General features: G+C 72.1%; 221 protein-coding genes, 10 pseudogenes and 1 riboswitch (2 of these 232 only partly in view). Of the genes and pseudogenes, 101 read left to right on the plus strand and 130 right to left on the minus strand.

Features of this window, described 5'->3' with window-relative positions; translation table 11 throughout:
* From I6J71_RS27235 to I6J71_RS27375, 29 genes are all read right to left on the minus strand, one after another.
* On the minus strand, positions 1–576 hold the 5' portion of the coding sequence (locus I6J71_RS27235; protein WP_204089452.1) for an SRPBCC family protein. Its footprint begins 204 nt before the window's first position; only the first 576 of its 780 coding nucleotides appear in the window; its start codon is at positions 574–576; its stop codon lies off the left edge, out of view.
* A gap of 10 nt (positions 577–586) precedes the next feature.
* Positions 587–2,074, minus strand: coding sequence for a CoA-acylating methylmalonate-semialdehyde dehydrogenase (locus tag I6J71_RS27240; protein WP_204089453.1), 1,488 nt, complete (start codon positions 2,072–2,074; stop codon positions 587–589).
* Between the two features lie 39 nt (positions 2,075–2,113).
* Complete coding sequence (locus I6J71_RS27245) at positions 2,114–2,710, minus strand: ABC transporter ATP-binding protein (RefSeq protein ID WP_204089454.1); 597 nt, start codon at positions 2,708–2,710, stop codon at positions 2,114–2,116.
* Positions 2,680–5,112, minus strand: a complete 2,433-nt coding sequence (locus I6J71_RS27250; RefSeq protein ID WP_204089455.1) for a xanthine dehydrogenase family protein molybdopterin-binding subunit — start codon at positions 5,110–5,112, stop codon at positions 2,680–2,682. Before I6J71_RS27250 ends, I6J71_RS27245 begins: the two co-directional genes overlap by 31 nt.
* On the minus strand, positions 5,109–5,615 hold the full coding sequence (locus I6J71_RS27255) for a (2Fe-2S)-binding protein (protein ID WP_204089456.1): 507 nt from the start codon (positions 5,613–5,615) through the stop codon (positions 5,109–5,111). The genes I6J71_RS27250 and I6J71_RS27255 overlap by 4 nt, the downstream gene beginning before the upstream one ends.
* Positions 5,608–6,501, minus strand: a complete 894-nt coding sequence (locus I6J71_RS27260) for a xanthine dehydrogenase family protein subunit M (protein ID WP_204089457.1) — start codon at positions 6,499–6,501, stop codon at positions 5,608–5,610. Before I6J71_RS27260 ends, I6J71_RS27255 begins: the two co-directional genes overlap by 8 nt.
* A 165-nt stretch (positions 6,502–6,666) precedes the next feature.
* Positions 6,667–6,906 (minus strand): hypothetical protein, encoded by a 240-nt coding sequence (locus I6J71_RS27265; RefSeq protein ID WP_204089458.1) that lies wholly within the window; start codon positions 6,904–6,906, stop codon positions 6,667–6,669.
* 354 nt (positions 6,907–7,260) lie between these two features.
* A complete protein-coding gene (locus I6J71_RS27270; protein WP_204089459.1) occupies positions 7,261–8,331 on the minus strand; it encodes an NAD-dependent epimerase/dehydratase family protein in 1,071 nt (356 codons plus the stop codon).
* Complete coding sequence (locus I6J71_RS27275) at positions 8,328–9,248, minus strand: acyl-CoA thioesterase II (RefSeq protein WP_204089460.1); 921 nt, start codon at positions 9,246–9,248, stop codon at positions 8,328–8,330. Before I6J71_RS27275 ends, I6J71_RS27270 begins: the two co-directional genes overlap by 4 nt.
* Entirely contained in the window at positions 9,245–10,075 is an 831-nt protein-coding gene (locus I6J71_RS27280; RefSeq protein ID WP_204089461.1) for a MaoC family dehydratase N-terminal domain-containing protein, read from the minus strand. Before I6J71_RS27280 ends, I6J71_RS27275 begins: the two co-directional genes overlap by 4 nt.
* Complete coding sequence (locus I6J71_RS27285) at positions 10,072–10,401, minus strand: MaoC family dehydratase (protein ID WP_204089462.1); 330 nt, start codon at positions 10,399–10,401, stop codon at positions 10,072–10,074. The genes I6J71_RS27280 and I6J71_RS27285 overlap by 4 nt, the downstream gene beginning before the upstream one ends.
* Positions 10,398–10,775 (minus strand): hypothetical protein, encoded by a 378-nt coding sequence (locus I6J71_RS27290; protein ID WP_204089463.1) that lies wholly within the window; start codon positions 10,773–10,775, stop codon positions 10,398–10,400. The genes I6J71_RS27285 and I6J71_RS27290 overlap by 4 nt, the downstream gene beginning before the upstream one ends.
* 5 nt (positions 10,776–10,780) lie before the next feature.
* On the minus strand, positions 10,781–11,527 hold the full coding sequence (locus I6J71_RS27295; protein ID WP_204089464.1) for an enoyl-CoA hydratase: 747 nt from the start codon (positions 11,525–11,527) through the stop codon (positions 10,781–10,783).
* On the minus strand, positions 11,524–13,683 hold the full coding sequence (locus tag I6J71_RS27300) for an acyl-CoA dehydrogenase family protein (RefSeq protein ID WP_204089465.1): 2,160 nt from the start codon (positions 13,681–13,683) through the stop codon (positions 11,524–11,526). The genes I6J71_RS27295 and I6J71_RS27300 overlap by 4 nt, the downstream gene beginning before the upstream one ends.
* Positions 13,680–14,438 carry a hypothetical protein gene (locus I6J71_RS27305; RefSeq protein ID WP_204089466.1) on the minus strand — a complete coding sequence of 253 codons (759 nt, stop codon included), beginning with the start codon at positions 14,436–14,438 and terminating at the stop codon, positions 13,680–13,682. The genes I6J71_RS27300 and I6J71_RS27305 overlap by 4 nt, the downstream gene beginning before the upstream one ends.
* Positions 14,435–15,253: a CoA-transferase gene (locus I6J71_RS27310; RefSeq protein ID WP_204089467.1), complete on the minus strand. Its 819-nt coding sequence runs from the start codon at positions 15,251–15,253 to the stop codon at positions 14,435–14,437. The genes I6J71_RS27305 and I6J71_RS27310 overlap by 4 nt, the downstream gene beginning before the upstream one ends.
* Positions 15,250–16,062 carry an SDR family NAD(P)-dependent oxidoreductase gene (locus tag I6J71_RS27315; RefSeq protein WP_204089468.1) on the minus strand — a complete coding sequence of 271 codons (813 nt, stop codon included), beginning with the start codon at positions 16,060–16,062 and terminating at the stop codon, positions 15,250–15,252. The genes I6J71_RS27310 and I6J71_RS27315 overlap by 4 nt, the downstream gene beginning before the upstream one ends.
* The gene (locus I6J71_RS27320) at positions 16,059–17,168 is read right to left on the minus strand and encodes a CaiB/BaiF CoA-transferase family protein (protein WP_204089469.1); all 1,110 of its coding nucleotides are present in this window, start codon (positions 17,166–17,168) and stop codon (positions 16,059–16,061) included. The genes I6J71_RS27315 and I6J71_RS27320 overlap by 4 nt, the downstream gene beginning before the upstream one ends.
* Complete coding sequence (locus I6J71_RS27325) at positions 17,165–18,658, minus strand: 3-hydroxyacyl-CoA dehydrogenase NAD-binding domain-containing protein (RefSeq protein ID WP_204089470.1); 1,494 nt, start codon at positions 18,656–18,658, stop codon at positions 17,165–17,167. Before I6J71_RS27325 ends, I6J71_RS27320 begins: the two co-directional genes overlap by 4 nt.
* Positions 18,655–19,833: a thiolase family protein gene (locus I6J71_RS27330; protein WP_204089471.1), complete on the minus strand. Its 1,179-nt coding sequence runs from the start codon at positions 19,831–19,833 to the stop codon at positions 18,655–18,657. Before I6J71_RS27330 ends, I6J71_RS27325 begins: the two co-directional genes overlap by 4 nt.
* 43 nt (positions 19,834–19,876) lie before the next feature.
* The gene (locus I6J71_RS27335; protein ID WP_204089472.1) at positions 19,877–21,217 is read right to left on the minus strand and encodes a phenylacetate--CoA ligase family protein; all 1,341 of its coding nucleotides are present in this window, start codon (positions 21,215–21,217) and stop codon (positions 19,877–19,879) included.
* Positions 21,214–21,846: a TetR/AcrR family transcriptional regulator gene (locus tag I6J71_RS27340; RefSeq protein ID WP_204089473.1), complete on the minus strand. Its 633-nt coding sequence runs from the start codon at positions 21,844–21,846 to the stop codon at positions 21,214–21,216. Before I6J71_RS27340 ends, I6J71_RS27335 begins: the two co-directional genes overlap by 4 nt.
* Positions 21,843–22,664 carry a cyclase family protein gene (locus I6J71_RS27345; RefSeq protein ID WP_204089474.1) on the minus strand — a complete coding sequence of 274 codons (822 nt, stop codon included), beginning with the start codon at positions 22,662–22,664 and terminating at the stop codon, positions 21,843–21,845. Before I6J71_RS27345 ends, I6J71_RS27340 begins: the two co-directional genes overlap by 4 nt.
* A complete protein-coding gene (locus I6J71_RS27350; RefSeq protein WP_204089475.1) occupies positions 22,661–23,845 on the minus strand; it encodes an acyl-CoA dehydrogenase family protein in 1,185 nt (394 codons plus the stop codon). Before I6J71_RS27350 ends, I6J71_RS27345 begins: the two co-directional genes overlap by 4 nt.
* Positions 23,846–23,858: 13 nt before the next feature.
* The gene (locus I6J71_RS27355; protein ID WP_204089476.1) at positions 23,859–24,932 is read right to left on the minus strand and encodes a branched-chain amino acid ABC transporter permease; all 1,074 of its coding nucleotides are present in this window, start codon (positions 24,930–24,932) and stop codon (positions 23,859–23,861) included.
* Positions 24,929–25,780 (minus strand): branched-chain amino acid ABC transporter permease, encoded by an 852-nt coding sequence (locus tag I6J71_RS27360; protein WP_204089477.1) that lies wholly within the window; start codon positions 25,778–25,780, stop codon positions 24,929–24,931. Before I6J71_RS27360 ends, I6J71_RS27355 begins: the two co-directional genes overlap by 4 nt.
* On the minus strand, positions 25,777–26,508 hold the full coding sequence (locus tag I6J71_RS27365; RefSeq protein ID WP_204089478.1) for an ABC transporter ATP-binding protein: 732 nt from the start codon (positions 26,506–26,508) through the stop codon (positions 25,777–25,779). The genes I6J71_RS27360 and I6J71_RS27365 overlap by 4 nt, the downstream gene beginning before the upstream one ends.
* Positions 26,505–27,281 (minus strand): ABC transporter ATP-binding protein, encoded by a 777-nt coding sequence (locus I6J71_RS27370; RefSeq protein ID WP_204089479.1) that lies wholly within the window; start codon positions 27,279–27,281, stop codon positions 26,505–26,507. The genes I6J71_RS27365 and I6J71_RS27370 overlap by 4 nt, the downstream gene beginning before the upstream one ends.
* Before the next feature lie 5 nt (positions 27,282–27,286).
* On the minus strand, positions 27,287–28,489 hold the full coding sequence (locus I6J71_RS27375; RefSeq protein ID WP_204089480.1) for an ABC transporter substrate-binding protein: 1,203 nt from the start codon (positions 28,487–28,489) through the stop codon (positions 27,287–27,289).
* 231 nt (positions 28,490–28,720) lie between these two features.
* On the opposite strand from I6J71_RS27375, the gene I6J71_RS27380 reads away from it, so the two are divergent.
* From I6J71_RS27380 to I6J71_RS27390, 3 genes are read left to right on the plus strand one after another with little or no spacing between them, the layout of a single operon-like run.
* The gene (locus I6J71_RS27380; protein ID WP_204089481.1) at positions 28,721–29,500 is read left to right on the plus strand and encodes an enoyl-CoA hydratase/isomerase family protein; all 780 of its coding nucleotides are present in this window, start codon (positions 28,721–28,723) and stop codon (positions 29,498–29,500) included.
* A gap of 14 nt (positions 29,501–29,514) precedes the next feature.
* Positions 29,515–30,162: an enoyl-CoA hydratase-related protein gene (locus I6J71_RS27385; protein ID WP_204089482.1), complete on the plus strand. Its 648-nt coding sequence runs from the start codon at positions 29,515–29,517 to the stop codon at positions 30,160–30,162.
* Positions 30,159–30,647 (plus strand): nuclear transport factor 2 family protein, encoded by a 489-nt coding sequence (locus I6J71_RS27390; RefSeq protein WP_204089483.1) that lies wholly within the window; start codon positions 30,159–30,161, stop codon positions 30,645–30,647. The genes I6J71_RS27385 and I6J71_RS27390 overlap by 4 nt, the downstream gene beginning before the upstream one ends.
* 273 nt (positions 30,648–30,920) lie before the next feature.
* Here the strand turns inward: I6J71_RS27390 and I6J71_RS27395 are convergent, their stop codons facing one another.
* Positions 30,921–31,223 (minus strand): hypothetical protein, encoded by a 303-nt coding sequence (locus I6J71_RS27395; RefSeq protein ID WP_204089484.1) that lies wholly within the window; start codon positions 31,221–31,223, stop codon positions 30,921–30,923.
* 772 nt (positions 31,224–31,995) lie between these two features.
* Between I6J71_RS27395 and I6J71_RS27400 the strand changes: the two genes are divergently transcribed.
* The 3 genes from I6J71_RS27400 to I6J71_RS27410 all read left to right on the plus strand — a co-directional run bounded on the left by I6J71_RS27400 (position 31,996) and on the right by I6J71_RS27410 (position 38,201).
* A complete protein-coding gene (locus I6J71_RS27400) occupies positions 31,996–34,785 on the plus strand; it encodes an AAA family ATPase (RefSeq protein WP_204089485.1) in 2,790 nt (929 codons plus the stop codon).
* 159 nt (positions 34,786–34,944) lie between these two features.
* Entirely contained in the window at positions 34,945–37,635 is a 2,691-nt protein-coding gene (locus I6J71_RS27405) for a helix-turn-helix transcriptional regulator (RefSeq protein WP_204089486.1), read from the plus strand.
* A gap of 386 nt (positions 37,636–38,021) precedes the next feature.
* Positions 38,022–38,201, plus strand: coding sequence for a hypothetical protein (locus I6J71_RS27410; RefSeq protein WP_204089487.1), 180 nt, complete (start codon positions 38,022–38,024; stop codon positions 38,199–38,201).
* A 283-nt stretch (positions 38,202–38,484) separates the two neighbouring features.
* Here the strand turns inward: I6J71_RS27410 and I6J71_RS27415 are convergent, their stop codons facing one another.
* Positions 38,485–38,955, minus strand: a complete 471-nt coding sequence (locus I6J71_RS27415; protein WP_204089488.1) for a hypothetical protein — start codon at positions 38,953–38,955, stop codon at positions 38,485–38,487.
* 196 nt (positions 38,956–39,151) lie between these two features.
* Complete coding sequence (locus I6J71_RS27420) at positions 39,152–40,063, minus strand: LysR family transcriptional regulator (RefSeq protein WP_204089489.1); 912 nt, start codon at positions 40,061–40,063, stop codon at positions 39,152–39,154.
* Between the two features lie 82 nt (positions 40,064–40,145).
* Here I6J71_RS27420 and I6J71_RS27425 point away from each other — a divergent pair, with 82 nt between their 5' ends.
* On the plus strand, positions 40,146–41,474 hold the full coding sequence (locus I6J71_RS27425) for an aspartate aminotransferase family protein (protein WP_204089490.1): 1,329 nt from the start codon (positions 40,146–40,148) through the stop codon (positions 41,472–41,474).
* Between the two features lie 141 nt (positions 41,475–41,615).
* Here I6J71_RS27425 and I6J71_RS27430 read toward each other — a convergent pair whose 3' ends face one another.
* The 3 genes and pseudogenes from I6J71_RS27430 to I6J71_RS27440 all read right to left on the minus strand — a co-directional run bounded on the left by I6J71_RS27430 (position 41,616) and on the right by I6J71_RS27440 (position 42,805).
* Positions 41,616–42,020, minus strand: a complete 405-nt coding sequence (locus I6J71_RS27430) for a ferritin-like domain-containing protein (RefSeq protein WP_204089491.1) — start codon at positions 42,018–42,020, stop codon at positions 41,616–41,618.
* 79 nt (positions 42,021–42,099) lie between these two features.
* Positions 42,100–42,357: pseudogene (locus I6J71_RS51135) on the minus strand (hypothetical protein); the annotation flags it as partial.
* Positions 42,332–42,805: a nitroreductase family deazaflavin-dependent oxidoreductase gene (locus tag I6J71_RS27440; protein WP_204089493.1), complete on the minus strand. Its 474-nt coding sequence runs from the start codon at positions 42,803–42,805 to the stop codon at positions 42,332–42,334. The pseudogene I6J71_RS51135 and the gene I6J71_RS27440, both read right to left, overlap by 26 nt.
* A 139-nt stretch (positions 42,806–42,944) precedes the next feature.
* Between I6J71_RS27440 and I6J71_RS27445 the strand changes: the two genes are divergently transcribed.
* Together I6J71_RS27445 and I6J71_RS27450 are read left to right on the plus strand one after the other, a co-directional pair.
* Positions 42,945–43,097, plus strand: coding sequence for a hypothetical protein (locus I6J71_RS27445; RefSeq protein WP_204089494.1), 153 nt, complete (start codon positions 42,945–42,947; stop codon positions 43,095–43,097).
* Complete coding sequence (locus I6J71_RS27450) at positions 43,098–43,406, plus strand: GNAT family N-acetyltransferase (RefSeq protein WP_204097263.1); 309 nt, start codon at positions 43,098–43,100, stop codon at positions 43,404–43,406.
* 46 nt (positions 43,407–43,452) lie between these two features.
* Here I6J71_RS27450 and I6J71_RS27455 read toward each other — a convergent pair whose 3' ends face one another.
* The gene (locus tag I6J71_RS27455) at positions 43,453–44,235 is read right to left on the minus strand and encodes an IclR family transcriptional regulator (protein WP_204089495.1); all 783 of its coding nucleotides are present in this window, start codon (positions 44,233–44,235) and stop codon (positions 43,453–43,455) included.
* A gap of 78 nt (positions 44,236–44,313) precedes the next feature.
* Between I6J71_RS27455 and I6J71_RS48970 the strand changes: the two genes are divergently transcribed.
* From I6J71_RS48970 to I6J71_RS27475, 5 genes are all read left to right on the plus strand, one after another.
* Positions 44,314–45,063 (plus strand): hypothetical protein, encoded by a 750-nt coding sequence (locus I6J71_RS48970; protein WP_239153934.1) that lies wholly within the window; start codon positions 44,314–44,316, stop codon positions 45,061–45,063.
* Positions 44,988–45,806, plus strand: coding sequence for an asparagine synthase-related protein (locus I6J71_RS27460; protein WP_239155456.1), 819 nt, complete (start codon positions 44,988–44,990; stop codon positions 45,804–45,806). The genes I6J71_RS48970 and I6J71_RS27460 overlap by 76 nt, the downstream gene beginning before the upstream one ends.
* Before the next feature lie 713 nt (positions 45,807–46,519).
* A complete protein-coding gene (locus I6J71_RS27465; RefSeq protein WP_204089497.1) occupies positions 46,520–47,233 on the plus strand; it encodes a hypothetical protein in 714 nt (237 codons plus the stop codon).
* A 144-nt stretch (positions 47,234–47,377) separates the two neighbouring features.
* Entirely contained in the window at positions 47,378–48,574 is a 1,197-nt protein-coding gene (locus I6J71_RS27470) for a cytochrome P450 (protein ID WP_204089498.1), read from the plus strand.
* A 380-nt stretch (positions 48,575–48,954) separates the two neighbouring features.
* Positions 48,955–50,376 carry a lamin tail domain-containing protein gene (locus tag I6J71_RS27475; protein WP_204089499.1) on the plus strand — a complete coding sequence of 474 codons (1,422 nt, stop codon included), beginning with the start codon at positions 48,955–48,957 and terminating at the stop codon, positions 50,374–50,376.
* A 57-nt stretch (positions 50,377–50,433) separates the two neighbouring features.
* Here I6J71_RS27475 and I6J71_RS27480 read toward each other — a convergent pair whose 3' ends face one another.
* Complete coding sequence (locus I6J71_RS27480; RefSeq protein ID WP_204089500.1) at positions 50,434–51,048, minus strand: class I SAM-dependent methyltransferase; 615 nt, start codon at positions 51,046–51,048, stop codon at positions 50,434–50,436.
* A 229-nt stretch (positions 51,049–51,277) separates the two neighbouring features.
* Here I6J71_RS27480 and I6J71_RS27485 point away from each other — a divergent pair, with 229 nt between their 5' ends.
* A complete protein-coding gene (locus I6J71_RS27485) occupies positions 51,278–52,900 on the plus strand; it encodes an ABC transporter substrate-binding protein (protein WP_204089501.1) in 1,623 nt (540 codons plus the stop codon).
* Here I6J71_RS27485 and I6J71_RS27490 read toward each other — a convergent pair.
* Genes I6J71_RS27490 through I6J71_RS27510 form a run of 5 tightly spaced genes read right to left on the minus strand, consistent with a single transcriptional unit; the run spans position 52,893 to position 57,636 of the window.
* Complete coding sequence (locus I6J71_RS27490) at positions 52,893–53,597, minus strand: SDR family NAD(P)-dependent oxidoreductase (protein ID WP_239153935.1); 705 nt, start codon at positions 53,595–53,597, stop codon at positions 52,893–52,895. The two genes, I6J71_RS27485 and I6J71_RS27490, sit on opposite strands and share 8 nt — an antisense overlap.
* Before the next feature lie 2 nt (positions 53,598–53,599).
* The gene (locus I6J71_RS27495; RefSeq protein ID WP_204089503.1) at positions 53,600–54,436 is read right to left on the minus strand and encodes a polysaccharide deacetylase; all 837 of its coding nucleotides are present in this window, start codon (positions 54,434–54,436) and stop codon (positions 53,600–53,602) included.
* Positions 54,433–55,572: a C45 family peptidase gene (locus I6J71_RS27500; RefSeq protein ID WP_239153936.1), complete on the minus strand. Its 1,140-nt coding sequence runs from the start codon at positions 55,570–55,572 to the stop codon at positions 54,433–54,435. Before I6J71_RS27500 ends, I6J71_RS27495 begins: the two co-directional genes overlap by 4 nt.
* Before the next feature lie 8 nt (positions 55,573–55,580).
* Positions 55,581–56,882, minus strand: coding sequence for an MFS transporter (locus tag I6J71_RS27505; RefSeq protein ID WP_204089505.1), 1,302 nt, complete (start codon positions 56,880–56,882; stop codon positions 55,581–55,583).
* Positions 56,883–56,913: 31 nt separating this feature from the next.
* Positions 56,914–57,636 (minus strand): SDR family NAD(P)-dependent oxidoreductase, encoded by a 723-nt coding sequence (locus tag I6J71_RS27510; protein ID WP_204089506.1) that lies wholly within the window; start codon positions 57,634–57,636, stop codon positions 56,914–56,916.
* 491 nt (positions 57,637–58,127) lie between these two features.
* On the opposite strand from I6J71_RS27510, the gene I6J71_RS27515 reads away from it, so the two are divergent.
* The 10 genes and pseudogenes from I6J71_RS27515 to I6J71_RS27560 all read left to right on the plus strand — a co-directional run bounded on the left by I6J71_RS27515 (position 58,128) and on the right by I6J71_RS27560 (position 65,269).
* Positions 58,128–58,910, plus strand: a complete 783-nt coding sequence (locus tag I6J71_RS27515; RefSeq protein WP_204089507.1) for a methyltransferase domain-containing protein — start codon at positions 58,128–58,130, stop codon at positions 58,908–58,910.
* 123 nt (positions 58,911–59,033) lie between these two features.
* The gene (locus I6J71_RS27520) at positions 59,034–59,213 is read left to right on the plus strand and encodes a hypothetical protein (RefSeq protein WP_204089508.1); all 180 of its coding nucleotides are present in this window, start codon (positions 59,034–59,036) and stop codon (positions 59,211–59,213) included.
* 61 nt (positions 59,214–59,274) lie between these two features.
* The gene (locus I6J71_RS27525; protein ID WP_204089509.1) at positions 59,275–59,685 is read left to right on the plus strand and encodes a DUF1345 domain-containing protein; all 411 of its coding nucleotides are present in this window, start codon (positions 59,275–59,277) and stop codon (positions 59,683–59,685) included.
* A gap of 40 nt (positions 59,686–59,725) precedes the next feature.
* Positions 59,726–60,469, plus strand: coding sequence for a class I SAM-dependent methyltransferase (locus I6J71_RS27530; RefSeq protein ID WP_204089510.1), 744 nt, complete (start codon positions 59,726–59,728; stop codon positions 60,467–60,469).
* A gap of 145 nt (positions 60,470–60,614) precedes the next feature.
* Positions 60,615–60,830, plus strand: a complete 216-nt coding sequence (locus tag I6J71_RS27535; RefSeq protein ID WP_204089511.1) for a hypothetical protein — start codon at positions 60,615–60,617, stop codon at positions 60,828–60,830.
* Positions 60,831–60,847: 17 nt separating this feature from the next.
* Positions 60,848–61,958, plus strand: a pseudogene (locus tag I6J71_RS27540) (3-isopropylmalate dehydrogenase).
* 109 nt (positions 61,959–62,067) lie between these two features.
* Complete coding sequence (locus I6J71_RS27545) at positions 62,068–62,499, plus strand: TetR/AcrR family transcriptional regulator (protein WP_204089512.1); 432 nt, start codon at positions 62,068–62,070, stop codon at positions 62,497–62,499.
* Positions 62,499–63,290, plus strand: coding sequence for a trypsin-like serine protease (locus tag I6J71_RS27550; RefSeq protein WP_204089513.1), 792 nt, complete (start codon positions 62,499–62,501; stop codon positions 63,288–63,290). The genes I6J71_RS27545 and I6J71_RS27550 overlap by 1 nt, the downstream gene beginning before the upstream one ends.
* Before the next feature lie 254 nt (positions 63,291–63,544).
* Entirely contained in the window at positions 63,545–64,447 is a 903-nt protein-coding gene (locus I6J71_RS27555) for a helix-turn-helix transcriptional regulator (protein ID WP_204089514.1), read from the plus strand.
* Between the two features lie 96 nt (positions 64,448–64,543).
* A complete protein-coding gene (locus tag I6J71_RS27560) occupies positions 64,544–65,269 on the plus strand; it encodes an alpha/beta fold hydrolase (protein ID WP_204089515.1) in 726 nt (241 codons plus the stop codon).
* 4 nt (positions 65,270–65,273) lie between these two features.
* Here I6J71_RS27560 and I6J71_RS27565 read toward each other — a convergent pair whose 3' ends face one another.
* The gene (locus I6J71_RS27565) at positions 65,274–66,434 is read right to left on the minus strand and encodes a hypothetical protein (protein ID WP_239153937.1); all 1,161 of its coding nucleotides are present in this window, start codon (positions 66,432–66,434) and stop codon (positions 65,274–65,276) included.
* Between the two features lie 745 nt (positions 66,435–67,179).
* On the opposite strand from I6J71_RS27565, the gene I6J71_RS27570 reads away from it, so the two are divergent.
* On the plus strand, positions 67,180–68,577 hold the full coding sequence (locus I6J71_RS27570) for an MFS transporter (protein WP_204089517.1): 1,398 nt from the start codon (positions 67,180–67,182) through the stop codon (positions 68,575–68,577).
* On the opposite strand, the gene I6J71_RS27575 is transcribed toward I6J71_RS27570, so the two are convergent.
* From I6J71_RS27575 to I6J71_RS27620, 9 genes and pseudogenes are all read right to left on the minus strand, one after another.
* On the minus strand, positions 68,471–69,124 hold the full coding sequence (locus I6J71_RS27575) for a (2Fe-2S)-binding protein (RefSeq protein WP_204089518.1): 654 nt from the start codon (positions 69,122–69,124) through the stop codon (positions 68,471–68,473). The two genes, I6J71_RS27570 and I6J71_RS27575, sit on opposite strands and share 107 nt — an antisense overlap.
* Positions 69,121–69,966 carry a CbtA family protein gene (locus tag I6J71_RS27580; RefSeq protein WP_204089519.1) on the minus strand — a complete coding sequence of 282 codons (846 nt, stop codon included), beginning with the start codon at positions 69,964–69,966 and terminating at the stop codon, positions 69,121–69,123. Before I6J71_RS27580 ends, I6J71_RS27575 begins: the two co-directional genes overlap by 4 nt.
* A 25-nt stretch (positions 69,967–69,991) precedes the next feature.
* Positions 69,992–70,201 (minus strand): CbtB-domain containing protein, encoded by a 210-nt coding sequence (locus I6J71_RS27585; protein ID WP_204089520.1) that lies wholly within the window; start codon positions 70,199–70,201, stop codon positions 69,992–69,994.
* A 33-nt stretch (positions 70,202–70,234) separates the two neighbouring features.
* Positions 70,235–70,370, minus strand: a riboswitch (cobalamin riboswitch).
* Between the two features lie 72 nt (positions 70,371–70,442).
* Positions 70,443–70,961, minus strand: a pseudogene (locus tag I6J71_RS27590) (class I SAM-dependent methyltransferase); the annotation flags it as partial.
* A gap of 111 nt (positions 70,962–71,072) precedes the next feature.
* Complete coding sequence (locus tag I6J71_RS27595; RefSeq protein ID WP_204089521.1) at positions 71,073–71,669, minus strand: bifunctional 2-polyprenyl-6-hydroxyphenol methylase/3-demethylubiquinol 3-O-methyltransferase UbiG; 597 nt, start codon at positions 71,667–71,669, stop codon at positions 71,073–71,075.
* Between the two features lie 487 nt (positions 71,670–72,156).
* A complete protein-coding gene (locus tag I6J71_RS27605; RefSeq protein ID WP_204089522.1) occupies positions 72,157–73,824 on the minus strand; it encodes a hypothetical protein in 1,668 nt (555 codons plus the stop codon).
* A gap of 106 nt (positions 73,825–73,930) precedes the next feature.
* Positions 73,931–74,566, minus strand: a complete 636-nt coding sequence (locus I6J71_RS27610) for a cyclase family protein (RefSeq protein WP_239153938.1) — start codon at positions 74,564–74,566, stop codon at positions 73,931–73,933.
* Positions 74,567–74,963: 397 nt separating this feature from the next.
* Positions 74,964–75,494: a DeoR/GlpR family DNA-binding transcription regulator gene (locus tag I6J71_RS27615; protein WP_204089523.1), complete on the minus strand. Its 531-nt coding sequence runs from the start codon at positions 75,492–75,494 to the stop codon at positions 74,964–74,966.
* Positions 75,491–75,772 (minus strand): DeoR family transcriptional regulator, encoded by a 282-nt coding sequence (locus I6J71_RS27620; RefSeq protein ID WP_204089524.1) that lies wholly within the window; start codon positions 75,770–75,772, stop codon positions 75,491–75,493. Before I6J71_RS27620 ends, I6J71_RS27615 begins: the two co-directional genes overlap by 4 nt.
* Positions 75,773–76,023: 251 nt before the next feature.
* On the opposite strand from I6J71_RS27620, the gene I6J71_RS27625 reads away from it, so the two are divergent.
* From I6J71_RS27625 to I6J71_RS27635, 3 genes are read left to right on the plus strand one after another with little or no spacing between them, the layout of a single operon-like run.
* Positions 76,024–76,635: a TetR/AcrR family transcriptional regulator gene (locus I6J71_RS27625; RefSeq protein ID WP_204089525.1), complete on the plus strand. Its 612-nt coding sequence runs from the start codon at positions 76,024–76,026 to the stop codon at positions 76,633–76,635.
* Between the two features lie 11 nt (positions 76,636–76,646).
* On the plus strand, positions 76,647–77,837 hold the full coding sequence (locus I6J71_RS27630) for an acyl-CoA dehydrogenase family protein (RefSeq protein WP_204089526.1): 1,191 nt from the start codon (positions 76,647–76,649) through the stop codon (positions 77,835–77,837).
* Positions 77,834–78,811: a phosphotransferase family protein gene (locus tag I6J71_RS27635; RefSeq protein WP_204089527.1), complete on the plus strand. Its 978-nt coding sequence runs from the start codon at positions 77,834–77,836 to the stop codon at positions 78,809–78,811. The genes I6J71_RS27630 and I6J71_RS27635 overlap by 4 nt, the downstream gene beginning before the upstream one ends.
* Before the next feature lie 244 nt (positions 78,812–79,055).
* On the opposite strand, the pseudogene I6J71_RS27640 reads toward I6J71_RS27635, so the two are convergent.
* The 11 genes and pseudogenes from I6J71_RS27640 to I6J71_RS27685 form a co-directional block, all read right to left on the minus strand.
* A pseudogene (locus I6J71_RS27640) lies at positions 79,056–79,658 on the minus strand (isocitrate lyase/phosphoenolpyruvate mutase family protein); the annotation flags it as partial.
* A 213-nt stretch (positions 79,659–79,871) separates the two neighbouring features.
* Positions 79,872–80,447, minus strand: coding sequence for a TetR/AcrR family transcriptional regulator (locus tag I6J71_RS27645; protein ID WP_204089528.1), 576 nt, complete (start codon positions 80,445–80,447; stop codon positions 79,872–79,874).
* 13 nt (positions 80,448–80,460) lie between these two features.
* Complete coding sequence (locus I6J71_RS27650) at positions 80,461–81,531, minus strand: chloride channel protein (protein ID WP_204089529.1); 1,071 nt, start codon at positions 81,529–81,531, stop codon at positions 80,461–80,463.
* 658 nt (positions 81,532–82,189) lie between these two features.
* A complete protein-coding gene (locus I6J71_RS27655; protein WP_239153939.1) occupies positions 82,190–82,594 on the minus strand; it encodes an ester cyclase in 405 nt (134 codons plus the stop codon).
* 140 nt (positions 82,595–82,734) lie between these two features.
* On the minus strand, positions 82,735–83,892 hold the full coding sequence (locus I6J71_RS27660; RefSeq protein WP_204089531.1) for an acyl-CoA dehydrogenase family protein: 1,158 nt from the start codon (positions 83,890–83,892) through the stop codon (positions 82,735–82,737).
* A gap of 17 nt (positions 83,893–83,909) precedes the next feature.
* A complete protein-coding gene (locus I6J71_RS27665) occupies positions 83,910–84,653 on the minus strand; it encodes an SDR family NAD(P)-dependent oxidoreductase (RefSeq protein WP_204089532.1) in 744 nt (247 codons plus the stop codon).
* A gap of 45 nt (positions 84,654–84,698) precedes the next feature.
* Positions 84,699–85,879, minus strand: a pseudogene (locus tag I6J71_RS27670) (acetyl-CoA C-acyltransferase).
* A 14-nt stretch (positions 85,880–85,893) separates the two neighbouring features.
* Entirely contained in the window at positions 85,894–86,295 is a 402-nt protein-coding gene (locus I6J71_RS49920; protein WP_255569977.1) for an SDR family NAD(P)-dependent oxidoreductase, read from the minus strand.
* The gene (locus tag I6J71_RS49925; protein ID WP_255569978.1) at positions 86,243–86,686 is read right to left on the minus strand and encodes an SDR family oxidoreductase; all 444 of its coding nucleotides are present in this window, start codon (positions 86,684–86,686) and stop codon (positions 86,243–86,245) included. The genes I6J71_RS49920 and I6J71_RS49925 overlap by 53 nt, the downstream gene beginning before the upstream one ends.
* A 162-nt stretch (positions 86,687–86,848) precedes the next feature.
* Positions 86,849–87,427, minus strand: a complete 579-nt coding sequence (locus tag I6J71_RS27680) for a TetR/AcrR family transcriptional regulator (RefSeq protein ID WP_204089533.1) — start codon at positions 87,425–87,427, stop codon at positions 86,849–86,851.
* An 8-nt stretch (positions 87,428–87,435) separates the two neighbouring features.
* Entirely contained in the window at positions 87,436–87,936 is a 501-nt protein-coding gene (locus I6J71_RS27685) for an AMP-binding protein (protein WP_204089534.1), read from the minus strand.
* Positions 87,937–88,140: 204 nt separating this feature from the next.
* Here I6J71_RS27685 and I6J71_RS51140 point away from each other — a divergent pair.
* The 3 genes and pseudogenes from I6J71_RS51140 to I6J71_RS27695 all read left to right on the plus strand — a co-directional run.
* Positions 88,141–88,314, plus strand: a pseudogene (locus I6J71_RS51140) (CoA transferase); the annotation flags it as partial.
* Complete coding sequence (locus tag I6J71_RS48980; protein WP_239153940.1) at positions 88,283–88,441, plus strand: hypothetical protein; 159 nt, start codon at positions 88,283–88,285, stop codon at positions 88,439–88,441. The pseudogene I6J71_RS51140 and the gene I6J71_RS48980, both read left to right, overlap by 32 nt.
* Positions 88,442–88,502: 61 nt before the next feature.
* Complete coding sequence (locus tag I6J71_RS27695) at positions 88,503–89,168, plus strand: TetR/AcrR family transcriptional regulator (protein ID WP_204089535.1); 666 nt, start codon at positions 88,503–88,505, stop codon at positions 89,166–89,168.
* Positions 89,169–89,291: 123 nt separating this feature from the next.
* On the opposite strand, the gene I6J71_RS27700 is transcribed toward I6J71_RS27695, so the two are convergent.
* Positions 89,292–90,020, minus strand: coding sequence for a hypothetical protein (locus I6J71_RS27700; RefSeq protein ID WP_204089536.1), 729 nt, complete (start codon positions 90,018–90,020; stop codon positions 89,292–89,294).
* A gap of 130 nt (positions 90,021–90,150) precedes the next feature.
* Between I6J71_RS27700 and I6J71_RS27705 the strand changes: the two are divergent.
* Positions 90,151–90,929, plus strand: a pseudogene (locus tag I6J71_RS27705) (enoyl-CoA hydratase/isomerase family protein).
* On the opposite strand, the gene I6J71_RS27710 reads toward I6J71_RS27705, so the two are convergent.
* Complete coding sequence (locus I6J71_RS27710) at positions 90,926–91,900, minus strand: NADPH:quinone oxidoreductase family protein (RefSeq protein ID WP_204089537.1); 975 nt, start codon at positions 91,898–91,900, stop codon at positions 90,926–90,928. The pseudogene I6J71_RS27705 and the gene I6J71_RS27710 sit on opposite strands and share 4 nt — an antisense overlap.
* Before the next feature lie 106 nt (positions 91,901–92,006).
* Between I6J71_RS27710 and I6J71_RS27715 the strand changes: the two genes are divergently transcribed.
* Positions 92,007–93,626: a class I adenylate-forming enzyme family protein gene (locus I6J71_RS27715; RefSeq protein WP_204089538.1), complete on the plus strand. Its 1,620-nt coding sequence runs from the start codon at positions 92,007–92,009 to the stop codon at positions 93,624–93,626.
* Between the two features lie 178 nt (positions 93,627–93,804).
* Here I6J71_RS27715 and I6J71_RS27720 read toward each other — a convergent pair whose 3' ends face one another.
* The 3 genes from I6J71_RS27720 to I6J71_RS27730 are packed head-to-tail and all read right to left on the minus strand — an operon-like array spanning position 93,805 to position 96,642.
* A complete protein-coding gene (locus tag I6J71_RS27720) occupies positions 93,805–95,082 on the minus strand; it encodes an amidohydrolase family protein (protein ID WP_204089539.1) in 1,278 nt (425 codons plus the stop codon).
* Positions 95,079–95,987, minus strand: a complete 909-nt coding sequence (locus tag I6J71_RS27725; protein ID WP_204089540.1) for an oxaloacetate decarboxylase — start codon at positions 95,985–95,987, stop codon at positions 95,079–95,081. Before I6J71_RS27725 ends, I6J71_RS27720 begins: the two co-directional genes overlap by 4 nt.
* Positions 95,988–96,000: 13 nt before the next feature.
* Positions 96,001–96,642: a GntR family transcriptional regulator gene (locus tag I6J71_RS27730; RefSeq protein ID WP_204089541.1), complete on the minus strand. Its 642-nt coding sequence runs from the start codon at positions 96,640–96,642 to the stop codon at positions 96,001–96,003.
* Positions 96,643–96,769: 127 nt separating this feature from the next.
* Between I6J71_RS27730 and I6J71_RS27735 the strand changes: the two genes are divergently transcribed.
* Positions 96,770–97,309 carry a GNAT family N-acetyltransferase gene (locus tag I6J71_RS27735; protein ID WP_204089542.1) on the plus strand — a complete coding sequence of 180 codons (540 nt, stop codon included), beginning with the start codon at positions 96,770–96,772 and terminating at the stop codon, positions 97,307–97,309.
* Here the strand turns inward: I6J71_RS27735 and I6J71_RS27740 are convergent.
* Both I6J71_RS27740 and I6J71_RS27745 read right to left on the minus strand, forming a co-directional pair.
* Positions 97,267–98,043, minus strand: coding sequence for an SDR family NAD(P)-dependent oxidoreductase (locus I6J71_RS27740; protein WP_204089543.1), 777 nt, complete (start codon positions 98,041–98,043; stop codon positions 97,267–97,269). The two genes, I6J71_RS27735 and I6J71_RS27740, sit on opposite strands and share 43 nt — an antisense overlap.
* Before the next feature lie 525 nt (positions 98,044–98,568).
* Positions 98,569–98,706: a hypothetical protein gene (locus I6J71_RS27745; RefSeq protein WP_204089544.1), complete on the minus strand. Its 138-nt coding sequence runs from the start codon at positions 98,704–98,706 to the stop codon at positions 98,569–98,571.
* Between the two features lie 84 nt (positions 98,707–98,790).
* Between I6J71_RS27745 and I6J71_RS27750 the strand changes: the two genes are divergently transcribed.
* From I6J71_RS27750 to I6J71_RS27760, 3 genes are all read left to right on the plus strand, one after another.
* The gene (locus tag I6J71_RS27750) at positions 98,791–98,976 is read left to right on the plus strand and encodes an FCD domain-containing protein (protein WP_204089545.1); all 186 of its coding nucleotides are present in this window, start codon (positions 98,791–98,793) and stop codon (positions 98,974–98,976) included.
* A 169-nt stretch (positions 98,977–99,145) separates the two neighbouring features.
* Complete coding sequence (locus tag I6J71_RS27755; protein WP_239153941.1) at positions 99,146–99,487, plus strand: VOC family protein; 342 nt, start codon at positions 99,146–99,148, stop codon at positions 99,485–99,487.
* A gap of 106 nt (positions 99,488–99,593) precedes the next feature.
* Entirely contained in the window at positions 99,594–101,984 is a 2,391-nt protein-coding gene (locus I6J71_RS27760; RefSeq protein ID WP_204089547.1) for an excinuclease ABC subunit UvrA, read from the plus strand.
* On the opposite strand, the gene I6J71_RS27765 is transcribed toward I6J71_RS27760, so the two are convergent.
* Together I6J71_RS27765 and sigJ are read right to left on the minus strand one after the other, a co-directional pair.
* Positions 101,969–102,238 carry a hypothetical protein gene (locus I6J71_RS27765; protein ID WP_204089548.1) on the minus strand — a complete coding sequence of 90 codons (270 nt, stop codon included), beginning with the start codon at positions 102,236–102,238 and terminating at the stop codon, positions 101,969–101,971. The two genes, I6J71_RS27760 and I6J71_RS27765, sit on opposite strands and share 16 nt — an antisense overlap.
* 206 nt (positions 102,239–102,444) lie before the next feature.
* Entirely contained in the window at positions 102,445–103,332 is an 888-nt protein-coding gene (sigJ, locus tag I6J71_RS27770) for an RNA polymerase sigma factor SigJ (protein WP_204089549.1), read from the minus strand.
* Between the two features lie 394 nt (positions 103,333–103,726).
* On the opposite strand from sigJ, the gene I6J71_RS27775 reads away from it, so the two are divergent.
* The gene (locus tag I6J71_RS27775) at positions 103,727–104,575 is read left to right on the plus strand and encodes a GH25 family lysozyme (protein ID WP_204089550.1); all 849 of its coding nucleotides are present in this window, start codon (positions 103,727–103,729) and stop codon (positions 104,573–104,575) included.
* A gap of 575 nt (positions 104,576–105,150) precedes the next feature.
* On the opposite strand, the gene I6J71_RS27780 is transcribed toward I6J71_RS27775, so the two are convergent.
* A complete protein-coding gene (locus I6J71_RS27780; protein ID WP_204089551.1) occupies positions 105,151–105,846 on the minus strand; it encodes a helix-turn-helix transcriptional regulator in 696 nt (231 codons plus the stop codon).
* A gap of 106 nt (positions 105,847–105,952) precedes the next feature.
* Here I6J71_RS27780 and I6J71_RS27785 point away from each other — a divergent pair, with 106 nt between their 5' ends.
* A complete protein-coding gene (locus I6J71_RS27785; RefSeq protein WP_204089552.1) occupies positions 105,953–106,414 on the plus strand; it encodes a hypothetical protein in 462 nt (153 codons plus the stop codon).
* A gap of 427 nt (positions 106,415–106,841) precedes the next feature.
* On the opposite strand, the gene I6J71_RS27790 is transcribed toward I6J71_RS27785, so the two are convergent.
* Positions 106,842–108,080 carry a dihydrolipoamide acetyltransferase family protein gene (locus I6J71_RS27790; RefSeq protein ID WP_204089553.1) on the minus strand — a complete coding sequence of 413 codons (1,239 nt, stop codon included), beginning with the start codon at positions 108,078–108,080 and terminating at the stop codon, positions 106,842–106,844.
* 14 nt (positions 108,081–108,094) lie between these two features.
* Positions 108,095–110,257 carry a thiamine pyrophosphate-dependent enzyme gene (locus I6J71_RS27795; RefSeq protein WP_204089554.1) on the minus strand — a complete coding sequence of 721 codons (2,163 nt, stop codon included), beginning with the start codon at positions 110,255–110,257 and terminating at the stop codon, positions 108,095–108,097.
* 115 nt (positions 110,258–110,372) lie between these two features.
* Between I6J71_RS27795 and I6J71_RS27800 the strand changes: the two genes are divergently transcribed.
* The 4 genes from I6J71_RS27800 (at position 110,373) to I6J71_RS27815 (ending at position 113,253) form a co-directional block, all read left to right on the plus strand.
* Positions 110,373–110,876, plus strand: coding sequence for a VOC family protein (locus tag I6J71_RS27800; RefSeq protein WP_204089555.1), 504 nt, complete (start codon positions 110,373–110,375; stop codon positions 110,874–110,876).
* A gap of 11 nt (positions 110,877–110,887) precedes the next feature.
* Complete coding sequence (locus tag I6J71_RS48985) at positions 110,888–111,553, plus strand: GntR family transcriptional regulator (protein WP_239153943.1); 666 nt, start codon at positions 110,888–110,890, stop codon at positions 111,551–111,553.
* Between the two features lie 343 nt (positions 111,554–111,896).
* Positions 111,897–112,553, plus strand: coding sequence for a hypothetical protein (locus I6J71_RS27810; protein WP_204089556.1), 657 nt, complete (start codon positions 111,897–111,899; stop codon positions 112,551–112,553).
* A 271-nt stretch (positions 112,554–112,824) separates the two neighbouring features.
* Positions 112,825–113,253, plus strand: a complete 429-nt coding sequence (locus I6J71_RS27815; protein WP_239153944.1) for an ABC transporter permease — start codon at positions 112,825–112,827, stop codon at positions 113,251–113,253.
* 177 nt (positions 113,254–113,430) lie between these two features.
* Here I6J71_RS27815 and I6J71_RS27820 read toward each other — a convergent pair whose 3' ends face one another.
* Entirely contained in the window at positions 113,431–113,943 is a 513-nt protein-coding gene (locus tag I6J71_RS27820; RefSeq protein ID WP_204089557.1) for a CGNR zinc finger domain-containing protein, read from the minus strand.
* An 86-nt stretch (positions 113,944–114,029) separates the two neighbouring features.
* On the opposite strand from I6J71_RS27820, the gene I6J71_RS27825 reads away from it, so the two are divergent.
* The 4 genes and pseudogenes from I6J71_RS27825 to I6J71_RS27840 all read left to right on the plus strand — a co-directional run bounded on the left by I6J71_RS27825 (position 114,030) and on the right by I6J71_RS27840 (position 117,675).
* Positions 114,030–114,905 carry an alpha/beta fold hydrolase gene (locus I6J71_RS27825; protein WP_204089558.1) on the plus strand — a complete coding sequence of 292 codons (876 nt, stop codon included), beginning with the start codon at positions 114,030–114,032 and terminating at the stop codon, positions 114,903–114,905.
* A 33-nt stretch (positions 114,906–114,938) separates the two neighbouring features.
* Positions 114,939–116,975: a Na+/H+ antiporter NhaA gene (locus tag I6J71_RS27830; protein ID WP_204089559.1), complete on the plus strand. Its 2,037-nt coding sequence runs from the start codon at positions 114,939–114,941 to the stop codon at positions 116,973–116,975.
* Between the two features lie 47 nt (positions 116,976–117,022).
* Complete coding sequence (locus tag I6J71_RS27835; protein ID WP_204089560.1) at positions 117,023–117,175, plus strand: hypothetical protein; 153 nt, start codon at positions 117,023–117,025, stop codon at positions 117,173–117,175.
* A 103-nt stretch (positions 117,176–117,278) separates the two neighbouring features.
* Positions 117,279–117,675: pseudogene (locus tag I6J71_RS27840) on the plus strand (DUF6010 family protein).
* Here I6J71_RS27840 and I6J71_RS27845 read toward each other — a convergent pair.
* From I6J71_RS27845 to I6J71_RS27915, 15 genes are all read right to left on the minus strand, one after another.
* The gene (locus I6J71_RS27845) at positions 117,672–117,902 is read right to left on the minus strand and encodes a hypothetical protein (protein ID WP_204089561.1); all 231 of its coding nucleotides are present in this window, start codon (positions 117,900–117,902) and stop codon (positions 117,672–117,674) included. The pseudogene I6J71_RS27840 and the gene I6J71_RS27845 overlap by 4 nt on opposite strands.
* 131 nt (positions 117,903–118,033) lie before the next feature.
* Positions 118,034–118,861, minus strand: coding sequence for a CoA ester lyase (locus I6J71_RS27850; protein ID WP_204089562.1), 828 nt, complete (start codon positions 118,859–118,861; stop codon positions 118,034–118,036).
* Positions 118,858–119,985, minus strand: a complete 1,128-nt coding sequence (locus tag I6J71_RS27855) for a CaiB/BaiF CoA transferase family protein (RefSeq protein WP_370542231.1) — start codon at positions 119,983–119,985, stop codon at positions 118,858–118,860. The genes I6J71_RS27850 and I6J71_RS27855 overlap by 4 nt, the downstream gene beginning before the upstream one ends.
* Positions 119,986–120,062: 77 nt before the next feature.
* A complete protein-coding gene (locus I6J71_RS27860; protein ID WP_204089564.1) occupies positions 120,063–122,030 on the minus strand; it encodes an SUMF1/EgtB/PvdO family nonheme iron enzyme in 1,968 nt (655 codons plus the stop codon).
* Positions 122,027–122,914 (minus strand): ribokinase, encoded by an 888-nt coding sequence (locus I6J71_RS27865; protein ID WP_204089565.1) that lies wholly within the window; start codon positions 122,912–122,914, stop codon positions 122,027–122,029. Before I6J71_RS27865 ends, I6J71_RS27860 begins: the two co-directional genes overlap by 4 nt.
* Positions 122,911–124,257, minus strand: a complete 1,347-nt coding sequence (locus tag I6J71_RS27870; RefSeq protein WP_204089566.1) for an ADP-ribosylglycohydrolase family protein — start codon at positions 124,255–124,257, stop codon at positions 122,911–122,913. The genes I6J71_RS27865 and I6J71_RS27870 overlap by 4 nt, the downstream gene beginning before the upstream one ends.
* The gene (locus tag I6J71_RS27875; RefSeq protein WP_204089567.1) at positions 124,254–125,483 is read right to left on the minus strand and encodes an ADP-ribosylglycohydrolase family protein; all 1,230 of its coding nucleotides are present in this window, start codon (positions 125,481–125,483) and stop codon (positions 124,254–124,256) included. The genes I6J71_RS27870 and I6J71_RS27875 overlap by 4 nt, the downstream gene beginning before the upstream one ends.
* 39 nt (positions 125,484–125,522) lie before the next feature.
* Complete coding sequence (locus tag I6J71_RS27880; protein ID WP_204089568.1) at positions 125,523–126,806, minus strand: ABC transporter substrate-binding protein; 1,284 nt, start codon at positions 126,804–126,806, stop codon at positions 125,523–125,525.
* 62 nt (positions 126,807–126,868) lie between these two features.
* Positions 126,869–127,696 (minus strand): carbohydrate ABC transporter permease, encoded by an 828-nt coding sequence (locus I6J71_RS27885; protein WP_204089569.1) that lies wholly within the window; start codon positions 127,694–127,696, stop codon positions 126,869–126,871.
* Positions 127,697–127,699: 3 nt separating this feature from the next.
* Positions 127,700–128,683 (minus strand): carbohydrate ABC transporter permease, encoded by a 984-nt coding sequence (locus tag I6J71_RS27890; protein ID WP_204089570.1) that lies wholly within the window; start codon positions 128,681–128,683, stop codon positions 127,700–127,702.
* A 103-nt stretch (positions 128,684–128,786) separates the two neighbouring features.
* Positions 128,787–129,812, minus strand: a complete 1,026-nt coding sequence (locus tag I6J71_RS27895) for a LacI family DNA-binding transcriptional regulator (RefSeq protein ID WP_204089571.1) — start codon at positions 129,810–129,812, stop codon at positions 128,787–128,789.
* Positions 129,813–130,086: 274 nt separating this feature from the next.
* Positions 130,087–132,330 (minus strand): catalase/peroxidase HPI, encoded by a 2,244-nt coding sequence (gene katG / locus I6J71_RS27900; protein ID WP_204089572.1) that lies wholly within the window; start codon positions 132,328–132,330, stop codon positions 130,087–130,089.
* Complete coding sequence (locus tag I6J71_RS27905; RefSeq protein ID WP_204089573.1) at positions 132,323–132,778, minus strand: Fur family transcriptional regulator; 456 nt, start codon at positions 132,776–132,778, stop codon at positions 132,323–132,325. Before I6J71_RS27905 ends, katG begins: the two co-directional genes overlap by 8 nt.
* A 181-nt stretch (positions 132,779–132,959) precedes the next feature.
* Complete coding sequence (locus I6J71_RS27910) at positions 132,960–133,730, minus strand: TetR family transcriptional regulator (RefSeq protein ID WP_239153945.1); 771 nt, start codon at positions 133,728–133,730, stop codon at positions 132,960–132,962.
* A 37-nt stretch (positions 133,731–133,767) separates the two neighbouring features.
* Positions 133,768–134,559 carry a class I SAM-dependent methyltransferase gene (locus tag I6J71_RS27915; protein WP_204089574.1) on the minus strand — a complete coding sequence of 264 codons (792 nt, stop codon included), beginning with the start codon at positions 134,557–134,559 and terminating at the stop codon, positions 133,768–133,770.
* A gap of 148 nt (positions 134,560–134,707) precedes the next feature.
* Between I6J71_RS27915 and I6J71_RS27920 the strand changes: the two genes are divergently transcribed.
* From I6J71_RS27920 to I6J71_RS27945, 6 genes and pseudogenes are all read left to right on the plus strand, one after another.
* Positions 134,708–136,108, plus strand: a complete 1,401-nt coding sequence (locus I6J71_RS27920; RefSeq protein WP_204089575.1) for a fatty acid desaturase — start codon at positions 134,708–134,710, stop codon at positions 136,106–136,108.
* On the plus strand, positions 136,108–136,299 hold the full coding sequence (locus I6J71_RS27925) for a ferredoxin (RefSeq protein ID WP_204089576.1): 192 nt from the start codon (positions 136,108–136,110) through the stop codon (positions 136,297–136,299). Before I6J71_RS27920 ends, I6J71_RS27925 begins: the two co-directional genes overlap by 1 nt.
* Before the next feature lie 2 nt (positions 136,300–136,301).
* Positions 136,302–137,536, plus strand: a pseudogene (locus I6J71_RS27930) (NAD(P)/FAD-dependent oxidoreductase).
* Between the two features lies 1 nt (position 137,537).
* The gene (locus I6J71_RS27935) at positions 137,538–138,173 is read left to right on the plus strand and encodes a TetR family transcriptional regulator (protein ID WP_204089577.1); all 636 of its coding nucleotides are present in this window, start codon (positions 137,538–137,540) and stop codon (positions 138,171–138,173) included.
* A 61-nt stretch (positions 138,174–138,234) separates the two neighbouring features.
* Positions 138,235–138,600 carry an RNA-binding S4 domain-containing protein gene (locus I6J71_RS27940; protein WP_204089578.1) on the plus strand — a complete coding sequence of 122 codons (366 nt, stop codon included), beginning with the start codon at positions 138,235–138,237 and terminating at the stop codon, positions 138,598–138,600.
* Between the two features lie 416 nt (positions 138,601–139,016).
* Positions 139,017–139,151 (plus strand): LuxR C-terminal-related transcriptional regulator, encoded by a 135-nt coding sequence (locus I6J71_RS27945; RefSeq protein WP_255570913.1) that lies wholly within the window; start codon positions 139,017–139,019, stop codon positions 139,149–139,151.
* A 2-nt stretch (positions 139,152–139,153) separates the two neighbouring features.
* Here the strand turns inward: I6J71_RS27945 and bla (I6J71_RS27950) are convergent, their stop codons facing one another.
* From bla (I6J71_RS27950) to bla (I6J71_RS27960), 3 genes are all read right to left on the minus strand, one after another.
* Entirely contained in the window at positions 139,154–140,071 is a 918-nt protein-coding gene (gene bla / locus I6J71_RS27950; protein ID WP_239153947.1) for a class A beta-lactamase, read from the minus strand.
* An 11-nt stretch (positions 140,072–140,082) separates the two neighbouring features.
* Positions 140,083–140,613, minus strand: coding sequence for a D-alanyl-D-alanine carboxypeptidase family protein (locus I6J71_RS48990; protein WP_239153948.1), 531 nt, complete (start codon positions 140,611–140,613; stop codon positions 140,083–140,085).
* A 332-nt stretch (positions 140,614–140,945) separates the two neighbouring features.
* Positions 140,946–141,884 carry a class A beta-lactamase gene (gene bla / locus I6J71_RS27960; protein WP_204089581.1) on the minus strand — a complete coding sequence of 313 codons (939 nt, stop codon included), beginning with the start codon at positions 141,882–141,884 and terminating at the stop codon, positions 140,946–140,948.
* A 48-nt stretch (positions 141,885–141,932) separates the two neighbouring features.
* Here bla (I6J71_RS27960) and I6J71_RS27965 point away from each other — a divergent pair, with 48 nt between their 5' ends.
* Both I6J71_RS27965 and I6J71_RS27970 read left to right on the plus strand, forming a co-directional pair.
* Positions 141,933–142,826: a LysR family transcriptional regulator gene (locus I6J71_RS27965; protein ID WP_239153949.1), complete on the plus strand. Its 894-nt coding sequence runs from the start codon at positions 141,933–141,935 to the stop codon at positions 142,824–142,826.
* Positions 142,823–143,725, plus strand: a complete 903-nt coding sequence (locus I6J71_RS27970) for a serine hydrolase (RefSeq protein WP_204089583.1) — start codon at positions 142,823–142,825, stop codon at positions 143,723–143,725. The genes I6J71_RS27965 and I6J71_RS27970 overlap by 4 nt, the downstream gene beginning before the upstream one ends.
* Before the next feature lie 2 nt (positions 143,726–143,727).
* Here I6J71_RS27970 and I6J71_RS27975 read toward each other — a convergent pair whose 3' ends face one another.
* Positions 143,728–144,270 carry a TetR/AcrR family transcriptional regulator gene (locus I6J71_RS27975; RefSeq protein ID WP_204089584.1) on the minus strand — a complete coding sequence of 181 codons (543 nt, stop codon included), beginning with the start codon at positions 144,268–144,270 and terminating at the stop codon, positions 143,728–143,730.
* Between the two features lie 56 nt (positions 144,271–144,326).
* On the opposite strand from I6J71_RS27975, the gene I6J71_RS27980 reads away from it, so the two are divergent.
* The gene (locus tag I6J71_RS27980; protein WP_204089585.1) at positions 144,327–145,850 is read left to right on the plus strand and encodes an AMP-binding protein; all 1,524 of its coding nucleotides are present in this window, start codon (positions 144,327–144,329) and stop codon (positions 145,848–145,850) included.
* Complete coding sequence (locus I6J71_RS27985) at positions 145,847–146,617, plus strand: crotonase/enoyl-CoA hydratase family protein (RefSeq protein ID WP_204089586.1); 771 nt, start codon at positions 145,847–145,849, stop codon at positions 146,615–146,617. The genes I6J71_RS27980 and I6J71_RS27985 overlap by 4 nt, the downstream gene beginning before the upstream one ends.
* 40 nt (positions 146,618–146,657) lie before the next feature.
* Here I6J71_RS27985 and I6J71_RS27990 read toward each other — a convergent pair whose 3' ends face one another.
* From I6J71_RS27990 to I6J71_RS28020, 7 genes are all read right to left on the minus strand, one after another.
* Positions 146,658–147,956, minus strand: coding sequence for a cation:dicarboxylate symporter family transporter (locus I6J71_RS27990; RefSeq protein ID WP_204089587.1), 1,299 nt, complete (start codon positions 147,954–147,956; stop codon positions 146,658–146,660).
* A 53-nt stretch (positions 147,957–148,009) separates the two neighbouring features.
* The gene (locus tag I6J71_RS27995; protein ID WP_204089588.1) at positions 148,010–148,900 is read right to left on the minus strand and encodes a hypothetical protein; all 891 of its coding nucleotides are present in this window, start codon (positions 148,898–148,900) and stop codon (positions 148,010–148,012) included.
* Entirely contained in the window at positions 148,893–149,744 is an 852-nt protein-coding gene (locus I6J71_RS28000) for an amidohydrolase (protein ID WP_204089589.1), read from the minus strand. The genes I6J71_RS27995 and I6J71_RS28000 overlap by 8 nt, the downstream gene beginning before the upstream one ends.
* Before the next feature lie 536 nt (positions 149,745–150,280).
* Positions 150,281–150,754, minus strand: a complete 474-nt coding sequence (locus tag I6J71_RS28005) for a carboxymuconolactone decarboxylase family protein (RefSeq protein ID WP_204089590.1) — start codon at positions 150,752–150,754, stop codon at positions 150,281–150,283.
* A gap of 101 nt (positions 150,755–150,855) precedes the next feature.
* Positions 150,856–152,685 (minus strand): beta-galactosidase family protein, encoded by a 1,830-nt coding sequence (locus I6J71_RS28010; RefSeq protein WP_239153950.1) that lies wholly within the window; start codon positions 152,683–152,685, stop codon positions 150,856–150,858.
* Between the two features lie 31 nt (positions 152,686–152,716).
* A complete protein-coding gene (locus tag I6J71_RS28015) occupies positions 152,717–154,660 on the minus strand; it encodes a beta-N-acetylglucosaminidase domain-containing protein (RefSeq protein WP_204089592.1) in 1,944 nt (647 codons plus the stop codon).
* 32 nt (positions 154,661–154,692) lie between these two features.
* The gene (locus I6J71_RS28020) at positions 154,693–156,585 is read right to left on the minus strand and encodes an alpha-L-fucosidase (protein WP_239153951.1); all 1,893 of its coding nucleotides are present in this window, start codon (positions 156,583–156,585) and stop codon (positions 154,693–154,695) included.
* 268 nt (positions 156,586–156,853) lie between these two features.
* Between I6J71_RS28020 and I6J71_RS28025 the strand changes: the two genes are divergently transcribed.
* Positions 156,854–157,969, plus strand: coding sequence for a glycosyltransferase (locus tag I6J71_RS28025; RefSeq protein WP_204089594.1), 1,116 nt, complete (start codon positions 156,854–156,856; stop codon positions 157,967–157,969).
* On the opposite strand, the gene I6J71_RS28030 is transcribed toward I6J71_RS28025, so the two are convergent.
* Positions 157,951–158,424, minus strand: coding sequence for a YkgB family protein (locus I6J71_RS28030; RefSeq protein WP_204089595.1), 474 nt, complete (start codon positions 158,422–158,424; stop codon positions 157,951–157,953). The two genes, I6J71_RS28025 and I6J71_RS28030, sit on opposite strands and share 19 nt — an antisense overlap.
* Before the next feature lie 173 nt (positions 158,425–158,597).
* Here I6J71_RS28030 and I6J71_RS28035 point away from each other — a divergent pair, with 173 nt between their 5' ends.
* Together I6J71_RS28035 and I6J71_RS28040 are read left to right on the plus strand one after the other, a co-directional pair.
* On the plus strand, positions 158,598–159,404 hold the full coding sequence (locus I6J71_RS28035; protein WP_204089596.1) for a class I SAM-dependent methyltransferase: 807 nt from the start codon (positions 158,598–158,600) through the stop codon (positions 159,402–159,404).
* Positions 159,405–159,418: 14 nt separating this feature from the next.
* Positions 159,419–160,036 (plus strand): TetR/AcrR family transcriptional regulator, encoded by a 618-nt coding sequence (locus I6J71_RS28040; RefSeq protein WP_239153952.1) that lies wholly within the window; start codon positions 159,419–159,421, stop codon positions 160,034–160,036.
* Positions 160,037–160,338: 302 nt separating this feature from the next.
* On the opposite strand, the gene I6J71_RS28045 is transcribed toward I6J71_RS28040, so the two are convergent.
* Positions 160,339–162,162 (minus strand): glycoside hydrolase family 15 protein, encoded by a 1,824-nt coding sequence (locus I6J71_RS28045; RefSeq protein WP_204089598.1) that lies wholly within the window; start codon positions 162,160–162,162, stop codon positions 160,339–160,341.
* A gap of 126 nt (positions 162,163–162,288) precedes the next feature.
* Here I6J71_RS28045 and I6J71_RS28050 point away from each other — a divergent pair, with 126 nt between their 5' ends.
* Positions 162,289–163,728: an MFS transporter gene (locus I6J71_RS28050; RefSeq protein ID WP_204089599.1), complete on the plus strand. Its 1,440-nt coding sequence runs from the start codon at positions 162,289–162,291 to the stop codon at positions 163,726–163,728.
* 87 nt (positions 163,729–163,815) lie between these two features.
* On the opposite strand, the pseudogene I6J71_RS51145 reads toward I6J71_RS28050, so the two are convergent.
* Both I6J71_RS51145 and I6J71_RS28060 read right to left on the minus strand, forming a co-directional pair.
* A pseudogene (locus tag I6J71_RS51145) lies at positions 163,816–164,244 on the minus strand (potassium channel family protein); the annotation flags it as partial.
* On the minus strand, positions 164,241–165,671 hold the full coding sequence (locus tag I6J71_RS28060) for a DUF2252 domain-containing protein (protein WP_204089600.1): 1,431 nt from the start codon (positions 165,669–165,671) through the stop codon (positions 164,241–164,243). The gene I6J71_RS28060 and the pseudogene I6J71_RS51145, both read right to left, overlap by 4 nt.
* A gap of 141 nt (positions 165,672–165,812) precedes the next feature.
* On the opposite strand from I6J71_RS28060, the gene I6J71_RS28065 reads away from it, so the two are divergent.
* From I6J71_RS28065 to I6J71_RS28105, 9 genes are all read left to right on the plus strand, one after another.
* The gene (locus tag I6J71_RS28065) at positions 165,813–167,162 is read left to right on the plus strand and encodes a diacylglycerol kinase family protein (RefSeq protein WP_204089601.1); all 1,350 of its coding nucleotides are present in this window, start codon (positions 165,813–165,815) and stop codon (positions 167,160–167,162) included.
* 86 nt (positions 167,163–167,248) lie between these two features.
* A complete protein-coding gene (locus I6J71_RS28070; RefSeq protein ID WP_204089602.1) occupies positions 167,249–167,671 on the plus strand; it encodes a hypothetical protein in 423 nt (140 codons plus the stop codon).
* Complete coding sequence (locus I6J71_RS28075; protein WP_204089603.1) at positions 167,640–168,263, plus strand: HD domain-containing protein; 624 nt, start codon at positions 167,640–167,642, stop codon at positions 168,261–168,263. Before I6J71_RS28070 ends, I6J71_RS28075 begins: the two co-directional genes overlap by 32 nt.
* A gap of 86 nt (positions 168,264–168,349) precedes the next feature.
* A complete protein-coding gene (locus I6J71_RS28080) occupies positions 168,350–168,841 on the plus strand; it encodes a DUF1269 domain-containing protein (protein ID WP_204089604.1) in 492 nt (163 codons plus the stop codon).
* A gap of 22 nt (positions 168,842–168,863) precedes the next feature.
* Positions 168,864–170,168: a hypothetical protein gene (locus I6J71_RS28085; RefSeq protein ID WP_204089605.1), complete on the plus strand. Its 1,305-nt coding sequence runs from the start codon at positions 168,864–168,866 to the stop codon at positions 170,166–170,168.
* A gap of 11 nt (positions 170,169–170,179) precedes the next feature.
* Complete coding sequence (locus tag I6J71_RS28090; protein ID WP_204089606.1) at positions 170,180–170,632, plus strand: hypothetical protein; 453 nt, start codon at positions 170,180–170,182, stop codon at positions 170,630–170,632.
* Positions 170,616–171,077, plus strand: coding sequence for an RDD family protein (locus I6J71_RS28095; RefSeq protein ID WP_204089607.1), 462 nt, complete (start codon positions 170,616–170,618; stop codon positions 171,075–171,077). The genes I6J71_RS28090 and I6J71_RS28095 overlap by 17 nt, the downstream gene beginning before the upstream one ends.
* A 116-nt stretch (positions 171,078–171,193) precedes the next feature.
* Positions 171,194–171,928: an SDR family oxidoreductase gene (locus I6J71_RS28100; RefSeq protein ID WP_204089608.1), complete on the plus strand. Its 735-nt coding sequence runs from the start codon at positions 171,194–171,196 to the stop codon at positions 171,926–171,928.
* Complete coding sequence (locus I6J71_RS28105) at positions 171,925–172,908, plus strand: RNA polymerase subunit sigma-70 (protein WP_370541981.1); 984 nt, start codon at positions 171,925–171,927, stop codon at positions 172,906–172,908. Before I6J71_RS28100 ends, I6J71_RS28105 begins: the two co-directional genes overlap by 4 nt.
* 46 nt (positions 172,909–172,954) lie before the next feature.
* Here I6J71_RS28105 and I6J71_RS28110 read toward each other — a convergent pair whose 3' ends face one another.
* Entirely contained in the window at positions 172,955–173,323 is a 369-nt protein-coding gene (locus I6J71_RS28110; protein WP_204089609.1) for a YciI family protein, read from the minus strand.
* A 232-nt stretch (positions 173,324–173,555) separates the two neighbouring features.
* Here I6J71_RS28110 and lexA point away from each other — a divergent pair, with 232 nt between their 5' ends.
* A complete protein-coding gene (lexA, locus tag I6J71_RS28115; protein ID WP_204089610.1) occupies positions 173,556–174,212 on the plus strand; it encodes a transcriptional repressor LexA in 657 nt (218 codons plus the stop codon).
* A 235-nt stretch (positions 174,213–174,447) separates the two neighbouring features.
* On the opposite strand, the gene I6J71_RS28120 is transcribed toward lexA, so the two are convergent.
* The gene (locus I6J71_RS28120) at positions 174,448–176,748 is read right to left on the minus strand and encodes a Tat pathway signal sequence domain protein (RefSeq protein ID WP_204089611.1); all 2,301 of its coding nucleotides are present in this window, start codon (positions 176,746–176,748) and stop codon (positions 174,448–174,450) included.
* A gap of 261 nt (positions 176,749–177,009) precedes the next feature.
* Between I6J71_RS28120 and I6J71_RS28125 the strand changes: the two genes are divergently transcribed.
* The gene (locus I6J71_RS28125) at positions 177,010–177,999 is read left to right on the plus strand and encodes a LacI family DNA-binding transcriptional regulator (protein ID WP_204089612.1); all 990 of its coding nucleotides are present in this window, start codon (positions 177,010–177,012) and stop codon (positions 177,997–177,999) included.
* A 172-nt stretch (positions 178,000–178,171) separates the two neighbouring features.
* Positions 178,172–178,564 carry an Lsr2 family protein gene (locus I6J71_RS28130; protein ID WP_204089613.1) on the plus strand — a complete coding sequence of 131 codons (393 nt, stop codon included), beginning with the start codon at positions 178,172–178,174 and terminating at the stop codon, positions 178,562–178,564.
* A gap of 131 nt (positions 178,565–178,695) precedes the next feature.
* Here I6J71_RS28130 and I6J71_RS28135 read toward each other — a convergent pair whose 3' ends face one another.
* Positions 178,696–179,265: a maleylpyruvate isomerase family mycothiol-dependent enzyme gene (locus I6J71_RS28135; protein ID WP_239155460.1), complete on the minus strand. Its 570-nt coding sequence runs from the start codon at positions 179,263–179,265 to the stop codon at positions 178,696–178,698.
* A gap of 128 nt (positions 179,266–179,393) precedes the next feature.
* On the opposite strand from I6J71_RS28135, the gene I6J71_RS28140 reads away from it, so the two are divergent.
* From I6J71_RS28140 to I6J71_RS28195, 12 genes are all read left to right on the plus strand, one after another.
* On the plus strand, positions 179,394–179,738 hold the full coding sequence (locus I6J71_RS28140; RefSeq protein WP_204089615.1) for a cupin domain-containing protein: 345 nt from the start codon (positions 179,394–179,396) through the stop codon (positions 179,736–179,738).
* 304 nt (positions 179,739–180,042) lie between these two features.
* Positions 180,043–181,014, plus strand: a complete 972-nt coding sequence (locus I6J71_RS28145; protein WP_204089616.1) for a dihydroorotate dehydrogenase — start codon at positions 180,043–180,045, stop codon at positions 181,012–181,014.
* 38 nt (positions 181,015–181,052) lie between these two features.
* Positions 181,053–182,297, plus strand: coding sequence for an MFS transporter (locus I6J71_RS28150; protein ID WP_204089617.1), 1,245 nt, complete (start codon positions 181,053–181,055; stop codon positions 182,295–182,297).
* A gap of 14 nt (positions 182,298–182,311) precedes the next feature.
* The gene (locus tag I6J71_RS28155) at positions 182,312–183,109 is read left to right on the plus strand and encodes an IclR family transcriptional regulator (protein WP_204089618.1); all 798 of its coding nucleotides are present in this window, start codon (positions 182,312–182,314) and stop codon (positions 183,107–183,109) included.
* Positions 183,106–183,543 (plus strand): hypothetical protein, encoded by a 438-nt coding sequence (locus I6J71_RS28160; RefSeq protein ID WP_204089619.1) that lies wholly within the window; start codon positions 183,106–183,108, stop codon positions 183,541–183,543. Before I6J71_RS28155 ends, I6J71_RS28160 begins: the two co-directional genes overlap by 4 nt.
* A gap of 29 nt (positions 183,544–183,572) precedes the next feature.
* On the plus strand, positions 183,573–184,046 hold the full coding sequence (locus I6J71_RS28165) for a hypothetical protein (RefSeq protein WP_204089620.1): 474 nt from the start codon (positions 183,573–183,575) through the stop codon (positions 184,044–184,046).
* A complete protein-coding gene (locus I6J71_RS28170; RefSeq protein WP_204089621.1) occupies positions 184,043–185,338 on the plus strand; it encodes a Zn-dependent hydrolase in 1,296 nt (431 codons plus the stop codon). Before I6J71_RS28165 ends, I6J71_RS28170 begins: the two co-directional genes overlap by 4 nt.
* Positions 185,335–186,192: a dihydroorotate oxidase electron transfer subunit gene (locus tag I6J71_RS28175; RefSeq protein ID WP_204089622.1), complete on the plus strand. Its 858-nt coding sequence runs from the start codon at positions 185,335–185,337 to the stop codon at positions 186,190–186,192. Before I6J71_RS28170 ends, I6J71_RS28175 begins: the two co-directional genes overlap by 4 nt.
* Positions 186,189–187,484, plus strand: coding sequence for a dihydroorotase (locus I6J71_RS28180; RefSeq protein ID WP_204089623.1), 1,296 nt, complete (start codon positions 186,189–186,191; stop codon positions 187,482–187,484). Before I6J71_RS28175 ends, I6J71_RS28180 begins: the two co-directional genes overlap by 4 nt.
* On the plus strand, positions 187,481–188,869 hold the full coding sequence (locus I6J71_RS28185) for an aspartate ammonia-lyase (RefSeq protein WP_204089624.1): 1,389 nt from the start codon (positions 187,481–187,483) through the stop codon (positions 188,867–188,869). The genes I6J71_RS28180 and I6J71_RS28185 overlap by 4 nt, the downstream gene beginning before the upstream one ends.
* A gap of 131 nt (positions 188,870–189,000) precedes the next feature.
* On the plus strand, positions 189,001–189,174 hold the full coding sequence (locus tag I6J71_RS28190; protein WP_239153953.1) for a three-helix bundle dimerization domain-containing protein: 174 nt from the start codon (positions 189,001–189,003) through the stop codon (positions 189,172–189,174).
* Positions 189,175–189,275: 101 nt separating this feature from the next.
* On the plus strand, positions 189,276–190,175 hold the full coding sequence (locus I6J71_RS28195; protein ID WP_204089625.1) for a MurR/RpiR family transcriptional regulator: 900 nt from the start codon (positions 189,276–189,278) through the stop codon (positions 190,173–190,175).
* Here I6J71_RS28195 and proC read toward each other — a convergent pair.
* Positions 190,172–190,978, minus strand: coding sequence for a pyrroline-5-carboxylate reductase (proC, locus tag I6J71_RS28200; protein ID WP_204089626.1), 807 nt, complete (start codon positions 190,976–190,978; stop codon positions 190,172–190,174). The genes I6J71_RS28195 and proC overlap by 4 nt on opposite strands.
* Positions 190,975–191,964 (minus strand): proline racemase family protein, encoded by a 990-nt coding sequence (locus I6J71_RS28205; RefSeq protein ID WP_239153954.1) that lies wholly within the window; start codon positions 191,962–191,964, stop codon positions 190,975–190,977. Before I6J71_RS28205 ends, proC begins: the two co-directional genes overlap by 4 nt.
* A gap of 145 nt (positions 191,965–192,109) precedes the next feature.
* Here I6J71_RS28205 and I6J71_RS28210 point away from each other — a divergent pair, with 145 nt between their 5' ends.
* The 3 genes from I6J71_RS28210 (at position 192,110) to I6J71_RS28220 (ending at position 194,624) form a co-directional block, all read left to right on the plus strand.
* Entirely contained in the window at positions 192,110–193,351 is a 1,242-nt protein-coding gene (locus I6J71_RS28210; RefSeq protein ID WP_204089628.1) for a carboxypeptidase-like regulatory domain-containing protein, read from the plus strand.
* Positions 193,352–193,430: 79 nt separating this feature from the next.
* Positions 193,431–193,883 (plus strand): MarR family winged helix-turn-helix transcriptional regulator, encoded by a 453-nt coding sequence (locus I6J71_RS28215; RefSeq protein ID WP_204089629.1) that lies wholly within the window; start codon positions 193,431–193,433, stop codon positions 193,881–193,883.
* Positions 193,884–193,985: 102 nt separating this feature from the next.
* Positions 193,986–194,624, plus strand: a complete 639-nt coding sequence (locus I6J71_RS28220; RefSeq protein ID WP_204089630.1) for an HD domain-containing protein — start codon at positions 193,986–193,988, stop codon at positions 194,622–194,624.
* An 87-nt stretch (positions 194,625–194,711) separates the two neighbouring features.
* Here I6J71_RS28220 and I6J71_RS28225 read toward each other — a convergent pair whose 3' ends face one another.
* Together I6J71_RS28225 and I6J71_RS51150 are read right to left on the minus strand one after the other, a co-directional pair.
* Positions 194,712–195,650 (minus strand): cyclase family protein, encoded by a 939-nt coding sequence (locus I6J71_RS28225; protein WP_204089631.1) that lies wholly within the window; start codon positions 195,648–195,650, stop codon positions 194,712–194,714.
* 209 nt (positions 195,651–195,859) lie between these two features.
* Entirely contained in the window at positions 195,860–196,192 is a 333-nt protein-coding gene (locus tag I6J71_RS51150; protein WP_204097268.1) for an SDR family oxidoreductase, read from the minus strand.
* Positions 196,193–196,260: 68 nt separating this feature from the next.
* On the opposite strand from I6J71_RS51150, the gene I6J71_RS28235 reads away from it, so the two are divergent.
* The 7 genes from I6J71_RS28235 (at position 196,261) to I6J71_RS28265 (ending at position 201,775) form a co-directional block, all read left to right on the plus strand.
* Positions 196,261–196,494 carry a hypothetical protein gene (locus I6J71_RS28235; protein ID WP_204089632.1) on the plus strand — a complete coding sequence of 78 codons (234 nt, stop codon included), beginning with the start codon at positions 196,261–196,263 and terminating at the stop codon, positions 196,492–196,494.
* A gap of 33 nt (positions 196,495–196,527) precedes the next feature.
* Positions 196,528–196,962 carry a hypothetical protein gene (locus I6J71_RS28240; RefSeq protein ID WP_204089633.1) on the plus strand — a complete coding sequence of 145 codons (435 nt, stop codon included), beginning with the start codon at positions 196,528–196,530 and terminating at the stop codon, positions 196,960–196,962.
* 74 nt (positions 196,963–197,036) lie between these two features.
* Positions 197,037–197,876, plus strand: coding sequence for a peptidoglycan-binding protein (locus I6J71_RS28245; protein WP_204089634.1), 840 nt, complete (start codon positions 197,037–197,039; stop codon positions 197,874–197,876).
* Between the two features lie 117 nt (positions 197,877–197,993).
* The gene (locus tag I6J71_RS28250) at positions 197,994–198,821 is read left to right on the plus strand and encodes an LLM class flavin-dependent oxidoreductase (protein WP_204089635.1); all 828 of its coding nucleotides are present in this window, start codon (positions 197,994–197,996) and stop codon (positions 198,819–198,821) included.
* A gap of 111 nt (positions 198,822–198,932) precedes the next feature.
* Complete coding sequence (locus I6J71_RS28255) at positions 198,933–199,595, plus strand: hypothetical protein (RefSeq protein ID WP_204089636.1); 663 nt, start codon at positions 198,933–198,935, stop codon at positions 199,593–199,595.
* Positions 199,596–199,600: 5 nt separating this feature from the next.
* Positions 199,601–200,488, plus strand: a complete 888-nt coding sequence (locus tag I6J71_RS28260) for a hypothetical protein (RefSeq protein WP_204089637.1) — start codon at positions 199,601–199,603, stop codon at positions 200,486–200,488.
* Positions 200,489–200,551: 63 nt separating this feature from the next.
* Positions 200,552–201,775, plus strand: coding sequence for a TetR/AcrR family transcriptional regulator (locus I6J71_RS28265; RefSeq protein ID WP_204089638.1), 1,224 nt, complete (start codon positions 200,552–200,554; stop codon positions 201,773–201,775).
* Between the two features lie 120 nt (positions 201,776–201,895).
* Here the strand turns inward: I6J71_RS28265 and I6J71_RS28270 are convergent, their stop codons facing one another.
* From I6J71_RS28270 to I6J71_RS28285, 4 genes are read right to left on the minus strand one after another with little or no spacing between them, the layout of a single operon-like run.
* Positions 201,896–202,669 (minus strand): enoyl-CoA hydratase/isomerase family protein, encoded by a 774-nt coding sequence (locus I6J71_RS28270; RefSeq protein WP_239153955.1) that lies wholly within the window; start codon positions 202,667–202,669, stop codon positions 201,896–201,898.
* A complete protein-coding gene (locus I6J71_RS28275; RefSeq protein WP_204089639.1) occupies positions 202,666–204,171 on the minus strand; it encodes a class I adenylate-forming enzyme family protein in 1,506 nt (501 codons plus the stop codon). Before I6J71_RS28275 ends, I6J71_RS28270 begins: the two co-directional genes overlap by 4 nt.
* A complete protein-coding gene (locus I6J71_RS28280) occupies positions 204,172–205,320 on the minus strand; it encodes an acyl-CoA dehydrogenase family protein (RefSeq protein WP_204089640.1) in 1,149 nt (382 codons plus the stop codon).
* 25 nt (positions 205,321–205,345) lie between these two features.
* Positions 205,346–206,620 (minus strand): MFS transporter, encoded by a 1,275-nt coding sequence (locus I6J71_RS28285; RefSeq protein ID WP_204089641.1) that lies wholly within the window; start codon positions 206,618–206,620, stop codon positions 205,346–205,348.
* 213 nt (positions 206,621–206,833) lie between these two features.
* On the opposite strand from I6J71_RS28285, the gene I6J71_RS28290 reads away from it, so the two are divergent.
* Entirely contained in the window at positions 206,834–207,157 is a 324-nt protein-coding gene (locus I6J71_RS28290; RefSeq protein ID WP_204089642.1) for an STAS domain-containing protein, read from the plus strand.
* Here the strand turns inward: I6J71_RS28290 and I6J71_RS28295 are convergent.
* Both I6J71_RS28295 and I6J71_RS28300 read right to left on the minus strand, forming a co-directional pair.
* Positions 207,154–207,462 (minus strand): protease inhibitor I42 family protein, encoded by a 309-nt coding sequence (locus tag I6J71_RS28295; RefSeq protein WP_204089643.1) that lies wholly within the window; start codon positions 207,460–207,462, stop codon positions 207,154–207,156. The two genes, I6J71_RS28290 and I6J71_RS28295, sit on opposite strands and share 4 nt — an antisense overlap.
* Positions 207,463–207,634: 172 nt before the next feature.
* A complete protein-coding gene (locus I6J71_RS28300) occupies positions 207,635–208,681 on the minus strand; it encodes a PAS domain-containing sensor histidine kinase (protein ID WP_204089644.1) in 1,047 nt (348 codons plus the stop codon).
* Positions 208,682–208,781: 100 nt separating this feature from the next.
* Between I6J71_RS28300 and I6J71_RS28305 the strand changes: the two genes are divergently transcribed.
* On the plus strand, positions 208,782–209,807 hold the full coding sequence (locus I6J71_RS28305; RefSeq protein WP_204089645.1) for an NADPH:quinone reductase: 1,026 nt from the start codon (positions 208,782–208,784) through the stop codon (positions 209,805–209,807).
* A 330-nt stretch (positions 209,808–210,137) separates the two neighbouring features.
* Entirely contained in the window at positions 210,138–210,572 is a 435-nt protein-coding gene (locus I6J71_RS28310; protein WP_204089646.1) for a DoxX family protein, read from the plus strand.
* A 31-nt stretch (positions 210,573–210,603) separates the two neighbouring features.
* On the opposite strand, the gene groL is transcribed toward I6J71_RS28310, so the two are convergent.
* The 9 genes from groL to I6J71_RS28355 form a co-directional block, all read right to left on the minus strand.
* Positions 210,604–212,295: a chaperonin GroEL gene (groL, locus tag I6J71_RS28315; protein WP_204089647.1), complete on the minus strand. Its 1,692-nt coding sequence runs from the start codon at positions 212,293–212,295 to the stop codon at positions 210,604–210,606.
* Between the two features lie 45 nt (positions 212,296–212,340).
* Entirely contained in the window at positions 212,341–213,366 is a 1,026-nt protein-coding gene (locus tag I6J71_RS28320; RefSeq protein WP_204089648.1) for an NAD(P)-dependent alcohol dehydrogenase, read from the minus strand.
* A complete protein-coding gene (locus I6J71_RS28325; protein ID WP_239153956.1) occupies positions 213,363–214,103 on the minus strand; it encodes an iron-sulfur cluster assembly protein in 741 nt (246 codons plus the stop codon). Before I6J71_RS28325 ends, I6J71_RS28320 begins: the two co-directional genes overlap by 4 nt.
* On the minus strand, positions 214,100–215,137 hold the full coding sequence (locus I6J71_RS28330) for an amidohydrolase family protein (protein WP_204089649.1): 1,038 nt from the start codon (positions 215,135–215,137) through the stop codon (positions 214,100–214,102). Before I6J71_RS28330 ends, I6J71_RS28325 begins: the two co-directional genes overlap by 4 nt.
* Before the next feature lie 48 nt (positions 215,138–215,185).
* Complete coding sequence (mimD, locus tag I6J71_RS28335) at positions 215,186–215,557, minus strand: propane 2-monooxygenase effector subunit MimD (RefSeq protein ID WP_204089650.1); 372 nt, start codon at positions 215,555–215,557, stop codon at positions 215,186–215,188.
* Complete coding sequence (locus I6J71_RS28340) at positions 215,554–216,723, minus strand: toluene hydroxylase (protein ID WP_204089651.1); 1,170 nt, start codon at positions 216,721–216,723, stop codon at positions 215,554–215,556. Before I6J71_RS28340 ends, mimD begins: the two co-directional genes overlap by 4 nt.
* Positions 216,724–216,799: 76 nt before the next feature.
* Positions 216,800–217,849: a 2Fe-2S iron-sulfur cluster binding domain-containing protein gene (locus I6J71_RS28345; RefSeq protein WP_204089652.1), complete on the minus strand. Its 1,050-nt coding sequence runs from the start codon at positions 217,847–217,849 to the stop codon at positions 216,800–216,802.
* 122 nt (positions 217,850–217,971) lie between these two features.
* Complete coding sequence (locus I6J71_RS28350) at positions 217,972–219,624, minus strand: methane monooxygenase (RefSeq protein ID WP_204089653.1); 1,653 nt, start codon at positions 219,622–219,624, stop codon at positions 217,972–217,974.
* Between the two features lie 166 nt (positions 219,625–219,790).
* On the minus strand, positions 219,791–220,033 hold the full coding sequence (locus I6J71_RS28355) for a hypothetical protein (RefSeq protein ID WP_204089654.1): 243 nt from the start codon (positions 220,031–220,033) through the stop codon (positions 219,791–219,793).
* A 156-nt stretch (positions 220,034–220,189) separates the two neighbouring features.
* Here I6J71_RS28355 and I6J71_RS28360 point away from each other — a divergent pair, with 156 nt between their 5' ends.
* Entirely contained in the window at positions 220,190–222,028 is a 1,839-nt protein-coding gene (locus I6J71_RS28360) for a sigma-54-dependent Fis family transcriptional regulator (protein ID WP_204089655.1), read from the plus strand.
* Between the two features lie 33 nt (positions 222,029–222,061).
* The gene (locus tag I6J71_RS28365; RefSeq protein ID WP_204089656.1) at positions 222,062–223,192 is read left to right on the plus strand and encodes an alkaline phosphatase family protein; all 1,131 of its coding nucleotides are present in this window, start codon (positions 222,062–222,064) and stop codon (positions 223,190–223,192) included.
* A gap of 27 nt (positions 223,193–223,219) precedes the next feature.
* Here I6J71_RS28365 and I6J71_RS28370 read toward each other — a convergent pair whose 3' ends face one another.
* Both I6J71_RS28370 and I6J71_RS28375 read right to left on the minus strand, forming a co-directional pair.
* Complete coding sequence (locus I6J71_RS28370) at positions 223,220–223,684, minus strand: MarR family winged helix-turn-helix transcriptional regulator (RefSeq protein WP_204089657.1); 465 nt, start codon at positions 223,682–223,684, stop codon at positions 223,220–223,222.
* Positions 223,681–224,124, minus strand: partial view of an MFS transporter gene (locus tag I6J71_RS28375; protein WP_204089658.1) — the 3' end only. Its footprint extends 927 nt past the window's final position; 444 of the gene's 1,371 nt are visible here — the last part of the coding sequence; the start codon falls outside the window, past its right edge — the gene reads right to left on this strand; its stop codon occupies positions 223,681–223,683. The genes I6J71_RS28370 and I6J71_RS28375 overlap by 4 nt, the downstream gene beginning before the upstream one ends.

The raw sequence follows: 224,124 nt of genomic DNA on the forward strand, positions 1-224,124 counted from the left end.
AGGGACGGCGCCGGCCGGCTCATCGTCCGGCCACGCCTCGGCGGCCAGGTCGACGACCTCGGCCACCGGTTCCGCGGCGGTGACGCGGCTGAGGGCGGCCGTCGACCGCGGAGCGGCCGCCGCGGGCCGGCGCGAGCCCGCCACCTCGTCGGCCAGCGCCTGGGCGAACTCGCCCACCAGCCGGCCCGTCACCTCGCCCAGCACGCCGCGGCCGAACTGCGCCAGCCGTCCCGTCAACGCGAGCTCCGTGGCGAGGTCGACGCGGGTGCCCTCCTCCGCCGGCGCGAGCCGCAGCGTGACCGTGGCCGACGCGGAGCCGCGGCCGCGCACCTCGCGGCCCGACGCCGCCACGACCACGACCCCCGCCTGCCGGTCACGGGAGCGGAACTCGGCCACACCCGAGTACTCGGCCGAGATCGGGCCCACCTTCACGCGCAGGCCGCCGCGGACCTCGTCGCCGTCGACCTCGTCCAAGTGCACGCCGGGCAGGCAGGGCGCGACGCGTTCGGGGTCGGTCAGCACGGCCCACGCCTGCTCGGGCGGCAGGCCGACGGTGAAGCTGTTGTCCAGTCGCACGTCAAGCCCCCTACGCCGGGAACCGCAGGTCGACGCGCGAGCCGGCCGGCGGCGCCCAGCGGCTCGTGACGACCTTGCGCCGGGTGAAGAAGCGGATGCCGTCCTCACCGTACTGACCGGAGTCGCCGAAGAGCGAATGCTTCCAGCCGCCGAAGGGGAAGTACGGGATCGGCACGGGGATGGGCACGTTGAGCCCGACCATGCCCGCCTGCACGGTGTGCTGGAACCGCCGCGCGGCCACGCCGTCGCGGGTGAACAGGGAGACGCCGTTGCCGTATTCGCTGCCGTTGATGAGCGCGACGGCGTCCTCGAGGGTGTCCACGCGCAGCATCGACAGCACGGGCCCGAAGATCTCGTCCGTGTACACGGTCATGTCCGGGCGGACGTGGTCGAGCAGCGTCGGCGCGAGGAAGAACCCGTCCTCGCGCCCGGGAACCCGCACGTCGCGGCCGTCGACGACGAGCTCGGCCCCCGCGTCGGCGCCGGCCTGCACGTAGCCGCTGACGCGCCGCATGTGGTCGGCCGTGACGAGCGGGCCCATGTCGGCGGCCGCGTCGCGACCGTCCCCGGTGGACAACGAGCCGATCCGCGCGACCAGCCGCTCGCGCAGCGCATCACCGACCCCGCCGACGGCGACGCCGACCGAAATCGCCATGCACCGCTCCCCCGCCGACCCGTAGGCGGCCGAGACGAGCGCGTCCGCGGCCGCGTCGAGGTCGGCGTCCGGCAGCACCACGAGGTGGTTCTTCGCTCCGCCGAGCGCCTGCACGCGTTTGCCGTGCCGCGCGGCGGTTTCGTAGATGTAGCGGGCGACCGGCGTGGATCCCACGAAGCTCACCGCGTCGACGTCCGGGTGCTCCAGCAACGCGTCCACGGCCGGGGCGCCGCCGTGCACGACGTTGAGCACGCCGGCCGGCAGCCCGGCCTCGATCGCCAGCTCCGCCAGCCGGTTCGACGCCGACGGGTCCTTTTCGCTGGGCTTGAGCACGAACGCGTTGCCGCACGCGATGGCCAGCGGGAACATCCACATCGGAACCATCACGGGGAAGTTGAACGGCGTGATGCCGGCGACGACCCCGAGGGGCTGGCGGATCGAGTACGTGTCGACGCCGCGGGAGACGTTCTCGCTGAACTCGCCCTTGAGCAGGTGCGGGATCCCCGCCGCGAACTTCGCGACGTCGAGCCCCGCGTTGACCTCCGCGCGCGCGTCGGCGATCGTCTTGCCATGCTCGCCGGTCACGATCTCCGCGAGCGCCTCGCGGTCGCGTTCGACGAGCCGGATGAACTCCAGCATCACCTGCTGGCGGGCGCCGAGCGACTCCTCGCCCCAGGCCGCCTGCGCGTCGAGCGCGACCTTCACCGCCTGGCCGACGACGTCGGTGTCGCCGAGCGCGACCCGGCCGCTGACACTGCCGCGCGCCGGGTCGTGCACGTCGGCCCACGCAGGCGGCTCCGCCTGCACCGGTGTGCCGCCGACGAAGTGCTGGATGATCTTCACGGGTTTCCTTTCCTCCACGGAGGTTTCGGACACGGTGGTTCAGACGCCGAGGTGGCGGTCGAGCAGATCGTCGCGCTCGTTCAGCTCGCGCGACGTGACATCGGCGGCGACGCTGCCGCGATCGAGGAAGTAGACGCGGTCCGCGACGCGGCGGACCATGCCGAGGTCCTGCTCGGCGAGCAGGACGCCGACCCCCGACTCCGGAAGCCGGCGGATGATGTCGGCGACCTGGCGCACCACCCGGGGCGCCAGCCCCTCGCTGGGTTCGTCGAGCAGCACCAGGCGGGGATTGGTCATCAGTGCCCGCGCGATCGCGAGCATCTGCTGTTCGCCGCCGGACAACGTGCCCGCCCGGTGCCGGCGGCGCTCGGCCAGCCGCGGGAACAGGTCGAAGACCCGCTGCCGCGTCCACTTCTCATACCCGGGCGGGGCCGGGCGCGCGACGACGTCGAGGTGCTCGTCGACGGTGAGGCTGGGGAAGATCCGCCGGCCCTGCGGCACGTACCCGATCCCGGCTCGGGCGATCTGGTGGGGCTTGCGCCGCGTCAGCTCGGTGTCGCCGAAGCGCACGCTTCCCGCCGACACCCTCGGCACGGACAGCGCCATCACGGCCTTGAGCACGGTCGTCTTGCCCACGCCGTTGCGCCCGGTAGCCCGGGCGTGTCGGGCGGTTCGGGCCAGCTGCGCCCGGCGGCCTCGTCCAGGGCCCGGACGACGCGTTCGGGTGTCAGCGGCTGGTGCCACACCCGTGCGCCGAGGGGGGAGAGCGCGTCGTTGACCGCGTTGTGCACGGCCGCGGGCGCCCCGGCGGCGCCGGCTTCGCCGGCACCTTTGACGCCCAGGCTGGTGACCGGGCTGGGGGTTTCGATGTGGGTGATGCGCACGTCGGGCAGCTCCGGCCCGGTCGGCATCAGGTAGTCGAGCAGCGTCGAGGTGAGCAGCTGCCCGTTCTCGTCGTAGTGGAGCCGTTCGAACAGCGCGCCGCCGACGCCTTGCGCGACGCCGCCGCGGATCTGTCCGTCCACGATGGACGGATTGATGAGCACGCCGCAGTCTTCGACGCACGCGTAGTCGACCAGGTGCACGAGCCCGCTGTCCTCTTCGATCTCGACGACCGCGGCGTGGGCGCCGTTGTTGAAGGTGACGTTCGGCCCGCTGTACTCCCCCGTCACCGACAGCCCGATGCGCAGCTCCGCCGGCAGGCGGTGCGTGCGCCAGTGCGCGATCTCGGCGATCTCCGCCACTCCCAGGCGGGCGTTCGGCGCACCGGCGACCTGCACGACCCCGTCGTCGATCTCCAGGTCGGCGGGATCGACTTCCAGCAGGTGCCCGGCGATCGCGAGGATCCGTTCCTTCACCTCGCGCGCCGCCGACGCGGCGGCCCCGCTGCTGACCACGGCCGACCGGCTGGCCCACACGCCCGTGCCATGCGGGACGACGGCGGTGTCGCCGCTGACGACGGTGATGCGGTCGAACGGCACCCCGAGGTGGTCGGCCACGACCTGCGCGGCGGTCGTCTGCAGCCCCTGCCCCTGGCCGGGCGTGCCCAGCAGGACGGTGACCGACCCGTCGGCCTCGACGCGCACCTCGACCTGGTCGTGCGCGGTGATCGGAGCGCCGCGCTTGCCGTAGAACATCACGCCGGGCGCGGTGACCTCGACGAAGCACGCGAGCCCGACGCCCAGCAGCCGGCCGCGTTCGCGCGCCTCGGCTTTGCGCTTGTCCAGGTCGGGCCCGGTGGCGATCATGGTGAGCAGCTTTTCCAGCGATTCCTGGTGCGAACCGCTGTCGTAGACCTGGTTGGTGACCGACGTGTAGGGCAGCTCATCCGGTGTGATCAGGTTGCGGCGGCGCAGTTCCGCGGGATCGAGACCGAGCCGGCGCGCGGTCTCGTCGAGCAGCGTCTCCATGGCGAGGATCGCGACCGGGTGCCCGACCCCGCGGTACACGGCGAGCGGCGCCTTGTTGGTGATCGCGACGCGCACGTGGCCCGAGTAGACCGGGATCCGGTACGGGCCGGGCATGATCGTCGCGACCTGGATGCCTTCGGTAACCATGCTGCGCGGGTAGACGGAGAACGCGCCGCCGTCGCTCACGACTTCGGAGCGCAGGCCGAGGATCCGGCCGTCGGCGGTGACGGCGATCTTGGCGGACACGCGTTCGTCGCGGGCCTGGGTGTCGGACTGCAGCGATTCGACGCGGTCCTGGATCCACTTCACGGGGCGGCGCAAGAGGATGCTGGCCGCGCACGTGGCCACCTCGTCGGAGTAGACGTGCGCCTTCATGCCGAACGCGCCGCCGACCTCGTCGGTGAGCACGCGGATCGAACTCTCGCGCAGGCCGAACAGCTCGGCGAACACGGACTGCAGCATGTGCGGCGCCTGCGTGGAGATCCGCACGGTGAGCGCCTTCGCCGACGGGTCGAACTCGGCGACCACCCCGCGCGGTTCCAGCGCGACGGCGGTGTGGCGCGCGGTGCTGATGCCGGTTTCGACGACCACGTCCGCTTCGGCGAACGCGGCCTCGACGTCACCGGCGCCGAAGGTGGCTTCGAAGGCGAGGTTCGACGGCAGTTCGTCGTGGACCCGCGCGGTGGCGTCGTCGAGCGCGGCGATCGAGTCGACGACGGCGGGGAGTTCTTCGTACCCGAGGTCGATCAGCTCGAGCGCGTCCTCGGCGACGGCGCGGCTCTCGGCCACGACGAGCACCACCGGCTCGCCGACGTAGTGCAGCTTGCCGGTCGCCAGCGGCCGCTGGTCGCCGCTGACGAGGCCCGGCCAGTCGAGCAGGCCCTTCCACGAACGGCACATCGGGTTGAAGTCTTCGGCGGTGAACACGGCGACCACCCCGGGTGCCCGCCGTGCGGCCTCGGTGTCGATCGACGTGATCCGCGCGTGCGCGACCGGCGCGCGCAGGAACGCCGCGTGCAGGCAGCGGGCGGGCGTGACGTCGTCGACGTAGCGACCGCGCCCGAGCAGGATCTTGGGGTCCTCGACGCGCTTGACGCGGCGGCCGACCCAGCCGTCGGTGATGCTCACGACCGCGCCTCCCGCAGCTGCTCGGCGTATTCGGCGACGGCGTCGACGATGGGGGCGTAACCCGTGCAGCGGCACAGGTTCCCCGACAGCCGCTCGCGGATCGCGTCCCGGTCGAGGCCGGGGTCTTCCGCCAGCGCGGCGAGGGCGGCCATGAGGAATCCCGGGGTGCAGAACCCGCACTGCAGAGCCTGGTGCTCCCAGAACTTCTGCTGCAGCGGGTGCAGCACGTCTTCGGCGCCGACGGTGTCACCGAGGCCTTCGACAGTGTCCACAGTGGCTCCGTCGGCCTGCACGGCGAGGGTGAGGCAGCTGCGGACCGCGGCGCCGTCGAGCCGCACGGTGCAGGCGCCGCACACACCGTGCTCGCAGCCGAGGTGCGTGCCGGTGAGGCCGAGCTCGTGGCGCAGGAAGTCGGCGAGCGTGGTGCGCGGAGTGGTGCGCGCCGACTCGGCTTTGCCGTTCACCGTGAGGGTGACCGGTGTCGGTTCGTTCGCGTCAAGCACGGGCACTCTCCACTTCGGACTGGCAGCTCGCGCGGGCGGCGGCCAGCGATCGGGCGACGAGCCGCGCGCCGGCGCGGCGGCGGTAGGTGACGGAACCGTGGATGTCGCCGAGGACGTCGATGTCGTCGAACGCGCGCTCTGCCGCTTCGGCGAGCACGGCGTCGTCGAGGAGCTGTCCTTTGAGGACCTCCTCCGCCGCGGTGGCGCGGCGCGGAGTGCCGGCGATCCCGAACAGGGCGAGGCGCGCGTCGGTGCAGCGCCCGGCCGCGTCGGCGTCGAGGATCGCGATGACGCCGACGAGCGCGAAGTCCCCGCTGCGCCGGGTGATCTCGCGGATCGACCAGCCGGCCGTCCGCGGCAGGAGCGGCAGCTCGGCCCCGGCGACGACCTCGCCCTCCTCGAGCGCGGTCAGGTAGGGACCGGCGAAGAAGTCGGCGGCCGCGATCCGGCGCCGGCGTTCGGCGCCGGCGACGCGGACGGAACCGCCGAGCGCCAGCAGGAGCGCCGGAAGTTCGGCCGCCGGGTCCGCGTGCGCGAGTGAGCCGCAGACCGTGCCGCGGTTGCGGATCTCGGGGTGCCCGACCTGCGCGAGACACTCCGCGACCAGCGGGTGGCGGCGCCGCGTTTCGGCGTCGGTCTCCACCGTGCGGGTGGTGACCGCGGCCGACACGACCAGACCGTCGGCGTCGCGGAAAGCGTGTCCCTGCAAGTCTTTCGCGGTGGTGATGTCGATCAGCACGGCCGGGTTCGACATGCGCAAAGCCATGACGGGGAGGAGACTCTGCCCACCGGCGAGCACTCTGGCGTCGGGACCGTGCTCCGCCAGCACCGCCACCGCTTCACCGAGCGATTCGGCGCGGTGATAGCCGAAAGGTGGCAGTTTCACCGGCTCGTCTCCCTTGCCGTTGTTCGAAATGCTGAACGCCGTTCGATTTGCAGAACAAGTGTGGGAATGACGTGGCCGGATGTCAAGCGCGCCGCGACGGTTCTCCAGCAGTCGGCGCGCCACGTGTTTTGTAGCGAATTGTCCGTTTTTGTCCAGGGCGGCAGCTCAGGCGATCGTCAGCCACCCCGGCGGCGGACCGGAATCCGGCGGCGAATCTTCTGCCACCGCACGTACCGAGAACCCGCCTTCGCGCCGCGAGCCCGTGGTGGGCCGGGCACCGGCGGAGGCGAGCCGGTCCGCCAGGCCGTTGCTGTGCGGGGCGAGGACGGCTGCGCGCTCGGCGGCGAGCGACGCGCGGCGGAAGTCGGTGACGCCGGCGCGCACCTGGACGAGCGCTTGGCGCACAGGACTTCGAGCGCCCGCACCTCACCGAGCCGCCTGCCCGCCGTCCTTGCCGCTCTCCGGCACCCGGGGGCGAGGCCGGTCTTGCGGGTGACCGTGGTGATGCCGTGGCCGTGCAGGTCGCGCGCGACGCGGCCGCGTTCCTCGGGCACGGCGAGCGTGACGAGCAATGTGAACGGCGTTCCGGGTGCTGAGCCGGCCCTCGGGCTGCCGCTCGAGGCCGCGGTGCGGACGGTGCTGTGCTTCGTGCTGCCGATCGAGACGATGGTGGCGCTCTCGTCCGTCCTGCTGTCCGGCACGCTGACGGCGACCTACCTCCCCGCGAAGCTCTCCGTGGCCACCGGAAAGCCCGAATCCTCAGTGGACGGGCAGGATCCGGCGGTCTCGCAGGATCCGGAACCAGTGGCGGAACGACTCCTCGGTGTCCCAGGTTTCGGTGAAGCCCGCCTGGTGGATCTTGACGGTGCTCACGAACGCGGGCGGCGGCGGCGTTCCGGCGCCGGCCGCGAAGTGGAAATCGGCGTAGTGGTGGGATTCGCCGAGCAGCGCGGGCAGGGGTGTCGGGCGCAGGCCGTGGGAGGCGACGACGCGATCCCACGTGCCGGAATGCGCGGGCAGGAACTCCGCGAGCCGCAGCGGCGTGTCGGGGGCGGGTTCGACGCCGAGTTCCTCGGCCAGCGCGGGCCACAGGTCGCGCCAGGCGAAGACCTCGCCGTTGGTCAGGTTGAAGTGCTCGTCGCGCGCGGCGGGAGCAGTCGCGGCCCACAGCGCGGCGTCGGCGACGAGGCGCACGTCGACGGCTTCGCTGACGTAGGGCGCACCACCCGGGAAGCCGAACGGCAGCCCTTCGGCCCGGCAGATCGCCGCGTACGCGCCGATCACCGGCGGCAGGTTCATCGCGACGCCGTGGGTCGGGCCGACGACCAGCTGCGGGCGCAGGATCGTCCAGCCGAAGCCGCGTTCGGCGGCGACCGCGCGCAGGTGGTCTTCCTGGAGCCAGTAGAAGTTCTCGTGGTCGTCGCGCGGCTCACGCTCCCGGGCCGGGATGCGGATCGGGTGCCGGTGCACGCCGTAGGCCTTGGTGCCCTGCAGCAAGGTCGCGTGCTCCAGCGGCGCGCCGGCGAGAGCCGCGGTGAGGGCGCGCAGCATGCGGTCGTTGGTCCGCATCTGGTCCTGGTCGCGCCAGCCGCGGACCAGGCCCGGCTTCTCGAAGACGGCGGTGTAGACGAGGTGGGTCACGTCCGCGAACCGCGGTGCAGCGGCGCTCACCGCCGCGGCGTCGGTGAGGTCGAGGGGCACGTGCTCGAACGCGACGCCGGCCTCCGGCGCGCGCCGCGAGACGGCCAGTACGTGCCAGCCGGCCTCGGCGAACGCCGTCACGCAGGCCGCGCCGACGAGGCCGCTCGCGCCGGCGACGAGGACAGTCATCGCCGCTCCTCCGGCATCGTGCGGTCCGCCGCCGTGCCGGCGAGCCAGCTGCCGGCGCCGCCGGTCGGGCGCAGCAGCCCTTCCTGCACCACGGTCACCACGAGTTCTCCGTTCTCGTCGGACAGCCGGCCCGACGCCAGACCGCGCGCGCCGGCCATGACCTCGGCTGTCTGTTCGTAGCGCAGCCACCGGTCGGCGCGCGGCGGGCGGTGGAACCACATCGTGTGGTCGAGGCTGACCCCGTCGAACTCGCCGTCGGCGTAGACCACGCCCAGCGGCAGGAGCGCGGTTTCGAGCAGCGTCATATCGGACGCGTACACCACGGCGGCGGCGTGCAGCAGCGGGTCATCCGGCAGCGGTCCGTCGGCACGGACGAGAGTGGTCTGGCCCCGGCGCGGCCGGTCGCGCAAGGCGGGGTCCAGCGGCGGCGGTGGGTCCACGTAGCGCAGGTCGATCGGCCGCGACCGAGTCCACAAAGGACTGAGCCGGTCGCGCCGGTCGCCGAAGCGCTCTTCCCAGCGGGGCAGGGATTCCGCGTCGGTCGCCGCGGGGGCCGGATCCGGGTAGCGCGGGCCGGGCTCGGGCAGCTGGAACGACGCCGTCGCGGTCAGGATCAGCCTGCCGTCCTGGCGCAGCTCGACGCTGCGGAGGTCGAAGCTGCGACCCTCCTTGACCGTGGTCACGTGCAGCTCGATCGGGACGCCGGTGCGGCCGGGCCGGACGAAGCGGGTGTGGAGGCTGTGCACCGGGCGGTCCGGCGCGACGGTCCGGCCCATCGCGACGAGCGCCTGCGCCGCGACTTCACCGCCGAAGAGCCGGTGCAGCGGGTCGTCGCCGCCGGGCTCGCGGAACACGCCGGGCGCCACGGGTTCGAGGTCGAGGCGCTCCAGGAGGTAACGCAGCGCCGGGCTCCTCATGCCGGCCCCGTCGCGAGGAGGGTGGCGGTGGCCGAGACGACGGGTTCACCGCCGGAGCCGGTGATCAGCTGCGTGACGTCGGTGAACCGCAGATCGCCCGCCCGGCCCGTCTTGGTGGTGCGGCCGGTGATCCAGTGCCGCGAGCGCACGGTTTCGCCGGCGACGAGCGGACGGTGGTAGGTGAACGTCTGTCCACCGTGGACGACGGGTCCGGTGCTGCAGGCCCAGCGCGCCGAGTCGGCCACCGGGTCCGGCCGCGCGCCCGAGCCCGGTTGCTCGTCGGGGTACCAGCCGAAGGCGGGCAAGGCGAAGGCGAGCGTCGGGATGCCGGGCACGCCCGCAAGTCCGGCCTGCTCGGCGGCGCGGGTGTCGTACCAGAACGGCGCCCGCGCCCCGACCGCGCGGGCGAGCTGTGTGAGGGGGCCGCGTTCGACGCGCAACCGGTGGTCGGCGACGGGCGCGTCGGCCGGCTCGGCCGGCGGTGGGGGTGCCGGGCCGAGGTCGGCCTCGGCGGTCAGGGCCACCGTGTCGCCGCAGGTGACGGTGAGGTCGACGCCGCCGGGACGGTCCTGCGCCGTGAGGCTGAGCGGTGTGTCGAGGTGAACCGGAGCGCGGAAGCGGGCGCGGCACGCGGCGAGCCCGGCAGGCCCGGCCTCATCGGCCAGGTGTGCGAGCACGCGGCCGAGCGTCAGCATGCCGTGGGCCACGACGCCGGCGAAGCCGGCGGCGCGGGCGGCCGGGGCGTCGTGGTGGATGGTGTTGAAGTCCAGCGCCGCGCCCGAGTAGCGGACGAGGTCGGTGAGGGTGTAGCACCACGTTGTGGTCACGACGTGGCCTCCGGTCCGACGTGCGCCTCGACCGGTTCCGCGTCGCCGCGGCGCAGCCGCAGGTGCGCGCCGTCGACGGTGACGGAGACCGTCGAGCCGACCGGCACCGGTGCCCGGAAGCGCAAGGTCACCGCCCCCGGGGTGCCGCTCGTTTGCAGGGCGTCGCAGGCGAGGGCGAACAGCAGGGAGCCGTGCACGATCGGGGTGCCGAAGCGGGTGCGGGCCGCGAACTCGGGGTCGAGGTGCAGCGGGTTGTGGTCGTCGACGACGTCGGCCCACGCGGCGATCGTGGCGGCGTCGAGGGAAAACCCGGAAGACCCGGTCACTCGGCACCCGCCGGCCAGTCGAGGAGGAACTGCACGGACGCGACCGGCGTGGCGTCGGCGTCGCGCAGGTCCGTGACGATCGCGACGCGACGGCGGCCGGCGCGTTCTCCGACCACAGTGGACTCGATGCGCGCCTGCCACCGGCCGTCGGCGGGCACTTTCCCGCGTGTCGTCTGGGAGATCTCGCGCAGTACCCCGCCGGGCGGCATCGGGCGGCCGCGGGTGTAGGCGAGCCGCCCGACCACCGACGCGAGACCGGCCGGGGTTTCGTCGCCCGACCAGCCCGTCACGGCGCAGTACGCGGGCAGCAGTGCGGGGCCGACGTCGAGGGGGACCCACTCGCCGTGTGTGTCGAGGTCGGCCACTCGCAGCACCGCGCTCACCGGAACCGCGCCACGGCCGCCTGCGCCGCCGGTCCGGTCGCGGACGAGGCCTGCGCCCAGGACTCGAACTCCAGCGTCGCGGCGAAGTCCCCGGTCCGGGCGAGCCCGACCGCCTTCTTGATGTCGCGCACCAGCGCTGGATCCGTGGCGGCCCAGCGGTCGGCGTAGGCCGTCGCGACGGCCAGCGGGTCGTCCGCCAGCTCCAGCGCGACCCCGGCCCGCACGGCCGCGTCGCCGTCGAGCGCTCCCCCGTCGAGCAGCAGCGCCAGCGCCCGCTGCGCGCCGAGCACGTCGACGAGGAACCACGTGCAGCCACCGCCGGGGTGCAACCCGATCCGCGCGAACGTGGCGGCGAACGACGCCCGCGGTCCGGCGATGCGGACGTCGCACGCCAGCGCGAGGTTCAGCCCCGCACCGACCGCGGCGCCCTGCACCGCGGCGACGGTCGGGATCGCCAGGTCGCGCAGGCGCAGGAAACTGTCGTAGACCGCGTGCAGATCACGGCGGAGGTCCGCGACCGCACGGCCCGTCTCCCCGAACACGGCGGGCAGGTCCGCGCCGGCGCAGAACGCCTTGCCGGCACCGGTGACGACGAGCGCGCGGGCGTCCGAGTCGGCGGCCACGGCGGCGATCGCATCGGTGAGGTCCCGGCACATCTGCGCGTCGAGGCAGTTGCGGCGGTCGGGGTCGGCGAGGGTGAGCGTCCAGCGCCCATCTTTGTTCTCGAGATCGACTTTGCTCATCGTGCGTCCTCCGCTCCGGAGAGGTCTTCGGTCACCCAGTCCCACACCGCGTCCGGGCCGAGCCGGGTGAGCCGCTCGCCCAGCAACCGCGCCCAGTGGCGTTCGCCGCCGAACTCGTCGCGCCACGACCAGAGCCGGCGGGTGGCCAGGTGCAGCGGGTGCTCGCGGGTCACGCCCATGGCGCCGTGCAGCTGGTGCGCGCCGCGGGCGACCTCGGTGGCCGCCTGTGCCGTGATCACCACGGCCGCCGCCACCCGGTCGAGGTCGCCGCTCGCCGCGACCGCCGACGCCACCGCGGTGCGCGCGAGCGTCAGCTGCGACTGCATCCGCGCGAGCGTCGCGCCGACGGCCTGGAACTTGATGAGCGGACGGCCGAACTGCTCCCGCACGGTCACGTGCGCCACGGTGTGCGCGACGGCGGTTTCCAGTGCGCCGGCCGTCGCCGCGGCGTGCAGCAGCGCACCGGTCGCGGCGAGCGACTCCGGCACCTCGCCGACCCGCTCGGCCGGGGAACGGTCGAACCGCACGGAATCACGCGGTTCGCCGGCCAGGTTGGCGCCGGGCTCGACGCCCACGCCGGGCGCGTCCGCCGCGACCACGACCAGCACCTGCGTCCCGTCCGCGTCGCGGGCCGGGACGACGAACCGTTCGGCCGCGCGCGCCCAGCGCACGCGGCTCGCGGTGCCCGACAGCTCGGTGCCGGCCAGCACCAGCTCTTCCCCGGGGCGGGGCAGCACCACGGTCGCCGGTCCCGGGGGCACGGCGTGCCCGGCCGCCCCGAGCACGAGGCCGGCCCACGCCGTTTCCAGCAACGGCAGCGCGACGGCGTGCCGGCCGGCCGCTTCGGCGAACTCGGCCAGCTCCGCCAGGCCGCCACCGGATCCGCCGAGCTCCTCGGGAATGCCGACACCGGGCCAGCCCAGCTCGGTGACCGTGGCCCACACCGCCGGCAGGCTGCCGTCGGGATCACCGCCGTGGCCGCTCAGTACGTCGTCGGCGACCGCGCGCAGCCCGGACTCGTCGGCCGGTCGGCCCGCGGCGGCCGCCGAGCGGGCGATGATCGTGCGCAGCACCTCGGTGGTGCCGCCGCGGATCGTGAACCCGGGTGCGGCGAGCACGCCCTGCGCGAGCAACCCCACTTCGCCTTCCGCGAAGGGGTCGGGTTCGACGTCGAGGACCGCGCGGGCCAGCTCGTTGACGTCGCCTTCGAAGGTGGTGCCGAGATCCTTCAGCTCCGCGGCCTGCTGCACGGGCGCGGCGCCACCGTCGATGGCGATCGCCACCCGCCACGCCAGCTGCCGCAGCGTCGCCAGCCGCGCGAGCGCCTCGCCGATGCGCACCGCCGCGTCCGGGGCCGGCGTCGTGGTGTGGGCGACGACCGCGGCCAGCAGCGGGTACGTGCTCAGCACCCGTTCCATGCCGCCGCGTTCGAAGGCGAGCTGCTCGGTGACCTGCTGCCAGCCGTTGCCCGGCTCGCCGAGCACGTGGTCGGCCGGCACGAAGACGTCGTCGAACACGACCTCGTTGAAGTGGTGGTCGCCGCGCAGGTCGAAGATCGGCCGGATGTCGACGCCCTCGGAGGTGAGGTCGACGATGAACTCGGTGAGCCCCTCGTGCTTCGAGCCGCTCGCGTCGGTGCGCGCCAGCACGTACGCGTGGGTCGCGCGGTGGGCGTGGCTGGTCCAGATCTTGCGCCCGCGCACCCGCCAGCCACCGGGCACCGGCCCGGCCACGGTGTGCACGGAAGCCAGGTCCGAGCCCGACTCCGTCTCGCTCATGCCCAGGCAGAACGACACATCACCCCGGATGATGAGCGGCAGGTAGGTCTTCTGCAGTTCGGGTGAGCCGTACCGGAGGATGGCCGGGCCGATCTGCCGGTCGCCCATCCAGTGCGCGGCGACCGGCGCGCCCGCGCGCAGCAGCTCCTCGGTGACCACGAGCCGAGCGAGGTTGGAGCGGCCTGCACCACCGAACTCGGCGGGCCAGGTCATGCCGACCCAGCCGCGGGCGGCGAGCTCCCGGCTGAATTCCGGGTCGTACCCGCGCAGCCACGCGTCGCACCGGGGCGTGAACGCGCCTTGTTCCTGGCGTTCCCGGGCAAATGCCCGCACCTGCGCCCGCAGTGCGGTCAGGTCCGTCGTCGGGTCCTCGGTCATCGCAGCACCTCCACTTCCGCGTGCGCCCGGCGCGCCACCGCGTACCCACGCTCTGCAGCCTCCGCCAGAACCCCCGCTGCCGCACGGCGGTCCTCCGGAGACACGCCGGCGCGCGGCTGCGGTGCGGAGACGTCGACGCCGAGCCCGCGCATGTGGGCCGTGAAGGCTTCGGCGCCGGGCACGTCCGCGGCCAGCTCTTCGAGCTGCGGTTCGACGCCCAGCCGGACGCTGCCCCAGCGGGTGTGCAGCCGGACGAGCGACCTCGCGCCGGGCGCGGCGGTCACCTGCTCGACGCGGTTCTGGATGCGGCGGAGATCACTGCCGCCGTGCAGCCACACGAGCTCCCGCGCGGCCGCGGCGACGTCCGGCGCGCCGCCGCCCCCGGGCAGCCGCACCGCGGGCCGGTCCCGGGCGCCGAGGAAGGAGGAGTTGACGCGGCCGAGGACGTCGACGTTGCTCGCGTCCAGCACGACGCGGTCGAACCGGCGGGCCATCCCCAGCAGCACGTCGGACGTGGTGGCGCGCCAGCCGAGCGCGTCGGCGTAGGCCGGGTAGTCGGTGGTGCTCGTCGGCACGGCCGCGCCGGCGTCCCAGCACCCGGCGCCCGCTTCGAAGACCTGCACGAACTGCTCGCCGTCGAGCGCGTGGGCGAGCCGGCCGGCGAGCACGGGCCAGTGGAAGCCCGTGAAGACCCAGCCGCCGCGGCGGAACTCGCGGGCGGCGCGAACGAGGAAGTCGACGGTCGGCGTGCTCACGAAACCACCTCCGCGGCGAGGACTTCGCCGGCCAGCCACTGCCGGAACCCTTCCGGCGTGCGCGAAAGCTCGGCGTAGCGTTCGTAGGCCGCGACATCCCGGTCGTAGCGGCCGATGGTGCCGTCGGGCGCGACTGCGCCGGGCAGGTGCACGAACGCGTCGACGAGCAGCCCGGGGATCGTCACGCCCCGCGCCCGCACCTGTTCGCCAGGCACGACGTCCTCGGCGACGAGCACCACGCGCTCGGCCGCCTGGGCAGCCAGCAGTACCTCACCCAGGGGCCCGCGGATGTGCCCGTTGCCCTGCTCGTCGACCACGTCGACGTGGACGAAGGCGACGTCGGGCCGCTCGGCGCGCACCACCGTGGTGCTCCCGAACGGACTGTCCACAGTGGCCAACAGCCCGCCGGTCCAGTCGTCGTCGCGGTAGCCGGTGCCGGGCAGGCCCGTGACCGGCAGGAACGGCACGCCGTGCGCGCCGGCGGTCAGCGCGCTGCTGAACAGGCCGAGGCTCAGCTCGTGCAGCTCGACCGTGCCGGCGTCGGATTCGGCCAGGCGGCGGAAGTTCCACGCCGGCGCCGGTCCGACGGGACTCCAGCAGTGCCCGAACGTCGCCGACCGCAGCACCCCCGCGCCGAGCAGCTGGTCGAGCAGCAGCCCACCGGAGGCGATCACCGCGTCGAGGTCGTGCAAGCCCTGGCGGATCAGCTCGTGCCCGACGCAGAACAGCTGCGCGCCGAAATTGCCGAGGTACACGCGCGTGCCGGGCCGGACGTGGGTGCGCACGGCATCGGCCAGTGAGGTCTGGTCCGTCACCGGTAGGCCTCCGGCAGCATGTGCAGGCCCGCGCCGAGGTGCGCGCCGCCGTCGATCTGCAGCAGCTGGCCGGTCATCAGCGCGCCGGCGGGGCTGGCGAGGAAGGCGACCAGCTCGGCCACGTCGGCCGTGGGTGTCGGCTGTTGCATCGGCGTGGCCTTGTGCACGAGGTTGCCGAGCACGTGCTCGCTCGCCTCGTCGTTCAGCGCGTGGGTCAGCACGGTGCCGGGGCCGACGCAGTTGATGCGGATCCCGTCGGTGGCCCATTCGAGCGCGAGCGTGCGGGTCAGGCCGAGCACACCGGCGCGGGCGGCGATCGAGTGTGCCATGCCCATGCCGCCTCGCTCCACTCCGGACAGCGAGAGGTTCACGACGCTCCCCCGTGTCCGCGCGAGGTAGGGGTGTGCGGCCTTGGTCAGGTGGAAGATGCTGGTGAGGTTGAGGTCCAGCACGGAGTTCCAGCCGTTGACCGAGATGTCGAGCGCCTTGGCGAAGAACTGGCCGCCGGCGTTGTTCACCAGCAGCCCCAGCCCACGGCTTTGGCCGACCTCGGTCAGGGCCGCGGTGGCGGTTTCGGTGTCGCGGACGTCGCACACCCGGTGGTCGTAGCCGCCGGGGCCCTCGAGCAGGTCGCCGGTCTCCTTGAGGGAGTCCTCGTGGCGGCCGAGGCCGGTGACGTGGGCGCCGAGCTGCACGAGCCGCTGCGTGACGGCCCGGCCGATCCCGCTGCCGGCGCCGGTGACGAGCGCGGACAGGCCGTCGAGCGTGCCCTTCGCGAGCACGCGGGGTTCGGTGGTGGCTGCGGTCATCGCGCTGTCTCCTCGGATTTCGCGGTGGCGCGCTCGGGACGCGCCGGGGCGGGCCGGCGGTGCGGCCGGTGCCCGGAGAACGAGACGGGGTACTGCGGCACGGCTTCGCCACCGGGTTCGCGGGCGACGACCGCCCCCGGCCGCTCCGCCACCGTCGCGGCGAGCGCAGCGACGGGGTCACGCACGGCCCCGGCCGGGATGCCGAGCTCACGCAGGCGTTCGTCGACCTCGGCGACGGTGTGGCGGCGGGTCCACGTCTCGACGGCCGCGTCGAACGTCGCGCGGTCGGCGATCCGTTGCGGTGCGGGGGCGTCCGGGGTGTCCGGGCCACCCACCAGTGGACGCAGCAGCGCCCAGTGCTTGTCGAGCCCGGCGTACACGTAGCAGTGGCCGTCGCGGCATTCGTACACATTGGACGGTGCCGTGGCGGCGTCGCGGTTGCCCTGCCCGGCGGTGAAGGTCCCCTCGTCGGCGGCCAGCAGCGACGCCGGACCGGTGAGCGAGGCCATCGCGACCTCGATCATCGGCACGTCGATCTCCAGCGCCGGCGCTCGCCGCGGGTCGAGCAAGGCCATCGCGGTCGCCATCGCGGCGTGCAGGCCGCTGAACACGTCGGTCGGGTAGCCGGCCGCGATGCTCGGCCGGCGCTGTTCATCCGCGTTCAGCACGGCGAACCCGCTCACCGCCTGGGCGATCGAATCGAAGCACGTGCGCGGGTCGCCGGCGCCGTAGGCGCTGACGACGGTGACCACCAGCCCCGGGTGCTCCGCGTGCAGCGCCGCCGCGTCCAGCTGCAGCCGTTCCCGCGTGCGGCGGCCGAAGTTGAGCACGACGGCGTCGGCGCCGGCCAGCAGCTCGTCGAGCCGCGCCCGGTCGCCGGGGTCGCGCAGGTCGAGCGCGACCGCCGTCTTGTTCGTGTTGTACGCGCGGAAGTAGCTGCTCCCGAAGCGGCTGCCGGCCAGCGCCCGCGACGGATCACCGCCCGGCGGCTCGACCTTGACGACCTCGGCGCCGTAGTCGGCGAGCACCTGCCCGCACACCGCGCCCGCGATGTACTGGCTCAGGTCCACGATCCGCCTGCCGCGCAAGGGCTGCGGAGCGCTCACCGCCGCGCTCCCGCCGCCTGCCGGCGCAGCAGCTGCGCCGGCCGGTAGCGCGGGTCGCCGGTAAGCTCGGCCATCGACCGCAACGCTTCGTACACCGCGGGGGCGCCGGCGAGTTCGAGTGTTTCGAACGGGCCGCGCGGGTGGTTCATGCCGAGCGTCAGGGCGACGTCGACGTCGCCTGCCACGGCCGTGCCCTCCTCGACCAGCCCGGCGGCTTCGTTGACCATGCAGTACGCGAGCCGGTCGACGACGAGCCCGGGCAGCGCCGGGACCTCGACCGAGGCGGCCCCGACCGCGTCCGCGACCGCGGTGACCGCGGGCGTCGGCGCCACCTTCGCCACGTCGTCGCGCACGATCTCGGCGAACAGGTCTCCGGCGGGCGCGCGGTGCAGCCGCAACCAGCCCACGCCGGCCGGCAGCACGTCGAGCCAGCGCCCGTCGGAGCTGTCCACCACGACCTCACCCGACCCGGCGAGCTTCCGCACCGCGGCGATGTCGCCCTCACCCGGCCCGCCGTGGCAGCGGTACAGCGTGATCACGCGCCCGCCGGTCGTGGCCGGCAGCTCGAACGCCGTGGCGTCCGGGCCGGCGGCGATGATCTGCACGCCGGCACCGTCCGAACCGGGTTCGCGCCGCAGCCGGGCGATCGCGGCGCGCGGCTTTTCCGTGGTGTAGTCGTAGAACCCGCGCCCGGCGGCGCGGCCGGTGAAGCCGCTGCGCACGAGCGAACGCGCGAGCGGGATCGGCCGGTAGCGCGGGTCGGCGAACTCGCGCAGCGCCGTCTCCGACGAGCCGAGGTGCGTGTGCAGGCCGGTGAAGTCCAGCAGCGTCAACGGTCCCATCGGATGACCGAGCCCGCCGGACGCGGCCGCGTCGACCGCGCCGGCCGGCACGCCCTGCGTCACGAGCAGCTGTGCTTCGTAGTACAGCGGCCGGCACACGCGGTTGACGATGAAGTTCGGCGAATCCCGGCACACCACGGCGGTCTTGCCGAGCGCCTCCGCGAGTTCGCGTGCCCGCCGCACCACCGCGGCGCTCGTGCCGCCGCCGGCGATCACCTCGACGAGCCGCATCTTGGTGGCGGGGTTGAAGAAGTGCATCCCGACGACCCGCTCCGGGTCGCCGAACGCCTTGCCCATCTCCCCCACGCTCAGCGACGACGTGTTCGACGCGACCACCAGGTCGGCCCGCCCCAGCGCGGCGACCTCGGCGAGCAGTTCCCGTTTCACGGCCAGGTTCTCCACGACCGCTTCCAGGAACACGTCCGCGTCCGGCACCGCCTCGGCGAGGGTCGCGGCCGCAATCGCCGACACCCGCTCGCCCGCCGATTCGGCTTCGGCCCGGATCTTCGCCAGCCCCGACTCGGTCAGCTCCGGCGAGACGTCGACGACGCTCACCGTCGCCCCGGCCTGGTCGAAGACCCGGCTGATGTCGCGGCCCATCGGCCCGAGGCCCGCGACGACGACCTTCACCCCGGCGAGGTCGCTCACGCCGCCACCGCCTCGATCACCGCGGCCACACCCATGCCGCCGCCGACGCACAGGCTCGCCACACCCAGCCGCGCGCCGCGGCGTTCCAGCTCGGCCAGCAGCGTGACCACGAGCCGCAGCCCGCTCTGCCCGGTCGGGTGCCCGAGCGCGATCCCGCCGCCGTTGACGTTCACGCGGTCCTCGTCGAGCTTGAGCTCCCGCACGTTCTGCACGATCTGCGCGGCGAACGCCTCGTTGATCTCGAACAGGTCGATGTCGCTCGTGGCCAGTCCGGCCGACGCGAGCGCGGCCGGGATCGCCGCCGTGGGGCCGATCCCCATCATGCTCGGGTCCACCCCGACCGCGGCGAAGGACAGGATCCGCGCCCGCGGTGTCAACCCGTGCCGTTCGACCGCCTCACCACCGGCGACGACGATGCCCGCCGCGCCGTCGGCCATCTGGCTCGAGTTGCCGGCGGTCACCGTGCCGTCCTGCTGGAACGACGCACGCAGCTTCGCCAGCCGCTCGAGGCTGGTGTCGCGCCGGTAGGTCTCGTCCGTTGCGAGCGAACCGTGCTCGCTCTCGACCGCCACGACCTGGCTGTCGAACCGGCCCTCGTCCCAGGCCGCCATCACGCGCGCGTGGCTGCGCGCCGACCACTCGTCCTGCGCGGCACGGGAGATCCCGAACTCGCGGGAGACCTTCTCCGCGGTCTGGCCCATGTTCATGCCGCAGATCGGGTCGGTGCCCCCGTCGCGCCAGCCGTCGGCGAGGGTGATGTCGCCGCGGCGCGTGCCTTCCCACCGCAGCGTGTACGGCGCGATGAACGGCATCGTGCTCATGCTCTCCACCGCGACGGCGAGCGCGACGTCGGCGCTGCCCGCGAGCACCGACTGGTGTGCCAGCTGCACCGCCTTCAGCCCCGAGGCACACGCCATGTTGACAGTCTGCGCCGGCACCCGCTGGGCCACGCCCGCGCGCAGCGCGACCTGGCGGCCCGGGTTCGGCCCGTTGCCCGCCTGGCGGCAGTTGCTCACCACGGCTTCGTCGACGGCATCGGCCGGCACCCCGGCCCGTTCCAGCGCCGCCGCGCCGGCGAGCCCGCCGAGCTCGACCGTGCGGACATCGCGCAACGCGCCGCCGTAGCGCCCGTTCGGCGTGCGGACGCCCCCCACCAGAAACGCTTCCCTGCTCATCTTCCGCCTCTCGTTGCTCGCGTGCGTCGGGAAAGTGCGTGCGTCAGCCGGCGCGCACCACCCGCTTGGTCTTGTGCGTGCTGCGCGGCAGGCTGCCCTCGGGCACCGGCTCGGCGACGCAGCGCACGGTCAGCTCGGCGCGCACCGCCGCCGCCAGCCGCGGGCCGAAGTCCGCGGCCACGCCCTGCTCGACCTCGACGCGCAGCTTGATCCCGGTCAGGTAGCCGGTTGCGGGGTCGGTGACGTCCTCGTCGAGCACGATCAGGTACTCCCCCGTCGTGCCCGCCGTCCGGCGCACCACCTGCTCGACTGCGCTCGGGAACAGGTTCACGCCCCGCACCACGAGCATGTCGTCGGCGCGGCCGACCACCCCGCCGGCGAGCCGTGAGTGGGTGCGCCCGCACCCGCAACGCTCGCTGTCGCGCACCACGATGTCGCCGGTCCACCACCGCACCAGCGGGGTGGCCTGCTTGTCCAGGTGCGTCAGCACGAGCGCGCCGGGCGTGCCGTCGGGCACCGGCTCGTGCGTCTGCGGGTCGACGATCTCGGCGAAGGCGAAGTCCTCGACCAGGTGCCCGCCGGCCTGTTCCTCGCACTCCCACGCGATGGGCTGGAACTCGAGGCTGCCGTAGCCGTCGAAGCACTTGGCGCCCCACCGGCGTTCGATGTGCGCGCGGGTCGCGGGCACGCCGGCGCCGGGTTCTCCGCCGACCTGGATGCGGCGCACGGCCGACCCGGTCAGCGGCGTGCCCTTGGCCTCCGCCGCCTCGGCGAGGTGCAGGATGAACGACGGCGTGCCGCTGATCGCCGTGGTGCCGTAGCGGAACATCGTCTCGATCTGGCGTTCGGTCTCGCTCGACCCGCCGGGCAGCACGGTGGCGCCCAGCCGCTCGTAGCCGAGCGTCGCGCCGAGCCCGCCGACGAACCACGCGTACCCGAACAGGCACTGGTACACGTCGGTGTCGCGCACGCCCTGCGCGTACCCGGTGCGGGCGTAGAGATCGGCCCACCGCGCCAGATCCGCCGCCGACCACAACACCGGCGCCGGGCGGCCGGTGGTGCCGGACGAGAAGTGCACGCGGCGCACGTCGCGCGGGTCGGCGGTCACGTTGGTACCCCACGGCGCGGCCGCGTCCAGGTCGGCGACGTAGTCCGCCTTCGTGACCACCGGCAGGCGCCGCAGGTCCTCGAGGGTGCGCACGTCACCGGGCTCGAACCCCAGCTCCCGCCATCGCGCCCGGTAGAAGTCGCTGTGGGCGCCCACGTACTCGAGCTGCTTGCGCAGCGCGGCCAGCTGCAGTTCGCGGAGCTGTTCGAGGGGCGCGGTTTCGACCTCGCTCCAGTAGCGGTCGGAGTACGGGCGGACGGTGGTCGGAGAGGTCATGTTCTGCTCCTGCGCAAGCCGTTGACGATGAAGTCGGCGTACTCGTTGGCCACCCGCTGCACGGTCGCGTAGTCCCCGCGCTCGGGGTCGTACCAGAGGCTGATCCAGTTGAGGGCACCCAGCGCCGGCTTCGTGGCCAGCCGGGGATCGACGTCGCGGAACAGGCCTTCGCGCTTGCCCTCGTCGATCACGTCGGCGAACATCTGCTCGTATTCGTCCCGCAGGGCGATCACCTTCCGGTACGCCTCGCGGTGGGCCTGGTTCTCCTGCAGGCGGTGCATCTCCACCGCCTGCACGGCGACCCGCTGGAACGAGTTGCGGGTCATCATCAGCCCGGCGTGGTGGTGCACCATGCGCCACAGCCGGTCGGCACTCGAGATGTCCGCGGTGGCCGCGATGGGCGCGACGCCGGCGATCATCTCCTCCATACCGGTCTGGACGACGTCGAGGAAGATGTCCGCTTTGGTGCGGTAGTAGTGGTAGACGCGGCCCTTGGTCGCGCCCAGCAGCTCGGCGATGCCGTCGATCGTGGTCGCCTCGTACCCGGTCCGGGTGAAGGCGAGCGCCGCGGCCTCGAGGATCTCCCGGGGCCCCGGCCCGGTCCCGGAGCGGGACGTCCTGCCGGTCATGCGGCGGCCCCGGCGGGCACGAAGGCGAGCGGCCGGATCGGCGATCCGGTGCCACCGCGGATGGACAGGGGCGAGGCGGTGAAGAAGAAGTCCCAGACTTCGTCTTCGGCGAGTGTCGAGAGGTTCATGGCCTCCATGATCGGCACTCCGCGTTCGACGAGCAGATGGCAGTGCACCTCAAGCGTCGGATTCGGCATCCGTTCGTAAGCGACGGTGTCGCAGCCACTGGCGACGACGCCGTGCTCGGTGAGCCACTGCGCGCCCGAGAGCACCACGCCCGGCGCACCGGTGTTCGTGCCGAGGAAGGCCGCGTTGTCCTCCCACAGCCCGTCCCAGCCGGTGCGCACGAGCACGACCGAACCGGGCCGGGGCACGGGCTTGTCGGCGAACCACCGCTCGAACAGGTCCGCGTCCACGCCGTCTTCGGGCGTGAGCGGACGGCCCAGCGCGCGGGTGGCGTCCACCAGGTGCCCGCGGCCGGCCATCGGCGCCAGCTCGTGCACGGACACCTCGAGCATGCCCTCGGGGTAGGTCTGGTTCGCCACGATGTCGACGCCGCCGTAGACCTTGCCGAGCTTCGAGACGTGCGCCAGCCCGTCGACGTGGGTGCCGACGTGCCCCCCGGTGGTGATCATCTCCGCGGCCGCGGACACGTCGTCGGGGTACATCACCTCGCCGTGGCGTTTGGTCAGCGAGAAGCTGTACGGCGGGTGGTTCGGGTGGTGCGGCACGCCGGTGTAGAGCTGCTGCGCGAGGTCGTAGACCTTGAACCGCCCCGCGGGCGGGAAGTCGACCTGCTGCTCCCAGGAGGCGCTCACTTCGCGGCCCCGGCGTTCACCGACTCGGCCTTGAGCGCCTCGGCCTTGATGGCCCGGCCCAGCACCAGCCGCTGGATCTCCGACGTGCCCTCGTAGATCTCCAGGATCCGCTGGTCGCGGTAGAGCCGTTCGGCCGGGCACGGCTTGCAGTACCCGGCCCCGCCGTAGACCTGCACGGCGGTGTCGACCGCGCGGTGCGCGGCTTCGCTCGCGTCGAGCTTGGCCATCGCGCCGAGGATCGAGACGTCGCCGCCCTCCTGGTACGTGCAGGCGGCCCGGTGGGTGATCATCCGGGCCGCGGTGAGCCGGGTGGCGACGTCGGCGAGCGGGAACGAGATGCCCTGGTTGTCGATGATCGGCGTGCCGAAGGTCTCCCGCCGCGCGGCTTCGCGCGAGGCGACGTCGTACCCGGCGAGGCCGACGCCGATCGACTGCGCGGCCACGGTGATGCGGCCGGCGTTGAGCGTGAGCATCGCGAGTTTCATCCCGCGGTTGAGCTCACCCAGCATCGCATCCGCACCGACGACCGTGTCGAGCTTGAGGTTGCTGGTGTTGGTGCCGCGGATGCCCATCTTGTCCTCGAGGCGGTCGATGACCACCCCGTCGGCGTCCTTGTCCACCATGAACGCCGTCATGCCGCGCGTGCCGGCCTCGGGGTCGGTCAGGGCGAACACCACGTAGTGCTGCGACGCGCCGCCGTTGCCGATGAAGATCTTCTCACCGCGGATCCGCCAGCCGTCCCCCTCGCGGACGGCGGTGGTCTTGATCCGCGCGGCGTCGCTGCCCGCACCCTCCTCGGTGAGCGCGAAGCTCACGGCCTGGCCCTTCGCCAGCGCGCCGAGGTAGCGGCTGCGCTGCTGCTCGGTGCCGGCCAGCACGACGGGGGTGCCGCCGAGGGCGTACGCGGTCAGGATGGCGCCGGTCGACGCGCAAGCCCGTGAAACCTCTTCGATCACGGCGCAGACCACGTCGAAGCTCGCGCCCTGGCCGCCGTACTCGGTGCCGATGAACAGGCCGGCGAGGCCGGACTCGACCAGGACCTCCACGCTCTCCCACGGGTAGCGCTGCTCGCGGTCGAGCTCCTCCGCCAGCGGCGCGAAGCTCTCGGCGGACAGCTTGCGGGCGAGTTCCCGCCACCGCTGGCCTTCCGGGCTCAGCGGCGGCTCCCAGATCACGGACACGGTCGGGCTCCCATCATTCGTCGGTGGCAGCGGCGGCTGCCGGAGAGGCTTCGGCCGCCTGGTGGCGGCGGCGCACGAGAAGGCGTCCCAGCCCCGCGAAACCGTTGGGCGACACCAACAGCACGAGCGCGAGGACGCCACCGAGGACGATCTTGTCGACATCACCGCCGAACGAGGCGAGCTGCTGCTGCGCGGTGATCAGCGCGGCCCCCACCAGCGGGCCGAGCAGCTGGCGGCGGCCCGGCAGGATCACGGCGGTGAGCATGAACAGCAGGAACGAGGCCGACAGCAGGTCGGGGCTGACGTAGCTGCGCTGGAACGCGTACAGCCAGCCGGCGAGCGCGCTGATCGGGGCGGACACGACGAACACCAGCACTCGCGTGCGGCGCACGTCCACGCCCATCGTCGTCGCCAGTCCCGGGTTCATCTGCGTCATCAGCGCGTTGGCGCCCAGGCGCGAGCGCCGGAACCGCGCGATGAAGAAGACCACGAGCACGAGCAGCACGTAGGCGATCGGCCAGATGTCGGCGTCGGTGCGGGCGACGTACGAACCGCCGATCGCCGGCAGCGTCAGCAACGGGACGCCGACGATGCCGTCGGAACCGCCGAGACCGGACACGTTGGACACCACCGACAGCCCGATGATCGCCGTCGCGTAGGTGACAAGCGAGAACACGAACTCCCGCGTCCGCAGCGTCGCCAGACCGACCAGCAGCGCCAGCACCGCCGCGATCGCCAGCGAAACCAGCAGAGACGGCAGCGGTCCCCAGCCGGACTTCACCGTGAAGTAGGCCGTGGCATACGCGCCGGCGGCCCAGAACAGCGTGTGCCCGAGGCTCACCTCGCCGAGGTAGGACAGCACCACGTCGGCGCCGTAGGACATCATCGCGAAGATCGCGACGAGCACACACGTCGTGTAGATCTGCGTGGAGCCGCCCAGCGCGGCCGGCACGAGGAAACCCGCCACGGCGAGCACGAGCCAGGCCGTGACCCGAACGCCGGGGCCCAGCCGCCGGGCACGCCCCGCGGTGCCGGCTGCGGACGATGCCGGTGCCGGGGCGCGCCCGGCGTGCACTGCGTTCGTCATCGGGCGCTCAACCCCTGAGGTCGGACGATCAGGACCACGAGCAGCACGGCGAAGGCCGCGGCCGTGGAGAAGGCCGGTGAGACGTAGGCGCCGAAGAACGCGGTGAACACCCCGAGCCCGAGGCCGACGAACAGGCCGCCCGTCAGGTTGCCGATGCCGGCGAGCACCACCACGAGGAACGTGATCACCAGCTGGTCGAACCCGATCGAGGTGAGGATGGGGCTGCGCGGCGCGACCACGGCGCCGGCGAGCGCGGCGCACGCGGCGGAGAACACGAACACGCCGAAGTACACCTTGGCCGCGTTGACGCCGTAGAGCTGTGCCAGCTTCGGGTCTTCCGCGACACCGCGCACGATGCGCCCGATGTTGGTGCGGCCGAGCACGAGCCACGTGACTCCGTACAACGCGAGCGCGAGGAGCACGATCAGCAGGTCCTGCCCGGTGAAGCGCGCCGAACCGACCGCCAGGCCCGCGTTCTGGAACGGGCTGTCGATGATCTGCGGGTTGCCGCCGAACAGCAGTGACCCGCCGCCTTCGAGCAGGTAGCCGAACGCCAGTGTCACGAGCATCAGGCTCACGATGTTCTGGTCGAGGGTGAGCCGGCGCATCAGCAGCTGCATGAGCCCGCCGAGCACCGCGACGACCACGACGGCCACCGGGGTCGCCGCCAGGTACGGCAAGCCGGCCTTGGTGATCACGAGCCAGGTGAGGAACGCGCCGATCATGTACAGCTGGCCGTGGGCGAAGTTCACCATCCGAGCGGCGCCCAGCAGCACGGTCCAGCCGACCGCGAGCAGGGCGTAACCGGCGCCGAGGGCGAGGCCGTTGACGAGTTGCGCGAGGATCACGACCGGCCCAGCCTTCCGAGGTAGGCGGACACGATGCGATCGTCGTCGCGCATTTCGCTGCACGGCCCGGTGCCGACGACCCGGCCCTGCTCCAGCAGGTACAGCCGGTCGGCGACCTCGAGCGTGGCGCGCACGTTCTGCTCGACCAGCAGCACCGACAGCCCGCCGGCGACGAGCTCGCGGATGTGCTCGAGCACCTCGACGACGAGCCGGGGCGCGAGGCCCACGGACGGTTCGTCGAGGATGAGCAGCCGCGGCGCCGCGCGCAGGGCGCGCCCGATGGCGACCATCTGCCGTTCGCCGCCGCTCAGCGTGGCGCACTTCGCTTGTGCCCGCGCCGGCAGCTGCGGGAACACGTCGTACACATCGGACACCTCGTAACGCCGGCCGGCCGCGTCGCGCGGCGCCCGGACCATGCGCAGGTTCTCCTCGACGGTCATGCGCTCGAACACGCTCTTGCCCTCGGGCACGAGCACCACCCCGAGCTTGGTGCGCCGGTGCGCGGGCAGCGCGGCGAGGTCCCGGCCGGCGAGACGGATCGAGCCGGTGGCGCTCGCCTTGCCGCGCGACCACCCGGCGACGGCGTTGACGAGGGTGCTCTTGCCCGCGCCGTTGGCCCCGGCGACCGCGACGAGCTCGCCGTCGCCGACGGTCAGGTCCACTCCGGACAGTGCGGTGCTGCGCCCGTAGCGCACGCGCAGTTCGTCGACCTCCAGCAGCACGCTCATGCCGCCCTGCCCAGGTAGGCCTCGAGCACCGCCGGGTCGCGCTGCACGGCTTCGGGCTCCCCGTAGGCGATCGGCTCGCCGCGGTCGAGCACGAGCAGCCGGTCGACGATCTCCATCACCAGGTCCATGTGGTGCTCGATGAGCACCACGGCCAGGCCGCGGTCGCGCAGCTGCAGCAGCAGCTCGGCGAGGTTGCGCATGTCCTCACCGCCGACGCCGGCCGCCGGTTCGTCGACGAGCAGCACCTTCGCGCCGGCGCCGTAGGCGAACACGATCGACAGGCACCGCTGCAGGCCGTACGGGATGTTGTCCGGGAACATCCCGTGGTAGCGGGCCGGGATCCCGAAATCGGTGAGCAGCTGCGCCGCCGCCTTGCGGGTGCGGGAGCGCTGCTTCGCCTCCCGCCACGGCGTGAAGACACTGCCGGCCAGCGGCACCCCGTTCTCGACGGCGAAGGTGGCGGCCGCGTTGTCCAGCACGGACAGTCCACTGTAGAAGGAGTTCTGCTGGAACGTGCGGCGCAGCCCGCGCCGCGAGAGCCGGTGCGTCGGCACCGAGTCGACGCACGTGCCGTAGAGCTCGACTGTGCCGGTGCGGCGCACGGTGTTCGTCACCGCCGCGAAGCTCGAGCTCTTGCCCGCGCCGTTGGGTCCGATGATGCCGAGGATCTCGCCGTCGGACACCGTCCAGGACATGGCGTTGAGGGCTTGCAGGCTGCCGTAGCGGACGCCGAGGTCCGCGACCCGCAGCGCGGGGACCGGGGAGGCGGGCATCGGCCTCACTGCTCCCAGATCGCGTCGGGGATCGGGATCTCGTCGAGCACCTGGACCTTGCCGCCCTTGACGGTGAAGGCGTAGACCTTGGTCTTGAGCTGCCCCTTCGCGGTGAAGGAGACGTCGCCGAGCACGGTCCCGGTGAAGCTCTGGCCGTGGATCGCGGCGGCCACCTTGTCGCGGTCGGTGCCGGCGGCCTTCTCGACCGCCTTCGCCCACACGTCGACGCTTTCGGCGCCGAGGGCAGCGTATTTGTCGGGCAGGTTCCCGGTCTTGGCGGAGAACGCCTTCACGAACTCGGTGTTGACCTGGTTGGTGTCGAAGGGCGCCACGTCGGGGAAGTAGAGGTCGGCCGACAGGAGCCCGTCGACCTTCGCACCGCCGGCTAGCGAAACGACCTTGGGCGACACCGTGCCCAGTGCGGCGAAGTGCGGCGCCTTCATCCCGGATTCGGCGTACTGGTCGGCCAGTGCGGGCATGCCGGAGGACTCCGCGGCGTTGGCGGAGAACACCACGTCGGGATTCGAGCCGGCCAGCTGCGAGAGCGGCACGCGGAAATCGGTGCCGGCGTAGTCGAACTTCTGCTGGCTCACGACCTGGATGCCGTCGGGTTGCAGCTGCTTGCCGAGGAACGTGCCGGCGTCGTTTCCGTAGGCGTCGTTCTCCAGCAGCATGGCCACGCGCTTGGCCTTGAGGTCCTTCCCGATGTACTGCGCGGCAGCGTACGCGCCGGCCGCGTTGCCCGCGTTCATCCGCACCGCGTCGGGGTCGGCGTGGCCGATGATCGACGCGTTCTGCGGGATCGAGGTGATGTTGAGGACGCCGCCGCGCACCAGCACCGGCTGGATCGCGAGCGTGACGGGGCTGTTCCAGCCGCCCATCACGACGGAAACGCCTTCGTTGACCATGGCGGTGGCCGCGCTGACCCCGGTGGCGGGATCGCTCTTGTCGTCCTTGGAGACGATCTGCAGCTGCCGGCCGCGCACGCCGCCGGCCTTGTTGATCAGGTCTGCCTTGGTGGTGATCGCGTCGAGCACGTCCCTGCCGTTGGGGCCGGCGGGCCCGCTCAGCGGCACGATGACGCCGATCTTGAGCGGACCGGACCCGCTGTCGCCCGAGCTGCTGGAGGCCGGACTCGCGCCCGTGTTCGCGCAGCCGGCCAGCAGGACCGCCAGGCCCAGCACGGGGAAGAACCTTGTCCGTTTCACGCCAGCCTCCAGTCGACCTCGTTGTCGCCATACTTCAGCGTATGTCGAGCAGAAGGTATGCGGCCGGTGATCCGGCGTCAAGAGTCAATCAGGTGGCATTTATGGCTCTATACAAAGGAAAATGATCATCTCGTGGCGTTGACCGAGCTACATACGCTCGCGTATGTTCACCCTCGGACATACGCCGGGGTACGTCCCTCGGCGCCCCTGCTCCCGACGAGGAGGCCCCCGTTGGCCGACGACGAGAAGGCGGTGCGCTACGACGTGGGTGACCACGTCGCGGTGCTCACGATCGACCGCACGTCCGCGCGCAACGCCCTGAGCACCGACGTCCTGCGCGGCCTGTGCGACGGGCTCGACCGGGCGGAAGCCGACGACGAGGTGCGCGCCGTGGTGCTGACGGGCGGGGCGAAGATCTTCGCCTCGGGCGCGGACATCCGGGAGCTGCGCACGACCTCCCCCGCCGGCTACCTGCAGTCCGAACGGCTCGCGGCCTGGGCGCGCTTCGGCCGCTTTCCCAAACCGTCGGTCGCCGCCGTCGCCGGGTACGCCCTCGGTGGCGGCTGCGAGCTGGCGATGTCGTGCGACTTCGTCGTCGCCGCGGATTCGGCGACCTTCGGGCAGCCCGAGATCCGGCTGGGCATCCTGCCCGGTGCCGGCGGTACGCAGCGGTGGGCCCGGGTGGCGGGCCGGTTCCGCGCGGCCGAGCTCGTGCTCGCCGCCCGCACGGTGGACGCGTGGACGGCGCGGGAGTACGGGCTGGTTTCCCACGTCGTTCCGGCGGAACGCGTGGTGGCGGCGGGGATCGCGCTCGCCGGGGAAGTCGCGGCGTTCGGCCCGGTCGCGGCGCGGCTGTCGAAGGCGGCGGTGCGCGCCTCGGAGGAGCTGCCGCTGGCCGGCGGCTTGGAGCACGAGCGCGCGTTGCTGGGCACCTTGCTGTCCACAGAGGACCACTTCGAGGGAATCGACGCGTTTCTGGAGAAGCGCGCGCCGCGTTTCACCGGACGATGAGGAGACCGGCACCGATGAGCGAGTTCGTGTTCGAGGACCCGGGTGCGGGCCGGCGGCTGGGCGAGGACGTCCGCACCGCGCTGGCGAAGGAGATCCGCGCATGGCGCCGGGCGGCACCGGGCGCGGTCCTGCTGCGCGTGCTGGGCGACGCGTGGCACCACGCGCCGGAAGTCGGCTCGGCGCCGCTGGACCGGGACCGCGTCGCAGCCGGCTACCAGGCCCTGGTCAAAGATCTCTTCGGACTGGCCTGCCCCGTGGTCGCCGCGCTCGACGGGGAAGTGAGCGGTTTCGGGCTGGCGCTCGCGCTGGCGGCCGACGTCCGGCTCGCCACCGCGCGCACGACGCTCGCGGTCGGCGACCTCAAGGCCGCCGCGCTGCTCGGAGGGACCGGGTGGTTGCTCGGCCGGGCAGCCGGTACCGGAACGTTCGCCCAGCTCGCGTGGACCGGCGAGACGCTGCCGGCCGGCGAAGCCGCCCGCCGTGGCCTGCTGAGCCCGGGTGACGGCGACGCGGCCCGGGCGCTGGCGGACCGGCTCGCGGCGGATCCCGCGGGGTCGTCGGCGTTGAAACGCGCGCTGTCCACCCGCCAGCGCGGCGAACTGGAAACCGTGCTGGCGTACGAGTCCTGGCTGGCCGACGTCGCCGCCGGCGGTGCCGGATGAGCGACCTGCTGCCGGAACCCGGCTGGGCCAGCGCGGTGGGCCAGGTTTCGCTGCCCGAGCCGGTGCCCGGCGCGATCGCCGACCGCCTGCTGGCCGGTGAGCTGATCGCCCGCTACGGCTGGGCCTACGACGAACGCGACCGCGCGGCGCTGGCGGCCTGCTTCACCCCCGACGGTGTGTGGCAGGGCGTGCTCATGGGCCGCGACCGCGTCGACCCGATCCGCGGCGCCGACGCGATCGCCGCCTGGCTCGCCGGCTTCTGGCCCGCCCAGACCGACCAGCGCCGCCACGTCTTCACCAACGTCGTGGTTGGCGAACCCACCGGCGGCTCGGTGGTCGCCCACGCGTACTTGCTGCTGCTGAGCAGCCACGACGGCACCACCACCCCGGTGTCCGCCGGCCCGTACCGCTTCACGCTGCGCCGCACCGACCGCGGCCTCTGGCGCATCGCCCACCTGGAAGCGGGCTTCGACGCACCGTTCTGACGAGCGGGAAAGGCGTGACGGCACAAGCAAAACGCGGGGCAAGGAAACTACGATGGCCACCGCACTCGCGGCCCTGCCCAGCTCTCGGCAACTGCCGCGCAGCTCGCATCGTGAGCAGCACGACGCGCTCGCTCGCGCGGAGACACGCGCGATCGTGCAGGCCGGCAGTGATCCTCCGCGTTCCCAGGGTGTCGAGCAGGTCGGCGCACGCCGCGGCGGTCGGTTCACCCGATGCAGTCCACTTGGCGATTTTCGTGCCGGTGAACACGGACCTCAACAGCTCGGTCGGTTGGACAACATGGTGTCGGCGCCGATGTCGTTCACACCGGCCTGTCGTGGTCGGTCGCCGGAGAAGCCGATTCCGTGCTCGTCCAGCAGCAGCGAGCCCTGCCACAGGAGCTTCACCTCGGCCGGTTTCATCGCTGTGGCGGCCGACGTGGTCGCGGCGCCGGGTGCGGCTTGCGCCGGCGGACCTGCCGAGTCCGAAGGATCGGAGGAAGCCCGCTCACCGGTGGTTCGCATGCCGGTGAAGCCCACCGCCACCGCGATGCCCAGCACCAGGATGGTCGCGCTCACCCCTGCGGGACCTTCTCGTCGACGCTGACCAGCCTGGCGATCGAAAACAGGACGAAAGTGCTACTCCGATCATGATGACCTCGGTTGAGGTCACTGCACTGCCCCTCATCTCAGCCGCGTCGGAGACCCGCGGCCACCGCAGGTGCCGCTCCACCGCCGGTTCGTGGCCGTCCAGCTCGGCCCAGACGACGCAATCGATGGTCGTGCGGATGGCGGACTCCGGGACGAGATCGAGGTGCCTTCGCCTGCTCGGCGTGGCGGAGGCCGACGAGACGGGTACGGCTCCGACTGGCTCGGCTGCCTCCTCGCCGGCACCTACGGGCAGACCCTTCTCCGCTGCCGGCACCCTGACGACGCGTCCGAAGTGGAGGATCAGGCGCCGGGCCTCGCTTCGCCGGCCCCGGCGCGCTCGGCCGCGCCGACTCCACCCGTCGACTCCACTGTGGACGGATATGCCGCGCACGCGGAGCGCGTCACCGCCCGCTGCGGACCACCGCCGCGCCGGAGGACCACGCGGGCGTGTTCGGCCACCTGGCGGATCCGGTCGCCGCGCGGGTCGTGACGGGGGCGGTGCTCGACACCGACGGCGCCCGCGCACCCGTCAGCGCGGCGCCGATGCCCGAAGTGCAGACCTGATTCCCGCAGCGTACGGGGCTGTGGCGCACGCTTGCCGGGCGCGCGAGGGCGGTGCTATACGTGAAGTCGCGTCACCTGGCGGTCAGGGAGGCAAGCCGGCGAATGCACTGTCGCCGGCGGCGCGAAGGAGGAATGGGTGGCCAGACCGGGTCCTCCCGCACTCCTCGGCCGAGCCCGTGAGCTCGCGCTCCTCGACCGGCTGATCGAAGACGTGCGCAAGGGCCGCAGCTCGGTTCTCGTGGTGCGGGGCGAACCAGGCGTCGGGAAGACGGCTCTGCTCAACCACGTCACCGCCACCGCCTCGGACCTGAGAGTCGCTCAGATCTCCGGCGCAGAATCGGAGATGGAGCTGGCGTTCGCCGGTGTGCACCAGCTGTGCGCGCCGATGCTCGACCGCCTCGACGCCCTGCCAGCCCCGCAGCGCGAAGCGATCTCCACCGCGTTCGGGCTGCGCGAAGGCCGGCCGCCGGACCGGTTCCTCGTCGGGCTGGCCGCGCTGACGCTGCTGGCGGAGTCGGCCGCGAAACTGCCGCTCGTGTGTGTGGTCGACGACGTGCACTGGCTCGACAGCGCGTCGGTGCAGACCCTTTCGCTCGTCGCGCGGCGGCTCGGCGCCGACCCGATCGCGATGATCTTCGCCGTGCGCGAGAGCGAGGACAAGCGCGAGCTCGAAGGCCTCGACGGCTTTCCCGAGCTCGTGCTCACCGGCCTCGGAGACCGGCACTCCCGGCTGTTGCTGGGGACGGCGCTGCCCGGACGGATGGACGACCGCGTGCGCGAACGCATCCTCGCCGAGGCGCGGGGCAACCCGCTGGCGCTGCTGGAGCTGCCGCGCGACCGCCCGCCTGCCGCGCTGGCCGGCGGCTACAGCCTGGTCGGCGGCGACCGGCCGCTGCTCGGGCGCGTCGAACGCAGCTTCGCCGCCCAGCTGCAGACGCTGCCGTCCGACACCCGCCTGCTGCTGCTCGTGGCGGCCGCCGACCCGGTGGGAGAAGCCGCGCTGCTGTGGCGTGCCGCCGCCCGCCTCGGGCTCGGCGTCGAAGCCGCCGAGCCCGCCGAGACGGCCGAGCTGATCAGCTTCGGCACGCGCGTGCGGTTCCGGCACGCGCTGGTCCGCTCCGCCGTGTACCACTCGGCGAGCCTGCGTGACCGTCGGCGCGTGCACGGAGCGCTCGCCGGGGCCATCGACCCGCGCGTCGACAGCGAGCACCGGGCGTGGCACCGCGCCCAGGCCGCGGCCGGCCCGTCCGAGGAGATCGCGGCGGAGCTGGAGCACTCCGCGGACCGGGCCCGGGCGCGCGGCGGGATCGCGGCTGCCGCGGCGTTCCTCGCTCACGCCACCGATCTGACGCCCGAGCCCGAGGATCGCGCGCGCCGCGCCCTGGCCGCGGCGCAGGCCAAGCTCGACGCGGGCGCGCCCGGCGCGGCGCTGGCCCTGCTCGCCGTCGCCGAGGCGGCGCGGACCGACGAACTGCAACGCGCGAGGATCGACCTGTTGCGCGCCCAGATCGCGTTCGCCCGCCACCGCGGCCGCGACGCGCCGGCGCTGCTGCTCGACGCCGCGCGCCGCCTGCGCGACCTCGATCCGGAGCTCTCGCGCGAGACCTACCTCGAGGCGCTGATGTCGTCGGTGTTCGCGGGCCGTTTCGCGGGGAGCGAGGAGGACGGGCCCGACGGTGTCGCCCGCGCCGCGCTGGCCGCACCCCCGGCCCCAGACCCCCCGCGGGCGGTGGACCTGTTGCTCGACGCGCTGGTCAAGCGCTTCACCGCCGGGTACGTGGCCGCCGCGCCGCAGCTGCTCGAGGCGGCGCGGGAGTTCCGTCGTGAGGACGATGAAGACGTCGCCGCTCCACGCTGGTACGGCATCGTCGGCCGCATCGCGCTCGAGCTGTGGGACAAGGACTCCTGGGACGAGCTGGCCGCCAAGCAGGTGGAGATCCTGCGCAGCGAGGGCGCCCTCACGCTGCTACCGGTCGCACTCGTCTACCGCGCCGGCGTGGGCGTGCACGCCGGCCGCTTCGACGAGGCCGACGCCCTGCTGCAGGAGGCCACGGCGATCAACAACGCCGTGGGCGCTCACCCGCCGCTCGACGTCCAGCCCGTGCTGGCCGCCCACCGCGGCGAACAGGAGCGGACGCTGCGGATGGTGCGCGAGATCCGCCGGCGGGCGACCGTGCGCAACGAGGGGCGCGTCATCCCCGTGATCCAATACGCGTTGTCCGTGCTGCACAACGGACTCGGCCAGTGGCGTGATGCGCTGGCGGCCACTGGGCTCGCACTGGAACACGAAGATCTCGGCCTGTTTGGATACCTGCTGTTCGAGCGCGTCGAAGCGGCCGTGCACAGCGGGGAGCCGGAGCTCGCGGCGGAGTCGCTGCGCGTGCTCGTGACGCGCGCAGAAGCGAGCGGTACCGAACTCGCACTGGGCGTCGCGGCCCGCTCCCGCGCGCTGCTCGCCACGGGCGCCGAAGCCGACACGCTCTACCGCGCCGCGCTCGCGCACCTCGGCCGCCGCCGCACCGACCCCATGTTCGCCCGCGCGCAGCTCGTCTACGGCGAGTGGCTGCGGGGCGAGGGCCGGCTGGCCGAGGCTGCCGACCAGCTCAAACACGCCCACGACGTCTTCACCCGCATCGGTGCCACGGCGTTCGCCGAGCGCGCCCGCAAGGAGCTCGTGGGAGCGGGCGAACCGATGCGCGCCCCGGCCGTGGCCGTCTCGGACGCGCTGACCGGTCAGGAGTCCCACATCGCGCGGCTGGCCGCCGACGGCCACACGAACCAGGAGATCGCCGCGCAGCTTTTCCTCAGTCCCCGCACCGTCGAATGGCACCTGGGCAAGATTTTCGCCAAGCTCGGCATCACCTCGCGCCGGGGCCTGCCGGCCGCGTTGTCGGCCCGCGGCGCGCAACCGCAGTCCGAAACGTGAGGTTCCGCCGGGCTGTTCCAGGCTGACCGCTTCTCGGGCCCGCCCTCGCCTTCCAGTCCGGCCGGCCCAGCGTGAGCTACCTTGGTCGGGGGAGGTCGGAGTTCGCGTGACTGGGCAACAAGCCGCCGGTGACCACCGCGGCGATTCCGGCGTGACCTCGTGACGGGCCCGCTCGGCCGCGAGCGAGAGCTGCAGGTGCTCACCGGCCTGGTGACCGGCCGAGGCGCAGTGCTTGTCGTACGCGGCGAAGCCGGCATCGGCAAGACGACCCTGGTCGAAGCCGCCCTCGCGCGAGCACCCGGGCCGCGGGTGATCCGCGTCCGCGGCGCGGAGACCGAGCGCGAGTTCGCCTACGCGGGCCTGCACCAGCTGGTGGCCTCCGGCACCGGGCGGCTGGCCGGACTGCCCGATCCCCAGCGGTCGGCGCTGAAGCGCGCGCTCGGGTTCGCCGACGGTCCCGCGCCGGATCCCGGGCTGGTCGCGGCCGGCGCCGGGGCGGTCCTGGCCGAGCAGGACCGGACCACGGTCTGGTTCTTGGACAACGCCCAGTGGCTGGACCACCCGTCGCTGCACGTCCTGGCGACGATCGCGCACCGGCCGCCGCCGGGCGTGGTCATCGTGTTCGCCGCGCGGGAGGTCCCGGCGCGGCTGGCAGCGCTGCCGGACCTGCCGGTCGGCCCGCTCGCCGAGGAAGCCGCGTACGCACTGCTGACCACCGTGCTCCCGCAGCTGCTCGACCAGCGCGTCCGCCGCCGGATGGTCGCCGAAGCGCGGGGAAACCCGGTGGCGCTGGCCGGACTGCAGCTCGTGTTCACGCACACGGACCTCTCCGGCGGCTTCGGGCCCGCCGCCGTGCGCCCGATCGTCGACCAGCGAGAACGCGCCTTCGCCCGGCGGATCCGCGAGCTGCCGTGGCCGACGCGGCGGCTGCTGTTGCTCGCGGCCGCCGAGCCGACCGGGGATCCGGCGCTGCTGTGGCGGGCGGCGGCGATCCTCGGTGTTGACGAGTCCGCCGCGGCGGCGGCCGCGGGCCTGATGACCGTCGACGGCGTCGTGCGGTTCCACCACCCGCTCGCGCGGCCCGCGACCTACCACTCGGCGCCGCTGGCCGGCCGGCGCCAGGTGCACCACGCACTGGCCGCCGCCCTCGGGAAGGGCGACCGCGACCAGCGCGCGTGGCACCGCGCGCAGGCGGCGACCGGTCCGTCCGAGGAGCTCGCGGCCGAGCTCGAAGACTCGGCCGGCAGCGCCCGTGCGCGCGGCGGGGCGGCCGCGGCGGCCGCGTTCCTCGCCCGGGCCGCGGACCTGACACCCGACCCCGCCCGCCGCGCCGACCGGCTCCTCACCGGCGCGCAGGCGAAACTCGACGCCGGCGAGCCCGCCGCGGCCGCGCGACTCGTCGTCCTCGCGCGGGCGCTGGAGCCGGCCCGGTTGCCGGCGGCGCGCGCCGACTTGATCTTCGCGAAGGCGAGGTGGTTCACGGAGCCGGCGGGCGAAGCCGCCGCGGCTCTCGTGGCGGCCGCCGACGGGCTGGCCGGCCTCGACCCGGGCCTGGCCCGGGAGACCTACCTCGAAGCGCTGACCGCGGCGATCTTCGCCGGCGACGTGGCGGGCGGCGACACCCGGCCCGTGCGCGCGGTGGCGTTGGCCGCCAAGGGCGCGCCACCCTCGGCCCAGCCGCCCCGGCCGGTGGACCTGCTGCTGCACGGCCTGGTCGTCCGGTTCACCGACGGCTACGCGGCCGCCGTTCCCCTGCTGCGCGAGGCACTGGGCAAGTTCCGGGCGGCGGGCGCCGCCGACATTCGGTGGGCCTGGCTGTGCGCGAACCTCGCGCACGACCTGTTCGACTGCGACGGCATCGTGTTCTGGGCCGCGCACCAGGTGGAGCTGCTGCGGGCGACGGGTGCGCTGGGACTGCTGCCGAGGGCGCTCGGCTACCTGGGCCACGTGCAGGCGAGCAGGGGCCGGATGGCCGAATCCGCCGCGTCGCTGGCCGAGGCCGACGCCATCACCATCGCGACGGGGGCACCGCCGCGGCAGTTCGTCGAGCCGTTCATCGCCGCGTTCCGCGGTGCTGAAAAGCCGGCCGTGGAACTCGTGCGGGAGGCCGCCGAGCGCGCGATCCGGCAACGGCAGGGCGCGGCGCTGCGCGTGGTGCGGTTTTCGGAAGCGTTGCTGCACAACGGACTCGGGCAGTACCGCGCGGCGCTGGCCGCGGCCCGGTCGGCCGCGGAAGACGACGACGACCTCGGGACCGTCGGCGTGGCGCTCGTCGAACTCGTCGAGGCCGCCGTGCGGTGCGACGAACCGGAAACCGCGGCCGACGCGCTCACCCGGCTTGTGGAACGGACGGAGGCGAGCGGCACCGAGTTCGCCCGGGGCGTCACGGACCGGTCGCGGGCGTTGGTGAGCGCCGGCGCGGAAGCGGAGGCGCTGTACCGCTCGGCGCTGGCGCACCTCGCCCTCGGCGGTGATGCGCTGTGGCTCGCCCGTACCCACCTGATCCACGGCGAGTGGCTGCGGCGCGGCGGGCGCCGCATCGACGCCCGCACCGAACTGCGGCTCGCGGCGGACCTGTTCACGCGCATCGGCGCCAAGGCCTTCGCCGACCGCGCTCACCGCGAACTCCTGGCCACGGCCGAAACCGTGAAACCCGCCGAAGACGAGGGCCCGCTCACGACTCACGAAGCGTTCATCGCCAGGCTGGCCCGCGACGGCCTCACCAACCGCGAGATCGCCGCGCGGCTGGTGCTGAGCCCGCGCACGGTCGAATGGCACCTGAGCAAGATCTTCACGAAGCTGGGCATCACGTCACGGCGTCAGCTGAGGACCGCGCTGTCGGACGGCTGAGCCGGCTTCGGTTGCGCGGCAAACGTTTCCCCGTGGTGCTCCGCACGGTTGACGCACACCACAGTGCGCGGTCGCCGGGCGGCTCGACGGCTCACCAGTCCGGGTCACCGGTGGACATGGCTCGCTCCTTCCGCTTCGGCCGGCTTCCACCGCGACGGGGAACCCACTGCTCGCGCGGGGTCCGGGACAGGCAGACGTCCACACCGCGGCTTGCCTCCAGTCAACCGGAAGCGCGGTCCCGCGACGCCCGGGAGAACCCCGGGTCCCGGGCGACCCGGGAGGGCCGCGCCCATCCGACCGGGGTACGGGCCCGGGGTCGTACCGGGTGCGTCGGCCACCCGGGGATGCGACAGTTGGACCAGACCACTACGAGAGGGGCTCCGCGCATGACCCGCACACCCGGCCCCCGCCACGGCGCGGTGCCCAGGTGGCTGCGCGCGACGGTCTCCGGCCGCCGCCGGGCCGCCGCCGGGTGGCACCCGGGCGCCCCGTTCGTCGTCGGCATCCGCCGCACCTCCCCGGCGTGGTCCACGCGGCTCGACGAAATCGCGAGCCGCTTTCACTGACACTTCCCACCGGGGATGGGGGAAGACGCCCGCGCGCCCAGCCGGGGAGGGATGGGCGCGCGGGCCCATGACGGAAACCAGAGCGCCCCCTCGCGCGTCCTGCTTTCCGATCGTCCAGTTTCAGTCCCTTCGCCCGGTTCACGACGTCTGGTGGCCGTCCCGCGGCAGCGCGTTCACCTACCGCTTCGCCTCGGACCGGTGCGACGGCACTGTCGCGAGTGGAACGGCCCGCTGCCGAGTGCGAACATCCGTCGGCATCAGCGAAGGGTGGTTTCCTGCGCTCTTACGACTGACTGTCCCGTTGCACCAACCGGTCGAGCACTCGAGGAGCAAGCTCTGCCGGCTCGAGCCGGTAACTCCGCCGGCGGTCCTGGCTTTGCTCCTTGAGCGACGGCGAGAACTGCCACCGGCCGAGTGCGTTCGACGAGCCCGCCTTCGCCGCGAAATCAGTGCTGGGAACCAACCACGCCGTCACCAAGCGGGCCTCGGCGATGTCGACCGACACGAAGAGCAAGTGCAAAGCCGACCGGGGTGCGGAGCGTCTGCTTCCGCACGGACGCCATGAGCCTGCCTGCACTCGTTTGCTGCCGGACATCCGGGCCTTGACCTGAAACCCCCGCATCGCGGAGCTGCCCCGGCGGTTGAACACCAGATCCACCCCCTCGTCGTCAGCAAGAGAAGTCGCCGCATCGAGCTCGCCGCGCGAGGCGAGGAGGCAGGTAGCGGCCACGAGGTGTTCGACGGCCTTGCCCATCCGGCCGACCACGGGGCCTTCAGCAGGTGGTCGGTGACCTCGTCGTCGGTCTCGATCGCTTCGCGCGCAAGCCAACCTCACACCCAGAGCCGTCCGTGGTCACAGCTCGTGGTCGTGCCACCGGCGCCCGGAGCTACGAGAACTACCCACCGCGTTGTCCACGGTCTCTGTGGCCCGCTTCTCTTCGCGGCGAGAGCTACTCGTCACCGCCGAGGTGGGGCAGGTCGGGGTTCTGCCGCAGAGCGTCCAGCACGACCTGGACCGCCGCGCGCCGGGGCGAACCGCGGCGGACGGCCGCGGTGATCGTGCGCGTCACCGGGGAGACCAGCTCCCGCGTGGCCACCCGGTAGCGCGGATCGACCGCCAGGCCGGGCAGCAAGGCGATCGACAGGCCGGCCTCGACGTGCTGCAGGGCGAGCATGTAGTTGCTGAACCGGCACACCACGCGCGGCTCGAAACCCGCCTGGCGGCACAGCCGCAGCGTCAGCGTGGCCATGTAGGACTGCGGCATGTCGAACGCCCAGGCCTCGTCGGCGAAGGTGGCGAGGTCGGCGGCGCCCCGGCGGGTGGCGGGGTGGTCCGGCGGCAGAACGGCGACGATCGGGTCCGTGGCGAGCGGCACGAGGTCCACGTCGGGGTCCAGGGGCTGCTCGACGAAGTCCGTGGTGGTGATGATGAGGTCCGCGTCGCCGCCGCGGAGAGCGGGCATGCTTTCGTGGGGCTCCAGCTGGAGGACCTCGACGTGGAGGTCGGGGTGCGCCGCGCCCAGGCGCGTGGCCGCGGGCACCGCCAGCGTGTGAACCGCGCTCTGGAACGCACCCAGCCGGACCAGGCCGGCGGGTTCCTCGCCGAGGCCGCGTAGCTCGGCTTCGACCGTGTCCATGTGGTCCAGGATCGCGCGGGCACGCCGGGCCAGGATGACGCCGGCCGGGGTGAGGCGGACGTGGCGGCCGGTGCGTTCGAGCAGCGCGGTGTGCGTTTCGGCCTCCAGCACGGCCAGCTGCTGCGACACGCTGGAAGCGCTCAGGTTCGACGCCTGGGCGACCGCGCGGATCGTCCCCAGGGTGTCCAGCCGGGTCAGCAGCCGCAGGCGCCACGGGTTCAGCACTCCCCATTGTGCGGTTCTGCCGAACAGAATGTCCGGAATCGTGAGCTGGACGTGACGCTCGCCGCCGTCTTACCGTCGGGACATGGCTGCTCCGACCACTGCCCCGTCCTCCGCCGAGGCGTTCTGGGCCGACGCCGACCGGCACCTCGTGCGCTACGGCGGTGCGTTCACCCGCGAGATCATCGACCGCGCCGCCGGCAGCTTCCTGTACACGGCCGACGGCCGGAAGATCCTCGACTTCACCTCCGGCCAGATGAGCGCGATCCTCGGCCACTCGCACCCCGAGATCGTCGAGACCGTGCGCCGCCAGGCCGGCACGCTCGACCACCTGTTCAGCGGCATGCTCAGCCGCCCCGTGGTCGACCTGGCCCGGCGACTGGCCGAGACGCTCCCGGCACCCCTGGAGAAGGCATTGCTGCTGACCACCGGCGCGGAGACGAACGAGGCCGCGATCCGGATGGCCAAGCTCGTGACCGGCAAGCACGAGATCGTGTCGTTCGCGCGCTCGTGGCACGGCATGACGGCGGCCGCCGCGGCCGCGACCTACAGCGCCGGCCGCAAGGGCTACGGCCCGGCCGCGCCCGGAAACTTCGCGATCCCCGCACCCAACACCTACCGCCCCGACTTCACCACGCCCGACGGTTCCCTCGACTGGCGCCGTCAGCTCGACTTCGCGTTCGACCTCATCGACGCGCAGTCCGTCGGCAGCCTGGCGGCGTTCCTCGCCGAGCCGATCCTCAGCTCCGGCGGCATCATCGAGCCACCGCCGGGCTATTTCGCGGCACTGCGGGAAAAGTGCCGGGAACGCGGGATGCTGCTGATCCTCGACGAAGCCCAGACCGGCCTCTGCCGCACGGGAACCTGGTACGCGTTCGAACGCGACGGCGTCGTGCCCGACCTCCTGACCGTGTCCAAGACCCTCGGCGCCGGCCTGCCGCTCGCGGCCGTGCTGACGAGCGCCGAGATCGAGGAAACGGCGCACGAGCGCGGATTCCTGTTCTTCACCACGCACGTGTCCGACCCGCTGGTCGCCTCCGTCGGCACCACCGTTCTGGACGTCCTGCACCGCGACCGCCTCGACGAGCGCGCCCGAGAGCTCGGCGCGTTCCTCCGCCGGGGGCTGCAGGACATCGCCGCACGCCACGAGGTCGTCGGCGACCTGCGCGGGCGCGGCCTGCTGGCCGGGCTCGAACTCGTCGTCGATCGCGAGACCAAGAAAAGCTCCGACCGGCTGGGCTCGCTCGTCACGAAGCGGTGCCTCGAACTGGGGCTGCACATGAACATCGTGCAGCTCAAGGGCATGGGCGGTGTCTTCCGGATCGCACCACCGCTCACGGCCACGGAGGAGGAGCTGTCCCTCGGTCTGGCCATTTTGGACGAAGCGATCGGCGACGCGTGCGCCACGCTGTGAAGCCGGCCGCGGCGCAGGAATTCCCCCTGTGCCGGGGTTTCCGTTACGAGCGCTGCTCCGGCGGCACGTACTCGAACGTCGGGCCCGCCGTCGTCCTGCCGTCGCCGCTCGGCATCTTCATCAGCGCCCCCGCCTGTCCCTTCAGCTGGAACATCGTGCCGACGGCCGCGCGCAGTTGGCCGGGTTGCCGGTGAACGCGTCTTCGAGCAGGTAGAGCAGCAGGCAGTAGGTGGTGTTGAACTCCTGCTGCGCCGCGCGGATCTCGCTGCCCTCGGGGTAGTCGGCCGTGCGCGGGTTGCGGCGCATCGGCAGGAGGCCATCGAAGTCGACCTGGATCTCCTCACCGGTCGGGCCGGTCTGCGGGGTGTCGCCGGTCCGGTAGCAGCGGCCGTGCTTGAGCTCCTGGAAGCGGTAGAAGTGGGCGACCTCGTCGCGTTCGGGGTGGAAGACGTCGCGGTCGCCGTCCCACACCTGCGTGCGCGCGGCGCCCTCGCCTTGTTCCACGATTTCCGCGAGCGCGGCCTGCGCCGACTTCAAGTCGGTCAAGCACGCCGCCGCCTCCGGTGTGCAGGTGCATCTCGCCGATCTGGCGCTTCGCGTCGCCGGTGAAGACGGCTTCCTCACCGAGCTCGGCGCAGAGCTTCTGGAGTCCCGTCTGGACAGACGCGTAGCACTGCCCGATGGTCCGGTACTCGTCCGACTGCGGCCGCCGATGCAGGCCTGGCTCACGCCTTACCCGTCCGCGCGCAACCTGCTGTCGGGCTCGATGAGCGGGATGGCCTGGGCGCAGTGGGGGGTCGTGGTGGCGCTGTGGGTCGTCGGGCTGAACGCGGCCGGCTCTGCGCGCGTGCGCCGGGTCAGCGCTGTGCGGGCGTGAACGCAACCCCGTGCACCCGTTCCACCGACTTCGTCCACAGTGGATCAGCCGGATCGGCCGGGAAGCCCAGCTGCGGCCCGATCTTGCTCCACGCCCGGGGGTTGCGGTCCCGGTAGCCCCGAAGCACCTCGGCCAGCTCGGCGTTGTCCAGGAACCGGGCCACCGGCTCCCGCCACCGGTACTTGCCGCACCGCACCTCGATCGGCGCGGCCGCCTCGACGTTCCGGTACCACTGCGGCACCCCACCCCACGCCGCGATGACCGTCAGCTCGGGCACGTCCGCCCGGTGCCGGACGACCTCGACCACCACTTCCCGCCTCGCCCCGGACTTCCGCCCCCGATGGGCGAGGTACAGCAGCCGGTGCCCCAGCAGGGGGCCGAACCCCCAGCGGTACAACGGAATCGGCGCCCTGAGCGCCCACCGCAGCACCCCCGTCGGCGGACGATCGGTCACCGGCATGTCCACCTCCAGGCCTGGTTCTTCGCGCGTGCGACCATACTGGCACCGTGACCGCGCATCCGTGCCGCCTTTCCGGAATTTGGCGCGCCCCGTGAGCGGTCCACCACCTCGGTACAACGCGCGCCGCCGCCTCGTGCCCCTCCGCCCTGGCCTCGCCGACGATCTGTTCCGGCTCCACCAGGACCCCGGCATCGCCGAGCGGTACGGCGCGTGGAACCTCGCCGACGCCCGCGAGAGGGCCGCCGCGATGGGGCACGCCTGGCGGACCGACAACGTGCACAAATAGCTGGCCTACGACCGCGCCACCGCCACCCCCATCGGCCGCGGCGGCCTGTCCTGCACAGCCGAACGCCGGCTCGAGCTCGGCTGGGCGGTGCGCGAATCGTGGTGGGGACAGGGCTACGCCACGCAAATCGACCGGGCCGGGCTGGACTCCGCGTTCAGCGAGCTAGGCGCTCGCGAGGTCATCTCCTTCACCGAAACCCGCAACCACCGCTCCCGCGCCGTCATGGAACGGCTGGGGTTCCGCCACGACCGGGACATCACCCACCGCGGCGAGCCGTTCGTGCTGTACGTGCATGCAGCATGCAGCTAGTGTCAAGCTGGTGATTGGTGATTGATGCCGTTCAAGTCGGGCGGAGTCAGCGTTCGGGGGATCCCGGTTCCTGCCTGCAGGTATCCGTGCCCTGATTGCTCGACAGGCTCGCCGCGGTGGTGATGACCGCGGCGATGGTGCGCTTCAGGGTCGCGGGGGTGAGCCGGAACGAGGGCATCGACACGTTCACCGCGGCGATCGGCGTGCCCTGGAAGCCCAGGACGGGCGCGGCGACGGAGGTGAGGCCGACCTCGTACTCCTCGGCGCACACGACGTGGCCGGCGGGGCGCTCCTGACGCAGGCGTTTCAGGAGGGCCGCCGCGGTGCGCGGGGCGCCTCGCCGGCCGGGCAGCGGGCCGGTGGGGAGGATCGCAGCGACCTCGTCGGCGTCGAGGCCGAGGAGGAGGGCGCGGCCGCTCGACGTGCAGTTCAGCGGGGTGGTCCGGCCGACCCACTCGTGGGCCTGGATGCCGTGGCCGGACGACTCGCTGAGGACGGTGAGCGCCGACGAGCCCTCGCGGACGGTGAGGTAGGCGGCTTCGCCCAGGTCGCGCGTCAGCGCGCGGAGGGCTTTCGAGGCGGTGCGGCGCAGGTGGCTGTCGGTGCCGGCCGCGGCGAGGGCGAAGACGCGCCAGCCCAGGGCGTACTCGAGGGTCAGCGGGTCGCGCTCGGCGAAGCCCTCCTCGGCGAGCGCTTTGAGCGTACGGGAGACCTGCGTCTTCTCCGAGCCGAGCACGTCGGCGACCGCCTGCACGCCGAGCGGCCCCGAGCCGAGCGCGGTGAGCACCCGCAGGGCGCGGTGGACGCTCGTGAGGCTGTCGTTGGCCATGCCTCCAGGGTCGCTGCGCAGTGCGCGGAGCGCAACTCTGGTTGCCCAAAGCCCACGGGCGTGCCTAGCGTGACGATCATGTGCGGAATAGTCGCGTGGTACTCGCCGTCCGGTCGTGATCTCCTCGGTATGGGAAGGGAAATGCTCGGCCGGATCGTCCACCGTGGACCGGACGACCGCGGGGAAGCATTCGTGGGGCGGCGAACGTGGCTGGGGCACAACCGGTTGTCGGTCGTCGGGCTCGAGGACGGCGCCCAGCCGCTTGACGGACCGCGTGGCTGGGCGATGGTGTGCAACGGCGAGATCTACAACGACGCCCAGCTGCGCGAAACCCTGCCCCACTACCGCTTCGGCACGGGCTCGGACAACGAATCCGCCCTGGCGTTGCTCACGGTGCACGGTCCCGGGGCCCTCGACCGGCTCCAGGGCATGTGGGCGCTCTGCGCGGCCACACCGGACGGCCGGTTCGTCGCCGCTCGTGACCGGCTCGGCATCAAACCCCTGTACTGGGCCAAAACCGGCGACGCGGTCCTGTTCGCCTCCGAACTGCGCGCCTTCCCGGTCGAGGTCCAACACGACGTCGAGGTGTTTCCGCCCGGCTGCTGGTGGACGCCGGAGGACGGCCTCGTCCAGTTCGCCGAAGCCGTGACAGCGGGCGCGATCAATCACGAGGAGACGGAACGCCGGACGCGCGAGGTGCTCGTCGACTCGGTCCAGCGGCACCTCTGGCCGACGTCGAGGTCGGCGTTTTCCTGTCGGGCGGGCTCGATTCGAGCCTCGTCGCCGCCGTCGCGGCGCAGGAGTACGCGCGGCGCGGCCTGCGGCTGAAGACGTTCTCCGTCGGCACCGCGGACTCCCCCGACCTCGCCGCCGCCCGCGAGGTCGCGGCGTTCCTCGGCACCGACCACCACGAGGCCGTCTTCGACGCGGCGCAGGCGATCGCGGCGCTGGACGACGTGATCGCGTCGGTCGAATCGTTCGACGCAGGGCTCATCCGCAGCGCCGTCCCGAACTGGTTCCTGGCCGAGCTCGCGTCGCGCCACGTCAAGGCCGTGCTGACCGGCGAAGGCGCCGACGAGCTCTTCGCCGGCTACGGCTACTACCACGAACGCCACCGCGCGCCGGGCGCCCTGCGGCGCGAGCTCGTGCGGACGGTGAGCCTGCTGCACGGCCTCAACCTGCAACGCTGCGACCGCGTGACGATGGCCCACGGCCTCGAGGCCCGCGTGCCGTTCCTCGACACCGCCGTCGTCACCCACGCCATGTCCCTGCCCGACGAGGTCAAGGTGCTCGGCCCCGACGGCATCGAGAAGGCCCACCTGCGCCGGGCCTTCACCGGTCGGCTCCCCGGCTCGGTCCTCTGGCGCCGCAAAGCGGAATTCGGCACCGGCAGCGGCGCGCAGGACCTGCTGACGCCGTACTGGGAAAGCCGCGTGACCGACGCCGACCTCGCCGCGAACCGGACGGCACAGGTGCGGTCCAAAGAGGAGCTGGCGTACTACCGCGCGTTCCGGCGCGCGCTGCCGGAGATCCGGCCCAGCTCGGTACTGACGCGGTTCGCCGTGGCCTGATCACCGCCTCGCCACACGGCCGGGGATTGGTCCATCCCGGCAACCGGGGCGGCGAACGGCCCACCGCGCGCCGCGAGTCATTACCGTGCGCGGACGTGGGGGACGCACTGTGGGGGCCGGCTGCTGCTCGCTGCGGACGGCACGGGATTGAAACTGGCCGGCCCAGTGGCCGCATTCGGCCTGTGGGGCATCCGCCTACGCGTGCCGTGGCAAAGGGCTGACGCTGAGCCTGGTGTTCGTGACCTTCGTGACCTCCGTGACCTCCGTGACCTCCGTGACCTCCGTGACGAAGGATTTCCTGGAACCGATCCTGCCACCGCTCGCCCACGGCCTGCCCGCTCCGTCCCTCGGCACGGTCGCGGGTCAGCGCCCACACGGGGCGGATCCCTCGGCTCGTGGCTCCTGCTCAGCTCCGTCGCCGCCGGAATCGGCGTGGTCGCCGCCCTCACGGACACGGTCCTGAAGTACCTGACGACCGCAGCGCTGGTCCTGTCCTGCACCGTCGTCTCCGCAGGGCCGACGCCCCGCGCGACACCCTGGCGGAGAAGGCCGACGACGGCCGGCACGAGGGGTGAGCAGGCCCCCTTCGGCGCGGCCGCCGTGCGCCGGGAGAAAAAATTCCGAAGCCGGGTGAACCGTCCTGGAGCCGGCAGCCGTGTCCCGATCGAAGTCGCCCGGACGGACCGGGGGCCACAGACCAACGGGGAGTTCCCATGTTCCGCAAGCAGGCGATGTTCCTGGCCGCTTTCGTCGCGGCGGGTGCCGCGGTGCTGTCTGCCTGTGGGCACGACGCCGCCCCGGCCGACACGTCCGCCGGGGCCGAGAACCTGCGCGGCGCGGCCGCCGCTCCCTCCTCCGGGGCGCTGACCGCGACGAGCGCGGTCCTGTTCGACGACGCGGCTTTCTCCGACAACGGCGCTTCGCAGGGTGTTTCCGGCAAGGGCTGCCAGCCGGTGGCGCGGCCGCGCGTCACGTCGTCGCTCACCGCGACCGGCACGCTCAAGCTGTGGAGCGGCGCGAACTGCACGGGCAAGTCGGTCACCGTCACCGGCAACGTCAGCAACCTGGCCAAGCTCGGGTTCGACAACAAGGTCGTGTCGGTCAAGCTGGCCGGCGACGACAACGGCGGCAACAACGGCGGCGACAACGGGGGCAACGGCGGCGACGTGAAGCTCACCACCACCTTCGCCCTCCTCGACAGCGGCAAGAACTTCTCCGAGCCGGACGGCTCGCAGGTGGCCGGCGATCCGGGCTGCAACACCGTCCGGAACCCGGACCTGGTGCGCTCGATCGACGCCGACGGCACCTACAAGATCTGGACCGGCCCGAACTGCGACGGCCGCTCGATGGTCGTGACGGGTGACGTCGCCGACCTCGAGAAGATCGGTTTCGACCGGCAGGTCGGCTCGCTCCGTCTCGCCGGCTGAATCACCGCAACGGCTCAACCACAAGGGAACCGCGGGCAGGGACGCCGGGTACTTCCGGCGCCCCTGCGCCGCGAAGACCAGTCACCACCGCCGAAAACCTGGAAGAGTCGGCTCTTCCAGGTTTTTCCGACGGATGGAGCCGTTTTGCCGCTGACGCTCGACCACCCCGTGCACGATCTCGACCCGGCGATCCCGACGTACGACGAAGGGGCGGTGCTGCGCAAGCACGGCCCGATCGTCCCGGTGCAGCTGGCCGAAGGCGTCCGGGCCTGGGCCACCACCACGTACGACGCCACGCGCACGGTGCTCGAGAGCCACCCGCACCTGTCGAAGGACCCCGCGCACTGGGGCGCCTACCGGCGCGGCGAAATCCCGGCCGGATTCCCGTTGCTGCCCTTCATCGTCGGCGAAACCATGCTCACCAAGGACGGCGCCGACCACCTGCGGCTGCGGCGGCTGGTCGCGCGGGCGTTCACACCGAAGCACATCGCCACGCTCGCGCCGCGCGTCGAACGGCTCGCCGGCGAACTGCTCGACGGCCTCGACACCGGCTCGGTGCTCGATCTCAAGGAGCAGTACGCGTTCCCGCTGCCGATGCGGATCATCTCGGAGTTCTTCGGCGTCACGGACCCTGAACGGCAGCAGGTCCTGCGCGGGCACTACGCGACTCTGCTCAGTGCCGACGCGACGGGCGAGCAGCGCCAGGCCGCCGCGCTCGGCCTCGGCGACGAGCTGACGCGGCTCATCGAAGACAAACGGCGGCACCCCGGCGACGACCTCACCAGCACACTCGCCGCCATCGACGACGGCGATCGCCTCAGCGAACAGGAACTGCGCGACACCCTGCAGCTCATCCTCGTCGCCGGACACGAGACGACCGTCAACGCGATCACCACGACGATCCACGCGCTGCTGACCCATCCCGACCAGCTCGCCCTCGTGCGCGGGGGCCGGCACGACTGGTCCGCCGCGTTCGAGGCTGCGCTGGCGTGGAACGGACCCTTCCGCAACGTCTATATGCGTTACGCCACCGCCGACACCGAGATCGCCGGCACGCGCGTGCGCGAGGGCGAGCCTATTTTCGTGCTGCTCGCGTTCTCCGACCGCGAAGCCGCCGAGCGCTACGACGTGACACGCCCACCCAAGGGGCACCTCGCGTTCGGCGCCGGCCCGCACTTCTGCATCGGCGCTCCCCTGGCCCGCCTCGAAGGCGCGGTGGCGGTGGGCAAGCTGTTCACGCGGTTCCCCGACCTGCGCCTGGCCGTTGCCGAGAACGAGCTGACACCGCTGATCTCGCCGGCGATCAACGGCTTGACGACGTTGCCCGTGCGGCTCGGGTGAGAGCCGATCCCGGATCGCGGTGTGGACCACTGCCCTGATCTGCCGGAGCACGGCCGATTTTGTCGGTGGGGGCCGAGAGAATGGAGTGCGACGGCCCTTCGGGAGCGTGCGCTTTGTCGTGTCCCCTCGCCGCTGGTGTTCCCACGGACTGCGTGATTCGGCGTCGTGACGCGTCCGGGTCGGGTGTCGGCGTTGGGACGGTCGGATTCGGCCGGACGGAGCACGATCACCCAACGACGTAACCACACCGTGGAACGCGGGGACGAGCGAGTTCGCGCGTTCGTCCAGCGTTCACACCGCGCTCATCCGCGGGAAGGCACACGTTCGGCCCGGGTCGGAAGTGTCGGGTGGCCCTGTCCCCCCGACCCTGGACGGATTACGTGACCGAAGCACGCGTTCGCCGGTGGCGCCGAAGCCTCCGTCGTCCCCTCGTCGCCGTCGCCGGGGCCGCCCTGGTGCTCGGTGCGCTCGCAGCGCCGAGTGCGAGTGCCGAACCCGCCGACGATGTCCGGATCAACGAGGTGGTGACGACCGGCGACGTCAACGACTCGATCGAGCTCTTCAACAAGAGCACCGCGACCGTGGACGTCTCGGGCTGGATCCTCAAGGACGACCAGAACAGCTCGAAGTACAAGATCGCCTCCGGCACGACGCTGGCGCCCGGCGGGTTCCGAGCGTTCGACGTGCACAGCGCGTTCGGCCTCGGCTCCGACGACCAGGCCCGGCTCTATTTCGCCGACGGCACGACGCTCGTCGACAGCTTCTCGTGGAGCCAGCACTCGAACCCTTCGTGGTCGCGCTGCCCCGACGGCACGGGCTCGTTCCACCAGGCCGCACTGACGCTGGGCGCCGCGAACGCGTGCGGCGGCTCGGGCCAGGGCACGTCTCCGGTCGCGTGGCCGGGCAGCGGGACGGTCTCGACGGCCGACGCGTCGAACGTCTTCGGTGAGGACCTCAGCGGTCTGTACCAGGAGGGCGGCGTCCTGTGGGCGGCGCAGAACTCCGGCAAGCTGTGGCGGCTCGTGTCGAACGGTTCGGGTGGCTGGCAGCCCGACGCGGCGTCGGGCTGGTCGACGGGCAAGCCGCTGCACTTCCCGAACGGGTCGGGCACGCCGGACGACGAAGCCGTGACCGTGACCGGTTCGGGCTCGCCGGCGGGCGTCTACGTGGCGACCGAACGCGACGGTGACAAGTCCGGCACGAGCCGGCTTTCCGTGCTGCGCTACGACGTCAGCGGCACCACCACGTCGCTGACCGCCGCGAAGGAGTGGAACCTGACCGCGGAACTGCCGTCGGTGGACGCCAACTCGGGCTTCGAAGGCCTGACGTGGGTGCCCGACTCGGCCCTGACCGCAGCCGGCTTCACGGATGCGTCCACGGGCGCCGCCTACTCCCCCGGCAGCTACGGCTCGCACACGGGCGGGGTCTTCTTCGTCGGCGTCGAAGGGACCGGCATGGTCTACGGCTACGTACTGCAGGACTCCGGCGCCTTCACGCGCGTGGCCGCCTTCAGCACCGGCATGGCCGGCTTGATGGAACTCCAGTGGGAACCGCAGGCCTCCCACCTCTGGGCCGTCTGCGACGACACGTGCTCCGGCCAGCACCGGACGTTCGCGCTGTCGTCGGGATCGTTCACCCTCGCCGCGGTCTACAACCGGCCGAGCGGGATGTCGAACTACAACAACGAGGGCTTCTCCGTCGCGCCCGCGACCGAATGCTCAGGCGGGGCGAAGCCCGTGTATTGGTCGGATGACAGCAACGACGGCGGGCACGCGTTGCGGAAGGGCAGCATCAGCTGCTGAGGTGCCGGCCTGTGGTCCCGGCCTGGGGGTCCGGGGCCACAGGCCTTCCCTTCGGGGTCAGCGTTTTCGCGCCGCGAGGCGTTCGACCGTACCGAGTTTGCCGCGTTCCGCGCGCGTGATTTCGAAGCCCGTGGCCTGGACGTGCGGGAGGGGGCGGCGGGTCTGGTAGTCGCCGAGGGTGCGGACGGTGAAGTGCTCCAGGAGGCGCTGGCCCCACCGGATCGCGCGGTGGTGGCTGCCGATGTGGTCCAGCAACAGGAGGCGGCCGTCCGGGCGCAGGACGCGGTGCATCTCGGCGATGGCGGCGCGCTCGTCGGGGAAGCCGCACAGGCCGAGGGTGCAGACGACGGTGTCGAAGGACGCGTCGGCGAACGGGAGGGACTGGGCGTCGCCCTCCTGGAGCGTCACGGTCAGGCCGAGGTCGCCGGCGCGCTCGCGGGCCAGGCGCAGCATGGCGGGGCTGAGGTCCAGGCCGGTCACGCGCACGCCGGCCGGGTACCAGGCCAGGTTGAGGCCCGTGCCGACGGCCACGTCGAGGACGTCGCCGCTCGCCTGGGCACAGACCCACTCGCGGCCGTCGCCGAACTGGAGCCGTTCGAGGACGCCGATGCTGCGGTCGTACCGCGGGGCGTACTTGTCCCACTGGCCGCGCAGCCACTCGAGGTCGGCCACGTCCGAACCTCCACTTCCCGAGATCGGCGACGGAGCAGATCCGATTCGGCCCTCGCGGCAAGCCGATGATCGGCTCCGCCCCGACTCTGTCGCCGCACGGAAGCCCCCGGCGAAGGTCCGAAAAGCCCGGTTGATCCCCGCCCACCTTACCTGGCCGAAACGCACGAGCAGCGCCGAACCGACGACCGTTTGGGATACTCCTCATCTGCCCGGTGAAGGGAGATGGCTGGTGACTCGGGGACAGCGGCGGTGGCTGCAGCCGGAGGGCGCGGCCGGGCACGGGAGTGACCAGGAGTTCTTCGAGCGGCGCACGGATCTGGTGCGGGTGGCCGAGCGGGCGGTGCGCAGCCTGCGAGGCCAGGCGGTCCGGTTCTTCGACACCGCGGACGGCACGGCGCGCCGGGTGAGCGTGGACGTGACCGACGGCGACGAGCGGCTCGCTCGGCTGGACGTCGTGGACGCGGAGGCGCCGTTCGGTTTGACGGTGCGGGAGCTGCAGGTCGCGACCTGCGTGGCGGGCGGGCTGGCCAACCAGGAGATCGCCGGGGCGCTCGACTGCGCGCGAAGGACCGTGGCGACGCACCTGGAGCACATCTTCACCAAGACCGGCGTGAACTCCCGTGCCACCGTCGCGACCCTGCTGGCCGAGCACGACGCGTACGCGGCGCCGCTCCCGGCGAAGGATCTGGTGCTGCCGGCCGCGCTCCTGGCACTGTTCGAAGAACGGCCCAGGAGAGCGCCACGGCGGGTGAAGCCACGGCCGGCCCTGATCGGGGCCGTGTACACGGCCGCGGCGGGCGCCGAGGCCGTCGCGATGCGGCGGGGCGACAAGCTGGCAATGACCGAGCTCAACGCGCGCGGCGGCGTCGCCGGGCGGGAAGTGGAGCACGTGGCGCTGGCGGCGACGCCGGAGGGACTGATGGACGCCGTGGCGGAGCTGACGGCACGCGGGGTCGACGCGGTCGTCTTCGGGAACTTCCCCTTGCCGTACGCGCGGCCGGCCATCGCCGCCGCCGCGGCGGCCGGGGTGCCGGTGCTGCACAGCATGACCGGGCCCGCGCTGAGCGACGACGTGCACGCCGACCCGCGCGGCCTGGGCTCGGTGTTCCAGGTCTGCTCCACCGAGGCCGCGTACGTGCCCGGCCTCCTGCGGACACTGCCGCACCGGGGCCGGCTGGCGATCCTGCCGCGCGAGAGCACGTTCGACGCGTCGGTGCCGGAGCAGATCGCGCGCCACGCCGCGGCCGCGGGCTGGGAACTCGTGTACGCGGACCCGGTGCCCGATCACACGCGCGACTTCACCGACGTCGTGCGGCAGCTCGACCGCGTGCAGGCCGACGCCGTGTCGCTGTCGACGTTCCCCGAGGCGACGCTGAGCGCGTTCCTCACCGCCGCCGAGCCGCTGCGCGACCGGACCCTCGTGCACGTCGCGTGGTCGCCGGCCGCCCCCGGGTTCACCGAGCGGTTCCGGTCGCTGAGCGACGGGCTGGTCTGGTCGACGGTGATCGGCAACGTCGACACGCCCGCCTGTCACGCGTTTGAGCAGCGCTACCGCGCGGTCTACGGCGGCGAACCCGGGCTGGGCGCGGCCGCGGTGCACTTCGACATGGTCAACGTGCTGGCCCACGTGTGGAGCCAGGTCAGCAGGCCGTGGGACTTCGCCGCGGTGCGCAAGCAGCTGCGCTCCGTCGCGTCGTTCGGGGTGACGGGCGCGCACCAGTTCCTCGGCCGCGGCCAGCGCGGCCTGTCCTACCCCGACGACACGGGCGACCCGACGCGCGGGCACCCGCACCTCGTCTACCGCATCGAGGGCGGCACCCACCGCCGGCTGGCGCCGTCGCTGCTCACGTGAGCCACGACGGCGCGCCGACGGACCCGATGCCATCCCCGCCGTCGACGGGCAAAGTGCGCCCGTTGACCCAGGACGCGTCGTCGCTCAGTAGCCACGCGACCGCGGCGGCCACCTCGTCCGCCCGTCCCAGCCGCCCGCTGACACCGGCCGCCTCGACGCCCTCCACGTAGGACCGCGGCACGGGGTTGAGCGCCGAGCCGACGTCGATGAACCCCGGTGCGACGGCGTTGCACCGGATGCCGTCGCGCCCGTGCTCCAAAGCGAACGCGCGGACCAACGCGTCCAGCGCGGCCTTCGACGCGGCGTAGACGGCGGTGCCCGCCCGCGCCCGCACCGCCGCGCCGCTGCTGAGGAACAGCATCGTGCCGGGCCGGCCCACGGCCCGGCAGCCGCGCACGAACTGCGCGCCCGCGGCGAAGGCCGAGCGCGTGTTCACCGCCAGGACCCGGTCGAACAGGTCTTCATTACCGTCGGCCACGGGCGCCGCCGGGTACAGGCCGGCCGCGTGCACGAGCGCGTCGAACCCGCCGCGCTCTTCCTGCAGGCGCGCGACGTGCGCCGCGACCACGTTTCGCTCGGCCAGGTCCAGCTCCGGCAGGTCGACGCCGGTCACCGACCAGCCGTCGGCCGTCAGCCGTGACCCGGCCGCTCGGCCCAGCCCACCGCGGGAACCCAGCAGCAGCACGGACTTCGCCACGGTCACCGTCCTTCGAGGACGGTCCGGAACCGCCGCGCGACGTCGGCGCACCGCTCGAACTCCACCCCGAGCGACCGGCAGCCCGTGACGAACTTCTCCAGCGCCGCCATCCGCGCTCCGCGGCCGACGACCTGCGGGTGCAGCGTCACGGTCGCAACCCCATCCGGCACGGCCTCGCTCAGGTAGCGCACGTCGCGCAGGAACCGCTCGAACATCGCCTCCGGGTCCTGCAGCCCGGGCATCACGCCCTGGGACAGGCGCAGGTACTCCAGGTGCGGGTAGTCGTCGAGCGTCCACGACACCGGCAGCTCGACGATCGACGAGGGCCTCCCGAACCGGTAGGGCCCGGCCGGGTCGCACTCGTCGCCCGAGCGTGCGAAGTACGGTTCGAAGTCCGTGCCCATCAGGGAAGAGTCGTACTCGACGCCGAGCTCGCCCAGGATCGCGACGGTGTTGTCGGTGAAGTCCCAGCTGGGCGTGCGGTGCCCGGCCGGCGGCGTGCCCGTGAGCTTCTCGATCAACGCGGCCGAACGCCGGTTCACGGCCAGCTCCGCGTCCCGGTCCAGAGTGGACACCGACTCGTGGGCGTAGCCGTGCAACGCGATTTCGTGCCCCGCTTCAGCGATCGCCCCGCATTGGGCAGGATACGTCTCGAGGGTGTGCCCGGGGATGAAGAAGGTCGACGGCACGTCGTGGCGGCGCAGCAGGTCGAGGATGCGACCGATCGCGTACGCGCCGAACTCGCCGCGCGACACCGGTCCAGGCGTCACCTGCCCGCGCGCGATCCACAGCGAAATGGCGTCGAAGTCGAAGGTGAGGCAGACGGTCGGGCGGGTCATGCGACGGCGGCCTCCTCGGGCACGAATTCGGTGCGCGGCGCGGGTTTCCCGTCGAAGAGCCGGTCGAGCTCCCAGCGGGTGTAGGGGTGGCGGCTCGGCGGGCCGGGCGCGATCCACAGCACGCGGTCAGTGAGGTCCATGACCAGCGAGTACACGGTCGAGAAGTGCTCGGACTCCGGCAGGTCCGGGTCGGGGTGGCGGCAGATGCCGTCCGGGAACGACCATTCGTCGCGCAGCGTCGCGACGACGTCGGCCACCCGCACCCGCCGCTCCTCCAGCGCGGGTTCGAGCAGGTGCCGCGCCCGCACGGGCCGCAGCAGCGTCAGCGCGCTCGTGGCCGCCTTCTTGTCCTGCAAGGGAAGGGCAGCCTGGAAGTGGTTCGAGTGCGTGATCAGCCCCTGCTCCGGCAGCAGCACCCCGAAGACCCCAGGTGCGAGCTCGAAGTCGATCGACTCGCCGCCCGCGTCCGCGAGCAGCACGTTGCCCGACGAGATGCGCTCGACGGGCAGCAACCGCCTGTGCGCCACCGACATCGTCTTCGCCTGCAACGCCCCGCGCAGCAGGTAGTGGTACGGCACGCCGCGGCCGCCGTGGTCGCGGTCGGAGATCAGCAGGTTCGCGCACACACCCAGCCCCGCCGAGTTGAGGCCGCTCTTGGCGAGCATGCCCGCCTCGGTCAGCGACAGCACCGAGAACCCGGTTTCATCGCGGGTGGCCAGCAGGAACGTGACCTCGGCCTGTTCGGGGTGCCAGTCCCAGTTCTGCGCCAGCAGCGTGTGACCGTCGGCGGTGTAGCGCGGAAGCACGGACACCGAGGTGCAGCCTTCGTCGCGGTACCCGGTGCCATAGAGCATCTCGGTGCGCGCGTTGAGGGCCGCGAGGCGGTGCGCCGGGTGCCCCGAACCGTCGGCCATGCCGTGCAGCATCGCCGCGATTTCGGGCACGTAGGACTCCGCGACGTCGAGGTAGACGCGGCCCCAGCGGTCGATGTCGGCGTCCGACAACCCGGCGTCGTCGTGGAAGCGGCCGACGTACGTGGTGAGGCTGCGGTCGATCAGATCGGCGGTCCGCTCCCCCAGCTGCTGCCCCATCTGCCGGTAGCTGCCCTGCACGACGATCAGGCGTGGTTCGGTCATGTCACCCCTCATTTCAGTTCGGTGCGGTAGGTCTCGGGCATCAGGCAGACCGTCACGAAGGTGATGATCGCCGCGGCGGTCGGCAGCGCGGCGACGACGAGCGCGTTGCCGGTGGCGTCGATGAGCGCGGTGGCGATGAACCCGGCGGTGCCGCCGAAGGCCATGACGGAGAAGTTGTAGCCGATGCCCAGGGCCGAGTAGCGGACGTTGGTCGGGAACAGCTCGGCCAGTGCCGCGGGTCCCGGTCCGGAGAACGCGGCGAGCACGAGCGCGATCAGGATCTGGCCGAGGTACGCACCGGCCGTGCTGCCGGTCTGGAACAGCCACATCACCGGGAACGTGAGCACGATGAACCCGCCGGACCCGCTGAGCAGCAGCGGTTTGCGCCCGATCCGGTCGGACAGCACGCCGAAGAAGTAGATCCCGACGGTCAGCACGGCCAGGGCCACGAGGTTCGACGCCTGCGTCGTGCCGGCGTCGAGCTTCACCTGCGTCTTCAGGTGCGTCGGCAGGTAGGTGAGGAAGAAGAAGTACGCGACGGTCCAGCTGACGGTGAAGAAGAACCCCAGCGCCATGGCCCGCTTCTGCGTGCGAAACGCCAGGCGAAGCGGGTTTTCGCTGACCTCGCCCGCCGCCTTCTCCGCCCGGTAGACCGGGGTGTCCTCGAGCCCGAACCGCAGCACGAGCGCCACCACAGCGGTGAGGGCGCCGATGAGGAACGGCACGCGCCAGCCGAAGTCGCGCATGCTCTGCGCCGACCACAACAGCGAGTTCAGCGCGACGACCCCGGCGGCGACCAGGAACCCGGCGGCGGTGCTGACCTGGTTGAGGCTGCCGTAGCGACCGCGCTTCTCCTTCTCGGCGTACTCGACGAGCATCGTCGCCGACCCCGCCCACTCGCCCGCGACGGCGAAGCCCTGGAACAGGCGCAACACGACGAGCAGGATGGGCGCGGCGACGCCGACCGTCGAATACCCGGGCAGCACGCCGACGAGCACGGTCGCGGCGCCCATCAGCACCACGCTCAGGATCAGCGCGGGCCGCCGGCCCGCCTTGTCGCCGAGGTGGCCGAACACCACCGTGCCCAGCGGGCGGGCGAGGAAGCCGACCGCGAACACCGCGAACGTCGACAGCAACCCGGAAAACGAGTCGCCCGCGAAGAACGTCGCGGACAGGTAGACAGCCGAATAGGCGTAGACGAGGTTGTCGTACTGCTCCAGGAGGTTGCCGATGCTGCTCGAAACGAGTGCGCGGAGCTGGAGTCTCGGGGCACGGGCGTCGGTCGCGGACCGGGCGCTGCGGGTGGTCATGGTTCCTCCGGCGATGCAGGTGGGGGACGGGTCAGGACGCCGCCAAGTACCCGCCGTCCACGGGCACCAGCGCGCCCGTGACGAACGAGGACTCCGGACCGGCGAGGAAGGCGAGCACGGCGGCGAGTTCGCCGAGCTCGCCCGAGCGCGCCATCGGGGCGCCGTCGACGCGGGCGCGCAGCGCGGCGGGCGGCAGGTTCTCCAGCAGGGGCGTGCGGAACACCCCGGGCAGCACGGCGTTGACGCGGATCCCGCGCGGCGCGAGCTCCACCGCGGCGACCTTGGTCAGCTGGTGCACGGCGGCCTTGCTCATCTGGTAGGCCACGGACGAGGGCACGGTCCCCTCGCCGCCGGGCGGCGTGGTGACGCCGTAGATGGAGCCGACGTTGACGACCGCGCCGCGGGTGGCGGCGAGGTCGTCGGCGAAGGTCTTGATGCCGCGCCACGGGCCGAACGCGTTGACGGCCAGCACGCGGGCGAAGTCGTCGTCGGCCGTGGTGAGCAGGTCGGCGCGCGCGCTGATGCCGGCGTTGTTGACCAGCAGTTCCAGGGTGCCGAAGTGCTCGTGCACGTGATCGCGCAGGCGGTCCCACGAAGCGGGGTCGGCCACGTCGTGGTGCACCCGGGCACGGTCGGTGCCGTCGAACACGAGGTCGGCGCGGACCACCCTCGCGCCCTGCTCGGCGAGCCGGTCGGCGAAGCAGCTGCCGATCCCCCCGGCGGCCCCGGTCACCAGGGCGAGCTTCCCGTCCACAGCTTCTCCTCCCGCTCGACGACGGTGCCGGGGAAGGTAGGCGCGGGGGCGCGGCGGTGCATCGGTCGTTCGACCGATGCGCGGTGCCGGTCGAGGATCGATGCCCGGGTCACCGACCGCTGGGCGTTGGGAGCGGGATCTGCTGCACGCGTGGCGGGAGTGGCTCGCCGGCCACACGACGCAGCTGCGGGTGTTCGCGCGTGACGGTGCTGTGGTGGGAACGGCTGGGGAAGAACCTCGCGTTCCTCGGCGGGCTCACCGTGGTGATCGACCTGCTGGTCAGGCTGTGGATGGAGGCCCTCCACGTGTCGCGGCGCCTGGGCCGGCGGGTGCCGCGATGGGTGTGGAGCGTCCCGCGGCGGCCGGACTGGCGGCGGGATCTTTGGTGGGTCTGCTGCCGGTCGAGGGCTGGTGATCTTCGTCGCCGGGTTCTCGATGGACCTGCTCTCATCCTGGACGGCCGGGGTTGCCGCGGTGGTTAGTCTCGGGACATGGCGATGCTGCGGTTCGACGACGAAGGCGCGAAGCGCACCGACCGGCTGTATGCGAGCCCTGACGTCGTGGCTCAACGGAACGCGGTGCTGTCGCTGCTGGCGCCGCAGCCGGGTGAGCGCGTGCTGGACGTCGGGTCCGGGCCGGGTTACCTGCTCGAGTCGATCGCCCGCGCGGTGGGCGCGACGGGCGCCGTGCGCGGGCTGGACCCGAGCGCCGCGATGAACTCCCTCGCCGCCGACCGGGTCGCCGACCTGGCGTGGGTGACGCTCGACGAGGGCGACGCGGCCGCGCTGCCCTACCCCGACGGCTCGTTCGACGCGGCCGTGTCGACGCAGGTCTACGAATACGTACCCGACGTGCCGGCCGCGCTCGCCGAACTGCGGCGCGTGCTGCGGACCGGCGGGCGCGCACTGATCCTCGACACCGACGCCGACTCGCTGGTGTGGCACACCTCCGACCTCGACCGCAACCGGCGTGTGCTGGAGGCGTGGGACGAGCACCTCGCGCACCCCCGCCTGCCGCGCGTGCTGTCCGCGCTGCTGCGGCGCGCGGGCTTCCGCGTGACCGAGCACCACGTGCACCCGATCGCGAACCCGGCGCTGACGCCGGATTCCTTCAGCGCGACCCAAATGCACATCATCGCCGAGTTCGTCTCCGGCCGCCGCGGCGTCACGGCGGCCGAGGCCGAGGCGTGGCTGGCCGATCTGCAGGCCCTCGGCGAGGCGGGCGAATACTTCTACTGCCTGAACCGCTACCTCTTCACGGCGGTGGCCGAATAGCCCGCACCGCACGACCGTCTACTGTAGACCGAAGTGCGACCGGTCCGACGCCCACGTCACGGCACGGGCCCCGCGAAGGACTCCTGCCCGACGTGCGGCGAACAGTACGATGAGCGGCATCAGGTGGATGAAGTCGGCTGCCGCGGGCTCGAGGTGCTGCTCGTCGCGGTCGGTGTCGCGCGGTTGTTCACGACTCAGCTGCCGCTGGTGAACGTGCTGTTGCTGATCAGCTGGGACGGGCTCGCCGTCGTCTTCTGTCTCGTGCGCTGGCTTCGGGTGCGCCGCGCCAGACGAACCGGGTGACGCGCCGCCCGCGTGGCTGCACAGCCTGCTCGGCCGCCGCGCGAGCTTCGCGTCGCCGGTGGTGATCAGCCTGATCGGACCGTCGGCCGGCGTCCTGATCGTCACGGCGCGCACGTTCGACTCGTCGTCGACCGGCAGCGCCACGGTGGTGCTCGTGCTGCAGCTCTGCGGCGCTGTCGCGGTGATCACGGCGTGGCTGCTGCTGCTGCTGCACTTCGGCTACGCCGACCGCCACGCGCACCTGTACTACCCGCAGCCAAACCCGGCCGCGCTGTCGTCGGGCGGCACCGAGCGTCCGAACCTGATGGACTTCGCCTGCTTCCCGTTCACCGTCGGTTCCTCCTTCGCGGCGTCCGAGGCGGAGGTGCAGGACCGCCAGGTGCGGTATACGGTCCTGACGCCCGGGATCCCGTCGTTCATCTCCAATACCGCCGTCCGGGCAACGGCGATCAGCGTGTTTCCGAACAGCTAAATCGGTGGACAGCGCTCGGCCCGGTGGCGAGGGTGGGCGCATGCGACAGGACGAGATCTGGGACGCCGACGCGGCACAGCGGTACGACACCCCGGGCACCGGCATGTTCTCGCCGGAGGTCCTGGGGCCGACGCTCGACCGGCTCGCCGCGCTGGCCGAGGGCGGCCGGGTGCTCGAGTTCGCCGTCGGCACCGGCCGGGTGGCCGTCCCGCTCGCCGGACGCGGCGTGCCCGTCACCGGCATCGAGCTCTCGCGCCCGATGCTCGCCCGGCTGCGCGAGAAGGCGGACGAAACGACGCTCCCCGTGGTCCTCGGCGACATGGCGACGGCCACCGCGCCGGGGCGGTTCACCCTGGTGTACCTGGTCTACAACACGATCTCCAACCTGCTCACCCAAGCCGAACAGGTCGAGTGCTTCCGCAACGCCGCGCGCCACCTGACCCCCGGCGGCCGCTTCGTGATCGAGCTGGGAGTACCCGAACTGCGGGTCCTCCCGCCAGGCCAGGCGGGCCTCATCTTCCATTCCGAGCCCGGCTACTTCGGGATGGACACCTACGACACCGTGCGCCAGCACCTCGTGTCCCACCACGTCACCTTCGGCGACACCCGCCAGGGCCGCCTGTCCCGCAGCCCGCACCGCTACATCTGGCCCGCCGAACTCGACCTGATGGGGCAGCTCGCGGGCTTCGAGCTGGAGAGCCGGCACGCGGACTGGACCAATGGCGGGTTCACCGGGGAGTCGCGATCGCACGTGTCCGTGTACCGGCTGCCGCACAACGGCTGACTCAGCTCGCGATCTCCTGCTGCCACCGGGTGATCCACGCCGGCAGGTCGCGCGAGATCGCCTCGCTGTCCAGCTGCACCAGCGACGAGATCTCCTGCTGGCCGTAGAGCACGTGAACGGCTGGGGCAGCGTCACCTTGCTGTTGGTGGGGGACACGGTGGACTCCTCGACCCGCACCGGCCAGGTGCGCGCGGAGTTCGTGCGCACGCACCGAGAGGTGTACTTCGCGATCGAACGCGGCGACGCCGAAGCGGCCGCGACCCTGTCGCGCCACAGCCTGACCGTCGTGTACGGCCAGGCGCTCTCCCCCGACGACCGGCGCCGGCTCGAACTGCTCGACGCCGCCGGCCGCGCCGAGTGAACCCGACGGAGGTCTGCATGCGCACCCACCACCTGGCCGTGATCGGCGGAGACGGCATCGGCCCGGACGTCACCGCGGCCGCCCTCACCGCCGTGCACGCGGCAGCCGGGAAGTTCGGTTTCGCCGTCGGCACCACCGAGTTCGACCCGGCGCCGAGCACTACCTGCGCACCGGCGTGGTCCTCGAGGAGCCGACCGTCGAGAAGCTGCGCGAGCACGACGCGATCCTGCTCGGCGCCGTCGGCGACCCGCGCGTCGCGCCGGGGATCCTGGAGCGCGGGCTGATCGTGGCGCTGCGTGTGGCGTTCCGGCAGTCGGTGAACATCCGGCCGGTGCGGCTGTACCCGGGGGTGGAGAGTCCGGTGAAGGGGGTGACGCCGGAGAACTGCGACCTGGTGGTGCTGCGGGAGAACACCGAGGGCCTGTACGCCGGCGGTGGGTCGCCACGCACGCCGGGACCCCGCACGCGGTGGCGTTGCAGAACTCCGTGACGACCGTGGCCGCCACGAGGGAGATCGTCGAGTTCGCGTTCCGGCTGACGGCGCGGCGCCGGTGCAAGGTGACGTTGTGCCACAAGACGAACATCCTCGTCCACGCAGGCAGGCTGTGGCAGGAAGTCGTCGACGAAGTAGCCGCGGACCACCCCGGCGTCGAACACGACTACGTGCACGCCGACGCGATGTGCCTGCACCTGCCGCTCGACCCGGGCCGCTTCGACGTCGTCGTCACCGACAACCTCTTCGGCGACATCATCAGCGACCTCGGCGCGACCGTCCAAGGTGGACTCGGCGTCGCCGCCAGCGCGAACCACAACCCGGCGGGCACCGCGCCCAGCATGTTCGAGCCCGTCCACGGCTCCGCGCCCGACATCGCCGGCCGCGGCTGGGCCAACCCCGTCGCGGCCATCCTCTCGGCCACCCTCTGCCTCGCCACCCTCGGCGAACGCGGCGCGGCACTGTCCCTGGAAGCTGCCGCCACGTCGGTACTCGCCGAACTGCCCGCCCTCGCCGGCCCGGACATGGGCGCGACGACGGCGGAGATCGGCGTGCGCGTCGCCGAGCGGGTGTCCACCGTGGACCCGTCGGCGATCGGAGATCCCGGGCGGTCGTTGATCAGCGCACTGGCCTGACCGTTCTCCGGGACCTGCCCGGACGGGAGAGAAACTCGGGCAGTATCGGGACGCGGCCGGTCGTCCGGAGCGGCACTTTCGTCGTGGCTCGCGGTGTTACGTTGGCGTTGTGGCGAACTATCACTCTCCGCGGCGGACCCTGGCGGCGGAAGCCACGAGGACGGCGATCGTCGAGACGGCCCGGCGGCTGTTCTCCGAGCGGGGCTACGCGGCGGTGACCATCGCCCACCTCGCCGAGGGCGCCGGCGTCGCGGTGCCGACGGTGTACGCGAGCGCCGGTGGCAAGGCGCAGATCCTGCGGCTGCTGATCGGCGAAGCCGTGCACGACCCCGCGGTCGCGCAGACGTTGGCGCTCGTCGCGGCGGCGGGCTCCGCGGCCGAAATGGTGCGGGCCACCGCGGCCGGCGTGCGGCGCAGGTCAGCGAAAAACCAACCATCCTCGGAAGTTTTCAGGTCACGACTTTCGTCGCTAACCCGCACCCCGGCGGTTCTGATCTCCTCAGAACCGCGATCCGAGGGATCTCCGAAGGGAGAAGGGTGATGAAGGCAGACGTGAGGCGCGTGGTGACCGCGCTGGCCGCCGTGGCGGCGGCCGGCGTGGTGGCCGCCGCTGGGGCGCCGGCGGCGTCCGCCGGGCAGCAGCCGTTGATCGTGGGCGGGACGCCGACGACCATCGACCAGTTCCCGGCGACCGTGATCTTCACCGTGAACGGCCTGCAGCACTGCGCGGGCACGCTCGTGGCACCGGACAAGGTGCTCACGGCGGCGCACTGCACCGACGGCGTGAAAGCCGGGCAGATGCAGATCATCGGCGGGCAGACGAAGTTCTCCGACACCACGGGCGAGAAGGCCGGCGTGAAGGAGGTCTGGCAGAACCCCGCCTTCACCACGGACGGCATGCAGCACGACAACTCCGTGCTCACGCTGGACAAGGAGCTCTCCTACAAGCCTGCCACGCTCGTGCAATCGGCGGACGACGCGGCGTACAAGCCCGGCACCGAGGTGACCGTGGTCGGCTGGGGCACGACGTCGGAGGGCGGCGACGTGTCCGACCAGCTGCTGAAGGTCAGCATTCCGGTGGCGGACAACAACACCTGCGCCGATGCGTACCAGAAGATCGGCGACAACTACGACAAGGCGTCGATGTTCTGTGCGGGCGTGCCCGAAGGTGGCAAGGACTCGTGCCAGGGCGACTCCGGCGGACCGGCCTACGTGGACGGCAAACTCGCCGGCATCGTCTCCTGGGGCCAGGGCTGCGCGCGCAAGGGCTTCCCCGGCGTGTACACCAACATCGGCAACGACTACTCCACGATCAGCTCCCACTTCGGCTGACAGCCCTCGCCGGCGGGCTGCTGCTGCCTCGCCGGCGGGCTGCTGCTGCCTCGCCGGCGGGCTGCTGCTGCCTCGCCGGCGGGCTGCTGCTGCCTCGCCGGCGGGCTGCTGCTGCCTCGCCGGCGGGCTGCTGCTGCCTCGCCGGCGGGCTGCTGCTGCCTCGCCGGCGGGCTGGGCACCCACCCACCGGCGAGGTAAGCTCTCGCGCCATCCGGCCCGCCCCGACGACGTGGCGGCCGGGTGGAGGAGGCGCGATGGAGGGCATGACCATCCGGCTGGACACCCGCGACGCCGACCAGGCCCGGGCCCGGCTGATCAGCTCCTACTGCCCGCACCGGATCACGCCCGGCGGGTCCGGCTTCCACGCCCGCCACGCCGAAGCGGAGAGCGCCGACTTCAGCGTCTACGACCTGTCCTACGGCGACGACGCAGTGCGGGTCAACCCCGTGCCGTTCCAGGACTTCGTCCTCTTCTCCCGCCCGCTGGCCGGCTCGCTCGGGTTCGGGGCGAACACCCGGGCCGGCACCGGTCAGGCGGTCGCGCTGGACGCCCGGACCCAGCACGACCTCGCGTTCGGCCCCGGCTGCCGCCTGCTCACCGTGAAGCTGCCCGGCAAGCTGCTCGCCCGTGCCGCGGCCACGTCCGGCCGCGCCGCCGGCATCCGCACCGGCATCGCGCTCGATCCGCGGCCGTGGGACGCGGTCACCCGGTTCGTCGTCCGCGAAGTCCTCCCCCACGGCCTGCTCACCGCGCCGTTCGGGACGTCGGTCGCGCAGCTCGTCGCGGTCGCCGCGCTCGAATCGTTCGGCGGCCCCGCCCCGACGCGCCGGCGCGCCAACGCCGCCGACGTCGTCCGCCGGGCCTGCGAGTACCTCGAAGCCCACGCCGGGGCCGACATCGGGCTGCTCGACATCGCCGCCGCGGCCGGCGTCGCGCCCCGCACGCTGCAGGACCACTTCCGCCACCGGCTCGGCACTTCGCCGACGGCCCGGCTCCGGCGGATCCGCCTGGAGCGCGTGCACGCCGAACTCCTCGCGGGCGAGGCCACGTCCGTCGCCGACGCCGCGAAGCGCTGGGGTTTCGGCAACCTCGGTCGGTTCGCCGCCGACTACCGGCGCACGTTCGGCACGGCGCCCTCGGCCGATCTGCGCCGCTGACGCCGCGCGTTGCGGCCAGTTCGCGGATCGCGGACAGAGCACCCACGGTCCGCGAGCTACCTTCCCGGCCACTACCAGGCACGAAGGGAAGTCACCATGGCCACCATCGTCCTCGTCCACGGCTCCTGGCACGACGGCAGCCTCTGGGAACCGGTCGCCTCGGTCCTGCGCGGCCGCGGCCACGAAGTCCACACCCCGACCGTCGCCGGGCACGGGCCCGGCGTCCCCAAGGACGTGACCCACGACGACTGCGTGCATTCGATCGTCAACGCGATCGCCGCCGCGGACCTGCACGACGTGGTGCTGCTCGGCCACAGCTTCGGCGGCACCGTCATCGCCCGCGTCGCGGAGGAGATCCCCGAGCGGCTCAAGCGGCTGATCTTCTGGAACGCCTTCGTACCGAAGCCCGGCAACTGCCTCGACGACGAGGTGCCGCCGCACTACCGCGAGATGTTCGCCCGGTCGGCGGCGGCGAGCGACGACAACTCCGTCGCGCTCCCCTTCCCGGTCTGGCGCGAGGCGTTCATCCAGGACGCCGACGCCGAACTCGCAGCCTCGACGTACGAGCAGCTCTCGACCGAGCCGTACCAGCCGTTCCTGGACAAGCTCGACCTCACGCGGTTCTACGCCGGTGACCTGCCGAAGAGCTACATCAACGCCACCGAGGACACCGCACTGCCGCCGGGCGAGTGGGGCTGGCACCCGCGCATGTCGAGCCGGCTCGGGCTGTACCGCCTCGTGCAGCTGCCCGGCAGCCACGAGGTCATGTTCACCGCACCCGAGCGGCTCGCCACGGCGATCGAAGAAGCCGCGCGCGACTGAGCCGTCAGGGCCCGTAGGTCGCCTGGGTCACCGCGAAGACGTTGCGGTTGCCGGCGGCTTCCTGCAGCGTCCACAACAGATCGGCCTTGGTGTCGTCTTCCCAGTACGACAGGCTTTCGCCGCTCGAGACCCAGGCGTGGGTGACGGGGCCGGTCGCCGGGGTCCAGTAGTAGAGCTGCTTCTGGCCGGAAGAATTGAACCACCAGCGGTTGTTGTGCGAAGCCACGCCGTTGAGCTTGTACCAGGGCAGCTGCAGCGCCTCGCTCGCCGTGGTCGTGGCGGCGAACGTCGTCGCGCCCGCGGCGAACGGGAAGCGCACGGCCCGCGGCGCGCGGTTCGGGTACGAGGTGCAGCCGGACTGGCAGGTGTACTCCGCCATCACGATCGACTTGCTCACGCGGTCCAGTGAGATCGACGACCACGACAGGTTCGTGCCCGACGTGGTCTTCGACGTGATCGTGCCGACCTGCGGGAGCACGTAGGCGTAGTTGTGGGCGTAGTACGTGCTGCCGGTCTGGTGCCCGATCTGGCCCGCGGTGCCGCCGGTATCGGTCTTCAGGATCTTGCGCATGTCGAACACGCGCATGCCGTGGCCGGTGTCGGCGACGTAGAGGTAGTCGCCGTACCAGGACACGCCGCCGGCGTGGATAGGGATGTCCTTGAAGTCCGGCGCCGCCGCGGTCCCGGTCGGCTCGACGAGCAGGATCTTGCGGTACTTGTTCGGGTACGTCGCGTCCCAGTCGACGAGCGTGATGCGGCTGCGGGTCTGGTCCCCGTCGCACGCGCTCTTGGTGTACCAGCTCACGAGCACGAGCTGGTGGCCGTCGTAGTTGCCGCTGTCGGCGGTGCCGACGGCGTCGCGGCTCGTGGTGATGCCCTGCGGGTAGTTCGTGCAGTCGGAGTTGTCGCCGCTGTCGAAGCGGAACCCGTCCGACAGCCCGGCCACCGACACCGACGACGGCAGCGCCGTGCGGTCGTGGTTCGCGTTGTCCATGACCGTGTGCACCGCAGCGGTGCCGAGCGTCGAGACCAGCGCCGAGTTGACCGCGTCGAACTGGTGGTAGTCCGCGCTCAGCGTGTACTGGCTGGTCGGCAGGTTCACCGGCGCGGTGGCCGCGAAGGCCGGCGGCGAGGCCGCGACCGCTCCGGCGACGAGCACACCCATTGCGAGCACCGCCCGTGAGGCGACGAGAACACGACGACGCACCGACATGAGACCCCCAGAAGTCAAGTCTGCGTTCGCGGGCCAGGCTAGGGATGCCGACTCCGTTGCGCAATACCCCTAATGCCGCAATGGCGCAGGGGTACACCCGCCCGTCGCCGACTGTCCACTCAGTACTCATCTGCCGGTCGCATCCCAGTGTACGGCGCGGGCGCAACCGGCCACGGTGGCGAACGCGGAGCACGCCGATGGCCCACAGGCGGACGTGACCCCGCCTGGATCCCCTGCCGCACAGGGAGGTCGGCCCCGCGCCCGGGCTGTGGCGATCCCGGCCACGCGCCACCACGGGCGTCGAGTGGGACACGTGCCCACCCGGCGCTCCTGCGGTCCTCTCGAGGCACCGGCCCAGCCTGCCGTGGTCCGGACCAAGTTCACTCGGCCGGCCCCCGCGACCACGGCGCCGCGCGTTCACGATCGTTGTTTTCCGCCCGCACCCACCGGCGCCGCCGAGTGGTGCCGGACCGCTTGAACACGAGCCGTCCAGCGCGCCTAGATCGACTTCTCCCAAGGTCTTGTACCGATCGGTCAATACAGGTATCGTTCCGCGCAACGCCCCAGGTCACGGCGTTGAAGATCGGCGGCCTGGGCGTCCGCCGCTCGTCCCGGTACGCGCCGGGACCGCGGTGTCCACTCCTCGGCCAGTGCGCCGGCACGGGCCCGTGCCGCGCGCGACCGTGCCCTCTCACCGATGACGCTGGAGGTTGTCGTGGTTGTCGATCAGCAACAGGCGACGCGGGTAAAACCCGCGCGCGTGGCGTTCGCGAGTTTCGTCGGGACCGCCATCGAGTGGTACGACTTCTTCCTCTTCGGCTCGGCCGCGACGCTCGTGTTCAACAAGGAATTCTTCCCGACCCTCGACCCGCTCGCCGCCACCCTGGCGGCTTTCGCGACATTCGGCGTCGCGTTCGTCGCGCGCCCGCTCGGCGGCATCGTGTTCGGGCACTTCGGCGACCGCGTCGGCCGCAAGCGGATGCTGTTCCTGTCGCTGCTGCTGATGGGCGGCGGGACGGTCGCCATCGGCCTGCTGCCGACCTACGCGCAGATCGGCGTCGCCGCGCCGCTCCTGCTGGTGCTGGTGCGGTTGCTGCAGGGTTTCGCGGTCGGCGGTGAGTGGGGCGGTGCCGTGCTCATGGCCGTGGAGCACGCCCCGCCGAACCGGCGCGCGTTCTACGGCAGCTGGCCGCAAGCCGGCGTGCCCGCGGGGCTCGTGCTGTCGGCCGGGGCGTTCCTCGCGGTGCAGCAGCTGCCGAAGGACCAGCTGCTGAGCTGGGGCTGGCGGCTGCCGTTCCTGGCCAGCGCGGTGCTGATCGCCGTCGGGCTGTACGTGCGGTCGCGGCTCGAGGAGACGCCGGAGTTCGCCCGCGCCGAGGTGCCGTCGTTCCCGCTTAAGGACACGTTGCGCCGTTCACTGCGCGCGGTGCTCGTCGGCATCTTCGCGCAGGCCGGCACGAACATCCCGTTCTACATCGCGAGCGTTTTCGTGCTCTCCTACGGCCCGGGCGAAGCCGGTGTCTCCCGCGGCACGGTGCTGACCTGCCTGATCATCGCGTCCCTTGTGGACATCGCCGCGGTGCCGCTGGTCGCGATCAGCGCCGACCGCATCGGCCGCCGCAAGGTGCTCCTCGTGGGCGCCGTGTACTCGGCCGCCGTGGCGTTCCCGTTCTTCTGGCTGCTCGACACGGGCGCTCCGGTCGCCGTGCTCGTCGCGATGTTCCTCCTGTTCACCCTCGGCCACGCCACCACCTACAGCGCGATGGCCGGTTTCCTCGCCGAGCTGTTCGGCGCCGAACACCGCTACACGGGTGTGTCCGTCGGCCTACCAGGTGGGCGGCCTCATCACGAGCGGTCCGGCGCCGTTCATCGCGGCCGCGCTGTTCGCCGGGTTCGGCGGGTCGTGGGTGATCGCGCTCTACATCGTGCTGGCGTGTGCCGTCACGTTCACCGCGCTGCTGCTGGCGCCGCGGCGGAGCTGATCGGTGTCAGCCGAGCAGGACACAGTCGCCGCACTTCGGCCCGTCGTGATCCGGCGCGGCGCGGTAGATCAGGCAGCAGCTGCGGCGGCGGAAACGCCCGCCCTCGCGGGTGAACGTGCCGGCGAGGACGGGCAGCGCGAAGATCTGCTCGACGATCGTGTCCACTTCGGACGTCCACTCCGGATGCTCCTGGCGGAGCATCGTGGCGGCGCCGTTGAGCGCGGAGGCGACGTTGCCGCGGCGGATGGCCGCGGCGACGGAGAAGGCGCCGAGGGCGTGGTCGAGGCGGGCGATCGGACCGTCGAGGACGTGGCGGGCGAAGTGCCCGACCACGTCGGCGGTTTTCTTCGGCGCCGGCAGGGACAGCGGGAACGCGCCGCCCACCTCGGGCTGCCACCAGGCGCCGGCGTAGTCGGGGCCTTTGCCCTCGGCTGCCAGAGCCAGGGCCGGGGAGAGCAGGCGGGCCGCGAGGCCCAGGTGCGCCACCGAGGCGGCGACGCGCAGCTCGACGTCGCCTCCCCCGGCGGCGAGGACGGCCCGGACCCGGGCCACGCGCTCACGCAGCACGGGCCCGTCGTCGAGGACTTCTGCCAGCGGACGCCACGACGCCGCGGGCTCGTCGCCCGCGGTGTGCGTGCCGAAAGTGAAGAACGGGTTCACGCGGCGGCGGTGGCCTTCTCCTTGCGGCCGCCCGAGAGCACGCGCTCGGCCAGCGGGCCGAACACCAGCGCGATCGTGGTCCACAGGATCAGCTGCGCGAGCACCGAGTTGAGGCGGAACGCGAACAGCGTGTCGGCCGGGAAACCCGGGTACACGATGGCGCCGGCGTCGTTCTTCAGCGGCAGCGGCGTTTCGGTGGCCTGCCCGCCGTACTCGGCGACGTTGGCCGACAGCTGGCCCAGCGACGGCAGCAGCGCCATCAGGACCGCCGACACGACCACGAACGCGGCCCCCGCGACCAGCGTCGCGTTCCAGGTGCCGAGCTTCGGTGCGAGCCGGCGGCCCAGCAGCACGGCGCCGACGAGGAAGATGATCGACGCCGCGACCAGCACGAGGTAGAGGCCCGAGCGCGCCCCGATCGTGTCGGCGTGGCCGACGGCGGGCGGGTTGGCCGGGTACTTCAGGAACGGCACGAGGTAGAGGGAGAGGAACCCCGCGCCGGCGACGAGCAGGGCCAGCACGCGGGCCCGCACCTGGCCGACGCGGCCGAGGCACACCGTGTAGACCACCGCGAACAGCAGCCCCATCGCGACGCCGAAGAGGATCATTCCCGCACCGATGCCGACGTTGGCCTGCACGGCGCGGCTGAACACCTCCGGCCCGTCGTGCTCCATGCCGGCCAGGCCGCCGTGGTTGAGGGCTTCTTCGGCGGCGTCTCGCCCGGACTCGTAGTCGATGGCGGCCTGGATCTGCGGCTCCGCGAAGATGCGCGCGAAGACGAACGCCAGCAGACCGCCCAGCGCGCCGGCGAGCAGGCCGCGCAGGACGAGCTTCTTCTCCATGTTCGGTTGTCCGTTTCCGTGCGCGTCAGTGGCAGGGGAAGCCGAGGAAGTGCCGCGCGTCGTGCACGAACTCGTGGACGTGGGTGTCGCTGCCGAACAGCGAGACCGCGCCCTGGTCGATACCGATGAAGTAGTAGAGCAGCAGCGCCGCCGCCACGCTCAGGCCGAGCCACAGCGCGGCCTTCGAAACGGGCAGGACGACCGGGGTCGAGCGGTCGGCCGGGATGGTGGCCATCGATTGTCTCCTTCGGGATGACGCGTCCCTTGCGGGTGGACCCGTGGCGGCTGCTCGACCTGACTCGCCCTCGTTTTCGGGCTCACAGTGGCGCGACCGTGCCGGATTCACACCGGCTTCCGAGTAGCCGTCACGCGGGCAGAACGGTACGGCCCCGGCTGTCCGCGCGTCAATCGCCCGGCGGGTGTTCCGTGCCTCTTCGCCGGGTCGGACGGCCGGGATCAGCACCCGACGGAGCAATTCAGAGCCGCTGGACCGTCGCGAACCAGCCCGGGGCCCCGTGCTCGTGGAAACGCGTGTGCACGCGCTCGCGTTCGAGGCTCGCGAGGCGCCAGCCGGTGTCGGGTGTGAAGGCTTCGCGCAGCTCGGCCTCGGTGACGGGGTGCGGTCCGGTGTCCGGTCCGGCATCGCTGAAGCAGAGGACGTACAGCGTGCCGCCAGGATTGGTGGCGGCCGCGAGCGCGGCGACGTAGCGGGCCCGCTCGGCAGCGTCGAAGGTGTGCAGCAGCCCGGAGTCGAGCACGGTGTCGAAGCGGCGGCCGAGGTCCTCGAGGTGCAACGCGTCGGCGGTCGCGAACTCGGCCGCGAGGCCCCGGCCGGCGGCTTTCTCGCGGGCTCTGTTCAGCGCGGTTTCGGCGACGTCGACACCCAGCACGTGCAGCCCTCGCGCCGCGACGAGCAGCGCGTTCTCCCCCGAGCCGCACCCCGCGTCGAGGACCTCGCCGGTGAACCCGCCCTCGTCCGCGGTGTGCACGAACGCCGGCTGCGGCCCGCCGAAGTCCCACGGCGCCGGCCCGTCCTCGTACGAAGCGTCCCAGGGGCGCCCTGTGCTGCCTCGTGACTCGTCGGCTCGCGGCCCATGCCGCGATTCTCACTCCGTGGACTGCTGCGGGGCAATCGCTTTGAGGACCACGTCGCGCGTGTGGTGAGTCCCTTCAGGCCCGGGCGTGGTGCGCGGGCGTGCCTCGTGCACCTCGACGGTCCACCCGGCCAGCCTCCGGGCGATTTCGTCGGGCCGGTAGTAGTCGCCGTAGTCGACGCCCTCGTCTTCTGGATCGTGCCCGGTGACCAGCAGCGTCCCGCCGGGCGCCACGGTGGCCAGCAGCCGGTCGAGTGCGCCTTCGTCCTGCTTCCGCAGTGGGAAGTACTGCACGGACACCAGCTCGAACGCCCCCGCCGGCATCGCCGTGCTGCTCAGGTCGGCTCGCGTCCAGGCGATCCGTTCGGCCACGTCGCGCCCGCTCCGGACGCCGCGCCGCAGCGCGGTCTCCGACACGTCCACGGCGGTCACCCGCCACCCCCGGCGCGCCAGCCACACCGCGTCGGCCCCCTCCCCGCACCCGACGTCAAGCGCCTGCCCCGGCGTGATCCCGGCGGCTTCCGCCACGAGCACCGCGTTGGGCTCCCCGCTGAACACCTGCTCCCGGCTGCGGTACATCCCGTCCCAGTCCTGACCCTGGTCCGTCATCGGCGTCCCCTTCGGCTGTGATGGTCTCCCCGGAACCAACCAACCACGCGGGTGGGAGGGGGCCAAATTGGTTTGCCGAGCGAGCAAAACCGATTCAGCCGCCGGGGCGGGAGGAGAGCCGATCCGCCGGGACCGCCGGACGGGTCCCTCACCGTCGCGACCGTGCAGGCCAACGCACCCGACATCGGCATCGCGCTGGAAGGCCGGCGAGACGTCCGGCGGCAGAACCACCTCGCCGAGAGCTCGAAGCTGCTGGCGCAGATCCAGACCGGCCAGGTCCCCAAACCCGACCTGCTCGTGTGGCCCGAGACCGCCACTGCCGTCGACGGCGACGACCCCGCGCTCGACCAGCCCGAAGGCGCGTACCTGTCGCTGGCGTCCGTCGGCGGCGCGCCGCTCGTGGGTCTCGCCGTGGTGGTGAGCGGGTTCGGTCTCGCGGCACTCGCCGCGCAGCTGTGGCAGCAGTGCCGGTGCCGTGACCGCCGGCTCATCGCGCCTGTGGCGTGCACGCTGCTGCCCGTCGTCGCCGGGCTCGCCCTGTGCCCCACCGTCCGCCGAGCTCGCCGGACGGCAGGACGATCATCCGCACGCGCTGGGTGGTGGCGGTGAAGGTGATCGCGACATCCGCCACGACAGCTCCGGACGCGGCGATCTCGTGGTGGACGACCGTGATGTCCGGTGCGGGCCCAGTGGGCTGGAGCCGGGGCGTCCACACGCGGCCGAGGTGGTGCTCGGTGATCTTTGCCGCGAGCCGCCCGGGGCCAGCCGGGCGTGCACCTGCGCGACGTGCCCGGCCACTGATGCGCGGGCGATCGCGACGGCGTCGGTGCGCCAGGCTGGCCACGGTGCCGGCGCGCTCGCGCGCCGGGGGTCTTCGCCTGCCCAACACCAGCCGCGCGGCGTGTCCGAGGCGGAAGGAGAAGGCGGGGCTGCCCTGGTTGCTGACGAGCATCGCGACGGCGCGCCCGCGGTGGTGACCAACGGTCACCCCGGCGCTGAAGCCGCCGGTTCCCCCGCTGTGGCTCACGCGTCGCGCACGGCGAGCAACGCGCCCGAAGTGGTCATGACGGGGTTCCGGTCTGCGGCCGGCGGCCACGGGGCCCCGGCCGGTGGCGCCGGCGAGCGTCGTCAGCATCAGGCTCACCCACAGGGTGTGCTCGGTGGTCTTCTCGATGGCGTGGCTGTCGTCGGGCTCGGGCACCAGGAACCCGCTCGGCACCCAGCTGCCGTCCTCGCGCTGCGATTCGACGTACCAGCGGGCCATGCGCAGCACATGCCGGATGTGATCGCCGGCGGGGTCGATCTCGGCCGCCATCGCCGAACCCCAGCCGAACTTGCAGATCTGCCTGGACTCCCACCAGCTGTACTGGTCCTGGGTCCCGCCGGCCGAGAGCTTCAGGATGCCGGTGGCGATCTCCTTCGCCCGCTCGTTGCGGGTCACCATGTAGCAGCGGCTCAGGAACGCCGCGCTGATGCCCGGGTTGTAGAAGGCCTGGCGCGGCTGCCGGAAGTCGACCTTGCCGATGAACTCGTCGTCGTGGTCGGCCACGGTGCGCAGGCCCTGCGGTCCCCCCGAGGCGTAGAGCACGTCCGGCAGCTCCGGCTGCGCCGCCCACAGGCGGTCGAACCAGCCGAACGCGCCTTCGGCCACATCGGACTGTCCACTCGCGAGCGCGGCGAGCCCCATCTGCGCCGTGGGGAAGATGAACTGCCGTCTGCTGCGCGCTTCCGGACGCTCCATGTACGACCCACCGGTCTCGGGGTCCTGGAACGTGGTGCGCATGGTGTTCACGAGCGCGAGCGCGGTGTCGTAGCGTTCGAGCGCCCACGCCCCCTGAGCCAGCAACGAGTGCGGGTAGGTCGCCCACCGGTGCACGAAAGCCTCGCGCGGCACGCCCTCGCGCAGATCGCCTTCCGCTGTCAGGGTGGTGCGCTCGATCCACGACAGCACCCGCGCCGCGACCTCGCGTTCGCCGACGACCGCGAAGACCCACGGCATCCGGTAGTAGCCGTTGCGGATGTCGGCCGCGCCGGGCTTGCCGTCGTCGGCGACGCGGTCGAGCAGCCACCGCACCCCGCGGGCGCGGACCTTGCGCAAGCTCTCCTGCGCCGCCCGGATCTCCTGCTCCGGCACGAGGGCCTGGTCGACACCCATCACGAGCGGTCCTCTCCGTCTCCTGGACTCGTGGTTTTCGCGCGGGTCGAGCACCGGTTCCCGGACCGGGAACCGTTCCTGCGCGACGGTTGCGCTCTGGTCGTGCCTACTCGATGGCGACCGGGTTCACCGGGCCGCCGGTGGCGTGGACGATCTTGAGCGGCCCGGCCACGTAGAAGAAGTCCCACTGGCCGCGCAGTCGTCGGCCAGCGCTTCGAGGTCGCAGATCTCGAGGAACAGCACACCGAGGTTGCGCATGAGTGCACTGTGGACGAGCAGTTTCGCCCCGGCGGCGGGGTCGAGGGGAGGTCTCGACCCCGATCGTGTCGGAGCCGATGTTCGGGATCTCCCGGTCGCGGAACCACTCGGCGAGACCGGGTGAGTACACGAGACCGGGTTCGGGCCAGCTCGCGTGGAATTCGGCGGTCGGCGTCTCGCGGAAGAACACCGTGCGGCCGGTGCGCACGAGGAGGATGTCGCGCTTGCGCAGCTCGACGCCCTGCTGCTCGGCGGCGGCCTCGATGTCGTGGTGGGTGTAGGTTTCCCCGCTGGCGAGATAGCGCTTCCCGCGGTGGCGCGCGAGGTCGGCGAGCACACCGCGGCCGACGACGCCGTGTTCGGCGATCGGCAGGATGCTGTCGCGCACGAGGCCGCCGATGGTGGTGTCGGCGTCGTAGCCGTTGTAGAGCCGGTCGTCGTACCAGACGTGACCGAGCGCGTCGTAGTTGGTGGACCCCTGCACGTGGTAGTGAGGTAGTCGTCGGCGAACCGGCCGCCGCCGGGGATGTCCGGCGCCAGCCCGCCGCGCCATGTCCCCTGGTCCTGGACGTTCACCCGCACCGGTTGCTGCCGGTGCGGTGCGAACGGGTCGCCCGCCGGGTCTCCCATGCGGGTCTGGAGGGTGAAGGCCCGGCCCTGGCGCAGGCTGGCCGCGGTGGCGTGAACCTGTTCGCGGCCGAGCGGGTTCAGCGCCCCGATCTCGTCCTCCGCGCCCCACCGCCCCAGTTCGTGGGGCCCCGGACAGGATCTCGGAAAGCTGTGCCACCGGCTGATCGCTCACGACGAACCACGCTATAAGTGGCTCAGGACGCGATGTCAATAAACTAACATCCTGGTGCTAGGAACGTACCATTCGTGGTTCAGGCGATGGCGTGGTCCTCGTCGACGGCGACCGTGCGGACCTCGACGTGGTGTTCGGCCAGCGCCGCGCGGTGTTCTTCGGACAGCCCGTCGTCGGTGACGAGCACGTCGACATCGTCGAGGGAACACGCCCGCACCATCGCGGAGCTCGCGAACTTGCTGGAGTCGGCCAGCAGGATCACCTCGTCGGCGACGTCGACGAGCGCGCGCTTCGACACGGCGTCGAAGTGGTTGCCGCAGTACACGCCCTCGGTGGTCACGCTCGACGCGGCGAGCAGCAGCGTGCGCACCCGCAGCTCCCTGATCGCCGCGAGCGTCATCGGCCCGGCGAAGGACTGCGAACTCTGGTGCAGGGTTCCGTCCAGACTGATCACGTCCAGGTTCTCCTTGCCCAGCAAGGTGTTGATGATCGGCAGCGACGCCGTGACGACCTGCAGGCGAAGCGTCGGCGGCAGCAGGTTCGCCACCGCGTTGGTGGTGGTGCCGGCGTCGAACGCGACCGCGCCGCCGTCGGGCAGCAGCTCGATCACCGCCGCGCGATGGCCTGCTTCGCGCCACTGTGCCGGCCGGAGCGGGCGCGGAAGTCGGTGCCGTCGATCGCGGCGGCGGGCAGCATGGTGACCCCGCCGTGCACGCTGCGCATGCGGCCCTCGCGGACGAGCTTGCGGGCGTCGCGCCGGATGGTCATCTCCGAGACGCCGAGCACCTTCGACAGCTCGGCGACGGTGCAGAACCCCTGCTGCTCGACGAGCCCGACGAGGCGGCTGCGCCGCTCCTCGGCGGGAGACGGCTGGGTCTCAGGGGACACGGTGCTCCTCCGGGTCGGTACCCGGGACCGACCGCCGGGCCCGGGGGCGCTCGACCACGGAGCCCGACGCACGCGAGCGGGCCTCGGACCTCCGTAGTGGCCGGACCGGCGCCCTCGCGCGCGCTCGCCCGACGCTAGCTGCGTTGTTAATTCGTGTCAATAAACGAACATTAGCCGCGGCCACTGCCCGCCAGCAACCGACCGGGCGCCCGGTTGACGCGCAGGGGTGCGCCCGCCTAGCGTCGGCTCCCATGAACCGCGCTTCGCCGGCTGTGGCCGACCGCATCCTCGTCATGGCGGCGGCATTGTTCCGGCGCAAGGGCTACGCCGCGGCCACCACCCGCGAGCTGGCCGAACTGCTCAACATCCAGAAGGCGACGCTGTACCACCACATCGGCGCCAAGGAAGACCTGCTCCACGGGATCTGCCGGGAGAGCCTCGGCGACATCACCCGGCGCGTCGAGCAGGCCGCCGCGGACGTCGGCGGGCCCGAGCGGCTCGAGGCGATGATCGAGGCGCACGTGGAGAGCGCGCTGGAGTTCCGCGACCTGCACTCGGTGATGTTGTTCGAACTGCGCTCGCTCACCGGCGACCGGCTGACCGACGTGATGGGGCTGCGCGACACCTACGAGCGGGTGCTGCAGGACGCCGTCGAGCACGACCAGTCCCGGGGCCTGCTGCGCACCGACCTCAGCGCCCGCCGGCTCACGCTCGCCCTGCTCAACTCGTTGAACTGGACCATCTTCTGGTACGACCCCGCCGGCGACATGAGCCCGCGCGAGGTGGCCCGGTTCCTCTCCAGCGTGTTCCTCGACGGCGCCGCCAGCCCCGGCGCCCGGCAAGCCCGCGCCGCCCGGCCCTGAGGGAGTCCACTGTGGATCTGAACTTCGCCCCCGCCACTACCGAGCTGGTCGAGAAGACCCGCGCGTTCGTCCGGGAGGTGGTGCTGCCCGTCGAGGAGCGCCACCACGGCGTCGCGCCCGACGGCGAGGACTGGCGGCGGGAACTGCAGGACGCCGCGAAGGCCCACGGTGTGTTCGGCCCGCACCTGCCGGCCGAGTACGGCGGGCACGGCCTGGGCATGGTCGAACGCGCACCGGTGTTCGAAGAGGCCGGGTACTCGCTGTTCGGCCCGATCGCGGTGAACTGCGCGGCACCGGACGAGGGCAACCAGCACCTGCTGGACCGCGTCGCCACGCCCGAGCAGCGCAAGGCCTACCTCGATCCCCTCGCCCGCGGCGAGGTCCGCTCCGCCTTCGCGATGACCGAACCCGCGCCCGGCGCGGGTTCCGACCCGCGGGCGCTGGCCACGACCGCCACGCGCGTCGAGGCGGGCTGGCGGATCGACGGGCTCAAGCGGTTCATCACCGGCGCGGACGGCGCGGCGTTCAGCATCGTGATGGCGCGGACGTCGGGCGAGCCCGGCGCCCGGGGCGGAGCGACGATGTTCCTCGTCGACGCGGACAACCCGGGGATGATCCTCGAGCGGCACGTGCCGACGATGGACAAGAGCATGGCCGGCGGGCACTGCGAGGTGCGGTTCGAGAACTGCGTGGTGTCCGAGGACGCGGTCCTGGGCGAGCTGGACCGCGGGTTCGAGTACGCGCAGGTGCGCCTCGGCCCCGCCCGCATGACGCACTGCATGCGCTGGCTCGGCGCGGCCCGCCACGCCCACGAACTGGCGCTCGGCCGGGCGGTGGACCGCGAGGCGTTCGGCGAGCGCCTGTCGAACCTGGGCCTGACGCAGCAGCTGATCGCCGACTCCGAGATCGACCTGGCGGCGTCGCGCGCGTTGATCCTGCGCGCGTGCTGGGAGCTCGACCACGGCGAGAGCGCCGGCGACTCGACAGCCATCGCTAAGACGTTCGTCTCCGAGGCCGTCGGGCGGATCGTGGACCGGGCGGTGCAGGTGCACGGCGGGCTCGGGGTCTCCGAGGACCTGCCACTCGCGCGGATCTACCGGGAGGTCCGCCCGTTCCGGATCTACGACGGGCCGTCCGAGGTACACCGGTGGGCGCTCGCGAAGCGGGCCGCCCGGCGGGCGCGCGACGGGTTCGCCCGGTGATCGACCTCGCACGGCTGCGTGCACTGCTCACCGAACACGGCGTGGCCATCACCGGTGACCTCCGCGCCGACGAGATCAGCGGCGGCCGCTCGAACCTCACCTACAAGGTCAGCGACGACGTCCAGGCCTGGGTCGTGCGCCGCCCGCCGGTCGCGGGCCTGACCCCGTCGGCCCACGACGTGCTGCGCGAGTACCGCATCGTCGACGCGCTGCAGGCCACCGACATCCCGGTGGCCCCCACGGTCCTCGCCGACGAAACCGGCCCCCTCATCGTCGTCGGCTTCGTGCCCGGCCGGGTCCTGCGCACGCGCGCGGACCTGGACGGCGTGGACGTCGCCGACGTCCACCGCGAACTGATCCGCGTCCTCGTGGCCCTGCACGCGGTGCCCTACGCGGAGATCGGCCTGGGCGACTTCGGCCGTCCGGACGGTTTCTTCGCCCGGCAGGTGAAACGCTGGCGCCGCCAGTGGGACCACGTCGCCACCCGCGAGCTCCCGGACCTCGACCGCCTGTACGCCCGCCTCACCGACCGCACCCCACCCCCCGCGCCGGCAACCATCGTCCACGGCGACTACCGCGTCGACAACACCCTCCTTGACCCTGCGCGGCCCTCCCACATGCTCGCCCTGGTCGACTGGGAAATGTCCACCCTGGGCGACCCGCTGACCGACGTGGCCACCATGTGCACCTACCAACATCCCGCGTTCGACCATGTGGTCGGCGAACCGGCCGCGAGCACCAGCCCGCGCTGGCCCGGCCCCGACGTTCTCGCCCAGGACTACGCCACGGCGTCGGGCCGCGATCTGGGCGAGTTCTCCACGTACCTGGGGCTGGCGTACTTCAAACTGGCGGTGATCGCCGAGGGTATCCGCGCCCGCTACCTCGCTGGGGCGGGCAGCGAACCGGGCCACGCATCGGCGGGCGAGGCAGTGCCGGGGCTCGTTGCCGAAGGGCTTGCGGTGCTTGGCCGCTGACCTTTCTTGACGCAGCGGCCAGCTGCCTCGGCCAAAGGCGCGAAGGTGCCCCGGGCGGTGCCGGCAGTCGAGATCGCCGCAGGGGCGGATGAACGGGTCCGGTCCCGGCGGGTTTCGCCCTTCCGGGGCCGGACGTGGAGCAGTTCAGCTTGCGTGTGCCCGACGGCAGGCCGCCGCCCGCGTAGACGTCCTCGGCGAGCTTCGCGAGAGCAGTGAGGGCCACGTTCTGGCTCCACGGGCCGTAGGACACCCGCGAGACCCCCAGCTCCTGCGCCCGCGCCGGCGGGATCGAGCCGGGCACGCCGATCAGGTTGACCTTGCGCTCACCGATCGCGTCGACCAGGCGGGCCACCTGCCCCTCGTCGAGCAGACCGGGCACGAAGAAGTTCGACGCACCCGCCTCCAGGTAGGCGCGGCCGCGGGCGATGGCGTCGGCGAGCACCTCGTCGGGGTCGGGGTCGCGGTCGCCGGCCTTGACGAACGCGTCGGTGCGGGCGTTGAGCACGAAGTCGACACCCGCGTTCTGGGCGGCGGCCACGGCGGCCTCGACCGCCTTCACGGCGTCGGCCAGCGGCTTCATCTGATCCTCGAGATTGCACCCCGCGGCGCCGGCGTCGATCGCCCGTGCCACTGTGCCACCCGGGTCGCCGTAGCCGGCCTCCAGGTCGGCGGTCACCGGCAGGTCGCCCGCAACGCGCACGATCAAGGCGACCTCGGCGATCATCTCGTCGCGCGGGATCTTCTCGCCATCGGGATAGCCACGCGAGGCCGCGATCCCGTGGCTGGCTGTCGCCAGCGCCCTCGTCCCCGGTGTCTCGGCGACGACCTCGCCGTGATCGCGTCCCACACGTTCACCACGAGCAGCAGCTCCGGAGCCGCATGCAGCTCCTGCAGCAGCCTGGCCTTGTCGGCACGGGAAGTCATGCCGTCAACCTATCCGCCCGAACGCCAAGCCGGCACCTGCTCGCCCTCCGGCGACATCCTCGCGAAGAGGCCGTCGGCTGCAAGCGCGGCCCACCGCGCGCCCTCCGCGAGCAACGTGCGTGGGATTGTGCCGGGTTCAGCTGCCGACCAGCGACGTCACCAGCGTTTCCGCGATCGCCCGCAACTCCGCCGGGCTGTACGTCGCCCGTTCCATCACCGCCAGCCCACGCGTGGTGGTGACAACGAGGCGCGCCGCGGCGCGCAGGTCGACCGAAGAGGACGTGCCTGGGAGCGCGGACAGGGCGGTGAAGACCAGCGTCTCCAGTGCGTCGAGCATCGTCCGGACCGCGGCTTCCGCGCGGGGTGAGTCGGTGGCGGCTTCGATGGCGGTGCGGGTCGAGAGGCAGCCGTGGGAGGGGGTGCCTTCGGCGAAGGTTTCGATGCAGTAGTCGAACAAGGACAGCAGGGCGTCGCGGCGGGTGGAGCGGTTCAGGGCCTCGGCCGCGCCGTCCAGGAAGCGGGCGGCGTAGGAGCCGAAGGCGCGCAAGAAGATTTCCTCCTTGCCGCCGTAGGCGTGGTAGAGGGAGCCGCGCTGCACGCCGGTGGCGGTGGCGAGGTCGGGCATCGACGTGGCGCGGAAGCCGCGCTCGGTGAAGACGTCGAGGGCTCGGTCGAGGGTCGCGCGTTCGTCGAACTGCCGGACACCTGCCATGAGGACCCCTTCCTTACTCGATCAGCTTAGTGCGCGAGATGTCGAAGACGCCGTGCCGCGTGAGCAGGCTCGCGGCCCAGCCGACGGCCGCCGCGAGCAGGATCGGCGGCAGCAGGTCGATGCCGCTCAGCTCGACGGCGAGGACGACCGCCGTCGCCGGAGCGCGCGAGGCCGCGGCCAGGCACGCCGCCACGCCCGCGGCCGCACCGCCGGCCATCGGGAGCGCCGAACCCACGGTGGCGCCCACGAACACGGCCGGCCCGATCGTCCCGACGATGCCGCCGGCGCCCACCGTCAGTCCCGTCGCGGCGACCTTCGCCACCGCGAGGACCAGCACCGCGCCACCCGGCAAACCGATCCCGGCTACGCCTGGCACCGCGAGCACGACGAACCCGACGGCCACCCCGCCCACCACCGCGCGCACCCATCCCGGCCGGCCTGCCGCCGCCCACAGGCACCAAGCCAGCACCACTCCGAACAGCGCGGCCGCCGCGCCCCCGAACGGGGATCCCGCCACCACCACGTCCGGCAGCCGCATCGGCTCCCCCGGCAGCGACCAGCCCACTGCGGCCCCCGCCGCAGCGCCCACCGCCACGGCAGCGAGCTCGAGACCCGCCAGCCCGTCCACGAGCACCTCGGCGACCAGCACCACTCCCGTCAACGGCGCCCCGAACGACGCCGCCACCCCACCCGCGACGGCCGCCGCCGCGACCGGCCGCGACGGCAGCCGCGCCAGCCGGGCCAGCGCCGAGCCCAGCGAAGCCGAAATGTGGATGACCGGTCCCTCGGCACCACCCGAGCCACCGGATCCGAGCATCACGCCGGAGGCCACACCTTTGACCCCGGCGACGCGCCCCCGCGCCGCCGCACCCGCGGCAAACGCCTGGCGCACCTGGGGAACGCCACCACCACCGGCGTCGGGCACGAGGCGCACCAGCGCGACGCACACGAGCGCGCCGACCACCGGCGCCAGCACGACCACCACCGCCGGGGCTTCGGCCACGACCGCGCGCAGCGCGCCCACCGTCTGTCCGAACACGACAGCCGCGACACCGGCGAGCGCACCCGCCGGCACCGCGGCCACCACCGGAGGCCACGCCGCGGCCGGCTCGCGAACTCCTGCTCCCGCAGTGACCACCCTGCGCCGCAAGACAGTCGACCCGCGAACAGCGGCCACCGCGCGAAGTCGCCGCACGGCCAACCCACGAACAGTCGCCCCGCAGCGACCACGACCGGGGCAAAACACGGCGACCCAGCCACGAGTACCGATCGGCAGAAAGGCCAGCGCGACGGCCAGGCTCCGACGGGCAACCACCAAGACGCGCCGCACCGTCGCCAGATCACCCACGCCAGCTCGCGCCACGATCACCGCCCGGCCGACCCGCAAGCCGGCCCGCGGACAGCCGCGGTGCAGCGGCGGTCGCCGGGCGCCACGGGGAAGCCGCCCGTGCGGCAGCCGCCACCGAGCGCCGCCCCGCGTTGCGGTCGCGGGCACTCGCCGTCACCGCGGGGCACCACACGACGGCCGGCGAACGACCGTTCGCGCGGCGACCCCCGGTGGCGGCCGCTGCACAGCCGCCCGCGATCATCCGGCGCCGGACCGCGAGCAGGCCTCGGGTGACGGCAACCGCCGGACGCGACCCGAAAGCCGGCCGTCGAACGCCCGCGCGGGACAGCCACCACCGGACGCCACGCAGCTGTCCTGCCGCAGCCACTCGCCGGTCCCGGGCGCAGCACCGTGATCAGGCCGCGAGCAGCCGCTGGTGCAGTTCGTGCGCAGCCCGCTCGACGTGGTTGTGCACGAGCTTCCCGTCTTCGATCTCCCACACGGCGGTGCCGCTGAAGGAGATCGGGCGGCCGTCCGGTTCGAGACCGAACAGGCCGTTGTTGCGGCCGTGCACGGTCCACCGCGAGGCGACGCGGCTGCCGTCGTGGTTCTGGAAGGATTCGGCGACCTCGAGGCGCAGGTCGAGGACCTGGTCGAGGAACGCGCGGATCCACGTCTTGAAGTTCTCGCGCCCTTCGATGCGCACGCCCGCGTTGGTGATGACGAAATCCTCGACCACGAAGTCGTCCGCGGCGTCCGCATCGTGGGCGTTCCAGACCGCGTCCCAGAACGCTTCGACCAGTGCCACCGAGTTCGGCATGGGGTTTCCTCCCGAGTCATGTTTGACAGTGCTGTCAAACATAGCCGGGCCACAGCCTCCGGACCCGTCTTTGCGAGTAGCACCACACGAAACCGGCCGGGCACCCGAAGGGGCGCCCGGCCGGTGCGGCGGGAGGAACCTCAGAGCGAGAACGCGTCCGCGAACTCGTAGCCGTCCAGCAGTTCCCGCGCGGCGACCAGGTACTGGATCGTGGGTGTGCCCTCTTCGAGCCAGTTCAGGCGCGCGTCGCGGTAGAGCCGTTCGATCGGGTACTTGCGCGTGTAGCCGATGCCGCCGTGCACGAGCAGCGCGCGGTCGGTGACGCGGCCGACGGCTTCCAGCCCGAACTGCTTCAGCAGGGACGACTCCGCCGGGATGCGCTTGCCCGCGTCCCACTTGGCCGCCGTGTCGGCGAGCATGCCGCGCAACGCGTAGACGTCCGCTGCCATCTCGGCGAGGTAGCGCTGGATCGCCTGCCGCGACGCGATCGGCTTGCCGAATGTCACGCGTTCCTTCGCGTACTTCAGCGAAAGCTCCAGCGCACGCGACGCGGTGCCGAGCGACGAAGCGGCGATGAACACCCGGCTGATCTCCAGCGCCCGCTCCAGGTGCGCGCCACCCTCACCCTCGGCGCCCACGAGCGCCGAGGCCGGCACCCGCACGTCGGTGAAGGTCAGCTCGCCGTGCTCGGCGCCCTTGCAGCCCATGGTCTCCGGCAGCGGCGCGATGGTGAAGCCGGGCGTGTCCCGCGGCACGATGATCGCGGAAACGTCCTTTTCGGACGTCTTCGCGAACACCAGGAAGTGCGACGCGATGTCGGAGTTGGTGATCAGCCACTTGCGGCCGTTGAGGACGTACTCGTCACCCTCGCGCCGCGCGGTCGTCGACAGGTCGGCGCCCGTGCCGTTGCCGGGCTCGGTGAGCGCGAACGCGAGTGACTTCTCCCCCGTCGCCGCGCCCGGCAGGATCTCCTTCTTGTGCTCCTCGCCGCCGAACTCCGACAGCGCGTGGGCGAAGGAGTTGTGGACGTGCACGACCGCGCGGATGCCACCCTGGATCTTGGCGAACTCCGCGAGGATCGGCAGGTACTGGGCGATCGACAGGCCCGAGCCGCCGTACTCGCGCGGCACGATCAGCCCGAACGCGCCGCACGAGCGCAGCGCCGGCAGGACCACGTCGTAGGGCAGGTGCTCGGTGTTCTCGATCTGCTCCTCGAGCGGGTCGAGCTCGTCCCAGATCGTCGAGAAAACGGCGTCGCGCAGCTTGCGGTAGTCGTCTTCGGGCAGGCCAGTGGTCATGACTTCCTCCTTTGGTTTCACAACGTCCACCCGCCGTCGGCGGCGAGCACCGCACCCGTGCAGAACGTGGCGTCCTCGGCGAGGAACACCGCGGCGCGGGCGATCTCCTCGACGGTTCCGAAGCGGCCCAGCAGGGTGGCGTCGGCGATCTTGCGCCGCGCGCCGTCCGGGATGGCGGCGGTCATGTCGGTCTCGACGAACCCGGGCGCGAGCACGTTGACGCGCACGCCCTGCGGCGCGAGCTCCTTGGCCAGCGACCGCGCGAACCCGACCGCGGCCGCCTTCGCGCTCGCGTACGCCGTGTCGCCGGGGAACCCGACGGTGCCGACGGCCGAGCCGACGAGCACCACGCTCGGGTTCACTCCCTCGATCAGCCGCGGGATCGCGGCGCGCACGAGCGCCGCCGTGCTGCGCAGGTTCTGCTCGATCACGCGCCACCAGTCGCCCGGGTCGATGCGGGCGAGCTTGCCGCCCTGCCACACCGCGGCGTTGAGCACGAGCGAGTCGAGCCGGCCCCAGTGCCCGGCGACGCGTCCGACGAGCGCCTCGGCCGTGTCGGGCGCGGCCAGGTCGAACGCCACCGGGAGCACGCGACCGGGCGCCTCCGCCGCGAGCCTCTCGACGAGGTCGCCGCCGGAGCGGTAGGTGCCGGCGACCCGCAGGCCCCGGTCGAGCAGCTCCCGCGCAACGCCGGCGCCGATGCCCCGCGACGCACCGGTGACCAGGGCGACCCGGCCGTTCGTGGTGTCTTGTGCGTTCATGAAATGAGTGTACCGATCGGTCTGTACGGATAAGTGTGAGAAAAGTCAGAGCCGCTCGACGATCGTGGCGTTGGCCATGCCGCCCACTCGCACATGGTCTGCAGCCCGAACCGGGAACCACGCTGCTCCAGCGCACCGACGAGCGTGGTCAGGATCCGCGCACCGCTCGCGCCCAGCGGGTGCCCGAGCGCGATCGCACCACCGTGGACGTTGAGGCGTTCGTGCTCCACCTTCGTCTCGCGCTGCCACGCGAGCGGCACCGGCGCGAACGCCTCGTTGACCTCGAACAGATCGATGTCGTCGAGCCCCAGACCGGCTCGCTCCAACACGGCGTGGGTGGCCGGCACGACGCCCATGAGCATCACGATCGGGTCGTCGCCGACCACGGCGGTGGTGTGGATGCGGGCGCGCGGGGCCAGCCCCAGCGCTTCAGCCTTCTCAGCGCTCATCAGCAGCACGCCGGCGGCACCGTCGGTCAGCGGCGACGAATTTCCCGGCGTGATCTTCCAGTCGATCTCCGGGAACCGGCGCGCGGCGGCTTCGTCCACGAAGGACGGTCGCAGCCCAGCCAGCCGCTCGGCCGTCGTGGCAGGCCGGACGGTTTCGTCGCTGCCGTGGTCCGGCGCTTCCGCCACGGCCACGAGGTCCGGCGCGAACAACGGCTGCGCGGCGGCGGCCCGGCGGTGCGACTCCGCGGAGAACTCGTCGAGTTCCTCCCGGTTCAGCCCCCACCGCGCGCAGATCAGCTCAGCCGACACTCCCTGCCCGATCAATCCGCCGCCGGGGAAGCGCTCCGCGATGCGGGACCCGAGGTGATCGGCGCCCTGGGCGTCGGAGTGCATCGGCACGCGCGACATCGACTCGACACCGCAGGCGATCACGACGTCGGCCGCGCCGGCCCGGATCGCGTGCGCGGCGAAGTGCACGGCCTGCTGGCTCGAGCCGCACTGGCGGTCGACGGTCATGGCGGGCACCGACAGCGGGAAGCCCGCGGCGAGCACCGCGCTGCGCGCCGGGTTCACCGCCTGCTCCCCCGCCTTGGTCACGCAGCCGGCGATCACGTCGTCGACGAGCGCCGGATCGAGATCGTTGCGGCGCACCAGTTCCGCCAGGACGTCGGCGAGCAGGTGGACGGGGTGGACGTGCGAGAGCGCACCGCCCGGCTTGCCTTTGCCGACGGCTGTGCGCAGCACGTCGACGACAACCGCGTCGCGGGGTGAGGTCATGGTTCCTCCATGGGTCACGAGTTCCGGCGGGTGCCGATCGGCAGCCGGTCGGGCAGAGCGGGCATGGGTCCGGCGGTGCGTCCGCCGGGCACGCCGGGAACGCGGAACGGGAGCGGCTCGTGGCCCGGCTGCACCACCACGACCTCGCCGGGGTCGTCGCCGGTGGCGCACGCGACGAGCGCGGCAGCCACGTCGCGGATGGTGACCAGGGGGAAGCTCAGCCGGTCGAGTTCGGGCCGGGCGGTACCCAACACCGCGGTGTCGACGAGCCCCGGGCACACAGCGCGCAGCCCGATCCCCTGCGCCGCGAGGGTGGGCGCGTAGCCGCGGACGAGCCCGATCACGGCGTGTTTCGTCGCCGCGTTAACGGGATCGAACGGCACGGCCGTGAGCCCGGCGAGCGACGCGGTCGCCACGACGTGCGCACCCCTCGGCCAGCAGCGGCACCAGCACCCGCAGCCCGAACGCGACGCCGTCGACGTTCACCGAGAACGCCCGGCGGTAGGCAGCCGGCGAGACGTTCCTCAGCTCCACCTCCCCGAGGGCGACACCGGCGCTGAGCACCACCGAAGTCAACGGCAGGCCCGTGGTTTCGACCGCTCGCACGGCCTCGGTCCACGAACCCGGATCACCCACGTCGAGCACCACCGCCGCCCCGCCGGCCTCGGCGGCGATGCGCCGGGCATCGTCGGCGTCGACGTCCGCAACGAACACGTGGTGCCCCCGCGCCGTCAGTTGCCGAACGGCTTCGCGCCCGATGTCGCCGGCGCCGCCGGTGACCGGCGCGCACGTGGACGTCGTCGTCACGATTCCTCCCCGCGGTCCGTCGTCGGATATCGGCGACGATACCTGTATAGACCGGTCGGTACAAGTATCGATGAAAACGAGTGACCGAATCGGGGAAACGAGTGCGAAAACGCGAACGAGGGCTCCCCCGGCCGGGGTCAGCCCTCGTTCGTCACGCCGGGATCAGGCGCGGATGCCGTCGATCAGCGCGTCCAGGAACATGTCCGCCACTTCGTCGGGCGTCAGCTCGCCGCCGGGCTCGTACCAGAGGTAGGTGTAGTTCAGCATGCCGAGGATGCCCTTCACGAGCAGCCGCGGCGTCTGGCGCAGCACCTTGGTGCGCACGCCGTTGTCCAGCGCCTGGCGCCAGTAGCCCTCGTAACGTTCGCGGGCGGTGATGACGCGGTCGCGCCACTCGCCCGTCAAGGCGGTGTACTCGCGGAAGAACACGGCCCACTCGGAACGGTGCTCGGCGATGTTGCGCAGCAGCCCGCGCGCCATCTGCCGCAGCAGTTCCTCGGCCTCGAGGTCCTGGTCGAGGAGCGCTTCGGCGTAGGCGTTCATCGAGTCGACCTGCTCCTTGCTGATCGCGTAGAGCACGGCCTCCTTGCTGCCGATGTAGTGGTAGAGCGCACCGCGACCCAGGCCGGCGGCGGTGCCGAGCTCGGCGATCCCGGTGCCGTGGTAGCCGTTCCGGGCGAACAGGTCGGCGGCGATGCCGATCACGCGCGCCCGGTTCGCCTCGAATCCCGTTACCGTCATAGCCGCCTTCACCCCTCGTGGACCGAACGATCCAAGGATATCGGCTGCCGGCCCTGCCGGAGCGCAAGGGCGAGGTCACGGCAGGTCGAGCTGCTCGCGGACCGGAACTTCTGCACCTTGCCCGGCGTCGTGCGCGGCAGCGGCGCCTCGGTGAACGCGAACCGGCGCGGGACCTTGACCGTCGCCAGCTCCTCCTTCCGGTACTGCGTCAGTCCGTCCTGATCGAGGTCACCGCCGGGCCGCAGCACCACGAGAGCCGAGCCGACCTCGCCCCAAGCCGCGTCCGCGACGCCGACGACAGCCGCCTCCAGCACCTGCGGGTGCTGGGCGATGACCCGTTCGACCTCGGCCGGGTACACGTTGAGCCAGCCGGTGATGATCAGGTCCTTGGACCGGCCGGAGACGAACACGAACCCGTCCACGTCGACGTGCGCGAGATCGCCGGCGTGCAGCCACCCGGCCGCGAGCGTCACCGCCGTGGCCGCCTCCTGCCCGTAGTAGCCGGTCATCGACCAGTGTACCGGTCGGTCGGAACAACGGTACTGACTGATCGGTACAAGCACTGATCGGTACAAGCACTCGGCCGGGCGATACCAGCACGCCGGACCGCGAGGGAGCCGCGAGCGACCGGCGGACAGGACCTCGAACGGCCGGCGGCCGACCGTCCGGTCGACCCGTGGTCGTGACCGCACCTGAGGACGCGGCTCGAGAAGGTGTTCCGCGGCCGCACCGCCGCCGAGTGGACCGGCCTGCTCGGCGGTCGCGATGTGTGCTTCGGGCCCGTGTTGTTGTCGCTGGACGAGGTCGCCGCGCACCCGCACAACCGCGCGCGGCACGGTCACCGAAGCACGCGGAATGCTGCAACCCGCTCCGGCACCGCGCTTCAGCCGCACCCCGTCCGCGCCGCCGGGGCCACCCGCCGTGCCGGGCGCGCACAGCCGCGAAGTGCTGGTCACGCACGGGTTCTCGGCCGCGGAGATCGACTCACTGGTCACGTCCGGAGCCATGCGCTGACCGTTGCGTTTCCTGGACCGATCGGTACGCTCGTACTACAGGACGAAGGGCAGGACGAACCATGGCACGTCACCGGGACAGCGCCGGCGAGTCGACGCAGGAGCGGATTCTGCGCGTCGCTGCGGAGATCTTTGCGCGCAAGGGTTACCACGCCACCGGCGTCGCCGAGCTCGGCGCGGCCGCGGGCCTGCAGCGCGGCGCGCTCTACTACCACATCAAGTCCAAAGAGGACTTGTTGTACGACCTGTCGAAGCGGCACGTCGAGGAGGCGCTGGAGCGGGGCCGGGCAGTGCTGGCACTCGACGTGGGCCCGGTGGAGAAACTGCGCGCGCTGGCCTGCGAGCACCTGCGCACGATCGCCGCGCGCTGCGCCGAGGTGACCGTGGTGATCCGCGAGATGCACGCGCTCACCGGCAAACGCGCCAAACAGCTCACCGCCCTGCGCGACGAGTACGAGAACCTCTTCGCCGAAGTGCTGCGCGAGGGGGTCGCCCAGGGCGTCTTCGCGAGCGCCGACCGCGTCGTCGTGCTCGGCGTCCTGGGCATGTTCAACTGGACGCACGTCTGGCTCGACACCGAAAAGGGCCCGCTCTCCCCAGACGACATCGCGGACCGCCTCACCGACCTCGTCATCCAGGGCCAGCTGCGCGTACCCACCCCGGCGCCTGCCACCCATGCCCCGGCTGCCGCCGCCGAGCCCGCGACCGCCGGCGTGCCCTGCCTCTGACTCCCGCGCCACTCGACTCGGCGGCCGCGGGCGCAGCCGGCGGTCCTCCGGCGGCCCTTTCCTCGCTCCTGAACCCGGGCAGGTCAGGCTGGCAGGCCTACGCCCGGGAGCCGGGGCGGTCGGTCACTTCTTCTGCCGCCGGCTGCCGCCGTGCCAGTCTTCCTGTTTGCCGACCTCGTCGGTGGACACGCCGAAGGACGGGAGTTGCGGGCGTTCGCGCAGGCTGCGCTTCAGTTCGGCGAACCCGGGGAACCGCGACAGGGCCACGACGTGGTCCCACAGCTCCACGGCTTCGGCGTCGCCGGGCAGCCGGCTGATCACAGGGCCGAACAGCGCCGTGCCGAGCGGCGGTTCGAAGTGCAGGATCGGCGTGCCGACGTCCTTGCCGGTCAGCGTGAGGGCGACGTCGGTCTCCGCCTGGATCACGGCGTCCCAGGTCTCGTCTTCGAGGGCGTCGGCGTAGGAGGCGGGCAGGTCGCACGCGGCGAGCGCCGTCTCGGCGAGCTGCCGCACACCCCGGTGCACCGCGGCGGCCGTCCCGCCCGGCACGGCGTCGCGCTCGAAGGTCTCCTGCCCCAGCGTCTCGTAGAACTTGCCGATCGGCGCCGGGCCGTGCTCGCGCCGGACGCGGGCCGCCACGCGCAGCAGCTTCAGCCCCGACGTGTGCGACTCCTCGTACTCAGGCGGGAAGTGCGTGTCGTAGTCGAGATGGGAGTTCAGCAGGCGCAGCGAGATGAACCGCCACTCGACCGCGTACGCCTTCTGTCGCGCGACGGTGCGCACCCACTTGCTGGTCATCCACGCGAACGGGCAAACGGGATCGAAGTAGAAGTGCAGGTCGGGGTCGCTCATGCCGCCGAGTTTACCCGCGACCGCTTCGTACCACCTGGTCCAGCGCGCCGCCGGATTATGGACCAGGTCACAACCCAATTCCACGCCTGATCTCTACGTTTCTTTGTACCGATCGATCCAGGGAGGCGCCTTGTCCGAGCACGTGCAACTGACGGTCGAGGACGGAGTCGGCGTCGTCCGGCTCGACCGGCCCCCGGTGAACGCGCTGAACCGGACCATCCGCGAAGACCTGATCACCGTCGCGGAGACGCTGACCGCCCGCGAAGACGTCCGCGCGTTCGTGGTGCACGGCGGGCCGAAGACGTTCGCCGCGGGAGCCGACGTCCGCGAGCTGATCGACCTGCGCAACCCGGTCTGGCCGCGGAGGCGCACCGGATCTCGGCGGGCCTGGGAGCGCTCGCGACCGTGCCGAAACCGAGCGTCAGTGCGATCACCGGCTTCGCGCTCGGCGGTGGCCTGGAAATCGCGGTGAGCACCGACCGGCGCATCGCCGCGGACAATGCGAAGCTCGGCGTGCCCGAGATCTTGCTCGGCGTGATCCAGGGCGGCGGCGGGACGCAGCGCCTGGCCCGGCTCGTCGGCGAGGCCGCGGCGAAGGACCTCGTCTACACCGGACGGTTCGTCGGGGCCGAGGAGGCGCTGGCGATGGGTCTCGTCGACGAGGTCGTGCCCGCGGCCGAGGTGTTCGCCCGCGCGCTCGCCTACGCCCGGCAGTTCGCCGAAGGCCCGGCGCTCGCGTACGCGGCCGCGAAGAAGGCCATCGAAGGCGGTCTCGACACCGGCCTCCAGGCCGGGCTCGACCTGGAGTCGGAGGTGTTCGCGGCCCTGTTCGACACCGAAGACCGGGCGATCGGGATGACGTCGTTCCTCGAAAACGGGCCGGGCAAGGCGAAGTTCACCGGCCGCTAGAGCACGAGCACGCTCTTCCCCACCGTCCGGCGCGCGGCCAGGTCCAGCAGCGCTTGCGCACCGTCCTCGAAGGAGTAGGTCCGGCCCACGACGGGCCGGACCCGCCCTTCCGCCGCGAACCGGGAGAGCTGCGCGCCGACCCGGTGGATGAGGCCGGGGTCGTGAGCGGCGTAGTGGCCCCAGGCGACCCCGACGACCGCGATGTTGCGCAGGAGCAGGCGGTTGACCGCGACCTGCGGGATGCGGCCTTCGGTGAAGCCGACGACGAGCAGGCGGCCGCCGGGACGCAGCAGCCGCAGGCTCTCGTCGAAACGATCGCCGCCGACGGGGTCGAGGACGACGTCGACGGCGCCGAACCGGTCGCGGACCTGGCCGGCCCACCCGTCGGCGAGGAGGACCTCCGTGGCACCGGCCCGGCGGGCAATGTCGGCCTTGGCCACGTCGCTCACCACCGCCAGCACGTGGGCGCCGAGCGCGAGCGCGACCTGGATCGCGGCCGTGCCGACACCACCCGCGGCTCCGTGGACGAGCACCGTCTCGCCCGGTTCGAGCCGGCCGCGATCGGCGAGGCCGAAATACGTGGTCTGGTAATTGACCATCAACGCGGCACCCGCGGAGAAATCGACGTTGTCCGGCAGGGGCACGACGGAACTCGCCGGCACTCCGACCGTTTCCGCGAATCCGCCGCCGATACCGGTGTAGGCGACCACGCGGTCACCCGGCGCGAACCCGGAGCCCGGCGCGGCCCGGCGCACGATCCCGGCGACTTCCAGGCCCGGTGCGAACGGCGGGTCGGGCCGCACCTGGTACCGCCCCTGCGTGAGCAGCAGATCCGGGAACGTCACACCCGCGGCGCGCACGTCGACGACGACCCCGGCCCCGGCCGGCGGCGCGGGCAGCGTGCCGAGGCGCAGGGCGGCCGGGCCAGTGGGCTCGGTGATCACGAGGGCGCGGACTTCGTCGTCATTCATGACCCGACCGTACTTGTTTATACCGATCGGTACAAGCATACTAGTCTGCCAGCGGACTTATTCAGACCGATCGGTCCATTCGAGGATCGGCGGAGGAGGTTGGGCAATGCTGCTCGACGAAACAGGCACGCCGGGCGAGGACGGGCTGGTGCACCGGCTCCCGCGCCCGCGCGTCACCATCGCGGAGCACTACGAGCGGGCCTACCGCGAGTTCGGCTCGCGGATCGCCGTACGCGACGGCGACACCGAGCTCACCTACCGCGAACTCGGTGACCGCGTGCACCGCATCGCCGGCGGACTCACCGCGCTGGGCGTGCGGCGCGGCGACCGCGGAGTGCTGCTGCTGGGCAACTGCACGGAGTTCTTCGAGGCCGAGCACGCCCTGTTCTCGGGCGGCTTCGTGCGCACCGCGCTGAGCGTCCGGCTGCACCTGCGCGAGGTGGTGCACATCCTCAACGACTGCACTGCCGCGGTGGTCTTCGCCGACGCCGCCTGGGCCGAACGCCTCGCCGGCATCCGCGGCGAGCTGCCGGCCCTGCGCCACGTGGTGACGGTCGCCGGCGGACCGGGCGACACGACGCTCGCCGAACTGCGCGCGCACGACCCCGCACCGCCGGCCCGGCCCGACGCCGGCGACCCGGCGGCCATCCTCTACACCAGCGGCACGACCGGCCTGCCCAAAGGCGCCACGCTCAGCCACGCCAACTGGGCCGCGATGATCCGCAACGAACTGCTGGAGCTCCCGCCCGGCGCCGACCACGACCTCGTGCTGCACGTCGCACCGTTGAGCCACCTGAGCGGGTACGTCGCGCCATCGTACTTCGTGCGCGGCGCGACCCACCTCACGTGCGCGAAGTTCGACGCGGCGAGCACCTTGGACCTCATCGCCCGGCACCGCGTGACCATCCTCCCCATGGTGCCGACGATGCTGAACCTGCTGGTGCTCGCGGCCGAGCAGCGGCCGGGCGCCTACTCGTCGCTGCGCACGGTCGTCTACGCCGGTTCGCCGATCGCGCCCGACCGGCTCGCCCGCGCCCGCGCGGTGTTCGGCGACGTGTTCGTGCAGTTCTACGGCCTGAGCGAGCTGCCCATCCCCATTGCGTGCCTGTCGGCGGCCGACCACGCGTTCGACCCCGGAGCGGGAGTGCCGGCGCGGCTCGCGTCGGCGGGCCGGGTGAGCCCGTTCGTGCAGGTCAAACTCGTCGACGACACCGGCGAAGAGGTCGGCCCCGGGGAGATCGGCGAGATCACCGTCCGCGGGGACCAGACGATGATGGGTTACTGGCGGATGCCCGAGGCGACGGCCGCGGTGCTGAGCCCCGGCGGGTGGGCCGGCACCGGCGACCTCGGTCGCTTCGACGACGAAGGTTACCTGTACATCGTGGACCGCAAGAAGGACATGGTCGTCACCGGCGGGTTCAACGTCTACCCCACTGAGATCGAGAACGTGGTGTCCACTGTGGCCGGTGTGGCGGAGGTCGCCGTGGTCGGTGTGCCCGACGAAACCTGGGGCGAGGCGCTGAAGGCCATCGTCGTGGTGCGCGACGGGCACACCGTGACAGCGGACGACGTCGTCGCCGTGTGCGCGGAGCACCTGGCGAGCTACAAGAAGCCGCGTTCGGTCGAGTTCGCCGCCGAGCTGCCGAAAACCGGCTCGGGCAAAATCATGCGGCGCCGGTTGCGCGACCAGTACTGGGCCGGTGCCGAGCGCAAGGTCGGCGGCTGACCACTGTGGACGCGGTGGTCAGGTCGGCCACCGCGTCCACAGTGTCCACAGTGTCCACAGTGTCCACAGTGTCCAGTGTATTCAGGATGTCCGCTGTGCCCACTGTCTCCGAAGGAGCCGGCAGGCGGGGTGAAGCCGGTGCCCGCGAGAGGCACCGGCTTCACCCCGCCTGCGCGGCTCAGCCCTGCTGCCAGCCCGCGCGCAGCCCGTCGCGGTCCACGCGTTCCCCGGCCAGGTAGACGTCCGCGATCCGCCGGGTCGCCGTGATGTCCCGGCGCGGGTCTTCGTCGAGCACGATGAAGTCGGCGCGTTTGCCGGCGGTGAGCGAGCCACGGTCGGCCAGCCCCAGCAGCTCCGCCGACGTCTCCGTCGCGAGCCGGAGCGCGGCCAGCGGTGACAGGCCCGCGGCCACGAGCGCCTCCAGCTCGCGGTGCTCGGCGAATCCGATGATCTGCGCGAGCAGGCCCGTGTCGGCGGAGAACACCAGCCGCACGCCCGCTTCGGCGAGCTCCACGAGCGTCTTCTCCATGCCGCGATAGGCCGCGGCGGTGTCGAACAGCGGTTCCGGTGCGTATTCGCGGATCGTCGAGCGCAGGCTCTCGACGGCCTCGCTCGGCAAGATGTCCGCGAACGCCGGTTCGTCGAGCCAGGCTTCTCCCGGCGGCCGCTGGATGGCCATCGAAGTGCACACCGCGACGTTGTGTTCCTTCAACAACGACACGAGCTCGGCGTCGGTACCGGTGCGCGGCAGGTGCGCGATGATGTCCGCACCCGCGCGCACGACGGCCTTCGCCTCTTCGAGCGTGTAGATGTGCGCGGCGACGATCAGCCCGCGGGCGTGGGCCTCGTCGATCACCGCCTCGTAGATCCCCGGGCCCAGCTTCGCTTTGGTGCCGTGGCGGTCGTCGAGCCAGAACTTCACGGCATCGACCTTCTTCGCCGCCAGGCCGCGCACGTATTCGCGGACCTCGGCCGGGCCCGTGGCTTCGTGCACGACGTCGGCCGCGAAGAACGGGCCGCCGTTGGTACCTCCCGGCGTCGGCGCGACGATGCCGGCGCCCGCGGTGAACAGCTCGGCGACATCGCGCTCGCCGAGTTTCCCGGCGCGCTGGTCGTCGCGCACGCCGAGCTCGGTGTCGTCGCGGTCGGTGCCGAGCGACTGGAACGTGCTGACGCCGTAGTAGGCCAGCCGGTGCAGGTGGTCGATCACGTTGACGCGAGAATAGAAGGCGGCGTGCGAAGTGGTGCCGCACATGTACCCGATGTGGCCGTGGGGGTTCACGATCGCGGGAATGATCGTCTTGCCCCGCAAGGAGACCACGGCACCGTCCGAAGCGGTCTCGGCCGCCGCGCCGACCCACTGGACGACGCCCTTGCGCACGCGCAGCGCCGCGTCCTCGAGCACCTGGTCCCCGCTGATCACGCGGGCTCCCGTGTAGACGGTCTCGTCGCTCACGCGCCGGCTTCCTGCCCGCTCGGGACGGCGTAGCGTGCGCTGCGCTGTTCGTATTCGGCGTAGCCCATGGTCGCTTCGAACGCGTGCTGCTCGGTGACGAAGTGCTTCACGCCGGCGACGTCCTCTCCCCCGCGCAACGCGTCGAGCACCGCCGTCACGTTCTTCGACGCCGCGCCGATCACCGTGTACCAGAGCAGAACGATGTCCGCGCCGGCGTCGCCGTATTCCGCGATCGTGCTGGACGGCTCGTCGGATCCGGGCACGTCGAGCAGGTCGCCGGCCACCATGACGGGCACCGGGATCCGGTCGCGCACACGCTTGAGCTCGGCCGCCGGGATCGCGGGCGCGAACACCAGGTCCGCACCGGCCGCGGCGTAGGCTTCCAGGCGGCGGACGCAGCCCTCGAGGTCGTGCTCGACCCACGCCGCGTCGGAGCGGGCGATCACGAGGAAATCGGGGTCGGTGCGGGCGTCGACCGCCGCGCGGACCTTCTGCGCCATCTTCCCGGCCGGCAGCAGCCCGAGCGGGGCCGAGGTGTGCTTGCCGCCGAGGTTGTCCTCGATGTGCACGCCGGCGACGCCGGCGTCCTCGAAGACCTTCACGGCACGCCAGATGTTCGCGACGTCGTAGAAACCGTTCTCGGCGTCGGCGAGCACCGGCACGTCGACCGCGTCGACGACGCGGCGCGCCTCTTCGGCGATCTCGTTGAGGGTGAGCAGCCCGACGTCGGGCAGCCCGAACGCCGACGCGGCGGCCGCGAAGCTGCCGAGGTAAGTGGCGCGGTAACCGGCCTTTTCGACGAGCCGGGCACTGAGGGCGTCGTAGGCGCCGGGCAGCACGAGCGGCCCGGGCTGGGCGAGGAGGGCCTCGAACGCCTTCCTGCGCGAGTTCGGTGTGTTCGGCATGGTTTCCTTCGGTTCAGACGAGGAAATCGCGGTAGCGGCGCAGCCGCGTGCGGGCGGTTTTCATGTTGTGGCGCTTGAGTTCCTCGGCGCGCCCGGCGTCACCCTCGGCGAGGGCGGCGATGATCTCGCGGTGCTCGGCCAGGCTTTCGGCCATGCGCCCCGGCGTCATGAGGATGCGGCGGCGCAGCAGGTGCGCCTGGTCCTGGATGCCGGCGAGGGTCTCGGCGAGGAAGCTCTGACCCGCCAGGCGGATCACAGTGTCGCGGTAGCAGTCGATGGCCGCGAGGAACGTCTCGAGGTCGCCGGTGTCGGCGGCCTCGTCTAGCGGGCCGGGAGCGAACAGCCTCCGCAGCCGCACCCAGTCCTCCGGCTTCGCGTTGGCCGCCGCGAGCCGGGCGGCGAGGCCTTCCAGCACCTCGAGGACGTCGTAGATCTCCTCCAGCCTATCGGGGTCCACCTTGGCGACCACGGTGCCGACGTTGGGGATCCGCTCCACCAGCTTGCGCGACTCCAGCGCGAGCAGGGCCGAGCGGACGGCGTTGCGGGTCGTGCCGAGCTCCGCGGCCAGCTTCACCTCCGGCAGCCGGCTGCCGGGCGTGAACTCTCCACGCAGCAGCCGCTCCCGCAGGTGCAGCTCGACTTCTTCGCTCTTCATGACCGGCCCCTTCGCCCATCGGTGCTGAACCCCAGGTTAGGTGTGTGACGCTTGGGTTGTCAACAATGCAGGCGACACTATTGTCACGTGGCTCTCGTCACCTCCGGGGCCCCGCTAGAGTGGGGGAGTGACGATCTTGGTGCGCAAGGCCGGCTCCACCGACCGGGCGACGGTCCTGGCGCTGCTCGACGGCGCGCGCGGGCTCGGCCTTTCTCCGGCGGAGCGCGCGGCGCAGGGCTTCGTGCAGGGCAGCTTCGACGAGGAGAAGCTCGCGCGGTTCGAGAACACCACCGGCGTCTACCTCGCCGAGGACGACGGCGAACCGGCGGGCGTCGCGCTGACGTCGCCGGCCGACGACGCCGACGGAGGACCGCCGCGGCTGACGATCGAAACCGCGCGCGCCGCGGGCTTGACCGAGGGCGTGTTCCTGTACGGGCCCGTTGTGGTCGCCCCGGCGCACCGTGGGCAGGGTGTGGTGCGGCAGCTGCTCGCGGGCGTCGCCGAGCACCTCGCCGAGCACGAAGCCGGGGTGCTGTTCGTCGAGCGGGCCAACGCGAAGTCACTGGCCGTCCACACGCACCTCGGCATGACTTACGTCGGCGACTTCAGCGTCACCGGCCGGGACTACGCCGTGTTCTCGTTCGCCCCGGCGTCGTTCCGCGCCTGACGCGCGCGCAGCCACTGCTCGAACTCCGCGGCGACGATGCGCTCGTCGTGCACCCCGGCCGCCGCGGGCGACGCCAGCCAGACGATCGGCGGCCCCATCACCGCCCTGTCCAGGAACGTGTGCTGCTCCGGGACGTCCGGCAGCATCCCCGTCACGGTGGCGCCGCCGGGCAACAGCAGGTTCACCGTGACGCCGGTACCGAGCAGGTCCGCGGCCATCACGCGCGACAACGCCTCACTCCCCGCGCGCGACGGACCGTAGGGCACGAAGCCGGCGCGCGTCATCGTCGACTCGTTCACCGTGATGTTCACGATCCGGCCGCCGCCGCCCGCGAGCAGGCGCGGCGTGACTTCGCGCGCCACCAGGAAGTAGCCGGTGAGGTTCGTGTCGACCGCCGCGCGGAACCCTTCGGCGGGCACCTCCCAGAAGCCCCGCGGATGCGTCATGAACCGCGGGTTGACGGTGCGCATGCCGAGCCCCGCGTTGTTCACGAGCAGGTCGAGACCGCCGAACCGCGCCCACACCTCGTCGACGGCGCGGGCCACCGACGTCTCGTCCCGCACCTCCAGTGCCACGCCGACCGCGCCGGGTAGCCGCGCGGCGACCGTCCGCGCCCGCTCCCCCGACCGGCCCGTCACCGCGACCCGCGCGCCGGCCCCGGCCAAGGCGGTGGCCATCGCCAGTCCCAGCCCGCTCGTCGCCCCGGTCACCAGCACCCTCGTCGTCAGCTCCATGCCGGCGAGGCTAGGAGCTGGAGCGCGCTCCGCGTCAAGCCGACCGCAGGTACGCGACGAGCGAGCCGGGTCCGTACCCCACGGCGAGCAGCACGCCGGTCGCAGCCGGGGACGGCGTCGGCGAGCCCGCTGCCGGCCGCAAGCAGCGTTCCCACCGCGAACCCGAGCGGCACGGCGACCGTCAGCACCGGCCGCGGCGTCCGAAGTGGGCCGTCAGCAGGCGCAATGGATGGTGAGCTCCTTTTCCTGACCGGCCAGCGTGGTCACGTGCGCGCTCAGGTTCGCCAGCACGCTTCCCCGGATCTGGTTGTCCACGCGGTACAGCTCGGTCACCGGCGCTTCCCGGTCGCGGTTCCCGTCGGCGGCCCACCGGAACGGCAGCCGCGGCGGTGACCACGGCCGACCGGGTCGAGGCAGGCGCCGGTTTCGAGGGCGGCGCGCACGATCGCCCGCTGCTGCCCGGTCTCGCGGGGCCGGCCGCCGGGCAGCCGAGCGGGAAGTCGAGGAAGGTGGCCCGCGGAGCCTTCACGGCTTCGGCCGGCGACCCAGCGTCGTGCTGTTCGTGGCCGGCAGGCCGCGGCGCTCGATGGCGTGCACGAGCCCGCCGCCGGCGACGTGGCACTGCGGGCAGAAGGGCACGACCAGCACGAGGTCGACGCCCATCGCGGTGAACTCGTCGACGATCTTCGGCGCCGTCTCGGTGGCCAGCTCATCGTGTTACGAGATCGACCCGACCATCGACACCGCGTGGTCGGCGTATCGGCCGATCACGCCGTCGCGCTCGAGGTCGCGGCGCCACAGCCCGGGCGCGACGTGCCGGCCGAGCACCGCGGGTTGCTCGACGCCGTGCTCGCCCGCGACGGCGCCCTCGCGGCCGACCGGCTCGCCGCGCACCTCGAGGCCACCCACCAGGTGCTCGTGCGGGTTCTCTGACGCGGGCGTCCACTGTGGCCGGTGCCCGCACCGGCCACACCCGATTGCGCGTCGGCCCCAACCGAGCAGGAATCGAGAAGCGCCCGTGCGCCTGCCGCCGTTAGCGTCGAAGACGTCGAACCGCCGGGCCGCACGAGGCGCCCGGCAACCGCAGATCCCAGGAGTGACCATGTCCGCCATCAAGACCGTGTTGCACCCCGTTTCCGACCTGGCCAAGGCCAAAGAGGTCTACACCGCGCTGCTCGGCCTCGCGCCGCAGGCCGACAGCGAGTACTACGTCGGTTTCGACACCGCCGGCCAGCACATCGGGCTCGTGCCCAACGGCGGCCCGCAGGGGATGACCTCGCCCGTCGCCTACTGGCACGTCGACGACATCGAGGCGAAGCTCGCCGAGGTCACCGCCGCCGGCGCCGTGGTGAAGGACGCGCCGAAGGACGTCGGCGGCGGGCGCCTCGTCGCCACCGTCACCGACCCCGACGGCAACGTCCTCGGGCTGCTGCAGGACCGCTGAGCCGCCCGCGAACGCCACGCTCACCAGCGCCGACCTGGTTGAATCGAGCCAGGTGACGCCGACGGGGGCCGCGGGCGCGGCCCCCGTCCGACGAGAGGGAGACCCGATGACCAAAGCCACGGCGAAGGCCCAGCCCTCGTCCGCGCCGCACGGCGCCGACAGCCACGACGTGATCCGCGTGCACGGCGCGCGCGTGAACAACCTCAAGGACGTCAGCGTCGAGCTCCCGAAACGCCGCCTGACGGTGTTCACCGGCGTCTCCGGCTCGGGCAAGAGCTCCTTGGTCTTCGGCACCATCGCCGCGGAGTCGCAGCGGCTGATCAACGAGACCTACAGCGCTTTCGTGCAGGGCTTCATGCCAACCCTGGCCCGCCCCGACGTCGACGTGCTGGAAGGCCTGACCACGGCGATCATCGTGGACCAGGAGCGGATGGGCGCCGACCCGCGCTCCACCGTCGGCACCGCGACGGATGCGAACGCCATGCTGCGCATCCTGTTCAGCCGCCTCGGCAAGCCGCACATCGGGTCGCCGCAGGCGTTCTCGTTCAACGTCGCCTCGATCAGCGGCGCGGGCGCGGTCACCGTCGAACGGGCCGGGCGCACGATCAAGGAACGCCGCAGCTTCAGCATCACCGGCGGCATGTGCCCGCGCTGCGAGGGCCGCGGCAAGGTCAACGACATCGACCTGACCGCGTTGTACGACGAGAACAAGTCGCTCAACGAGGGCGCGATCACCATCCCCGGCTACAGCATGGACGGCTGGTACGGGCGCATCTTCCGCGGCACCGGGTTCTTCGACCCGGACAAGCCGATCAAGAAGTTCACGAAGAAGCAGCTGAACGACCTGGTGTACAAGGAACCGACGAAGGTCAAGATCGAGGGCATCAACCTCACCTACTCGGGTCTCGTGCCCGCGATCCAGAAGTCGTTCCTGTCCAAGGACGTCGACTCGATGCAGCCGCACATCCGCGCCTTCGTCGAACGCGCCGTCACCTTCACGACGTGCCCCGACTGCGACGGCACCCGCCTGTCCGCGGAGGCGCGGTCGTCGAAGATCGCCGGCAAGTCGATCGCCGACGTGTGCGCCATGCAGATCAGCGATCTCGCCGACTGGGTCGGCGGTTTGACGGAACCGTCGGTCGCTCCCCTGCTGGGCTCGCTGCGGCACACGCTCGACTCGTTCGTCGAAATCGGGCTCGGGTACCTCTCGCTCGACCGGCCGGCGGGCACGCTGTCCGGTGGCGAAGCGCAGCGCACCAAGATGATCCGCCACCTCGGTTCGTCGCTCACCGACGTGACCTACGTGTTCGACGAGCCGAGCATCGGCCTGCACCCGCACGACATCCAGCGCATGAACGGGCTGCTGCGCCAGCTGCGCGACAAGGGCAACACCGTGCTCGTGGTGGAGCACAAGCCCGAGACGATCACGATCGCCGACCACGTCGTGGACCTCGGGCCCGACGCCGGCAGCGGCGGTGGCGAGGTCGTGTTCGAGGGCAGCGTCGAAGACCTGCGCAAGTCCGGCACCCGCACCGGGCGGCACCTCGACGACCGCGCCAAGCTCAAGCCGACGGTGCGCACGCCCTCGGGCGCGCTCGAGGTGCGCGGTGCCGACCTGCACAACCTGCGCGACGTGGACGTCGACCTCCCGCTGGGTGTGCTCGTGGTCGTCACCGGTGTCGCGGGGTCGGGTAAGAGCTCGCTGATCCACGGCTCGGTGGCCGGGCGCGAGGGCGTGGTGTCGATCGACCAGGGTGCGATCCGAGGGTCGCGGCGCAGCAACCCCGCGACGTACACGGGGCTGCTGGAGCCGATCCGCAAAGCCTTCGCGAAGGCCAACGGCGTAAAGCCCGCCCTGTTCAGCGCCAACTCCGAGGGTGCGTGCCCGAACTGCAACGGGGCCGGCGTCGTCTACACCGACCTGGGCATGATGGCCGGCGTCGCGACGACGTGCGAGGTGTGCGAGGGCAAGCGGTTCATGGCCGAGGTGCTCGACTACCACCTCGGCGGGCGTGACATCAGCGAGGTGCTCGCGATGTCGGTGGCCGAGGCGGAGGAGTTCTTCGGCGACGGCGAGGCGAAGATCCCGGCAGCGCACAAGATCCTTCAGCGGCTCGCCGACGTCGGGCTCGGGTACCTCACCTTGGGCCAGCCGCTGACCACGCTCTCGGGCGGCGAGCGGCAACGGGTCAAGCTGGCGACGAACATGGGCACCGACGGGGGCGTGTACGTGCTCGACGAGCCGACCGCCGGGCTGCACCTCGCCGACGTCGAGCAGCTGCTCGGCCTGCTCGACCGGCTGGTCGACGCCGGCAAGTCGGTGATCGTGATCGAGCACCACCAGGCCGTGATGGCCCACGCCGACTGGATCGTCGACCTCGGCCCCGGCGCGGGCCACGACGGGGGGAAGGTCGTGTTCGAGGGCACGCCGGCCGACCTCGTCGCGAAGCGCGCGACGCTGACCGGAGAGCATCTCGCGGACTACGTGAGTGCCTGAGCGGCCAGGAACTCCTCCGCCGCGCCGGGGTTCCCGAGCCGGTGCAGGCGGGCCCGGGGTCCGGGCCGGGTGATCGCGGCTTCGACGACGGGCAGCGCGCGGCGGCGGTAGGTGACGAGCCAGCGCGGGAAGGCGAGGTTCTCGCGCGAGCGCCGCAGCGCGCCCGGCGCAGCGCCAGAGCGGGAAGTCCAGCAACACCACGGTGTCGGCGGCCCGCAGGCGTGGTTCGAGGGCGTCGTACGGGCCGAGGTCACCGTCGAGGAGCCACCGCGGCTCGAGCACCAGGTCCTGCTGGACCTCGAGCCAGCGCACGCGCGGCGTCGGCGTCAGGTCCGGGGACCACACCAGCGCGTCGACCTGGACGACGGGCAGATCCGCAGCCGCGCCGAGCCGCGGCGCGAACGTCGACTTGCCCGCGCCGACGCGGCCGAGAACGACGACGCGCCGCGTCGTCCGGGCCTCAGGCGCCGGGCAGGACGGCCGAGAGCTTGGTGGGGTTGAGCATCCACATCACCTGGTCGATCCCCTCGTCCGACACCGTGAAGCTGATGACGCCGTAGACGGCTCCGTCGCGCTTGAGCACCGCGGCGATGGCCCCGTTGACCGGCGTCTGGACGATCTCGGCGCCGGTCCAGAAGTGGGCCTTGTACGCGCGGATGACCTTCGCGAGAGCCACCGCGCCGTGGATCGGCTTGCGGGCGGCGCGGGCGAGGCCGTTGCTGTCGGAGTAGCTCACCACGTCCTCGGCGAAGAGCTTCTCCAACGTGGACAGATCACCGGCTTGCGCGGCGGCGAGAAAAGCGCTCATCAGCTTTTTCTGCTCGTCTTCGCTCACCGGTTCGCGGCGCTCAGCGGAAAGGTGCTTGCGCGCGCGGCTCACGTACTGGCGCGCCGTGACCTCCGAGGTCTGGATGATCTCGGCGATCTGCGCGTACGGGTAGTCGAACGCCTCGCGCAGCACGTACGCGGCGCGCTCGGTCGGCGTGAGCTTCTCCAGCAACAGCAGCACGGCGACCTCCAGCGCGGCCGCGCGTTCGGCGCCGAGCTGCGGATCGGCCGACGTGTCGATCGGCTCGGGCAGCCACGGGCCGAGATAGGTCTCGCGCCGGGCGTACGCGGTGCGCGTGGCGTTGATGGCCAGGCGGGTGGTCGTGGTCGCGAGGTACGCGGCGGGGTTCTCGACCACGGACCGGTCGGCCTTCTGCCAGCGCAGCCACACCTCCTGCAGCACGTCCTCGGCGTCGGCCGCACTGCCGAGCATCCGGTACGCGATGCCGAACAGCCGCGGCCGGACCTGGGCGAAGACCTCGGCCGCGTCGTCCAGCGTGGCGCTTGCGGTCTCGTCCATGCTTCCTGCGGCCCTTCCGACGACGGTTGCGGCCCTGTGGTCGAGCGTGACATCGCCAGCTTACGCCCGCCAGCGGAGTGCTCCGCCGTCCTCCGGGAGAGTGAACGTGGCCGGTGATCATCGGCCCGGCGACAAGCCGAGACAGGACGAGTTTTCGGCGGTTTCCCCGCGTTCCCCGGCGAAATCCGCACCGCATTCTGGATCGTGCCCGTCCAGGATGAACGCCGCGGGCACCGCTTCCCGCGTGTCCCGCTCAGCGGGAGACCAGCCCTCGGCAAGGCCGGCTATGTCCACTGTGGACGTCGCCCCGTTCGGGTGATGGATCGCTCGCGGAGTCACCGGCTCGTGGGCACGATGATCATCGGACGTGCCCGTTGCCGAGATCGGAGCCGGAATGCGTGAACTGCCGGGGAACGAGCGTGGGGGCCAGTGGCGTAGGAGGGTGGCGCTCGCCGCCGGAGTGGTGGTGGCGTGGGGGCTGCTCACGCCGGGGCCGGCCGGGGCGGCGGACTACTCGCGCGCCGCGGACAACTTCGCGGGCTCGCAGATCGCGGCGCACGAGGGGGTGCACGGCGGACCCGGCCTGGCGCGGGCGGACACCGGCCAAACCCTGGGCCACGACGTGAGCGGGCACCAGGGCGTCGTGGACTGGAAGGCGGCGACCGCGGCGGGTGCGCAGTTCACCTACGTGAAGGCGACCGAGGGCACGGGGTTCGTGAACCCGCAGTTCCGCGGGCAGTACGACGGCGCGCACGCGGCGGGCCTCATCCGCGGCGCCTACCACTTCGCCCGCCCCGACGTGTCCACCGGCGCCCAGCAGGCCCAGTACTTCATCGCCCACGGCGGCGACTGGCGCCGCGATGGCACCACTCTGCCCGGCGCCCTGGACATCGAGTACAACCCGTACGGCGACGCTTGCTACGGCAAGACCCCCGCCGACCTGACGAACTGGATCGCCGACTTCACCCGCACCTACCTCGCCCACGAGGGCCGCAGCGCGCTCATCTACACGAGCACCACGTGGTGGAAGCTGTGCACCGGCAACACCAACCGGTTCGGCAACACGGACCCCCTGTGGCTCGCCCGCTACGCCCCGCAGATCGGCGAACTGCCCGCCGGGTGGGACAAGCAGAGCATCTGGCAGTTCTCCCGCGCCGGCGGTCTGCCGGGCGACCAGAACTACTACAACGGGCCCTTGAGCCGCGTGCAGGCGCTGGCGAAGGGACCGTCACCGGCGGCCTGAACCGGGCCGGTCACGTGGGGGTCATCCGGTGTGCCGTGAAGGCCGGCTGTTCGGGGTGCAAGGTGCTCGCTCAGTCGGAAAGCGATTGCGCGGCGGTTCGCGGCGCTCACGCCGGAACCGGGTGGCGTGAAACGACGCACCGCAGCCGGGTGCGGGCCTGCGCGAGGGGATGATCCGATGTGGCTTGAATCAGCCCGCCCACTCCAGGGTAGGTGCTCGAGTAGGGCCCGTCGCGTGCGTGAAAGCGGCCTGCAGGTTCTCGCGAAGGGACCGCCTCTGGCGGCGTGAAGGTGGCCCCTCGCCGGGTGCCAAGCACTCGCGCGAGTTCGTTCCGCCCTGGCGCGACTGCGGCCCTTCAGCTGGGCCAAGCGCTCGAGAATGGACGTCACCCGCTGTCTGACCGCCAGGTGCCGGGGGGTCGCGAAAGGACCGTCGAAAGCGGTCAGTTCCTGGCCGCTGCGCCCGCGAAGATCGCTCCACGACCGTGCAGGACACGCGAGTGCTCATTGTGCCCGTGACTCGCGGGTTTTCGGCCGGCCCGTGGTGGACAGGCCGACAGCGGGACTTGGGGCCGCTCAGTTCGCGGCTGAACCGAGGCCGAGCCGGTCGAGGTGGGCGCGGGCGGTGGGGGTGATCGTCAACGCCCGGTCGCGGGGGCGCCGCCGCAGCCAGCCGTGGTCGAGCAGGCGCGTCGCGACGGCCGTGCCCAGTCTGCCCGCGAGGTGTGGTGCCCGCTTCGTCCAATCGAGACACCCGCGCGCGGCGGGCGCCGAGCCGGGCGGCAGGTCCGTGATGTCCAGGGCCCGCAACAAGGGGTGGTCGAACGAGTGCACTGTGGACGATGCGCCTTCGGCCAGCTCGCCGACCACGCCGCCGTCGACGAGGGCCCGCGTGAGCACGACCGCCAGCCGCCCGCCGAGGTGGCTGTAGCACAACCGTGCGGCCCGCAGGCGGCTCCCGATACGCGCCTCGCGCAGCGACTCCACCGGCAGCAGCGGCGAGACGGCCGCGAGGGCCTCCAGCACCGCCGCCACCTCCGGTGAGGCGAGCGCGTGCAGCCGCGTTCGCCCTTCGGCGACCGCCGTGACGAGCCCGGCGCGGACCAGGTGGCCCAGGTGCGCGCTCGCCGTCGACGGCACCACGCCCGCGACGTCCGCGAGCTCCCGCGCGGTGTGCCGGCGGCCGTCCATCATCCGCAGCAACATCGCGGCGCGCGCCGGTTCGCCGATCGCGCGGGCCGTCGCCGCGAGGTTGTAGTCGCCGGTCGCCACCGGGTGAGGGTAGCTCGCGGAAGGTTCGCCGCCGGGCGAACTGTCGCCGGGTACTAGCACCACCGGACGATGGTGGTCGGCCCGCGGGTGGCCGGACGCTGAGCCCATGACGCGTTCACCTGAGCACAACCACTCCCGCCGCGGGATCGCGGGCGTCGTCGCGGGGACAGTCGCGATCGCGGGGATCACCGCAGCACTCGTGTGGAGCGGTTCGGCTGCCGGCACCCCGGGCTCCCAGCCCCGATCGACTGCCTTCGTCTCCACCGAGGACAACCCGCATCCCGACGACCGGACCACCACACCGGCAGCCGGCGACCGCCACGGCGGCACGGGCACCGAACCCGGCGACGATCGCGACGCCCGCCTGCAACCCGCCGACGACCGGGGCGCCCACCCAGCCCCCATCACACACGCGCCGGCCACCTGCACCCCGCCGACGTACCCCACTCACCACAGCCACCCCGAACCAGGCGACGACCACGGCCACCACCCGGAACCCGGCGACGACCACGGCCTCCACGGCAACCCCGCAGACGACAGCGGCCACGGCGGTCCTGGCGGCCGCTGACCGGACGCCTACCCCACAACGCGTGAGCTCACCGTGCGGCGGCAGGCGCCGCCGCAGCGAATCGCCGGCGGAAACGGCGCCTTCACGCTGGAGCCACCGCGAGCCGGGTCAGGGGACGGCTCGCGGTGGCACCTCGGACCTGAAGTTCCGGCAACCGCCTGGCCGGCGCACGATCGGCCGACGCACGCCGACATCCCAGGTCATACCTATCGCCGCCGGCATCCGGTCCCGGGCCCCACGGGCCGCGCCGGCCAGAAGGCGACAGCCGACGCCGCACCAGCACCAGCCTCCGGGGGATCCGGGCCCGCCGACGGCGAATCACCGCCGTCCGCACAAACCCGGCTCACACCGAACGACCGAGCTGCACGAGCCCGTTCGGCGCAACCCGGTTCCACCCGGCCGAACAGCCGGGCGGAACCGGGCCGCATCAGGCGACGAGCCGCAGGGGCCGCTCGAGCGCTTCCACCAACGCGGCCATCCACTGCGCCGCGAGGGCCCCGTCGATGGCCCGGTGGTCGACCGACAGCACCAGTGACAGCTGCGTGGCCACGGTGAGCTCGCCGTCGACCACGGCGGGGCCGGGCTTCCCGGCGCCCACGGCCAGGATCGCGGCGTGCGGCGGGTTGATGATGGCGGTGAAGTCGTCGACGCCGTACATGCCGAGGTTGCTCACCGCGATCGAGCCGCCTTCGAGGTCGCGCTGCTTCAGCTTGCCTTCGCCCGCCTGCGCCACGAACGCCTTGACCTGCGCGGAAACCCCGCTCGGAGACAGCTTTTCGACCCCGCGCAGCACCGGCGTGACCAGGCCCTTCTCCGACGCGATGGCGACGCCCACGTCGACCGAGTCGTACTTGCGCAGCGCGTCGTCGGTCCAGATGACGTTCGCGTCGGGCACGTCGGTGTGCGCGACGGCCACCGCGCGGATGATCAGGTCGTTCACGGAGATCCGCGCCGGCGACACCTCGTTGAGCTGCTTGCGCAGCGCCAGCAGCGCGTCGATCCGCGCGGTGCGGCGCACGGTGAAGTGCGGCACCGTCTGCTTGCTCATCGTCAGCCGGCTCGCGATCGCCCGGCGGATCCGGGTGTGCGGGATCTCCGTGTACGACGTGCCGGCTTCCGGTTCGCGCCGCGCCGGCGCCGGGTCGGGAACCACCGGCGCCGGTTCGGGAACCCCGGGCGCCGGCGTGCCCGCCCGCGCGATGGCGACCTCGACGTCCTTGCGCACGATCCGCCCGTTCGGCCCGGTCCCCGTCACCTCCTCGAGCCCGATCCCGGCTTCCTTCAACAGTTTCCGGGCCAGTGGGCTCGCGAAGATCCGCGGCGCCGACCCGTTCGACGCGGGCGCGACGGCGGCCGGCTCGGGCGCCGGTTCAGCCGCCCGCGAAGCCGAGCCGCCCAGCTCGGCCAGCAGCGCGCTCACGTCCTCCCCCGCGGCCCCGAGCACGGCGATCGGCGCGCCGACCTCCACCGTCGCGCCGCGGCCGACCAGTCGCCGCAGCACGATCGCGCTCGCTTCGGCCTCCACCTCCACGGCCGCCTTGTCCGTCTCGAGCACGGCGAGAGCCGTGCCGGCGTCGAACACCTCGTTCTCGGGCACCAGCCACTCGCTCAGCACGGCCTCGGTCGACCCCGTGGCGACTTCCGGCACCCGCAACAGCGTTGCCATCGTTGGAACTCCCGTCAGTCGGTGACGCGCCGCAGCGCCTCGGCCACTTCCTCGGTCCGCGCGATCGCCGCGCGTTCGAGGACCTTGCTGATGCTGGGCGACGCCTCGCCGCCGGTGACGCGCTCGATCGGCGCGTCGAGCCAGTCGAAGAGGCGGCGCTGGATCTCGTCGGCGAGCCGGCCGCCGTAGGACGTGCCGATCGCGCCCTGCTCCACGATCAGCACCCGGTTGGTCTTGCGGACGCTGGCTTCGATCGTGTCCCAGTCGAGGCTCGCGCGGTCGAGCCAGCGCAGGTCGATCAGGTCCGCGCTGACGCCGGTCTCGTCGAGCGCCTCCAGGCAGTGCCCGACCATCGACAGGTAGCTGATCACCGTGAGGTCGTCGCCGGTGCGCCGCACCGCGGCTTTGCCGACGGGGAGCCGGTAGTCGAAGTCGTCGACGGGCGCGGTGCCGGTGGACGCGTAGAGGTCCACGTGCTCGAGCACCACCACCGGGTCGTCGCACGCGAGTGCCGTGTTCATCAGGCCGACGTAGTCGAACGGGTTCGAGGGCGCCACGACCCGCAGCCCGGGCGCGGTCGTGAGGATGCCCGCCGGGTCCATCGAGTGCTGCGAACCGTACCCGGTGCCCGCGGCGAGTTTGCTGCGCAGCACGAACGGAACGCTCCCGTGGCCACCGAACATGTGCCGCGCCTTGGCGACCTGGTTGAACAGCTGGTCGGCCGCGACCCACATGAAGTCGGCGTACATGAACTCGACGATCGGGCGCGCCCGCCCGTCGACGGCCATGCCGCCCGCGAGGCCGGTGAACGCGTTCTCGCTGATCGGTGTGCCCAGCACACGCTCGGGCACCTTTTCGATCGCCTTCCTGGTGGCGCCGTTGGTGCCGCCCTTGAGCCGGTCGACGTCCTCGCCGAGCACGACCACGCGCTCGTCGGTCTCGAGCCGGCGGGCGAGCACGTCGCTGACGACGTCGATGAACCGCCGCTCCGTCAGCTCACCACAGAAGGTGCCGGCCTCCTCGTAGCGACTGCCGGCCAGTTCGGACAGATCACCGCGCACGCCGACGTCGACGAACGCCGGGTCGGGCCAGGCCGAGTGCCTGATGCGCCGCTTGCCGTCCGGCCCGTCTTCGAGGAAGCTCTCGCCGATTTCGTGCAGCGTCCGGGTGATCTCCTCGTCGAACGCCTTGAGCCGGTCGTCGTCGACGAGGCCGCGGCGCACTGCGTGGGCGCGCAGCAGGTCGATCGGATCGCGGTCGCGCCAGGCCCTCTCCTCGTCCTTCGTGCGGTAGCCGAAGGCGCTGCCCGGGTACGGGCCGTTCTGGTGGAAGTAGCGGTAGAGGTCCGCCTCGACGATCGTGGGGCCGCCGCCCGCGCGCATGTGCGCCACCGCTTCGGTCATCGCCAGGTGCACGGCCAGTGGATCCATCCCGTCGACCCGCCAGCTCGGGATGTTGAAGCCGAGGCCGCGCGCCGAGAGCCGGGGTTCCGCCGTGGCCGTGCCGACGGGCGTGGACACCGCGTACTGGTTGTTCTCGATGAAGAAGCAGAGCGGGAGCTTCCACGCGGCCGCGAGGTTGAACGTCTCCAGCACCGACCCGATGTTCACCGCGCCGTCGCCGAAGTACGTGACGGTGACCGCGTCCGTGCCGGCGTGGCGCTGGTTCCAGGCGAACCCGGCCGCCTGCGGGACCCCGCCGCCGACGATCGCGTTGGTCCCCATCGCGCCGGCCTCGCGCCACTGCAGGTGCATCGAGCCGCCGCGGCCGTTGCCGTACCCCTCGGCCAGGCCGCAGATTTCGGCGAGCGTGCGGCGCAGCACCGTGCGGACCTCGTCGCCCAGCGCCGGCAGGCCCGTGGAATCCGGTGCCACGTGGCCGAAGGCCTTCGCCAGGAACTGGTGGTGGCCCCGGTGGGAGCCGTTGACGTAATCGTCGCTGCGCAGCGGCACGATCGAGCCGACGGCGCCGCCCTCCTGCCCGATGCTCGAGTGTGCCGGGCCGTGCACGAGGCCGCGGGCCGCGAGGTCCAGCACGTACTCCTCGAACGACCGGATCCACTGGGCCTGCCCGAGCAGGCGCAGCAGCAGGTCGGGATCGGCTTCGTCCCAGTCCTCCGGCGTGGCGCGCAGCTGGATCCAGGGCGCGCCGGCGACCAGTGACTCGTGAGTGGCCATCAGGGCTCCTCGTCCGGTTTCGTCAATGAATGGATCCATTACCAAGGTCTTGACGCAGACTATGCCGTGACGTAGCTATGAAAAGCAAGTGAATGGATCCATTGGAGGTGTTCTCATGCCGATCCCGGGCGTGACGGGCGTGGACCACTTCGGCATCACGGTGCCGGACCTGCGCGAGGCCCACGAGTTCTTCACCGACGTGCTGGGCTGCGAGTACCTGTACCGGCTCGGGCCGTTCCGCCACGACGAGGGCAGCTGGATGAGCGAGCACCTCAACGTCACCGACCGGACGGTGATGCGGCAACTGCACTTCTACCGCCTGGGCGGCAAGGCGATCTTGGAGGTGTTCGAATACCAGGCGGAGGACCAGAACCCCGAGTCGCCGCGCAACTCCGACGTCGGCGGGCACCACCTCGCGCTGTACGTGGAGGACCTCGACGCGGCCGTGGCGGATTTGCGCCGGCGCGGGCTTCGGGTGCTCGGCGAGCCGACCGCCAGCCGCGGCGCCAGCGAAGGCCAGCGGTGGGTGTACTTCCTGTCGCCGTGGGGCCTGCAGTGTGAGCTAGTGTCCTATCCCAACGGCAAGGCCTTCGACCACAACCCGCGGGCCTTCGACTGAGAGGACCGAGCGTGGCCGTACCCGCCGGCGTGGCCAGCCAGCGCGTCGCCGACGAACTGCGCGAGCGGATCCTCGACGGCCGGCTGGCGCCGGGCACGCGGATCATCCAGGACGAGCTGGCCGAAGAGCTCAGCACCAGCCGGCTGCCGGTCCGCGAAGCGCTGCGCATCCTCGAATCGCGCGGCCTGGTGACCCTGCGCGCCAACTCCGGCGCGTGGGTCACGTCGATGGACGTGCGCGAGTGCGAGCTGTCGTACAAGATGCGCGAGCGGCTGGAACCCTTGCTGCTGGCCGAATCCGCGCCGCGACTGTCCGATGCGGACATCGACGAGCTGGCCGCGCTCGAGGACCGCATCGAGGCCACCGACGACGTCGAGGAGTTCCTCGTGCTCGACCGGCGGCTGCACTGGACGGTCTACCGCCACCACGACGCGCACGACCTCGCCGCGATCCTCAACCGCCTGTGGGACACCACGCAGCACTACCGGCGCGCGTTCACCCGCCTCGCGTGGGACCGGCGGGCCTGGCTCATCCAGGCCGAGCACCGGCTGCTGATCGAAGCGCTGCGCCAACGCGACCACCCGTCCGCCGAACGGATCCTGGAGCTGCACATCCGCCGGACGCGGGTGGAGCTCGTGAAACACCCGGAGGTGTTCACAGTTCCCGCCCGGTCATGACGCACTGCCGCCGGCGCCGTTCCCGGATCGCGCGGCGCCGGTCTGGGCACGGTTCCCGCGCGGTCCGGCAGCCGCCGGTAGGGGCTCGTGATTCTCGTACTGGCGCACCGCCGCGGAAGCCGCCCGTCGACTCCCGCAGCCCGACCGCGGATCCACGCCGAGCGTTCACGGTTCCCGCCCGGTCATGTCGCAGCGCCGGGGAGTGGTACCTGCTTCTAACGACGCCGCCTGGCCGCGGTTCCCGCTCGATCCGGCAACAGCCGCAACAGCTCGCGATTCCGGCCGGCGCACCACCGCACGACCCACCCGGCCGGTCCCGCGACCACAGCAGGCATGGTGGCTCGTGATTCTGGCCCTGGCGACCCGCCGCGCCACCCGCCCGGCGAATCCCCCAGCCCGCCACCGTTCCCACAACGAAGTCGTACGCGAGCACCACCTGCTGGGGTTGCCGGTGCTCGTCGCAGTGGCGGCACTGGTGTCCGCGCTGCGTGCCCGCCGGTTGCCGGCGGCGGTGGCGATCAGCGCGGGCAGCACGCCACGCGTCGGGCAGACGCCGGCGATCCAGCGGTGGCCGGCGGGCACCCGGCTGCCGCGGTCGGTGAGCCCCGGCCTGGGGATGCCGTTCACGCGGCCGGCGCACAGCGCGTTGACGCTCGCGGCGATCGTGCTCGGCGTGCTGACCGTGACGCTGTCGCTCGGGGTGACGCTGTCGGTCGGCGCGTACAACTCCGCGATGTGGCCGGTCCACGCAGACCGCGTGGAGTGCCTCGCCGGTTTGAAGGACGGCAGCACCGTGCCCGGCGACGTCCCGGGCCCGAATCCGCGGCACTCGGTGACGCGGGCGCTGCGCGCGTGTCGGCCTCGGCGGAGCGCACGGTGCACCCGCTCCGGAGAACCGTCCGTCGTGTTCCGCGCGGTGATTCGGCGGCGCTGGGGCCGGCGATCACGGAGGGCCGGTGGCCGGTTTCCGGGGAAGTCGCCGCTCCGTCCTGGTTCCTGAACCAGCGCGGGCTCTCCCTCAGCGACGCGATCACCCTGGAACCCGGCGGCAACCGCGTTCCGGTGACCCTCGTCGGCGTCACGCGCACCAACAACGCCGACACGAGCTACGGCGACTGGTCGACGCTGCACCGGCTGGCGCCGGACGCCCGCGCGGACACCTACGACGTGCAACTCGCCCCGGGTGCCGGCCGCGACGCCGTGGTCCGGGCGGTCCAGGCGACCCGGGTCTCGACGCCGCTCCCCCGCGCGACAGCACCTCGTCGCAGGCCGTGGTCCTCATCGGCAGCGCGTCGATCCTCACGCTGGTGCTCGGGATCGTCTCGGCGCTCGGGGTGTTCAACACCGTGGTCCTCAACGCCCACGAACGCCGCCGCGACCCGGGCGTACTCAAAGCGATCGGCATGACGCCGCGCCAGGTGACGGTCATGATGGTCACATCGATGGGCGCCCTCGGCGCCCTCGGCGTGCTCGGCGACCTGAGCGGACTGCCACTGGGCGTGGCCGTGCACGGGCTCGTCGGGCCCGCCATGCTGCGCGCCGCGCAGTCGGACGTCTTCGGGTTCGTCACCGACGTCTACCGCGCGTCGATGCTCGTGCTGCTCGGTCTCGCCGGGGTCGGCATCGCGGTGCTGGGCGCCCTCGTCCCCGCCGGCCGCGCCGCGCGCACTCCCATCGCGGCGGTGCTGCACAACGAATAGCGCCGCGGCGAGCCCTTCAGCCGGGGGAAAGGGCCCGCCGCGGTTCACCGCTCAGTCGCGGCGGTCCCAGCAGGGCCGGCGGCGACTCTTCCCGTCCGCACCGGACCGGCAGCCGAGCCCGCCACCGGCATCGATCATCCGGCGGCCGACCCGTTAACGCGGCCCGGTGCCGGGCTGTCAGTCCACTTCGGACTGCTGCGCTCGCCGGTAGTGCCGCCGGGCCTTCATCCGGTTGCCGCACACCGCCATGGAGCACCAGCGGGCCGTGTTGGGTTTGCTGTGGTCGATGAGGAAGCGGCGGCAGTCCGGGTTGGCGCACGGGCGCAGGCGGCCGGAGTGGCGCAGCCGGTCCCACGTGAAGACGGCGCGCGCGGAGGCCGCGCGGCCCGCCGGGGCATCGAGGTTCCACTCGATGCCCTCGTCGCCGAGCCGGGCCCGGTAGCCGACGCCTTCGATGAAGGGCGCGACCGCCTGCGGGCCCGCGGCTCCGCGGACCACGTCCTGCAGCGCCGAGCGCGCGTCGAGCAGCGTGCGCCATTCGGCCTGCGACGCCGGCTGCCCGTGGTCGGTCAGCCAGCGCAGGCCCGCGTCCTCGGCGGCGAGGTCGTCGGTCGGCTCGCCGTCGATGACCGGTGTCGTGTTCAACAGGTCGAGCAGCAACCGCTCGTCGACCTCGAGCACGGCGTCCATCACAACCTAACCTCCAACCTGCCTCTTGACAGGTTAGTTCTACCATGTTTGAGTCTAACCATCAAATTCAACTTGAAGGGTTAGCCATGATCGAGACACCGCAGGTCCACCACCGCTACGCCACCGTGCACGGCCGCCGGCTCTTCTACCGCGAGGCCGGACCGGCCGATGCGCCCGTGCTCGTGCTGCTCCACGGCTTCCCGACCAGCTCGTTCATGTTCCGGAACCTGATCCCGGCGCTGGCCGACCGCTATCACGTGATCGCCCCCGACCACCTCGGGTTCGGCCTCTCCGACGCGCCCGCGGTCGAGGAGTTCGACTACACCTTCGACGCGTTGACAGACCTCACCGTCGGGCTGCTGCGCGAGCTGGGCGTCACGCGCTACGCGATGTACGTGCAGGACTACGGCGCCCCGATCGGCTGGCGCCTCGCGCTGGCGAACCCCGGGACCGTCACGGCGATCATCACGCAGAACGGCAACGGCTACGACGCGGGCTTCGTCCCGGCGTTCTGGAAGACGGTGTGGGCCTACCACGCCGAGCAGACGCCCGCAACCGAGCACGCCATCCGCGGCGCACTGACGCTGGAGTCCACGCGCTGGCAGTACCTCACCGGCGTGGCCGACGAGACGCTGGTCAGCCCCGACACCTGGCACCACGACTTCGCGCTGCTGTCGCGGCCGGGCAACGACGAGATCCAGCTCGCGCTGTTCCGCGACTACGCCACCAACCCGCCCCTCTACCCCGCGCTGCACACCTACCTGCGCGAGCACCAGCCGCCGGTCCTCGCCGTGTGGGGCAAGGGCGACGAGATCTTCGGCCCCGAAGGCGCGACGGCGTTCGCCGAAGACGTGCCGGACGCCGAGATCCACTTGCTCGACGGCGGCCATTTCCTGCTCGAGAGCGCCGGAGCCGAGGTCGCCGCACTGATCCGCGACTTCCTGGCCCGCAAGGCGCACTGACCCCCGCTCCTACCAGTTTCCGAGGAGAACCCGATGCAGTCGATCAACGTCACCCCGATCCGGCCGGCGGACGCGACGGCTTCGATGGCTCCGATGGCTCCGATGTCCGAGAGGCCGTCGATGACCGCGATGCCGACCGCTCCGACCAGCGAAATGCCGATGGGCCGCATGTCGATGTCCGGTCCGGCGTCCAGCCCCCTGCGGGCATTCCTGAAGACGGAGTCCGGCAGCGCCGGCGTGCTCGTCGCCGCGGTCGTGGTGGCGCTGGTGTGGGCGAACGTCGCGCCCGGCACGTACGAAGCCGTGTGGAACTGGGTGCTCAGCGTCCGCGTCGGGCCGCTGGCCGCCGCGCTGCCGGTGCGCGACTGGGTCAACAGCGGGCTGATGACGCTGTTCTTCCTCGTGGTGGGGCTCGAGGCGCGGCGCGAGTTCGACCTCGGTGATCTGCGCGAGCGGCGCCGGCTGGTGCTGCCCGCCGTCGCCGGCCTGGCCGGGATGGCGGTGCCGGTGCTGATCTACCTGGCGCTCACCGGCGGCGGGCCCGGCGCGCACGGGTGGGGCGCGGCGATGTCGACCGACACCGCGCTGGCCCTCGGGGTGTTCGCGGTGGTCGGGCGTGGGGCGCCGGAGCGGATCCGGACCTTCGTGCTGACGGTGTTCGTCGTCGACGACATCGTGGCGCTGGTGGTCATCGCGTTCGCGTACAGCAGCCACGTGAACCTCGTGGCGCTCGGCATCGCGGCCCTCGCCTACGCCGGGGTGCTCGCGAGCCGCCGCCTCGACTACCGCTACCGCAAGCCCGTGTTCACCACACTGGCGCTGACGGTGTGGGCTTCACTGCTCACCAGCGGGATCGACCCGGTGGTCGCCGGGCTGGCAGTGGGCCTTGCGACATCGGCGTACGTGCCGAAGCGTGACACGCTGGAGGAGGCGACGGCACTGGTGCGGCTCTTCCGTGAGCAGCCGACCGCCGAGGCCGCCAGCTCCGCGAGCCGGCGACTGAGCGCGACGCTGTCGGCCAACGCCCGGCTGCGCCACGCCTTCCACCGGGTCGTGAGCTACGTCGTGGTGCCACTGTTCGCGCTGGCCAACGCCGGGATCGCGGTGAACGCCGGCGTGCTGGCGAGCGCGGTCACGGCGCCCATCACCGTCGGGATCTTCCTCGCCTACGTGGTGGGCAAGCCGCTCGCGGTGTTCGGCGCCTCGTGGCTGCTGGCACGGCTGACGCGCGGTTCGCTGCAGCCGCCGGTCGGCTGGGCCGGGGTGCTGAGCGGCGGCACGATGGCGGGCGTCGCCTTCACGGTTTCGCTGCTGATCGCGGACCTCGCGTTCACCGGGCGGGAGCTGGAGGAGGCGAAGCTCGGCGTGCTGGCGGCCGCCATCGGGGCCGCGCTGCTGACGTTCGTCGTGCAGCGGGTGACCGCGGCGTTGCCGGAGGCCGTCCGGACCCGCGCGTTGCTCGGCGACGCACCGGAGCTCACCGATCTCGTGGCGCCGGTTGATCTCGGCCGTGACCACGTGCGAGGACCGGAGAACGCCGCCGTGACCGTGGTCGAGTACGGCGACTTCGAGTGCCCCTGGACCGGCATGGCCGCGCCGACCGCGCGGGAGCTGCTGGCCGACAACGCCGACATCCGGTACGTCTGGCGCCACCTGCCGCTGCACGACATCCACCCCCACGCGCAGCTCGCGGCGGAAGCCGCCGAGGCGGCCGGCGCGCAGGGCGCGTTCTGGCCCATGCACGACCTGCTGCTCGCCAACCAGGACGACCTGCACTTCGACGCGCTCGTCGGCTACGCCGCCCAGCTCGGCCTCGACACCGCCCGCTTCCGCGACGACCTGCTCCACGGCCGCTTCACCTCCCACGTCGAGAGCGACGTCGAATCCGCTGATCTCAGCGGTGTCGCGGGCACCCCGACGTTCTTCATCAACGCCCAACGCCACGACGGCCCCCAGGACCTCGCCACCCTGAACGCGGCCATCACCGGCGCCCGCACCCGCGCGGCAGTCTTCACCACCTCCCCCGCCGCACCCGCCGCCGGCACCGCCGCGGCCGCGTCCGCCGCCTAGCACCGTCCATACCGGACTCATCCACTTCGGACACTTTGGAGGACACCATGACCACCAAGACGACCACCCCGGCCCCGACCCCCACCGAACCGGCCGGTGCGCTGACGCCGTCGCTGGACCTGATCCCCACCTTCTACGTGACCCGCCGCGGGCTGAAGCTCCCCACGTGGCCGCATCGCCGCCACCCCAGGTCCCGCTGACTCGCGGTGCCGCCCACGGATTCCCGCCACCTGGCGGGAATCCGTGGGCATCCGGCGTTCAGCCCGGTGGTGAGCCGGGCGTCCGGTTCCTACCGTGGCGACCATGATCCAGCTGCTGCTGCCGATCGTCATCGGCTTGGTGTATGTGGGGCTGTCGTCGTTGATCCCGGAGCCCGGGCGACGGAGGTTCAACGCCTTGATGGTCGCCGGCGCGGGTGGGGCCTACCTGTCGGGTGGGGCGCTGGGCCCGTGGGAACTCGGGTTCTCCGCGGTGATGGTCTTCGTGGCGTTGAGGGGCCTGGAGTCGTGGGCGTTCATCGGGGCCGGGTGGCTGCTGCACACCGCGTGGGACGTCGTCCACCACCTCAAGGGGCAGCCGATCCTGCCGTTCTTCCACGACTCTTCGTTCGGCTGCGCGCTCTGCGATCCGGTGATCGCCCTTGTGGGCCTTCAGCGGCGGGCGCAGCCCGTGGCAGACCCGCCGCGCGGCGATGAACTAGTCGCTCGGCCCGCGCAGGGTGAGGACCACGCGCAGGACGTGTTCGACAGCCGCGGGGAAGAGGGCGCCGCGCAGTTCGTCGCGGCTGGCGAGGTTCGCCGCGGCGAACTCGAGCATGCGATCGGGGCCCAGGCGGCGCACGACGAGTGCCGCGACTTCCTCCAGCTCGAGGTCGGGGTTGTCGAGGCGGCGCAGGGCGAACTCGACGATGAGCTCTTCGTCGGTCATGGCCCCTCCTCGTGGAATCCCCCGTCCAGAATAGATCAGAACGGGCCCCACGCCGATGTGTCCGTCGTCGCGGTGCAGCGGCGAACAGCGTTGGCGAATCACCCGGGCAAGACCGACCGGGCACCAACGACCTAGGCGCCGGCCAGGGCCAGCACCGCGCGAGCGCGCTCGACCATCGCGACGTCGAGGAACGTCCCGTCGGTCAGGGCGATCGCGCCCACGCCGGCGGCGGTGGCGTCGGCGACACGCGCGAGGACCTCGCTGGCCCGTACCACCTCCTCCGCGCTCGGCAGGAACGCCGCGCGGATCGTCGCGAGCTGGGCCGGGTGGATCGCCGTGCGGCCGCGGAAGCCGAGCGCCCGCCCGGCCCGGCACGACGTGGCCAGACCCTCCAGGTCGCGGACGTTGGGGTACGCCGACATCGCGGGCGCGGCCAGCCGCGCGGCGCGCGCCGCGACGATCACGCGGCTGCGCGCCCACGTCAGACCCGCCTCGTCGTCGATACCCAGGTCGGAGCGCAGATCCGCCTCGCCGAGCCCGATCGACGCGACCTGCGGCGACGCGGTCGCGATGTCCAGCGCCCGCTCGACCCCGAGCGCCGACTCGATCAGCGGGTGCAGGTCGCGCCCGGGCAGCGCCGCGGCCAGCGCCAGGATTTCCGCGGGCGACTCGACCTTCGGCACCCGGGCCCCCACAGGCAGCGGCAGGCCCGCGAGCGCCGCGACGTCCGCCGCGTGCCACGGCGTGCTCGGGTGGTTGATCCGCACCTGCACCGCGCGGTCCCCGGCAGCGTCGGCCAGCAGCCGCACGAGGTTCGCGCGCGCCGCATCCTTGTGCGCGGGCGCGACGGCGTCTTCGAGGTCGACGAGAACGACGTCGGCCTCCGAGGCGAGCGCCTTCTCGACGCGCTCGGGCCGGTCGGCCGGCACGTAGAGGAACGTCAGTGCCGGCGTTTTCATACGGCCCCCTCCTCACGCAGCGACGCGATCCGCTCGGCCGAGAACCCGAGTTCCTTCAGCACGCCGTCGGTGTCGGCACCGTGCGGGCGGCCGGTGAAGCCGATGACGCCGGCGTTGTCCGACAGCCGGAAAAGCGGGCCCTGCATGAGCATCGGGCCCAGTTCGGGGTCGTCGATCTCGTGGATCGTGCCCAGCGCCCGGAACTGCGGGTCCGCGACGATGTCGGCGGCGTCGTAGATCGGCGCCACCGCGGCCTGCGCTTCTTCGAAGGCCGCGACGACCTCCGCTCGCGTGCGCTGGGCGATCCAGCCGCCCACGGCTTCGTCGAGCTCGTCCGCGTGCCGCGCGCGATCGGCGCCCCGCGCGAACCACGGCTGCTCGATGAGATCGGGCCGCCCGACGAGCCGCACCACGCGTTCGGCCACCGACTGGGCCGACGTGGACACGGCGACCCACTGCCCGTCGGCGGTGCGGTAGGTGTTGCGCGGCGCGTTGTTGATGGACCGGTTTCCCGTGCGCGGCTGGACGGTGCGCAGCTGGTCCCACCGCGTGATCTGCGGTCCGAGCATCGCGAGGATCGGCTCGATGATCGCCGTGTCCACGACCTGTCCGCGGCCGCTCGTCGCCCGCGCGGACAACGCGACCATGATCGCGTACGCGGTGGCCAGCGACGCGATGCCGTCGGCGAGCCCGAACGGCGGCAGCGTCGGCGGGCCGTCCGGTTCCCCGGTCGTGGCCGCGAACCCGCTCATCGCCTCGGCGAGCGTGCCGAAGCCGGGCCGCGACCGGTACGGGCCGAACTGGCCGAAGCCGGTGACGCGCGCGAGCACGAGCCGCGGGTTGCGCGCCGAGAGCTCGTCGTAGCCCAGCCCCCACCGTTCCAGCGTGCCGGGTCGGAAGTTCTCGATCACCACGTCGGCCTGCTCGGCCAGCGCGAGGAACACCTCGCGCCCGCCTTCGCTGCCGAGGTCGGCGGTGACGGTGCGCTTGTTGCGCCCCAGCGTCTTCCACCACAGGTTCACGCCGTCCTTAGCGACGCCGTGGCCGCGCGAGGGATCGGGCCGGCGCGGGTGCTCGACCTTGATCACGTCGGCGCCCATGTCGCCCAGGTGCATCGCGGCCATCGGGCCCGCGAACAGCGTCGACGCGTCGACCACGCGCAGGCCGGCCAGCGCGCCGTCGGTGGCGTCCCGGGTCGTCGTCACGCCGGCACCTCCCCGTCCCACGCGCACCGGAACCCGACCGTCGCGCCACGCGCGAGGCCGAGGCCGGGTACCAGGAGTTTCACGCTGACGTCCGGCGCGTGGCGGCCGCCTTCGACGTACCACTCGGAGCCCTCGGCCCGGTAGTCGCTGCCGCCCTTGAGCAGCACGAACCGCGTGCGTCCGTCGGAGTGCTCGCTCTCGGTCCAGTTCCACACGGCGGGTTCGCCGCGAAGCAACCCGCCGGTCTCCCCCGCCAGCTGCCATTCGTCCTCGGTGGGCAGCCGGCCGCCGCGCCACGCGCAGTACGCGCGGGCGTCGTCGAGGTCCACGTAGGTCACCGGCTCCTCGGGCCGGTCCGGGACACCGCCGGTCCAGTGCGCCAGGAACCGGTGTGGCTGAGTGGGCCGGTACCCCGTGGCGGCGAGGAACTCCGCGAACTGCGCGTTGGTCACCTCGGTGGCGGCGACCGACACAGCGCCGGCCAGCGAGCCGGAACGCTGGAGCGTGCGCGCGTCGTGCAGCCGCGGCGGCAACGGCTTCCACTCGTCCACGTACGGCGCGCCCTGGTACATGCCGGTCTCGCGGGCGCGGTAGCGGACAGTCAGCACGTACGGCCCGGCGGGGACCACGACGGCACCTGCCTCGGGCGCGCCTGTGGTCCGTTGTGGACGGACGCGTTCGGCGAGCCGGTGCGGGAACCGGGCCTCGGAGTCGTGGGGCGCGTCGCGCAGTGCATCGAGCAATTCCGGCAGCCACGCGGGTTCCGGCGTGCCGTCGGCGAGGTGCAGCACGGCGCCGATCCCGCGACCGGGCACGCCGCCCAGCAAGTCGAGCACCTTGCCGGGCCCGGCGGGCAGCACGTCACCGGTGAAGTCGGCCGCGCCACGGTTGACCAGTGTCCACAGGGTCACCCCGGCGCGCTGCCAGCTGGACGCGTACACGCCGGCGGCGTCGGCCTCGGGCGTCAGCTCGGCCAGCGGCGTCCACTCGCCGCCCAGCAGCAGGTCGCCGGCCGCGCGCTGGACGGTCACCATGCGCCGCACGGTCGAGGCGTCGCGGCGGGACCAGCCCACCCACACGCCGAACACGACCTCCCACACCATCACGCCGGCGCCGTTGAGCCACGCGGACTGCAGTTCTTCGGAGTGGTCGCGGTGCCAGCGGCGCACGTGGTGCTGCATGTGCCGCCGTTCGTACCAGTGGGCGCGCAGCACACCGGGCACGGGCGAATCGGCGAAGAACTGGGCCCACGACGCGGTGTGGTCGGCGATCCGCTCGACCGGCAGCTTCGACTCGCCTTCCAGCACGATGCCGGGCCGGGCGGCTTCGAGCCGTTCGACGAAGCCCGGTTCGGCCTTCTTGAGGGTGTCGAGGAAAACGCCGTCCACCGCGAAGTCGGCAACGAGCGCCGCGAGCTCGCTCAGGTCGTCCTCACCGCGCCGGGTGCCGACGTCCCACGGGTTGTAGTCGACGAACACGTGCAGCCCGGCCTCGTGCAGCGCGGTGATGAGCTCCCGCAGGCCGGGCACGTCGCGGTAGAAATCCCACTGGTTGCGGTCGTCGAGCCCGATCACCGGGTAGGCGTGCCACAGCACGACGGCGTCGAGGCCACCGAAACGTTCGCGCGCGTCGGCGAGGAAGCGCTCGGGGGTGAACTTCCCGTCCTCGAACGAGTACAGCAGCTCGTCCCACAGCCAGACCTGCGCGACGGTGTGGCAGCGCGCGGCCCATGCGGCGCCGGGCCGGTCGTAGGCCTCGCCGGTGTAGGCGTGGCGCCGGCGCGAGTCCAAGCGCCACTCGCGCAGGCGGGCTCGCCACGCGGGCCGGTCGGCGGGATCGCTCGGCGCGGCGAAGATCTTGGCTTCGTCGAGCGCCTCGAGCTGCTCGGGGGTCAGCGGGCCGAGGGGCACGTCGGCCGGCCGGTCGATCGGACGCGGCACGAGGGGGTCGAACGGGGCGGTCATCGCACCTTTTCTCCGGCCGCGAGCGCCGCGACCTCTTCGGCGGTGGGAACGGCGGCCTGCGCGCCGGGCCGCGTGACGGCGAGCGCGCCGGCCGCGCAGGCCAGCCGTGCGGCGTCGGCCAGCGGCCGGCCTTGGGCGAGCCCGGCGGCGAGCACGCCGCAGAACGTGTCGCCGGCGCCGGTGGTGTCCACTGTGTCCACCCGGATCCCGGGCACCCGCACCGGTTCCCGCTCGCGTTCTGCGACGAGACAGCCTTCGCTGCCCAGCGTGACCACGACGGCCGGCACCCGCTTCAGCAGTTCTTCCGCGCTGCCACCGAGGTCCGCGGCTTCGTGCTCGTTGACCACGAGCACGTCGAGGGCCGCCCAGACGTCGTCCGGCAGGTCACGCGAGGGCGCGGCGTTGAGCACCAGCAGCGCGCCGGGTGTGCGCGCGGCCGCAGCGGCCCGCACCACGTCGAGCGGGATCTCCAGCTGCGCGAGCACCACGTCGGCCACCGCGATCCGCGCGGCTTCCGCCTCGCCGATCCGCACGTGCTCGTTCGCGCCCGGCGCCACGACGATCGCGTTCTCCCCGTCCGGGGACACGGTGACGAACGCCGTGCCGGTCGGCGTTTTCGTGCGGGCGACGAGATCGGTCCGCACGCCCGCGCTCCCGAGCGACAGCAGGATCAGGTCCGCAGCCTCGTCCTCGCCGAGGGCGCCCACGAACGTCGTGTGCGCTCCCCCGGCCAGCGCGGCGCCGACCGCCTGGTTGGCGCCCTTGCCCCCCGGACTGCGCCGCAGCCGTCCGCCGAGGATCGTCTCCCCGGCCCGCGGCGGCCGCGGCACGTCGACGACCAGGTCGGCGTTGGCCGACCCGACCACGACCACGGTTCCGGTCACGACACACGCTCCGCCGGGGCGAGCGCGATCGTGCGTGCCGCGAGGTCGGCGATCTTCTGCTCGCCACCGGGCAGCGAGGTCGCGATCCGGCCTTCCAGCGGAGCCACCCACTGCTCGCCGATGCCGTCGACCCCGCGGAGGGCACCCACCACCCCGCCGACGGTCGCGGCCGCGGAGTCGGTGTCCCAGCCCGCCGTGACGGCGATCGAAACGCTGGGCCCGAACTCGCCGCCGCCCTTGGCCAGGGCATAGGCGATCACGGCGGCGTTGCCGAGCACGTGAACCCAGTGCAAGTCGCCGTAGGCCGCGTGGAGCCGGTCGAGCCCGGCGCGCACGTCGCCGTCGCGAGCCGCCGCGTGGCCGAGGCGCACGGCTTCGGCGAGCCGGCTGCCCGGCGGGAGCACCGTAACCGCCGCCTCGAGAACCTCGTCGACGGTGTCGCACACCATCGCGGCCGAAGCCAGCGCGGCGGCCCACATCGCGCCGTACACGCCGTTGCGCGTGTGGCTCAGCCGCGCATCGGTCCACGCGAGCCGAGCCGCGCCGCGCACCTCGCCCGGCGACACCCAGCCGAACACGTCGCTGCGGATCAGCGCGCCGATCCACTCGCGGAACGGGTTGAGGTACGTCGCCGTCTCGGGCACCGGCCGCGCGTCGAGGATGTTGCGGTACGCCGCCCGCTCGGCCGTGAACACGCGCCCGGCCGGGAGGTTGTCGAGCCACAACTGGGCGACGTCGTCGGTGGTGAACCCGCGGCCGTGCGTCTCGAGCAGGGTCAGCGCGAGCATCGGGTAGTTGAGGTCGTCGTCCTCGGGCATCCCGTGGATGTTCTCCTCGAGCGAGGTCTTCGCCGAGCGGCGGTTCCACGGCCAGCGCGCGGCGACGTCGGCGGGCAGCCCGACCGCGGTGAACCACCGCTCCAGCGGCCAGCGTCCCGTGGCGCGCAGGATCTCCTCGATGCCCTCGCGCGGGATCTTCTCCACCGGTTTACCGAGCAGGCAGCCGGCCGCCCGGCCCGTCCACGCGCCGAGCACACGCCCGTCGCGCAGCCCTCGCGGCAGCTCCGGAGCGGCGGGGAGCAGGGCTTCGATCCCGGCCCAGTCGCCGGGTTCGGCCGGCGACGGTGCCACCGGAAGCTGCGCCAGCTCGGTGAGCAGCGTGCGGGCCAGCTCCCGCAGGGCGGGCGGCGCCGGGTCGGGCCCGGCGCCGCTCACGGCGGGGACGGGATCGCCGCCCGCCGCCACCCAGCGTTCCCGCACCGCCGAGACGTCCTTGCCCTCGGCGACGGCCTGGACGAACTCGTGTGCCAGCAGGTCCTCGGGCTGGGCCCAGGTGAGCCTCACGCGCCCTCCACCGTGCTCACCGTGTCCACAGTGTTCACTGCGTCCACCGTGTCCGGATCGGGCACCGGAGCCGCGTCCAGCCCGTCGAGCGACTTGAGCCGGGCCTGCGCCCGCTCGCGGTCGGCCCGCACGATGTCGGCCGCGGCCGCCGCCAGCAAGTGCCCGGTCTCGGCCACGTCCATGCGGCTGGCCTCGCTGATCGGGCCGAGCCACTCGGCCGGCACCACGGCCGCGCCGCCCAGGCCCGCGCAGATCGCCCCCGCCATGGCGGCGATCGAGTCCGCGTCGCGGCCGTAGTTCACGGCCGCGAGCACAGCGCCGCGGAAGTCGCCGCGGTGCGCGAGCACGAACGCGAGCGCCGCCGGCAGCTCCTCGATCGACTTGGTCCGCGACGGGCGACGCGCGTCGAGCGACATCTGCCGGTACTCCGGCCCGACCGAATCGAACGGCTCCACGACTTCCCGGACCCTCCGCGCCAGCGCGCGTTCCTGCTCGTCAGTGGCCGGCGCCGCGGCCGTGCCGCCGAACTCGTCGACGACAGCCCGGATCGCCGCCGCCGTGCCGTCGTGCGCGAGCTCGAGCGCCGCCGCCGTGACGTCCTCGAGCGTCGCGCCCGGGGCGACCGCGGCCGCGACCATCGCGGCCAGGACCCCGGCGGCCTCCCGGCCGTAGCTCGACTGGTGCGCACCGGTGAGGTCGATCGCCTCGGCGTAGGCACCGCGGGGATCACCCGGGTTCACCACCCCCACCGGGGCGACGTACATCGCCGCACCGCAGTTGACAACGTTTCCGACCCCGGCCTCCCGCGGGTCGACGTGGCCGTAGTGCAGCCGCGCGACGATCCACTTCTCCGCGAGGAACACGCGCTGCAGCAGCAGCGCCGTCGACTCCAGCTCCGGCACCCACCGGGGTTCGCCGATCATCAGCGGCACGAGGTCCTCGGCCACGGCGAACGCGTCGAGGTGGTCCCGGCGCTTCGCGTACACCTCGACGATCGCGCGCGTCATGAGGGTGTCGTCGGTGATGTGCCCGTCGCCCTTGTGGTAAGGCGCGATGGGCCGCGCGTCACGCCAGTTCGGGTACCAGGGTCCGACGATGCCGGTCACGCGGCCGCCGTGGCGCTCCTCGATCTGCTCGGGGGTCCACCCTTCGACGGCACCGCCGAGGGCGTCGCCCACGGCCGCGCCGGTGATCACCGCGACGGCCCGGTCTTCCAGCCAGGTCAAGAGAATCCGCTCCAGTCCCAGTTCGTTTCGTAGTTGCGTTCAGTTGGTGGTGACGCTCTTCCAGCCGTTCTGCAGCTGGGTGGCGAGGCCGCCGGCGTCGGTCTTCTGGGCCAGGAACTGCTGGTACGCCGGCGTGGCGACGGTGTCCTTCCACTGCGGGTACTTGCTGGCGAACAGGTACGGCGCGGACGTGATGTACTGGCCCGAAGCGAGGACCTGGTCCCAGCCGGTCTTGCCGGCGAGCTTCGCCGACAGCGCCTGGCGAGCCGAGTTCGTGGGCGGGATCAGCGCGTCGGCCTCGTTCATCGCGGCCAGGTTCTCGGTGCTGGTGAAGTAATCGATGAACTCGGCGGCTTCCTTGACGTGCTGGGAGTCCTTGTTCACCGACAGCGTCTGCGGGCTGGCGGCCTGCGCCGGTCCGGCCGGGCCGGCCAGCGGCGGCAGCACGATCCAGTCGAAGCCCTTCGGCGCGTCCTTGGCGATGTTCGCGGCCTGGTAGGAACCCTGCACGGTCATCGCGATCTGGCCGGCGTAGAACGGCGCGAGCGCCTTCGAGCCCGACTGCGTGAGCGTCACCGGCAGCACCGAGTGGTCCTGGTAGGCCATCTGGTCGACGAGCTTCGGCAGCGCCATCTCGCCCTCGCCCACCGTCAGGTTCGCCTGGTCACCGGTGCCCTGGAAGTACTTGCCGCCGAAGCCGGGAGCCAGTGCGACGAATGCGGCCGTCGGGCTCGACAGGCCCCAGCCGAGGCCGTACTTGCCGCCTTTGGTGGTGGCCTTGGCGATCTGGCGCAGCTGGTCCCAGGTCATCGTCTTGCCGGTCGGCACGGGCACGCCGGCCTGCTTCAGCAGGGTCTTGTTCGCGAAGACCACGTAGGACTGCACTTCGGTCGGGAACGCGACGACCTTGCCGCCGAACGTCACCGAGTCGAGCACGCCCTTCTGGAAGTCGGCGCGCTTCTGCGGCGAGAGGTACGGCGTGAGGTCGGCGAGGTAGTCGTCGGCCGCGAACGGCTCGATGCCCGCCGCCTCGTAGTGGACGATGTCCGGCGCGGTGCCGGCGTTGAACTGGGTGATCAGCTTGTCGTAGACGCTGTCCCAGCCCGCCTGCACGATCTTGACCTGGACGTCCTTGTGCGAGGAGTTCCAGTCGCCCACGATCTTCTGCGTCTCGGCGATCGCCGCGGGCTGGTCGGACAGGGACTGGAACGTGAGGGTGACGGGACCGCTCGCGTCTCCGCTGCCGCTGCCACTGCCGCACGCGGCGAGCAGCAGACCGGAGACCAGCAGGCTGGCGGCGACCAGCGCGCGTCGTGTCTTCATCGACCGACCTTTCGGGGATTTCTTCTGGGGGAATGGGGTTTCAGCGGCCCGGCGGCGGAGGGTCATCCCTTCACCGCCCCGGCCATGAGCCCGCTGGTGAGCTTCTTCCGCAGGATGCTGAAGAAGACGATGCTGGGGATCGCGGCGAGCACGGCCCCGGCGGCGAGCGGCCCGAGGGCTGTCTTGCCCTCGCCGCCCACGAACATGTTCAAGGTGATCGGCAGGGTGTAGTTCTCCGGCGACTGCAGCAGCACCAGCGCGAAGAAGAACTCGTTCCACGACGAGACGAAGCTGAACATCGCCGTCGCCACGACGCCGGGGGCCAGCAGCGGGAAGACGATGGTGCGCAGCACGGTGAACCGGCCGGCGCCGTCCATCGCGCCCGCTTCTTCGAGCTCGGTCGGGATCGCGGCCACGTAGCCCTGCAGCATCCACAACGCGAACGGCAGCATGTAGGTGGTGTGCACGAGCGTGAGCCCGACGAGGTTGTCGGCCAGCCCCAGCGTCCGCAGGATGAGGAACAGCGGCAGGATGATCAGCACCACCGGGAAGACCTGGCTCACCAGGATCCAGCCGACACCCGCGATGCGGACCTTCCCCTTCAGCCGCGCCAGCACGTAGGACGCCGGCACGGAGATCACGATCGACAGCACCGTGGACGCGAGTGCGACCAGCAGGCTGTTCCACGCCGAGTGCAGAAGTCCCTGGCGCGTGAGGGCTTCGGCGTAGTTCTCCCAGTGCCACTCGTGCGGCAGCAGGCTCACGGAGAGCGAGTTGAGCTCACCCGAGGACTTCACCGAGGCCGAGATCAGCCACAGCAACGGGAAGCCGAGGAACAGGATGTACAGCGCCAGGGCGACGTACTGGGCCGGACGAACGAGCAAGCGCATGGCTCAGCGCCCCTTTCCCGCGCCGGCCGCGCCGACTTCGCTGTCTTCGGAGCGGAACTGCGACCGCAGGTACACGGCGAGGATCAGCACGACCACCACCACGACGACGAGCCCCATCGCCGCCGCGTAGCCGATCTCGCGGTTCTTGAAGGCCTCCAGGTAGATGAACAGCACCGGCACCATCGTCTTGCCGCCCGGCCCGCCCGCGGTGAGCACGTAGACCAGCGAAAAGGAGTTGAAGTTCCAGATGAAGTTCAGCGAGGTGATCGACGTGACGATCGGGCGCAGCGCGGGCCACGTCACAGCCGTGAACCGCCGCCAGGCGCCGGCACCGTCCACTTCGGCCGCTTCGATCAGCTCGCCGGGGATCTGCTGCAGCCCGGCCAGCAGCGTCACCGTGGTCTGCGGCATCCCGACCCACACGCCGACGACGATCACCGCCGGCAGCGCGGTCGAGAAGTCGCCGAGCCAGTTGGTGTCGCCGGGCAGCCCCACCGCGCCGAGGAACGCGTTGAGCGGGCCGCCGTTGGCGGAGTAGATCATCTGCCACATGATCGCCACGACCACCGGCGGCATGGCCCACGGCACGAGGGCGAGCACGCGCGTCAAGCCCTGCAGCCGCAGTCCCGAGTTCAGCAGCAGCGCCAGACCCATCGCGGCGGCGAGCTGGAGCAGCGTGACGCCGACCGTCCAGATCAGGCCGATGCGCAGCGAGTCCCAGAACAGCGCGTTGCCGCCGAGGCGCGCGAAGTTCTCGACGCCGGCGAAGCTGTAGTCGGGGTGGCGCACCAGGCGCGCGTGGGTGAACGCGAGCACGATGCCGATCACGAGCGGCGCCACGCTGAGCACGAGGATCGGGATCAGCGAAGGCAGCACCAGGGCGATCGCCTCGCGCCGGCGCGTGCGCGCCAGTGCCGAGACGCGCTTGCGCGGTTTCGGGGCCGGCGCGGTGGCGCGGTCCCGCTCGGTCAGGGACGGGGTCGTCATCGCGCACCTCGCTCGGTCTTCGGCGTCGCCGGTTCGGGACGCGGCGGCTCGGCCGGGCCTGCGGGCCGCGGCCGGCGCGGGCGGGTCGGGGACAGCCGCACGGTCATCGCGCACCTCCCGCGGGCACGCTGGTCGATTCGCGGACCACCAGTTCCGGGCCCACGGAGATCTGCTGCGCGGCCTGATCGGGGTCGTCGGCGAGCTGCAGCATGATGCGCGCGGCGGCGCGCCCGCGTTCGGTCGTGCCGAGGGACACGCTGGTGAGGCTCGGCTGGAAGACCCGGCCGATCTCGGTGTCGTCCATCCCGGTCACGGCGACGTCCTCCGGCACCGACAGGCCCAGCTCCCGCACGGCGCGGATGGCGCCGATGGCGAGCAGGTCGTTGGCCGCGACCAGGGCGTCGAGCCGCTGTTGCGGCGACCGCGCGAACAACCGCCGGGCGGCTTCGAGACCGGCGCTGACAGTGAAGTCGCAGGCGACCTCGCGCTCGATCCGCTCCGCCGCGATCTCCCCCGCCACCGCGTCGAACCCGCGCTGGCGCGAGGCGCCCGGCGTCGTGTCGACGGGTCCGTTGAGGAACCCGATGCGGCGGCGGCCGATGGCGTGCAGGTGGCGCACCGCCTCGCCGATCCCGCCGGCGGAGTCGGTGGAGACGGAGCTGATGCCGCGGTCGTCCATCGCGCGCCCGATCACCACGACCGGCACGGGGGCCTGCTGGATCTCGGTGATCAGCGCGTCGTCGGTGCGCAGGGGACTCACGATCATGCCGTCCACGAAGCCGCTGCCGAGACTGCGCACGAGTTCGACCGTCGACGTGGACGTGTCGCCCGTCGACATCACGACCACGCGGTACCCGTGCGGCTCCAGGACCTCGTGGATGGCCCGCATCATCTCGACGTAGACGGGGTTGCCGATGTCCGCGACCGCGAACGCGACCTGGAACGTCTTCTTCATCCGCAGCGACCGGCCGATCGCGTCGGCGCTGTACCCGAGCTCTTCCGCGGCGGCCCGGACGCGCTCGACCATCGCCTTGCTCGCACCCGCCCCGTGCAGCGCACGGGAGGTCGAGGCCAGGGACACCCCGGCGCGCTCGGCCACCTGCATGAGCGTGGCCCGTGTTGACGTCATCGTCGCTCGTACCTCGGTTGTGGTCCGCAAACGTTGGAAACGTTTCCAGGTTTGCGATCGGGTGTTGGAAACGTTTCCAACGGGATTGATTCGATACTGCACCCCGACGGGGCGCTGTGTCAACCAGCGGTTCACCACACCGTGGGCCGGCAGCCGGTGCGAGGACTCCGGCCAGGGCGAAGGCGCTGCCCCGGGCGCGGAAGAAGGGGGCGGGGACCGCAGTCCCCGCCCCCTCAGGAGGTCTTCGGGAGCTCAGTCAGGCTCCCGAGCGAGCTCAGACCAGGTCGTACCGGTCCAGCATCATGACCTTGTCCCACGCGGCGACGAAGTCGCGCACGAACTTCTCCTTGGCGTCGTCCGCGGCGTAGACCTCGGCGAGGGCGCGCAGCTCCGAGTTGGACCCGAAAACGAGGTCCGTGCGGCTGCCGGTCCACTTGACCTCGCCGGTGGCGCGGTCGCGGGCCTCGAAGGACTCGGCGAACGCGTCGGACCCGTCGGCAGGCTTCCACTCGATGCTCATGTCGAGCAGATTGACGAAGAAGTCGTTCGTCAGGGTGCCCGGGGCGTCGGTGAGCACGCCCTGCTTCGACTGCCGGTAGTTGGCGCCCAGCACGCGCAGGCCGCCGACCAGCACGGTCATCTCCGGCGCGGACAGGTTCAGCAGGTTCGCGCGGTCGATGAGCAGGTACTCGCTCGGCAGGCGGTTGCCCTTGCCGCGGTAGTTGCGGAACCCGTCGGCCTTCGGCTCGAGCGGCACGAACGACTCGACGTCGGTCTGGGCCTCGGTGGCGTCGGTGCGGCCCGGGGTGAAGGGCACCGTCACCGCGACGCCCGCGTCCTTGGCCGCCTTCTCGACACCCGCCGCACCGGCGAGCACGATCAAGTCGGCCAGCGAGATCTTCTTGCCGCCGGACTGGGCGCTGTTGAACGCCTCCTGCACACCCTCGAGCGTGCTCAGCACCTGTGCGAGCTCGTCGGGGTTGTTGACCTCCCAGCTGCGCTGAGGCTCGAGGCGCAGGCGGGCACCGTTGGCGCCACCGCGTTTGTCACCGCTGCGGAACGTCGAGGCCGACGCCCACGCGGTCGACACCAGCTGCCCCACGCTCAGGCCCGACTCGAGGACCTTCGCCTTGAGGTCCGCGATGTCGGACGCGTCGACCAGCTCGTGGTCCACGGCCGGCACGCGGTCCTGCCAGATCAGCGCCTCGTCCGGCACCAGCGCGCCGAGGTAGCGCTGGATCGGGCCCAGGTCGCGGTGGGTCAGCTTGTACCAGGCGCGGGCGAACGCGTCGGCGAACTCCTGCGGATTCTCGTAGAAGCGGCGCGAAATCGGCTCGTAGATCGGGTCGAAGCGCAGGGCGAGGTCCGTGGTCAGCATGCCCGGCGCGCGGTTGAGCTCACCCGACTCGGGGTCCGGCACGGTGTTCGCGGCGGCGTTGTTCTTCGGCTTCCACTGGTTGGCACCACCGGGGCCGGTTTCCAGCTCCCAGTCGTAGGTGAACAGGTTGTGGAAGAACCAGTTGCTCCACTTGGTCGGGGTCGGGGTCCAGGTGACCTCGATGCCACTGGTGATCGCGTCGCGGCCCTTGCCCGAGCCGAAGCTGTTCTTCCAGCCCAGGCCCTGCTCCTCGATCGACGCGCCCTCGGGCTCCGCACCGACGTACGCGTCGGCGTCGGCGGCACCGTGGGTCTTGCCGAAGGTGTGCCCACCGGCGATCAGCGCGACGGTCTCCTCGTCGTTCATCGCCATGCGGCGGAACGTCTCGCGGATGTCGCGGGCCGCGGCCACCGGGTCCGGGTTCCCGTTCGGGCCCTCGGGATTGACGTAGATCAGGCCCATCTGCACGGCGGCCAGCGGCGCTTCGAGCTCGCGGTCACCGGTGTAGCGCTCGTCGCCGAGCCACGTGCGCTCGGGGCCCCAGTACACGTCCTGGTCGGGCTCGTACACGTCGACGCGGCCACCGGCGAAACCGAAGGTCTTGAAGCCCATGGTCTCCAGGGCGCGGTTGCCCGTGAAGATCATGAGGTCGGCCCACGAGATCTTCTTCCCGTACTTCTTCTTCACCGGCCACAGCAGGCGGCGCGCCTTGTCCAGGTTGCCGTTGTCCGGCCAGCTGTTCAGCGGCGCGAAGCGCTGCATGCCCGCGCCCGCTCCCCCGCGGCCGTCGTCGATGCGGTAGGTGCCGGCGCTGTGCCACGCCATGCGGATCATGAAGCCGCCGTAGTGCCCGAAGTCGGCGGGCCACCAGTCCTGCGAGGTGGTCAGGACAGCGTCGACGTCGCGCGCCAGCTCGTCGAGGTCGACGGTCTGGAACTCCTTGGCGTAGTCGAAGTCCTCGTCCATGGGGTTGGCCACGGCCGAGTGCTTCCGGAGGATCGAGAGGTTGAGCTGGTTCGGCCACCAGTCACGGTTGCTGCCGCCCTCGGTCGGGTGCGCGAAGCGGCCCGTGTGGACGGGGCACCCGCCCGCGCTCTCCACGTTCATCTCGCCGACTTCGGCGTTGGGGGTGTCAGACACGGGAATCCTTCCGGGAATCGGTGTGGGTAACGGTGGTGCAGTCGGGGCACAGGCCCCAGTAGATGACCTCGGCCTCGTCGATGACGAACCCGTGGTCATCGGACGCGGTCAGGCAGGGCGCGGCACCGACGGCGCAGTCGACGTCGGCGATCGCACCGCACGACCGGCACACGACGTGGTGATGGTTGTCCCCCACCCGCGCCTCGTACCGGGCGACCGAACCCTCGGGTTCGATGCGCCGCACCAGCCCCGCGGAGGTCAGTGCGTTGAGGACGTCGTACACGGCCTGGTGGGACACCTCGCCGAGATCCGCTCGCACGACCCCGATGAGCGAAGCGGTGTCGGCGTGCGGGTGGTCGTGCACCGCGGACAGCACGGCAACCCGAGGACGCGTCACCCGCAGAGCAGCTCCGCGAAGCATGCGCTCGAAGTCCGAAGTCGTTGGCACGCGTGGCAGTGTGCCGCAGATTCTGGAACGAATCAAGAATCACTCACCGTTGTGAACCATCCGGGTCACGCGCCTGAACCGTGACACGCTGCGGGCCCGGCATAAACTTACAGTCACGGAAATTTCGGCGGAACCCCGGGTGAGCAAGGGGGTTTCGGCCGTTCCCGGCCACTCTGGACGATCAAGTCCCGGAAGGTGCGCGGCGCGTGGTCCGTGCCGGTCTGCCCGACAGAGCGTCGTCACCCGGTTTTTTCAGCGGTCCGAACCTCGCGAGACCGGCTTCCAGCAGCCGCGCGGCGCGCAGCACGTCGGTGGTCACCGCGCCCCGGATCCGCGCCGGTGTGCGGCCGGCGTCGACATGCCGGGCCAGGCTGCGGAACTGCACCTGCCACAACCCGAGCAGCGCGGTCGCGGCGATCTGCGCCTCGGGGTCGGCCGCGTCCCGGCCCGAGCGCTCGGCGAGCACCCGCGTGGCCTGGTCCACCAGCTCGTCGACCAGGTCCCGCTGGTACGCGGCCAGCGCCGGCGTGGAGCGGATCAGCGCGCCGTAGCGGCGGAAGCCGATGCCGGCGGCGCGGCGGTCGCGTTCGTGGTCGAGCCAGGTCGTGAACGCGGCGAGTTCGCCGGCGAGGATCCGCAGCACCGCCTCGACCGGGGCGCGCGCCGGGTCGCCGAGTTCCGCGCGCAGGGCGGCCAGCGTCGCGTCGGGGCGGTCGAGGATGAGGGATTCCTTGCTGGGGAAGTAGTTGAAGACGGTCTTCTCCGACACTCCGCACGCTTGCGCGACGTCGGCGACGCGGACGGCGTCGAAGCCGCGGGCCAGGAACAGCTCGGTGGCGGTGTTGGTCAGCAGGCGGCGGGTCTCGCGCTTCTTGCGCTCGCGCAGGCCCGCCGCGGGGGCCTCGTCCCGCGGGGCCCGCAACGCCGCCCAGTCGACCGTCCGCCCGCCCACGCACCGAGGATAACGGCGAACCCGCGCGAAAAACCGGTCAGCGGCGTGCGACGCTCCCCCGCACCGCCCACGCCCGGGCCGTCAGGGTGATCGAGCCGTCGGCCGCGATCGGCAGCCGGGCCTGCAGCAGGTCGCGCAGCGCGCGCAGGTGGTCTTCCGGCAGCCGGGCGGCGTAGCCGGGTGCGGGACCTTGCCCGCCGAGAAACGGGGACCAGTAGTCGTCGAAACCGGCGAACGCCGTGGGCACCTGGATCGCCCGCACGACCACCCCCGTCAGCCCGGCGTCCGTCCACAAGCGACTCAGCGGATCGGGACGGCAGAGGGGGAAGCGGCGGCCTTCGTCGAGTTCGGCGACCGCCGGGTCGAGCACCGCAGCGGCGTCCCAGAACCAGCGCATGAGCTCCATGCCGTCGGCGTAGTCCCACACGTACGCGGCGACCACAGCCCCGGGCTTCGCCGCGCGCCGCCACTCGGCCACGGCCCGCGCGGGCTCCGGCACGAAGTTGAGCGCCAGTCCGCTCACGACGGCGTCGAACCGGCGATCGGCCACCGGCAGCGCCCGCGCGTCGGCGACCGCGAACGTCGCCCGCGGGTCGGCGACGCGCCGGCGGGCGTACGCGACGAACGGCGCCGCCGCGTCCACTCCCACGACCGAGGCGGGTTCGTCCGCGGCCAGCACCGCCGCGGTCAGCGCGCCGGTGCCGCACCCGACGTCGAGCCAGTGCGCACCCGGCGGCACCACCGTCGAGTCCACGAAAGCGGCCGCGACCCGCCGGCTCCACCGGCCGACGTAGCGCTCGTAGGCGGCTCCGGCCGACCACTCGTCCATCACCCGACGGTACGCCCGGGGGCAACCATCCACAGTGGACCAGCTCGCCCGGGTGGCTTTACATTTGATGCTCTCTTGTCAAGAGTGGTGTACATCGCTTACCGTCTTGTCAATCACCTCGACAGCGTCGTTGACGGAGGAGGACGAGATGAGCCCAGCAGTCGGCACCGTGCCCACCGGGTCGACCGAGTCGTGGACGGACCGCAAGCGGTACCTGTGGCTGATCGGGCTCGTGGTGCCCTCGCTCGCGTTCCTGGCGATCGGGCTGCACGCCGCCACCGGTTGGGGTGTGTGGTTCTGGATCGGGCCGATCGTGATCCTCGTGGTCGTGCCCCTGATCGACCTGGCCGCCGGGCTCGATCGCAGCAACCCGCCCGACGACGTGATCGAACGGCTCGAGAACGACCGCTACTACCGCTGGATCACGTACCTGTTCCTGCCGATCCAGTACGTCGGCTTCGTCGCCGCGTGCTGGCTGATCAGCCGGGGTGAGCTGACCGTCGCGGACAAGATCGGGCTTGCCGTGTCGATCGGGTGCATCGGCGGCATCGGCATCAACACCGCCCACGAACTGGGCCACAAGAAGGAGAGCCACGAGCGCTGGCTGTCGAAGATCGCGCTGGCGCAGAGTTTCTACGGCCACTTCTACATCGAGCACAACCGCGGCCACCACGTGCGCGTCGCGACGCCGGAGGACCCCGCGTCCAGCCGCGTCGGCGAGAGCTTCTACCGGTTCTGGCCGCGCACGGTCGGTGGCTCGCTGGCCTCGGCGTGGCGGCTGGAGCGCAAGCGCTACGCCCGCCGCGGCAAGCACCCCTTCCGCCTCGGCAACGACGTGCTCAACGCGTGGCTGATGTCGGCGGTGCTGTGGGCGGCGATGGTGGCGTGGCTGGGCGCCGGCATCCTGCCGTACCTGCTGATCCAGGCCGTGGTCGGCTTCTCGCTGCTGGAGATCGTGAACTACATGGAGCACTACGGGATGCTGCGGCAGCGGGTCGGGCCGCCCGAGCGGCGCCGCTACGAGCGCGTGGACCCGAGCCACAGCTGGAACTCCAACAACATCGCCACCAACGTGCTGCTCTACCACCTGCAGCGCCACAGCGACCACCACGCGAACCCGACGCGGCGTTACCAGACCCTGCGCGACTTCGCCGAATCGCCGGTGCTGCCCACGGGGTACGCAGGGATGATCGTGCTCGCGCTGATCCCGCCGGTCTGGCGGCGCGTGATGGATCCGCGGGTGCTCGCCCACTTCGACGGCGACCTCTCGCGCGCCAACCTCCAGCCGCGCAAGCGCGCGAAGGTGCTGGCGCGGTCCGGAACCCGCGTCACCGCCGCCGGCGAGGCCGTGGCCGACCCACACGGCGACGCCCGCGACGGCGGCGTGTGCCCGGGGTGCGGCTACGTCTACGACGAGCAGCGCGGCGATCCGCGTGAGGGTTTCCCGGCCGGCACTCCGTGGTCGGCGATCCCGGACTCGTGGTGCTGCCCGGACTGCGGGGTGCGCGAGAAGGTCGACTTCGTGGCTCCCGGAAAGGTGGGTGCGTGATGCGGATCGAAGCGGATCGGGCGTTGTGCGACGGCCTCGGCATGTGCGAGGCGATGGCTCCGGACTTCTTCGAGGTGGGCGACGACGGCACCGTCGTGGTGCTCGACGAGACGCCGGGTGAGGAGCACCGGGCCGACCTCACGGCCGCGGCCGACGCGTGCCCGGTGCTGGCGCTGAAGGTGCGGGACTGACGATGACGCTGGTGGTGACCGGCGCGTCACTCGCGGGCCTGCGCGCGGTCGAGTCGGCGCGGCGGACGGGCTATCGCGGCCGGCTCGTGCTGATCGGCGCGGAGGAACACCCTGCCCTACGACCGCCCGCCGCTGTCGAAGGCGTTCCTCGGCGCGGCGGGCCCCGCCCGGATCGAGTCGCCGCGCAGCGAAGCGTCGCTGCGCGGCGAACTCGGCGTCCGGTTGCGGCTCGGGACGGCGGCGCGAGGGCTCGACACCGACGCGCGGGAGGTGCTGCACGACATGCCGGCCCCCTGCGAGGGATTGGTGATCGCGAACGGCGCGACGACGCGGCCGTTCCCCGGCGCCGATCCCGGCGTGCACACGCTGCGCACGGGCGAGGACGCGATGCGGTGCGGGCCGCGCTCGACCGGGACGCGCAAACCGAGGTGATCGAGGTCGGGTTCATCGGGGCCGGGTTCATCGGGGCCGGGTTCATCGCGGCGGAGGTCGCGTCGGCGGCGCGCCAGCGCGGGTTGCCCGTGACGATCGTCGAGGCGCTGGACGTGCCGCTCGCGCGGTCGGCCGGGGCTTCGGCCGGGGCGGCGCTCGCCGGCCGGCACCGGGCGGCGGGCACGGAATTGCGGCTCGGCGCCGAAGCGACCGCGTTCACAACGCGCGGTGGCGCCGTGAGCGGGGTCGTGGCGGCGGGCGAGGTGCTGCCGGCCGACCTCGTCGTGGCGGGCATCGGTGCGGCGCCGGCCACGGGCTGGCTGCGGGACGGCGGGGTGCGCCTGGACGAGCGCGACGGCGGCTTGGCGTGTGACGCGACGCTCGCCGCCGGCCCACCGGGCGTATCCGCTGCGGGCGACGTGGCGCACGTCGTGAACCCCGCTCTTCGACGACGAGCCGATGCGGGCCGAGCACTGGACGACCGCCGCCGAGCAGGGAGCGGCAGCGGCGCGCCACACGCTCGAGCCCGCTTCGGCTCGTCCCCTTCCGCCGGTGCCGTACTTCTGGTCGGACTGGTACGGGCACCGGATCCGGTTCGTCGGCTCGCCGCGTGCCGGACGAGGCCGTGGTGGCCGTGCCGGCCGAGGCCGGGCTGACCACGCTGTACCGGCAGGGGGATCGGATCGCCGGTGCGCTCACCGTCGAAAGGCCGAAGGAGATCATGAAGTACCGAAGGCGGATCGCCGCGGCAGCGCCGTGGAACGAGGCCGCGCAGTTCGCCGGGACCACACGGAGGGCCGCGTAGAATGACGATCATGAGCGGGGCACTCCGGGCCGCACCGCCCGGAGGCGGCCAGCACCGGCAGCCGATCGTCGCCGCGGCCATCGAGCTCACCGCGCGCGACGGCTGGGCGGCGGTGACGATGGCGCGGCTGGCCGAGGCCACGGGCGTGAGCCGGCAGACCGTGTACAACGAGATCGGGTCCAAGGCGGCGCTCGCCGAGGTGATGATCTCCCACGAGCTGGGCCGGTTCCTCGCCGTGGTGCGCACCGCGTTCGACCGCCACCCCGGTGACCTGGTCGAAGCGATCTACGAGGCGATCCGCGCCGTGCTCGACCTCGCTGAGGACAACATCCTGCTGCGCGCCATCGCGTCGGCCACGCACGGCACGGACACCGAGCTGCTGCCGCTGCTGACCACGCGTGCGGGCTCGCTGCTCACCGAGGCGAAGACGATGCTGGGCGAGCGCGTGCGCTCGTACGAGCCGCCGCTGGACGACGAGCAGATCGCCGTGATGATCGACCTCGTCGTGCGGACCGTGCTGAGCCACGTGATGCAGCCGTCGGACACACCCGAACGCACCGCGGACGCCCTGGCCTGGGTCGCCGGGCGGGTGCTGGGCACGTCGGCCGCCCGCCCGATGCGCCACCGCGTCCGCTGACCCACCCGGGCGCGCCGACCCGCCTGGGCACGGGGCGCCGCTCCGCGCCATGATGGACGGCGTGGAATCGACTCGCGTGGACCGCTGGCTGTGGGCCGTGCGGCTGGCGAAAACGCGTTCCGACGCCGCGGCCGCCTGCCGCGGCGGCCACGTGCGCGTGAACGACCGCCCGGCGAAACCCGCCACCACCGTCGTCCCCGGCGACCGCGTCCGCGCCCGCATCGGCACGAACACGCGCGTCGTCGAAGTCGTGCGGGTGATCGAGAAGCGCGTCGGCGCGCCGGAGGCCGCCAAGTGCCTCATCGACCACACCCCGAAGCCGCCGCCCGAGGCGATGGTCCCGGTGGCTCACCGCGAACGCGGCGCCGGACGGCCGACGAAACGGGACCGCCGGGTGCTGGACGAGTTCCGGTCCCGCTGGGGCTGAGTCACGTGCGCGGGATCCGCGCCGCGATCACGCACGCGCACAGCGCGAACACCCCCACGAGACCGAAGCCGACCTCGTAGCCGTGCGCGGTGACGACCGTCGACACCACCGCGACGCGATGCTCCCGCCGATGGTGCGCAGGTTGGCGTTCACGCCCGTGGCCGACGCCGTGCGGTCAGGCGGCACACCGCCGACGACCAGACCCGCGAGCGCCGCGTAGACCATTCCGAGGCCGGCACCGAACACCGCCCCGGACACCACGACGAGCGCGACCCAGGCGACCGGCGCGGCTTCGCCCCGAGCTCCCAGAGCGCCGAGCGCGCTGCTGAGGACGAGCTGCGTCCCGCGGTGCAGCCGGACGACCCCGCTGGCCCAGCCAGGCTGGTGCACCTCGCGAAAGGCTGCGCAATCAGGAGATCGCGGCCACCCTGCACCTGATCCCGGCGACGGTGAAGTTCCACCTGGCGCGCGTGTTCCGGAAGCTGGGTGTCCACACGCGCGGTGAAGCCGCGGCGGTCGCGCACGAGTTCTCGTTGGTCGGCCGTCCCTGAGATCAGCCCCGCCGGAGCACGGACACGACGTAGGCCGCTGCTTCGGCGATCAGCGGGTAGCGGGGCGGGTCGTCGTACGACTGGCGGTCGGAGAGGATCGCGAGGACGAGGGGCGCCGAGCCGGGCGGGCGCAGGACGGCGACGTCGTTGACGCGGCCGTAGTCGCCGTGGCCGGTTTTGCCGATCACCCGCCAGGTGGCGGGGACGCCGGCTTCGATGGTCTGCCCGCCGGTGGTGCTGCGGCTCAGCCAGTCTTCGACGAGCGCGCGGCGGTCGGCCGGCAAGGCGTCACCGAGCACGACCCGCTGGTGATCGGCGGCGAGTGCGCGCGGGGTCGTGGTGTCGCGCGGATCATCGGGGCGATCGCGGTTGAGGTCCGGTTCGTACTGGTCCATGCGGCTGACGTCGTCGCCGAGGGTGCGCAGGTAGGCCGTGAGGCCGGGCGGGCCGCCGGCGTCGCGCATGAGCAGGTTGCCGGCGGTGCCGTCGCTGTAGCGGATGGCCGCGTCGCAGAGTGCGCGGACGGTCATGCTCGTGTGGTGTTCGGTGATGGGCGAGACGGAGTTGACGTCGGCCTTCGGGTACCTGATCGTGCTGTCCAAGTAGGACAGTGGCCGCCGGTGCAGGACAGCGGCGACGGCGAACGTCTTGAAGGTGGAGCAGAACGCGAACCGCTCGCCCGCCCGGTACTCCACGACCGCGCCGCTGCCGGTGTCGAGGGCGTGGACCCCGAGGCGGGCGCCGTACTCGCGTTCGAGGGCTTCGAGCGGGGCCGTGCTCGCTCGGGTGGTGCTCGGTGGCGCCGGGCGAGAGGGAGCCGTCGTGACCGGTGCGACACGAGCGGGCGCGTTCGCGCAGCCGGCGAGCGGCACGGCCACCGCCCCGGCGAGCAGGACCCGGCGGCCGAATCCCTGGTTCACAGCTGATCCCCTCACTGTTCGGCGTCGGCCAGGCAGCTGCCCGGATGCGGCAGCCGCGGGGGGCGGCCTTCGGGGTGGTGCTCGAAGTGCCACCATTCGTTGTCGTACACGCGGTAGAGCCGGTGCTGTCCACCGTGGACCTCCAGCCACCGCGCCCCCTCGCGCGGGCGCACGTCCACCGCCCTGCCCCGCACGTGCCACGACTCCCCCGGCGGCAACGTCCGCCGGCGCGCCGCGACGGCGGACCCGGCGCGCCGGACTTCGGCGGCGAAGAGCCGCTCCTGCTCACCGGCGTCGCGGTGGCCGGACGTGAGGCCGAGCAGAACGCCGTCCCGCCACAGCGCCGTCGCCCGGGCGGCGGCGAACGCGGCCTGCGTCCCGGGGCTCAGACCGGTGAGATCCTCGGCGGGGAACCGGACGGCGAGCGCCCACTGGCACGCGAGGTGCCGCCCCCGCCGCGGCGCGACGAGCGCGGCAGCCGGCCACAGCACGAAGGCCAGCAGCCGGGTCACCACCCGGTAGCCGCGGTCACGCCGCCGCACCCGCTCCCCTGACTGCGCACGCCGGCGCGCACCGCGGCCGTGCCAGGGCCCCCGCTCCCGGGAGCAGAGCCTGCGCAACCCCAGCGCGAACACCAAACCCCACCAGCACGCGACAACTCGCAGGCGCCCCGGCGCATGCGGACGGCGTTGTCCCTCTGGCCGCGACTGGCCGCGCCCCGGCGATCCGGCACAGCACGACGGCCACTTCCCCCGCGGCGCGGGAACTCCACGCCGCCGGGCCGCACCGCGATCGAGCGGCAACCCGCCCCGCTGAAGCAGCCCGGCCGGGCGCGCACGCGCGCCGGGCAACACCGATCCCCCGGAAAACCTTCTCATCCCAAGGCCTTCACCGCGGCGGTCGTGACGCGGGCGATCAGCGCGTCGTCCGTTGTGGCGTCCGCGGCGCGGTGGTCGGAGAGCACCACGAGGACGATCGGGGCCCGGCCGGGGGGCCAGGTGATCGCGATGTCGTTGCGGGTGCCGTGGTCGGCGGTGCCGGTTTTGTCGGCGACCTGCCAGCCGGCCGGAACGCCGGCGCGGATGGTGGCGGCGCCGGTGGTATTGGCGCGCATGGTGTCGGTCAGGAAGGTGCGGGCGTCCGGCGGCAGCACCGAGCCGAGGACCACCGCGCGCAGATCGCGTGCCCACGTGCGTGGCGTCGTCGTATCGCGGACGTCGCCGGGGGCGCTTTCGTTGAGGGTGGTTTCGGTGCGGTCGACGTGGGTCGTCCGGTCGCCGATCGAGCTGAGCCACGAGCCCAGCGCCGGGGGGCCGCCGAGTTCGCGGAAGAGGAGGTTGGCGCCGGTGTTGTCGCTGTAGCGCAAGGCCGCGTCCATGACCGCGCGCAACGTCATGCCGTCCGCGACGTGCTGCGAAGTGATCGGCGAGGCGGAGACGACGTCGGCTTGCGTGTACTTCACCACGCGGTCGATGCCGGCCACGCCGAGCTTCTTCAGCACCGCGGCAGAGCTGAACACCTTGTGCGTCGAGGCGTACGCGAAGCGCTCGTCGGCGCGGTAGGCGACCTCGCGGCCAGAGCCGGTGTCGAGGGCGTACACGCCGAGGCGGGCGCCGAACGTCCGCTCCACGTCCGCGAAGTCGTGGCTCGAAACGGCCGCCGACGATGGGGTGGTCGGCGGCGCGACCTGCGGAGACGCGGGCACGGCACACCCCGCCAGCAGCGCGAGGGCCACCAGCGGCACAGTCTTGCGAAGCAACGAGATCCCCCTTCGGAAGTGATCGGCATCCGCAGTCTCACGAAACCCCTCCATGCTGTCGAAGACAGAAATGGCCACTTCCATGCCGAACGGGCATACAGTGTGCTCGTGGACCTGATCGGCAGCTGCCGCGCGTTCGTCGGCGTGAGCGAGACCGGGAGCTTCACCGCAGGCGCCGCGGTGGCCGGCATCCCGCAGCCCGTGGCGAGCCGCCGCATCGCTGCGCTCGAGCGCCACCTCGGCGAGCGGTTGTTCGACCGCGCGACGCGCCGGGCACAGCTGACGCCCTTCGGCCGCGACCTGCTGCCGTCGGCGCGGCGGCTGGTGCGCCTGGCCGACGCGATGGAACACGACGCCAAACGCGCCAAGCTCCGGCCGCTGCGCCTGGCCGTGCCGGACACCTGCACCACCCGCGACCTGGCCGAGCTCGACGCCGAGGCCCGCGCGCTCGGCGTCTTCCTCGAGTTCCGCCCGGCGCCGCCCGGGGAACGCGCGGAGCTCGTCCGCACGCACGACGTCCGGGCCGCGGTCGTCGCCGTGCCCACCGGTGATGCCCTGTGGACGGTCCCGCTCGGTGTCGCGGGCACGGAGCGCCGGCCGCTCCCGCCCGTCGTCCACCTCGACACGCTGCGGGCCGGGCGCGGCGCGAGGGCCGAGCGCCGCCGCGTGTGGATCCAGCCCGAGGACGACGTGCCCCACATCCGCGACCGGGTCTCCCGCGTGCGCGACGCCGTCGGCCTGCAGCCCGCGCAGGTCGCCGTCGCCGATTCGCTGACGGCCGCCGCGGCAGGCGTCTACTCCTCGGCCGACCTGCTGCTGTGCTCGGTCGTCCAAGCGACCGAACTGGGCCTCGGCTGGCGGCCGATCGGGGAGCTCGACCTGGCGCGCGGCTTCGACGTCGCGGCCGCGCTCGGCGAAGATGCCCAGCACCTGCGCACGCAGCTGCGGGCCGGTCTCGCCCGCTGCCTCGGCGCGACCGACGAGGAGGACGGGTGAGCACCGAAGCCCTGCTGCGAACGCTGCGCGCCGAACTCGACGACGGCGGGCTGCGCGGCTCGTTCCTGGTGCGCGACCTGCGCACCGGCCGCGAGCTCGGCATCGACCCCGATCTGGAGTTCCCGAGCGCGTCGCTGGTCAAGGTCCCGCTCGCCGCCGCGACGCTCGAACGCGTCCGCCTCGGCGAGCTCGACGGCGCCACCCCGATCGACGTCCGGCCGGGCCGGGTCACCACTCCCGGCCCCACCGGCCTCGCCCGCTTCCGGCACCCGGCGCGCGTCGCGATCGACGACCTGCTCTACCTGAGCCTGGCGATCAGCGACGGCACGGCGGCCGACGCGCTGTTCCAGCTCACGCCGCCGGCCGAGGTCACGCGGATGCTGCGCGAGTGGGGTGTCGACGGCGTCACCGTCCGGCACCCGATGGGCGAGCTGGCCGACACACCGGCCGAACGCTTCGGGCCAGGAGAGATCCACCTGGCCCACTCACTCGCCATCCGCGCCGGGACCGCCGGCCGCGGGCACCCGGTGTCGCAATTGGACATCAGCCGCGCCAGCTCCGGGTCGGCCCGCGCGTACACCGGCCTGCTCGAAGCGCTGTGGCGGCCGTCCAAGGTGGACGAAGCGGTGGCCGCGCGGGTACGCGAGCTGATGGCCCAGAACCTGATGCGGCAACGGCTTTCACCCGACTTCTGGTCCGACGCCACGAAGTGGTCGTCGAAGACCGGGACCCTGCTGAACCTGCGGCACGAGGTCGGGGTCGCCGAGCACGCCGACGGTCAGGTGTTCGCGGTCGCCGCGCTCACCGAGTCACGGGTCCCCGCGGCGATCCAGCCCGAAGCCGAGATCCTCATGGCCCGCGTCGCCCGGACGCTGCGCGACCACCTGCGGTCGCACTGACCTCAGGCCATCCGCTCGAACCACCGGTCCACGATGGCGTCGGCCACTCCGGGGTCGTCGCGCAGGATGCTGGTGAGCGCGAGCCCCCGAAGCAGCACGAGCAGCGATTCGTAGCCGATCCGATCGTTCCCGAAGGACTCGAAAGTCTCCCGCAGTTCGCGGCCCAGCTCGCGTTCCGCCGGCAGCAGAGCCGTGCGCAAAGCCGGATCGGTGCGCGCGCCCAGCCACAGTTCGAGGCCCGCGAGGAACAACGATCCCGACATCGCCTCACGCAACGCCGTCACGAGATCGCGTTTCGAACGGGCACCCGCGCCGGCCGCGCGCACCCGAACCAGCTGCTGCTCGGCGATGTGGTGGATCGCGGCGACGAACAAGTCCGCTTTGGACCCGAAGTGGTGCAGCAGCGCGCCGCGCGACACCCCGGCCCGCTCCTGCACGCGCTGGGTGGTGGTGCCCGCGTAGCCGAACTCCACCAGGCACCCGACGGTTGCCTCCAGCAGGTGCTCGCGGGTCCGCGCTCGTTGTTCGCTGCGGGTGGTGGGCATCGGCGCAGTCTACTCGGCTCGTTGACAGTCCAGACGGACTGTGGAACTCTCCCGGCATGCTCGCTGTGGAGTTGGTGCGCCGGGGTGCCCAGCGTTTCGCGGACCGGACGGCCGTGGTCGTCGGCGACCGGGAGTTCAGCTACGCCGCGGTCGACGAGCGCGCCAGCCGACTCACCAACGCATTGCTCTCCGCCGGCATCGGCCGCGACACCCGCGTCGGGCTGCTGGTCGACAACGGCGAGTGGTCCGTCCCGCTGGACTTCGCCTGTCTCAAGGCCGGCGTGACCCGCGTGCCGCTCAACCCGCGCCTCGCCGTCGCCGAACAATCCCGGATGCTCGCCGAGGCCGGCGTGACGCTGCTGGTCTACAGCGCGCCGCTCGCCGAACGCGCGGTGGCACTGGCCGAGGCGCTCGACGGGCTGCGGCTGGCCGGCCTCGGCGACCGGCAGCGCGCGCAGGACCTCGACCTCGTGACGGAGCTCGACCGCGTCCCAGCGGCAGATCCGCGGATCGTGGTGGCGCCGGAGGACGTCGTGCTCGCGCTCTACACCTCGGGCACCACCGGCACGCTCAAGGCCGCGCAGCACACGCAGGCCAGCTTCGCCGCCATCACGGCCAACATCCTCGCCAACTTCCTGTCCCCCGGCCGGGATTCGGCGATGCTGCACGCGGCGTCACTGATCCACGCGAGCGGCACGTTCGTGCTGCCGTACTGGATCCGCGGTGGACAGGCCGTGGTCCTGCCCGGCTTCGACCCCGGGTCCTACGCGGATGCGATCGCGCGGCACCGGATCACGGAGATCAACCTCGTGCCGACCATGCTCGGCATGCTGCTGGCCGGAGGCACCCTGGACACCGCCGATCTGTCCACTCTGGACACGATCGCCTACGGCGCGAGCCCCATGCCCCGGCCGCTGCTGAGCGAAGCGCTGGAGCGGCTGGGGCCGAGGTTCGTGCAGTACTACGGGCAGACCGAGGCGCCGCTGTGCGCGACGGTGCTCGGCAAGGCCGATCACGTCGGCGACCTGCTCGGTTCGTGTGGCCACCCGGCGGTCGACGCGGAGGTCGTGCTCACCGATCCCGACGGCAATCCCGTGCCCGCCGGTGAGATCGGCGAGATCCGAGTGCGGGCCCCGTTCACGATGAGCGGTTACCTCGACGCGCCGGAGCTCACCGCCCAGACGCTCGTCGACGGCTGGATCCGCACGCGCGACCTGGCCCGTGCGGACGAGCGCGGTTACCTGTACCTGGTCGACCGCGCGAGCGACATGATCGTGACCGGCGGCTACAACGTTTACCCGCGCGAAGTCGAAGACGCACTGGCCGCGCACCCGGCCGTCGCCGAGTCGGCCGTGGTGGGCGCGCCGGACGCGACCTGGGTCGAGGCCGTGACGGCGTTCGTCGCGCTGCGGCCCGGCGCGACGGTGTCCGAAGAGGACTTGCGCACGCACGTGCGGGGCCTGCTCGCCGGGTACAAGGTGCCCAAGAGCGTGCGCGTCGTCGACGCGATCCCGAAGTCGGCCGTCGGCAAGATCCTGCGCCGCGCGCTGCGGGAGCCGTTGTGGGAGGAACACCGATGAGCGAAACCGTCCTGGTCGAGCGCCGGGGCCCGGTCACGATCGTCACGATCAACCGGCCCGAGCGCCGCAACGCCGTGGACCGCGCCACCGCCGAGGCGCTGGCCGGCGCGTTCCGCGCCTTCGACGCCGACGCGGACGCCGCGGTCGCCGTGCTGCAGGGTGCCGAGGGCACGTTCTGCGCGGGCGCCGACCTCAAGGCCGTCAGCGAGGGCTCGGGAAACCGCGTCGAACCCACGGGCGACGGGCCGATGGGGCCCACGCGCCTGCGCCTGGCCAAACCGGTCATCGCCGCGGTCAGCGGGCACGCCGTGGCGGGCGGCCTCGAACTGGCGCTGTGGTGCGACCTGCGCGTCGCCGACGACACGGCCGTCTTCGGCGTGTTCTGCCGGCGCTGGGGCGTCCCCTTGATCGACGGCGGCACCGTGCGGCTGCCGCGCCTGATCGGCCAGAGCCACGCGATGGACCTGATCCTCACCGGCCGCCCGGTCCCGGCCGAGGAGGCACTGCGCATGGGCCTGGCCAACCGCGTCGTCCCGGCGGGGCAGGCGCTGGAGGCCGCGGTCGAACTCGGGAATTCGCTCGCCGCGTTCCCGCAGACCTGCCTGCGCGAGGACCGCGCGTCCGTCCTCGAACAACACGGCGCGAGCGAAGAGTCCGCCCTGGCCAACGAATTCGCGCACGGCCGCGTCTCCCTCGCCACCGACACGGCGGCCGGCGCCACCCGCTTCGCCCGCGGCGCCGGCCGGCACGGTTCGTTCGACAGCTGACCGGGTGGGGCGCCGCCGAACCGGCGCCCCACCGGGTCGATCACGCGGCCACGTAGCCCGCGTCGAGTTCTCGGTGCAGTGTGACGCGGTCGATCGCCTTTTCCCACTTGCCCACGACGAGCGTGGCCACGCAGTTGCCGGCGATGTTGGTGAACACGAAGGCGGCCGAGAGGACACTGTGGACACCCAGCACGAGCGCGATGCTGCTGACCGGGATCGTGTGCGTGGCCGCCAAGGTCAGGGCCAGCACGGCGATCGCCGAGCCGGACACACCCGCGCCGCCCTTCGAGGTGAGGAGCAGCACGACCAGGAGACCCAGCTGAGCCTGCCAGCTCAGGTCGGTGCCTGTGGCCTGCGCGAGGAACACGCTGACCGCGGCGAAGTACAGGCACGTGCCGTCGTGGTTGAAGCTGTAGGCGGTGGGCAGCACGAGGCCGACCACGGGCTCGTCGACGCCCAGCTTCTCGAGCTTCGCCGTGAGCTGCGGGAAGACGCTCTCCGACGAGCTCGTGCCGAGCACCAGCACCAGCTCCGCGCGGAAGTAGCGCAGCACCTTCCACAGGCTGACCCCGGCGTAGCGCGAGACCGGCCACAGCACGAGCACGAAGAACAGCACCACGATCAGGTAGAACACGCCCACGAGCTTGCCGAGCGGCAGCAACGTGGACAGTCCGTACTTCGACACCGTGAAGGCGATGGCGCCGAACGCCGCGAACGGCGCGAGGCGCATGACCTTCTTGATGATCCAGAACAGCGACTGCTGCACGGTGCCGACGATGTTCAGCACCGGCTGAGCCTTCTCACCCAGCGCCGCGAGCCCGCACGCGAACAGGACCGAGAACACCAGCACCTGCAGGATCTCGCCCTTGGCGAACGCGTCGACGGCCGAGGTCGGCACGAGGCTCACGAGGAAATCGTCGAAGCCCTCCGACTTCGCCGGCGCCGCGGAAGCCGGGGCGTGCAGCGACGACGGGTCGATGTTCATGCCCTCGCCCGGGCGCAGCACATTGACCACGACGAGGCCGAGCACGAGCGCGACCGTGGTGATCACTTCGAAGTACACGATGGCCTTCACCGCGATGCGCCCGACCTTGCCGAGGTCGCGCACGCTCGCGATGCCGTGGGTGACGGTGCAGAAGATGATCAGTCCGACGACCATCTGGATGAGGTGGATGAAGATGTCGCCGAGGAAGTCGACGTGGTGGCCGACCGAGGGCGCGAGCGCGCCCACGAGCACGCCGGCGACGACGCCGGCGACGACCTGGAAGGTCAGGTCGGTGTAGAACGGCTTGCGCTTGCGGGTCTGCCCGGGGGCGCCCGCCGAGGTGGTTTCACTCATCGTCTTCCGGTTTCTCCGTTGAATCTCCGGTGCCGGCACACGCCGGGGTGGTGCTACACGTCGCCGAGGACGGCCTTGGCCGGCGCGAACACCTCGTCGGCGTCGAGGCGGCGCGGGAGCAAACCCTGTTCGAGGCACGCGTCGACGATCAGCTCGACGGGGCCCCGCAGGCGGTCGAAGCCGAACAGCGTCGGGCGCGGTTCACCCTCGGGCCGCTCGACGGTGGCGTCGGCGCGGAGCAGCAGCTCGTAGGCCTCGCGGACGGCGGCCGGGTTGTCGCGGGCCACGGTGGCGCCGGCGACCACCATGTGGTTGATCGGCATGAACCCGTGCTCGCGCCACCACTGCTCGTCGCGGGCGCGCGCGTCGGGGATCACCCGCACGAACTCGTCGCCTTCGGGCAGGTCGTTGCCGAGGATGGTGGCGTCGATGCGGCCTTCGCGCAGCAGGTCGGGCAGGCTCGCGTCGCCGACGCCGTGCTCGACGAAGTCCGGGTCCTCGTACTCGGCGACGTGGGCGCCGTCGCGAGTGAGCCAGCGGATGTCGCGCGAGGCGAGACCGAAGTCCCCGGTGAGGTGCGCGCGCACCCACATGCCCGTGGTCTGGGTGAACGCCCGGACGCCGATGGTCTTGCCCTTGAGCTCCTCGGGCTTCACCGGCCGTGCCGCGTGGGCGATGAGGCAGCCGCGCTGGAACCTCGACGCGACGACGGCGGGCAGCAGCACGACCGGGCGGCCGTAGGCGATCGCCTGCAGGGCCGTGACGATCGCGAGCTCGCTCAGGTCGTAGGCCTCGTCGCGGACCATCGGCGCGAACGCCTTGTGCACGGGCTTGACGGCGTGGAAGTCGAGCGTGACCGCGTCGCTGGTGACCTCGCCGTTCTTGAGCGGCTGGGTGTGCGGGTAGTCGGCGAGGACGGTCCGCAGGACGGTCGGCTCAGGCACGGTTCCCTCCCGGGTAGAACACGGCCGCGGTCCCGCCGAAGATCTGCCGCACGTCGGCATCCGGCAGCACGGAAACGGTTTCGCGGGCCTCGGCGAGGAGGTCGGGCAGCCGGCCCTCGGCGGCGGGGAAGTTCGAACCCCACACGAGGCGGTTCGCGCCGTAGGCCGCGACCAGGTCCGTGAGGAAGTCCTTGACGGTCGACGCGCCCTTCTCCGCCGCGGCCAGCGCGCGGTGGGTGAGCTTGAGGTGCACGCCCGGGTAGGCGGCGAGGTCGAACAGGTCCTTGGCCAGGCGGTAGGGACGGCCGTCGGACAGGTCGGGGCGCGCGCAGTGGTCGAGCAGCACGCGGACCTTCGGAAAGCGGTCGAGCAGTTCGCGCAGCTTGGGCAGACCCTGGATGGTCATCTGCAGGCATACCGGGATGTCGTGTTGCTCGGCGTGGGCCCAGGCGGGGAACGAGTCCTCGTGGCCGAGCCAGTCGGCCTGGCCGGGCATGGTGGTGCCGGTGGTGAAGAGGCGGAAGCCGGAGAAGCCCAGGCCCTGCCAGTGGTCGATCCGCTCGACGGCGTCAGGGGCCATCGCGTCTATGGAGTAGACGCCGGCGAAGCGGTCGGGGTGGCGCCGCAGCGCCTCGGCGACGTAGCGGTTGTCGTGCCCGTAGACGGTGGACGCCTGCACCACCACGGCCTTCGCGATGCCGGCGTCGTCGAGGGCCCGCACCAGGCCTTCGATGTCCACGGGGTGGGCCTTCGACCACTCGGACTGCTTCCCCCCGATCGGGTCGACCGGGTACTGCTCCGCGTCCGGGGAGATGACGTGGGTGTGCGTGTCGATGATGTCCATCAAACCTCCTGTGAGCCGGGGGGACGGCGCAGCACCGGGTCCTCGGCGACCCGGCCCCGGAACCCGCGCGCTCCGGCAGTCCGGGACCATACACGATTGTTAACAATCTCGTACGAGATTGTGGGAACGATTTCGTCGGCACGACGGTGCGCAGTGTTGCGTGGACGGACAGCGAGCTGGTCAGGGGCGGTGCGGGAATGGCGGGCGAGGCCATGGTGACAAATCGGTGCCGGGCGCTCGCGACGAGGAGGATGCCGCAAGGATCGGCTTTTGCCGGGATCGCGGCCAGGCTCGGCGGCGAAGGCATGCGGCAGCCCCGGGCACGGCGCCGAGAAGTGGCCGCGGGCCGTTCACCCAGCGGCCTTGATCGCGACAGCGGCGGGCACCGGCTGCGCACACCGACTGGCCCGAAGCCGCAGCGCGGTGGACCCACGCACCGCCAGCGTTCAGCAGTGGGACCGGACCACACGGGACAGCACGAAGCCCCGAGCTCCGGAAGGTCCGGAACCCGGGGCTTCGCCGTGGCGGGACGGGCGTCAGCCGAACATGCCGACCTGGTAGTCACCCGCCGGCTGCCGGGTGATGACGTTCATCCGGTTGAACGTGTTGATCAGGGCGATCAGCGCGACGAGGCCGGCGAGGGCGTCCTCGTCGTAGTGCTTCGCGGCGGCCTGCCAGGCCTCGTCGGTGACGCCGCCCGCGGCGTCGGCGATGCGGGTGCCCTGTTCTGCCAGCTCGAGGGCCGCGCGCTCCGCGTCGGTGAAGACCGTGGCCTCACGCCAGGCCGCGACGAGGTTGAGGCGCGTCGGCTCTTCCCCGGCGGCAATCGCGTCCTTGTAGTGCATGTCGGTGCAGTAGCCGCAGCCGTTGATCTGGCTGGCGCGCAATTTCACGAGCTCCTGCGTCGCGGCGGGCACGCCGGAGCCGTGCACGGCCTTGTCCGCCGAGACGATGTACTTCAGGAACTTGCCGGCGACCGCGTTCTCGAACAGGTTCAGCCGTGCTTCCATGGTGTGCTCCTCAGCCGTCTCTCGAAGCTTCTGCCATCGGGTTACGCAGCATTGACGAGCCGGCGCCGGAACTTGTGACAGCGGCGAATGTGACCTGCGTCTCAGCCCAAGTCGGCCTCCGGCCGGACCTCGAGCGACGCGCCCGCCTGGTGCAGTTCGAGCACGATCAGCTCGTTGCGCCCACGCCGCCACAACGGCGCCGGGGCGTACAGCGTGCGCTGCGGGCCGCGGCTCCAGTAGCGGCCGAGGTTGAAGCCGTTGAGCCAGACGATCCCCTTCTCCCACCCGGGCAACGCGACGAACCCGTCGGCCGGCTCGCCGATCGTCACCGACGCCCGGTGGAAGGCCGGCCCGGCGGGTGCGGTGCCCGCACGGAAGTGCACTGTGGACAGATCGTCGAGCGGCAGCGGCCGGATCTCCCAGCCGAAGAGCTTCTGCTGGGTGTTCATCGCGACCCACCCGTCGATGCCCTTGCGGTCGGCGAGGTACGGGCCGTAGTTCACGCGGCCGTTGGTGTCGACGAGGATGTCGAGCTGGTTCTCCGCTTCGGTGAACGTCACGTTCACCGTGGCGTCGGGCGTGTTCCGGTCGAGCACACCGACCTGCTCTCCCCCGGCGAAGACCAGCGCGCGGTCGGCGAGGCCGTGGATGCTGACCGTCCCGCTGTGCGGCCCCTGCACCTTCGTGCGGTAGTGGATGAGCCCCGTCGCCTGGCCGACCTTCTCCATCGGCAGCGGCTGCACCGAGTGCACCACCTTCGACAACGCGGGCAGCGAGTCGAGGAGCGACGCCACTGCGTCCGGCGTCACCGTCTGCGCGGCCAGCCGCGGCGACCGGGCGGGCAGCGGGTCCGAGGGCAGCTTCGTGTACTTGCCGATCACGGCGCGCAACGCGGTGAACTTCGCGCCGAGGTCCCCCGCCTCGCCGACGGGCGAATCGTAGTCGTAACTCGTGACGGTCGGCTGGTACGTCGTGCCGGATGTGTTGGCACCGCTGGTGAAGCCGAAATTCGTGCCACCACAGGCCATGTACAGGTTGACCGACGCGCCCGTGGCCAGAATCGTGTCGACGTAACCCGCCATCTGCTGCGGGTCGCGCGTGTTGTGCTGCTCGCCCCAGTGGTCGAACCAGCCGTCCCAGAATTCGGCCATCATGACCGGCTCGCCGGGCTGGAACTTCTTGATCGCCTCCAGGCTCGGCACCGGGTTTCCGTCGCCGGTACCGACTTCGAGCGTGCCGGGCAGCGAACCGAAACGCATGAAGAAGTCCGACGCGCCGTCCGCGGCGAACAGCAGGCTCGTCAACCCGCGCGCGCGCAGGCTGTCGCGCAGGTGCGCCAGGTACGACGTGTCGTTGCCGTAGCTGCCGTACTCGTTCTCGATCTGCACGGCGATCACCGGTCCGCCGCGGTGTGCTTCGAGCTGGGCCAGCCGCGGCACGAGGTGGTCGTACCACGCGTCGACGGCCTTGAGGTACTTCGGCTCGGCGCAGCGCAGCTCGAGGTCGCGGTCGGCCAGCAGCCACGCCGGCAGCCCGCCGAACTCCCACTCCGCGCAGATGTACGGGCTGGGCCGCACGATCACCTGCAGCCCGACCTCGCCCGCGGTGCGGATGAACTTCGGCAGGTCGCGCCAGCCGCTGAAGTCCGGTGCGCCGGGCCGGGGCTGGTGGAAGTTCCACGCCACGTACGTCTCGACCGTGTTCAAGCCGAGCGCGCGCAACCGCAGCAGCCGGTCGCGCCACTGTTCGGGGTGGATGCGGAAGTAGTGGATCGCGCCGGAGATGATCTGGAAGGGCTTGCCGTCCAACAGGAACTGCTCGCCCGACACCGTCAGCCCGCGGCGGCCCGCCGCCCCGGCCGGTGCGGCGAACACGGTGCTCGCCGCAGCCAGCCCGGCGGCCGCGCCACCGAGGAAGCTCCGCCTGCTCACTGGGTTCACGAAGGTTCTCCGATCAGGGGGGTCAGCCGAGCGTCGCGGCGCGGGCCTGGGTGATCACCGCGTCGAGCACACCGTCGCCGACGAGCGCCTGGCGCACGCCCCACCGGTTGGTGTTCCCGGTCTTCACGGCCTGCGCCTTCGTCACGAGCGCGTCGGCGGACGCGGTGAGCCGCTGGGCCGCCTGGTCGTCGCCGCGAGCTGAGGCGGCGAGGGCGTCGAGCTGGTCGACGAGCGCACCGCCCCAGTAGGTGCTCGCGTCGAGCCACGGCGACGCTTCGTCGACGAACGCGCTCGCCACGTGGCCGCCCCGGATCACCTTCGCGGCGTCGCGGATCTGCACGGCGTACGCGCGCAGATCGGCCATGGAACGGCGGTGGTCACCGGCGTTCCACCGCTGCCAGAACGCCTTCGTCTTCGCCGCCAGCACCGGTGCCTGCGGCTGCCACGGCGTCGGGCCGAACGTCGGCGCGAGGTGCTCGAGGTCGGCGAAGACCGCCAGTGCCGCACTCGCCCGCGCGTCTCCGCCCGCCAGCCGCGCCAGCGCCTGCGGCCACGACCGCTCCGGCGAGTAGCCCGCATCGTTCCACGCGAAGTCGGTCGCGCCGAACTCGGCGACCTCGCTGGCCGCCTCCTGGTTCATCGGGTTCGCGACGATTCCGTTGAGGTACTGCGAAAGCCCGGCCTGGCGCTGCGCGTACGGCGCGAGCAACAGCCGTCCGGCCGACTGCTCGTAGTCGTTGACCGGGTAGTTGTCCCACAGGAACACCTTGCGTCCATACACTGTGGACACCTGCTGCGCCTCATCGGTCGTGACGCTCGGCGGGACCACGTCGGTGCCCGTCCACTGCACGACGACCGACGGGTCGAGGTTCTCGCGCAGCTCCGTCTTGTACGGGGAATCCTTCAGGTCGCTGTACTCCGTGGGCACCGTCTGGAGCGGCCGCGCGCCGTCGTGGGTCTTGATGAAGCCGGTCGTGATCGCGTTCAGCAGCGACACCTGCGCCTTGCCCGCGGCCGCCTGCCCGGGCGTGCCGAACGTGGTCTGGTCAGCGGCGCAGTTCCACTTGGTGTAGGAGATGTCGTCGAACGGAATCGAGAACGACCGCACGCCCAGGTCGTACACCGACTGCAGCTTCGCCTTCACCGCGGCGATGTCGTCGGGCGAGGAGAAGCAGATCGACACGCCGGGCGAGAGCGCGTAGGTGAAGTCGACGTGGTGCGCGGTCGCCGACTGCACCAGCTGACCGAGCGTGGCGAGTTCACCGGCGGGGTACGGATCGCGCCACTGCGCACGAAGGTAGGCGTCGTCCTTGGCGCTGTAGACGTAGGTGTTGGCCTTGACCTCGCCGAGGAACGCGATCTGCCGCAACCGGTCCGCCGTGCTCCACGGCGGGCCGTAGAAACCTTCGATCGAGCCGCGCAGGCTCATGTTCGGCCAGTCGCGCACGGCGACGCCGCTGATCGCCCAGCCGTGGCCGGACGGGACGAACAGCTGCCGCAGCGTCTGCGCGCCGTAGTACTGGCCCGAGCCGTCGCGGCCGCCGATCACGATCTCGCCGCCCGCGGTGCTCAGCGCGTAGCCCTCGGCCTGGTCGGGCACTGGCACGGCGCGGGTGACGTCGGCGCGCCCGGCGCCACCGAGCCGGACCACGAGTGCGTGGCTGTGGCGGGGTTCGCGGCCGGGCGCGACGACGGTCACCTTCCGCGCGCCGTGTTCGCGCAGCAGGGCCGTGACGAGGTCCCTGGCCGCGGCGTCGGTTCCGGAGTCGGCGACGAGCACGACTTCGTCGGAAACGGGGACGTCGCCCGAATCGCGGCCGAGCGACTGCGGGGTCGGGGTGACGATCGGCAGCGCGTGCTGCTCGGGCGCGGCCGCGGCGGGTTGCGTCGCGGTGGCGAGCGCCGCGATCGAGGCCCCGGCCGCCAGGACGGCGGCGAGGCGGCGGGTACGGGAGCGTGCGGTCATGCGGGGGTCCCTCGGTTCGGGGTCGGGCCGGGTCAGGCGGCGGGCGGGACGGTGCGGTAGAGCGCGAAGGTCGACAGGTACGGCGTGGCACGGGCCTGCGTGATCACCACGCGCAGGTGGTTCGTGGTCACGGGCGCGGACAGCGTCAGCAGGCGGGTGTAGCCGATGGTGGTGACCGTGCCGAGCGTCTGCCACGTGCCGTTCACCTCGGCTTGCACCGTCGCACCCTCGACGTGCTGGCCGCGGGTGATGTCCTCACCGAGCCGGAGCTGGTCGAACGTCGCGGGTTTCGCGAGCGGCACGTCGAGGGTGCCGGCCAGTGCCCCGTGGGGCGGGGTCCACGACGTGGCGAGCGAACCGTCGGTGACCGCGGCGACGGCCTTGTCACCGGGCCGCGGCTGCGCGAGGTCGACCTGCGTGGCGGCGACGGACTTCCCGAACGCCGCCAGCGCCGCGACGTCGGCGGGAGCGAGCTCGCCGTCCGGCCCGGGCGGGACGTTCAGCAGCAGCGACGAGTTGCGGCCGACCGTGCGGCGGTAGAGGTCGACGAGCTGTGCGGCGGTCTTCGGCTGTTCATCGGGGTGGAAGAACCAGCCGGGGCGGATCGAGACGTCGGACTCGGCCGGGGCCCACTGCAGGTAGCGCACGGACGGGTCGGCCAGGACCTGGCGCGAACCGAGGTCGGTGGCCGTCGCGCCGCCGAGGAACAGCTCTTCGTTGTGCGCGGTGTTCGGGTCGCCCGACATCGGCAGCGGGCTCCACTCCGTGGTGCGGGCCTGGCCGGACTCGTTGCCCACCCAGCGCACGCCGGCGGGACCGGCGAAGGTCACGGTGTCCGGCGACAGCGCGTGGATCATCGAGAACCACGTGGTGAAGTCGTAGTTCTCACTGATCCCGTTGTCGCGCCAGGGGTTGGCGCCGTCGAGCCACAGCTCGTCGATCGGGCCGTACTGGGTGAACAGCTCGTAGAGCTGGTTGAGGTAGTAGGTGTTGTAGTCGTCCTCGGTCACGCTGAAGCGCGGCAGCTTGCCGGCGGCCAGCGCGGCGGCGCGGTCGTCGTCCGGTACGAGCGTCGGGATGGTGCGCTGCTTCACCGCGCTGCCGGTGCCGTAACGGCCCTGGCCCTGCGGCGCGCCGGCGCGGTCGTCGTAGGTGGCCTGTTCTTCGATGCTCAGCGGCTGCCCCGCGGCGACCTTCGCCTCGACGCGCTTGACCTCATCGGCGAAGAAGCTCGCGGGCAGTTCCGCGCCGTCGGCGGGCGAAAGGTAGACGCCGACCTTGAGGCCCGCTTTTCGGGCGGAGTCGACGTAGTCGCGCAGGATGTCGCCGCGCGGGTTGGCGCAGCCCGCGTCGCGGGCCTGCCAGAAGGCCGACGGGTCCTGCGTGCGGCTGGCCTGTGCGGCCTGGCGGGCGGCGTCGGCGCCGGTACAGCCGGGGCTGACCCACCACGGGCTCGCGACCACGGAGTGGTTGGTGTAACGGGTCGGGTAGAGCACGAACCCGTCGTGGTGCTTGGCGGTGAGCATCACCTGCGTGACTCCCGCGGCCTTGAGCGAGCGCATCCACTGGTCGGTGTCCACGGCGGACGGGGCGAACGTCGATTCCTTCTCCGCACCGGAGCCCCATTCGCGGTCGGTGAAGGTGTTCATGCCGAAGTGCGTGAACGCGGTGACGGGCCGCTGCTGCCACGCGAGCTGGCCGGGCCGCGGCACGACGGCGGCCGCTTTGGTGAGCACGCGGTCCATCCCGTCGCAGGGTTCGACGGTCATGATGGTCGCGGTCTTGATCGGTCCCGTGCAGCCGCGGTCCGGCTGCACGGCTTGGATTGCTCGGTCTGCTTGGGCGGCGGTCGCGGGCACGGCCGAGCCGGCGGCGACGGTCAACAGTGCGGCCAGAACAAGGCTCCGGCGCGGCGAGATCGGCACGTGCTCCTCCTGACGAGTTCGCGCGGCCGCCTGCCCCGGTGGCGGCCGGCGACGAGCTGGTGGATCGCCCAGCACATTAGGTGCGAAATCCATCGGATGTCTAGACCTACTCAGGGGAGGTGTGTGCAACTGTCCGATCGTTGTCCGACTGCGTCAATCGTTGTTCACTCCTGGTTGATGGCGTTAACTGACCGGAAAACGCAGGTCCCGGCCGACGTTCGGGGGAGGTCAGTCCTCCGATGGGTTCCGGGCGACTAGCATTCTGGGAGTGCTGACGGTGCTGGGGTGGGTCACCTTCGTGGTGTGGCTGGGCCTCACGTTCTGCCACGGTTTCTACTGGCGCACGGACCAGCGCCTGCCGCCGCTGTCGCGGCCGGCGGAGTGGCCCTCGGTCGCGATCGTGGTGCCGGCGCGCGACGAGGCGGCCGTGCTCCCGTCGACGCTGCCGGCCCTGCTCGCGCAGCGGTATCCGGGTTCCGCGCGCGTGATCCTCGTCGACGACGCGAGCACCGACGGCACGGGGGAGCTCGCGCGCCGGCTGGGCACTTCGTCGTCGCTGCCGCTGACGGTGGTCACGCCCGACCCCCTGCCGGACGGCTGGACGGGCAAGCTCTGGGCGGCCGCACGTGGTGTGGCCGAGGCGGGCGCGGTGGACTTCGTGCTGCTGACCGACGCGGACATCGCGCACGGGGCGGGTTCGCTGGAGACGCTGGTTTCGGCCGCCGGGCGCTACGACCTGGTGTCGCAAATGGCCGTGCTGCGGACGTCGACGCCCTGGGAACGCTTGATCGTGCCGGCGTTCGTGTACTTCTTCGCGATGCTTTACCCGTTCCGGCGGGTGAACTCAGCACGCTCCCGCGTCGCCGCGGCCGCCGGGGGCTGCGTGCTCGTGCGGCGATCCGCATTGGAGCGCGCGGGCGGCCTCGCCGCCATCCGCGGCGCCGTCATCGACGACGTCGCCCTGGCCCGCGTGGTGTCAGCCGCGGGCGGGCGCACCTGGCTCGGCTTCGCGACGAACGTCCACAGTGTACGGCCGTATCCCCGGCCGGCCGACCTGTGGCACATGGTGACCCGCACGGCCTACACGCAGTTGCGGCATTCGCCGATCGTGCTGCTGGGCACGGTCATCGGGCTGGCAGTGGTGTTCCTCGCTCCCCCGGTGCTGACCTTCACCGGGCCGTCGTGGCCGGCCTTGGGCGCCTGGGCACTGATGGCGGCGACGTTCGTGCCAATCGCCCGGTATTACCGGCAGTGGCCGGTGCTGGGCGTCCTGCTGCCGGTGACGGCTTTGCTGTACACGCTGATGACGCTGGACTCGGCGCGGCGGCACTTCGCCGGCCGCGGGGCGGGGTGGAAGGGCCGGCACTACTCGACATCGGCCTGACGCCGGCGGCCGAGGGAGTCACCGAGGGTCCAGATCGACGCGCCGAGCAGCACGAGGTCCTTGAGCAGGAACTGCCCGACCGGCGACAGCGCGGGGAAGCCGCCCGCGGCGGGATCGCCGATGCCGGGCGTGGTGAAGAAGAAGCTGATCGTGCTGAGGAACAGCAGGATCGCGACGACACTTCCCGCAGCCGAGGTCCGCGGGAACCACGGGCCGGCGGCGATGAGCACGGCGGCACCCACCTCGACGACGCCGAACACCGCGGCGAGCGGTTGCGGGGCGAGCACGTGAGCCGTCCAGGCCAGCAACGGGCTGGGGGAGACGTAGTGCTGGACGCGGATGGCTTCGGACGTGGTGAACTTCAGCGCGCCGATCCATGCGACGACCACCACGAGCCCGTACCGCACGACGACGCCACCGGCGGCGGTCGCTCGCCGCTCGATCGTGGATTCCACTGGTTCTCTTTCCTTCCGCCGGCGGACTCCGGGCGACGGTAACCAAGATCAGCTCGCCGGAACCGGCTCGGCGGCTTACGAATCGCTGACGGGCCGCGGTTGACAGGCGAGGCGATGCCCGGCCATGATGAACGCATGTTCATGAACATTTGTTCATAATCGAGGAGGTCGTCATGACCGGCATCGTCAACACCGCACAGGCCGACGCGTGGAACGGCTACGAGGGTGCACACTGGGCGGCGCACGCCGATCGGTACGACGCGGTGAACAGCGGGTTCAACGAAATCCTGCTGGCGCAGGTGGGCCCGGACGACCGGGTCGTCGACCTCGGGTGCGGGACCGGGCAGCTGACGCGGCTCGCGGCGAACCGGGCCAGGCACGTGCTCGGGGTCGATCTGTCGGAGCCGATGCTGGCGACGGCGCGGGCGCGGGCCGCCGACTTACCGAACGTCAGGTTCGAACGCGGCGACGTGCAGGCGCACGAGTTCGGCAAGGGGTCGTTCGACGTGGCGCTGAGCCGGTTCGGGGTGATGTTCTTCGCGGATCCGGTTGCGGCGTTCGCGCGGGTGCGCGGCGCGTTGCGGCCGGGCGGGCGGCTCGCGTTCGTGAGCCTGACCGAGCTGGCGGGAACCGATCTCGGCGTGGTGTTCGGGGCAATGGCGGCACATCTGCCTCGGCCGGAGCGGAGCGGGCCGACGTCCCTGGCGGATCCCGCCCACGTCCGGGCGCTGCTGGCGGAGGCGGGGTTCCGGGACGTCGTGTGCACGTACGTGGAGGCCGAGCAGGTGTGGGGGCGGGACGTCACCGACGCGGCGGAGTTCATCGAGGCGTGGGGACCGGTGCGCCACCACCTGCAGCTGGCCTCGCCCGAGGCAGCGGCGCGGGCACGGGCTGCGCTGGCCGCGGCGTTGCCGGCGTTCGCGGGGCCGGGCGGCGTGCGGTTGCGGGGCGCGGCGTGGCTGGTGACCGCCACGCGGTGAATACGATGTCCGCGATGTCACCCCGGACGGCGGCGGCCCTGCGCGACGGAGACCGGAGCCTGCGCGAGCACCTCATCGCGACGGCGGGCGCCCTCATGGCCGAAGAGGGCGCGGCGAAGCTGACCGTGCGCGCGATCGCGCACCGGGCGGGCGTCGCGGACGGCGTGCTGTACAACCACTTCGCGGACAAGGAGGAGCTGCTGGCGCACGCGCTGCGCGCCCACGTCCGCGCCGTCGAAAGCGACCTGGGCGACCTGCCGGTGCCCGGTGCCGGCACGGTCGAGGCCGGCCTGCGCGCGCACCTCGAGTACGGGCTCGCGCTGCATCGTGCGATCCTGCCGACCTTCGCCGGCCTGGTCACGCAACCCGCGGTCCTCACCCGGTTCGCCGAGCTCGCCACCCCCGGCACCGACTGGCGCGACCGGCTGCTCAGCTACCTCCACGCCGAGCGCGACCTGGGCCGCCTCGCCCCGGACGCCCACCTGGACGCCACGGCGGCCCTCCTTGTCGGCGTCTGCCACGAAACGGTGCTGTCCGCCTTGGTACCGCTCACCGGCTCCCCCGTGGAACCACCGGTCGACGCCGTCGTGGCGACGGTGCTGCAGGGCATCGGCCCTCGCGCGGACCCGTGAGCCACAGCCGCGCCCAGTTCGTCACGGCTGCCCCCGAATGGACACGGCACCGGCCGTTGATCCTGGCGGTCCTCCCAGCGCGGCCGGAGGACAGTGCACGGCAACGCCCACCCACCGGGCGGCAAACCGACAGCTTCAGCGAAGCACGGCGAAGCGCCGTGATCAACGCGGCGACGGCGGCGAGCGACAGCCGCACCAGAGCGGTCGCCGAACCTCCGTTCCTGGTGGACGAACTCACGGCTCCGTCCCGGCGAAGGTTGTCCGACACCCCCTGATCCGTCCTCAGTGGACCACAAGCCGGTTCACTGGCCGCCGAGGGCCCGATCCAGCGCGAGCGCCGCGTCGATCAGCGCTAGGTGCGTGAACGCCTGCGGGAAGTTCCCGATCTGCTCGCCGGTGAGCGCGATCTCCTCGGAGTACAGCCCGACGTGGTTGGCGTAGGTGAGCATCTTCTCGAAGGCCTGCCGCGCCTGGTCGACGCGGCCCGCGCGGGCCAGCGCGTCGACGTAGGTGAAGGTGCACAAGGAGAACGTGCCTTCCGAGCCGCGCAGGCCGTCGGGAGAGGCGCTGGGGTCGTAGCGGTACACGAGACTGTCGGTGACGAGCTCGCTGTTCATCGCGTCGAGCGTGGCGAGCCACTGCGGGTCGCGGGGCCCGATGAAGCCGACCATGGGCATCCGCAGCAGGGACGAGTCGAGCACGTCGGTGTTGTAGTGCTGCACGAACGCTTGCCGCGTGGAGTTCCAGCCGCGCTCGAGCACCTGGGTGTAGATGCCGTCGCGGGCGGCGCGCCAGCGGTCGAGGTCCGCCGGGCGGCCGTGTTCTTCGGCCAGCCGGATGCCGCGGTCGAGCGCGACCCAGCACATGAGCCGCCCGTAAGTGAACGGCTGGCGGCCGCCGCGGGTTTCCCAGATGCCCTCCTCGGGCTGGTCCCAGTGGTCGGCGACCCAGTCGAGCACGCCGGTCAGCGCCGTCCAGCCGCGCTGGGGCACGGTGAGCCCGGCCCGGTGCGCGACGAACACGCTGTCGAGAGCCTCACCGTAGATGTCGAGTTGCAACTGCTCGGCGGCGCCGTTGCCGACGCGGACCGGGCGCGAGCCGCGGTAGCCCGACCAGTGCTCAAGCACGTCCTCCTTGAGGTCCGCCGACCCGTCGATGCGGTACATGATGTTGAGCGGGCCGCCGTTGCCGACGGTGTGCTCGCGGATCCGCGCGCCCAGCCACGTGCCGAACTTCTCGGCTTCCTCGACGAAACCCAGGCCCAGCAGTGCGTAGACGGAGAACGACGCGTCGCGCACCCAGGTGTAGCGGTAGTCCCAGTTGCGCTCCCCGCCGACCTGCTCCGGCAGCGCCATCGTCGGCGCGGCGACGAGCCCGCCCGTCGGCGCGTAGGTCATCAGCTTGAGCGTGATCGCGGAGCGCTCCACGATCTCGCGCCACCGGCCGCGGTAGGTCGAGCGCGCGAGCCAGGAACGCCAGTGCGCCACGGTGTCCTGGAAAAGCTGCTCGACCTCACCCACACGGATCTCGCGCGGCGGCCCCTCGGCGCCGGACTCGAGCACCAGCCCGCGCACCTGGCCGGCGGTCAGCTTCACCGTGCCGCGCACGTCGCCGTCGTGCACCTGGACGTGCGCGAGCCGCTCGTCGCCCGGTTCGCGCACGGTGTGCAGCGTGAGCGACAGCGCGTCCGTCCCGAACACCACGCCTTCGCCCGTCACGTCCACACGGTGCGGCACCCGCCCGTAGCCGAAGCGCGGCGCCAGCACGAGCTCGAAGGTCATCGTTCCGCGGACGCACCGAAGCAGCCGCACGAGCCGGTGGTTGTCCGTCGCCTGCTCGCCCAGCGCAGGCATGAAGTCCACGACTTCCCCGACGCCACCGGGCGTGAAAAACCGCGTGATCAGCGCCGCCGTATCGGGGTGGTACATCTGCTTCGCCTCGTACGGCGTGCCCGCGGGACGCAGCTGGAACCGGCCGCCGTGCTCGTCGTCCAGCAGCGCGGCGAACACGCTCGGCGAATCGAAGCGCGGGCAGCAGAACCAGTCGACGGAGCCGTCCGTCGTGATCAGCGCAGCGGTCTGCAGGTCGCCGACCAGCCCGTGGTCGGCGATCGCGGTCTCGGTCATGTCCCCGCCTCCCTTGCCCGGCCACGATGGGACCGGCGCTCTTGCCCAGCCTCGGGTGAGGCGGGGCGTGGCGGGTCATCCGCAGGAGGTGATGCCATCGCCGCGGCCGCTCCGCAGGGTTTCGCGATGGCGACCGGATCGAAGAGCGTCAACGCTGCCGCCGTCGTGCTGCCCCTGGCGCTCGGCCAGTTCATCGCGAGTTACGCGGCCACGAACATGAACGTCGCGATCAGCACCATCGCCGAGGACATCGGGACGACGGTCACCGGGATCCAGACCACGATCACGCTGTTCACGCTCACGATGGCCGCGCTGATGATCCCCGGCAGCAAGCTCACGGACTTCCTCGGGCGCAAGGTCTGCTTCATCGCGGGGCTCGTGATCTACGGCTCGGGCGCGCTGCTGTCGGCGTTCGCGCAGGGGGTCGGAGTGCTGATCGTGGGTTACTCGCTGCTGGAGGGCATCGGCTCGGCGCTGTTGATCCCACCGATCTACATTCTCGTCACCGTGGTGTTCGAAGACGTCGACCTCCGGGCCAAGAACTTCGGCATCGTCAGCGGCGCCGCCGGCCTCGGCGCCGCGGCCGGGCCGCTCATCGGTGGCCTGGTCACGAGCTACCTCGGCTGGCGCGCTTCGTTCTTCCTGCAAGTGGCGGTGATCCTGCTGATCATCGTGCTCGCGGTGCGCATCACGGACCCGCCGCGGACCGGACGCCCGGCGCACTTCGACGTGGGGGGCGCGATCCTGTCGGCGGCCGGGTTGTTCTTCGTGGTCTTCGGCATCCTGCAGACCTCGACCTACGGCTGGCTCAAGTCGCGGGAGGACTTCACGGTCGGTGGCACAGTGCTGATCCCGGCGGGCGGCGTCTCGCCGGTGTGGATCCACGTCGCGATCGGGCTCGTCATCCTCGTGCTGTTCTTCCGGCACCTCCGCCGCGTGGAGCGCGCGGGTCGCACCCCGTTGTTCTCGCTCCGGATCTTCCGCAGCCGCGCGTCGAACCTCGGGCTCGTGACGCAGCTCCTGCAGTGGCTGGTGCTGCAGGGTTCCTTCTTCGTGACGTCGGTGTTCCTGCAGCAGATCCGCGGTTTCACCGCGATCGAGACCGGCCTGGTGCTCGTGCCGGCCACCGTCGGCGTCCTCGGTTCCTCCGCGCTCGCAGAACGGATGTCGCGGCGGCACTCGCAGCGACGGCTCATCCGGTTCGGGTTCAGCGCGACGACGGTGGGTTTGCTCCTGCTGCTGGCACTGGTCCGCGCCGACTCGGGGATCTGGACGTTCGTCCCCGGCCTGCTGCTCATGGGCATCGGCATCGGCGTGATGCTCACGGCGTCGGTGAATCTCGTGCAGTCGAGCTCGCCGGAAGAGGCGCAGGGCGACATCTCCGGGGTGTCGCGCAGCGTGTCGAACCTCGGGTCGTCACTGGGCACCGCGCTGGTCGGCTCCGTCCTCGCCGGAGCGGCCGTCCCGGGCAACGGCCCCTTCGCCATCGCCATGGTCCTGCTCTCCTGCCTGGCGCTCGCCGGAGTCGTCACGGCTCTGCGGATCCCGCGGCAGAAGCTGCATTGACGCCGCCCCCGGCCGTTGGCGGCGGCGCTGGACGGCCACCACGATGACGCGCAGCGCGACGCCGATCACGAGCAGGTCGCCGAGCATCTGCACGGTGACCAGGATCCGGGCCACCTGCGTGACCGGAACGATGTCGCCGAAGCCGACGGTGGCGAACACGGTGACCACGAAATACAGCGAGTCGGTGCGGGTCAGCGGCGTGTCGAAGCTGTGGGGCACGTTGTGCTGCAGCACGTAGTAGGCGTTGGCGAACACCAGCAGGAACAGCGGCACGATCAGCGCGAGCGCCTGGACACCCTGCAGCGCCGGGTACTTCGCGCGCAGGATGGCGCGGATCTCCCCGACGACCAGTCCGACGACCAGGCCCACGCCCACGACGAGCCCGGTGATCGTCCACCCGTCGATCGGCCGGTCGACCGGGAGCAGGTAGTAGACGGCGACGAGCGTGGCCACCGTCAGCACGGGCCGCACGACGAGCAGGGCGACGGAACCCCGTGCGCCGCGCCCGCTGTTCACCGGCTGGAGTCGGCCTGGACGGCACCCGTCTTGATGGCCTTGAGCAGGGCGGCGTGGTCCTTCTCGTTCTGGTCCGCGTAGTCGCGGGCGAACTCGGCGATCGCGCGGTCGAACGACTCGCTCGAGCCGAGGTAAGAGCCGATCGCAACGCTGTCGCCGGTGCGGGCGTGGGCGCGCGCGAGTGTCCACGCGCAGAGCAGGCCGTAGGTCGTCATGTCGCGCGGGTCCAGCGTGTCGACGCGCGCCGAGCCCTTCCAGTCGCGCAGCTGCCGCAGGTAGAAGTCGCGCTGCTTGCCGTCGACGATCCCGGCGGCCCGGATCCAGCCGAGGAAGATGTCGCTCACGGTCTGCATCAGCCGCTGCCCCACGACGACGCGGCGCCCGGAGTTGTCGTACTCGCTGGGACCGGCGAACTCCTCCAGTACCGACGGGCCTGCTTCCTTGGCCTGCAGGAACAGCGGGTCGTGGTCGTCGTTGCCCAGCAGCAGGATCATCCAGCACCGCGTGCCGACGCTGCCCACGCCGACGACCTTGTGGGCCACGTCCACGAGCCGGTAGCGATCCAGCAGCGAGCGGCGCTCCGGTTCCAGGGTGGCGCGGTAGGCCGCCAGCAGCGCGCCCAGTCCCTCCCGGGCCCGGGCGACGTCCTCCGGCCGGCTCGACAGCTCCTCCATCGGCAGCACGATCGGCGGATCGGGGGCGATCCGCACTTCGCCGTCGCGGACGACCGTGAAGCGCCGCAGCGCGCCGAGGTTGTCCTTGTTGTGGGCCGAAGCCACGTTCTTCTGCATCTCCTTGCGCCGGTGCCCGCGCAAGCGGCCGGCGTACATCTGGTTCACGAGGTCGATGTCGGCGTGCGCGTACCACACCTCGAGCGCGGTCTGCCCACCGAACTCCCGCATCGCGGTCCGGTACTGGGCCACCGAATCGGTGACGACCCGCCGGCACTCGTGCTCGGTGAACCCGTTCTGCCGGCTCGCGACCTCCAGGCTCGCGGCGAGCCGCTTGACGTCCCACTCCCACGGGCCGGGCAGCGTCTCGTCGAAGTCGTTGATGTCGAACACGAGCTTGCGCTCGGGCGAGGCGAACACGCCGAAGTTCATCAGGTGCGCGTCGCCGCACACCTGCACCCGCAGCCCCGAGACCGGCGTGCCGGACAGGTCGCTCGCCATCGGCAGGGCGGCGCCGCGGAAGAACGTGAACGGCGAGACCGACATGCGCCCGTAGCGGATCGGCAGCAGCTGGGCCACACGCGTGGCGTCCTGACGGGCCAGCAGGTCCAACGGGGCGGGTGCCTTCGGGTCGCGGGTGAACCCGGCGTGGCTCGAGCGCGGAGTCGCCGCGCGGGCCGCCTTGCCCTTCGCCGCCCGCTCCTCCCGGCTCTCGCTGCGGATTTCGGTCGCTGTGCGCTCACTGGTGACAGCCATCGACGGAGCATCCCCCTCCGGCGGCGTGGCTTTCCTCGCCCGCACGGGGTGAGACGAGGCATCATCCGGACGGGGTGACGACACCCCGCTCCGCCGCGCTCAGGGTCGGCAGCGGGAACGCCCGGCGAAAGGCGGTGGCCCATGAGCAGGCCGTCCGGTGAAGCCACCCGTCCGTCGATCACCCGGCGCCTGTGCGCGCTGGGTGCTCTCCTCGCGCTCGCCGCCGCGTTCGTCGTCGCGATCACCGCTCTGGTGCGCAATCCCGTCGAACTCGCGATCGCGGTGGTGCTGCTCGTCATCGCGACCGTGGCCGCCTGGGCCGCGCTGGTGCGCCGCCGGGCCGCCCGGATCGTGCTGGCGATCGTCGCGGTGGTCGCGCTCGGCGCGATCGCGGCTCTGCCGGACCTGCGCACTTTCGTGGTGCTGCCGCTGGTGCTCGTGCTCGGCTTGCTCGCGGCCGCGGCCGCACGGGTCGCGCTGGGCAAGGACCTCGCGACACCGGTCGAGGCCGGGCGCGTCGGCCCCGCGCGCCGCGGCGTGCTGCTGATGAACCCGCGCTCCGGCGGCGGGAAGGTCGCGCAGTTCGACCTCGAGAACGTGGCCCGCTCGCGGGGCATCACGCCGGTCGTCCTGCACCGGGGCGACGATCTGCGGGCGCTGGCCGAAGAGGCGGCGGCGCACGCGGACGTGATCGGGATGGCCGGCGGCGACGGCTCGCAGGCACTGGTGGCCGACGTCGCGCGGCGCCACGGCCTGCCGTTCGTGTGCGTGCCGGCCGGCACCCGCAACCACTTCGCCCTCGACCTCGGGCTCGACCGCGAGAACGTCGTCGCCGCGCTGGACGCGTACGGCGAGGCCTTCGAACGCCGCATCGACCTGGCCCTGATCGGCGACCGGGTGTTCGTGAACAACGCGTCGCTCGGCGTGTATGCGACGGTGGTGCAGTCGCCGGGTTACCGCGACGCCAAGGTCTCGACCGTCGCCGGCCAGCTGCCCCAGCTGCTGGGCCCCGACAGCGAGCACTTCGACCTGAGCTACCGCACACCCGACGGCGGCGACCGGCCACCGGCGGACATCGTGCTCGTGTCCAACGGTCCCTACCGCCTCGACCGGCTCACCGGCTTCGGCACACGCGAACGGCTCGATACCGGCGCGCTCGGCATCGTCACCGTGAGCGTCGACCGCGCGCGCGATCTGCCGACGCTCATCACCGCCGAGCTCACCGGGCAGATCGCGCGCTACCCCGGCTACCGGTCGTGGGAGACCGGGGAGTTCGTGGTGAGCTCGGGGCAGTCCCTTGTGGACATCGGCGTCGATGGGGAGGCGCTGAAGCTCGAGCCACCCCTGCGGTTCCGGTCGCTGCCCGGCGCGCTGCGGGTCCGCGTACCGGTCGACGCCCCCGGCTCCGCACCCGCCGCGCTCGCGCCGAAGGGCATGCGCGACGCCGTCCGCGCGCTGTTCCGCGTACTCGCCGGACGGCCCGCGGGCTGAGGTCCGGCAACAGCCTCATCCACACCGGGCGAAGCGCCCACGCACCCGGGCACCGAAGATGTGCGGCCACGAGAAGGGAGCGGACGATGACCGTACAGTCGCCGCCGGGCCCCGTCACCCGCGAATCGGGCTGGGCCAGCCTGATCGTGTTTGGCGCCGTGATGATGTTCCTCGTCGGGGCCTTCTCGGTCGTCGAGGGCCTCACCGCGCTGTTCGACGACCAGTACTTCGTCACCACCCCGCACGGCGCGCTCTTGTTCGACCTCACCGGCTGGGGCTGGATCCACTTCGTCATGGGGATCATCGCCGTGCTGACCGGGCTCGGACTGCTCGCCAAGGCGTGGTGGGCGCGCTACCCCGCCGTCGCGCTCGCCGCGCTCAGCGCGGTGGCGCACCTGGCCTTCCTGCCCGCGGCTCCGTTCTGGGCGGTCATCGTGCTCACCCTCGACGTGCTGGTCATCTGGGCGCTGATCGCCCATGGCGAAGACGCGCTCAGCCGCCGCCCCTGAGGCGCAGACCCGGCCACCCGGCTCGCTGATCCGCTGGGCGTCCGGCGTGGCGCAGCACCACCTCGCGCGCGAGCTGCCGCAGCGCTGGGCCCACGTGCAGGGCGTCGCGGCGTGCGCGCGGCGGGTCGGCCACGCGCTGCTGCCCCAGGACGAGATGGAACTGCTCGTGGCCACGGCGCTGCTGCACGACATCGGGTACGCGTCCGGGCTCGTCGCGTCCGGCTACCACCCGCTCGACGGCGCGCGGTTCCTCATCGCGGCCGCGGCCCCGGACCGGCTGGTGCACCTCGTGGCGCACCACTCCGCGGCCATCTTCGTCGCCGAGCAGCGCAGCCTCGCCGGCGAGCTCGCCGAGTTCACGGACGAGCGGACGGTGCTGCGCGACGCCCTGTGGTTCTGCGACATGCACACGAGCCCCGGCGGCCACCCGACGTCGTTCGAGGAGCGCATCACGAGCCTCCGCACGCGCCACAGCCCCGACTCGGACTTCGCGCGCGCACTCGACGCCGGCGGGTTGAGCGCCCGCCGGGACGCGGTCCGGCGCACCGAGCTGCGGCTCGGCGCCGCGGCCGCGCGGAAGCGCTCACGGTGAGTCTCACCCCGTGGGGGCGAGGCGCGCGGCCACCCGCGGGGCGACGGTGAACCACGGCGCAGACCCGAACCCGGCAGGAGACAACTATGACGACGCTGACGGTGTGGAAGTTCGACAGCCCCGAGGGAGCGGACAACGCGGCCACGACCCTCCAGAGCCTGGCCAAACAGGAACTCATCTCGATCCACGACGCGGCGACCGTGTCGTGGCCGGAGGGCGCGAAGAAGCCGAAGACGCGCCAGCTGCGCAACCTCACCGCCGGCGGAGCCATGAGCGGCATGTTCTGGGGCATGCTGTTCGGGCTGATCTTCCTGGTGCCGTTCATCGGCGCCGCGATCGGCGCGGCCACGGGCGCGCTCGCCGGCTCGCTGACCGACGTGGGCATCGACGACGACTTCATCAAGTCCGTGCGCGACAAGACCACCCCCGGCACGTCGGCACTGTTCCTGATGTCCAGCGACGCCGTGGTGGACAAGGTGAAGGCCGCGGTCGAGGCAGGCGGGCACAAGCCCGAGCTCCTGCAGTCCAACCTGTCGGCGGAGCAGGAAGCTTCGCTGCGGGAGATGATGTCGAGCTGACCTCGCGACGAGGGGGCCGGTCATGGCCGAGAGCACTGAGCACCTCACCCCGGTGACCGATGACGAACGGGCCGAGCTGGAACAGCTCCGCCGCGAAGTCGCCGAACTGCGGACGACCCGCGCCCGCCGGCCGTGGTTCAGCTGGCGGCCCGTGGTGTCGTCGATCCTCATCGTGCTCGGCTGCATCCTGGCCCCGCTCGCGCTCACGTCGGTGTGGGTGAACAACCAGATCTCCGACACCGACCGCTTCACGGCCACCATGAGCCCGCTGATCCGCGACCCGTCGGTGCAGGCGGCCGTGACCAACCGGGTCACCGACGCGATCTTCACGAACATCAACGTGCAGGCCATCGCGACCGACGCCGTCAACGCGCTCGCGGCCCAGGGCGTCCCGCCGGCGGTCACCGACCGGCTGGACGCACTGACCGGGCCGCTCGCCTCGGGCGTGCGCAGCTTCGTGCACGGCCGCGTCGGCGACCTGGTGGCGAGCGACCAGATCGCGCAGGCGTGGGATCGGATGATCCGGGTGGCCCACACGCAGGCCGTGGATGTGCTCAACGGGTCGTCCTCGGCGATCGCGATCCAGGGCGACAAGGTCGTGGTCGACCTCGCGCCGTTCATCGACGCGGCCAAGCAGCAGCTCGCCGCCGACGGGCTCACGGTCGTGAACCGGATCCCGCAAATCCACCCCACCATCCCGGTCGCCGACGCCGCCGGCCTGGTGAAAGCGCGCTCGTGGTACACGACCTTGGACCGGCTGGCGACGTGGCTGCCGTGGATCGCGATCGTGCTGCTCGCCGCCGGCGTGTACATCGCCCGCCACAAACGGCGCGCGCTCGTAGGCGCCGCGCTCGGGTTCTCGCTGAGCATGCTGGTGCTCGCCATCGGGCTCGCGATCGGCCGCTCGATCATCATCGGCGAAGTGCCGAGCCAGTCGGCCGCGCCCGTCGCAGCGTCGTTCGACATCGTCGTCCGCTTCCTGCGCGACGGCCTGCGGACCCTGTTCGCGGTCGGGATCGTGGTGGCGCTCGGGGCGTTCCTCGCCGGCCCGTCCTCGACCGCCGTGCACATCCGCCAGGGTGTCGTCAAAGGGCTGGCGTGGCTGCGCTCGCGCAGCGGCCTGCGCGCGACCGGCCTCGGCAAGTGGGTGCACACCTACCGCGTGGCACTGCGCGCCGGCGCCGTCGCGATCGCCGTGCTGGTGTTCCTGTTCCTCAACCAGCCGAGCGGGCTCGCGGTGCTGCTGATCGCCGTGGTGCTGCTGGTGGTCCTCGCCGTGATCCAGTTCCTGGACTACCCCGGCGACCGGCCGGCGCAGACCGGCTGAGAGGGGACGCCATGGACGACCTGCGGCCTGCGCCCGACCGCGTCGTGGCGCTGGGGGCCGTCGCGCTCAAGGCCGGCTGGTGGGCGTCCGGCCCCGTGCGGCGGCTGGGCTGGGCCGTATTGACGGCGGCCGTGCCTGAGGACATGGCGCGGCGGGCCCTGCGGGACGTGGCCGCCGCGGTCGCGGCGACCGTGCTCGAAATGGTCGACGTGACAGCGCTGGTGCGCGACCACGTCGACCTCGACGCGCTGGTCGCCGGAGTCGACGTGGCGGCTGTCGTCGCGCGGGTGGACGTGAGCGGGCTCGTGGCGGCCATGGACCTGCCCGCGCTGGTACGGCAGTCGAGCGCAACCGTCACGGGGGAAGCGGTCCGGGGTGTGCGCACCGCCGGGGTGAGTGCCGACGACACCGTGACGCGGGTCGTCGAGCGGGTGCTGCGGCGCCGTGGTGAGCGGCTCGCCTGACCGGCCGGCGGGCATCGTCACGCGCTCGGTGGCAGCCGTGGTCGACGCGGCGGTCGTCGGGCTCGCCGAGGCCGCCGGGTACTTCGCGGTGGCGGCGGTGAGCTACGCCGCGGCGCCGTGGTCGTTCCGGTGGCCCGCGCCGCCGCCGGTGTTCACAGGCGTGCTCGGCGGGGTCTTCGCGATCGTGTACCTGACCGTCTCGTGGCGGACCCTCGGCCGGACCTACGGCGGCGCTCTGCTGGGGTTGCGCGTGCTGACGGACGGGGGCCGCCGGCTCGGCTGGCCGCGGGCCGCGCTGCGGGCGCTGTTCTACGTCGTGTTCCCGGTCGGCTTGCTGTGGGTCGCGGTGAGCCCCCGCCGCCGGTCAGTGCCGGACGTCGTCCTCCGGACGACGGTCCGCTACGACTGGACCACCGAAGGAGTGTCCACAAAGGATCCCGTATAGGCCGTTATACGAAAGCGGAGAGACGTGATCCAAGTCACCTCCCTGAACCGACGGTTTCCGGTGCCCCCGCCGGTCTTGATGCGGACTGGTTCTTCAAACGCGCAAGGGAGTGTCCGATGACGTACGAGACTGCTGTGGTGACCGGGGCGAGCCGCGGGTTCGGCCGCGCGATCGCCGCCGCGCTGGTGGCCGACGGAGTGCGGGTCGTGGGAATCGCGCGAGGCGAGAGCGACTTGCTCGCCGTGCGCGAGGAGCTCGGCGAGCGCTTCACGCCGCTGGCCGCCGACGCGACCGACGAGAAGCTCGCCGGAGACGTGCTCCACGGACACCGGCCCGGGCTGCTCGTGCTCAATGCCGGGGCCACGCCGCACATGGCTCCGGTTCAGGAACAGACCTGGGAGACGTTCAGCCGCAACTGGCACGTGGACACGCGGCACGTCTTCGCATGGACGCGCGCCGCCCTGCGGGAACCGCTCGCGCCGGGCAGCGTGGTCGTGTCGCTCTCCAGCGGGGCGGCGCTCGCCGGGTCACCGCTCAGCGGCGGGTACGCGAGCGCCAAGGCCGCGATCCGCTACCTGCGCGGCTACGCCGCAGGCGAGGCCGAACGCGCCGGTTTGGGGGTGCGGTTCCTGACGCTGCTGCCCCAGCTGACGCCGGCGACCCGGCTCGGCTCGGCAGGCGTCGCCGGCTACGCGGCCCGCGACGGCGTCGACCCGGACGCGTTCATGCGAGACCGCCGGCCCGTGCTCACGCCGGAGCAGGTCGCCAAGGCCGTGACCGACCTCGCCGCCGATCCGGACGCCGCGCCGGAGCACGTGGTCGGCGGCGCCGGGGTGCGGCCGCTGCCGTGAGCACCGCCTACAGTGGACTCCCGCGCACCCGGGGAGAGACCACGATGCCGTCGGACGCCGAGTTCAGCGCCGTGACCGAGCCGTTCCGGCCGGAGCTGCTCGCGCACTGCTACCGGATCCTCGGCTCGCTGCAGGACGCCGAGGACCTGGTGCAGGAGACCTACTTGCGGGCCTGGCGCGGGTTCGCCGGGTTCGAGGGCCGCTCGTCGGTGCGGCGCTGGCTCTACAAGATCGCCACCGCGGCGTGCCTCACAGCGTTGGATACCCGCGCCCGACGGCCACTGCCCTCGGGACTGGGCGCCCCGGCGGACGACTACCGCGTGGCGGTCGCCCCGCGCGAACCCGCGGTCGCGTGGCTGCAGCCGGCGCCCGACTTCGCGGCGGCCGACCCGGCGGTGGTCACGGCCGCCCGCGCGGGCGTGCGGCTGGCTTTCATCGCCGCGCTGCAACTGCTGCCCGCGCGGCAGCGAGCCGTGCTGACGCTGCGCGACGTGCTCGCGTTCCGCACCGCCGAAGTGGCCGAACTGCTCGACACCACGACCGCGGCCGTCGACAGCGCGCTGCGCCGCGCGCGGGCCCACCTCGCCGACGCCGCACCGGTCGCGGACGATCTGACCGAGCCGGCCGCGGACGCCGACCGGGAACTGCTCGAGCACTACGTCGACGCCTTCACCCGCGCCGACGCCGGCGAGCTGGTCCGGCTGCTGCGCGCCGACGTCGAACTGGAGATGCCACCGATCCCGACGTGGTTCAGCGGCCGCTCCGCCGTCGTCGGGTTCCTCGCGGCCCGCGTCCTGGCGCGCGACCGCTGGCTCCTGACGCCGACGCGGGCCAACGGCCAGCCGGCGGTCGTCGTCCACCACCGCACCGACGGCGAGGCCGTGCCCTACGGCGTGCAGGTCCTGACCGTGCGCGGCGACCGGATCGCCCGCCTCACCTCGTTCAACGACCCGGCGCTCGTGCCGGCGTTCACCCGGTGACGGGGAGCCGGTCCGCCCACCCCTAGGGGGCGGACCGGCCCCCGCGTCACGCCGACGGGATCTCGTCGAACTCGACGACCTGCCGCACCTCGACCTCGATCTCGCCGTCGAACAGCGCCGCGTACGTCTTGGCGTAGGCGACGGCCTCCTCGCGGTTCGGGAAGTTCACCAGCGCGAACCCGCCGATGACCTCCTTGGCCTCGGTGAACGGGCCGTCGGTCGCCTTGATCGCGCCGTCGGGCGACTTGCGCACCAGGGCGCCCTTCTCGGACGGGTGGACGCCCTCGGCCGTGATCAGGATGCCGTTGTCCACCGCCTCCTGGATGAATTCCCCCATCTTCTTCACGAACTCCGGGCTCGGGTTCCACGCCGCCGAGTTCTGCTCCGACACCCGGTGCATCATGAGAAACCGCATGTCCACTCCCTGTCACGTCCGGGCCGGGATCCGGATCCACCCGGACTCGCTGACCGGCCCAACACCGACGCGTCGAACGGCCACACCCCCGATCGACACCCGCCGCGAACATTTTTGGAGAACTTTCCGCCGGGGACCAGGCTGGCCGGTTCGTCACCACCGCCGGGGAAAGCCGCGCGACGCACCGGACCGGTCCCGGGCTCGCACCGCGGTGCCCTCTACGATGCGGAGCGTGACCACCTACGACGACACCTTCGACCACCTCGACCCCTCGTCCCTGCCGCTTCGGCAGCAGCAGATCCTGGTTACGATCCGGGACTGGGTGGTCCGCGAGGGCTACGCGCCGAGCAGCCGCGAGATCGGCGAGGCGGTGGGCCTGCGGTCGTCGTCCTCGGTGTCGAAGCACCTGGCGGCCCTGGAGGACAAGGGGTACCTGCGGCGCAGCAGCTCGATGTCGCGGCCGATCGACGTCCGCGCGTTCCTCACGGGTTCCGCCGCGCAGGAGGGCGGCGCTGACTCGGTGCCGGTGCCCGTCGTCGGCCACATCGCGGCCGGCACGCCGATCGCGGCGGAGGAGCACGTCGACGACACGCTGACGCTGCCGCGCGGGCTCACCGGCCGCGGGAACGTGTTCGGCCTGCGCGTGCGCGGTGACTCGATGATCGACGCCGCGATCTGCGACGGCGACATCGTCGTGGTCCGCCAGCAGCCCGAGGCGCACTCGGGCCAGATCGTCGCGGCCATGATCGACGAAGAAGCCACCGTGAAGGTCTACCGCCGCCGCAACGGGCACGTGTACCTCGAGCCCCGCAACCCGGCCTACGACGTGCTCGACGGCGACCGGGCCGTGGTGCTCGGGATCGTGGTCTCCGTGCTGCGCAGTGTCTGATCGGCGCAGTGTCTGATCGGCGCAGTGTCTGATCGGCGCAGTGTCTGATCGGCGCAGTGTCTGATCGGCGCAGTGTCTGATCGGCGCAGTGTCTGATCGGCCAGCGTGGTCGGCGCAGGGTCCGATCGCCGCGGGGTTTGATCGGCGCAGGAACAGGACGCCGTTGAGGTCGAAGGTGGCGGCCGTGAGGTGCCCGGGGGCCTCCCCGCGCAGGTAGGCGACGACGTCCGCTGGATCACGGCAGGCCCCACGGCACACCCGGACCGCCCGGCGACACGGGCCGCACCGCGAAGTCCGGCCGGTCTCCCGCGCGGTGGACCAACGCGTCCTCACCGCGTGCCAGGTCCACCTGCACGTCGCCGTTCGGCAAGCGGCGCCACCGCTTCGCGCGGCCTCGCGCGTCGGTGACCGCGAGCTCGCCGTCGATGCCCGGCCGCAGCACGCACGGCGCCCCGGCCTCGCTGTGGACCTTGAGCCAGCGCGTCTTCCCGGCTTCGCGCGAAGCGCTGAGCAGGAACGCGCCCTCGGTGCGGAAGTCGCGCAGCGCGAGGTCGCCCCACGACGCGGCGACCGCGGGAAAAAGCCGCAGCACCCCGCCCCAGCTCTGCACCAGCATGTCCTGCATCGACTCCACCGCCGACAGCGGTGTTTCGATCACCGGCCCCGACTCCTGGTACATCGTGTTCGGCTCGAGGTAGCGCTGCTGCAGTTCGCCGAGGTACCCCGCCGCCTGGTCGCCGCGCAGCATCGCCGCCGAGATCGACGCGGCGCCGGTGAACGAGTAGCCCTGCAACGCGCCCTCGAATCCCACCCAGTGCGCGAGCGACTTCTCGATGAGCACGCGGTTCTCCGGCTGCTCCCACGTGATCTCGTAGAGCGGGTAGACCTGCAACAGGTGCGAGTAGTGCCGATGCGACTTCGCGAAGGGCACGCCGGCGCCGATCATGTAAACGTTGCCGTCGACGGCGTAGGGGGCGAGGTTCGCCAGCACGTCGCGCCACCGCGGTGCCAGCGGGTCGCTGACCCGCAGTTCGCGGGCGAGGTCGAGCAGGGTTCGACAGCCCCAGCGCAGCAGGGCGAGGTCGTAGGTGCAGTCGGGGGCGTCCACGCCGTACTCCGGAGAGAACGTGGGCGGCAGGTGCAGCCTGCCGTCGGCGCCCGGCCCGAGGAAGTGGAGGTAGTAGCTGATCGCCTTGCGCAGCAACGGGAACAGTGTGTCGCGCAACAGCCCGCCGTCGAGCGTGTGGCGGTAGGAGAGCCACACGTTGTGCAGGGCCCAGGTGAGGTTGCCGACCTCCGGCACGGGCGGGTCCTGGCCGGGGATGCCGACGGGGAACCCACTGGTGGCGTCGGAGATCCCGTTGTCCAGCGTCAGGTCGGTGGTGCGCGGGATGCCGGCGGAGTCGGCACGGTACGGCTCGGCGAGCTGCCCCGACAGGTTCGCCCGGTACTGGCCGAGCGCTCGGCTCACGGCGTCGAGCTCGAGGTGGTTGGAGCCGTGGATGAGCCAGCACTCCAGCTGCACGTTGAGGTTCCACCACGTGGCCGGCCAGGGTGTGTTCTCGAGCCACGGCCCCGACGTGGCCATCACCGGGGCGTCCCGGCGCGCGGCCGAGGCGAGCTTGTAGAGCTGGATCCAGTAAAAGCTCTGCAGCCGGGTGTCCGGCAGGGACACGAAGCTGCGCCGGTAGTGGTCGTGCCACCAGCGGCGGTGCTCGCGCGTGAGCACGCCGAACTCGCCGGCGGTGCGCACGGCCCGCAGCGCCCGCTCGGCCGACGTGCGTTCGGGGTGCGACCACGCCACCGAGGCGTACAGGGTCCGGGTGCCGCCGCGGGTCACGTCCCGCCAGGCCGTGACGTGCTCGCCGCCGGCCAGCAGCGGCTGTTCGGCGAGACTGCTGTCGCCGGCCCGCCGAATGATCGCCGGCGGATTCGCGGCGTACCCGGCGGGCGGCGCCTTCTTCCACACCGGGTCGGCGCGTGGGCTCACGGCCTCGGCCGGGTGGAACGTCCAGCGGAACCCGCGTTCGCCCTCACTCGGGCGGACCTCGACGGCGAGCAGCGGCTGTCCCGTGTGGACGATCGCGCGCACGGCGAGGCTGCCGGCCGCCGTGGTGATCGTGCCCGTGAGCTCCGCGTGCCACAGGTCCAGCCGCCAGTCGACGCCGGTGATCGCGCCGACGGGTTCGAGCGTGAAGTACCCGATCGGCAGCCGGGCGAGCCCGAACAGCGCGCCATACTGCGGCCGGTGGTCCTGCACCTCGCTGTGCTGGACGTTGATGCGCACCGCGTTCTTCCCCGGCTCCGCGTAAATGCCCGAGCCGAGGAACCCGTTGCCGAGGAACGGCCCCTCCGTCCACGCGGTGGGCATTCGCCGCCACCGCAGGTCCGCGGTGGCGAGGAACGCGGCCCAGTCGAAGTCGTCACCCCCCGGATCGCTCGCCGAGGCGGCCGAGGCAGCGGCGCCACCTCCGGCCGCGGTCGCCGCGAGCCCGGCGAGCGCCCCGCCGAGCACTGTCCTGCGCGAAACATCCATCTCGACCTCCAGACTTCGGCTGCGGGGGTCGGCTCCAAAACATAGGATGTCTGACCGGGGTTGTCGAGACTCCTTACCCCGCAACACCGGAAGTCCGCCCATTCGTCCGATGACTGGTTGACCAGTCCGGGCCGGGCGAGTACAACAAGCGGCGGTCCGCGACGCCGGAGCCGAGCCGGGGCTCGGCCCACAACCCCGGCGACCGCGGGCGGCCCTACAATCGGGCCGCAGCCGCGCCGCGGTGGTGGGCGAAGGAGGACCGTGCCGGTCACGATCCGGGATGTCGCACGGCGGGCAGAGGTGTCGGTGGCCACGGTGTCACGGGCGCTCGGCTCCCCCGACCGAGTCAGCGCGGCGACGCGCGCCCGCGTGCTCGAGATCGTGCGCGAGCTGGGGTACCGGCCGAGCCCGGCGGCGCGCAGCCTCATCACCGGCAAGACCGGCGCGATCGCGATCGTGGTCCCGGACCTGGGGAACCCGTTCTTCACCGGCGTGCTCAAGAGCGTGCAGGCGCAGGCGCGCCACACCGGCCACGCCGTGCTCGTCGGCGACAGCGACGAGGACCCGGCGACGGAGCAGGAGCTCGTGCGCACGATGGCGAAGCAGGCCGACGGCGTGCTGCTGTGCTCACCGGGGATCGACGACGCCACCATCACCGAACTCGCCGGCCTGACGCCGCTGGCGCTGCTGAACCGGCGCGTCGCCGGGATCGGCGCGACGGTGATGGACAGCGCGGGCGGGATGCGCGAGATCGTGGCGCACCTGGCCGCGCTCGGGCACCGGCGCTGCGCCTACCTCAACGGCCCCCTCACGTCGTGGTCCAACAGCGAACGGCTGCGCGGACTGCGGTCGGCCGCCGCCGCGCACGACGTCGAGATCCGCGAACTCGGCCCGTTCGCGCCGCGTTATGAGGACGGCGCGCCGGCCGCCGACCAGGCGCTGGCCGCCGGGGTCACGGCCGTGCTCGCCTACAACGACGTGATGGCGCTGGGCGCGCTGGCGCGGCTGCGCGAACGCGGCGTCGCGGTACCGGAGGAGGTGAGCGTGACCGGGTTCGACGACCTCGTCTACGCGGCGGTCTCCGCTCCCCCGCTCACGACCGTCGCCATGCCGCTGGCCGAATCGGGCCGGCGCGCGGTCGACCTGGTGCTGGCCCATTCCGCCGCGGAAGCGGCCGGCCGGGTCGTCACGGAACTGCCGACGCGGCTGGTCGTGCGCGCGTCCACGGGCCCGGTGCGCGAAAACCGCTGAGCAATTCCCGGCGGCCCGATGCGGAAATGCGGAGAAATGACCGGGCACGCCTGCGGGCAACTCCGGGAATTCCCGGACCGGGTCCCCCTATCCACTGTGGATAGATGTTACAGTGCTTCGAAAGCCACCGAAAACGTGGCGGCCGGCCACTTTCGAGGAGGAATCACCGCCGATGGCGCACAAGGTCCTGGTCCAGATGGTGGACGACATCGACGGCGGCGTGGCGCACCAGACGGTGCCCTTCGGTCTCGACGGCGTCCAGTACGAAATCGACCTCTCCGACGAGAACGCGGAAAGCCTGCGCGAGGAGTTTGCCCGTTACATCGCCGCGTCGCGCCGCACCGGCGGCCGCAAGGCGCGCCGGGGCACCGCTTCGACCACCCCGACGCCCGCGGACCGCGAACGCTCGCGCGAGATCCGCGCGTGGGCCGCGGAGAACGGCTGGAGCATTTCCGAACGCGGCCGCATTCCGACCGACGTGATCACCGCGTTCGAAGACAGCCGCAGCGCCGGCACGAAGCCCCGCTCGCGGGGCGGCCGGAAAAAGGCCACCGCGAAGGCGTGACACCGGAACCGGGCAACTCGGGCACGCCGACAATTCCGGAACAGCTGATCGCCTGCGGAAATGCGGTGCACCCGGGCGCGCCGGAATGATCGGGAGTGGATCATTCTCCGGCCTTCGCAGGGCCGCCTCGGTCAGCCGACCGGGCTCGCCTCGCGGCCGAGGAATGCGAGCATCCGCGTCGTTTCGCCGGCGTTCGTGGGCGGTGTGAGTTCCGGCCCGAAGAACTCCGGCCGCCGCAGCGGAGTCGACCGCGCCCACGCGAACACGATCGTCACCAGCCGCTGGTCGAGGGAAACGGGCACGCCGGCGGCGCCGGCGACGTCCCAGGTGTGCACGAGTGTGTCGGCGACGAACGCCGGCAGCACGCTCGCCAGCACCACCTCGCCGCCGTCGATCAGGGCCACGCGCGAAGGCACGTCACTGTCCAGCCCACCCGCGGTGTCCGCGTACGCCCTGCGCCACGTGGCCGCGGCGTCGCCGGGACACAGCACCCCTGGGTTCGGGGCGCCCGGTTGTCCCGCTGTCTCCGCGTAGTCCGCGCCGGTCGCCCACGCCCACAGCATTCGCCGGCCCCACAGGACGTGCCCCGCGACGTCCCTCGTCGTCCACGCCGAACACGGCAACGGCGCGTCCCACCGGTCCCCGGGCACCCGCGCCACCACCTCGCCGAACCCGTGCTGCGCCACCCGGTACTGCTCCATCAGGTCCACGTCCCGCTCCCTTCACCGATCGCCGTCACCCCTGCGACCACCCGCGGCCCGCGAAACCGACAGTCCGCCGTCGCGAATTCCGGCCCCGGGTCCGCACGGGCGGGGCTACCGTGGTCGGAATGACCGATTCGACCACCGGAGAAGACACCGCCGAAGACCAGGCCGCCCTGACGCGGAACGTCGAGGGCCACGAGGTCGGTGCGGGCGTGTCCGTCATCCGCGAGAGCACCGGCGTCGCGGGCTCCGGTCCACGCCTGCACCGCCACCCCTACCGCGAGACCTTCGTCATCCAGCGCGGTCGCGCGCTCTTCACGATCGGCGACGCGCAGCGCAAAGGCCGCGCGGGGGACGTCCTCGCCGTGCCGGCCGGGGTACCACACAAGTTCGTCGTCCTGGGGCCGGGCCGCTACGAGGCCGTGCACATCCACGAGAACGACCGGTTCGTCACGGAGTGGCTCGAGTAGGACCGTCCGTCCACTCGCGACGGCGCGGTCCCGCGCGCCCACGGCGTTCGCATTCGCACATTTGTCGCACCGCCGCACCCACGCACACCCGCACCCCCGAAGCCACCCGCTGACCTGCGGAACAGCCGTGAACCCCGCCCACGGCGTTTCCGCCTCGCGGAAGCGAGCCGGCCCCGCACCGCCGTGTGGTGAAAACCCGGCCTCACCAGCGCCGAGGCGCCGGCTGCGGGCAGCCTTGACACCGCGCGGGCCGACACCCATCCTCACAGCTTCAGTTTCCGTTCGATGGAGGGTGTGATTCCGCATGACGGAGGTGCTTGAGCGGCCGGTGAGCGACGATCGCGACCGGTTGTTCGCCACCGCGCCCCGGGCGGCCGTGGACCTGTCGGTCCCGCTGGGCCCGCTGACGCTCGCGAACCCCGTGATGCCCGCCTCCGGGTGCTTCGGGCCCGAGCTCGGCCCTCTGCTGCCGGTGCGGGAGCTCGGCGCGGTCGTCACGAAGACGGTGTTCGCGCAGCGGCGGTCCGGCAACCCGTCGCACCGGCTGACCGAAAGCGCGCTCGGCATGCTCAACAGCGTCGGCATCCCCAGCCCGGGCACGAGCCGGTTCGTCCACGACGTGCTGCCGCGCTACCGCGAGTTCGGCGTCCCCGTGATCGCGAGCGTCGGCGGGCTCACCGTCGACGAGTACTCCCACGTTGCCGACGAGCTGGCCGGCGCGGAGTGCGCCGCGTTCGAGGTCAACGTCTCCTGCCCCAACCTCGAGCACGACGGGCTCATGATCGGCGCCGATCCCGCCGCCGTCGAAGCCGTGGTGGCCGGCGTCGTCGCCCGCACGCCGCTGCCGGTGTTCGTGAAGCTCACCCCGGGGGTCACCGACATCGGCGAGATCGCCCGCGCCGCCGAGCGCGCCGGCGCCACGGCCGTGACCGTGAGCAACACCTTCCCCGCGCTGGCCGTCGACGTGCGCACGCGCCGCGCGGTGCTCGGCAACGGCACCGGCGGCCTGTCCGGTCCCGCCGTGAAACCGCTGGCGCTGCGACTGGTCTGGCAGGCCGCGACCGCCGTCGACATCCCGGTGATCGGCTGCGGCGGCATCAGCAGCGCCCGTGACGTCGCCGAGTTCCTCATCGCGGGTGCCACCGCCGTCCAGGTCGGCACCGCCACCTTCACCCGCCCCTACGCGATGGTCGACATCGTGCGCGACCTCGCCCGGACCTGCGCCGACCTCGAGGTGAGCGCGCTCTGCGAACTCATCGGAACCCTGCGCGCCTGACCCCCGATCCCCCCGACGTCGTGAGGAGTGCCCCGCCCATGTCCGACGAAACGCTCACCGGTAGCACCGCGCCACCCGCCGCAGCCACCACCACGCGCTACGCCCGCAAAGCCGTGTTCGCCTCGTCCCTCGGCTACGCGATGGACGGCTTCGACCTGCTGATCCTCGGCTTCGCCCTTTCGGCGATCTCCGCGGACCTCGGGCTCAAGCCCACCCAGGCCGGCTCGCTCGCGACCATCACGCTCATCGGCGCCGTCGTCGGCGGCATCGCGTTCGGCGTGCTGTCCGACCGGATCGGGCGCGTGCGGGTGCTCACGTACTCGGTGATCTTCTTCGCCGTGTTCACCGGGCTCACGGCGATCTCCAGCGGCTACTGGGAGATCGCGATCTTCCGGTTCCTCGCCGGCGTCGGCATCGGCGGCGAGTTCGGCATCGGCATGACACTCGCGGCCGAGGCGTGGCCGGCGGCGAAACGCGCCCGGGCGACCTCACTCGTCGGCCTCGGCTGGCAGGCCGGCGTGCTGCTCGCGGCGCTCGTCTCCGCCCCGGTGCTCACCGCGTGGGGCTGGCGCGGGCTGTTCCTGCTCGGCGCGTTCCCCGCGATCGTCGCGATCGTGTTCCGCGCGCGGCTGCACGAGCCCGAGCAGTTCACGCTCCACCGCGAGAGCCAGGCCGGGAAACCGAAGGTACCGCTCAAGCTGCTCGTGGCCGACGGTCCCACCACTCGGGCGACGATCGGCGTCCTCGTGCTCACGTCGGTGCAGAACTTCGGCTACTTCGGCATCATGACCTGGCTGCCCACCTACCTCGCGACGCAGTTCGGCTACAGCCTCACGAAGTCCGGGCTCTGGACGGCCGTCACGGTGGTCGGCATGGGTGTCGGCATCCTGGCGTTCGGGGAGCTGGCCGACCGGATCGGGCGGCGCAAGACGTTCTGGCTCTTCCAGGCCGGCGCGGCGGTGTCGGTCCTCGGCTACAGCCAGCTCTCCACCCCGTGGGCGCTGATGGCGGGCGGCGCGATCATGGGCGCCTTCGCCAACGGCATGATCGGCGGTTACGGCGCGCTGATGGCGGAGCTCTACCCCACGGCGATCCGGGCCACCGCGCAGAACGTGCTGTTCAACCTCGGCCGCGCCGTCGGCGGGTTCGCCCCGATCGTCGTCGCGCTCGTCGCCGGCAGCTACGGCTTCGGCTTCGCGATCGGCGTCCTGTCCGTGATCTACGTGGTCGACATGGTCGCGATGGTCTTCATCCCCGACCGGCGCGCCGAGCGGCTCGCCTGAGCGGAAGGGTTCGCATGCAGGTCGTCATCCGCGCCTTGTCCGTGCTTCGCGCGCTCGCGGCGAAGGGCAAGGGCGCCACGCTCCAGGAGCTGCACGAAGAGCTCGACATCCCGGTGGGCAGCGCGCACCGGGTGCTCACCACGTTGATGGAGGAGAACTTCGTGACCCGCTCCCCCACCAACAAGCGCTACTTCCTCGGCCCGGCCGCGCGCCAGCTGGGCGAACCGGCCCAGCAGCGCACGGCCCTGCTGGCCAGCCCGCACCAGGCGGTGGTCGACGCCGCCGAGGGCAGCGGCGAGACGGTGTTCCTCACCGAACTGATCGGCGCCCGCGCGGTGTGCGTGGCGCTCGTGGAGGGACGGCACCCGCTGCGGCTGTTCGTGCGCATCGGCCAGGAGATGCCGCTGCACGCCGCCGCGTCGAGCCGCAGCCTGCTGGCCTACCTGCCCGAGGCCGCGGCCCGGCGAGTGCTGGAAACCCAGCCGCTCGACGCGTTCACCCCCGACACCCCGACGACAGTGGACGAACTCGTCGAGCACCTCGCGCTCGTGCGTGCCCGGGGCTATGACATCTGCGACGACGAACTGGACCGCGGCGTGTGGGCGGTCGCGGCACCGGTGTTCACCTCGACGGGTGCGGTGGCGGCGAGCGTCACGCTGGCCGCGGCCGGCGGCCGGATGCGCGAACGCGACGCGCGCGCCGCGGCGACGGACGCGGTGCTCACCGCCGCGCGCGAGCTGTCGGCCGAGCTCGGGTTCACCGGCGGCGAGGTCACGACCGCCACCGGTGGCGCGGCGAGGAGCGCGCGATGAGCCTCGATCAGGATCTGGCCACGGCGCTCGACACCACGGGGGTGTTCGTGGGCGCCGCCCGCCGCCGCGCGGAGCTGCGCGCAGATCTGCTCGCCGTGGGCGCCACCGCGTTCGCCACGCGGCCCGCGCTGCTGCGGCGCGCCGCGGCCCTGCTCGCGGCCGAGCTGCCGGCCGCCGTCGACCGGCTGGTGACCGGCGGCGACACCGACGCGGTCGCCCTGACCACGGCGCTCGCGTTGCACACCGGGCTGCCGGTCACGATCACCGGCGCGGACGGCGCGCGGGGCGAGGTGCACCACGGCGACCGCGTCGCGGTGGTCACACCCCGCGCCGACCCGGCCGCCACCCTGGCCGGCCGCGTGCGCGCGGCCGGCGCCGAACCCGTCGCCACGCTGAGCGTGTTCGCGGCCGACGGCACCCCTGCGTTCGCCTGATTTCCTTCCCCCACTTCGGAGAACCCGTCATGACGACTCCCGTGCAGGACGCGGGCGCGGCCGTGCGCAAGCTCGGCGTCAGCCCCGACACCTACGGACCCACGCTCAACACCCACCTCGACCCTGCCGCGACCGAGCTCGTCGGCACCGCGGTGGCCGAACTGCTCGCCGCGTATGCGGTGGACCAGGTCGCGGTGTGGCACGGCGCCGACGACGCCGTGCTCGCCCACGTGGTCGCCCGCCGCCTCGGCGCCGCGGTGACCCGCGTGTCCGAACTCGAAGGCGTGGTGGGCTTCTACCCGCCCGTCGCGGCCGGCGCCCGCGTCGCCCTCCTGGGCACCGCGTGGCAACCCAACCGGCTGCGCACGCTGCTGAACCTGGCCGCCACCGCGCGCGCCGAAGTCACAGCCGTGGCGGCGGTCCTCACCACGCCCGCGCTCGCCGAGGTGACCGGCCCGCCTGCCGTCGCCCTCCTGGCCGAACCGCCGGAGGCGCTCCGATGACCGCGTCCACGGTGGACTTCCGGTTGCGCGCCGACGAAACCCGGCTCGCCCGGTGGCTGGACGAATTCGCCGCACTGTCCGAACCGGACTCCGGCCCGGGCGTGACGCGGCTCGCGCACACCCCGCTCGAGCGGCGCGCGCACGCGCGCTTCGCCGAGCACGGCACAGCATTGGGCCTGACCGTGCACACGGACGCCGCGGGCAACACGATCGCCGAACTCCCCGGCACGGCGCCGGGGGCGCCCGCGCTCGGCACGGGTTCGCACCTGGACAGCGTCCCGAACGCCGGCGCGTTCGACGGCATCGCCGGCGTGGTCGCCGCGATGGAGACGGCACGGCTCTACACCGAGCACGACGTGCGCCCGGCCCACCCCGTGCGGTTCGTCGTGTTCGCCGCCGAGGAGGGCGCGCGGTTCGGCCAGGCCTGCACCGGCAGCCGCATCGCGGCCGGCCTCACGGGCGCCGCCGATCTCGACACGAAAGCCGACGCCGACGGCGTGACCCTGGCGGAGGCGATGCGCTCGGTCGGACTCGATCCCGCGGGCGCGGCGAGCGCGCGCTGGCAGCCGGCGGACTGGGCGGCCTTCCTGGAGCTGCACATCGAGCAGGGCAGTGTGCTCGAGTCGACCGGCCTCCCGCTCGGCGTCGTCGACCTCATTTCCGGCAGCACCCGCTTCCGGCTCGACCTCACCGGCCGCGCCTCGCACACCGGCGGCACCCCGATGCACCAGCGCGCCGACACGCTCGCGGCGGCGGCGGAGATCGTGCTGCTGGTCGAGTCGATCGCCACCGACAGCCGCCACCACGGCACGCGGGCGACCGTCGGCCGCCTCGACTCGGCGCCCGGTTCCATCACGACGATCGCCGGGCGGGCACAGCTGCACGTCGACGTCCGCGATGTCGACGGCGACCGCCAGCGCCTCACCGCAGCGGAGATCGTCGAACGCGCGGGCGCCATCGCCGCGCGCCGGGGCGTCGGGTTCAGCGCCCACGCGCTGGCCGACGCGTCCCCCGTGCTGCTACCGCGGCGCGTCACCGACGTCGTCGCGGCCACCTGTGCCGAACTCGGGTACGCGCACCGGGTCCTGCCCAGCGGCGCGAGCCACGACGCGCAGATGGTCAACCACGTCACGCCGACCGGCATGATCTTCGTGCCCAGCCGCGACGGGGTGAGCCACAGCCCCGACGAATGGACCGACGTCGCCGACCTCGCCCGCGGCACCGAGGTGCTCGCCCACAGCCTGCTCGCGCTCGACAGCGCTTTCCCCGTCCCGGGTTCGGAGGACGCATGACCACCGCAGTGCGCGCCGTGCGCGACCACGTGACGCCGCTCCCCGCGACCGGCGCCGACGGGCCGGCCCCGACGTGGCACCACGCCGAAGTGCTGGAGCACCGCCCGGAAGCCGACCGCTACCAGTACCTGCGGCTGCACGCCCCGACCATCGCCCGCACCGCGGCCGCGGGCCAGTTCGTGATGCTCACCGCCGCGCGCCACCGCGAACGCGGGCCCGTGCTGCCGCGGCCGATGGCGATCTACCGACGCGACGCGGAGGCGGGCACCATCGAGGTCGTCTACGGCGTGGTCGGTGACGGCACGCGCAAGCTCACCACGTTCACCGCGGGCGAGGCGATGCTCGTGGTCGGTCCGCTCGGGCGCGGGTTCGCCGTGCCGGCGGACACCGAGCGCGTGCTGCTCGTCGGGCGGGGCATCGGCACGTGTTCACTCACGACCGTGGCGCAGGACCTCGCCGGGACCGCGACGGGGGTGGTCGCCGTCGCCAGCGGGCGCACCCCGGAAGCGGTGATCGGCGCGGAGTTCTACCGCGACTGCGGCGCCGAACAGGTGCTCACCGTGACCGACGCCGAAGGCACCAGTGGCGTCGAGCACCTGCGCCGGCTCCTGACGTCCACTTTGGACGAAGCGCCGCCGCGGCGGATCCTGACCTGCGGGTCCGACCGGCTGGCCTGGCTGTGCGGCGAGCTGGCCGACCGCTGGGACGCCGAAGTGCAGGTGTCGCTGGAAGCGCACATGGCGTGTGGACTGGGGTACTGCCACGGCTGCGCCACCGGCACGCGCAGCGGGCCCGAGGAGTCGCCGCTCATCTGCAAGGACGGCCCCGTCTTCCGGCTCGAGGGCACGCGATGACCGCGCTCGGGAACGTGGTCCTGTCCGGGGTCTCCCCACTCGGCGGCGACCCCGTGGACGTCGTCGTGCGCGCCGGCCGGATCGCCGGGTTCCGGCCCGCCGGCACCAGTCCTGCGCCGGAGGTTGTCGACGCCGCCGGGCTCGTGCTGCTGCCCGCCTTCGTCGACCTGCACACGCACCTGCGCGAGCCCGGGGGCGAGGAAGCCGAGACCATCGCCACGGGGACCGCCGCGGCGGCCGCCGGTGGCTACTCCGACGTGTTCGCCATGGCCAACTGCTCGCCCGTCACCGACTCTCCCGAGCGGGTCGAGCACGTGCTCGGCCTCGCCGAGCGCACCGCCTCGGCCCGCGTGCACGCGGTCGGCGCCATCACCGAAGGCCTGGCGGGACAACGGCTCGCGCCGCTGGCGGCCATGGCCGGGGCGGGCGCCAGGATGTTCTCCGACGACGGGCGCTGCGTCGACGACCCCGTGCTCGTGCGCGAGGCCCTCGCCGTCGCCGCCCGCACCGGCACCGTCATCGCGCAGCACGCGCAGTGCGGCCGGCTCGCCGGCTCCGGCCAGATCAACGCCGGACCCGCGGCCGAGCGCACCGGGCTGCCGCCGTGGCCGTCGACGGGCGAGGAAACGATCGTCGCGCGTGACGTGGTGCTGGCGGCCGACGCCGGGGCAGCGCTGCACGTGTGCCACGTGTCCACGGCCCGCACGGTCGCTCTCGTGCGCTGGGCCAAGGCGCAGGGCTGGCCGGTGACGGCCGAGGTGACCCCGCACCACCTGCTGCTCACCGACACCGACGCTGCGACCGCCCAGACCCGCTACAAGGTCAACCCACCGCTGCGCTCGGCCCAGGACGTGGCCGCGCTGCGGGAGGCCTTGCGCGACGGCACGATCGACGCCGTCGCCACCGACCACGCGCCGCACCCCGCCGCGGCGAAGGCGGCCGACTGGTGCGGGGCGCCGTTCGGCATGACCGGGCTGGAGACGGCGCTCGCGGTCGTGGTGGAAGCACTCGGCGCGGACTGGGCCCTGGTGGCCGAGCGCATGGCGCACGCGCCCGCGCGGATCGGCGGTATCACCGGCGTCGCGGGCCGCCCGATCGCCGCCGGCGAACCCGCGACGTTCACCCTCGTCGACCCGCGGGCGCGCTGGACGGTCGACCCGGCCGACACCGCCGGCCGGTCGCACAACACCCCGTTCGAAGGCCTGACTTTCACCCACCGGCCCGTCGCGACCGTCGTCGACGGGCACGTCACCGCCGACCGCGGCGGGCTCTTCCCCGGGAGTACCCGATGACCACCACCCGCACCGAACGCGACCTGATCGGCGAGCTCGCCGTCCCGGCCGGGGCGTACTACGGCGTGCACACCCGCCGTGCCACGGCCAACTTCCCCATCAGCGGCCTGCCGCTGGCCACCCACCCCGAGCTCGTGGTCGCGCTCGCCCGCGTGAAGCACGCGGCCGCGCTGGCCAACCGCGACGTCGGCCTGCTGCCCGCGGGCAAGACGGAGGCGATCGTCGCCGCGTGCAAGGAGATCGAGGCCGGCCGGCTGCACGAGGAGTTCCCCGTCGACGTGATCCAGGGCGGTGCCGGCACGTCGTCGAACATGAACGTCAACGAAGTCGTGGCCAACCGTGCGCTGGAGCTGCTCGGCCGGCCGCGCGGGGACTACGCGCACCTGCACCCGATCGACGACGTGAACCTCGGCCAGTCGACCAACGACGTCTACCCCACCGCGGTCAAGCTCGCGGTGCACGCGGCCGCCACCGAACTGCTCGGCGCGATGGCCGAGCTGCGCGCCGCGCTGCACGCCAAGGGCCGAGAGTTCGCCGGGGTGGTGAAGATCGGGCGCACGCAGCTGCAGGACGCCGTGCCGATGACACTCGGCCAGGAATTCACCGCGTTCGCCGTGACGCTGGGCGAAGACGAGCAGCGGCTCGCCGAAGCGCTCACGCTGCTCACCGAGATCAACCTCGGCGGCACCGCGATCGGCACGGGCCTCAACGCGCACCCCGACTACGCGCGGCTCGCGTGCGCGCACCTCGCCCGGCTCACCGGGCTGCCGCTCGTGACCGCGGGCGACCTCGTGGAGGCGACGGCGGACGTCGGGGTGTTCGTGCAGCTGTCCGGCGTGCTCAAGCGCGTCGCGGTGAAGCTTTCGAAGACCTGCAACGACTTGCGGCTGCTCTCGTCGGGCCCGCAGGCCGGGCTGAACGAGATCCGGCTGCCGAAGGTGCAGGCCGGGTCGAGCATCATGCCGGGCAAGGTCAACCCGGTGATCCCCGAGGTCGTCAACCAGATCGCGTTCGAGGTGATCGGCAACGACACCACGGTGACGCTGGCGGCCGAGGCGGGGCAGTTGCAGCTCAACGCGTTCGAGCCGATCATCGCCCACTCGCTGCTGAAGTCCCTGCGCCACCTGCGCACCGGCGCCCGCACGCTGGCCCGCCGCTGCGTCACCGGGATCACCGCCAACACCGAGCAGCTGCGCCGCCGGGTCTTCGAGTCGATCGGGCTCGTGACCGCGCTGAATCCCGTGATCGGCTACGAAGCGGCGAGCGCGCTGGCGAAGCGGGCGTCGGTCACCGGCCGGTCGATCCACGAGCTCGTCGTCGAGGACGGCCTGCTCACCGCGGAGCAGCTCGACACGCTGCTGGGCCTGCCGTCGCCGACACCGTGACGACGGTTACCGTTCATCCCACGTTCACCTGGTTGTACTGCAATGAAACCTCCATCGGGTGACAGCTGGAGGCGCCATGAGCACGCCCGCCCTCGACGCCGCGGCGCCGGCACAGCCCGACTCCCCACTACGTGTACCTGGAAGCTCGCCTCAGCAGCGACTTCGCGGCCGTGGGCGCGGCGTCGGTGCACGAACTCGTGGAACGCGAGCGCGCGCGGTTCCGCGAGGCGCGGATCCAGGCGTTCGTGCCGATCCTCGTCGAGCGCGCCGTACGGGCGGCGCTGGGGAACCGGCCACTCGCCTGAGCCGGTCGGCGCGGCGCTGAAAAGTCAGCTCCCGGCACCGTCCACTGTGCACCGTCGTCGGGCGCGGTGGGGGCGGGACCGGTGCTGGGTAGGCTCGGGGCGTGACCGCCCGTGACGAGAAGGCCGATCCACTCAGCGCCCGCGTGGCCGAGCGGTTCGCCGAGCTGTCCCCCGCCGAGCAGCGGGTGGCGGACTACCTGATGCGCCACCAGCAGGCGATCCTGCTCTCCACCGCCGGCGACCTCGGCACGCTCAGCGGCACGAGTGACGCGACCGTGGTGCGCGCGGTGAAAGCGCTCGGCTACTCCGGCCTGCCCGAGCTCAAGCGCGAGGTCGGCAAGCAGGTCGTCGGCGACACCAACCCCGCGACGAGGCTGCGGGAGCGCATCGAGCAGGCCGGTGGCGACCCGGCCGCCCTGCTCGACCAGGTCCTCACCGAGTCGGTCGAGCGGCTCACCGAGACCCGCCGGCTGCTCACCACGCCCGAGTTCGCCGCCGCCGTGGACCTGCTCGACGATGCCGAAGAGGTGCTCGGGTACGGCCTCGGCCCGTCCGAGTTGCCGATGCAGTACCTCGTGACCCGGCTGCACCGGCTCGGCCGGCGCGCGTGGAGCACGTCGGCCACCGGGTTCCGGCTCGCGGACGACCTGGTGCGGCTCACGGCGGGCGACCTCGTGGTGCTGAACGTGCCCGATCGCGTGCTGCACGACATCAAGACGCTCGTCGAGCACGCGCGTGAAATCGGCGCGCGCGTGCTGCTGATCACCAACTCGACCCGGCCCGCGCTCGCCGGCCGGGTCGACGTGACGCTCACCGCCGTGCAATCCCTCAGCGGCCTGTCCCACGACGGCCTGGGCGCTTCGCTCGTCGTCGACTGCCTGCTGGCCGGGCTGGCGCGCAAGGACCCAGCGGCCGTCTCGCAGCGGACGGACCTGCTCGTGGCCCTGCGCACCGCCCTCGTGCCGCGGGACCTGCGCCCGCGGCGGCCCGGCCGGCCCTAACGGCCCATTTCGCCCGCCCGGTCCCGCGCGGCCTCGATGGCCGTCATCACCGCCGCGCGTACGCCGCGCTCTTCGAACTGCCGGATCGCCGCGATGGTCGCGCCGCCCGGACTCGTCACGGCGGCGCGCATCCGCACCGGATCGGCGCCGGGCTGCTGCAGCATCTCGGCGGCGCCGGCCGCGTTCGTCTTCACCAGCTCTTCGGCCAGCGGCCGCGGCAGGCCCAGCAGGATCCCGGCTTCGATCAGCGCTTCGGTGAGGAAGAAGTAGTACGCGGGACCACTGCCCGACAGCGCGGTGATCGCGTCCATCCGGCTCTCCTCGACCCGCACGACCTTGCCGACGGGCTCGAACATCGCCTGCGCGCGGTCGAGTTCGGCGTCGCCCGCGTAGGTGCCCGCGCTGATCGCGACCAGACCACGGCCGACCGACACGGGCGTGTTTGGCATGCAGCGCACCACCGCGGGCTTGCCCGGCAGCAGTGCCTCGAGCCGCGCGATGCGCACACCGCCGACGGCGGAGACGAACAGCTGGTCGTCGTGTACGTCGTCCGCGACAGCAGCGAACAGGTCGTCGACGTGGTACGGCTTGACCGTCAGCAGCACGGTGCCCGCCGAGCGGATCGCCGGACCCGCCGCGGCCGTGGCGACGCCGTACCGCTCACGCAGGTACGCGGCGCGCTCCTCGGCGAGCTCGACCACGACGACATCGGAGGGCGTGAACGTCGGTTCCGGGCCGGCGAGCATGCCGGCGAGCAGCGCTTCGCCCATGTTGCCGCCGCCGATGATGGCCAGTTTCGTCATCGCAGTGTGAACCCCGTTCCCAATTCGTCTTCCGGGTCGAGGGTGAACACGCTCTCGCCCGTGCGGTGTGCGGTGCCTTCGATCTCCGTCACGACGCTGCCGTTCTCCCGCGTCGCGAGGATGCGGCCGGCGAAGGTCGTGCCGATGATCGAGTCGTGGGTGAGGACGTCGCCCTCGCGCAGCCGGCCCTCGGCGGCGAGCAGCGCGAGGCGCGCGGAAGTGCCGGAGCCGCAAGGGGAACGGTCGACTTGACCGTCGGCGAAGACCGTCACGTTGCGCTGGTGGGGGCCGTGCCCGGTGTCGCCGAGGTCGTCGTGGAAGATGACGCCGTAGACACCGCTGAGCCGGCTGTCGGTGTGGCGCGCCCACTCGGTGCCGCTCAGCGCGGCCTTGATCTCGCGGCCGGCGGCGACGAGGTCGGTGTGGTGCTCGGGCAGCACGGCCAGCCCGACCGCGGAAGCCGGGACGCACGCGTAGATCGCGCCGCCGTAGGCGAGGTCCACCTTCACGGGCCCGAGTTTCGTGGCCACCTCGATGTCGCGGCCGAGCACGGACGCATCGACGTTGCGGAAGGCCACCTTCCGCACCTCACCGCCCTCGCTCGTCACCGCGGCGACGACGCGGCCCGAGGGCACGTCCATCGGCACCTCCGTGACGCCGTCGCGCACGGCCTCGACGCGACCGGTGCGCACGGCCCACGCGCCGAGCGCGATCGTGCCGTGACCGCAGGCGGTCGAGTAACCCTCGCGGTGCCAGAACAGCACGCCGAAGAGCGAGCCCGGAGTTTCCGGCGGCACGAGGAAGCAGCCGTACATCGCCGCGTGCCCGCGCGGTTCGTTCACGAGCAGCTCGCGCACCGCGTCGATGGCCGGCGTGGAACGGGCCGCCTCGCGCCGCTCGAGCACGGTGGCGCCGGGGATCTCCGGGGCCCCGGCCGTGACGATGCGGAAGGGTTCTCCCGCCGTGTGGTAGTCGGTGACGCTCACCGGGTCCACTGTGGACACCTTTTTGTAGTGTTCATGACAGCAGACCATACCTGGTAGTTTTCACTACGGAAAGGTCTGTGAACGTCGTCACGGGCCCTCGTTGCGGAATACCATTCGTGTACGAATAGTTGTAACAGTCATGAAGATGGCCACGATCGCCCGCCACCGCTGGTGGTGGCAGCCGCTGGGGATTTCCCTGCTGCTGGTGCTGGTGTTCATCGGGCTCTACGTCGGGTTCCAGCGGAGCCCGCAGCCCTACCAGGTGCCCGTCGCGGTGGCCGGCGGGCAGCTGCGGGACGAGCTGGCGGGAGCGGCCGGGCAGGCCGTCGACGTCGTGCCCGTGGCCGACCGGGCGGCCGGCGACACGCTGCTGCACCACGGCGACGCCGTCGCAATCCTGACGAGCCAGGCCGGGCACCTGCAGCTGGACGTGGCCGGCGCAAGCGGCGCGACGACGGTCTCGGCCGCCGAGAAGCTGGTGACCGCGTTCGCGCAGCACACGGGGCAGCATCTGGTGATCACGGACGTGCTGCCGCTGTCGGCGTTCGACAGCAAGGGCATGTCGGGCTTCTACGTGGCGTTCGGCGTGACGCTGGCGTCGTTCGCGCTGGCGCAGAACCTGCTCGCGGCCGCGCGGCGGATCCAGCTACGCCACCGCATGGCGGCGCTGGCGGGCTTCGCGGTGCTGTCGGGCGTCGTCGCGGCGACGCTGGCCGGACCCGTGTTCGGCGCGCTGCCCGCCCCGTTCGTGCCGCTGGCCTTGACGCTGGGCCTGCTGTCCGCGTCGACCGCGCTCGCGACGAAGGCCCTGGGCACGTGGTTCGGCGCGCTCGGCATCCCGCTGTCCACGCTGCTGCTGATCACCGTCGGCAACTCGACGAGCGGCGGGGTGCTGGGGGTGAACCTGCTGCCCGAGCCGGCGCGGTGGGTGTCGGCCGTGCTGCCGCCGGGCGCGGCGGTGCGCGCGCTCGCGGACCTGGCCTACTTCCACGGTGCGCACCTGCTGGTGCCGGTCCTCACGCTCGTCGCGTGGTCGCTCGGTGCCGCCCTGCTGATCCACGTGCGGGAGCGCGGCCGCACACCGCGCACCCTGCCGCGGCCCGTCGGCAGCCTCGATGGCCGCGTGAGCACCCCGGCGGTCGTCGTGGTGACGGACTCGCTCGGCGCCGTCGCGGCCCGCGCCGAAACCGACTCGCACGGCCGGTTCCACCTGACCGGCCTGACGCCGGGCGAGGTGACGCTGACCGCCGTCGCCGAGGGGTTCCGGCCGGAAACGCGGGCGCTGACCGTCGCGGCGGGCACCACCGCCGCGGCCGATCTGACCCTCGTGGCGGCGCCGCGCCCCGCCGAGCCGGCGGTGGTCCCCGCGTACTCCCCCACCGCATGAGGCAGCCTTGAGCCCGGCCACCGCGATCCGGCGGTGGCTCCGGACACGGGTGGCCGGGAACGCGGGAGGCCGACACACGATGGACACCGGATCGGACCGGCGCGCGGACGCCGAGAGCCCCGAGCGGCCACTGGGCGAGGCGCCGCTCTACCTGCTGCGGCACGCATTGCGCAGCTACACGGCGGCGTGGCAGGAAACCGTCCGCGAGCTGACTCCGCCGCAGTACGCCGCGTTGCGGGCGTTGCGCGCCTCCCCCGGCCTCGACCAGGCCGCGCTCGCCGAGACCACCGGCACGGATCCGGCCACGCTCACCCCACTGCTCGCCCGCCTCGAAGAACGCGGGTACGTCGCGCGGCGCATCGACCCGGCCAATCGCCGGCGCAAGCTGCTGCGCATCACCGACGACGGCGTCCGGGTGCTGCGCCGCGTCGCGCCGCTGGTGGCGACGACCGAGGAAACGGTGCTGGGCGGGCTCACCGACGAGCAGCGCACGACATTCACCGACGTCCTGCGCCGGATCGCGCGGCGCTGATGTCCCTATCGGTGGGGTTCGTGGCCCGTGCGGACGGAGCGGACCCGGGACTCACGGCGGCATACTTCGAGGACCACCCAGTTTCTCGAAGAGGGAGTCGTGATGACCGAGACGATCGCCGGGATCACCGTGCCGGACACCGAACTCGTCGCCGAGGTGACCTCGCTGATCCGCGAGGAGTCCACCGAACTGCTGTTCCACCACTCGCGCCGCGTCTTCCTGTTCGGCAGCCTGCAGGCGCGCGCCCTCGGCATCGACCCCGACCCGGAATTGCTGTACGTCGCCGCGCTGTTCCACGATACGGGCCTCGTCCCGCCGTGGCGCGGTGAACAGCAGCGCTTCGAACTCGACGGCGCCGACCACGCCAAGGAGTTCCTGCTCGCGCACGGTCGGTCCGCCGCCGACGCCGATGTGGTCTGGACCGCTATCGCGCTGCACACCACGCCCGAGGTGCCGTACAAGATGGCGCCGGAGATCGCCGCCACCACGGCCGGGGTGGAGACCGACGTGCTCGGCCTGAACCTCGACCGCCTGGCCAAGGCCGACCTCGACGCCGTCACCGCCGCCCACCCGCGCCCGGACTTCAAGCGGCAGATCCTGCAGGCGTTCAAGGACGGTTTCGCCCACCGCCCGGACTCGACGTTCGGCACCGTGAACGCCGACGTGCTGGAGCACTTCGTGCCGGGGTTCAAGCACACCGACTTCGTCGACGTCATCGAGAACTCCGACTGGGCGGAGTGACGAGCACGCGGTCGCTGCCGTGTCCCGCCGCCCCGGACACCCGGCGGTGGCCGGCGCCCCTCATCAGCCACGCGCGAGTTCCGCGGGTCAGAACGTGGCGATCGGGTTGACCGGGCTGCCGGACGTACCGGCGAAGCGGACCGGCGCTACCGCGAGGTGGAAGTCCCACTGGCCGAGTTCGGCAGCCGTCGACGCGCACGCCTCCAGGTCGCAGTTGTCGAGCAGCCACAACCCCATCGCGACGAGGCTCACGGCGTGAACCGGCATCAACACGTCTTCGTACCCCGACGGCTGAACGTCCTGGGGGGTGTCGGCGCCGATCAGTGCGACCTCCCGTTCCTGCAGCCACGGCAGGCAGGACGCGTGCCAGCCGGCCTGCGTGAATCCGCCGGCCGCACCGGCCTCGTGCCGGACGCGGCCGTAACCGGTCCGCAGGAGCACCGCATCGCCGGACCGCACCCGCACACCCTGGCGACGCTCGGCTTCCTCGAGATCGCCGGGAAACACCCCCTGGCCCGGTTCCAGCCACGGCACCTCGCGCACCCCGGCGATGTCCAGCAGGACACCACGCGTGGTGATCCCGTTCGCCGCCGCCGTGATGGCCGCCCACGCCGATCCCGTTGCAGCGTCGACCAACGAGTGCGACCGCCCGTTGTACATCTTGCCGTCCCAGAAGATGTGGCACGGCGAGTCGACGTGGGTGATGGTGTTGCCGTGGAACATGAGGCCGAGCCGCTCGTTCGAAAAACCCCAGCGCCGGTCGGCGTGAAACGCGGGTACCGGCATGTTCTCGGCACCCGGCATGTCGGCGGCGCACGGGCACGTCGTCGTCGACCGCTCCATGTCTTCCGGTACGGCAACCTCCCATGCGCACGACACGCTCCTGCCGTGGCGCACGGCCCGCGCCGCCGCCAGCCGGACGTCGTCGGTGATGTGGTTCAGAGTGCCGAGCTCGTCGTCCTCGCCCCACCGTCCCCAGTTCGACAGCGCGCTGAAGTACGCGAGCACGTCGTCTTGTGTGGGCATTTCTCGCCTCGCCGTCATCCCAGCATCGGCTCCTCCGGTCACGCGGTTCGAGGCACCAAGGCCCGCTGAACCGGCACGGCACTGGCTCAGCGGGCCGGTAGCCGGCCGGTCGGGAGGTAGGTTACGGCACACCTGTGGTGCTGTGGCTCGGTGGCGATTGACATCGCGGGCGAGGTGGGTTTGGGCGCGATGTGCAGGATCGTGCGCGGTCAGCGGCGGCCACCCTCGCGGTGGACGGTCTCGCCCGTGAAGAATTCGGCCTGCAGCAACCACAGCACCGCGTCGGTGACCTCGGCGACGGTGCCGGTGCGGCCGACGAGGGTCCGCTGCGCGGCGGTCGCGAGAAGGTCCGGTTTGGCTTCGCCCTTGGCGTCCCAGGCGCCGGAGTCGATGATCCCCGGCGACAGCGCGTTGCCCCGGACCGGGCGAGCTCGGCGGCGAGGTGTCGCGCGGCGAACGCGGCCGCCCCGTTGGTCACGCCCGTCACGACGCTCCCGGGCGCCGGGCGCCGGCCGACCTGGCCGGAGAACAGCAGCAGTGATCGCCGGAGGTCCGCCGGTGCGCGATCGAACGCCTCGGCTGGCCGGCGTTCGTCGAGCGGCTGCGGCTCGTGAGCCGCGCCGCCGATCCCGGCAACCCCGGGGCCGAACTGGTGCTCTACGACCTGCCCGGCACCCGGGCCCGCCGGCTGCTGCTCGCCGTCAACGGCTCCGTCGAGTGCGACGGCACGCGGCGCCGCTACGGACTGTCCGTGCCGGCGTGGTTCGACGACCCCGTCGAGGCCGCCGGCTGGTCCTACGGGCTCACCGGAGCCCGGTACTCCCGGCTGTTGCGCCGGACCTGACCCCCGCCCTCCGAAAACACCATGGTGACCACAATGGACCTCGCAGAACTGCTCGACCGCTCCGGCCTCGCCGTGCTGGACCACCTCGAACGCCAGGCCGCCGTGCCCGTGCTCGACGGACTCCAGGCGCAGGGCGACCTCCTCGTCATCCCGTGGGCGCTCGTGGCGCGCACCGTGCGGATCTCCGACTACGCGTACTGGGCACCGGTGCCGCCCGGTGGTGCGGAACTCGTGCGCGGCGCCGCGGGCCGCAACCCGCACACCCTCGTCGCCGATCCGGGCACGTGCCGGTGGACCACGGCGGTGCGCGATCCTCTCGTGCTCGGCATCGCGGCCTTCGAGAACACGGCGCCGGTGTACCTCATCCACCCCGAGCACGGCGGCAGCGGCGTGGCGCCGGGCAGCTGGCTCGTGCGGCGCCAGCAGGAGGGCGAAACCGGCCGCCCCCGAAGGCTCATCGCCGACTGACCGGCCCGCTTGTACGTGCCTTGTATCCCGATCCGTGATCCTTCGCCCGGAACGACCCCGGACGAGGAGGACGGATGATCGGGAAAGCCGCCGCGCTGACGGCGCTCGTGGCCGCGGCGCTGGGCATCGCCGCACCGCTGCCGGCCGGTGCGGCGACCGCGCTGCCGGCCGCGAACACGGAAGCCGTGCTCAAGGCCGCGCAGATCGACCCGCGGCGCGCGGACAGCACGCAGAAGCCGGGTGCGCACGACAGCGTGCTGCCGGTCGAGCAGGCGTTGCGGGACAAGGGCTTGCTCGACGCGCAGTGGGTGGACGGGTACTTCGGCACCACCACCATCGCCGCGTACTCGCAGTACCAGAAGTCGCTGGGCTGCACGGGGATCGACACGTCGGGGCTGCCCGGGCGGACGTCGCCGGCGAAGCTCGGCACCGGCCACCACACGGTGACGGCCGTGCTCACGCCGGGCAGCCACGTGACCTACCACGGCGTCACGCTCAACACGCGGACGAAGGCGATGCCGGTGGCCGCCGAGGGACTGCTCGGCCGGCAGCTGAGCCTCACGCAGGGTTCGTACAACCCAGGCGGCGTCGACGCGTCGGCGGGCACGCACGACGGCGGCGGCGCGTTCGAGATCTCGGTGGCGGGCATGTCGGCCGAGACGCACACGAGCGTCGCGAAGGCGCTGCACCAGGTCGGCTTCGCCGCGTGGATCCGCACGTCGGAGCAAGCCGAATGGGACTACCACATCCACGCGATCGCGATCTCCGGCCCGGACCTGCCCTCGGGCGCGCAGCACCAGGCCGGCGACTACTACCTCGGCCTCAACGGCCTCAACGGCCTCGCCGGCCGCGGCCCCGACGACGGCCCGGCGGTCAACCCGAAGGTGACGTGGGAGGAGTACCAGCGCGGTTGACCCCATCGTGTCCTCGCCGGCCCTGAGCGGCCCGCTCGGCGCCGGCGAGGACCTGGTGGCCGGCTTGTGCCGCGCGGTGGTTGTATCGGAGGCACCGACAACCTGGGGAGTGGTTCCATGTCGAAGAAGGCGTTCCGGTTCGGAGTGGTCGCGGCGGCCGACGGTGGCGGCGCGAAGTGGGTCGAGACGGCCCGTCGCGCGGAGCAGCTGGGGTACTCCACGCTGCTGTCGCCGGACAACCTGAACCTGCCGTCGGCGACGATCGCGCTGGGCATCGCCGCGGCCGCGACCACGACGTTGCGCGTGGGTTCGTTCGTGCTGGCGAGCCCGTTGCGCACGCCGCGCGCCGCGGCCTGGGAGGCCCACAGCCTCACGCAGCTCACCGGCGGCCGGTTCGAGCTCGGTCTCGGCACCGGCCTGCCCACGATGAAGCAGCAGGCCGAGGAGCTGGGCCTGCCCTACGGTTCGGGGCGGGAGCGGCTCGACCAGGTGTCGGAGACCATCGACCACGTCAGGCGCCTCGACGGCGCCGCGCACACCCCAGTGATGATCGCCGCCGGCGGGCCCAGGGCGCGCCGGCTGGCGGCGGCCAAGGCGGACGTCGTCACGCTCGCCGGCGGGGTCTTGACCACGCGCGAGGAGATGGCGGGGTACGTCGACGAGATCCGCACCGCGGCGGGTGACCGTGCCGAGGCCATCGAGTTCGCCCTCAACCTCTTCGTGGTCGGCGACGAGGCACCGCCGTGGCTGAGCCGGTTCCTGGGCGGTCTGGACGTGAAGACGCTCGTCGAACAGGACTCGCTGACGGTGCTGCGCGGCGACGTCGACGCCATGGCCGCCGAGCTCGACCGGCGGCGCGACGAACTCGGTGTGTCGTACTTCAGCGTCAACGGCGCGTTCCTCGAGGAATTCGCGCCGCTCGTGGAGCGCCTGTCGGGGAAGTGACTCCGGTCCACTTCGGACCCCGCGGTGGTTGAAACCTCGTGACCGATCCGTGTCCTCGCGTGGCGTTTCGCCCCGCTCTGCCCGCCTTAACGTGGGTGAGAGGTGGGTGCGATGTCACTACGTCACTGGACCGGCGCCTTCATGGGTGCCGCTTTACTCGCGCTGGCCACCGCGTGCGGCGCCTCGGGCCCGGGCGGTCCGGATTCCGGGGACACCGCCGGCACGCAGGCTGCGCAGACCACGGACTCGAATCCGGCCACGGAGGGCATGGGGACCGAGGCACCGCGTTCGTCGGAGCGGTCGGGCTCGATCCAGCTCGCCGGGCTGCCGATCGGCGGCGGCAACGACGAACGGGGCAAGGACGACTGCGTCGGCGTGAGCCTGCTGAGCAGCGACGTCCCCGAGGGTGCCGCTGTCGTCGTCGGCCAGGTCGACGCGGGCCCCGGCAACGTCGTGACGACGGCGGGCGGTTCGTGCGACTCGGCGCCGCCGTGCGCGTCCTACACCTTCACGTCGCAGGCCAACGCGTGCTCGGTCGCGATCACCTGGCAGAAACCCGGCGACGACGGCTGGCTGGCCATGCGGGGCACCGTCGCGTGCACGGGGGATCAGAGCGCGTGCGACCTCTTCCGCAGTGGGCTCACCGAGCAGCCGATCACCTTGACGAACCCGCTCGCCGGCGAAAGCACGACGACCGGGACCACCGGATCTTCGCCGGCGACCCCCGAGACGACGACGGCCGAAACCACCACCACGTCGACGACCTCGGGCTGAGCACCGTGCCCGACGACGGGGACGTCCCCGGCCGGCTCGAGCACTGGATCCGGGCGGCCGGCACCGTCGTCGCACCCGCGACCCTGCTCTCGGCGCTGCTGTTCTACTTCGGCTACGTCTCCACGCGTGCGCAGTACGAGTACTTCGGCGTCGACGTCGACACGATCGGCCTGGCGACGCAGGACTACGTGATGCGCAGCCCGCAACCGCTGCTGACGCCGCTGCTCGTGCTCACGTTCGCGAGCGTGGGCGCGCTGGCGCTGCACTCGGCGGTGCAGAAGCGCATCGCGGCGGCCGAAGACACCACGCGGATCCGCGCCGTGGTGCGCGCGCTCACCGCGGCGGGCCTCCTGCTCCTGGCCGCGGGTGTCGGCTTGCTGCTGCTGTACGCGGTTCTGCGCGCCTGGCTCTACTACGCGCTGGTCACCCCGCTGCTCATCGCCTTCGGCGGCGTGCTGGTGGTCTACGGCTTCCGCGTCCTGCGGCGCCTGGACACCGGGGCCCCGCTCGCGTCGACCGTGCGCCGGGTGTCGCTCGGGCTGGTGCTCGTGGTCGTCGCGGTGAGCCTGTTCTGGACGACGGCGACGATCGCGCAGTGGTCCGGCCGCGGCGTCGCGATGGCCCAGGCACGGGAACTCGACCGGCTGCCCAGCGTGATCGTGGACACGAAGGAGCGGCTCTTCCTGCGCAGTCCCGGGATCGCGGAGACGGTGCTGCCCGCGTCGGAGGGCCAGAGCTTCCACTACCGCTACCGCAACTTGCGGCTGCTCGTGCACGGCCAGGACCGCATGTTCCTGGTGCCGCGCACGTGGTCGGCGAGCGACACGACGCTCGTGGTGCCGTTCGACGGGTCCGTGCGCGTGCAGTTCCAGTTCCAGAACCAGCGGCCCTGAGCACGTTCGCGGGCCACCCCCGCGCGTGCCCGCTAACCTGGTGGGAACGACGCGGGGAGGAAGATGGTGGGCCGGGCGGAAGTTCGCGGGGCGAAGCGGCGGACGACGCAGTCGGCGCGCCCGAACCGCCGCGCCGAGCTGCTCGCCGCCGCCGCGCGGTTGTTCCGCGAGCGCGGCTACGGCGGCGTGTCCGTGGCGGACATCGCCGAACAGGTCGGTATCACGGCCGGCGCGGTGTACAAGCACTTCCCGGACAAGCGCGCGCTGCTCGCCGAGCCGATCCGCGAAATGGTCCTCACGTGGCGCAACCACGAGGTGCTCGCGATCGCCGAGGGGGGCGCGCCCGACGTCGTGCTGCGGCGCCTCGCGACCTCGGTGGTCGCAGTCGTGCTGGAGCGCCCGGACGTGGTGCGCCTGTGGCACCAGGAAGCCCACTACCTGTCCGGCGAGGTGCGCGAAGAACTGGTGGCCGTGCGCGTCGAGGGCGTCGGCCTGTGGCTGCGGGTGCTCGTGGACGCGCGCCCGGAGCTGACGACGAGCCAGGCGGAGTTCCGCATCCGCGCCGCGCTCGGGCTACTCAACAGCGTGCCGATGCTGCCGGCGCGGCGGCTGGCCGACCACGCGGCGACGCTGGAAACCGTGCTGCTGGCCACGCTCCTCGCGCCGGAGCCGCCCGCCCGGCTGCCGGAAATCCGCGTGGTGGACCGGGAATCCCGCGCGGCGGCGGAGCACACGCGTGGTCGCGCCATCCTCGACGAAGCGGCGAAGCTCTTCCGTGACCGCGGTTACCACGCGGTGGGCATCGACGACATCGCCGCGGGCGTCGGTATCGCGGGACCCTCGATCTACAGTCACTTCCCCAGCAAGGCCGCCGTGCTCACCGCGGTCGTCGAGGAGATCGCCGACGAGCTCTGCTGGGGCGGCGCCCTCGCGCTGGCCTCCGGCGGCACCGCGCACGACGTGCTCGAGCTGCTCGTGACCACGCACGTGCGCACGGCGCTGGCGAAGAGCGACCTGATCGCCGTGTGGATGACCGAAGAGCACCACGTGCCGGAAGACCTCGGTGAGGCCGTGCGGCGCGACCGCAAGCGCTATCTGGACTACTGGGTCGGCGCCGTGCTCGCCGTCAACCCGGGCGTCGAGGAGGCGGCCGCGCAGACGGCGAGCCTGGCGGTGATGGAGCTCATCGACGCGGTCGCCCGGTCCCGCCGGTTCGCGGCGGTGCCGCAGCGTCCGGAGTGGACGGTGGGGCTGGCGCTGGCGGCGCTGACGAGCGTCGCCGCCTGAGCCCGCAAGTCCACAGTAGACGCAGCACGGCGGGAGCGGGCGTTCCCCCTCGGGAAATCCGCTCCCGCCACCGGGTTCCGGTTCAGCCTCCTCGCCTGCCGGCTGGGCCGAGCAGGCAAGTCAGTCGCTTGCGCGTTCGCTGCCCTTCCAGCGGTCGGAGCCCTTGCGGGCGAACGACCACAGCTGCGCACTCTGCTCCAGCGGCACCGCGGCCGGCCACCCGATGGCGGGTGGGCCGACCTCGGCTCGCAGACTGCGGATCGCGGCGCGCGTCAGCGCCGGGTCGCTGCCGCCGCGGGCGGCGAGGGCGAGGGCGCGCAGTTCGACCTCCGCGTCCGGCCGGGCCTCGTAGGCCAGGCCGAGTTCGACGGCGCGCAGCCCGTTCACCGTCTCCCCCAGCACGCCCAGCACGGTCGCCGCCTCGGGGGTCACGACCCGGGTCAGCAGGGTGTAGTGGCCGCCGCCCGGGTGGACGCCCAGGCGCGTGAAACCGGAGGCGAGCCGCGCGTCCTCGGCCACCACGCGCACGTCGGCGGCCAACGCGAGGTTCATGCCGGCTCCCACGGCCCCGCCGCGCACCGCCGCGACCGTGGGCACCTGCACCCGGCCGAAGCGGAGGAACGCGTCGTAGATCCGTTGGGTGGCACGGATTCCCTCGTCCGACGCCGGCGCCGCCGAGATCGCCGCGAGCTCGTCGCGGTCGCCGCCCGAGCAGAAGTAGCCGCCCGCGCCCTGGACCACGGCGGCGCCGATCGAGAGGTCGGCGTCGATGCGGTCGCACGCGTCGATCAGCGCGCCCGCGAGGGCGCCGTCGATGGCGTTGCGCTTGTGCGGCGCGTTGAGGGTGAGCACGGCGACGCCGTCGCGCACCTCGAACAGCACGGGTTCGGTCACGAGCGGGCTCCCCGGAGGTCGGCGTCGTCGGATTCGTGGGTGCGCAGCAAGGCCGAGCGGACCTTCTGCGTCGCGGTCTTCGGCAGCGCCGGGCGCACCGAGACGTAGCGCGGCCAGGCGAACCTCGGGAGCTTGCCCTCGAGGAACGCGGGCAGCCCGAGCGGGTCGAACTCGCCGCGCGGCACGATCACGGCCCGCACCTCCTGGCCGACGACCTCGTCGGGCACGCCGACCACGGCCACCTCGTCCACCGCCGGGTGCCCGGCGATCGCGGCTTCCACGTCAGCGGGCCGCACGTTCTCGCCGGCGCGGCGGATCATGTCGTCGGCCCGGCCGTGGAAGACCAGGTAACCCGCGTCGTCGACCGCGCCCAGGTCGCCGGTGTGAAACCAAAGGTTGCGGAACTTCTGCAGCGTCAGCTCGGATTTGCCGTGGTAGCCGTCGAAGAGCACGAACGGCTCCCGCGGGCGCACGCAGATCTGTCCCGGTTCGCCGGGCGCCACGGGCGCGTCGTTCGCGTCGAGGATCGCCAGCTCCATGTCGGGCCGGACGGTACCGCAGGTGCCGCGGCGGCGCTGCCCGAGCCGGTTCGCGGTGACCCAGCCGCCCGTCTCGGTCATGCCGTAGAGCTCGTGGACCTCCACGCCCACACGGTCCTCGATGGTCGTCCACAGCCCGAGCGGCGCGCCGCCGCCGGTACAGAAGCGGAGCTTGTGCGGCGGGACGTCACCGGGCAGCTTGCGCACGAGCATGGCCAGCATGGTGCCGACGTAGGTGAACCCGGTGGCCTCGTACCGGATCGCCTGCTCGAGGAACCTCGCCGGTTCGAACTTCTCCAGCAGCGCCAGCGAACAGCCCGTGGCGATCGCGGTCATCACCGCGTACACCTGCGGGTTGGTGTGGAACAGCGGCAGCGCCACCATGATCCGGTCATCGGCGCGGATCCCGATCGCCGCCGCGAGCTCGCGCCCGCCGGCCAGGAACGCGCCGTCGGACAGCACGGCGCCCTTCGGCGGGCCGGTCGTGCCCGAGGTGTAGAGCAGGCTGCTCTCGGCGTCGGGCTCCGCCGGGTGCAGCGGGTGCGCGGCGAGCCCGGCGACCGCCTGCTCCAGGTCGTCGGCGGTGGCGAACGCCAGCGTGTGCCCCGCGTCGAACCCGGCGTCGGCCACGAGCCGCTCGATGCTCGCGGTGTCGCCGGCCGCGAACTCGATACCCGCGTCGGCCACGACCTGGCGGACGTGCGCCCCGGTTGCCTGGTTGTGCAGCGGCACGGCCGTGGCGCCGAGCCAGCGCAACGCGAACCACAGGTACGGGAAGGTCGGCGTGTTGCCGCACGCGAGCAGCACGCGGTCACCCGGCCGCACCCCGTTCCCGTGCAGCAGCGTGGCCGTGCGCGTGACCACGTCGAGCAGCCCGGCCCAGGTGATCACCTTGTCGTCCTGCAGCAGGAAGGGCGCGTCGCCGCTCGCCTCGCACCGCTGCCGCAGAGTAACCGCGAACATCTACCGATCCTCCACCCTGACGGCCTTCACGAGGCTCTTCGCGACCGTGTTCTTGAGCACCTCGGCCGATCCCCCGGCCACCTCGTACGCCTTGGCATCACGCAGGTAGCGGCCGAAGGGCTGCGTTTCACGCGTGCCGTGGGCGCCGCACACCTGCACGGCGGTGGAGGCGACCTTCGTGGCGAGCGAGGCCGCGAGCAGTTTCGCCGAGGACGACGAGCGCGCGATGTCGCGGCCTGCGTCGAGGTCGCGCGCGGCCTCGTACGTCAGCAGCCGGGTGGCGTCGATCTGCGCGGCCAGCTCCGCGAAGTACCACTGGATCCCCTGGAAGTCGAGGACCTTCGTGCCGAACGCGGAGCGCTGGTCCACGTACTGCAGGGCGCCCTCGAACGCGGCGCGGGCGATGCCGAGGCTGATGCCGGCGGCGAGCGTGCGGGAGTTCGCCAGCGTGACCATCACCTGCTTGAGCCCGCGGCCCTCGGTGCCGATGAGGTGGTCGGCGGGCACCTCGACGTCCTGGAGCACGAGGTTCACGTGCGGGCCGTTGCGCAGCCCGAAGGTCTCGGCGTCCTGGCCCTCGTAGCTGGACACGCCCGGGGTGTCCTTGGCGACGGCGAACGTCGACACGCCCACCGAGGTCTGGGCGAGCACCACGAACAGCTCGGCGGCCGCGCCCGAGGTGATGAACGCCTTCTCGCCGTTGAGGACCCAGCCGCGGTCGGTGCGGTGGGCCTTGGTGTCCAGCTGGCGGATGTCGCTGCCGTGCGCGTCTTCGGTGAGCGCGAACGACGCGGGCAAGCCACCGGCGTAGCGCGGCAGGTAGCGCTCCTTGAGCGATTCCTCGCCGTAGAGCTCGATGCAGCGCTGGCTCTGGAAGATCGTGATGAGCGAGATGCCCAGGATCGCGCTGGCGCACGAGAGTTCTTCCAGCACGGCCAGCAGTTCCGTCATCGGCCGGCCCCCGCCGCCGTGGCGGGGGTCCAGCGTCATCGCGTTCCAGCCGCGTTCGGCGGTGAGCCGCACGAGGTCGAGCGGGTAGCGGTCGTCGCGGTCGAGCGCGTCCGCGACGGGGGCCACGTGCTCGCGGGTGAACTCGCGGGCTTCGCGCGCGAGGCGCTCGTCGACGTGGTCCCTCCACAGGTGCTGCAAATCGGTCCCCTTCCTCAATCCCGGTTCATTCGACCGAGGTGATGGCACGGCCGGAGCGGTCGGCCAGGAACAGCGCGGTGATCATCATCAGCGCGACGGCGAACAACCCGGTCGAGATGCCGCCGCCGAGGCCGTAGCGGGCGGCGAGCAGGCCCACGACGCCCGGGCCGAAGCTCGCGATACCGCGGCCCACCGAGTAGCAGAAGCTCGAGCCCGTGGCGCGGATCGGCGTCGCGAACAGCTCGCCGAACCACGTGCCGAACACCGCGAAGTAACCCAGGCCGAAGGAGATCACGAAGTACATCGCGATCACGGCCCCGGTCGAGGCGCCCGTGGCGATCAGCACGGCGAACGCGATGAACGCGACCAGCTGCACCGACGCGAAGGCCAGCAGCGCCTTGCGCCGGCCCCACGCGTCGCCCGCCGCACCGGCGGCGACGTAGGAGACGAGCGAGATGGCGGCGCTGACGTAGAGCACCGTCTGCGTCGGGCCCGAGCCCAGGTGCAGGCCGGTCTTGAGGAACGTCGGCATCCAGGACGAGTAGACGTAGTACGAGTACTGCGCCCCGAACACCACGATCGTGCCGAGCACGACCATCTTCAGTGCGTTCTTCCGGAACAGCAGGGCGAGCCCGGCGGTGGCGGGTTCGCGGGCCGCGGTGGTGCCGCCTTCGGCGCGCACCCGCTGCAGCTCCAGCCACTGCTTCGACTCCGGGCACGCGAGCCGGATCGCGATCGCCGCGAGGGCAGGCAGCGCACCGATGGCGAACGCCCAGCGCCAGTTCGGGACCGCGCCCGCAACGAAGATGCCGATGGCGTACGCCGGCCAAATCGCGGCCTGCACCGCGCCGCCCGCCAGGCCGCGGCGCTTGGGCGACCACGCCTCGTTGAGGAGGGCGAACCCGATGGCCCACTCGCCGCCGATGCCGATCCCGGCGATCATCCGGCACACCACGAACAGGCCGAAGTTCGGCGCGAGCGCCCCGAGCCCGGTGCCGATCGCGAAGATCCAGATCGTCCACGTGAGCACGCGGCGCCGGCCGAAGCGGTCGGCGAGCGGGCCGAACAGCACGCCGCCGACGGCCGTGGCCGCGAGCTGGGCCGTGAACACCGCGCCCACCGCGGCCGTCGAGACCCCGAACGTCTTGCCCACGTCCCCGGCCACGAGGGACAGGATCACCAGGTCGAAGTACTCCATCCCCCAGCCGCTGACCGCGGCCGCGATGATCAGTGCCCGCTCTCTGCGGGTATAGGCGGACCCGGCCACGCTGGCCGGCGCGTTGGTCGCCACTTCGGACATCGGCCACCTGCTTCTTTGCGGGAGGTGAATACTGGTTAGGCGGACGGTAACTGGTCGTTAGCCAGAACTCAAGAGCGCTGGGGTCACGGATCGAGCGCGGGTCGCGGCCGTACCGTGGCGCGGACGACGGATCCACTGCCGTCCCGGCTGACGTACGATGAAATCCCCGAATCCCGGCACGGCCGGTGACCCCTTGGCGGCAGGAGGCGCAGAATGACTCTGCGCAGTGTTTTTCTCGACGGCGAACTGATCCTCACCGTCGACGGTGTGCTCGACGGCGGCGTCGCCCGCGACTACCGCCGCGTGACGGAAGATGCGTTCTCCCACGGCGCGAGGCGCGTCGTGGTGGACCTCACGCGTACCACCGCGGTCGACGGCAGCGGCTCCGCGCTCCTGGCCGCGACGGCGGCCACGTGCATCTCCCGCGACGTGCACTTCATCCTCGCGGTGCCCGGCGGCGTCGAAGCCGAAGTCACGGATCCCGAGCAGGTCGGCCTGACCCTGGGCGGCGTCGAAACCTGGCGCGACGCCGGCTAACCGACCCGCACCGTCACGCTGAACCGCCGCGTCACCGCGTCCGGCGCCCACGGCCGGGCCTCCCGCGCCCGGACCACCGTCTCCCCCGGTTCGTCGGCGTGCAGGACGAAGACGTGCGCGCCGGTCGCGCCGGCACGGGTCAGCGCCGGGTCCAGCGACTCCTGCCGCACGTGGACGGCGGAGCCGAGCGGCTCGATCATCCACAGGTAACCGGTTCCGGCGTTCTCCGGCAGGCGCAGCACGATTTCGTCGCCGGGCTCGAGCGCGAGCTCCAGGCCGTCGTCGTCGATCGTCAGCACGTGCATGCTCGCTCCCGCCGCGGCGCCTTCCCGTCGGCCGGTTGTGGGATGGGCGCCCGTGCACCGGTGTACCTCCGGGCCACGAAAGGTCACCAGGCTCCTCACCCCGCTGCCTACCCGAAGTTTTGTGGGGCAACGGTTCCCGGGGCGCGGCGGGCCGCATCGGAGCGGGGTTGGCTCACAGCGGGAACTCCGCCACCACCACGGTCGGGCCGCCGACGGGGGAATCGAGGGTGAGCTGGCCGTCAAGAGCGTCGACGCGGTCGGCGAGGCCGGCGAGGCCGGAGCCGGAGCCGCTGGGGGCCGCGCCGCCGATACCGTCGTCGTGGACCTCGACGGTCAGCAGCGGTTCGCGGGCCGTCACCGTGACCATGACGCGGGACGCGTGGGAGTGCTTCACCGCGTTGGTGAGTGCTTCGGCCACGAGGAAGTACGCGCACGCCTCGACCTCGTCGGCGAGTTCGACCTCGACCGCGCCGGTCACGAGCACCGGCAAGGGGCACCTCGCGGCGAGGGCCTTGAGCGCGGAGACGAGTCCGCGCGAGGCGAGGATCGCCGGGTGGATGCCGGAGGCGAGCTCGCGCAGCTCGTCGATCGCCGTCTGCGTGTGCTCGGTGGCCTCCTCGAGCAGCCGCAGGGCCCGCGCCGGGTCGGTGCCGAGTTCTTCGCGCACGAGCCGCAGCTCGAGGAGCACGCTGACGAGCTGCTGCTGCGCACCGTCGTGCAGGTCTCTCGCCAGCTGCCGCCGGGCCGCGGTGGCGCTCTCCATGATGCGGCGCCCGGTGGCCCGCGACTCGGCCGCGCGGATCTCGGCCGCGTCGCGCTCCCGCACCACCTGCTCGGCCGCCCGCCGTTCGGTCGTGTCCACGAACGCGACCACCGCGCCCCGGCCGTCCGGCAGTGCCAGCGGCGCCGACCGCCATGAGATCGGGAACATCGAGCCGTCGCGCCGGAAGAACCAGTCATCGTCGCACCGGACGGTCTCGCCGGTCATCCGCGGCCGCAGCAGCGGGCACTCCGCCGCGGGGTACACCGACCCGTCGGGGCGGTGGTGGTGCACCGTCTCGTGGCTCGGCTTGCCCTTCAGCTCGGCCAGGTCGTCGTAGCCGAGCACGGCCACCGCTGCCGGATTGGCGAAGACGATATGGCCCGCGTGGTCGACCACCCACACCGGCTGGGGCACCGCGTCCAGGATCAGCTCGAGCAGAGCGTGAGGAGACTCCACGGCACCCTCCGAGCGGTGTGGGCGACCCGGTCACCCTCACGGTACCCACCAGCGCCGCGGACCGCGGAATACGCTGGCCCGGTACGGGATTGCACCGGACATGAGAGCTGTCACGTACTCCCGCCACGGCGGGCCCGAAGTGTTGTCGGTCGTGGAGCGGGACCTCGTGGAGCCGGGGGCGGGCGAGGTGCGGGTGCGCGTCGTCGTGTCGGCGGTGAACCCCACGGACTGGAAGCAGCGGCGCGGACCGGGCGAACTCACCGGGCCGGCGGTACCCAACCAGGACGGCGCGGGCGTGGTGGACGCGGTCGGGCCGGGCGTCACGGAAGTTGCCGTGGGCGACCGCGTGTGGGTCATCCTGGCGGCCGCGCACTCGCCGGCGTCCGGGACCGCGCAGGAGTACACCGTGCTTCCGGCCTCGCGCGTCGTGCGCCTGCCCGACGACGTCGGCTTCGACGAAGGCGCCGCGTTCGCCATCCCGGCGCTGACCGCGCACCGCGCCCTGACCGTCGCCGAAGACGGGCCGGCGAGGCTCGGGCCGGCTGCCCTCGCGGGCCGCACCGTGCTCGTGACCGGCGGCGCCGGCGCGGTCGGCAACGCCGCCATCCAGCTCGCCCGCTGGGCCGGCGCCACGGTGCTCACCACCGTCTCCACCGACGAGAAGGCCGCGCTCGCCCGCGCGGCCGGGGCAGACCAGGTGCTGAGCTACACCGCGGCCGATCCGGCCACCGAGATCAAGGCATTGGCGCCCGAAGGCGTCGACCTCGTCGTCGAGGTCGCCGCCGGCGTCAACGCGGGCCTGCACCTCGAGGTCCTGCGCCCCCGCGGCACCGTCGCGGCCTACGGCGACGACCGCGGCACGGGCACCCTCACGCTCGACTTCCGGCGGCACCTGTGGCTCAACACGCGGTACCAGTTCCTGGTCCTGTACACGGTCGGGCTGGACAAGCTGCGGGCCGGCGCCGAGGACGTCACCGCGGCACTGCGCGCGGGCGCCCTGCGGCTGGGCGATTCGCGGGGGTTGCCGGTGCACCGGTTCCCGCTGGCCGAGACGGCTCGCGCGCACGAGGCGTCGGAGCAGGGGATCACCGGCAAGGTGCTGATCGACGTGACCCCGGCCTCCTGAGTGTCCTGAATGGACGTACGGTGCCGGTCATCGGCATGTGGTGACCGGCGCCGTTTTCGTGGGTACGAGCCGGTTTCGCCGGCCGCCGCCCGCCACGCCGAGAAGAGCTCGACCCATCGCACCCACCCGGGAGGACCAGCCACCCCGGCGTGCGCATCCCGGCCCGGCCGCCGTGTTCGACCACCTCGAACGCGACCGGCCGGCGACACCTGACTTTCGCAGGGTACCGAGCCTCCACCTGACCGGGTATACCCAATAGGTCTGGACCAGTCAGTGACGCGGCCGGCGGCGACCCGGCCGCGCCGGCACACCGTCCTGTGTGGAGGCACCATGAACCGGCTGGACGCGATCCGCGACCACGCGATCGGGCTCTTCCGCATCGTCATCGGCCTCCTCTTCGCGTGCCACGGCGTGAAGACGATCTTCGGCCTCCTCGGCGCCCACGCACCGGCGGCCGTGGGGCAGTGGCCGGGGTGGTGGGCCGCGCTCATCAAGCTCGTGGGCGGCACGCTCGTGTTCCTGGGCATCGGCACGCGGGGCGCGGCGCTGATCGGCTCGGGCTCGATGGCGTTCGCCTACTTCACCGTGCATGCGCCGAACAGCCTGTGGCCCATCCAGAACGGCGGCGAGCAGGCCGCGTTGTTCTCCTGGACGTTGCTGGTCCTCGCCTTCACCGGGCCGGGCCGGTTCTCCTTCGGCGGGGCACTGAGCGCGCGCCGCGCGGGCCGGGCAGAGGAAGGCCCCCGCGCACCCGTACGGGGGTGAGGCGCGCGGGGGCCGTGGCTCGGCCTGGCCGTCAGGCGACGCTCGGGCCCATCCCGAGCGACTGCGGGGTGCTGGCGTCCGGCGACGGCTGGTGCAGGCCTTCGTCCAGCGGCCCGAACTCCGTCATCAGCGCCGGGCTGCCACCCCACGGCGTCTGCTCCTCGGCGATCAGCGAGTTGGTGGTGAGCAGCAGGCCCGCCACCGAAGCGCCGTTCTGCAGCGCCGAGCGGCACACGCGCAGCGGGTCGATGATGCCCATCTCGACCAGGTCGCCGAAACGCCCGTGCAGCGCGTCGAAGCCCTCGTCGTCGCTGAGCTTCCTCGTCTGCGCCACGATCTCCGACGCCGCGTAGCCCGCGTTGCTGGCGATCAGCATCGCCGGCGCGCTCAGCGCCCGCCGCACGATGTCGGCGCCGATCGCGTAGTCGCCTTCGAGATCGAGGCCTGCCAGCACCTTTTCGGCGTGCAGCAGTGTTGCGCCGCCGCCGGCGACGACGCCTTCGGCGATCGCGGCCCGCGTGGCCGACAGCGCGTCCTCCACGCGGTGCTGCAGCTCCTTGAGCTCGGCCGGCGTCGCCGCGCCGACCCGGATCACGGCCACCTTCCCGGTCAGTGCGCCGATCCGCTCGGTCAGCACGTCCTCGTCGACACCGAACTGCGCTCGCGCCAGCTCCGCGCGCAGCTGGTTCACGCGGAACTCGATGTCGTCGGTGGAGCCCGCTCCCCCGACGATCTGCGTCGTGTTCTCCGTGACCCGCACCTGCTTGGCGCGCCCGAGGTGCTCGAGCTTCATCGTCTCCAGCGAGAAGCCCGAGTGCTTCGACAGCACAGCTCCGCCGACGACCGCCGCGAGGTCCTCCAGCTTGTGCAGCCGCCGGTCACCGAAGCCCGGCGCCCGTACCGCGACGGCCTGGAACGTGCGGTTCACGTGGTTGTGCACCAGCATGCTCAGCGCCGTGCCCTCCACGTTCTCCGCGATCAGCACGAGCGGGCGCGGATTGCGCATCACCTTGTCCAGCACGGGCATCAGCTGCTGGACGTTCGTGATCTTCTCGGCGCACATGAGGATGTACGGGTCGTCGAGCACCGCTTCCAGGCGGCCGGGATCCGTCACCAGGTACGGCGACACGTACCCGTTGTCGAACTCGAAGCCCTCCACGAATTCCACCGACATGCCGATGCGCGGCGACTCCTCGATCGTCACCACCCCGGTCTCTCCCACCGTGTGCAGCGCCTTGGCGATCACCGTGCCGACGGCACCGTCGTCGTTCGCGGAGATCGCGGCCACCCTGGCGTAGTCCACTTCGGACTTCACCGGGTGCGCCATGGTCTCCAGGTGCTCCACGAGCCGCCCCACGGCCTGGTCGATGCCGCGCTTGACGAGCACCGGGTTGCCCCCGTGGGCGATCGCCTTCATGCCTTCGCCGACGATCGCCTGCGCGAGCACCGTGGCCGTCGTGGTGCCGTCGCCGACGACGTCGTTGGTCTTGATCGCGGCTTCCTTCACCAGCTGGGCGCCCATGTTCTCGAACTGGTCACGCAGGTGCACCTCACGCGCGATCGTCACGCCGTCGTTGGTGACCACCGGCGAGCCGGTGATCTTCTCGATGATGACGTTGCGCCCCTTGGGACCCAGCGTCGACTTCACGGCTTCCGCCAGTTTGTCCACCCCGGCCACCAGCAGGTCGCGGGCTTCCGAGCCGAAGCGAAGTTCCTTGGCCATGCTGCTCCTCCTGTGTGTGGACCCTGTGTTTGTGGACCGGGGGTTTCAGGGGACGAGGATCGCTCGGCCCCGGACCCGGCCGGCGTCGAGGTCGGCCAGCGCGTCGAGCGCCGCGTCGAGCGGGTACTGCCGCGTGTGCAGGGTGACCTTGCCCGCCTGGGCGAGCACCATCAGCTCCACGAGGTCGTTGTAGGTGCCCACGAGGTTGCCCACGATGTTGCGTTCGGTGGAGATGATGTCGATGGTCGGGATGTCGATGTTGCTGCCGTAGCCGATCACGAAGTGCGAGCCGTTGCGGCGCGTCATCGCGAACGCGTCCTGCTGCGCGCCCTGCTCGGCGACGAAGTCGAGCACGACCTCGGCGCCGTGGCCACCGGTCAGGTCGAGCACGGCGCCGACCTGGCCGCCGTCGGCCAGCACCGTGTGGTCGGCACCCAGCTCCGCCGCCAGCTTGAGCGCGTCGGCGTTGCGGTCCACCACGATGACGGTCGTCGCGGTCAGCGCGCGCAGCGACTGGATGCCGATGTGCCCCAGCCCGCCCGCGCCGTTGACCACGCACACCGTGCCGGGTGGCAACAGCGGCACGGCCTTGCGCACCGCGTGGTAGGCCGTGATGCCGGCGTCGGCCAGCGCCGCGACGTCCTCGGGCCGCGTGCCCGGGTCGAGCTTGATGCACGCCCGCGCGGAGGTGAGCAGGTACTCTGCCATGCCGCCGTCGGTGTCGATGCCGGGGAAGGCGTTGTTCTCGCAGTGCATGTCGTTGCCGGCGCGGCAGGCGTGGCACAGCCCGCACGTCGGCGTCGGGTGCAGGATCACGGTGTCGCCCACGGCCACGTTGGTCACCGCGGAGCCGACCTCGTGCACCCAGCCGGCGTTCTCGTGCCCGATCGTGTAAGGCAGGGCGACGCCGGACTTCTCGGCCCACTGGCCCTCGACGATGTGCAGGTCCGTGCGGCACACGCCGGCCCCGCCGATCTTCACGACGACGTCCAGCGGTCCGGTCGCCTTCGGCTCCGGCACCTCCTCGAGCACGGGCTGCTGGTGGTAGGAGTGCAACCGGACGGCCCTCATGACGTCTCCTCCGTTTCGCCCATCTCCGGGTACCGGGCGCGCAGCATCCCGCGGCACACCCCCGAGTTCGCGTCCTGGCTCACCCGAGTCACGCGGGCCAGCCCCAGGTGCCGGCGGAGGTCCGCCGGCGAGACGGCTTCACCGGTGCCCGGGTCGAGCACCAGCGGGTCGGCGTCTTCGCTGGGCAGGCCGAGCTCACGGCGGCGCCCCCGCAGCCGCTCGCGGTCCGGGCCCTCCGGCGCGTCACCGAGCGTGAGCTCCGCGAGCCGTTCGCGGTCCACGCCCGCCGACACCAGCCCGCGGCACACGCGGTCGGTACCGGCGAGCACGGCCTTGCGGATGAAGTCCGCACGCAGGTCGTCGAGTTCGTTGGCCGCCTCGCGGCCGAAGGATTCGACGAACCCGGCACGCGCCGCGACGCCGTGGTTGATCACGTCGGCCGCGAAGTGGTCCTTCAACCGCACCACGGTCCGCGTCACCTCCGGCACCGCCGACACCGCGTCGTAGGCGTCGGCCACCATCAGGAAGGCGAAGTTCGGCGCGCAGAAGTACGTCGGCAAGCACAGCTCGACGACCGCTTCGCCGTCCGGGTCCACGGCGTGCGAAGCCACGAAACCCAGGTCGGTGAGCGGTGCGTCGAGCTCGGGGTCGCGCACGGTCCCCAGCGCCGACCAGACCGCCGCGGTGATCGCGGCGGCCTGGTCGGTGCGCGCGCCGGCGGAACCGGGCGCCGTCACGGCGACGGGACCCCGACGGCCTCGACGGTCTTGGGCTTCTCCAGCCCCAGCCCTTCCGGCACCTCGATGTCGTAGAGCCTGGCCGCGTTCAGCCCGAGGATCTTCTTCTTGGTCTCGACCGTCAGCTTCCCGTAGTCCGAGAACTCCTCGCCATCGGGCATCTGCCAGTCGACGAAACCCTCCACCTGCCACTTCGGTTCCCAGATGGCGTAGTCGGCGCCGAAGATCATCTTGTCCTCACCGACCCAGAACAGCAGCTCTCCCATGACCTTCGCGAAGAAGCGCGGCCGCGCGTGCATCAGCCCGCCGATGACCACGGACAGGCCCGCGTAGACGTTGGGCTCCTGCGTCGCCATGAAGCAGAAGTCCTCGATCCGCGGCAGGCCGACGTGCTCGACGATGAAGTTGAGGTCCGGGAAGTTCGTGGCCGCGTAGTCCACGTCCCGCACGTCGAACGCGTCCTTGTCCAGGGGCCAGATCGTCGGTCCCTTGTGGACGTGGATGTTCTTCACGCCCAGTTCCTGGCACTTCTCCAGGTAGTACGCGGCCTCCGGGTCCCGCAGGCTCCAGCCGCGCGAGTCGCCGTGCCACTCGGCGGTGTAGAGCTTCACGCCCTTGCAGCCCCAGCGCTTCACCCGCGCCTCGAACGCCTGCAGACCGGGCTCGCCGTCACGCGGGTCCCAGTTCGTGTTGACGATGAACCGGCCCGGGTACTTCTCCGCGAGCGCGCCGTTGACCTCCGTCGTGTTGAAGCCTTCCTTGTACCACTGCCGGAGGCTGGTGGGCTGGAAGATGGCGATGTCCACGTGACCCGCGTCGAACAGGTCGTGCATCATCGTCTCTTCGTCGTACTTCTGGAACTTCTCGATGGGCCAGTGAGTCTCCTTCGGTCCCAGGCCCTGGTAGGCGTGGAAGCACTCGATCCAGCCCTTCGCGTACTCCTCCTGTCCCGGTACCCAGTTGGCCGGGCTGGCGTCCCAGAAGTGGGTGTGCCCGTCGACCACGAAGTACTTCTCGCCGTCCTTTTCGTACACGATGCTCCTCCCGGATTGGCTCGAGTGCTTCCCCGACCGAGGTGGGTCCTACGACCGGGCCACGAGGTCGAAGTCGAGGTATTCGGCTGCGTCCTCGGGATTGGCGAACATGATGGTGCGGTCGTCGAGGTGGACCATGCGGCCGTAGTGGGTCGACATGCTCTCCTCGAACTCCGCCGAGTTGAACCAGCCCTCCTCTTCGCCGGCGGCTTCGTCGATGTCGGAGTACACGACGTCCATGCGGCCCACGGCGTCGACGCGGATCATCGAGGGCAACGGAGTCACGGTCACGTTGTCCAGCCGCGCCATCACCTCGGCGACGATCACGCCGACCTGGTTGTTCATCAGGGTGAAACCGCACCGGTTCGACGCGGTGTTGTCGGACTTGTACGGGCTTTCCGCCGTCTTGAAGATGGTCACTGGCCCAGCTCCTTCGGTGCTTGCAGACCCAGGTCGGACAGGATGCCGCTGAAGCGGCTCTTGGACCGGTCGAGACCGTCCTCGAACCGCATCGGCTTGGCGTCGGGCTGCGACCACAGCGGCTGCATCGTGCGCGCCGCCGCCAGGCACTTCGGCACCCACGCCGAGAGCCACTGGTCCATCAGCCGGCGGTTGTGGTCGGCGAACTCACTGTCGTTGACGAGCAGGTCGAACATCGCCTTCGTGTAGCGAAGGTCGCGCTCGGAGTAGTCGAACTCCTCCGCGCCGATCAGGGTCGGCGTCACGAAGTCGCCGTTGGCCGGCGCCGCCTGCTGCACGAGCCGGCTGCGGAACAGCTCACCCACGAGGGGCTCGAACACGACGTTGGCCGCGAAGATCGCTTCGCACCAGTCCCAGATCTCCGTGAGCGACTCGGCCAGCTCGCGCACGCCCTGCCACGCCGGGTCCTCGTTCCAGGTCTCGAGGTGCGCGGTGCCGTCGAACGACTCGATCTCCTCCGACAACGTGAGGTTGTACAGGGCGAGGTCCTGCGCCGCGCGGATGCGGTGCATGCTGTTCACGGAGATCGCGTTGTTGTGCATGTTGGTCGGGGCCCGCCGGTTGGCGTTGGCGAACAGGTACAGGCCCAGGCCGTGGTCCACGTGCATCCACGCGCCGACGTGCTGCGCGACGAAGCTGACCCAGTTGGGGCTCCACTGCTCGAACGCCTTCGACTGGCGCGCCGCGTCGATGTTCTGGTTGAGCTGGCGGACCACGTTCGCGTTGTAGCGGTAGAGCGTGAGCTCCCACTCTTCGTTGGGGTCGCGGAACTCGTGCCAGCCGAGCGCGGGCCACGGGTAGCCGGCGCCGCCCGAACCGGGGCTGCGCACGGGCTCGGGCCGGTCCGAGCCCCAGGCCTTCAGTGCGGTCCATTCGAGCGGGTAACCGCCCTTGCCGTCGGCGAAGCCGTACAACCAGCCCTGGCTCAGGTAGTGGCGCGGGTCCGGCTGCACCTCGACGGTGACGTCCTCGTAGTGGCTCTGCTTGCGCTTCCTCGGAGTGAAGTAGTTGAAGTGCCGCTCCGCCGAGTCGGGAAACTCCCGGGCACCCGCCTCGGCATCGGTGAAGACGGGCTTGGGCACACTGCGTTCTGCCGTCGTTGTCATCGGTTTCTTTCCTTCGCGTCGGGCACGGGTCTCGTCGTTACCCCGATTTCTCGGTGTCCCATCAGCACGGGCGGGCTCACGTCTCGTCCGCGTCGCCGGTGGTGGTGAACTTGTCGTAGAAGATCCGCTTCTCCGGCACGCCCAGCGCCGGCAGCAGCTCCAGGGCCGCCTCCACCATCGGAGGAGGCCCGCACACGTAGACGTCGGTGCGGCCCAGGTCGGCTTCGAGCCGCCGCACGACGTCGGTGATCATCCCGGTCTCGCCCTCCCAGCCGTCACCGTCCTCCGGCTCCGACAGGGCCGGCACGAACCGGAACCCGGGAATCTTCTCCTCGAGGGCGCGCAGTTCGTCCTCGAAGCACAGGTCCCGCTCGCGGCGGGCACCGTAGTAGTAGGTCGCCTTCCGCTCGATGCCGCGCTCGGCCATGGACCGCAGCAGCGAGAGGATGGGCGCCATGCCGGCGCCACCGCCGAGGAAGACCAGGTCCCGCTCGGGCGCGTCCCGCAGGGTGAACACGCCGAACGGCCCGGAGAGCTCCAGCCGGTCCCCGACCGAAACGCCGGTGTCCAGGAACTGCGAGAACAACCCGTCCGGGTAGATCTTGATGACGAACTCCAGGAGGCGGGAGTCCCGGCCGGGGGTGTTCGCCATCGAGAACGACCGGGTCGCTTCGTGCCCCGGGACCGCGAAATCGACGTACTGACCGGGGAAGAACTTGAACGCCGCGGCGTCCTCGAGCCGCACGACGAGCCGCCGGAGGTCGTGGGTGACCTCCTCCAGCGACACGACCTCGCCCGAGGTCTCCACGATGGGCAGTCCGGAGTGGATCATCTCCTCGTCGTAGTTGAGCAGTTCGATCGTCAGGTCCTCGTAGGCGTGCGCCCGGCACAGGAGGGTGAACCCCTCCTCCTTTTCGAAGTCGGGCAGCGCGAACGTCGAGTACTTGTCGTGGTCGAGGTCGTCACCTTCGAGGACGAACGACTTGCAGGAGGCGCACTGCCCCTCCTTGCAGCCGTGCATGAGCATCACGCCCTGCTCGGCGGCGCCGCGCAGGATCGTCTGGTCCTCGTCGATCTCGATCTCGATCCCGACCGGCTCGAAGCGCACGTGGTGCTTGTTTCCCATCGTCTTCCCAACTGGACGATCGTGTTGGCCCGGGGGTCGCACGCAGCACGGGGCGCCACCGGCGGCGACCGGGGCCGTGGCGGGCACGGCACCCGGTCGCCGGCGGAGACCGGTGAGTCCGATCAGGACGCCGCGCGGGCGGGCCGGCCTGCCGGGCCCTGGCGGTTGTAGTCGTCCTGGAACGCGGCCCGCTCCTCGGCGGTCATCTCGTTGAGGAGCACGTTCGGGCTCTGCAGCGGCGGGCACCGGCGCAGGTGGTCGAGCGTCCACATCTTCTTCGGGTCCAGGTCGAGGTGCGGCTGTGCGACCAGGGTCTTGCCGTCGTCGCGGACGAAGCCCATGTCGGACACCACGTCGGCCCAGTTCCAGCCGTGGTACAGCGTCTCCCACTCGCGGGAACCGATGAGCTGCCCCATGTTCGGGGTCTCCCGGCCCTGGTACGTCGGGCGGAACGCCTCGACGTCGGTCCACCGGCACGCCTCGTGGCAGTACGTCCGCCACTGGCCGTTCACCTCGGCCATGACCATGTCCTCGCGCACCAGGCACGGCACCATGCAGGTCCAGCACCGGTGCGGGTAGACGTAGTCGACGTCCTCGAGAGCGATCGGGTTGTGCCCGTTCGGGACCGACAGGCGACTGTAGTTCTCCCACCACTTGCCGTACTTGTCGTACCAGCCCGGGTACTTGTACTCGAACCACTCGAAGTCCTCGTCCGTCATCGGATCGATGCGCCAGTAGTTGGCGAGCCACCCGGTGGCGAAGAACTGTGCGACTTCGTGGACGTAGCCCTTCTCCCAGATCTGCTTCCAGGCCTCTTCGATGAGGTCGTGGGGGATGACCAGGCCGTACTTCTCGAGCGGGACGAGGTAGCTGCGGTAGTAGTCGTCGTAGATCCAGCGACGCCACATCTCCGCGTAGCTCTCCCGGTCCTTGCGGCGGTCCTTCGTGCCGTACTCGATGAAGGTGCCGATCGCCGCGTCGACGACGCGGTGGTTGTTCCACCACGCGTAGCGCAGGTCGCGCTCGAGCAGCTGGTGGTTGCTCTCATCGGAAAGGGCCATCAGCAGCGTGGCGTACCCGTTGCTGATGTGGCGCGATTCGTCGGACTGCACCGAGTGGAACACCGTCGGCAACAGGTAGTCGCCGTTGGCGGCCGCCTCGGCGGGCATGGCGACGAACAGCGTGTTGGTGAACGCCGTCTCGGCCACGATCGTCAGGTAGATGCTCGCCGCGGTGATCGCGTCACCCGTGATGAAGCCTTCGGCGAACTGCCGGCCGATCGTGCCGCAGTAGTCGTTCTGGAAGTTGCGCAGGCTCGAGTTGAACCCGGCGGGGTCGATGTAGTTGTTCATGTACAGGCGCTTGAGGTTCTGCTGGATCGTCGAGTGCCGGACCTCGTCGATCATCTGGATCGCCTGGCCGTTGTGCAGCTCCGGGTTCGGCACGGTCCGGAACAGCAGCGGCATCGCCCGCGCGGCCGAGATCTCCGGCAGCGGGATGATCGAAAGGAACAGCTTCTGCCACTCGAGCCACCGTTCCTGGACCTGGCGGAACATGTTGCCGCGGATGGCGCCGTCCTCGGCCCCGTACACGCGGTGGTCCTTTTCCTCCTGCATCGGGAAGTAGGAGCGGAGCACCTGCTTGAGCGGGTCCTTCTTCTTGGCCTTCTGGAACGTGTAATCGGTTCCGTAGTGCGACACCGGCTGGTGGTACACCGGTTCCCACGACAGCTCCTGGATCTTCTGGTGGGCTTTCGCCACGCTCTGGCGGCTCATGGTTTCTCCTTACCCGTCGCGCCACGACGGCTGCTGGCTCGCCCCGGCCCGTACCGCGGTACCCGGTTCACCCGGCGGGACCGGAGCGCGAAGTCCTGCGCAGACGATTAGGGGCGAGACCCGCCGAAACGCGAGTCTCAATACGAGACAACCGGCGGAGATTTTTTCAGCCGTCCTCCATCATGGCCGCCCTCAGCTGCGCCAGGTGCGACTCCTTCTCGTGCTGCAGGCGCACGTCGCCCTCCGCCGTGGGTGTGATGCCCAGCGCGCGCAGCAATTGCGCCGCCGGCTCGCCGGGCGGGCCTCCGGAGCCCAGCGTGGGGTGCAGTCCGATGTCGGCGAGGTGGCGGAACACCACGTCGACGACCGTCCACGGGTTGTAGGTCTCCTCGCGTTGTTGTTCATCCATTCGGGTTCTCCTGCGGTGGTCGGGCCGACACCCCCATGAGAACCCCGCGCGCGCGAGGAGCGCGTCTCAACGTGAGACCCGGCCTGGACACGTGACCTAAGCTGGGCTCGACCCGGTACGCGACACGACGACGTGGGCAGCGACAGGAGGTCGACCGTGGCGACGAGTCCACCCGCACGACGCGAAGCTCCGCCCCCGAGTGCGATCCTCCCCGACCAAGAAGGGCTGGCCCGCACCCGGATCCGGTTCCTCACGTCCGAATCCGTCGAGCCGGATCAGGTTCGTGAAGCGATCCTCGCTTCGTGGTGGCGGTCCCGGCACTTCCACGTGCCCGCGGACCGGATCGACCTGCCCTACCTCGGTGAGGTCAACCTCGACACGCCGCTGATCCACAGCGCGAAGCTCGTGATGCAGCGTCTGGGCGACCAACTGGACGGGCAGCCGATCAGCATGATCCTCGCCGATCCGACCGGCACCGTGCTGAGCCAGCGCAGCGGCGACACCGACCTGCACCGCCACCTCGAACGGGTGGAACTGGTTCCCGGGTTCAGCTACGGCGAGCGGTTCGTGGGCACCAACGGCATCGGCACCGCGCTCGAGGACGACCAGCCGACGCACGTGTTCGGGCACGAGCACTACGCGGAGCACCTCGAGAACCTCGCGTGCGCGGGCGTGCCGATCCACCACCCGATCTCCGGGAAGCTCATCGGAGCGATCGACCTGACGTGCTGGCGCAAGGACGCCGGCGGGCTCCTCATCGCGCTCGCGCGCAGCACCGCCGAGCAGATCCAGCAGGCGCTGCTGACCCACAGCAACCTGCGCGAGCTCATGCTCTTCCAGTCCTACCTGCAGGCCTGCCGGCGCACGACCGGGATCGTGATGGCGTTCAACGACGACATCGTGATGATGAACGACAGCGCGCGCCAGCTGCTCAACTCCGCCGACCAGTCGATCCTGCTCGGGCACGCCGCGCAGGCGCTGTCCGAGCACCGGCGCAGCACCGCGACCGTCGGGCTCTCGGGCGGGGGCAAGGTCAAGATGCACTGCCGGCGCGTGGCGGGCCAGCACGAGGACGACGTGGTGGGCGGCGTGCTGTCGGTGAAGCTGCTCGCGTCCGAGGACGAGACGAGCGGCGTACCCGTGCCGATGCTGCCGATGTTCCTGCCCGGGCTCGTGGGCTCCGCACCCGCATGGCTGCGCTGCACGCACGACGTCGACGCCGGCTACAGCCGTGGCGAGTGGCTCGTGCTCGCCGGCGAGCCGGGCACCGGGAAGCTGAGCCTGGCCCGCGGCGTGCACCAGCGGCGCAACCCGACCGGTCGGCTCCACACGCTCGACGCGCGCGACGCGGCGGACGACGACTGGCTGTCGGACCTGCGGCGCGACCTGGTCGACGACCCGGTCGACTCGCTCGTGGTGCAGCACCTCGAAGCGCTGCGGGGCGAACAGCTCAAGGCGTTCACCGCGGTGCTCGACGAGGTCCGCACGACGTACGGCGCCAACGCGCCGTGGCTCGCGGTCACGCTCGCGCCCGAGGCCGAGACGACCCCGGATCTGGCGGAGCCGCTGGCTTTCTTCCCCCGCACCGTCACGGTGCCGCCGCTGCGCCGGCACGTCGACGACCTCACCGAGCTCGTGCCGTTCTTCCTCGCGAAGCTTTCGCGGTCCAACCGGCTGACGTGCTCGCCGACCGCGCTGCACCTGTTGATGCGGGCCGATTGGCCGGGCAACACCGCGCAGCTGAACCAGGTGCTGCGCAAGGTCGCGCAGCACCGGCGGCTCGGGTCGATCCAGCCGAGCGACCTGCCGGCCGAGTACCAAGCCGTGGCGAAACGTCCGCTCAAGGGCCTCGAATCGATCGAACGCGACGCGATCGTGCGCAGTCTCGAAGAGGCGCACGGCAACAAGCCGCGCGCGGCGAAGCTGCTCGGCATCTCGCGCGCCACGATCTACCGCAAGATCCACGAGTATGGGATCGTCACGCCGGATCACTGATCAGCGGGCCCGCCGTCCCCCTAGGGTGACGGCATGGATCTCGCGCAGCGCTACGCGGCGGGCACGCTCGCCGACGTCGTCCCGTCGGCGCTGGCCGGGCTCGGCGTGCCCGGGGAGCGCGACGCCCTCGGGCTGCCCGCGGCCGAGCGCGTGTGCGTGCTGCTCGTCGACGGCCTCGGCTGGGAACTGCTGCGGCGCCACGCCGAGACGGCGCCGTTCCTGTCCTCGCTGGCGGCCCGCCCGCTCACAGCCGGGTTCCCGAGCACGACGGCAACGAGCGTCGCGTCGCTGGGCACCGGGCTCACGCCGGGTGAGCACGGCGTGGTCGGCTACGCGTTCGAGGCCGGGCGCGACGTACTGAACGTGCTCGGCTGGCGGCGCCACACCGGCGGCAAGCCGATCGACCTGCGGCAGCGCGTGGTGCCGGAACAACTGCAACCGCGCCCGACCGCGTTCGAGCGCGCGGCCGCCGCGGGCGTCGGCGTGTGCGTGGTGGGGCCGCGCGACCAGCGCGACAGCGGCCTGACGCGCGCGGCCCTGCGCGGTGGCGAGTTCCGCGGCGTACACGCCTTCGGCGACCTGGTCTCGGCGGTCGGTGCGGCGCTCGCCGAGCCGCGGTCGCTGTGCTACGCCTACCACGCAGACCTCGACCTGCTCGGCCACGTCCACGGCCCGGGCAGTGAGCCGTGGTGTTTCCAGCTGTCCTTCGTCGACCGCCTGGTCGAGGCGATCGCCGGCACGCTGCCGGCCGGCTCGGCGCTGGTGGTCACAGCCGACCACGGCATGGTGACCGTCGGCGAGCGCGTCGACTTCGACACCACACCGGCCTTGCAGGCGGGGGTGCGCACCGTTGGGGGCGAGGCGCGCGCCCGCCACGTCTACGCGAGCGACGGCGCCGCGCCCGACGTCCTGGCCGCCTGGCGCGAAACCCTCGGCGAGCGCGCGTGGGTGCTCGGCCGCGACGAAGCGGTCGCCGCGGGCTGGTTCGGCCCCCGGGTGAACGCCGAAGTGCTGCCGCGCATCGGCGACGTCGTGGCCGCGGCCCGCGGGACGGCAGCAGTCGTGCGCACCGAGGCCGAACCGCGGCTGAGTCGCATGACGGGCCAGCACGGTTCCGTGACCGACGAGGAACTGGTGGTACCACTGCTGATCGCTCGGCGCTGAGCGTCCCCTGTGGACAGCCGGCTGCGCTCAGCCGGCGGTGTGCGGCGTGCCGTTCTCCGCGAGCTGGTCGATCGCGCCCACCAGCTCCGCCAGCGCCGGCACGGCCGACGCGATCAGGTGCCGCCACGCCGGGTGCAGGCGGTCGATCGCCGCCGCGAGGATCTCGGCGTTGTGGTGCTGCCAGCGGTCCACGGCGGCGCGGCCGCTTTCGGTGAGCTCGAGTTCGACGGTGCGGCGGTCCGCGCTGCCGCTGGTGCGGGTGACGAGTTCACGCGCGCGCAGGCCGCTGACCATTGTCGTCACGGAGTTGGGCGCGAGCTTCAGCAGCTGGGCGACGCGGCTGGGCCGCGCGCCGGGGTTCTCGGCCAGGCACGAGAGCAGTTCGAGCTGCGCGACCGAAAGCGTGTTGTCCGGGTCCGCCGTGCGGGCGGCGCGGCGCATGGCGCGCCGCAGCCGGGCGACGACGTCCGCGAGGTTCGGTTCGGGGGTCATGCGGTGCGGGGTGTGCGCGGCGAAGCCAGTCCCGTGCCGGCGGCGAGCACGGCCGCCCCGGCGAGGACGCCGATCGCGAGTGTCCGACCGCCGGTGCCGCCGGCGTGGAGGCAGAGCGTCACGAGCGCCACACCGAGCGCCGTGCCGAGACCGCGGGCCATGTTCACCAAACCTCCTCCGGTGGCCGACATCCGGGTCGGGATGGCGCCCATGACGGCCGAGTTGTTCGCCGGGATGAACACTCCCAGACCGAGGCCGACCGCGAACAGCGACACGCCAACTTCCCACGTACCGGACACCAGCGCCAGGACCGCGCAGCCGGCCGCCGCGAGAATGGCGCCGGCGCCGGTGCGGGCGCGCGAGCCCAGGCTCGCCGGCAGCACGCGGTCGGCGGCGATCGCCGCCACGGCGAAGCCCGCGGGCAGACAGGTGAGCACCGC

Origin of the sequence: Amycolatopsis sp. FDAARGOS 1241, assembly GCF_016889705.1 — a bacterium.
Lineage (GTDB): Bacteria > Actinomycetota > Actinomycetes > Mycobacteriales > Pseudonocardiaceae > Amycolatopsis.

Coding starts and splice junctions, on each gene's coding strand:
- I6J71_RS27270 (WP_204089459.1), bottom strand. CDS start 8,331: ATGACTGTCCTCGTCGCCGGCGCGAGCGGCCTCGTCGGCGCGGCCTGC.
- I6J71_RS27275 (WP_204089460.1), bottom strand. CDS start 9,248: ATGAGGAGCCCGGCGCTGCGTTACCTCCTGGAGCGCCTCGACCTCGAA.
- I6J71_RS27295 (WP_204089464.1), bottom strand. CDS start 11,527: ATGAGCAAAGTCGATCTCGAGAACAAAGATGGGCGCTGGACGCTCACC.
- I6J71_RS27300 (WP_204089465.1), bottom strand. CDS start 13,683: ATGACCGAGGACCCGACGACGGACCTGACCGCACTGCGGGCGCAGGTG.
- I6J71_RS27315 (WP_204089468.1), bottom strand. CDS start 16,062: ATGACCGCAGCCACCACCGAACCCCGCGTGCTCGCGAAGGGCACGCTC.
- I6J71_RS27330 (WP_204089471.1), bottom strand. CDS start 19,833: ATGAGCAGGGAAGCGTTTCTGGTGGGGGGCGTCCGCACGCCGAACGGG.
- I6J71_RS27335 (WP_204089472.1), bottom strand. CDS start 21,217: ATGACCTCTCCGACCACCGTCCGCCCGTACTCCGACCGCTACTGGAGC.
- I6J71_RS27340 (WP_204089473.1), bottom strand. CDS start 21,846: ATGACCGGCAGGACGTCCCGCTCCGGGACCGGGCCGGGGCCCCGGGAG.
- I6J71_RS27355 (WP_204089476.1), bottom strand. CDS start 24,932: ATGACGAACGCAGTGCACGCCGGGCGCGCCCCGGCACCGGCATCGTCC.
- I6J71_RS27365 (WP_204089478.1), bottom strand. CDS start 26,508: ATGAGCGTGCTGCTGGAGGTCGACGAACTGCGCGTGCGCTACGGGCGC.
- I6J71_RS27370 (WP_204089479.1), bottom strand. CDS start 27,281: ATGCCCGCCTCCCCGGTCCCCGCGCTGCGGGTCGCGGACCTCGGCGTC.
- I6J71_RS27385 (WP_204089482.1), top strand. CDS start 29,515: ATGAGCGAGTTCGTGTTCGAGGACCCGGGTGCGGGCCGGCGGCTGGGC.
- I6J71_RS27390 (WP_204089483.1), top strand. CDS start 30,159: ATGAGCGACCTGCTGCCGGAACCCGGCTGGGCCAGCGCGGTGGGCCAG.
- I6J71_RS27410 (WP_204089487.1), top strand. CDS start 38,022: ATGACCCGCACACCCGGCCCCCGCCACGGCGCGGTGCCCAGGTGGCTG.
- I6J71_RS27415 (WP_204089488.1), bottom strand. CDS start 38,955: ATGGGCAAGGCCGTCGAACACCTCGTGGCCGCTACCTGCCTCCTCGCC.
- I6J71_RS27425 (WP_204089490.1), top strand. CDS start 40,146: ATGGCTGCTCCGACCACTGCCCCGTCCTCCGCCGAGGCGTTCTGGGCC.
- I6J71_RS27455 (WP_204089495.1), bottom strand. CDS start 44,235: ATGGCCAACGACAGCCTCACGAGCGTCCACCGCGCCCTGCGGGTGCTC.
- I6J71_RS48970 (WP_239153934.1), top strand. CDS start 44,314: ATGTGCGGAATAGTCGCGTGGTACTCGCCGTCCGGTCGTGATCTCCTC.
- I6J71_RS27465 (WP_204089497.1), top strand. CDS start 46,520: ATGTTCCGCAAGCAGGCGATGTTCCTGGCCGCTTTCGTCGCGGCGGGT.
- I6J71_RS27495 (WP_204089503.1), bottom strand. CDS start 54,436: ATGACCCGCCCGACCGTCTGCCTCACCTTCGACTTCGACGCCATTTCG.
- I6J71_RS27500 (WP_239153936.1), bottom strand. CDS start 55,572: ATGACCGAACCACGCCTGATCGTCGTGCAGGGCAGCTACCGGCAGATG.
- I6J71_RS27505 (WP_204089505.1), bottom strand. CDS start 56,882: ATGACCACCCGCAGCGCCCGGTCCGCGACCGACGCCCGTGCCCCGAGA.
- I6J71_RS27515 (WP_204089507.1), top strand. CDS start 58,128: ATGGCGATGCTGCGGTTCGACGACGAAGGCGCGAAGCGCACCGACCGG.
- I6J71_RS27530 (WP_204089510.1), top strand. CDS start 59,726: ATGCGACAGGACGAGATCTGGGACGCCGACGCGGCACAGCGGTACGAC.
- I6J71_RS27550 (WP_204089513.1), top strand. CDS start 62,499: ATGAAGGCAGACGTGAGGCGCGTGGTGACCGCGCTGGCCGCCGTGGCG.
- I6J71_RS27555 (WP_204089514.1), top strand. CDS start 63,545: ATGGAGGGCATGACCATCCGGCTGGACACCCGCGACGCCGACCAGGCC.
- I6J71_RS27560 (WP_204089515.1), top strand. CDS start 64,544: ATGGCCACCATCGTCCTCGTCCACGGCTCCTGGCACGACGGCAGCCTC.
- I6J71_RS27565 (WP_239153937.1), bottom strand. CDS start 66,434: ATGGGTGTGCTCGTCGCCGGAGCGGTCGCGGCCTCGCCGCCGGCCTTC.
- I6J71_RS27570 (WP_204089517.1), top strand. CDS start 67,180: ATGACGCTGGAGGTTGTCGTGGTTGTCGATCAGCAACAGGCGACGCGG.
- I6J71_RS27580 (WP_204089519.1), bottom strand. CDS start 69,966: ATGGAGAAGAAGCTCGTCCTGCGCGGCCTGCTCGCCGGCGCGCTGGGC.
- I6J71_RS27585 (WP_204089520.1), bottom strand. CDS start 70,201: ATGGCCACCATCCCGGCCGACCGCTCGACCCCGGTCGTCCTGCCCGTT.
- I6J71_RS27595 (WP_204089521.1), bottom strand. CDS start 71,669: ATGACGGACCAGGGTCAGGACTGGGACGGGATGTACCGCAGCCGGGAG.
- I6J71_RS27605 (WP_204089522.1), bottom strand. CDS start 73,824: ATGGGTGTCGACCAGGCCCTCGTGCCGGAGCAGGAGATCCGGGCGGCG.
- I6J71_RS27625 (WP_204089525.1), top strand. CDS start 76,024: ATGAACCGCGCTTCGCCGGCTGTGGCCGACCGCATCCTCGTCATGGCG.
- I6J71_RS27645 (WP_204089528.1), bottom strand. CDS start 80,447: ATGGCAGGTGTCCGGCAGTTCGACGAACGCGCGACCCTCGACCGAGCC.
- I6J71_RS27655 (WP_239153939.1), bottom strand. CDS start 82,594: ATGCCGAACTCGGTGGCACTGGTCGAAGCGTTCTGGGACGCGGTCTGG.
- I6J71_RS27660 (WP_204089531.1), bottom strand. CDS start 83,892: ATGACCACTGGCCTGCCCGAAGACGACTACCGCAAGCTGCGCGACGCC.
- I6J71_RS27665 (WP_204089532.1), bottom strand. CDS start 84,653: ATGAACGCACAAGACACCACGAACGGCCGGGTCGCCCTGGTCACCGGT.
- I6J71_RS27680 (WP_204089533.1), bottom strand. CDS start 87,427: ATGACGGTAACGGGATTCGAGGCGAACCGGGCGCGCGTGATCGGCATC.
- I6J71_RS27685 (WP_204089534.1), bottom strand. CDS start 87,936: ATGACCGGCTACTACGGGCAGGAGGCGGCCACGGCGGTGACGCTCGCG.
- I6J71_RS48980 (WP_239153940.1), top strand. CDS start 88,283: ATGCTGCAACCCGCTCCGGCACCGCGCTTCAGCCGCACCCCGTCCGCG.
- I6J71_RS27695 (WP_204089535.1), top strand. CDS start 88,503: ATGGCACGTCACCGGGACAGCGCCGGCGAGTCGACGCAGGAGCGGATT.
- I6J71_RS27700 (WP_204089536.1), bottom strand. CDS start 90,020: ATGAGCGACCCCGACCTGCACTTCTACTTCGATCCCGTTTGCCCGTTC.
- I6J71_RS27710 (WP_204089537.1), bottom strand. CDS start 91,900: ATGAATGACGACGAAGTCCGCGCCCTCGTGATCACCGAGCCCACTGGC.
- I6J71_RS27715 (WP_204089538.1), top strand. CDS start 92,007: ATGCTGCTCGACGAAACAGGCACGCCGGGCGAGGACGGGCTGGTGCAC.
- I6J71_RS27725 (WP_204089540.1), bottom strand. CDS start 95,987: ATGCCGAACACACCGAACTCGCGCAGGAAGGCGTTCGAGGCCCTCCTC.
- I6J71_RS27730 (WP_204089541.1), bottom strand. CDS start 96,642: ATGAAGAGCGAAGAAGTCGAGCTGCACCTGCGGGAGCGGCTGCTGCGT.
- I6J71_RS27740 (WP_204089543.1), bottom strand. CDS start 98,043: ATGGAGCTGACGACGAGGGTGCTGGTGACCGGGGCGACGAGCGGGCTG.
- I6J71_RS27745 (WP_204089544.1), bottom strand. CDS start 98,706: ATGGGCGTCGACCTCGTGCTGGTCGTGCCCTTCTGCCCGCAGTGCCAC.
- I6J71_RS27755 (WP_239153941.1), top strand. CDS start 99,146: ATGTCCGCCATCAAGACCGTGTTGCACCCCGTTTCCGACCTGGCCAAG.
- I6J71_RS27760 (WP_204089547.1), top strand. CDS start 99,594: ATGACCAAAGCCACGGCGAAGGCCCAGCCCTCGTCCGCGCCGCACGGC.
- sigJ (WP_204089549.1), bottom strand. CDS start 103,332: ATGGACGAGACCGCAAGCGCCACGCTGGACGACGCGGCCGAGGTCTTC.
- I6J71_RS27775 (WP_204089550.1), top strand. CDS start 103,727: ATGCGTGAACTGCCGGGGAACGAGCGTGGGGGCCAGTGGCGTAGGAGG.
- I6J71_RS27785 (WP_204089552.1), top strand. CDS start 105,953: ATGACGCGTTCACCTGAGCACAACCACTCCCGCCGCGGGATCGCGGGC.
- I6J71_RS27790 (WP_204089553.1), bottom strand. CDS start 108,080: ATGGCAACGCTGTTGCGGGTGCCGGAAGTCGCCACGGGGTCGACCGAG.
- I6J71_RS27795 (WP_204089554.1), bottom strand. CDS start 110,257: ATGGCCACTCACGAGTCACTGGTCGCCGGCGCGCCCTGGATCCAGCTG.
- I6J71_RS27800 (WP_204089555.1), top strand. CDS start 110,373: ATGCCGATCCCGGGCGTGACGGGCGTGGACCACTTCGGCATCACGGTG.
- I6J71_RS27820 (WP_204089557.1), bottom strand. CDS start 113,943: ATGGACGCCGTGCTCGAGGTCGACGAGCGGTTGCTGCTCGACCTGTTG.
- I6J71_RS27825 (WP_204089558.1), top strand. CDS start 114,030: ATGATCGAGACACCGCAGGTCCACCACCGCTACGCCACCGTGCACGGC.
- I6J71_RS27830 (WP_204089559.1), top strand. CDS start 114,939: ATGCAGTCGATCAACGTCACCCCGATCCGGCCGGCGGACGCGACGGCT.
- I6J71_RS27835 (WP_204089560.1), top strand. CDS start 117,023: ATGACCACCAAGACGACCACCCCGGCCCCGACCCCCACCGAACCGGCC.
- I6J71_RS27845 (WP_204089561.1), bottom strand. CDS start 117,902: ATGACCGACGAAGAGCTCATCGTCGAGTTCGCCCTGCGCCGCCTCGAC.
- I6J71_RS27850 (WP_204089562.1), bottom strand. CDS start 118,861: ATGAAAACGCCGGCACTGACGTTCCTCTACGTGCCGGCCGACCGGCCC.
- I6J71_RS27855 (WP_370542231.1), bottom strand. CDS start 119,985: ATGGCCGCGATGCACCTGGGCGACATGGGCGCCGACGTGATCAAGGTC.
- I6J71_RS27860 (WP_204089564.1), bottom strand. CDS start 122,030: ATGACCGCCCCGTTCGACCCCCTCGTGCCGCGTCCGATCGACCGGCCG.
- I6J71_RS27880 (WP_204089568.1), bottom strand. CDS start 126,806: ATGAAGACACGACGCGCGCTGGTCGCCGCCAGCCTGCTGGTCTCCGGT.
- I6J71_RS27885 (WP_204089569.1), bottom strand. CDS start 127,696: ATGCGCTTGCTCGTTCGTCCGGCCCAGTACGTCGCCCTGGCGCTGTAC.
- I6J71_RS27890 (WP_204089570.1), bottom strand. CDS start 128,683: ATGACGACCCCGTCCCTGACCGAGCGGGACCGCGCCACCGCGCCGGCC.
- I6J71_RS27895 (WP_204089571.1), bottom strand. CDS start 129,812: ATGACGTCAACACGGGCCACGCTCATGCAGGTGGCCGAGCGCGCCGGG.
- I6J71_RS27915 (WP_204089574.1), bottom strand. CDS start 134,559: ATGGACGAGTGGTCGGCCGGAGCCGCCTACGAGCGCTACGTCGGCCGG.
- I6J71_RS27920 (WP_204089575.1), top strand. CDS start 134,708: ATGAGCCCAGCAGTCGGCACCGTGCCCACCGGGTCGACCGAGTCGTGG.
- I6J71_RS27925 (WP_204089576.1), top strand. CDS start 136,108: ATGCGGATCGAAGCGGATCGGGCGTTGTGCGACGGCCTCGGCATGTGC.
- I6J71_RS27935 (WP_204089577.1), top strand. CDS start 137,538: ATGACGATCATGAGCGGGGCACTCCGGGCCGCACCGCCCGGAGGCGGC.
- bla (WP_204089581.1), bottom strand. CDS start 141,884: ATGGAGGGGTTTCGTGAGACTGCGGATGCCGATCACTTCCGAAGGGGG.
- I6J71_RS27975 (WP_204089584.1), bottom strand. CDS start 144,270: ATGCCCACCACCCGCAGCGAACAACGAGCGCGGACCCGCGAGCACCTG.
- I6J71_RS27980 (WP_204089585.1), top strand. CDS start 144,327: ATGCTCGCTGTGGAGTTGGTGCGCCGGGGTGCCCAGCGTTTCGCGGAC.
- I6J71_RS27985 (WP_204089586.1), top strand. CDS start 145,847: ATGAGCGAAACCGTCCTGGTCGAGCGCCGGGGCCCGGTCACGATCGTC.
- I6J71_RS27990 (WP_204089587.1), bottom strand. CDS start 147,956: ATGAGTGAAACCACCTCGGCGGGCGCCCCCGGGCAGACCCGCAAGCGC.
- I6J71_RS28000 (WP_204089589.1), bottom strand. CDS start 149,744: ATGGACATCATCGACACGCACACCCACGTCATCTCCCCGGACGCGGAG.
- I6J71_RS28005 (WP_204089590.1), bottom strand. CDS start 150,754: ATGGAAGCACGGCTGAACCTGTTCGAGAACGCGGTCGCCGGCAAGTTC.
- I6J71_RS28015 (WP_204089592.1), bottom strand. CDS start 154,660: ATGACCGCACGCTCCCGTACCCGCCGCCTCGCCGCCGTCCTGGCGGCC.
- I6J71_RS28035 (WP_204089596.1), top strand. CDS start 158,598: ATGACCGGCATCGTCAACACCGCACAGGCCGACGCGTGGAACGGCTAC.
- I6J71_RS28040 (WP_239153952.1), top strand. CDS start 159,419: ATGTCACCCCGGACGGCGGCGGCCCTGCGCGACGGAGACCGGAGCCTG.
- I6J71_RS28045 (WP_204089598.1), bottom strand. CDS start 162,162: ATGACCGAGACCGCGATCGCCGACCACGGGCTGGTCGGCGACCTGCAG.
- I6J71_RS28050 (WP_204089599.1), top strand. CDS start 162,289: ATGGCGACCGGATCGAAGAGCGTCAACGCTGCCGCCGTCGTGCTGCCC.
- I6J71_RS28060 (WP_204089600.1), bottom strand. CDS start 165,671: ATGGCTGTCACCAGTGAGCGCACAGCGACCGAAATCCGCAGCGAGAGC.
- I6J71_RS28065 (WP_204089601.1), top strand. CDS start 165,813: ATGAGCAGGCCGTCCGGTGAAGCCACCCGTCCGTCGATCACCCGGCGC.
- I6J71_RS28070 (WP_204089602.1), top strand. CDS start 167,249: ATGACCGTACAGTCGCCGCCGGGCCCCGTCACCCGCGAATCGGGCTGG.
- I6J71_RS28075 (WP_204089603.1), top strand. CDS start 167,640: ATGGCGAAGACGCGCTCAGCCGCCGCCCCTGAGGCGCAGACCCGGCCA.
- I6J71_RS28080 (WP_204089604.1), top strand. CDS start 168,350: ATGACGACGCTGACGGTGTGGAAGTTCGACAGCCCCGAGGGAGCGGAC.
- I6J71_RS28085 (WP_204089605.1), top strand. CDS start 168,864: ATGGCCGAGAGCACTGAGCACCTCACCCCGGTGACCGATGACGAACGG.
- I6J71_RS28090 (WP_204089606.1), top strand. CDS start 170,180: ATGGACGACCTGCGGCCTGCGCCCGACCGCGTCGTGGCGCTGGGGGCC.
- I6J71_RS28100 (WP_204089608.1), top strand. CDS start 171,194: ATGACGTACGAGACTGCTGTGGTGACCGGGGCGAGCCGCGGGTTCGGC.
- I6J71_RS28110 (WP_204089609.1), bottom strand. CDS start 173,323: ATGCGGTTTCTCATGATGCACCGGGTGTCGGAGCAGAACTCGGCGGCG.
- I6J71_RS28120 (WP_204089611.1), bottom strand. CDS start 176,748: ATGGATGTTTCGCGCAGGACAGTGCTCGGCGGGGCGCTCGCCGGGCTC.
- I6J71_RS28130 (WP_204089613.1), top strand. CDS start 178,172: ATGGCGCACAAGGTCCTGGTCCAGATGGTGGACGACATCGACGGCGGC.
- I6J71_RS28135 (WP_239155460.1), bottom strand. CDS start 179,265: ATGGAGCAGTACCGGGTGGCGCAGCACGGGTTCGGCGAGGTGGTGGCG.
- I6J71_RS28140 (WP_204089615.1), top strand. CDS start 179,394: ATGACCGATTCGACCACCGGAGAAGACACCGCCGAAGACCAGGCCGCC.
- I6J71_RS28145 (WP_204089616.1), top strand. CDS start 180,043: ATGACGGAGGTGCTTGAGCGGCCGGTGAGCGACGATCGCGACCGGTTG.
- I6J71_RS28150 (WP_204089617.1), top strand. CDS start 181,053: ATGTCCGACGAAACGCTCACCGGTAGCACCGCGCCACCCGCCGCAGCC.
- I6J71_RS28155 (WP_204089618.1), top strand. CDS start 182,312: ATGCAGGTCGTCATCCGCGCCTTGTCCGTGCTTCGCGCGCTCGCGGCG.
- I6J71_RS28160 (WP_204089619.1), top strand. CDS start 183,106: ATGAGCCTCGATCAGGATCTGGCCACGGCGCTCGACACCACGGGGGTG.
- I6J71_RS28165 (WP_204089620.1), top strand. CDS start 183,573: ATGACGACTCCCGTGCAGGACGCGGGCGCGGCCGTGCGCAAGCTCGGC.
- I6J71_RS28170 (WP_204089621.1), top strand. CDS start 184,043: ATGACCGCGTCCACGGTGGACTTCCGGTTGCGCGCCGACGAAACCCGG.
- I6J71_RS28175 (WP_204089622.1), top strand. CDS start 185,335: ATGACCACCGCAGTGCGCGCCGTGCGCGACCACGTGACGCCGCTCCCC.
- I6J71_RS28180 (WP_204089623.1), top strand. CDS start 186,189: ATGACCGCGCTCGGGAACGTGGTCCTGTCCGGGGTCTCCCCACTCGGC.
- I6J71_RS28185 (WP_204089624.1), top strand. CDS start 187,481: ATGACCACCACCCGCACCGAACGCGACCTGATCGGCGAGCTCGCCGTC.
- proC (WP_204089626.1), bottom strand. CDS start 190,978: ATGACGAAACTGGCCATCATCGGCGGCGGCAACATGGGCGAAGCGCTG.
- I6J71_RS28210 (WP_204089628.1), top strand. CDS start 192,110: ATGGCCACGATCGCCCGCCACCGCTGGTGGTGGCAGCCGCTGGGGATT.
- I6J71_RS28215 (WP_204089629.1), top strand. CDS start 193,431: ATGGACACCGGATCGGACCGGCGCGCGGACGCCGAGAGCCCCGAGCGG.
- I6J71_RS28220 (WP_204089630.1), top strand. CDS start 193,986: ATGACCGAGACGATCGCCGGGATCACCGTGCCGGACACCGAACTCGTC.
- I6J71_RS28225 (WP_204089631.1), bottom strand. CDS start 195,650: ATGCCCACACAAGACGACGTGCTCGCGTACTTCAGCGCGCTGTCGAAC.
- I6J71_RS28240 (WP_204089633.1), top strand. CDS start 196,528: ATGGACCTCGCAGAACTGCTCGACCGCTCCGGCCTCGCCGTGCTGGAC.
- I6J71_RS28245 (WP_204089634.1), top strand. CDS start 197,037: ATGATCGGGAAAGCCGCCGCGCTGACGGCGCTCGTGGCCGCGGCGCTG.
- I6J71_RS28250 (WP_204089635.1), top strand. CDS start 197,994: ATGTCGAAGAAGGCGTTCCGGTTCGGAGTGGTCGCGGCGGCCGACGGT.
- I6J71_RS28255 (WP_204089636.1), top strand. CDS start 198,933: ATGTCACTACGTCACTGGACCGGCGCCTTCATGGGTGCCGCTTTACTC.
- I6J71_RS28265 (WP_204089638.1), top strand. CDS start 200,552: ATGGTGGGCCGGGCGGAAGTTCGCGGGGCGAAGCGGCGGACGACGCAG.
- I6J71_RS28275 (WP_204089639.1), bottom strand. CDS start 204,171: ATGTTCGCGGTTACTCTGCGGCAGCGGTGCGAGGCGAGCGGCGACGCG.
- I6J71_RS28285 (WP_204089641.1), bottom strand. CDS start 206,620: ATGTCCGAAGTGGCGACCAACGCGCCGGCCAGCGTGGCCGGGTCCGCC.
- I6J71_RS28290 (WP_204089642.1), top strand. CDS start 206,834: ATGACTCTGCGCAGTGTTTTTCTCGACGGCGAACTGATCCTCACCGTC.
- I6J71_RS28295 (WP_204089643.1), bottom strand. CDS start 207,462: ATGCACGTGCTGACGATCGACGACGACGGCCTGGAGCTCGCGCTCGAG.
- I6J71_RS28305 (WP_204089645.1), top strand. CDS start 208,782: ATGAGAGCTGTCACGTACTCCCGCCACGGCGGGCCCGAAGTGTTGTCG.
- I6J71_RS28310 (WP_204089646.1), top strand. CDS start 210,138: ATGAACCGGCTGGACGCGATCCGCGACCACGCGATCGGGCTCTTCCGC.
- groL (WP_204089647.1), bottom strand. CDS start 212,295: ATGGCCAAGGAACTTCGCTTCGGCTCGGAAGCCCGCGACCTGCTGGTG.
- I6J71_RS28320 (WP_204089648.1), bottom strand. CDS start 213,366: ATGAGGGCCGTCCGGTTGCACTCCTACCACCAGCAGCCCGTGCTCGAG.
- I6J71_RS28340 (WP_204089651.1), bottom strand. CDS start 216,723: ATGACAACGACGGCAGAACGCAGTGTGCCCAAGCCCGTCTTCACCGAT.
- I6J71_RS28345 (WP_204089652.1), bottom strand. CDS start 217,849: ATGGGAAACAAGCACCACGTGCGCTTCGAGCCGGTCGGGATCGAGATC.
- I6J71_RS28350 (WP_204089653.1), bottom strand. CDS start 219,624: ATGAGCCGCCAGAGCGTGGCGAAAGCCCACCAGAAGATCCAGGAGCTG.
- I6J71_RS28355 (WP_204089654.1), bottom strand. CDS start 220,033: ATGGATGAACAACAACGCGAGGAGACCTACAACCCGTGGACGGTCGTC.
- I6J71_RS28365 (WP_204089656.1), top strand. CDS start 222,062: ATGGATCTCGCGCAGCGCTACGCGGCGGGCACGCTCGCCGACGTCGTC.
- I6J71_RS28370 (WP_204089657.1), bottom strand. CDS start 223,684: ATGACCCCCGAACCGAACCTCGCGGACGTCGTCGCCCGGCTGCGGCGC.